The following is a 187,407-nucleotide window of genomic DNA, read 5'->3' as shown; positions in this document are numbered from 1 at the left end:
TGTTTTTTGCTCCAAAAAAGGCGTTCGCCCAAACGAGGGTTTGAGCGAATGGCCGCTGCTTTTTACAATCAGCTATTTCAAGGAGTTAGAGAGTGCTGATTGGCTATGCGAGGGTATCAACCGGGGATCAAAACCTCGATTTACAGAAAAACGCGCTGATTCGCGCAGAATGTGAGCTGGTTTTTGAGGATATGGCCAGCGGGAAAAATGCCCGGCGGCCAGGGTTAAAGCGCGCCTTACGGCGGCTGCGAACGGGTGATGTGCTGGTGGTCTGGAAACTGGACCGGCTGGGCCGCAGCGTGCGTGATCTGATTACGCTCGTGTCGGAGTTGCAGGCTCGTGGGGTAAATTTCCGCAGCCTGACCGACAGCATCGATACCAGTACGCCTGCAGGCCGCTTTTTCTTCCACGTCATGAGCGCCCTGGCGGAAATGGAAAGAGAGCTGATTGTCGAGCGTACACGAGCGGGTTTAGCCGCAGCGAGGGAGCAGGGGAGAGTCGGGGGCCGCCGCCGGGTAATGACTGAAGTAGTGGTGGAGCGGTGCCGCAGAATGCTGGAGAACGGCGCTACCCGGCAACAGATCGCAGATGTGATAGGGGTGGGGGTGAAGACGATCTACAAATACTTTCCTGCTGCCGTCCGCGATCAAGGATTCCTGCCCTTCCCGTGATATGTAACATTTGAGATAATAAGTACTTTCAGTTTTGAAAACAGTTTGGTTTGTTCGTGAACGGTAAGAAAACAATAAGTTTTGAACAATTTTTAACTATTAACAGCAATCTTGTTTCCATCTCAGATACATGGGCAGACTTGTGGGCGTTAATTTTTCACACAGGTTTAAGCGCTGGAAGGCTGCTGAGTATTCGATATGATGATATTGATGATGGCTTGATACTGATACGAAAACAGGGTCACCTGAAGGAGCTACGTGTTGAATCAACCCCTCCAGTGGAGGGGATCATTGCTCGTAGAAGAGAACGCTATCCAGAAGATGTTTTTTTATTTCAGAGCCATTCTAACCGTGTGAAGTACCGACGCCGGCCGGTCACTATAATTGCTTTCAACGCCGCTTTACGTCGCGCCGCTAGATCATTACCAGACGTTAACGTAAGCAGTAGTAGCGCGAGAAACATACCGGACTAACCGCCTGTCCAGTCGCGTGTGGCCGATGTGACAGGCGTGGGGGTGAAGACTATTTACAAATATTTGCCAGTACAATACGGCGATAAAAAATCCCCCTGAGCAGGCACACTCAAGGGGAAAATACTACATAACATCATTGCTGTGTGCGTCTTTGCGCTCGTCTATCTTCCAGGAATATGCCTAAAGCTTCCAGATATTTCTGGTCCGAGCTGTTACATCATGGAGTAGGTGCCGATGTGATAGGTTAAGAGCGAAGATGATCTGTAAGTACCTTCCGACGTCGAGGAGCAAGGACCATGAATTTGGGTCTATACCATCCCAATTCATACATTCTTTCTAAGTCTATGAAATATTGAGCAGAGTATTCTGTTCGAAATGAACCATATGGAATAGCCAAAGGCTAAAATGCCCAGCGTAAAAACAACAATCAGCAAGTCCGTCTGTGACATCTTATATCCATTTTGCAGTAGCAGGTTTTGAGAAAAGATAGTTCATAGCTGGCACATAGACAACATAATCACTAAGTGAAACCAATATCAGGGGCTCAAAGGTGACTGGTTTCCCCCCTCTGTGCTCCTGATTGATAGTTGAAACCTCTATTGATCAGATTAGTGAATGAAACTACTGTATATAAAAACAGTATTTTGTGAGCGAGTTTATTATGCAGTTCTACACGCCCGTTGAGTTACGTCAGATCATGCTGCTCCCGTTGTACAGCGACCTTGTGCAATGTGGTTTTCCAAGTCCTGCGCAGGATTACGTTGAGCAACGTATCGATCTGAACGAGTTGCTCGTTAACCACCCCAGTGCGACGTATTTTGTCAAAGCCGCCGGCGACAGCATGAAAGACGCCGGCATAGGGGAGGGTGATCTTCTAGTAGTGGATAGCTCAAGGACAGCAGTTCATGGCGATATCGTTATCGCTGCAGTGGATGGGGAATTCACCGTTAAGAAGCTGCAGCTGCATCCAAGGGTTCAGCTTAACCCAATGAACCCTGCATATTCGCCGATAGTAGTCGGTAGCGAGGATACTCTCGACGTGTTCGGGGTGGTTACGTACATCATTAAATCAGCTGGCTAAGATGTTTGCGCTTTGTGATGTGAATTCATTTTATGCATCGTGCGAGACCGTATTTCGTCCTGACCTGAAAGGGCGTCCGGTGGTCGTCCTGTCAAACAACGACGGCTGTGTGATCGCCCGCTCGCCAGAGGCAAAGCCCTTCGTCAAAATGGGTGAGCCTTATTTCAAGCAAAAGGACATGTTTCGCCGGCACGGTATTATCGCGTTTAGCAGCAACTATGAGCTTTATGCCGATATGTCAAACCGAGTGATGACAACACTGGAGGAACTCGCTCCACGCTGCGAAATTTACAGTATTGATGAGGCATTTTGCGATCTTACTGGTGTGCGAAACTGTCGCGATCTTACCGACTTTGGCAGGGAAATTCGCGAGACGGTTCTGGGCAGGACGCACCTCACGGTCGGCGTCGGCATAGCCCAGACTAAAACCCTGGCGAAGCTGGCCAATCACGCCGCGAAACAGTGGCAGCGGCAGACCGGAGGAGTGGTGGACCTGTCTAATCTGGAAAGGCAGAGGAAGTTGATGGCTTTGCTTCCGGTGGATGAGGTCTGGGGCGTCGGGCGCCGCATCAGTAAAAAACTGGAGGCCATGGGGATTAAAACGGTACTGCAACTGGCGGATACCGATATCCGTTTTATCCGGAAGCATTTTAATGTGGTTCTGGAGCGAACTGTGCGGGAGCTGCGTGGCGAACCATGCCTCGGGCTGGAGGAGTTCGCGCCAGTAAAGCAGGAAATCGTCTGCAGCCGTTCGTTCGGCGGCCGTATCACTGAATACCATGAGATGAGGCAGGCGATCTGCAGCTACGCCTCACGAGCAGCGGAGAAACTCCGTGGCGAGCATCAGTATTGCCGGTTTATCTCCGCTTTTGTCAAAACCAGTCCCTTTGCGCTGAACGAGCCATACTACGGTAACAGCGCATCGGTAAAACTATTAACCCCAACGCAAGACAGCAGGGACATAATCGCAGCAGCGACGAAATGCCTCGATGCAATCTGGAAAAATGGGCATCGTTATCAGAAAGCAGGCGTGATGCTTGGTGATTTCTACAGCCAGGGCGTAGCGCAGCTCAACCTCTTCGACGACAACGCGCCACGGAAGAACAGTGAAAAGCTCATGGAAGTTCTCGATCATCTCAATGCGAAAGACGGAAGAGGAACTCTGTATTTTGCAGGGCAGGGGATCCAGACTGCCTGGCAGATGAAACGAGAAATGCTATCCCCGCGCTATACTACGAGGTTCTGTGACCTGCTCAAAGTTAGATGATTCGGCCATTAACAGTGGTGGTTATGCTGCTACTACAGTCCGCTTAGAGCGATAAGCGGACTTTGGAAGTGATCTTAATCACAGTAGTCAAAGAATGACTAGTTAAGTACTGCGGGGATTCCTTCTTTTATTCTACCGTTTGGTATAAATTGGTCGAGTCAACTATATAGAGTATTTAATCGAGACGCTAATAGGTTCACAATCTTTACAGAACAAGCTCCCGCTTGATGATTTTAAGGGGCACAGCCCACATGAATTTGACAAGCGCCAATACGAATCTGAATTTATTTAAAGAGAAAAGTATGGAAAGCAAGGAAATATACGAGCATGAGTTTTCAGGTTTGTTAACTAAATTTGAAGAGGTTTGTACTTGGTTCGATAGTTTGGGCTTTAGGTTTGCAGTAACAAGATATGGGGTATACCACAAAAACCTTCAAAAATTGAAAGCACTATCAAATGGAGAAAAAATTTTCAAAGATATACCCGATGAAAATTTAGTTGCCTTTATGAAGGAGATGATGAATTCTCACGTGGAAGCTAATGAAATCATAAGGGTTTACAATGATCTTAAAGGGCTTGATATCCAGGAATATCTCGATCAAATAAAGAAGGTTATCACTGGTCAAGAATTTCGTGCTACTTCTGAGAACGATCCTGCAAGAGACTTTCTGTTTGAGTTGTCAATGGCTGCAAGATTCCTGCGTGGAGGGTATAAAATATCTCTTAAAAGCATTTGTGATATCGAAGTGAAACTCTCTGACGGCAGAATTCTTTTTGTAGAATGCAAACGAGTTAAGTCGTTAAAAAAACTATCTAAAAACATAAAAGTTGCAAACCAGCAGATCGTGCGCAGGATAAAGGATAGCTCATCACTTAAAAATCTAGGCATGGTGGCCGTTAATGTTACTGATTTGCTTCCTAAAGTGTCTCTCATTAATTCTGAAGATGCGAGAATGGCAATAAATGAACATCGTGAGTTGTCACGAAATTTTATCTTGAGAAATTTAGAAGATTTTATGGCAGGGGAAAATAAAAAATGTATAGGTGTTTTATGTGAAAGTTCTTTGTCCAAGCTTATTTCAGGAGGTTTGATTTATTCCCGGCATATTAATAACATCCCCTATGAAAGTGATGATTTATTTGAGAGATTAATGCCTCAACTCAGCAATCAGGATATTGCTTAGGGGGGGCAGAGGCTTAGCGATATTCCTGTGAGTCAGAGTTGTCTCCGGAACTGTTTAACGGTAAAAATGATAATCGAGTTATTAGGAAGAGCATGTGCGTATTTAAAGCTACTTTCAGAACTTAACTCAGTAATGTCCGCTCCTGGCATATTGTGGACATTACGTATTTATAGGGGGTCGATAGCCTCAATTAATTCTGGCCCCTGATTTTTCGCATTACCCACGGTGCGCGTAACGGCGTGCCAGATAAACTTGTCGGCGGGCACTGCTCCGTCGGCGGCTATCTCTTCAGCTTCCTTCCCGCCTATATCCTTGCGCATCCATTCGCGTGCTGCTGCCGGCGTCAGGACCAGCGGACGGCGGTCGTGAATATCGACCAACCCCTGATCGGCCGCAGCGGTCACTATCAAAAAACCTTCGGCTTCGTCACCGCGCTCGAAAGGGACACTGCCGATCGCCGCCATAAAGATTGGCTGGCCATCGGCACGATAAATGAAATAGGGCTGCTTCTTGTCTCCTTCTCGCTTCCATTCAAACCAGCCATCGGCAAAGCAGATCGCCCGGCCATGTTGCCATAGAGGCTTGAACATTCTGCTTGTCGCCGCGGTTTCTACGCGAGCGTTAATGAGCGCTGGCTTATCCCACCACCCGGGTGCGTAACCCCAGTTAACCGGATCGAGGTGCAGCTGTTCGTCTCGTTCGCTCAGGAGCAAAACTTTAGTCCCCGGCGCCACGTTGTAACGCCCAATCGGCTCAGGGTCGTATGCGATGTCGCGCTCGGCTTCATCCGCCAGGTATGCCAAATATTCTTCACGGGTTTGTGATTGAGCAAAGCGTCCGCACATGGTTGCCTCCAGTCTTCAGACTGAAAGTATAGACGTTGCTAGTGATGGCCAACTGATGGGTTTTCCTAGGGAAGGCCGTTATCATGAAAGAGTGGTGCGCACCGAAAATTACATGATTAACGCAGGAGATGATGTCATGGGAGGATATTGTCGTAAACATGCACTTTTTCTTTCTGGAAAGCTGCTCGCAAAAGAGGGGCATAGAAGGGGCATCGGATAAGAAAAAGGGGCAAAAAAGGGCATTAAATTCGTAGGCTGGCGTCGGTTGGCGTTGTTCGCATGGGGTAATAACTGACTGTAATACAATATAAAATTAATAAATTCAGGGGCTTGGAATTATTTGGGCAACTTATCGATGTTGTACTTTTCTTTTTTACTGATTTCTTGGTTTTGCAGCATGTAATAGTGGCTCAATTCATAGTGTGGCATCAGAAGAGCACGCGTTCTGCCAGCCTGGACAACGTGGCGCTGGCGCGTAGCAATTAATGAGGTCTGACAGACAACCGTGGCGTGTATGGTACGGATTCAGGCGCGGAATGTCAGCATCTTTCCGGCACTTTCCGCTGCGGGCAGGCAGGCGGAGGCGGTGTAAGCGGAAATAAAAAGCCCGCCGGGCGGCGGGCTGTGGCGTTAACGCACCACCAGGACTGAGCACTCGGCGTGGCGGACCACCGCGGCGGCGTTGGAGCCCAGCAGATAGGTGGTGATATCTGGCCGGTGCGACGCGATGATCACCAGGTCGGCGGGTAGCGACTTGGCCAGCGCGAGGATCTTATCTTTTGGCGACCCTTCGGCGACGTGAAAATGCATCCGATCTTCCGGGATGGAAAATTGTTTGGCGATCTCTTTAAGCTGCGTTTCCGTTCCTTCGCGCAGCTCATCCATACCCGGCAGTTCAGCGGTGTAAGCCATTCCCAGTGAGGCATAATAGGGCAGGGAAGGGATCACGGAGAGGAAATGGACCTCGGCGTCGTCAATCCGTGCTTCCGATTCAACGTGACTGATAATGCGTTCAGTAAATTCTTTATCAGAGATATCGATAGGGACAAGAATCATTCTGCTCATAAAAACCTCCTGTTTAAGTATCCCCTCACATTGTACGGCATTAGAGCACGTTTTGTATCATGACCGTGGTCACACTTTGACATTAACGTGGCTTGCGTTCGGGGAATTTCCCTTTGATCACGCCGTCATAAAATCGTCCTTTTGACACCACCTGTAAAAAATCGCGGAAAATACGCGGTGGCACGCCGGTATATTGCAACGGCGGCTGGTGATAAAAATAGATTTCCAGTGTGGCGGAGGCGTCATCGTAGGCGACAGAGATAATTCGGGATGATTTTACTGGGTGATGATGCATGGTGGACGTCCTCGGGCAAGCACTGACTGAGCACGACTATATCACTAAATGGACGGCTATTTTAACCAGCGGGATATATTGTTTTGTTTTATCTACTGTACGGCGGGAGGAAGAAGCCCGCCGGAACCGGCGGGCTGGCGCATCAGAACTGGTAAACCAGGCCCAGGGCGACGATGTTGTCGGTAGAGATACCGTTGTCTTTGTAGAAGCTGTCGTTGTCATCCAGCAGGTTGATTTTGTAATCAACGTAGGTAGACATATTACGGTTGAAGTAATAGGTAGCGCCAACGTCCATATATTTGACCAGATCTTTATCGGCGTAGCGGCCGTTATTATAGAGATCTTTGCCTTTGGACTGCAGGTAGGAGATGGCCGGACGCAGGCCGAAGTCGAACTGATACTGCGCGGTGACTTCGAAGTTTTGCGTTTTATTGGCCACGCCGTCATTGCCGTACGGGGTCATATTGCGGGTTTCTGAGTACATGGTCGCCAGGTAGATATCGTTGGCGTCGTACTTCAGGCCGGCGGTCCAGGCTTCGGCTTTATCGCCGCGGGCGTTGGTCTGGGTCATCTGATCGTTGGTACGGTCAGAAGAGGTGTAGGCCGCTGCCGCGCTGATGCCCATGCCGAAGTCATAAGAGGTGGAGAGACCGAAGCCATCGCCATTGTCGAAGCGAACATCGCTGTCGCTGCTGCGGTTATTGGTGCCGACGTTGATATCCTGCGCGTTCTGACCTTCGTTTTTACCCTGATACTGCAGGGCAAAGTTCAGACCCTCCACCAGGCCAAAGAAATCGCTGTTGCGGTAGGTCGCGACGCCGTTGGCGCGGCCTGCCATAAAGTTATCCGCATAGGTGTAGGAGTCGCCGCCGAACTCCGGCAGCATATCGGTCCAGCCTTCGACGTCGTACAGCACGCCGTAGTTACGACCGTAGTCGAAGGAGCCGTAATCGCCGACTTTGATACCCGCGAATGCCAGACGGGTCCACGCCTGATCGCTGGAGCTCTCGGTGTTGTTGGCCTGAACGTTATATTCCCACTGACCATAGCCGGTAAGCATATCGTTGATCTGGGTTTCGCCTTTAAAGCCGAAACGCAAATAAGTTTGATCGCCGTCTTTTTTCGAGTCGCTGGAGAAATAGTGCAGACCGTCTACCTTGCCATAGAGATCTAATTTATTTCCGTCTTTATTATAAATTTCCGCCGCATGGGCGGCACCGGCGGCTAATAAAGCCGGAATAACGAGGGCCAGTACTTTTCTTTTCATGAAGAAATTCCTTTAACTGTTTTTATGTTTTAGCTTCCGGGAAGGAAGTGAACTCATGCTAAAGGAGCGGTCTGAGATATGGTAAGACTCAATTGTTACGATATAAGTAAAATCTAAAATAAATAATACCAAAGAAATGGTGATAATTATGCTGAATATATCCGTGGGTAATATACAAAATAAAAATTATACATACCCAGGATAATCACGTATTATTCGCGCGTTATATGCCTTTATTGTCATGCCAATTATTTATTGTTGCCGTCTCATTCTGCGGAATGATTTTGTTTATCGGTAAAACGACAAGCCCGAACAACATGTTCGGGCTTTTTTTATGGCTGCAGGATGGAAAATAACCTTAGCCTTCGCTCGGTGATTTCTCCGCTTTGCCGGCCAGTTGGGCGAGGAAGTCATACCGTTTCTGCAGATCCGCGGCGGCGTCTTTCCACAACTGCTCCGCCACCTCCGGCTGCTGGGCGTTCAGGCGACGGAAGCGTTGCTCGTTGAGCAGCGTCTCGGCCAGCGCGTCGGACGGCGGACGAGAATCCAGCGCCAGCGGCAGTTTGCCTTCGTCAGCGCGACGCGGATCGAAGCGGTAGAGCGGCCAGAATCCAGTGGCGGTCAGCTGACGCATCTGATCGTGGCTGAGCGCCAGATCGTAGCCGTGCTCTTCGCAAGGACTGTAGGCGATGATCAGCGACGGTCCCGGATAGGCTTCCGCTTCCTGAATCGCTTTCACCGTCTGGTTCAGCTGCGCGCCCAGCGAAATCTGCGCCACATAGACATGACCGTACATCATCATGCTGACGCCCAGATCTTTGCGCGCCTTGCGTTTACCGTGTTCGCCAAACTTAGTGACCGCCCCCAGCGGGGTGGCTTTTGACGCCTGGCCGCCGGTGTTGGAGTAACACTGGGTATCCAGCACCAGAATGTTGACGTTTTCCGTCAGGCTCAGCACATGATCCAGACCGCCGAAGCCAATATCGTAGGCCCAGCCGTCGCCACCGATCAGCCAGACGGATTTCTCCACCAGCGCGTCAGCATCGGTCAGCAGCTCTTCAGCGCCGTCCACGCCGGCCAGCGCCTGGCGCAGGGCCGCCACCTGTTCGCGGCGTACTTCCGGCGTCGCCTCGGCATGCAGCGCCGCGTTCAACTCTGCCGGCAGTTTGTCGGCAAATTCGCTCAGCAGGCGCATCACGCGCTGACGGTGCTGGTCGACGGTTAAGCGGAAGCCGAGCCCGAATTCAGCGTTATCCTCAAACAGCGAGTTGGCCCATGCCGGGCCGCGGCCGTTGGCGTCGGTCGTATACGGCGTCGAGGGCAGGTTGCCGCCGTAAATGGAGGAGCAGCCGGTAGCATTGGCAATCAACATCCGATCGCCATACAGCTGGGTCAGCAGTTTGATATACGGCGTTTCGCCACAGCCGGAGCAGGCGCCGGAGTATTCAAACAGCGGGCTGATCAGCTGCGAGGTGCGAATATCTATCCGCTCCAGTTTTGTGCGGTCGATTTCCGGCAGGTTGAGGAAGTAATCGTAATTGACCTTCTCCTCTTCCACATGCTCCAGGCGCGACATCATATTGATGGCCTTGATCTCCGGGTTCTGGCGATCTTTCGCCGGGCACACTTCAACGCACAGGTTGCAGCCGGTGCAGTCTTCCGGGGCGACCTGCAGAACGTATTTTTGTCCGCGCATATCGCGGGATTTGACGTCCAGCGAGTGCAGACTGGCAGGGGCGTTCTCCATCTCTTCCGGCGCGACCACTTTGGCGCGGATCGCCGAGTGCGGGCAGGCGGCGACGCAGTGGTTGCACTGGGTACACAGCGCTTCCTTCCAGATGGGGATCTCTTCGGCGATGTTGCGTTTCTCCCAGCGCGTGGTGCCCATGGGCCAGGTGCCGTCCGGCGGCAGGGCGGAGACCGGCAGCGCATCGCCGAGGCCGGCCAGCATCGCGGCGGTGACCGTTTTGACGAAATCCGGCGCGGCGTCGGAGACCACCGGCGGGCGGTTCGGACTGCTGGCGTTCACTGGCTGGAGCGGCACTTCCGCCAGCGATTCCCGGGCCAGGGCCAGCGCCTGCCAGTTGCGTTCCACCAGCTCCTGGCCTTTGCTGCTGTAGCTTTTGGCGATCGCCGCCTGCAGTTCCGCCAGCGCGCTGTCGCCCGGCAGGATGCGGGTGAGATGGAAGAACGCCATCTGCATCACGGTATTAATGCGCGCGCCGAGGCTGCACTCGCGGGCGATTTTCGCCGCGTTGACCACGTAAAAACGCGCTTTTTTCTGATTCAGAGTGGCCTGGACTTCCTGCGGCAAGCGAGACCAGACCTCATCGGCGCCGTACGGCGTGTTGAGCAGGAAAATACCGCCGGGCTTCAGCCGCTCGGCCATCTGGTATTTATCGATAAACTGTAGCTGGTGGCAGCCGACGAAATCAGCCTGCGAAATCAGATACGAAGAACGAATCGGTTTTTCGCTGACGCGCAGATGCGAGACGGTGAGGCCGCCCGCTTTCTTCGAGTCATAGACAAAATAGCCCTGCGAGAACCACGGGGTCGAGTTGCCGATGATTTTGATGTTGTTTTTGGTGGCTGACACGCTGCCATCGCTGCCGAGACCGTAGAACAGGGCCTCGAGCTTGGCCTCTGCTGGCAGGGTATTTTCTCCCAGCGGCAGCGACAGATTGGTCACGTCATCATAGATACCGACGGTAAAGCGTGGCTTCGGCTGAGCGGACTGCAGTTCACTAAATACCGCCAGCACGCATTCCGGGCCGAACTCCTTGGAGGAGAGGCCATAGCGGCCGCCGATGGTGCGCGGCAGCGTCTCGCGCTCGCCGCGGTTAAAGGCTTCCGCCAGGGCGGTCATCACATCGAGATACAGCGGCTCGGCAAGCGCGCCAGGCTCTTTGGTGCGATCGAGCACCGCTACCGCCCGGGCGCTTTCCGGCAGCGCTGCCAGCAGGTGGGCGGCGGAGAACGGGCGATAGAGGCGCACTTTCAGCACGCCGACTTTCTCGCCGCGGCTCAGCAGTTCATCAACCACCTCTTCGCAGGTACCGATGGCCGAACCCATAATGACGATCACGCGCTCTGCCTGCGGGTGGCCGTAAAACTCAAACGGTTTGTACTGACGGCCGGTGGCGGCGGCGAAGTCGTTCATCGCCGTCTCAACATGGTTATAGACCGCGTCGTACCACGGATTGGTGGCCTCCCGGGACTGGAAGTAAGTGTCGGGGTTGGCCGAGGTTCCGCGGATCACCGGGTGTTCCGGATTGAGCGCGCGCTGGCGATGCTCGGCGATTTTATCCTGCGGTAGCAGGGCGCGAATGGTGTCATCCGCCAGCGGGGCGATTTTGTTGATTTCGTGCGAGGTGCGGAAACCATCAAAGAAATGAATAAACGGCACCCGGCTTTGCAGGGTGGCGATATGCGAGATCAGCGCAAAATCCTGCGCCTCCTGGACGCTGCTGGCGCACAGCATGGCGCAACCGGTCTGCCGCACGGCCATGACGTCGGAATGATCGCCGAAGATCGATAGCGCGTGGGTGGCGACGGTGCGGGCGGCGACGTGCAGCACAAACGGCATCAGCTGGCCGGCCAGTTTGTACAGCGTGGGGATCATCAGCAGCAGACCCTGCGATGAGGTAAAGGAGGTGGAGAGGGCGCCGGTCTGCAGCGCGCCATGTACGGCGCCAATGGCGCCTGCCTCCGACTGCATTTCGACCACGCGGGGAACATCGCCCCAGACGTTTTTCAGCCCATTGCCGGCCCAGGCGTCGGCCTGTTCCGCCATCGTTGAACTGGGCGTGATCGGGTAGATGGCGATAACTTCACTGGTGCGAAACGCGACGGAAGCGACCGCGCCATTACCATCAATCGTAATCATATGAAGACACCCTTACATTGCGCAAAAGAATGGACACGTGAAACCGCGACGCGCCCTGTAATTATATAAGGGGTAGTTTAGCAAACCGTTGGCGCGGCCATTTTTGCATTTGTGTCCTCAATGCGCCGGCCACCCGTGACCAGATCAATATTTTGCATGGTTCGCGGAGAAAATGGCTTCCTGCCGAGTGTCGGATCACGTGCGCCCGGCGACCAGGCCGGAGCAGATCAAGCTTTCGGCGAAAATTTGCTAGAAAATGTTAATGAGGCGCATAAATACGTACTTCCCCCCTCGACGTCGCCCGCCACGCTGCCTATTATTCTGGGGTTTGCTTTTTTAAGACGTTTCCGAGGGGAGAGAGAATGCGAGCTGCGATATTAGTAGGTTGTGCGGCGCTGTTGCTGTCGGCGTGCAGTAGTGAACCCGTTCAGCAGGCCACGGCGGCGCACGTCACGCCAGGCATGCGGGCGGCGATGAGCGACGCCGGTCAGGCCAACTGCGCCATGATAGGCGGCTCGTTATCGGTGGCTCGTCAGCTCGATGGTTCGGCGATTGGCATGTGCGCGCTGCCGAACGGCAAACGCTGCAGCGAGCAGGCACTGGCGGGCGGCAGCTGCGGCTACTAACGGCGGCCCCGTCGCGGGGCAGCGTCAGCGGCACCTCAAGGCCGGCTAATGCATCAGGTCGGCGAGCTTATAGACCAGCGTCTGGTCGGCGGTCGCCAGCGTCAACTGGTTTTCCGTCAGATCGACCTGCGCGCCTTCGCGCAACATCTTGCCGATCGTCGCGTCAAGGGTATTAAGCTGGGCATCGTGGCACAGCATCCGGGTCATCGCCAGCGACTTCACCTTCAGCTCGCCGTCCGACACCTTGCCTTCCCCGCTAAAACCGTTGCACATATTGCCCGAAACATACATCTTGCCCGTAATAGCCATCTTCTCGCCGAAGCTCAGCTCCAGCGGCCGGTCGCCGGCGTTGACCGCCTGGCCGTTGACGCTGGTCAGCACGAAGCGATGATGCTGCAGCTGTTCCGCGCCGGTGGACACCTTACTGTTATAGACACAGCCGGACAACAGCATACCTGCCGCCAGTAGCGCCGCCAATTTGTTCATTTTCACTCCAAAACATTCACATTTCTAATAAAACCAAGCCAGTGTAACGGTATCGCAGCGGGGATCTGTGGGGATTATCTGAATGTGCTCCCCCCGGGAGAGGAGCACAAAAGGGAAAGGAATCAGACGATGGCGTTCGGGCAGGTTTCTCCGTTTGCGACCTGCTGCAGGTTGCCCAGGGTGGTCTCCGAAATGCTGATCAGCGCCTCAGCGGTGAGGAACGCCTGGTGGCCGGTGAACAGCACGTTGTGACAGGCGGAGAGGCGGCGGAAAACGTCGTCCTGGATCACATCGTTGGATTTGTCTTCAAAGAACAGATCGCGTTCGTTCTCATAAACATCCAGCCCCAGCGCGCCAATTTTCTGGTGCTTCAGGGCGTCGATGGCCGCCTGGGAGTCGATCAGCGCGCCGCGGCTGGTGTTAATCACCATCACCCCGTCCTTCATCTGGTCAAACGCCTCGCGATTGAGCAGATGGTAGTTTTCGTCGGTCAGCGGGCAGTGCAGGGAGATCACGTCCGACTCCTTGTACAGCGTGGCGAGGTCGACATATTCCACCCCCAGCTCCAGCGCGGCGGCGCTTGGGTACGGGTCGAACGCCAGCAGTCGCATGCCGAAACCTTTGAGGATCCGCAGCATCGCCACGCCAATTTTCCCGGTGCCGATCACCCCGGCGGTTTTACCGTACATGGTGAAACCGGTGAGGCCTTCGAGGGAGAAGTTGGCATCACGGGTACGCTGATAGGCGCGGTGGATGCGACGGTTGAGCGACATCATCATACCGATCGCATGCTCAGCGACGGCTTCCGGCGAGTACGCCGGGACGCGGACCACGCGCAGGCCAAGCTCCTTTGCCGCCTCGAGGTCGACGTTGTTAAATCCGGCGCAGCGCAGAGCGATATACTTCACGCCGTGGGCCTTCAGCTCTTCCAGCACCGGGCGGCTGCCGTCGTCATTGACGAAGATACACACCGCTTCGCAACCGTTGGCGGTTTTGGCGGTCTTCGCTGTCAGCAGGAAGTCGAAGAATTCCAGTTCAAAGCCGTAGGTATCATTCACGTGCTGCAGGTACTTTTTATCGTACTGCTTCGTACTGTAAACCGCGATTTTCATAAGACTTTTCTCCAGTGATTATAACGTCACGGTAGCATATTTAAAATAATCGTACAATTATTAAAAAATAGTTTAAGTGTCAGGTGCTTATGCTAATTCTAGAGCATATCGCGGATTTGCGGAATCTCTTTGAAAGACAAAGTTTTTTCACCACAAACTGAGGCTTAAAGCGCCGGGGGAGAGCAGCAGAAACGGCCACAGCAGACCGGAGCTGACGTTAGCTAGCTGAAACGACCACAGCGGCAGGCCGCTGGCGCCGCTGACCAGGGGCAGGGTGGCGCGCAGGGGAGAGAGGAAGCGACTGAAAAAGACCGCCCACAGCCCGCGGCGCTGAAAAAAGAGTCGGCTGCGGGCCAGCCGCTCGGCGGTCAGCCAGCGTAACTGTGTGAGGCGGTGACGATAGCGAACGCCTAACCACCACGAGAGCCAGAATCCGCCGATGGCGCCGAGGCTGGCGCTGGACCACATTAACAGGAAATGACCGAGACTGGCGGAAGCGAATGTCCCCAACAGCAGCAGGCCGGAGGTGCCCGGGATCGCCAGCGACACCAGCGCGCAGGATTTAGTGAAGGTGAGCAGGAAAACCATTAGTAATACCAATGGATAGTGGTCCTGTGCGCTCTCAAAGAGCGAGATAATTAACGACACGGTCTCTCCCGCAAGCCATTTCTGTCTGGCTGGAGTGTGGCAGGCGCTGCTTAAACAAAAGCTAAATGATGACGGCCGATCGCCGCGCCGCGAGTCCGGCTGGCAACTATGCTTTAACAGGTCGCAAACTTTCACTCACTGGTCGAACGTGTCACAATGGGCGCCATTCGGCTTTTACTTATGTTGAATCAGGATATTAACTGCCCATGAAGGGTAAATATAAAGCCGCCATCGCGCTGGTGTTAGTGCTGGTGTTATTGCCGCTAACGCTGCTGTTGACGCTGACCCACTGGGTGCCGACGCTGGCGGGCATCTGGCTGCCTGTGGGCACTCGTATCTCGTTGCAGGAGAGCCCGCGTCTGACGCGGTCGGCTCTGCTGATCCCCGACCTGCGCTATCTGGTGGGCGACTGTGAACTCGCCCGGGTGACCGATGCCCGTCTCTCGCGTCCCAGCCGCTGGCGGCTGCATATTGGCCAGCTGGACATCAACAGCGCTTGTCTGAGCAAACTGCCGGCCAGCGAGCCCACGCCGGGATCGCCGCGCACCCTCGCCGAATGGCAATCGATGTTGCCCTACAGCTGGTTAACCATTGACAACCTGCGGCTGTCGCCATGGGAGAAATGGCAGGGGCGGCTGGTGATGTCGTTGACGCCAGTGCAACAGGACATCGGCTTTGCCGGTAAGGAACTGAGTCTGCAGGCGCGCCTGCGCGGCCAGGCCCTCACCGTCAGCCAGTTCAGCGCCCGGCTGACTGACGATCAGCCGCCGGTGAAGCTGGTGGGAACCTTCCACCTGCCGCTGGTACCGGATGGTCTGCCGGTCGACGGCCAGATGCAGGGCACCTTTGAATTTCCACAAACCGCGGAATGGATCGATGCCGAGCTCGAGTGGCAGCACAATCGCGGCCAGCTGCTGGTGACGCCGCGCGGCGAGGTAGAGCCGATCCTGGATCTGCCGTGGGAGATCACCCCGGAGCGGATCACCATCAGCGACGGCCGCTGGCGCACCCGCTACCAGAACTACCCGCTCAGCGGGCGCCTCGCACTGTCGGTGGGCAACTGGCAGCAGGGGACCGAGCAGATGACCGTCAGCGGTCGCTTAAATGTCCTCACCGAGGGGCATGCCGGCAAAGGCAACGCGGTGCTGAATATCGGTCCGGGCAAGCTAAGCATGGATAACAGCGACATGCCGCTGCGGCTCACCGGCGAGGCCAAGCTGGGGGAGATGATCTTCTACGCGGCGCTGCCGGCGCAGCTCAGCGGGTCGCTGGTCAGCCCGCAGCTGGCGTTTCATCCCGGGGCGCTGCTGCGTTCGCGCGGACGAGTGATCGATGCGCTGAATATTGATGAAATTCGCTGGCCGCTGGCTGGGGTGAAAGTGACCCAGCAGGGCGTCGATGGCCGCCTGCAGGCGATCCTCCGCGCCCATGAGCAGCAGATGGGCGACTTTACGCTGCATCTGGACGGTCAGGCGAGCGATTTTCTGCCTGACAGCGGCCGCTGGCAATGGCGCTACTGGGGTGAGGGACACTTCACCCCGATGCAGGCGCGCTGGGATGTGAAGGGCAGCGGGGAGTGGCGCGACAATGCTATTACCCTGAGCAGCCTCTCCACCGGCTTCGATAAGCTCGAGTACGGCACGATGCGGGTCAGTACGCCGCGTCTGACGCTCGAGCAGCCGATCCGCTGGCTGCGTGATGCCCAGCACCCGCGGTTGACCGGCGCGCTGTCGCTGGACGCGGCCAAAACCACCTTCTCCGGCGGCAGCTATCTCCCGGCGTCAACGCTGAAATTTGCCCTCGACGGCCGGGACCCGACGTGGTTCCAGTTCACCGGCGCCCTGCACGCCGATACCATTGGCCCGGTGCGGCTGACCGGGCGCTGGGATGGCGAACGGCTGCGCGGCCAGGCGTGGTGGCCAAAACAGTCGCTGACGGTGTTCCAGCCGCTGGTGCCACCGGACTGGAAGATGAATCTGCGGGAAGGCAGTCTCTATGCGCAGGTGGCCTTTTCGGCAGCAGCCGGGCAGGGATTTGAGGCGGGCGGCCACGGCGTGCTGAAGGGCGGCAGCGCCTGGATGCCGGACAATCAGATTAACGGCGTCGACTTCGTGCTGCCATTCCGTTTCAGCGACGGCCACTGGCAGCTGGGCACCCGCCGTCCGGTCTCCCTGCGTATTGGCGAAATCGTCAACCAGGTTACCGCGCGCAATCTGACGGCGGACCTGCAGGGCACCTGGCCGTGGAGTGAGGCCAATCCGCTGCAGCTCAGCGACGTCAGCGTCGATCTGTTAGGCGGAAAACTGACCCTGCTGCAGCTGCGCATGCCGCAGCGCGACCCGGCGCTGATCCGTCTGCAACATATCTCCAGCAGCGAACTCACCAGCGCCGTCAAGGTGAAGCAGTTCGCTATGTCCGGGGCGGTGAGCGGCGCGCTGCCGCTGTGGCTGGAAAACAACCAATGGATCATCCACGACGGCTGGCTGCGTAATGACGGGCCGATGACCCTGCGGCTGGATAAAGACACTGCCGATGCGCTGGTGGCGGACAATGTCTCCGCCGGGGCGGCGATTAACTGGCTGCGCTATATGGAGATCTCCCGCTCGTGGACGCGGATTAACCTCGACAATCTGGGCGTATTGACGCTTAAGGCCACCATCAACGGTACCAGCCGGGTGGACGGGAAAAGCAGTACCGTGCATTTAAACTACGCTCATGAAGAGAATATTTTCGACCTGTGGCGCAGTTTACGCTTCGGCGACAATTTACAGGCGTGGCTCGAACAGAATGCCATGCTGCCCGTGCGGCACTGTACGGACGGTAAGACATGTAAGGAACCTAAATGAAGAAGTTGCTAGTGGCCATGGTGGCGCCGATGCTGCTCGCCGGCTGTACGCCGCGTATCGAAATTGCGGCATCGAAAGAGCCCATCACTATTAATATGAATGTCAAAATTGAGCATGAGATCCATATCAAGGTCGATAAGGATGTGGAAAATCTGCTGAAATCCCGCAGCGATCTGTTCTGAGGCGACGATGAGAAAACGACTGTTAAGCGCAGCGCTGGCGCTGACCTTACTCAGCGCGCCCGCGCTGGCGTTGACCCTGAGCGAAGCGCGGCAGCAGGGGCGGGTGGGGGAAACGCTGAACGGCTATCTGGCGCCGCTGCGCCAGGATAAAGAGACCTTAGCGCTGGTGAAGCAGATCAATGCCGCGCGCAGCGAAAGCTACCAGCAGCTGGCGGATGACAACAATCTGCCGGTAGATGAAGTGGCGAAAATGGCCGGGCAGAAGCTGGTGGCCCGGGCTCAGCCCGGGGAGTACGTCCAGGGGCTGAACGGCCAGTGGCGGCGTAAATGATCAGCGGCAGCGCTTGCGGTATTCGCCCGGCGAGACGCCAAAGCGCTGCTTAAAGGCGGTGGAGAAATGGCTGTGGTCGCTGAAGCCCCAGCGGTAGCCGATCCCCGCCAGCTTTTCGTCGTCATGGGCGTTCTGTAGCGCCCGGGCGCACAGATCCAACCGCCGGTTCTTAATATACTGCGCCACCACCAGCCCTTTGTCGGCAAACAGCCGGTACAGGCTGCGTACCGACATCCCCGTCTCGCTGGCCAGCCACTCCGGGCGCAAATGCTCCGACTGAATGGACGCATCGATTAAGGCAATAATCTTTTGAAACTGCTTTTCCCGCCGGGAAGGGGCAGGCTCGCGCTGATGCAGCACCGGGCGCAACAGGCAGGCGATCGCCTCCAGCGCCGCTTCACTCTCGCTGGCGGAGAGCGCCGTGCCGCCCATGCTTTCCAGCAGCAGTCGCTGGCTGAGCTGCACCATTGGCAGGGATTTGTCCAGCCGGCAGGCGGTGGCGATGTCGCCTGTGGGCGCCACCCGCTGGCGCGGCAGCAGCAGGGAGGCCTGACGCGAGGTCTGCTGCCAGACAATCGAGCAGGGGCGGGCGGCGTCGATTAACGTGATATCGCCTGCCGCCAGCGTCACCTGGCGATCGTCCTGTTCGATGATGGCTTCGCCGGCAAGCTGAAATACGGTGTAGAACCAGGCGTCGTTATCGCGTTTTATCTCATTGTGTGTGCGGTAGAGATTAACGCCGGCGGCGGTGACCGTGCTGACCTTGAGGCTGCCGGCGTAGCGGGCGTCAATCTCGCCGTGGAAGCGCCCCTCCAGCGGCCGGGCGGCGAAATGGCCGCAGACCTGATTGATCGTCGCCAGCCAGCGCTGGTACGCCAGCCCCCCCTCTGCCGTGGTCATCATTCGCCCTTCTCCTGTAATAACAATGTTTCCGCATTGTTGCATTTATGCCGCCTCAGGCAAGGCCGCGATGGCGGGTATATGAAAGAACTATTACCTGCGGCACATTTCTGCCAGGGTAAGCCGCGGATTTGCGGCGACTGTCACAGCGGCGCAAACGAATGTCACAGAGAAAAAAGCGCCAGCCGCCAACCGGACATAGACTGAAAGCACTATCCGCGAAGAATAAGGAAAGGGTATGTCCACCTCTCAGATAGCGCTGCTTGCCAGCGTCCAGCAGTTTTTAGACCGTCAGCATGGCCTGTATATCGACGGCGCTCCCTGCGCCGCGCAGAGCGAAAACCGGTTAACCGTCTGGGATCCGGCCACCGGGCAGGCGATTGCCACCACCGCCGACGCCAGCCCGGCGGATGTTGACCGGGCGGTAATGTCCGCCTGGCGCGCTTTTGTCGATCGCCGCTGGGCCGGGCGCACCCCGGCCGACCGTGAACGCATCCTGCTGCGTTTTGCCGACCTGGTGGAGCAGCACGGCGAAGAGCTGGCGCAACTGGAAACCCTTGAGCAGGGCAAATCCATTGCGATCTCTCGCGCCTTTGAGGTCGGCTGCACCCTGAACTGGATGCGCTACACCGCGGGGCTGACCACCAAGATCAGCGGCCGGACGCTGGACGTGTCGATCCCGTTCCCGCAAGGGGCGCGTTACCAGGCGTGGACCAAAAAAGAGCCGGTCGGGGTGGTGGCGGGCATCGTCCCGTGGAATTTCCCGCTGATGATCGGCATGTGGAAGGTCATGCCGGCCCTGGCGGCAGGCTGTTCGATCGTCATCAAACCTTCTGAAACCACCCCGCTGACCCTGCTGCGGGTGGCGGAGCTGGCGACCCTGGCGGGCATTCCTGACGGGGTGTTCAACGTGGTCACTGGTAGCGGCGCCGGCTGCGGCGCGGCGCTGACCGCCCATCCGCAGGTAGCGAAGGTCAGCTTTACCGGCTCGACGGCGACCGGGAAACAGATCGCCCGCGTGGCCGCCGACCGCCTGACTCGCGTGACGCTGGAGCTGGGCGGCAAGAACCCGGCGATTGTGCTCAAAGATGCCGATCCCCAGTGGGTTATTGAGGGGCTGATGACCGGTAGCTTCCTCAATCAGGGGCAGGTCTGCGCCGCCAGCTCGCGGATCTACATCGAAGCGCCGCTGTTTGACACCCTGGTCAGCGGTTTCGAGCAGGCGGTAAAATCGCTGCAGGTGGGGCCGGGGATGCAGGAGACGGCGCAGATCAACCCGGTGGTCTCCCGGGCCCACTGCGACAAGGTGGCGGCCTACCTCGAAGAGGCTCGCCAGCAGAAGGCAGAGCTCATCAGCGGCAGCGCCGGACCGGATGCGGGGGGGTATTATATTCCGCCGACGCTGGTGGTTAACCCCGACGCCGGGCTGCGCCTCACCCGTGAGGAGGTGTTTGGCCCGGTGGTGAACCTGGTGCGGGTGGCCGACGGCGAGGAGGCGCTGCGTCTGGCCAACGACAGCGATTTTGGCCTGACCGCCAGCGTCTGGACCCGCGATCTAACCCAGGCCCTGAACTACACCGACCGTCTGCAGGCGGGAACGGTATGGGTCAACAGCCATACCCTGATTGACGCCAACCTGCCTTTCGGCGGCATGAAGCAGTCTGGTACCGGCCGCGATTTCGGCCCTGACTGGCTCGACGGCTGGTGCGAAACCAAATCCGTCTGCGTGCGTTACTAGACCGCTGTCGGGGAAAGCGAATGGCTTTTCCCGACGCGCCGCTTGCCGACCTCCGGTCTTTCTCGCTACTGTGGAGGGCAATCTTTGCCCAACCAGGGCGGTGAATCATCAGGAGGTCTTCGGCATGTCAGCATTTCCTAAGGTTGCACTTATTGGTCCCGGCGCCATCGGCACGACTATCGCCGCCGCCCTGTTTGAGGTGGGGAGGGCGCCGATGGTCTGCGGGCGTACCGCCCATTCGGCGCTGGTGCTGCGCACTGACGAGGGCGAGATCGTGGTGCCCGGCCCGGTGCACACCGACCCAACGGCGATAGCCGCCCCCTTCGACCTGGTCTTTGTCGCGGTGAAAACTACCCAGACGGAGGCCATCGCCTCCTGGCTGACGGCCCTGTGTTCCACGGACACCGTGGTGTGCGTGCTGCAAAACGGCGTTGAGCAGCGCCAGCAGTTTGCCCCCCTGACCGGCGGCGCGACGGTGTTGCCCTCGGTGGTCTGGTTTCCGGCGCAGCGCGATGCCGATGCCTCTGTCTGGCTGCGCGCCACGCCGCGCCTGACCCTCCCGGATCTGCCGGGGGCAGAGCGAGTGCAGCAGGCGCTGGCGGGGACCCGCTGCGCGGTGGACCTGGCGGCGGATTTTACCACCGTGGCCTGGCGTAAACTGTTGCAGAACGCCGTAGCCGGACTGATGGTGCTGACCGGACGCCGCGCCGGGATGTTTGCCCGGGAAGACATTACTGCCCTCGGACTGGCTTATCTGCGCGAATGTCTGCAGGTGGCGCGGGCGGAAGGGGCCGCCCTGGGCGACAGCGTGCCGGAGGAGATTATCGCCGGCTTTCACCGGGCGCCTGCCGACTTAAGCACCTCTATTCTGATCGATCGCCTGAATGGCCGACCGCTGGAGTGGGATATTCGTAACGGCGTGGTGCAGCGTCGCGGACGTCAGCACGGCATTCCGACACCGCTCAGCGATATCATCGTGCCGCTGCTGGCGGCAGCCAGCGACGGCCCGGGCTGACCCGGGCAGGCGCGGGGTTAGTCCACCAGGGAGGGATCGAGGTCGATCATTAACTGCTTCATTTCGGCAAAATGCTGCCGCGAGAAATCGGCAATCTTCTCCCAGTCCTGGGCCGTTTTTTCCGCTACCGCGTCTGACAGAACCTTCAGCGGCTGGCCGGTGGACCAGGCGGTGATCAGGATCTGACAGGCGCGCTCCAGGGTCCAGATATCATCGAACGCCTCGCCGATGGTCGGGGCGGTCACCAGCACCCCGTGATTCCCCATCAGCAGGCGGCGTTTGTCCGCCAGCAGGCCCGCCAGCCGGGCGCCTTCTGCCGCGGTGTCCGCCATCCCGCCGTACAGCGTATCGACGGCGACCCGGTTAAAATAGCGGGCCGTGTTCTGGTCGATGGGCAGGATCTGCGGCGTCGCCAGACAGGCGAGGCTGGTGGTGTACACCGGGTGCAGATGCAGCACCACCCGCACGTCCGGGAGCCGCTGATGGATCTGCCCGTGAATAGCCCACGCGGTGGCATCGACGTCAGGGCGCGCGGCGCAACCTTCATCATCGGCGTTCAGCACCAGCAGATCGCTGGCGCGGATGCGCGAAAAGTGTTTCCACTTCGGGTTGAGTAAAAACGTTTTCCCGTCGGCGGAGAGCGCGGCGCTGAAATGGTTGGCCACCGCCTCATGCATGCCAAGATGGGCAATGATGCGAAAGGTGGCCGCCAGGTCGATGCGGATCTGCTCTTCATCGGAATCGCGCATGGGCATTACTCCGCTTTCGGCATCAGGGTCTGCAGATCGTCCGCCGTCGGCGCCTGGAAGTGATATTTCTTCAGCAGGGCGGCATATTCCGGCGTCGCGCTGTATTTTTTCAGCGCCTCTTCGAGGGCGGTTTTCACCTCAGTATTGCCTTTTTTAACGCCAAAGCCGTTCAGCACCGGATAGATCAGCGTGTCAGAGGAGATAACCACCCGGTCACCCAGTTTTTCCACCACCCCGCGCGCCACGGCGGCGTCGGTGATCTGCGCATCCACCGCGCGCGACAACAGCGCCTGGGTGGTCTGCGGGTCGGTGGTATAAACGCTCAGCGCAATCGGCTTCAGCCCCTTCTTCACGCAGTAGTCGGTGGAGAGCTTCTGCAATTGCGCCAGCCAGGAGGTGGCGCCCATCGAGCCGATTTTATGGCCGCAGAACGCTTCCGGGGTCTTAGGCTGGTAGTCGCCGCCTTTGCGGGCGAGGATCGCTTCCCCGCTTTTCAGGTACGGCACCATATCGATCACCTTCAGGCGTTCGGCGGTAATGTACATCGACGAGTTGGTGATATCGAAGCGCCCGCCCTGCAGCCCGGGGATCAGGTTGGGGAAGCGGGTATCGATATTCACTGCTTCACGGCCCATAGTCTTCGCCAGACCATCGAGCAGCTCGATGTCAAAACCGGCTGGCTTATTGTTTTCCATGTACTCGTAAGGAAAAAAGGTCATGTCCGAACCGGCGGTGATCTTACCGCTTTGCTGAAAGGCCAGTGCGCTAAAGGATGTCAGAGCAGCCGCTGCGCAGAGCAGCAGGGTCAGCGGGCGTGGTGCGAAAATGCGTGTCATAAAACCTCCGGAGTGTGGGCAAATTACATGCTGGCGCGATCGGCGCCGGCCTGCTGAACAAAAAACGAAGCGCCGCGCGGCTTCTGCGGCAGACGAAGCTGGTTATTGGTGCTGCGCACCAGACCGCTCTCTTCTCCCGCGACCAGGTGGCCGGCATGGCGGCTCGGCAGCGGGTTTTCGCCGTAGGGTAGCGCATCCTCCGCGGCGTAGACGCTGATGAACAGGGTGCGCGGCAGGGCGGTCTCGTTGGGGCTGGAGGCGTGCAGCAGGCGGGTATGCATAAAGCAGACTGAGCCCGCCGGGCCAAAACAGGCCTGCGGCTGCTGGCAGTGCGTCGCCACCACCTCATCATCCACCGCCCCCGTGAAGCGCCCCTCCTGCCAGTGGGACCACAGCGGCCCCTGATGACTGCCAGGCACCACGTTGAGCGGGCCATTCTCTGGGGTCACCTCGCTGACCATCAGCAGGGCGGTGATGATGTCGTCATTGCTGTGTGGGGTGAAAAGGAAATCCTGATGCCATTTCACCTCGGTGGCGGTGTGCGGCAGCTTGGAGTTAATTTTGCTGTGATGAAAGCGGGTGCCGCTGCCGCCGATCAATTGCGCGGCGATGGTCGCCATCCGCGAGTTCAGCGCAGTATGGCGATAGGCCTCGGAGATCTCCGTCGGGGAGGCGACCCGGCGCAGCGACGGATGGTCAGGAGCATGATCGCGCTCGATATCGAAGCGCGGCCGCCCGTCGAGGGTTTCTCCCCACACCGTCGCGTGACCGCGGCTCTCCTCGACCCAGCCGTCGAAATCGCTCTGCAGGGCGGCGATGTCGGCGCTGGAAAGCACCTCTTCGACCACCAGAAAACCCTGCTGATGAAACTGATCAATTTGCCACTGCGCAATCATAGTTTTTCCTCTTCACGTTCCGATAGTTAAGCCAGAGAAACATCTTTGAGAAAGGCCTCGACCCGCGGGTGTTGCCCGCTACGCATCGCCTGCGGCGTGTCATCGCACACCACCCGGCCTTTCTCCATAAACACGATCCGGTCGGACACTTTGAAGGCGAAGTTCATCTCGTGGGTGACGATGACCATGGTGATGCCTTCGTGGGCCAGGGATTCGATAACCTGCAGCACTTCATTCACTTTTTCCGGATCCAGCGCCGAGGTGGGCTCATCGAACAGCATGATCTGCGGACGCATCATCAGGGCGCGGGCGATCGCCACCCGCTGCTGCTGTCCGCCGGAGAGCTGGTGTGGATACTTCCAGGCGTGCTCCAGCATGCCCACTTTGTGCAGCAGTTCGCAGGCGTGCTGGCGCAGCTCCGCGTCACTTGCCAGATGGTGATAGCGCGGGGCCAGCAGCAGATTGCCGAACACGGTCAGATGCGGGAACAGGTTAAAGCTCTGGAACACCATGCCGATGTTCAGGCGATGTTCGGCATTCTCCATAAAGCGCGGCTTCTGCTGCCCCTGACGGTCGAGGTGAATAAAGGGTTGGCCGTTAATCTGAATTTCGCCGTTATCGATCTGCTCAAGACCGTTCAGCAGGCGAATGAGGGTGGTTTTCCCCGAGCCTGACGGACCGATGACCGAGACCACCTCGCCGGGCTGGATCTGCAGGCTCACCGCCCCCAACACTTCGACGTTGTTGTAGGCCTTATGCAGCTTAGAGGCCTGCAGCGCCGGCTCATGACTCTGGGTGACGCTGCGCGCCATCGCCGGGCGGCGGGCGCTGGCCAGCCGCTGCATCTCGGCATCTACCGGACGAGCGGTATTGCGCTGGGTCACGTCAAGGTAGTTCTCCAGCCGTTTCAGCAGAAAATCGAACACCGTGACGATAAAGATGTAATAAAACGCCACGGCCGTCATCGTCTCCATGACCAGAAAGTTCTGCGAGTAGAGCTGCTGGCCGACCATTAATATTTCGGTCAGGGAGATCACCGACACCAGCGAACTGAGCTTCACGATGGCGATATATTCATTGGCCAGCGCCGGCAGGGCGACGCGCAGCGCCTGGGGGATGATCACCCGCCACTGGATCCCGGCGTAGCGCAACCCCAGGGCCCGCGCGGCTTCGCTCTGCCCGCGAGGGATGGAGAGCAATCCGCCGCGGTGGATCTCGGCGATATAAGCCGCTTCGCTGAGGACCATTGCCAGCAGGCCGGCCCAGAAGGGATCGTTCAGCACCGGGGCGAAGGAGGGCAGCGCCTGCGGCATGTTGTAGACAAAAATCAGCAGGACCAGCAGCGGCATACTGCGAAATAACCAGATATACAGCCGGGCTGGGGTGGATAACCAGCCGCGCGGCGACTGTTTGGCCAGCGCCAGAATAAATCCGAGCACAATACTGCAGCCCCAGGTCAGCAGACTTAATTTAATGACGGTCCAGGTGGCCCACCAAAAATCGGCATCGCTGAGCAGGCTTAACATGTAGTTCCAGTTAAACGTCATGGGCTATTTCACTCGTCATAATTATCAAAAATGAAAGTGGCTCGGCTGTGCCGTAATGGGGAGCCACCGGTATTCATCGTGCGAATACACTATGCTGGCAGGATGCTTTCAGAGGCAATTAGTAAATTTTTGGCCTTTAAGTTTAAAAAAACTATACAGCGATATTAACGATATGGAATTTAAAGTGATTGTTAAGATACTTTGCGTAAACAATTTAAAAACAATGACTGTAATTCAATAACGCTATTTTGCGCAGACAGGTTATTTTGCGCGAAACTGGGGCAGACGCTGCCAGTCTGGCGTGCAGCGTGGCGCATGATGGTGCAATGGTGGAAATAAACCACGCGGGCGTAGAGCAATAATAAATATTGTCGCCCCTTGTCGGGCAATGCGCCGCTCTTTTCCGGGGGTGGCACGCGGATTGCTTGGGACTTAGAGGAAAACTATTCCCCGTGTGCGCCGGACCATATTTTATCAATGGTGATGCTATGAACCGATTTACCCTGAAGCAGCTCAAATATTTCGTCACCGTGGTGGAGACGGAGAGTATCGCCGAGGCCTCCCGCCAGCTGCACATTGCGCAGCCGTCGATTTCGATTGCCATCAAGAATCTGGAGAGCACCTTCGACCAGCAGCTGTTTATTCGCCACCATGCGCAGGGCGTTTCGCTCACCTCCAGCGGTCGGCGGATCTACGATAAAGCGAAAGAGCTGCTGCGCCTGTCCTGGGAGTTCGAACAGAATTCGCGAGCGGATAAAGAGCTGGTTTCTGGCATGATCTCCATCGGTTGCTTCGAATCGGTGGCTCCGCTGTATATGCCGAAGCTGGTGGCCGGGTTTAAGAAATGCTATCCGGAAATCACCCTGCATCTGTACGACGGCGAACAGCATGAGCTGATGCATGGCCTGCACCGCGGCCGCTTCGACCTGGCGCTGGTTTACGATCTGGAGCTCGGCCATTCGATCAATAAAGAGCGGCTCAATGCCCCGCATAAACCCTACGCGCTGCTGCCCGCCGCGCATCCGCTGGCGCAGAAGGCGCAGGTGACGCTGCAGGAGCTGAGCCGCGAGCCGATGATCCTCCTCGATGCGGTCCCCAGTAAAAATTATTTTATCTCCATCTTTAAGGAAAAGGGTTATCACCCGGAAGTGGCTTACAGTTCCCCCTCCATTGAAATGGTGCGCTGTATGGTGGGTCAGGGGTTGGGTTTTTCGGTGCTGGTCACCCGGCCCTGCTGCGATATGACCTACGATGGTGAAAGAGTGGTGCAGCGGGATATTGCCGACGAGATGCCCGCCTCGACCTTAATTATGGCGCATCTCGCGAATAATGAGCCCACGCGGCCGACGCAACTGTTTATGGATTATTGTCGCAGCATCGAATTAACCCCAACTCACGCCTGAAATAACGCCTGTCGATCCGGCAGGCATTATTTTTTGTCGTCACTCAGCCTCGCAAAATTCTATTCAGTCGATCGTTTTATAATATTTTACCAATTCGTCACAGTTAAATAACCTGAAAGCCGTCAATTCCGGCGACGTCGTCGGCAACTGTGCTTGAAGGATAGCGAAATGACTGAACAGATTACCGAGATCGATACCCTGGTGGTGGGCGCGGGGCAGGCGGGCGTCGCCATGAGCGAGCATCTGACCCGGCTGGATATCCCCCACCTGGTGCTGGAAAAGCAGGGTATTGCCCAGGCCTGGCGCAGCGGACGCTGGGATTCGCTGGTCGCCAACGGCCCGGCCTGGCACGATCGGTTCCCGGGCATGGTGTTCCCGGACTGCCCGGCAGACAGCTTTGTCGGCAAAGAGCAGGTGGCAGACTATTTTGCCGCCTATGCCCGCAGCTTCAATGCGCCGATCCGTACCGGGGTGGAGGTTTTCAGCGCCGAACGCCTCGTCGGACGGCCGGGCTTTCGTATCGACACCTCGCAGGGGGTGATTGAAGCGCAGCGGATCGTAGCGGCCACCGGGCCGTTTCAGCGGCCAGTGATCCCGGCCATCGCCCCACAGAGTCAGGCTATTCAGCAGCTCCACTCCGCGCACTATTTTAACCCGCAGCAGCTACCGGAGGGCGGTGTGCTGGTGATTGGCGCAGGCTCCTCCGGCGTGCAGATTGCCGATGAGCTACAGCGAGCCGGACGCGCGGTGTGGCTGTCGGTGGGAGCGCACGACCGCCCGCCGCGTCGCTATCGTCAGCGCGATTTTTGCTGGTGGCTCGGGGTGCTGGGAATGTGGGATGCCGCGGCCAATGCGCCGGGTAAAGAGCATGTCACTATCGCGGTGAGCGGCGCGCGCGGCGGCCATACCGTCGATTTTCGCCAGCTGGCGCATCAGGGGGTCACGTTAGTGGGGCAGACCCGCGGCTTTGACGGTGACAAAGCACTGTTTCACCACGACCTGGCGGAGAATATCCGCCGCGGCGATGCCTCCTACCTTGCGCTGCTCGACGCCGCGGACGCGTGGGTGGCCCGCAACGGCATGGACCTGCCCGAAGAGCCCTCCGCCCGCGAATTTCTGCCCGATCCGGCCTGCGTCACCGACCCGCTGCTCAGTCTCAATCTGGCCGAGGCCGGGATCAGCACCATCATCTGGGCGACGGGCTACACCACCGACTATCGCTGGCTGAAGGTCAACGCCTTCGATGACGCACAGCGGCCACAGCATCACCGCGGCGTATCGACGGAGCCGGGCGTCTATTTCCTCGGCTTGCCGTGGCTCTCGCGGCGCGGGTCCACCTTTATCTGGGGCGTCTGGCACGATGCCAAATATATTGCCGACCAGATCGCCATTCAGCGCCAGTACCAGCGTTACCAGCCGTCCTGTTAACCGTTTTCCTTAAGGAGTGCTTTGATGCCAACTCATACCCGTATTCGCATGTTTAACACCAAAGAGACCTACCCGAACCAGGCGCTGAACAACGATCTGTGCCAGGCGGTGCGGGCCGGCAATACCGTCTACGTTCGCGGCCAGGTTGGCACCGATTTCGCCGGCAATCTGATTGGCCTCGGCGACCCCCGGGCGCAGGCGGAGCAGGCAATGAAGAATGTTGAACAGTTGCTGAAAGAGGCGGGAAGCGACCTCTCGCATATCGTCAAGACCACCACTTATCTGATCGATCCCCGCTATCGCGAGCCGGTCTATCAGGAGGTGGGCAAATGGTTAAAAGGCGTCTTTCCCATCTCCACCGGGGTGGTGGTGTCGGCCCTCGCGCAGCCGCAGTGGCTGATGGAGATTGACGTTACGGCGGTGATCCCTGACGACTGGCAGGGGGAGGCAGCAGAATGACTCTCTCTATTAGCGCCCGCTGCCCGGAATCAGGTCAGTTGGGCATTGCCATTAGTTCGTCGAGCATGGCCGTGGGATCGCGCTGTCCGTGGCTATTGCCCGGTGTCGGCGCGGTCGCCAGTCAGAACATAACCTTACCGTCGCTGGGGCCGCATATTCTTGGTGCGCTTGAGGCGGGGGCCTCCGTTGAGCAGGCTCTGAACCTGGCCCTGGCGGAGGACCGCTTCCGCGAATATCGCCAGGTCGCGGCGATTGATGCCAACGGTGAAGTGGCGGCGTTCAGCGGGGAACATACTCTCGGGATCGGTGGCACCCTGGCGGGAGATAACTGCGTGGCGGCGGGCAACATGCTGGCCAGTCACGAGGTGATCGCCGCGATGGTGGCCGCCTTCGAGACGGCGAGCGGTGAACTGGCCAGCCGGCTGCTGGCCGGGCTGCGCGCGGGGATTGCCGCCGGGGGCGAGGCCGGCCCGGTCCACTCGGCGGCGGTGAAGGTGGTGGACGATTACCCGTGGCCTGTGGTCGATCTGCGTATTGACTGGGCGGAGACGGATCCGCTGGCGGCCCTTGAGCAACTGTGGCTGGCCTGGGAGCCGCAAATGGACGCCTATATTACCCGGGCGCTCGACCCTCGCGATGCGCCCGCCTATGGCGTCCCCGGCGATGAATAACATCCTCGCCGCGCTGCTGGCTTTTGACACCACCAGCCGCCATTCGAACCTGGCGATGATCGACTGGATCGCCGATTTTCTCGCTGCCCGCGGCGTGGCGTCCCGCCGCTTTTATGACCCGTCGGGCGGTAAGGCCAATCTCTACGCCCGGCTGGGGCCGTCCGGCGGCGGTGGGGTGATGCTCTCGGGCCACACCGACGTGGTCCCGGTGGACGGCCAGGCCTGGAGCGTTCCGCCTTTCAGCCTCACCGAGCGCGATGGCCGCTACTATGGCCGCGGCAGCGCCGATATGAAGGGGTTTCTCGCCTGCGCGCTGGCGGCAGTGGATGACTTTCTGGCGGCGCCGCTGCGCATGCCACTGCATCTGGCCTTCTCCTATGACGAAGAGGTCGGCTGTCTCGGCGTGCGCAGCCTGGTGGATTTTCTGCAGGCCTCGCCGGAGAAACCGGCGCTGTGCCTCATCGGCGAGCCAACGGAGATGCAGCCGGTGTTCGGTCATAAAGGCAAACTGGCCATGCGCTGCTGCATCGAGGGGCAGGCCTGCCATTCGGCCTATGCCCCGCAGGGGGTGAACGCCATCCGCTACGCGGCCAGGCTGATCAACCACCTGGATCGGCTGGGCGTGCGTCTGGCCCGGCAGCAGGACAGCCGCTTTTCGCCGCCCTTCAGCACGCTGCAGGTGGGCACCATTCAGGGTGGGGCCGCGCTGAATATTGTTCCGCAGTCCTGCCGCTTTGATTTTGAGATCCGCTACCTGCCGGGGATGCGTCCCGAAGCGGTCACCGAGGCGCTGGCGGCCTACGCCCGCCGCCAGCTGCTGCCGGAGATGCGCCGGGTAGGCAGCGGGAGCGACATCCAGTTCCAGCTGTTAAGCCACTATCCGCCGCTGCTCAGCGATCCGCAGTCCGACTTCGCCCGCTGGCTGTCACAGTGGTGCGGCAGCGATCGCTTCTCCACCGTGGCGTTCGGCACCGAAGGAGGGCTGTTCGATGAGATGGGCGTCGCGACCCTGGTCTGCGGACCGGGCAGCATGGCCCAGGGCCATAAGGCCGATGAGTACATCAGCATCGCGCAGACCGAGCGCTGTATGACGATGCTGAGACAGCTTTGCGCGTGGATGCGTGCCGAACCGGCGGAACCGCTCACCTGATCCCTCAACACAGGAACCCAAGCGATGCACAATCAACACTCTCCCCACATCGATCAAGCGACCATCGACCGCTGGCAGGCGGATGGCGCGGTGTTATTAAAAGGCGTCTTTACCCCCTGGGTCGATCGCCTCGCCGAGGGGGTCACGGCGCTGATGGCCAGCCCCAGCGAGTATGGTCATGCGCGCACGGTGATCCCCAAAGATGGTTCGCCGCCTTTTTTTCAGGACTACTGCAACTGGTCGCGGATCCCGGCGTTTAGCGAGTTTGTCTTTCAGTCAGCGGCCGCCGAGATCGCGGCGGCGCTGATGCAGTCGCAGACGGCGAAATTTTTCCATGAACATACGCTGGTCAAACCGGCCGGAGGCAGCACGGTGACTCCCTGGCATCATGACCAGCCTTACTATTGCGTCTCCGGCAGACAGAACGTCAGCTTCTGGATCCCGCTGGACCCGGTGGCGGAGGCCACCTCGCTGCGTTGCATTCGCGGGTCGCATCGCTGGGAGGAGGAGTTCAGTCCTACCCGTTTCAATGGCACTAAGCTTTACGAGCACACCCGGTTCAGCACCCTGCCGGATATCGACGCCCATGAGGACGAATACGATATCGTCAGCTGGGCGCTGGAGCCGGGGGATGCGGTGGCCTTCCATTTCCGCACCGTCCATGGCGCCCGCGGCAACCCCGGCGCGCGGGCGCGACGGGTCTTCTCCGCCCGCTGGGTGGGGGATGACGCCGCGTTTGCCGATCGCGGCGGCGTGACGTCGCCACCGTTCCCCGAGCTGACCCTGCGGGACGGCGACCCGCTGGATTCCCCGCTGTTCCCCCTGGTTTGGCCGCGGGCGTGAGCCACTGGCGGCGGGATCTGCTATGATCCCGCCTTTCGCTGTCTGGAGCCTGTCGATGTTCAACGACGCCATTGTTTATGATCGCTACGGGCCGCCGGCCGCTGTGCTGACCCTGAAACGCCTGCCGCTGGCGCCGCTGGCGGGCGGACGGGTGCGGGTCAGGATGCGCTATGCCCCGGTGAATCCCTCGGATTTGATCCCCGTGACCGGCGCCTATCGCCACCGCACCCGACTGCCGGCCGTCGCTGGCTATGAAGGCCTTGGCGAGGTGGTCGCCGCGCCATACGGCAGCCGGCTGTCCGCGGGACAGCGGGTGCTGCCTCTGCGCGGAGGCGGCACCTGGCAGCGGTTTATCGATCTGGATGAGACCTGGCTGGTGCCGGTGCCGCCAGCGGTTGACGATCTGCTGGCCGCCCGCGGGTATATCAATCCGCTGACGGCTATGCTGATGCTCAAGCGCTGGCCGGTTGCCGGAAAACACCTTGTGCTGACCGCGGCATCGTCCTCCTGCGCCAGCCTGCTGGGACAGTGGGCGCTGGCGATGGGCGCCCGCTCGGTGAGCGGGATTATTCGCTCGCCGCAGCACCGGGCGCGCCTGGAACAGGCCGGGATCTATCCGATCCTCGATACCGACCGGGCGCTGATGGAGAAGGTCAGCCAACACAGCGATCTGGTGTTTGACGCGGTGGGCGGCGAACTGGCGAATACGCTGCTGTCGGTGCTGCCCGCATCGTCGACCCTGATCTCCTATGGGCTGTTATCCGGGCGGCCGCTGACCCAGACGCGCGGTAGCGCGACGGTGCGCAAGTTTCATCTGCGGGAGGCGTTGCCGACACTCAGCGTGGCGGCGTGGCGGGCGGCGTTTGACGAGATTTGGCTGCGCTTGCCAACGACCACCCAGCCGCCGGCCCAGCGCATAGCGTTGAACGACTGGTGTGAGGCAATTACCGCCGCCGACCAGCCGGGAAGAGGCGGTAAAATCCTGCTCGATTTCACCGCCGGTTAAGATTACTTTTTCTTCTCGCCAAGGGTTGGGGTTTCGTCAAAGAAGTTCCACGGCTTCAGCAGGGCGTGCGCCCATTCGGTCGGCATGATCGGCCACTCTTCGGCGCGCGCCACGTGAGTGGTGCCGGTGGTGATCCACACGACGTCGTCGTGGTTAGTCAGCGACTCATCATCCTTTGCGTACTGCCCTAAGCCAGTATCCTGGGCGGAACGGTTCGGGTATTTCCCTTCCGGATAACGCTCTGTCGGGTGGTAGCGCGTCACCCACAGCTGTTTATCCATAAAGCTCAGGCGATGGTAGATCCACTCGTCCGGGGCGAACTTCGCGCCGGTCGCCGCCGGGTGCGTACCGCCGGCATAAGGGATAATCTGATAAGAGACCGGGTTGCCCATGCGGTTCTCTTTGCTGGTGTTGCTCAGCAGGCGAATGGTTCCCGGGTCGAATTTCTGCGCCGCTTTCTGCTCGCTGTCAATGGTGTACTGATTCACCTGCATGGTACTGGTGCGCGGGCCACCGGCGGTGTTGGGCTTCACTTCAGGATCCATCGCCACCAGGGTGTTGTTTTCGCCGTCCACGTCGAGGTCGAGGCGGAAGTTATAGATGTGCTGGTGGGTGGTGCCGACAATATTATGGTCGATCAGCGTCCCGTAGCGGGTATCCTCTTTGGCGCTGGGGTCGTGCATGGTCTTCGCCATCACGCCTTTGACGGCTTCAATCCCGGTGGCGCCGGCGTCGATACCGATGGTGCCGTTGTCGTGGAACACCCAGTCAAAGATATAATCATAGTTCCCGACGGTACTGATCCAGCGTACCACCAGTTCCCGGCGTTCGGTACTGACGTTGGGCTTGCCCATTTCCAGGTGCTTATATTCCGGCCCGGCATAGCGTTCGAATATGGCGACCGCGCCTGGAATCGTGGTCGGTTTGCCGGTGTAATCGGCGATGGTTTCATCCAGCAGTACCGCATTCGATGGCGCGTCCTTGCCGCGCACAATCGGCGAGGTCAGGGTGCCCATACCGTAATCGCCGGAGTCGAGGTAGGCTTTGAAATACCAGCCGACGTCCGGGTCGCCGTAGGGGACGATCATCCCGCCGAGGGAACCTTCATACATCACCTGGCGTTTTGTGCCGTTATCGTTGTAGGTCACCGTCGAGAGGATTGGCCCGACGCGCGAGTTAAGGCGCAGGTGGAAATCCTAGTTCTGCCAGTGAATGGTATCCCCGGTAATGGTGTAGTTTTTGCCCTCTGGTTCCGTAATATCCAGCGGTTTCACCGCCGGGGCGTTGCGGTCGCGGCCATCATACGGACGGGGTTCCATCGGAACCGGGATCACCGGGCCTTCCTCAATTTTGATAATTTTCTTCGCTTCAAGGTCGACCACCGCCACCAGGTTTTCAATCGGGTGCGCCCAGTAGTTGCCGTCGCCGGTATCGAGATAACTGACCACCTTCAGCAGACGCGCATCCTGTTGCAGGCCATCTTTGCCATCAAAATAGCCAACGGTGAGCGGGGTGGTGACCACTTTGCCTGGATCGGTAATACCGTGCTTTTTCAGCACCTCAGCGAATTCGCTGCTGGCGTTGATGATGTTCTGCACGCTGACAAAATCATCGAGCAGTACCATCCCGTGGGCGCCTTTAACTGGCGTCCAGGAGAGAATTTTTTTGTTTTGCAGATCGACGACGGCTTCAATGACATGTTTACCATCCAGCATCACCACATCGGCGGTGCGCGGGGCGTCAACGGGTGTTCCCTGCAGGGCAAAGGCCCACACCGCCGCTTTATCCGGCTCGTGCAGGGAAATTTCGGTAAAGCGGGTATTGGGCTGGAATTCCGGCGCGGCTTTAACAATGGTCACCGCTTCACTGATTTCCGCCGCCGAGAGCGAGTTTAACGGGTGAGGGCGCTTTTCCACCTGGAAGGTCTGATCGAGACCGGACTGGAAGACATCGTTGATAAAGGTATCGGAGACCCAGGCTTTTCCTTCCTTCATTACCACCGGCACCTGCAGGTCAAGGGTTTTACCGTTGACGATCGCGGTTTTGGCGCCGGGCTTCACTTTAACGTAAGCGCCGTCTTTTATCAGGGTAAACATCTGCGCGTAGTCATCCCACTGCACATCGGCGCCGAACGCCTGCAGCGTTTTATCCAGCGGTACCATGTGGGCTTCGCTGCCGTGGGCGAAGACCGGTGATTGCCAGGCGCAAACCACCGCCACGGCCAGCGCCAGCGCGGTTTTACGAGGAGAAAATTTCAAGCCGTTTGCCATTGTGACCTCATCTTATTGTTGTGTTGTCTCTTGCCGCTGCGAATGTCGGCTTTGTTACCTTTAAGCTACCAGCCAGCGGCGCCGGGGCGTTTGTTTGCTTTTGCCAGCTTGTTTGTCAGTTTTGCCAGACGGGCGTAAAAAATGCCTCCGCAGAGGCATTGAGAACGTGCGCCGATTTTTTGCCGGGTGGCGGCTGACGCCTTACCCGGCCTACCCAACCGGGTCTGACTGTCTGTAGGCCCGCGCAAGCGCAGCGCCGCCGGGCGATTTTCAGCGCATCACGTCGGAAAATCCCCTTGCTGGCGCGCCACCAGGGTCAGAATGGAATACAGCGCCACCGCCTGCTGGTGCTGGTTGAAAATCTCCACCGCCCATTCCACCACGCCGGTGGCTTTCTCATCGGCGCTGCGCTGACGTTTGACCGTTTTCCGCTTACAGGTCAGGCGAACCTGAATGGTGTCTCCCGGTTTGACCGGCTCAATAAAGCGCAGGTTTTCCATCCCGTAGTTGGCGATAACCGGCCCGACGCCGGCATCGACGAACAGCCCGGCCGCAGCGGAGATCAGGAAATAACCGTGGACCACCCGCTCGCCGAAAATCGACTCAGCGGCGGCGATTTTGTCCATGTGCGCATAGAAATGGTCGCCGCTCAGGCAGGCGAAGTTAACGATATCCGCTTCGGTGAGGGTTCTCCGCGGGGTTAATAAGCTATCGCCAGGCTGGATCTCTTCGAAGTATTTACGGAACGGGTGAATGCAGTCTTCGCTAACCTGCGCGCCACGCACCCACTGCTGGCCGATGGTCGCCAGCATCGTTGGGCTGCCCTGGACGGCGGTACGCTGCATATAGTGTTTCACCGAGCGCAGCCCGCCAAGCTCTTCTCCGCCGCCAGCGCGGCCAGGGCCGCCGTGTACCAGCTGCGGCAGCGGCGAACCGTGGCCGGTCGACTCTGCCGAGGACTCCTCGTTAAGGATCTGAATTCGGCCATGCGCGCGCGCGGCGCCAAGGATAAACTCGCGCGCCAGCTCGCCGCTGGCGGTGACCAGCGTCCCGGCCAGACTGCCGCCGCCGGCGCGCGCCAGCGTCAGCGCATGCTGGCGGTCACGATACGGCATCAGCGTCGCCACCGGGCCAAAAGCTTCAATGGCGTGGACTGCCGGCGTTTCATCCGGCTGTGAGCAGTACAACAGGGTCGGCGGGAAGAATGCGCCATCAGCATTAAGATCTGCCTGTCCGCCGAGCAGCGCTTCGCAGCCGGCAGCGATCAGTTTATTGACGTTATCCTGCACATCCTGACGCTGTTCGCGATTAACCAGGGCCCCCATCTTAATGCCCTCCTGCGCAGGGTCACCGACGGTTACTTTATGCAGGCGGGAGATCAGTGCATCGCTAATCGCATTAATCTGAGCCAGTGGCACGATGATTCTGCGGATAGCGGTACATTTTTGCCCGGCTTTCGCCGTCATCTCGCGAACCACTTCCCGAATAAACAGCGCGAATTCAGGTTGCTCTGGCGTGACGTCTTCACCTAATACGCAGCAGTTGAGCGAATCTGCTTCCATGGTAAAGGGAATCGATTTGGCCACCAGGTTAGGATGCGACCGTAGCTGCTGGCCGCTGGCGGCAGAGCCGGTAAAGGTCACCACGTCCTGGCTATCGAGATGGTCGAGAAGATCGCCCGCGCCGCCGCAAATCAGGCTGATGGCGCCTTCCGGCACCAGGCCGCTGTCGACAATCGCTTTCACCATCGCCTGGGTAAGCTGGGCGGTAGCGGTGGCCGGTTTAATGATCGCCGGCATGCCGGCAAGCCAGGTCGGCGCCAGTTTTTCCAGCATTCCCCAGCAGGGGAAGTTGAAGGCGTTGATATGTACGGCGACGCCTGATTTCGAGGTCAGCACGTGACGCGCGGCAAAACCCCCTTGTTTGGAGAGCGGGATGAGCTCGTCCTCCGGCCACAGGAGATCGTCCGGCAATTCGCGACTACCGAGCCCGGCATAGGTGAAAAGGGTGCCGATGCCGCCTTCAATATCCACCCAGCTGTCGGCGCGGGTCGCGCCGGTTTGCGCGGAGATGGCGTAGAACTCGTCTTTCTGCTCCAGCAGCCGTTTTGCTACCGCTTTTAACATCGCGCTGCGTTCAATAAAGGTCATGGCTTGCAGACCTTTACCGCCGCGCTCAATCGCGAAGCGGCGCGCCTGCGCCATATCCAGGCCTTCACTGGTCACCTCCCACAGCGCCGCGCCGGTGATGGCGTGATGGATAGTACGGGCGCGCCCCCGGCCGGTCTGCCAGGCGCCGGATAAGTAGCTGGCTAACTGCTGCATCGCAAATCTCCAAATATGTTACGTGTGATATCTATAAATAGTTCTTTTATGAATCATAAAAATCAAGTCTATATTTAATAATTTATTAACATTGTGATCGGCGGCTGGTGGGGCGTTGCGTTTATGCTACTGATTTATCAGCTGTTTACAAAAGGTTTTGCGGTTATCATCACAAAAGGAGCAAACAAAATTTGTGGTTTTATTTAACCAATATGTAACCTTCAATAAACAAAGTGATTCGCATAAATGTTTTTGTTGTGAATATCGGAATCATAAAGGTGATGACGTGACAGAAGAACAACGCTTTGACCAGCGCATCGCGCAGGAAACGGCCATCGAACCGCAGGACTGGATGCCGGATGCCTACCGTAAGACCTTGATTCGGCAGATAGGCCAGCACGCGCACTCGGAAATCGTCGGCATGCTGCCGGAAGGCAACTGGATCACCCGCGCGCCGACGCTGCGCCGCAAAGCGATCCTGCTGGCTAAGGTACAGGATGAGGCCGGGCATGGGCTTTATCTCTATAGCGCCGCGGAAACGCTGGGCTGCGCGCGGGAAGACCTGTATCAGAAAATGCTCGACGGGCAGATGAAATATTCCTCCATTTTTAACTACCCGACCCTGAGCTGGGCGGATATCGGCGTGATCGGCTGGCTGGTCGATGGCGCGGCCATCGTCAACCAGGTGGCGCTGTGCCGGACCTCCTATGGCCCCTATGCCCGGGCGATAGTCAAAATCTGCAAAGAAGAGAGCTTTCACCAGCGTCAGGGTTTTGAAGCCTGCATGGCGCTGGCGCAGGGCAATGACGTGCAGCGGCAGATGCTGCAGGACGCCATTAACCGTTTCTGGTGGCCGGCGCTGATGATGTTTGGCCCCAACGATGACAACTCGCCGAACAGCGCCCGCAGCATGGCGTGGAAAATCAAACTGCACTCCAACGACGAGCTACGTCAGCGCTTCGTCGATAACACCGTGCCGCAGGTAGAGATCCTCGGTATGACCGTCCCGGACCCGGATTTGCAGTTTGATGAAGCCAGCGGCCACTACCGCTTCGGCGAAATCGACTGGCAGGAATTTAACGAGGTGATTAGCGGCCGTGGGATTTGCAATCACGAGCGGCTGGCCGCCAAGCGTAAGGCCTGGGAAGAGGGCGAGTGGGTGCGCGAGGCCGCGCTGGCCCATGCGCAAAAACAGCAGGCCCGCAGCGCGGCATGAGGAGAGACAACATGAGCAAAGTTTACTGGCCGTTATATGAAGTGTTCGTTCGCAGCAAACAGGGGTTATCCCATCGTCACGTCGGCAGTCTGCACGCCGCTGATGATCAAATGGCGCTGGAGAATGCCCGCGATGCCTATACCCGCCGCAGCGAAGGCTGCTCAATTTGGGTGGTGAAGGCCAGCGAAATCGTTGCTTCGCAGCCGGAAGAGCGCGGCGAATTCTTCGACCCGGCGGAAAGCAAAGTCTACCGTCATCCGACTTTCTATACCGTGCCGGACGGCATGGAACACATGTGAGGCGGCGATGAATAACCCTAACCCCGTAGCCACCTACGCCCTGCGGCTTGGCGACAATGGTCTGGTTCTGGCCCAGCGTTTAGGCGCCTGGTGCGGCCATGCTCCCGAGCTCGAGATCGATCTTGCGCTGGCCAACATCGGCCTCGACCTGCTCGGCCAGGCGCGCAATTTTTTAAGCTATGCCGCCGAGCTTAACGGCTGCGGCGACGAAGATACGCTGGCCTTTGGCCGCGATGAGCGCCAGTACAGCAACCTGCTGCTGGTGGAGCAGCCAAACGGCAATTTTGCCGACACTATCGCCCGCCAGTTCTTTATCGATGTCTGGCACGTCGCCCTGTACAGCCGGCTGGTGAACAGCCGCGACGCGCAGCTGGCGGCCATTGCCGCCAAAGGGCTGAAAGAGGTGCGTTACCACCAGCGCTTTAGCCGCGGCTGGCTGGAGCGTCTGGGTAACGGCACCGAGTTATCAAATCGCAAAATGCAGCAGGCGGTCGACAATCTGTGGCGCTTCACCGGCGAACTGTTCCTTGCCGATGAAGTGGATCTCAGCCTGGTTGAGCAGGGCATTGCGGTTGATCCGCGTGAGCTTCAGGCCGAATGGCAAAGCGCGGTACACACGGCGCTGCTCGACTCCGGCTTACAAATCCCGCAGGAAGCGGCCTTCCGCAGCGGCGGCAAACAGGGGCTGCACAGTGAACATCTCGGCCCGCTGCTGGCGGAGATGCAATATCTGCAGCGTTCGCATCCCGGACTGCAGTGGTAAGTGAGGTGACTATGCAACGTCTTGCCGACATCGCTCCTGCTGAAGTTCGTACCATCTGGGGATTATTAAGCGCGATCCCGGATCCGGAAGTGCCGGTACTCACCATCACCGACCTCGGTATGGTGCGCAGCGTCGCGCGCCACGGCGACGGGTGGGTGATTGGCTTTACCCCGACCTATTCGGGCTGTCCGGCGACGGAGCATCTGCTGGGCGAGATCCGTACGGTCATGAGCGAGCATGGCTTTCTGCCGGTGCATATCGTCCTGCAGCTGGATCCGCCGTGGACCACCGACTGGATGAGTCAGGAGGCCCGCGAGCGCCTGCGCCAGTACGGCATCAGCCCGCCCCAGGGGCACGCCTGCCATGCGGACATGCCCGTTGAGGTGAGCTGTCCGCGCTGCGGCAGCACCCATACCTCGCTGATTAGCGAATTCGGTTCCACGGCCTGCAAAGCGCTCTATCGCTGCGACAGCTGCCGGGAACCTTTTGATTACTTTAAATGTATTTGAGGTTGCCATGACGACGTTCCATTCGCTTAAGGTGGCGAGAGTCGAGCCGGAAACCCGCGATGCGGTGACCATCACTTTTGCGATCCCGCAAGCCCTGCAGGCGGAGTACTGCTTTCGCCCGGGCCAGCATCTGACGCTAAAAGCCCGTCTGGGCGGCGAAGAACTGCGCCGCTGTTACTCCATTTGTCGCAGCCGCACGCCAGGCGAAATTAGCGTCGCGGTCAAAGCTATCGACGGCGGGCGCTTTTCGCGCTACGCCCAGCACGATATCCAGCAGGGTATGGAGCTGGAGGTGATGGTGCCGCAGGGGCATTTCGGTTATCAACCGCAGGCTGAACGGCAGGGTGAATATCTGGCGATTGCCGCCGGTTCCGGGATCACGCCGATGATGGCGATCATGAGCGCGACGCTGGCGACCGAGCCGCAAAGCCGCTTCACGCTGATCTACGGCAACCGCAGCAGCCATAGCATGATGTTCCGCCAGGCGCTGGCCGATTTAAAAGACCGCTATCCGCAGCGCCTGCAGGTGATACACCTGTTTAGCCAGGAGTCGATGGACAGCGATCTGCTACAGGGGCGCATTGACGGCGACAAACTGCGCCAGCTCGCTGACCATCTGCTGGATTTTAGCCGTTTCGACGAGGCTTTTATCTGCGGTCCGGCGGCGATGATGGATGAGGCGGAAGCGGCGTTACGTGAACTTGGCGTAGCGGAGAAATCGATTCATCTCGAACGCTTTAATACACCAGGCGGCAATGTGAAGCGCGCCGCCGGCGTGCAGGCGGAAGGGCGCACGGTGACCATCCGCCAGGACGGGCGAGATCGGCTTATCGCCCTCAGCGCCGAAGACGACAGCATCCTGGATGCCGCATTGCGTCAGGGCGCCGATCTGCCGTTCGCCTGTAAGGGCGGGGTATGCGCCACCTGTAAATGCAAAGTGCTACGCGGTGAAGTGGCGATGGCCGCCAATTACAGCCTGGAAGCAGATGAGCTGGCGGCGGGATATGTCCTGAGCTGCCAGTCGTTGCCGACCAGCGGCGATGTGGTGGTCGACTTTGACGCGCGGGGGATGGCATGAGTGACCTGCTGATCCACCGTCATGGCCGGGTGCTTCAGCTGACGCTGAACCGCCCGCAGGCCCGCAACGCGCTGAACAATGCCTTATTAACCCAGATTGCCGAGGCGCTGGAGGCCGCGGCAGTTGATGACAGCGTCGGCGTCTGCGTTATCAGCGGCAACCCGCGTTTTTTTGCCGCCGGGGCCGACCTCAATGAGATGGCGGAAAAAGATCTGCCTGCCACCCTGGATGATATTCGCCCACGGTTGTGGACACGAATTGATGCTTTCACTAAACCGCTCATCGCTTCGGTCAACGGCTACGCGCTTGGCGCCGGCTGCGAGCTGGCCCTGCTGTGTGACCTGATTGTCGCCGGCGACAACGCCCGTTTTGGCCTGCCGGAAATTACCCTCGGCATTATGCCGGGCGCGGGCGGCACCCAGCGGCTGATCCGCAGCGTTGGCAAGGCGCTGGCCAGCCGGATGGTGCTGAGCGGCGAGAGTATTGACGCCCACCAGGCGCAGCAGGCCGGGCTGGTCAGCGATATCCATCCGGCGGCGTTAACCGATGAGTATGCCCTGAAGCTGGCCGCCACCATCGCCCGCCATTCGCCGCTGGCGCTACGGGCGGCAAAACAGTCGCTGCGCCTGTCGCAGGAAGTCAGCCTGCAGGCCGGTCTGCAACAGGAGCGTCAGCTGTTTAGCCTGCTGAGCGCCACCGAGGACCGCCGCGAAGGCATCGACGCCTTCTTACAAAAACGTACACCGGACTTTAAAGGACGCTAATCGTGGAAGCTTTCATTCTCAGCGCAGTGGAACAGGGCGTCATGACCATTACCCTCAATCGCCCGGACCGTCTCAACAGTTTTAACGATCTGATGCATCACCAGCTGGCGGAATGTCTAAAGCAGGCCGAGCGTGATGACGGCGTACGTTGCCTGCTGATCACCGGCGCCGGTCGCGGCTTTTGCGCCGGCCAGGATTTGAACGATCGCAATGTCGACCCCAGCGGCCCGCCGCCGGATCTCGGCCTGTCGGTAGAACGCTTTTACAACCCGTTAGTGCGCCGTCTGGCGGCGCTGCCGAAGCCGGTTATCTGCGCGGTCAACGGCGTTGCCGCCGGCGCTGGCGCCACCCTGGCGCTGGGCTGCGATATCGTGCTGGCCGCGCGTTCGGCCAAATTTGTGATGGCGTTCAGCAAGCTCGGCCTGGTGCCGGACTGCGGCGGTAGCTGGTTCCTGCCGCGGGTGGCCGGCCGCGCGCGCGCGATGGGGCTGGCGCTGCTGGGGGATAGCCTCAGCGCGGAACAGGCCGCGCAGTGGGGAATGATCTGGCAACTGGTGGACGATTCAGAACTGGCGGATACCAGTCTGCAGCTGGCGCGTCATCTGGCGGCGCAGCCGACGTTTGGTCTTGGGCTGATTAAAAAGGCGCTGTTGGCTGCTGAAACCAACAGTCTCGATGCGCAGCTGGATCTGGAGCGCGATTATCAGCGCCTGGCCGGACGCAGCGATGATTACCGCGAAGGCGTCAGCGCGTTTCTGGCCAAACGGCCACCACAGTTCAGCGGGAAATAGGCCATGACAACATCCTTAGCTACCGTGGCGGTGATTGGCAGCGGCACCATGGGAGCCGGTATTGCCGAAGTAGCCGCTGCCGCCGGACATCCGGTGCGTATTTTCGATATTAATCAAACCGCGATTGCCCGGGCGATCGACGGCATTGCCAGGCGTCTGGCGTCGCGGGTCGAGCGCGGCAAGCTGGCGTCAGAGCAGGCCGACGCGCTGCTGGCGCGCCTGCATCCGGCTCACGATTTAGCCGCGCTTGCCGGCGCGGATTTAGTGATTGAAGCGGCCTCTGAACGGCTGGAGGTCAAAACGGCGCTGTTCGCGCAGCTGGCGGAGATCTGCGCGCCGTCAACGTTGTTGACCAGTAACACTTCGTCTATTTCGATTACCGCCATCGCCGCCGGGGTCAAAAACCCGGAGCGGGTGGCCGGGCTGCACTTTTTTAATCCGGCGCCGGTGATGAAGCTGGTCGAGGTGGTCAGCGGCCTGGAGACGTCTGCTGAGGTGGTAGAGCAGCTGTGCCAGTGCGTAAGCGGCTGGGGGAAACAGCCGGTACGCTGCCGCTCAACGCCCGGTTTTATCGTTAACCGCGTAGCGCGTCCGTTCTACGCCGAGGCCTGGCGCGCGCTGGAAGAGCAGGTTGCCGCCCCGGAGGTTATCGATGCCGCTTTGCGTGACGGCGGCGGTTTTCCGATGGGACCCCTGGCGCTGACTGATCTGATTGGCCAGGACGTCAATTTCGCCGTGACCTGTTCGGTGTTTAACGCCTTCTGGCAGGACCGCCGCTACCTGCCATCGCTCCTCCAGCAAGAGCTGGCGCTGGCCGGGCGGCTGGGTAAAAAGAGCGGCCACGGCGTCTATCGCTGGCCCGCGGAGACGCAGCCGAACGCGGCGCTGCCGCCGGTATCTATTGGCGCTCAATCCGTGATGACGATAAGTGACAGTGTCACTGAGCTGGACGAACTGCTGTTGCTGGAGACCGAAGGTGAGACCGCGCTGGCGCTAAGCGTTAAGCATCACCGCCCGGTGGTGGTGTATGACCTGTGCGCCAGCGATACGGTGGTGCTGGCCGCAGCGGCGACCAACGCGCCTGCGGCCACTGATAAGGCCGTGCATTACTTCCAACAGCAGGGCAAGAAAGTCCTGCATATTGCCGATTATCCCGGCCTGCTGGTGTGGCGCACGGTGGCGATGCTGATTAACGAAGCGCTGGATGCGCTGCAAAAAGGCGTCGCCAGCCCGCAGGATATCGATACCGCGATGCGCCTTGGCGTCAATTATCCGCACGGCCCGCTGGCATGGGGAGAACGCCTTGGCTGGCGACGGGTGCTGCAACTGCTGGAGAACCTGCAACACCATTATGGCGAAGAGCGCTATCGTCCCTGTTCCCTGTTGCGCCAGAAGGCGCTGATGGAGAAGCACCATGTGCAATGATGCGTGGCGCAACGCGCGCGTGATGTACGAAAAAGATACCTGCGCCAGAAAGATGGGGATCGAACTTATCGAAATGGACGATGGTTTTGCGCAGATGAGCATGACCGTCTCGGCGGACATGCTTAACGGCCATCAAACCTGTCACGGCGGTCAGCTATTTACGCTCGCCGATACCGCTTTCGCCTACGCCTGTAACAGCCAGGGGCTGGCGGCGGTGGCTTCGGCGGCAAATATTGATTTTCTTCGTCCGGCGTTTGCCGGCGACCGGCTGGTCGCCACCGCAAGAGTCAAACAGCAGGGCAAGCTGACCGGCGTCTACGACATCGAAATTGTTAATCAACAGCAAAAGATTGTGGCCCTGTTCCGCGGCAAATCGCACCGTATCGGCGGCACAATCACGGGAGAAGTGTAATGCGCGACGCCTTTATTTGTGACGGGATCCGCACGCCGATTGGCCGCTACGGCGGCGCGCTGGCCGGCGTCCGCGCCGACGATCTGGCGGCGATCCCGCTACGTGAGTTGCTGAGCCGTAACCCCGGGCTCGACCCGGCAGCGATTGATGATGTGATTTTCGGTTGTGCTAACCAGGCCGGTGAAGATAACCGCAACGTGGCGCACATGGCGACGTTGTTGGCAGGTTATCCGCATACCGTGCCGGGCACCACGATTAACCGCTTGTGCGGATCGGGTCTGGATGCAATCGGTTTTGCCGCCAGGGCGATCAAAGCCGGCGATGCCGATCTGTTGATTGCCGGCGGCGTGGAATCGATGTCTCGCGCGCCGTTCGTGATGGGAAAAGCCAGCGCGCCTTATCAGCGTCAGGCGGAACTCTTCGATACCACGATTGGCTGGCGTTTTGTGAACCCGCTCATGGCGCAACACTTCGGAACTGACAGCATGCCGGAAACGGCCGAGAATGTAGCTGAATTGTTAAATATCAGCCGGATCGATCAGGACGCTTTCGCCTGGCGCAGCCAGCAGCGTACGGCGCAGGCCCAGCGCGACGGCATTCTGGCGCAGGAGATCGTGCCGGTGCAGATCATCGGCAAGAAAGGGGCGGTCAGCGCGGTACGCGATGATGAGCATCCCCGCCCGGAAACCACGCTTGAGCAACTCGCGCTATTAAAAGCGCCGTTCCGTAAAGGCGGAGTCATTACGGCTGGAAATGCTTCTGGCGTTAACGATGGCGCAGCGGCGCTGATTATCGCCAGTGAACAGCAGGCCGCTATCCAGGGGCTCACGCCGCGCGCGCGTATCGTGGCGATGGCGACGGCGGGTGTTGAACCGCGCCTGATGGGGCTGGGGCCGGTACCTGCGGTGCGTAAAGTGCTGGAGCGAGCCGGACTCAATATTAACGATATGGATCTGATAGAGCTGAATGAGGCCTTCGCCGCGCAGGCGCTGGGGGTGCTCAGACAACTCGGCGTGCCGGATGATGCGGCGCACGTGAATCCCAACGGCGGCGCCATCGCGTTAGGTCATCCGCTGGGCATGAGCGGCGCGCGACTGGCGCTGAGCGCCAGCCTTGAGCTGCAACGCCGGGGTGGGCGTTATGCGCTGTGTACGATGTGTATTGGCGTGGGTCAGGGCATTGCCATGATCCTCGAGCGAGTGTGAGCTAATTTACCTGCGAGTACCCTACAATGATAACTACTACAAAATTAGATCCGATTGAAACCGCATCGCGTGATGAACTGCAGGCTCTGCAAACCCAGCGCCTGAAATGGACGCTGAAGCATGCGTATGACAATGTGCCGATGTATCGCCGCAAATTCGACGCCGCCGGCGTGCACCCTGACGACTTTCGGGAATTAAACGATCTGAAAAAATTCCCCTGCACCACCAAACAAGATCTGCGCGACAACTATCCCTTCGATACCTTCGCGGTGCCGATGGAGCAGGTGGTGCGCATTCACGCCTCTTCCGGCACCACCGGCAAACCGACGGTGGTGGGATATACGCAAAACGATATTGATAACTGGGCCAATATTGTCGCCCGTTCGCTGCGCGCCGCCGGCGGCACGGCGAAAGATAAAATTCACGTCGCCTACGGCTACGGCCTGTTTACCGGCGGCCTTGGCGCGCACTACGGCGCGGAACGCTTAGGCGCGACGGTGATCCCGATGTCCGGCGGGCAGACCGAAAAACAGGCGCAGCTGATCCGCGACTTTCAGCCGGATATGATCATGGTGACGCCGTCTTATTGTCTGAATCTGATTGAAGAGCTGGAGCGCCAGATGGGCGGCGATGCCCGCGGTTGTTCATTGCGGGTCGGCGTGTTTGGCGCCGAGCCGTGGACGCTGGCGATGCGCGCGGAAATCGAGCGCCGCCTGGGGATCACCGCCCTGGATATTTACGGTTTGTCGGAAGTCATGGGTCCGGGCGTAGCGATGGAGTGTCTGGAGACCGTTGACGGCCCGACCATCTGGGAAGACCACTTCTTCCCGGAAATCGTCAACCCGGACGACGGTACGCCGCTGGAAGATGGCGAGCATGGCGAACTGCTGTTTACCACGTTGACCAAAGAAGCGCTGCCGGTGATCCGCTATCGTACCCGCGATCTGACGCGCCTGCTGCCAGGAACCGCGCGGACCATGCGCCGCATGGATCGCATCAGCGGGCGCAGCGACGATATGCTGATTATCCGCGGGGTTAACGTCTTCCCCTCGCAGCTGGAAGAGGAGATCCTCAAGTTTGAACACCTGGCGCCGCACTATCAGTTAGAGGTCAATCGCCGCGGTCATCTTGATTCGCTGGCGGTACGCGTTGAGCTGAAAGAGAGCGGGCTGGCGTTAAGTCATGAACAACGCTGCCAGATTTGCCATCAGTTGCGTCACCGCATTAAGTCGATGGTCGGGATCTCCACCGATATTACTATCGTCAACTGCGGCAGCATTCCTCGCTCTGAAGGGAAAGCCTGTCGGGTATTCGACCTGCGTAAAGCGGTGGTCAGCGGTTAATTCTCTCCCCGGTTACCCGGCTGAGGCCTTTACGCCGTAAGCCGGGAATTTCCTGTGCTATGATTCATAAAGGAAAAAAATAACAACAGAATGAATCAGATGAGTAAACTCGACGCCTTTATTCAACAAGCGGTGACGGCGATGCCGATCAGCGGCACGTCATTAATTGCCTCGCTGTATGGCGACGCTTTATTGCAGCGCGGTGGGGAAGTGTGGCTGGGCAGCGTTGCGGCGCTGCTGGAAGGATTAGGCTTCGGCGAGCGCTTTGTCCGCACCGCGCTATTTCGCCTCAATAAAGAAGAGTGGCTCGATGTCGTCCGTATCGGCCGGCGCAGCTTCTATCGCCTGAGCGATAAAGGGCTGCGCCTGACCCGGCGCGCGGAACATAAAATTTATCGCGCCAGTGCCCCGGAATGGGACGGTACCTGGCTGCTGCTGCTTTCGGAAGGCCTGGAGAAAAATGTGCTCGCCGACGTCAAAAAGCAGCTGCTGTGGCAGGGCTTTGGCGCGCTGGCGCCCAGCCTGCTGGCCTCGCCGTCGCAAAAACTGGCCGATGTCCAGTCGCTGCTCCACGAAGCGGGCGTCGCCGAAAACGTCATCTGTTTTGAAGCCCATTCGCCGCTGGCGCTCTCCCGTGCGGCGCTGCGCAGCCGCGTGGAGGAGTGCTGGCATCTCACTGAACAAAACGAGATGTATGAATCTTTCATCTCGCTATTCCGACCGTTACTGCCGCTGCTGCGCGACTGCGACCCGGCCGAGCTGACGCCTGAGCGCTGTTTCCAGATCCAGCTGCTGCTGATCCATTTTTATCGCCGGGTGGTGCTCAAAGATCCGCTGCTGCCGGAGGAGCTGCTGCCGGCGCACTGGGCGGGGCAAACCGCCCGCCAGCTGTGTATCAATATTTATCAACGCGTGAATCCCGGCGCGCTGGCGTTCGTCAGCGAGAAAGGGGAAAGCTCGGTGGGCGAGCTTCCGGCGCCGGGCCCGCTCTATTATCAGCGCTTTGGCGGTTTGCCGGGCGCATAAGGAGGTTGCATGCCGATTTATCAGATTGATGGGCTGACGCCAGTGGTGCCGGAGGAGAGCTACGTCCACCCAACCGCCGTGCTGATTGGCGACGTGATCCTCGGCAAAGGGGTCTATGTTGGACCCAACGCCAGTCTGCGAGGCGATTTTGGTCGCATCGTGGTCAAAGACGGCGCCAATATTCAGGACAACTGCGTCATGCACGGTTTCCCCGGCCAGGATACGGTGGTGGAAGAGGATGGCCACATCGGTCACGGCGCTATTCTGCACGGCTGCGTGATTGGCCGCAACGCGCTGGTGGGCATGAGCGCGGTGATTATCGACGGGGCGGTCATTGGCGAAAACAGCATTGTCGGCGCTTCGGCCTTTGTCAAAGCCAACGCCGAGATGCCCGCCAACCATCTGATTATCGGCAGCCCGGCAAAAGCGATTCGCACCCTGAGCGAACAGGAGCTGGCGTGGAAAAAACAGGGTACCCGTGAATACCAGGTGCTGGTGGAGCGCTGTAAGCAGACGCTGCATCAGGTGGAGCCATTACGGGAAGTGGAAGCAGGGCGTAAGCGACTGGAGTTTGATGAAAACCTGCGGCCAAAAACGCAGCGCTAACTTTCCAGGGCAACCCGGAGGGGCTCAGTGGATTAGTGCTCAGCCAGTTCACGAAAGAACGCCGGGTTGGCCTGGATAACCGCCAGTACTTTTGCTGCCAGGCCTGTCGGGTTGCGCCGCCTGGACTCCCAGCTTTTGATAGTATCCACGCTGGTACCCAGCGCTTTTGCCATTTCCGCCTGCGAAACATTAAGCTGCGTGCGGATGGCTTTCACATCAGCAACTTCATAGCGCGTCGCTCGGGCTGGGGCCTTGTTGCCGTCTTTGATCTCAACAGCCTCTTCCAGGGACGCTTTAAGCTCGTCGAAGTAACCCATTTCAAACCTCATTTTTTAGTCGCCGGGTCAGTTTCCTGAGTTCGTTTTTTTCCGCTGCGCTCAGGCTCTCTTTGGTGTGCTTCGGGTAGGCTAAGACGAGATAGATAATCTCGCGGGTTGCCAGAAAATAAATCACCCGCACGCCGCCGCTTTTTCCCTGTGAGCCTGTCGCCATTCTTATTTTCCGTAACCCGCCGGTATCCTGGATAAGATCGCCGAAATCCGGATTGCCTATGAGTTGCCTCTGCAGTGCCCTCAGATCTTCATCGCTGGCCAGCTGTTTTATCTGGCGGGTAAATAGCGACGTTTCGATAAATTCAATGGCATGACACACGAAAACGCTCCTTGCTAAGGTACCATGTACACCATCGAGTGTACATAGTACGCACTCCTGTTTTTGACCATGACAACGGTTGCCGTCAGCGACCGGGAGTGAGCCAGATTCGCGCGGCGACAGCCATGGTACAGGCTGGTGGCTTAAGGCGTTGGAATGATGTGTGAATTTACGAGGCGGCTCGTAAAAGGGGGATGGGCGAGGGGAAAAAACACTCCCGCCGGGCGGCGGGAGTGGAAATCTTAGGCTGCAACCACGCTGTCGATGGCCGCTTTCGCGTCGGACTGCGCTTTGGCCGCCACTTCCGGGCCGTAAGCGATACCTTCGGCGAACACGAAGTTCACGTCGGTGATGCCGATGAAGCCGAGGAAGGTGGACAGGTACGGGGTGACCAGGTCGGTCGGGGTATCTTTATGGATACCGCCGCGGCTGGTCACGACGACCGCACGTTTACCGGTCACCAGACCTTCCGGCCCTTTCTCGGTGTAGCGGAAGGTGACGCCGGCGCGAGCCACCAGGTCAAAATAGTTTTTCAGCTGCGTCGGGATGTTGAAGTTGTACATTGGCGCAGCGATAACAATCACATCATTGCCTTTCAGTTCGGCGATCAGCTCGTCGGAAAGGGCCAGCGCTTCCTGCTGACGCGGAGTCAGCGGCGCGTCGCTCGGACGCAGGGCACCAACCAGTTCACCATCCAGAACCGGGATCGGATTAGCGGCCAGGTCACGCACGGTGATCTCGTCGCCCGGGTGTTTTTCCTGCCATTGTTCAACAAAATAGTCGGAAAGCTGACCAGATTGTGAGTACCCTGCCAGAATACTGGATTTCAGAACTAATACTTTGCTCATGGGTGTTTCCTTTTTTAATGTGATTGACGGGTCAATGCCCTGGTGCTTGTTGACACTGTATTCACAATCGCGCCACAGAGATAGCGCAATATATCGAATCCTATGTTCAGATTTTTTGAACAAGGCACGGATGCCTCAGATGTGGTACTCTAAGGCAATACTTCAAAAGAGATTTTCCCGGCAGAGCTCTGCCCGATAACGCTATGACAGAACAACAAAAAATCACCTTCCCCCAGCTTTATCAACAGCTCGACGGCCTGATGCTGCGCGATAAAACGCGCTTCGCCCGCCGTCTGCACGGCGTGAAGAAGGTTAAAAATCCTGAATCGCAACAGGCCATCCTCCAGGAGATGGCGCAGGAGATAAGCCAGGCAGCCGGTAAAGTCCTGCTGCGCGAAGCGGCGCGTCCGGCCATCACCTATCCGGAAAACCTGCCGGTTAGCCAGAAAAAACAAGAGATTCTCGAGGCGGTGCGCGATCACCAGGTGGTGATCGTCGCCGGAGAGACCGGTTCGGGTAAAACCACCCAGCTGCCAAAAATCTGCATGGAGCTGGGCCGCGGGCTGAAAGGGCTGATCGGCCATACCCAGCCGCGTCGTCTGGCCGCGCGAACCGTCGCCAACCGTATCGCCGAGGAGCTGCAAACGGAGCCGGGCGGTTGCATCGGCTATAAAGTCCGCTTTAGCGATCACGTCAGCGACAACACCATGGTCAAGCTGATGACCGACGGTATTCTGCTGGCGGAGATCCAGCAGGATCGCCTGCTGATGCAGTACGACACCATCATTATCGATGAAGCGCACGAGCGCAGTCTGAACATTGATTTTCTGCTCGGCTATCTGAAAGAGCTCCTGCCGCGCCGCCCGGACCTGAAAATCATCATTACCTCGGCGACCATCGACCCGGAACGTTTCTCAAAGCATTTCAATCATGCGCCCATTATCGAAGTCTCCGGGCGGACTTACCCGGTGGAAGTCCGCTACCGGCCGATAGTGGAAGAGGCGGACGACACCGAGCGCGATCAATTACAGGCGATTTTTGATGCGGTTGACGAACTGGGGCGCGAAGGGCCCGGCGATATTCTGATCTTTATGAGCGGTGAGCGGGAAATTCGCGATACCGCTGATGCACTGAATAAGCTGGATCTGCGCCATACTGAAGTGCTGCCGCTGTATGCCCGCCTGTCCAACAGCGAGCAGAACCGCGTCTTCCAGCCGCACAGCGGACGACGCATCGTGCTGGCGACCAACGTGGCGGAAACTTCGCTGACCGTGCCGGGCATTAAATACGTTATCGATCCCGGTACTGCGCGTATCAGCCGTTACAGCTACCGTACCAAGGTGCAGCGCCTGCCGATCGAGCCGGTTTCCCAGGCGTCCGCCAACCAGCGTAAGGGCCGCTGCGGCCGCGTTTCGGAAGGGATCTGTATTCGTCTTTATTCGGAAGACGATTTCCTGTCGCGCCCGGAGTTTACTGACCCGGAAATTCTGCGTACCAACCTGGCGTCGGTCATCCTGCAGATGACCGCCCTGGGCTTAGGCGATATCGCCGCCTTCCCGTTTGTCGAAGCGCCGGATAAGCGCAATATCCAGGACGGCGTGCGCCTGCTGGAAGAACTGGGCGCCATCACCACCGATGAGCAGGCCACCGCCTATAAGCTGACGCCGATGGGCCGCCAGCTCAGCCAACTGCCGGTGGATCCCCGTCTGGCGCGCATGGTGCTGGAGGCGCAGAAGCACGGCTGCGTGCGGGAAGCGATGATCATCACCTCCGCGCTGTCGATTCAGGACCCGCGCGAGCGGCCGATGGACAAACAGCAGGCCTCCGATGAGAAGCACCGCCGCTTCCACGATAAAGAGTCCGATTTCCTCGCCTTCGTCAATCTGTGGAACTACCTTGGCGAGCAGCAGAAGGCGCTGTCGTCGAATCAGTTCCGCCGCCAGTGCCGGGTCGATTTTCTTAACTATCTGCGCGTGCGCGAGTGGCAGGACATCTACACCCAGTTGCGCCAGGTGGTGAAAGAGCTCGGCCTGCCGATCAACAGCGAGCCGGCGGAATATCGCGAGATCCATACCGCGTTGCTGACCGGTTTGCTGTCGCACATCGGCATGAAGGATGCCGATAAGCAGGAGTTTACCGGCGCGCGCAACGCCCGCTTCTCCATCTTCCCGGGTTCCGGTTTGTTTAAAAAGCCGCCAAAATGGACGATGGTGGCGGAACTGGTGGAAACCAGCCGGCTGTGGGGGCGCATCGCCGCCCGCATTGAGCCGGAGTGGGTTGAGCCGGTCGCGCAGCACCTGATCAAGCGCTCATACAGCGAACCGCACTGGGAGCGGGCGCAGGGCGCGGTGATGGCGACGGAGAAGGTCACCGTCTACGGCCTGCCGATCGTTGGCGCACGCAAGGTCAACTACAGCCAGATCGACCCGGCGCTGTGCCGCGAACTGTTTATCCGCCACGCGCTGGTGGAGGGCGACTGGCAGACGCGGCATGCCTTCTTCCGGGAAAACCTGAAGCTGCGGGCGGAAATCGAAGAGCTGGAGCATAAATCGCGCCGCCGCGACATCCTGGTGGATGACGAAACCCTGTTCGAGTTCTACGACCAGCGCATTAGCCACGACGTCATCTCCGCCCGTCATTTTGATGCCTGGTGGAAGCAGGCCAGCCGCGAAACGCCAGACTTGCTCAATTTTGAAAAGAGCATGCTGATTAAAGAGGGGGCGGAGCAGGTCAGCAAGCTGGACTACCCGAACTTCTGGCATCAGGGCAACCTCAAGCTGCGGCTTAGCTACCAGTTTGAACCGGGCGCCGATGCCGATGGCGTGACGGTGCATATTCCGCTGCCGCTGCTGAACCAGGTGGAGGAGGCCGGATTTGAGTGGCAGATCCCCGGCCTGCGTCGCGAGCTGATTATCGCGCTGATAAAATCGCTGCCGAAGCCGGTGCGGCGCAATTTCGTCCCGGCCCCTAACTATGCGGAAGCGTTTCTCGGCAGGGCGACGCCGCTTGAGCTGCCGCTGCTTGATTCGCTGGAGCGTGAGTTGCGTAAGATGACCGGCGTGACCATCGACCGCGAGGCCTGGCAGTGGGATCAGGTGCCCGATCACCTCAAAATCACCTTCCGGGTGGTGGATGACAAAAACAAGAAGCTTCAGGAAGGGCGCTCGCTGCAGGCGTTGAAAGACGCGCTGAAGGGCAAAGTTCAGGAGACGCTGTCGGCGGTGGCCGATGACGGCATCGAGCAGAGCGGGCTGCATATCTGGAGCTTTGGTACGCTGGCGGAAAGTTACGAACAGAAACGCGGCAACTATAAGGTGAAAGCCTGGCCGGCGCTGGTGGACGAGCGCGACAGCGTGGCTATCAAGCTGTTTGATAATCCACAGGAACAGCAGCAGGCCATGTGGCGTGGTCTGCGCCGCCTGCTGCTGCTCAACATCCCGTCGCCAATTAAGTATCTGCACGAAAAACTGCCGAACAAAGCCAAGCTTGGGCTCTATTTTAACCCGTACGGTAAAGTGCTGGATCTGATTGACGATTGCATCTCCTGCGGCGTTGATAAGCTTATCGACGAGGCGGGTGGTCCGGTGTGGACGGAAGAGGGCTTCAGTCAATTGCACGATAAAGTGCGAGCCGAGCTCAACGACACGGTGGTGGAGATCGCTAAACAGGTCGAGCAGATCCTCACCGCGGTGTTCAATATCAACAAACGGCTGAAAGGCCGCGTGGATATGACCATGGCGCTGGGGCTGTCGGATATCAAAGCGCAGATGGCGGGTCTGGTGTATCGCGGTTTTGTCACCGGCAACGGTTTCCGCCGTCTTGGCGATACGCTGCGTTATCTGCAGGCGATTGAAAAGCGTCTCGAGAAGATGGCTATCGATCCGCACCGCGATCGCGCGCAGATGCTGAAAATTGAGAGCGTGCAGCAGGCGTGGCAGCAGTGGCTGAATAAGCTGCCGCCGAACCGCCGTGAGGACGACGATGTCCGGGAGATCCGCTGGATGATCGAGGAACTGCGGGTGAGCTTCTTCGCCCAGCAGCTGGGCACCCCGTATCCCATCTCGGACAAACGCGTCCTGCAGGCGATGGAACAGATCACGCCGTAATCCCTTCCTTCCCCCCGCCCGGTGGCGCTGTGCTTGCCGGGCGGGGGCATATCCTGAGGCTGATACTCATCAGTACGCCGCACCCGATAATCTTCCCGCCCCGGATGTGGCCCATACCGGTTCTCCCGGACGTAAAATTAACGGATTCTGAAAATCAACCCGGTGGCTTGGGGAACCTGCTTTATTGGCGTATGTTTAGCCTCGCTTTGCCGGATAAACAGGACACGGAGTCTATTTTTACGATGATGGCTATGTACAGACTATTTATGCTGGTGTCGGCCATTCTTGTTATTACGGCGTGTAAGCCTTTCGTTGACGCTTTTTCCTGTGATGAAACACAGCGGGCGATCAACGATGCCAATTTTTTTATTTTGACCTATCTTCCGCCGCTCAATGGTGAGGTGCAGAGCGTAAAAATTGACGGTAGCCAAAATAACGACGCAGGCACGCTGCGTTTTGCCCGGTGCCGCCGGCTGGAAAGTTACGAGCGAGCAAAAACTTTTAATACCGCGAATGACTCCACGATAGTCAGAGATAATGTTCACTGGCGAAATGATAAAGGATGGATGCGGGAATATATCCGACAGACCCGGAGCGCGACGGGAAATATCAGAAAAATGGTCATGCGTGAGCAGTTCTACACCGATAATCTCGGGCGCATTGTACGTTCAGAGAATCTACTCGTGTCGCAGCAACCGCCCAAAGCCATGAGCACGACCACCTATCACTATGACGACCGCCACCGGCTGGCGCGTAAAACGGTCAATGGCGGCATGATGGCCATGCTTGCTGTCAATTATCGCTACGCGGAAGGGCATTTAAGCCGCATTGCCGACTCGGATGCGACCACGACGCTGCGTTGGGATGAAAAAGGGCGGTGGTTATCCGAGGTAAGAACCACCACGTATAGTACAAAACACCAGTCGCGCTGTTTAGGCTGGGACCCCGAGGGGAACTGTACCGGGGAATATGGCGAGCATGAAGGATACGGCGGAAAAAGCGAAGCGTCTCTGCACTATCAGTATACGTATTATCCCCAATGATCGTCAGCGGACGAATGCCGCTGGTGACGGGTCCCGGCCCTCTCCCTGGGGGAGAGGGCCGGGATGAGGGCATCAGGCCGCCCGGATCTTACCCATTCACCAGCGCCAGCGTAAACCCATCCCATCCCTTGATGCCCACCGTCTGCAGCGCGGTGGCAGTGAGCCGCGGGTTATCCCCGATCATTTCGATAAACCGACGCACGCCCTGCACGCGCGCATCATCGCTTTGTCCGTTAATCACTTCGCCATCGCGCACCACGTTATCGCCCACGATCAGCGTCCCGGGGTGCGAATAGTGCAGCGCCCACTCCAGATAGCGAGGATTATTAGGTTTATCGGCATCAATAAAGATCAGGTCGAACGGCTGCACATTCGCGAAATTTTCCAGCGTGTTCAGCGCCGGTCCTTCAATGAGTTCAATGCGCTCGTTTAGCCCCGCAAGGCGGATATTCTGGCGCGCCACCCCGGCATGGCCAGGATCGGCCTCGAGGGTAATCAGCTTTCCGTCGGCGGGCAGCGCACGCGCCATCCAGATAGCGCTATAGGCGCCGAGTGTGCCAATTTCCAGGATCCGCCGCGCCTGTGTTATACGCACCAGCAGCGCCAGAAATTGCCCCTGATTGGCCGCAACATCATGTTCAGGTAGCCCGGCGCGTTTGTTGTTTTCCAGTACCTGACTCAGTATGTCATCTTCAGGAATAAGCGAAGAAATCATGAAATTATCGACGGCAGACCACTGTTGTTGCATAGATTGACTCCCTGGTGGTTGTTGCCGGGTAGCGCTGCGCTACACCGGCCTGAAAATGGGTTTCTGCGCTCTCCACGGTTGTGGACCGGCGCGCACAGGGGATTCACGCGTTCATCCAGCCGCCTCCCAGCGCCCGGTAAAGATCGATCTGCGCCAGCAGCAGGTTGTTCTTCACCTGCACTACGCTAAGCTGGGTGGAGAACAGCGTTCGCTGGGCATCGAGCACATCCAGATACGAAGAGTAGCCGTTACGGTAGCGATTCTGCGCAATGCGCAATGTTTCCTCCGCCACCGCCACCTGCCCCTGCAGTTCGGCCAGCTGTTCGCCGTAGCGGCTAATGGCGTCAAGGCTGTCATTCACCTCTTTGAACGCGCCGCGCACCGTTTTCTCGTAGCTATAGAGCGCCTGGTTGCGCTGGGCCATGGAGACATCCACCTGGGCATTTAACGCCTGGCGGTTAAGCAGCGGCGCCAGAATACTGCCGCCGACGCTCCACAGCCGCAGCGGGTTGTCCAGCAGGTCCGGCAGTGTACGATCCTGCAGGCTGCCGGTGGCGGTGAGGTTGATAGACGGCAGCAACTGCGCCTGCGACGAGGCCAGGGTGGCATCGGCGGCCACCAGCTGACGCTGAGCCTGTACGATATCCGGGCGGCGGTTGAGTAAGGTGGACGGCAGTTGCGACGGCAGACGCAGCGGAGTGAGCTGGGCGAACTCGCCGCGTTTTACCGCGCCGGGGTTATCACCCAGCAGCACGCTGAGCGCATTTTCCTGCTGCGCAATCTGGTGCTGTAGCGGCGGGATCTGCGCCCGCGTTGAGCGCAGCTCCGAATCTGCCTGCATCAGCTCAAGGCGTGAAGTATACCCGGTTTCAAACTGACGCTTCGCCAGGCGCCACGCGTCTTCCCGTGATTTCAGCGTCTGTTGGGTAACCCGCAGCTGCTCATCCAGCGACAACAGGGTCACGTAGCCGACGGCCACCGAGCTGGCGACGCTTAGATTGGCCGCGGCTGCAGCGGCTTTTTGCGCCTCGAGGCTGGCTCCGGCGGCGCTGGCCGCGCTGCGGTTGGCGCCCCAGATATCAACATCATAGCTGGCGGTCAGGCCGCCTTTGTACAGCGTGCTATGGATTGGCAGGCCGGTGGCGGCGGACTGCGCGCGGGCGCGGGTACCGCTCAGGCTGGCGTCCAGCGAGGGGAAAAGGCTGCTGTCGGCGGCATAGGCCCGCGCCTGATACTCATTCACCCGCTCCCGGGCGATCAGCACATCGCTGTTATAGCGCAGCGCCCGGTCGACATACTGGTTGAGCGTGCTGTCATGAAAATTGCGCCACCAGACGCCTTCCACCGGGCTGGCCGGGCCAACGTCGGCCCGCCAGGCGGCAGGGATGGTCAGGGTCGGCTGCGCGCGCTGCACGTCGGCGGATTGACAGCCGACCAGCGCGAGGATGACGGCAAGGGTGATCGGGCGGATCATGGCTGTTTCTCCGCGCGGGTATCAATGGTCACCTGCACCGACATACCGGGACGCAGGTGTTCGCTGTACTTCTGCCCGTCGTTGACCGTAATGCGCACCGGGATCCGCTGGGCGATCTTGACGAAGTTGCCGGTGGCGTTGTCCGGTGAGATGGCGCTGAATTCCACCCCGGTCGCCGGGGAGATGCTCTGCACCTTGCCATGGAAACGCTCACCGTTGAGCGCGTCGACGGTGAAGGTGACCGGCTGGCCGATACGCACCTCGGCAAGCTGGGTCTCTTTCAGGTTGGCGATCACCCAGTGCTGGGGCGGGACCAGCGAGGTCAGATGGGTTCCGGCGCTGACGTAGGCGCCAAGACGTACCGAGATCTGCCCCAGCTGGCCGCCGGTGGGGGCGATGATCTGCGTATTCTGCAGGTCGATCTGCGCCAGCTCGAGGGCGGCTTTGGCGCTGGCCACGTCGGCTTCCAGCGAATCGCGATTGACGATGGTCGATTCACGGTCCTGGCGCGACATCTCCAGCGCCGCTTTCGCCTGTTCAATATCCGCAGCCCCTTGCGCCGCGCTGGCGCGCGCCGAATCACGCTCGCGGATCGACAGCGAACCATCGGCAGTCAGCTCCTGTACCCGTTTTAAATCGGCCTGGATTTTCAGATTCTGCGCGCGGGCGTTTTGCAGCGCGGCTTCATTTTTGGCGATCGTCGCCTCGGCGCTTTTGCGCTGCTGCAGATTGTTGCGCAGCGCGGCCTCCTTCATCGCCAGGGTAGCCTGGGCCTGATGCACCCGCTGCTTATAGATGCGATCGTCTATCTGGAACAGCACCTCGCCCGGCTGGACAATCGCGAAATCTTTGACGTTGACGGCGGTGATGTAGCCGTTGACCTGCGGGCTGATAAAGGTGGTCTGCCCGCGTACATAGGCGTTATCGGTAAACTGGCTATGCCGGGTGAACGGCGGCAGTTGCCAGGCGTAGAGGATCACTAATACGCCGACGAGGCCTATCGCTGCGGCGGTAAAAATGGAGACCACGCGAATGTTGTTCCGGGTGTTGGCCTGTTGTTTGGCCGCATCCTGCTGACTCATAACGACTCCAGAGATGAAATGATGATAATTATTTGCTGCCGGTGGCGCGTTTTAAGGCGATACGGGCGGTCAGTCGTAAGCGAATTAAGCGCCAGAAAACCCACACTAATGTGCCGGCGGAGATGGCCGCCGTCAGCAGATAGGTGTCATTCCAGGCGAGAATATTGGCCTGCAGCGTCGCGGCGTTTTGCAGCAGGGTGGTGGCCTGAACGTTAAGCAGGGTGCTGTCGCCGATCTGGCTCTGATACATCTGGCTATACTGCTGCAGCCGCTCGACGATCAGCGGGTTCAGGGTGGTGATCTGGTCCGCCAGCTGGCTGGAGTGAAATTTTTCCCGCCAGGTCTGGAAGGTGCCGAGGATCGCCGACCCCAGCAGACCGCCGATGTTCTGGCTCATGCCGAATAGCACCGAGAAGCTGACCAGGTTGCGCGGATCGGCAAACACGCCGCCAATGCCGGCGAGCATCGCCGGGGCCAGAAAGAAGGCGCTGCCGAAGCCGAGTAAAAACTGGCTGAACATTAATTGTTCCGGACGGGTGAGGGCGTTAGACTGGCTGTCGAGCAGCGAGGCTACCATGATCAGCGCCAGGGCGGTGGCGGTCGGCCAGTAGAGCTTCTGCGGGTTGAGCGTCAGACAACTGGCGATGATCCCGCACAGAATGCCGGCGAAAATTGACCATGCGAGGTTAGTCATCTGTTCGTTTTGCAGACCAACGTACTGCAACCAGCCGATGACCCCGGTGTTTTGCTCCGCCAGCACGATGCGGATCAGCAGCATAATCAGGCCGAGGCGTACGATGCTGCCGCTGGAGAGCCACTTGGTATTGAGCAGGGGATTGCTGCGGTTATGCTCAAAGGCGATAGCGGCGACGATCAGCACCACCGCTGCCGCCAGCGACCAGCCGATCCACGGCGCTTCAAACCACCACTCGAGCCGCCCCAGCGACAGCACGGCGCACACCAGCGCCATGCCGGGCGCCAGCAGAAAGAAGGTGATAAAATCCTTCTTCTCGAACACCTTTTTACGATCGCTCGGCGGCAGTTTCAGCGCGATGACGCAGGCCAGCGACACCAGCGCCAGCCCCAGTTCAAAGAAGTAAAGGCCGCGCCATTCATCGATCTGCAGCAGTTCGGTGGAAAAGAGACGCGCCAGCGGAATGGCCAGCGACGAGCCGGTGATGCCGATGGTTAGCCCTTTCAGGCGGTGGCGTGCGGGCCAGGCCTGCACCTGGTAGTAGATCCCCAGCGAGCTGAGCGCTGCGGCCACCATGCCGTGGGCGGCGCGGACCATCATCGCCGAGCTGAGATCGTTGACGAACAGGTGGAAAAAGGTGACCAGCACATAGAGCACCAGAAAGCCTTCGGTAAAGGCACGCAGCCCAAACTGCTGGCGAAATTTCACCAGCAGCAGGTTGATGGAGACGTTGGTCATGACGTACACCGCCGGCAGCCAGGCGATCTCGGTCGACCAGGCGGCGAAGGTGCCCTGCAGCAGCTGCAGGTTGGCGGTGACCACCGCGTTGCCCAGCGCGCCGGTGAGGCACACCAGCAGGCCGACCACGCCATAGGCGAGACGTTTCTGCGGACTGTGCAGCGGCGTCGAGGGCGAGCCAAGCAGGGCTGGTTTTTCATGCGGCGCCCAGTCATGCGGGGCATAGGGGTTATCCTGGCGACGGGGCATTATTTCTTCTCCACTTCGCGCAGCAGTTTTTCCAGCACCCGCTGAGTTTGCTCCCGCTCCTGCGGGGTAATCGCCGTCAGGATCTCTTCGCGCAGATCGTCCGCCACCGTTTTGACCTGCTCATACAGCGCCATTCCCTGCTCGGTGGCGACCAGCAGCCGCTTACGTTTATCGCTGGCGGTCGTGACACGCTCCACCAGGCCGAGGGCGACCAGCCTGTTGATCAGCGGCACAATGGTCGGACTCTCTACCCCCAGCTCCTGCGCCAGTTCGCTTTGCGACAGCGGCTGTGGCTGGCGGGCAATGGCCGCGACCGCCACCCAACTGGCCTGGCTCAGGCCAAGGTCCTTTAGCCGACGGTTGACCGCCAGCCGCCAGTGATGGGCGGTGAGGTATAAAAGATGGGAGAAGTTAAGCTGTCGATTGTCCATAGGTCGTCTGTCAATATCGTTAGAGCTCTAACGAGTTTATGTCGGGCGACCGCCATAATTCAAGGCGAAGGAAAAAAATTGGTTAACGGTATGTGCGTTTATTGTGGCTAATAGCGATGGGTTAACCCGCGAACCCTCTACTCACTGAGGATGCTCTTATTCTGCGCCATGACCCAGGTGATAAAGGCCCGCAGCGGCACCGGAATATGTTTCCGGCTCGGGTAGTAGACGCAGAAATGGTCGGCAGGATAGTGGTAGTCGGGTAACAAACGGACCAGGCTGCCCGCGCTCAACTGCTGCGTCACCAGCGACTGATAGACAAAGGCGATGCCTAATCCGCTCTCCGCCGCCTGGATCATCGCCGTATCGGAATCAACGACCAGATCGCCTCTGACCGAAACTTCACTGGGCTCACCGCTGGGGCTAATAAACTCCCAACGGTACTTTTCACCGCTGGGAAAACAGCGGTTGATGCAGCGGAAATTGACCAGCGACTGCGGGGTGTCGGGCTCGCCGGCCTCGCGGATATAGGCCGGGCTGGCCACCGGGATCAGCGACAGCTTCTCGCCAAAGGGGATGGCAATCATATCTTTGGGCACATCCTGCGAATAGCGAATACCGGCGTCAAAACCGGACTCAATAATATTGACTTTCCGATCGGTGGTATACAGTTCGAGCGTTACATCGGGATAGGCGGTTTTAAAGGCAATAAAATAGTGTTGAAAAAACAGGTCAAGAACAATACGCGGTAAATTGACTTTCACCACGCCTTCCGGCGTCAGGCGATGATAATTCAGGCTGTCAACCACCCGGCGATAATCATTGACCACCGGCGTCATATTATTAAGAAATTCCTCACCCACGGTAGTTAATGACAAACTGCGCGTCGAGCGATTCAGCAGGCGTACGCCTAACTTTTCTTCCAGATGATTAATAGCGCTGGTGAGGGCCGGTGGTGAAAGATTTAATGCCCTGGCGGCCTGGCGAAAACTGCCATGTTTCACTATGAGTATTAATATTTCAATTTGTTGCAAATCCGGCAAGGTTTTCATTGTTAATTTCCAGCTAACACCGCGTTCGGAATAGATTAATTGTTATCAATGTAAAAGGGAAGTATATATTTAATAACATTCAGCACGTAAGGAAAATAAGGTGAAAACACGTTATCTCGGAAAAGAGAAGTTCCAGGTTTCCGCATTGGGTCTCGGGTGTATGGGAATGAGTTTCGCCTACGGCGGCGCCGAGGAGTCGCAGGCGATTAATACGATTCATGCCGCGGTGGACATGGGCGTGACCTTCCTGGATTCTGCCGAAGTGTATGGTCCTTTCGATAATGAAGTTCTTGTCGGGAAAGCGATAAAAGGTATCCGCGATAAGGTGCAGATTGCCACCAAGTTTGGTTTTCGTATTTTGCCGACCGGCCAGGGACTGGAGCGGATGGCCGGCGTCGACAGTCGTCCGGAACATATTCGCGAGTCAGTGGAAGGGTCGCTGAAGCGGCTGAATATCGAGACCATCGATCTGCTCTATCAGCACCGCGTCGATCCGGCGGTGCCGGTGGAAGACGTGGTGGGCACCATGGCCGACCTGGTTAAAGAGGGGAAAATTCGCCATATCGGACTGTCGGAAGTCTCAGCCCAGACGCTGCGCCGGGCCTGCAAGGTGCATCCGATTACCGCCGTGCAGACGGAATACTCGCTGTGGACCCGCGAGCCGGAGGCCGGTATTCTCAACGCCTGCCGCGAGCTGGGGGTGGGCTTTGTCCCATACAGCCCGCTGGGGCGCGGCTTCCTGACGGGAAAAATCACCGATCCTGGCGTCTTCGCTGAGGATGATTTCCGCCGCAATCTGCCGCGCTTCCAGGCCGAGACCATGCGCAAAAACCAGCTGCTGCTTGAGCGCCTGCAGCAGGTGGCCACGCGCTATGACGCGACCCTTGCGCAGATTGCCCTTGCCTGGGTCATGAGCAAAGGCGAGGATATCGTGCCTATCCCGGGGGCGAGAAAAATTGCCCATCTGCGTGATAATGCCGGAGCCGCCAATATTACCCTCTCTCCTGAGGATATTCTCACCATCGAAGATATTTTCACTCCCGATAACGTCACTGGCTTACGCTATAACCAGGGCGACTTTAACTTAATCGAAAAATAACTCCCTGAATACTATTCTCCCGCCGTCCTGGCGGGAGATGAGGTTACTTATGACTATTGCTGTTTCCCGTTCGGCGGGATTGCCTGCGGCAGTTTATGCGCTTTCCGTGGGCTCATTTGGTATTGGTACCACCGAATTTGTGATTATGGGATTATTGCTTGATGTGGCCCATGATTTTCATATATCCATTACGCTTGCCGCCTGGTCTATTACCGCTTATGCCTGTGGGGTGGTGATTGGCGCGCCGCTCCTCACACCGCTATTAAGCCGCTACCCCAAAAAACCGGCGTTGTTATTTCTGATGATCTTATTTTCCATCGGTAATTTAGGTTGCGGTATTGCCGGTAATATGACCATGCTCATTATTTTCCGGGTAATAACCGCCTTAGCTCACGCCTCATTCTTCGGCATCAGTTCGGTCTATGCCGCGGAGCTGGCGCCGGTGGATAAACGGGCTTCGGCGGTCTCCGCCGTCTTTCTCGGCGCCACCCTGGCCAATATTCTGGGCGTGCCCCTCGGCGCCTGGGTAGGGCAATACCTTGGCTGGCGCTACACCTTCTTTATGGTCACGCTGATTGGCATTCTTTCCGCCCTGGCAGTCATTGCCCTGGTGCCCGGCCGTCAGGCCCAACCGGCGGTGCAGAGTCGGATCCGCGACGAGCTGAAGGTGCTGCGCCATCCGACGGTGCTGCGCAGCCTGCTGATCACCGCGCTCGGGTTTTCCGGCGTCTTCGCCGCCTTTACCTACATTGCGCCCATGCTGAAAACCGTCACCGGGATGAGCGAACATCTCATTCCACCGGTGCTGGTGCTGTTTGGCGTCGGGATGGTCGCCGGGAATCACCTCGGCGGCCGCCTGACCGACGGTGGGGTCCGCCGGGCGCTGCTGCTGACCCTGGCCTTGCTTATCGTCGTCCTGTGCCTCTTTCCGTTCGCCATTCAGACGCTACCCGGCGCCTGCGCGGCGGTGTTTCTGCTGGGGGCGGCGATGTTCTCCACCATTCCGCCGCTGCAGATGCAGGCGCTGGACAGCAGTGAGACCGGCAAAAGCATGGTCTCCTCGTGCAATATCGCCGCCTTTAACCTCGGCAATGCCGCTGGCGCCTGGTTTGGTGGGCTGTTGCTCACCGCCGGCGTCTCCCTCTCGCATATTCCCCTGGCCGGTGCATGCCTGACCGCCAGCGGATTTATTATCGCTAGTGTGACGTTGTCACCTTTAAAAGGAAGTCAAGCATGAAGTATCGGTATTTAGGTTCCACCGGGCTGTCGGTGTCAGAGCTCTGTTTTGGCGCCATGACGTTTGGTGAAAAAGGGGCCTTTCTCGGCGCGCCGGGACGCAACTGGTCGGAATTCGGCGTGGTGCCTGAGCATACGGCATACGATCTGGTGTACAAAGCGCTGGACGCCGGGATTAACTTTTTTGATACCGCGGACTGTTATAAAAACGGCCAGGGCGAAGAGCTGCTCGGTAACGCGCTGAAGGGGAAACGCCAGCAGGTGATTATCGGCACCAAAGGACGCTGGCAGACCGACCCCAATCCGAACGCGCTGGGGGCGTCGCGCTACCATATTATTAATGCCGTCGACGCCAGCCTGCAGCGGCTGAAAACGGATTATATCGATATCTATCATCTCCACGGGTTCGATCCGCGCACCGCGCTGGAGGATACCCTGCGGACGCTGGATGCGTTGATTCGCGCCGGGAAAATTCGCTACATCGGGGTCTCCAACTACGCGGCCTGGCAGCTGGCGAAGGCGCTGGGGATCTCAGAGCGCCTCGGACTGGAAAAATTCTGCGTCTATCAGGGCTATTACAATATCGCCGCGCGAGAACTGGAGCATGAGATTATCCCGCTCAGCGTCGATCAGAACGTCGGCATCACCGTCTGGAGCCCGCTGGCCGGGGGCTTCCTCACCGGTAAATACCCTCGCAATCAGGCGTTTCCTGAGGGCAGTCGGCTGGCGAACGCCACCCCGTTTGAGTCGGCGCCGATCGCCAATCGCGAACAAGCCTGGCAGACTCTGGAAGTGATGCAGGAGATTGCCCGTCAGCGCAACGCCAGCGTGGCGCAGGTGGCGCTCAACTGGTTGCGTACCCGCCCGGGGATCACATCGCTGGTGATCGGCGCGACCAAACTCGCCCAGCTGGAGGATAACCTGGCGGCACTGAACTGGACGCTGAGCGACGAGGAGGCGGCGATTCTCAACAGCGTGAGCGAAAAAGAGAAGCCTTATCCCTACTGGCATATCTGCAATGTCGCCGGCGATCGCCGTCTGGCCGACGATATCTACCCCTAACTCACCCTGCACCCAGGCAACACGCGTATGCCCCCCTGGGGGCATACAGAGAGGCTCGATCGTGAAAAAAGTACTCATTGTTGGCGCCGGCCCGGTAGGGTTAATCATTGGCTGCTATCTGAATAAGTATGGAATTGATTTTGATATTATTGATAAAAATACACACAGCACCACCTGGTCCAAAGCGCTGAGCGTCAGTCCGGCGACGATTAAAGCCTTCCACGGCTTAGCCCTTGCCGGGGAGCTGACCGCCCAGGGCAAGCAGGTTCAGTCAATTTACGCCTGGTATAAAAACCGCAAGTTTCTGCATATTGATAACCGCCATCTCCCCACCTGCTATCCCTTCCATGTCAGTATCCCGCAGCCGCGGACGGAGAAGATCCTTGAAACGGCGCTGGCCGAGGCCGGTCAACTGGTGAAACGCGGACATCAGCTGGTCTCCTGGCGGCGGGAGGAAGGGCGCTATCACGTCTCTCTGCTCGACGATGCCCGCCGGGCCTGTTCCGCTACCTATGACTATATTATCGGCGCCGACGGCGCGGCCAGCACCGTCCGGGAGCTGGCCGGGATTGGCTTTAGCGGCCATGATTACCCGCTGCATTTTGTAATGGCGGACGTGCAGTTCGCCAGCGCGGCGACGCTCCCGGGAACCTCTTACTATATTGACGAGCTGGGCTTTCTGATCTTTCTGCCCATGCCGGACAATCAGGTCAGGATCGTGATTAAAAGAGCCGGTCGATTACCGTCGCCGCGTCCGGTGCCGGATCTGCAGGAGATCAACGTGGCGCTGGCGCGCTTCTGCCCCGAGGTTCCTCCGGCGCAGGCGCTGACCTGGTCCTCCAGCGCCAACTTCTATAACCGGATCGCCGATGACAATCTGCAGCACAATATCATGCTGGCAGGCGATGCTTTCCATCTGTTCAGCCCGATTGGCGGGCAGGGGATGAATACCGGTATTCAGGATGCGATTAACCTGGCCTGGAAGCTGGCCTTTTACCTGCATGGCGTCGCCAGCGACCGGCTGCTGGCATCCTATCGCACCGAGCGCTTCGCCGCGGTGAGCGGCGTGCTGCACGCCACCGATCACGATACCGGCCTGATCGCCGGTCTGGTGCCGAAAAATCATATCGACGCGGTCTACTTTCCGGAGTTTTGCAATCGTCACTTTTATCGCCACCAGCTGCCGCTGCAGTACGCCGGCTTTGCCGCGCCGCAGTGCGCTCACCCGAACGGCCTGATGGGCCACCATGTTCCGTGGTACGTCTTTACCTCGCCGCAGGCGACGTTTCGCAGCAGTTATGACGCCTTCGCCAGCGGTAAGGTCGTGGTCTTTTCCGCGCGCGTCGACTGTCCTCCCTTATCCCGCCTGAAACCTGGCGGCTGGTTTATATTCTGCGCCCTTGATCCGGCGGACGAGGCGTTTCTCGAGGCGCTACAGATTGGCCGCGATGACTATGCGGTGATCAATCCCGATGGCTATGTGGGCTTTACCGGCAGCGAAGCCGGGACATCGCAGTATCTTTCCTCGCTCTACGTAATGGAATAATCATGAATAAAGTGTATATCGTCGCGGCCTGCCGTACGCCGGTGGGGCGTTTTCTTGGCGCCCTGAAAACGGTCTCTGCGGTGGAACTGGCCGCGCTCACCGTCCGCCACAACCTGCAGCAGGCCGGGATTGACCCGGCGTGGATTGACGAAGTGATCTGCGGCAGCGTCCTCTCTGCCGGGCAGGGGATGGGGCCGGCGCGTCAGGTTGCGCTGCGGGCGGGGATACCGGTGCAAAAGCCGGCTTACACCCTGAATATGATCTGCGGTAGCGGCATGAAAAGTATTACCGAGGGGGCGATCCATATCCAGAGCGGTTATGCCGACCTGGTCGTCGCTGGCGGGATGGAAAACATGAGCCAGGCGCCGTTTTTGCTGAGGGGAGAGATAAGGGGCGGCGTGAAATTTGGCGCGTTCAGCAGTGAGGATCTGATCCAGAGCGATGGCTTAACCGATCCGCTGTTGCATATTCCGATGGGGGAAACGGCGGAGGCCATCGCCGCGCATGAGCAGATCTCGCGCGCAGAACAGGACCAGTACGCCCTCGACAGCCATCAAAAAGCCTCCGCCGCCAGCCGCGCCGGCCATTTTGCCGAGGAGATAGTGCCGGTGACGGTCAGCGGGAAGCGGGGCGTCAGCGTGGTCCGCGAGGATGAGCAGATCCGCCATGACCTTAGCGCCGACCAGCTGGCGGCGCTGAAACCGGCTTTTCGTCGCGACGGGAGCGTCACGGCGGGCAACGCCTCGGGGCTGAACGACGGCGCGGCGTCAGTGATCCTCGCCTCGGCGCGCGCCGTTGCGCAGTACGGCCTGCGGCCGCTGGCTGAGATAGTCGCCTTCGGCGAGGGCGGCGTCGACCCGGCGATGATGGGGCTTGGGCCGCTGCCGGCCATGACGTGCGCCCTGCGCCGCGGGCGGTTTCAGCTCAGCGATATGGCGCGACTGGAAATTAACGAAGCCTTTGCCGCGCAGGTGCTGGGGGTGGTCAAGGGGCTGGCCCGCGAGCATCAGATGACGGCGGAGGAGATAGCCGCCCGCCTGAACGTCAACGGCGGCGCGATTGCCCTTGGGCACCCGCTCGGCAGTTCCGGAACCCGGATTGTCGTGAGCCTTCTGCACGCGCTGCGCCGGGAGAATAAACCGACCGGCCTGGCCTCGCTGTGTATCGGCGGCGGGATGGGTATTGCGTTAATTGTGAAAGCGATCTGAGGAGACAAGCGCCATGGAAAAATTAATTGTGGTGGGTGAGAAATTTACCGATTTTGCCCGGCGGCATCAGAACGTGCTGACCGTCAACGAGTTTGAGCGTTTTGTCTGGAGCGGCGAGCTCGCCGGCGTCGATAAAATCGTCATTGGTCAGGGCGTGCAGCTCGACGACATCTCCCGCACGGTCTGCATTATTCGTCAGCACTATCCGGATAAAATCCGCCAGATCGTCAATCTGCAGGATCTCTATTATCAAAACAACCGCGATCATCAGCGGCTGGTGCATAAACGTAAAAAAGAGAACATCCTCATCACCTCGCCGGAAAAACGCGATGAAGATAGCTATTGCGCGCGTCTGATCCTGCAGGACGCCTCGGAGCTGCTTTGCGACCACCAGACCGGGCAACACATCCAGGGGATGGTGCTGATCGAGGCGGCGCGGCAAACCATCATCGCCACCTCGGAGAAATTTCTGCTGGCGGAGGCGGGCGTGGCGATGGACGAGAAGTACTTCACGCTGAGCTCGCTGCAGGTAGCTTTTTCCAGCTTTGTTTTCCCGCTGCCGGTGACCATTGTGCTGAATGTGGTGTCGTGCAAAAGCTCAGCCCACGGCCGCTTTACCTGCGAGTGTTCGGTCGGTTTTGACCAGACCGGCACCCGCAAAGCGGAAGTCGGCTTTAGCTTCAGCGTCTATGACCTGAACTACATTACTCGTAAGGAGTGTGAGCAGGCGGCGCTCTGCCATCAACATTATCTGGTCAGTATTGAGCAGGGGGACGGGGATGAGCATCGCCTTTTTTGACGTGGATGAAACGCTGATTACCGGCAAAAGTATGTTCCTGTTTCTGCACCGCTATGCCGAGGAATATCCGCTGCAGTGCGGTTTGACGGCCGCGGCGATTGTCCGCCAGCTCCAGGCGCTTAGCAAAGCGGGTCAACCGCGGGAGGCGATCAATCGCTACTACTATTCGCTGTTTCGCCATGAGCCGCGCGCCCAGGTACGGGCGGTTGCTGAGGCACTGTATCGCGAAGGTGGGTACGGTTTTCACCGTGAGGTGGTGGCGATCCTCCGGCAACATCAGGCGCGCGGGGATGACGTGGTGTTTGTCTCCGGATCGATGACCGACATTCTCTGGCCGGCGATGGCGGCGCTGGGGGTGGAGCATGCCCTGTGTTCAGAGCCGGTGGTGGTTGACGAACACTATACCGGGGAACTCTGGCGGACCGCCATTGGCGAACATAAGGCGTTGCATGCTCAACGCTACGCGCAGGAACGGGGCCAGCCGCTGGCGGCGTGCTATGCCTTTGGGGACCATATCTCGGATCTGCCGCTGCTCGCGCTGGTTGGCAACCCCTGCGCGGTCAATCCGTGCGCGGCGCTGCTGGCGGAGTCGCAGCGTCGGGGATGGCCGGTGCTGTGGTCTAACGGCGGTTGACGGCACGATAGCGAAAAAAAGGGGGCGGCGCTACGCCACCCCCTGATTCACACCCTGACGGGGATCAGCCCGGGTAGATGCCGCGGTCTTTACGCGCCATCAGGATGCGTTCGCAGGCCACGATATAGGCGGCGGTACGCAGCGTACACGCTTTCTCGGCGGCTTTATCGCAGACGTGAATAATGGCGTCGGTCATGATGCGGTCCATCTTGGCGTTGATCTCTTCTTCGCTCCAGAAGAAGCTGGCCATATCCTGCACCCACTCAAAATAGCTGACGGTCACCCCACCGGCGTTACAGATAACGTCCGGCACTACGATCACGCCGCGCTCGGCCAGCACGTCGTCCGCTTCCGGATAGGTTGGGCCGTTGGCCCCTTCCAGCACCAGTTTGCAGGTCAGCTTCTCCGCGCGCTCGCGGGTGATTTGCCCTTCCAGTGCCGCCGGGATCAGAATGTCCATCGGGGTGGTCCAGAAGGCGTCTTTATCGATCTCCTGGGCGCCAGGGAAACCGGCAATCTGCTTTTTCTCCGCCTGCCAGGCGGTGAGGGCGGCCATATCAATCCCGCCTTCGTTATACAGGGTCGCGGTATGATCCTGAATGACCACCACGCGGGCGCCGACGCCGGCGAACAGGCGGGCTGCTTCGCTACCGACGTTACCAAAGCCCTGCAGCGCGACTTTGGCGCCTTCAATTTCGATACCGGCGCGACGAGCCACTTCCCGGCCGGTGACAAATACGCCACGCCCGGTGGCCTTTTCACGGCCGAGGGAGCCGCCGAGGTGGATCGGTTTGCCGGTGACCACGCCGGTAATGGTGGTGCCATGGTTCATGGAGTAGGTGTCCATCATCCATGCCATCACTTTACCGTTGGTGCCGACGTCCGGCGCCGGAATATCTTTCTGCGGCCCGATAATAATGCCGATTTCGCTGGTGTAGCGGCGGGTCAGACGCTCCAGTTCACCTTCTGACAGTGAGAAGGGGTCGACGCGAATGCCGCCTTTGGCCCCGCCGTAAGGAATATTGACCGCGGCGCACTTAATGGTCATCCAGGCAGAAAGTGCCATGACTTCGTTAAGATCGACATCCGGATGGTAGCGAACACCACCTTTACCCGGTCCACGCGACAGATTGTGCTGAACGCGATAGCCCTCGAAGTGGCGGATGGTGCCGTCGTCCATTTGCACAGGAATGTCGACGATCAGCGCACGCTTCGGATGGCGCAGGGTTTCCACCCAGTAGGCAAGATCGCCGAGATAAGGCGCGACACGGTCGATCTGGCGCAGGTAGGTGGTCCATGGAGATGTACTACTTTCAGATGCGTAAGATAACTTTTCCATAAGAGTCCTGTTTCTCAGTGTTATTTATGTCGTGTAAAACCGTGGAATAGCTACAGCAGTAAACTCTGTGCAATGAATGGTATCACCAATTTTATAAAGCGGTATTTGACGGCAATTCCGATTTTTAAATTTTTGTTAGATTTTTTATTTTTTAAGTGAATAACTACGCACGCCAACCACCTGCAAGCTGTGCATTTTAATTCACTTTTTATTCACTTAAGTGCATAGAAAAATATTTTTTCTATGTTTTTCATTATCTTGATGATCTTCAAAAAGTGAATAAATTGCTTCCACCCGTATTGACAATCTTATTGTTCACAGGCCAGCATTAGCCCACACAACAACATGACGTTAACCATGAATTAACAAATACCCGCAAAATAAATAGGGCTTATTTTTCCTGTGGTGAATATTTTTGCCATCACAGCGGGCGCGCTCGTGTCCAAAATAAGCCGAGGGTCAGGGTTAATGTCGATTGTCCAACGCGGCGGGAGCGTTTTCCGTCGTCTTACGTTCCGGAGATGAATGATGTCAGGCACTATGACTCGCGAAGATTTTGACGCTTACCTGGTTCCCTGTTTTGCCCCCGCGCCGTTTATTCCGGTCAGGGCGGCGGGTTCCCGCGTCTGGGACCAGCAGGGGAAAGAGTATATCGATATGGCGGGCGGCATTGCGGTGAATGCCTTAGGCCATGCCCATCCGGCGCTGGCTCAGGCCCTGCAGGATCAACTGGCGAAACTGTGGCATATCGGCAATGGCTATACCAACGAGCCGGTGCTGCAGCTGGCGAAAACCCTCGTGCAGTCGACCTTTGCCGATAAGGTGTTTTTCTGCAACTCCGGCGCCGAAGCCAACGAGGCCGCTCTCAAACTGGCGCGGAAATACGCTCACGATAAGTTTGGTGGTGAAAAAAGCGAAATCATCGCCTTCAACCATGCCTTCCATGGCCGGACGCTGTTCACCGTCTCCGTCGGCGGCCAGCCGAAATATTCCAGCGATTATGCTCCGCTGCCGCAGGGCATTACCCATCTGCCCTATAACGACATCGAGGCGGTCACCGCGGCCATCTCTTCGCGCACCTGTGCGGTGATCGTCGAGCCGATCATCGGCGAAGGCGGCGTGATACCCGCTGACCCGGCGTTCCTCCAGGCGCTGCGCACCCTCTGCGATCGCCATCACGCGACCCTGATATTCGATGAGGTGCAGACCGGGGCGGGCCGTACCGGCCATCTCTACGCCTACCAGCACTACAACGTCGTCCCGGACATCCTCACCAGCGCCAAAGGGCTGGGGGGCGGCTTCCCAATCGGCGCGATGCTGGCGAAAGAGGCCTGGGCGCAGGTCTTCCAGCCCGGCACCCATGGCACCACCTTCGGCGGCAACCCGCTGGCGGCGACCGTCGCTAACGCCGTGCTGGCCCATCTCGATGCGCCGCTGCTGGCGGGCGTTGGCGAGCGCCATGCGCTGATTGTTGACCAGTTGAATGCGATCTCTGCCCGTTACGATGCGTTCAGCGCCGTGCGGGGCACCGGTCTGCTGATCGGCGCTGAGCTGGCGGGGCCGCTGCGCGGCAAGGCCAAAACGTTGACCAACCTGGCGGCGGAAGAGGGGCTGATCGCCCTGATTGCCGGCCCGGACGTGCTGCGCTTCGCGCCGGCGCTCAATATCCCGCTGGCGGATATTGCGGAAGCCTTCGTGCGCCTTGATCGCGCCGTTGCTCGCTTAACCCGCTAACCGGGAGGACGGCCTGTGATGCTATTTCGTCCCGTACGGGAAAACGATCTCGACGACATCGTCCGCCTTGCCGCGCGGGCGGGGGTCGGCATGACCTCCTTACCGCATGACGTCGAGCGCCTGGCCGCCCGGATCCGGCGCAGTATCGAGACCTTCGCCGGCGAACTGCCGCGCGGCCAGCAGGGTTTCCTGTTTGTGCTGGAAGACACCGCGCTGGCGCGGGTGGTGGGGGTGAGCGCCATTGAGGTCGCGGTGGGCCTGGACGAGCCGTTTTACAATTTTCGCATTCAGAAAACGGTTCGCGCCTCGAAAGCGCTGGGAGTCTATAAGCCTCAGGAGCTGCTTAATCTCAGCTATGACCACACCGGGCACAGCGAACTGTGTACGCTGTTTCTCGACCCGGCCTATCAGCGCAACCGCAATGGTCTGCTGCTCTCCAAGGCGCGCTTTTTATTTATCGCCGCCTTCCGCGAGTGGTTTTCCCCGTACCTGTTTGCCGAACTGCGCGGCTGCAGCGATGAGCAGGGGCAGTCGCCGTTCTGGGATGCGCTGGGCCATCACTTCTTCGACATCCCGTTTGCCGATGCTGACCGGCTGACCGGCACCGGCATGAAAACCTTTATTGCCGAACTGATGCCGGCTTACCCGATCTATATATCACTGCTGCCGGAAGCGGCCCGCGAGGTCATCGGTCAGGTGCATCCCAATACCGCCCCGGCGCGGGCGATCCTCGAGAAAGAGGGATTCAGCTGGCGCGGCTCGGTGGATATTTTCGATGCCGGACCGGTGCTGGAGGCGAACACCGATCAGATCCGCGCCGTGCGCGACAGCCAGTGCCTGCCGGCCCAGCAGCTGATGGGCGCCCTGCCGGCGCCGACGCTCGTCGCCAACGGTCAGTTCGACAATTTCCGGGCGCTGCTGGTGGCCCACGAAGAGCAGGTCTCACTGGATGCCGCCGCGCTGGACGCGCTGCAGGTCAGTGAAACCGACCGCGTTTATACGGTAACCCTGAATCCAGAGGAAAACAGATCATGGCGGTAAAAGCACAGTTTATAGCCGGGCAGTGGCAGGCGGGCAGTGGGGCAACGATGAGCAAACTGGCCCCGGAGGATCAGTCGCTGCTGTGGCAGGCGGCCAGCGCGGGTGCCGACGACGTCCAGGCGGCCTGCGCCGCGGCGCGCGCGGCGTTTTACCCCTGGTCGCACCGGCCGCTGGCCGAGCGTATTGCCGTGGTGGAGCGTTTTGCCGCGCTGCTGGAGACACATAAAGAGGCGCTGGCGACCCTGATTTCCCGCGAGACCAGCAAGCCGCTGTGGGAGACCCGCACCGAAGTACAGGCGATGATCGGCAAGGCCGCGATCTCCATCGAGGCCTATCACCAGCGGACGGGCTTTCACGAGTCGACGCTGCCGGACGGAAAAGCACAGCTGCGCCACAAACCGCATGGCGTGATGGCGGTCTTTGGTCCCTACAACTTCCCGGGCCACCTGCCCAACGGGCACATCATTCCGGCACTGATTGCCGGGAATACCATCGTGTTTAAACCCAGCGAGCTGACGCCGGCCACCGCCGAAATGACCGTCCAGCTGTGGCAGCAGGCGGGCGTCCCTGACGGGGTGATCAATCTGCTGCAGGGCGGAAAAACCACTGGCCAGGCGCTACTGGAAAATCGTGATATCGACGGCGTACTGTTCACCGGCAGCGCGGCGGCGGGTTTCCACTTCCATCGCTATTTCGGCGGCCAGCCGGAGAAGATGCTGGCGCTGGAGATGGGCGGCAACAACGCGCTGATCGTCGCCGACGTGGCCGATGTCGATGCGGCGCTGCATGTGATTATCCAGTCGGCGTTTATCTCCGCCGGGCAGCGCTGCACCTGCGCGCGCCGGCTGATCGTGCCGCGCGGCGAGCAGGGGGATGCGCTGCTGCAGCGGCTGGTCGCGGCCAGCGCGCAGATCCGCGCTGGCAAGTGGGATGACCAGCCCGCGCCGTTTATGGGCGGAGTGATTTCTCTCGACGCCGCGCAGAACATGCTGGCGGCGCAGCAAAAACTGGAGGGGCTCGGCGGCAAGGTGCTGCTGCGCATGCGCCAGCCCGACCCGCACTCCACGGTGCTGACGCCGGGGATCGTCGACGTCACCGGTATCGAGGTGCCGGATGAAGAATACTTTGGCCCGCTGCTGACGGTTATCCGTTATGACGATTTCCCGGAGGCCATTCGCCTCGCCAACCAGACCCGCTATGGCCTGGCCGTCGGGCTGATCTCCAGCGATGCGGCGCAGTTTGAACAGCTGGCGGACGAGGCGCGGGCCGGGATCGTCAACTGGAACAAGCCGCTGACCGGCGCCTCGAGTAAAGCGCCGTTTGGCGGGGTGGGCGCCTCCGGCAACCATCGCGCGGCAGCGTGGTACGCCGCTGATTACTGTGCCTGGCCGATGGCCTCTCTGGTCAGCGATACGCTGACGCTCCCGGCGACGGTATCGCCGGGCCTGCCATTCTGATAACGGATCCTGTGAGGACATATGTCTGGTTTTGAAGCAAACTTTGATGGCCTGGTCGGCCCGACGCACCACTACGCCGGACTCTCCGTCGGCAATGAAGCCTCGCAAAATAACCGCGATGGTCTCTCTAACCCTAAAAAGGCGGCGCTGCAGGGGCTGTATAAAATGAAAGCCCTTGCCGATCGCGGATTCGTGCAGGGCATTCTGCCGCCGCAGCCGCGGCCGAATCTACGTCTGCTGCGCGAAGTCGGTTTCCAGGGCAGCGATGAGCAGGTCATCCGGCAGGCGGCCCACGCGGCGCCGCAGCTGCTCTCCGCCTTCAGCTCCGCCTCGTCGATGTGGACCGCCAATGCGGCGACCGTCTCACCGTCGGCGGACAGCGCCGATGGCAAAGTCCATTTCACCGTCGCCAACCTGAACAATAAGCTGCACCGTATGCAGGAGGCGCCCACCACCTCGGCGATCCTGGGCGCCACGTTCGCCGATCCGCGCTACTTCGCCCACCATGCGGCGCTGCCGCAGCATGGCGACCTCGGCGATGAAGGGGCAGCCAACCATAACCGCTTCTGCCGGGAGTATGACCGACAGGGGGTGCAGTTTTTTGTCTACGGTCGACGCGCCAGCGGCGGGATCGCCCCGGTGAAGTATCCGGCGCGGCAGACCCTCGAGGCCAGCGAGGCGGTGGCCCGCCTGCATCAGCTGGATCCGCGCTACACGGTGTTTGCCCAGCAGGCGCCGCAGGCTATCGATCGCGGCGTGTTTCACAACGACGTCATCGCGGTCAGCAATCGCCATGTGCTGTTCCACCATCAGCAGGCGTTTGTCGATCAGGCGACGGTGCTGGCGACGCTACGGGCTAAAAGCGACAGTCTGGATATCCCGTTCACCAGCGTGGAAGTGCCTGACGAGCGGGTGTCGCTCGATGACGCGGTGGCCTCTTACCTGTTCAACAGCCAGCTGCTGAGTAAACCTGACGGCAAGATGCTGATCGTGGTGCCGGAGGAGTGCCGCCAGCGGGAAAACGTCTGGCGCTATCTGAGCGACCTCGCCGCCGACAGCGCATCGCCGATCGATGAAGTGGCGGTCTTTGACCTGCGGGAAAGCATGCGCAACGGCGGCGGCCCGGCCTGTCTGCGGCTGCGGGTAGTGCTCAACGAGGCTGAACGCCAGGCGGTCAACGCCCACAGTCTGATGAACGACGAACGTTATCAGCAGCTGACGGCATGGGTGGAAAAACACTATCGCGACCGGCTGCACGCCCGCGATCTGGCGGACCCGCAGCTGCTGCGCGAGGTTTATCAGGCGCTGGATGAGCTGACGCAGATCCTGCGCCTGGGCGCGGTCTATGATTTTCAGCGTTAAGGAGCGGCAGATGGAGCACCTGGTTAACGATTTACTGCACTGCCGCCTGCAGGAGTGGAGCTTCCCGGCGGGCATCGAGGCCCGCTGGCTGGGCGAGGGGATCCTGCAGTTGCTGCCGACGGCGCCGTGGCGCCAGGCGACGATCCTCTCCGCGGGCGTGCATGGCAATGAGACCGCGCCGACGGAGCTGCTGCTGCAGTTGACCCACGATCTGAGCCAGGGGCGGCAGCCGCTCACTCAGGCGCTGCTGATCGTCTTTGGTAACCTGCCGGCGATCCGCGCCGCACGCCGCTATCTGCACAACGACCTGAATCGCCTGTTCGGCGGCCGCCATCTGGCGGTCACCCCGGGGAATGAGTCGCGGCGGGCTTTTGCGCTGGAGCAAGCGGTGCAGGCCTTCTATCGCGCCGCCGATGCGGCGGGTCCGGTCAACCGTAGCCATCTCGATATGCATACCGCCATTCGCGGGTCGCTGTATCGCCAGTTTGCGCTGCTCCCGGCCCACGCCGGGGATTTTTCGCCTGGCTTCTACCAGCTGTTGCAGGCCAGCGGGATGGATGCCATCGTGCGGCATACCGAAGCGGGCGGCACCTTCACCCATTTCACCTGCGAAAAGTTCGCCGCGCAAAGCGCCACCCTGGAGCTGGGGAAAGTGATGCCGTTCGGCGCCAACGATCTCAGCCTGTTCGCCGCTACCGACGCGGCGATCCGGGCCTGGATTTCTGACGCGCCGCTACCGCCGCGCGACAAAGCGCCAGTGGACTACTTCCTGGTCGAGGAGAGCATCATCAAGCGCGAGGGGGAATTTACGCTTAATCTCGCGGCCAACGTTGAGAACTTCACCGCGCTCCCGGCGGGATACGAAATCGCTCGCCAGGCGGAGAAACGGTGGGTGGTGCAGGCCCGGGCCCCCTATATCCTCTTTCCCAATGCCGGGGTCGCCACCGGTCAGCGCGCCGGGCTGCTGCTGCGCGCCGCGGCTCTTCGCCTCCCACAACCAGCCTGAGGAAACACCATGACTGAACATCAACATCAGGCGTCTCCTGCCGCCGGAGGTGAGGGCGCGTCACAGCTTAAACGCGGGCTCGGCGCCCGCCACATTCAAATGATTGCCCTCGGGGGCGCCATCGGCACCGGGCTGTTTATGGGGGCGGGGCGCAACATCGCCGTCGCCGGCACCTCGATTCTGGTGATCTATGTGCTGGTCGGGTTCTTTACCTATATGGTGATGCGGGCGATGGGGGAGCTGCTGCTCACCCGCCATGACTACCGCTCGTTTGCCGACTTTGTCGGCGAGTATCTCGGGCCGCAGGCCAGCTTTTACCTCGGCTGGACCTACTGGCTAAGCTGGGTAGTGACCTGCATTGCCGACGTGGTGGTCTGCGGGAGCTATATGCAGTACTGGTTCCCGGAACTGTCGGCATGGATGCCGGCCCTCAGCATGCTGGCGATCCTGTTCCTGCTTAACCTGCTGTCGGTGAAAATGTTTGGCGAGGCGGAGTTCTGGTTCGCCCTGATCAAGGTGATCACCATTATCGCCCTGATCGGCACCGGCGGCTGGATGATTGCCACTGGCTGGACTTCTCCGGACGGCGTGACGGCTTCTCTCAGCCATCTTACCGACCCGACGGCTTTTATGCCTCACGGTATCACCGGTTTTTTCGCCGGCTTCCAGATAGCGATCTTCTCCTTTACCGGCATTGAGCTGCTGGGCACCATGACGGCGGAGACCCGCGATCCGCAGCGCATTTTGCCCAAGGCGATCAATGCTCTGCCGCTGCGGATTATCATCTTCTATCTGCTGTCGATGGTGGTGATTATCGCCGTCGCCTCCTGGCCGGGGGTATCGGCGGAGACCAGTCCGTTCGTGACGCTGTTTGCCAAGGCCGGGCTGCCTGCCGCCGCGGCGGTGATTAACTTCGTGGCGCTGACCTCGGCGATGTCCTCGGCCAACAGCGGCGTCTTCTCCAGCACCCGCATGCTGTACGGCCTGTCGGTGGAGAAGCATGCGCACTGGCAGTTTCGCATCCTGTCGCGCAATACCCGCATCCCGGTGCGTAGCCTGCTGTTCTCCTGCTTCTGCATGCTGATCGGCACGCTGCTGCTGTTCCTGGTGCCGAATGTGATGACCTTGTTCACCATCGTCTCGACCCTGGCGGCGATTATGGTGGTGTTCAGCTGGGGGATGATCCTCGTGGCCTATCTGGTCTATCGTCGCCAGCGTCCGGACCTGCACGCCGGGTCGATCTTTAAGATGCCTGCCGGGGTGGTGATGAGCTGGGTGAGCCTGCTGTTCTTCGCCTTCGCCATCTTCATCATGATCTTTGACCCGGACACGCTGCTGGCGCTGTTGGCTTCTCCGCTGTGGTTTATCGCGCTGTGGGGCTTCTGGAAGCTGAAGCAGCGGCGCGAGGGGCAGCTGACGCTGGATAACCAGAGCGCCTGACAGTCGCCGGCCAACCTGGCCGGTTAAGCAGGAGGTGAAGACTGGACGTCTGTTTGTGCCCGGTGACGGCTGGCGCCTTACCGGGCCTACTGTATTACCGGACCTGGAAGGTGCGGTTTCCCCCGCGGCGTGATCTCCCTCTGTAGGCCCGCGCAAGCGCAGCGCCGCCGGGCAGGATACTCGGCTCCGTAGCGGCTTTACTGCCCGGTGGCGGCTGGCGCCTTACCGTGCCTACATGCTACCGGACCTGGAAGGTGCGGTTTCCCCCGCGGCGTGATCTCCCTCTGTAGGCCCGCGCAAGCGCAGCGCCGCCGGGCAGGATAGTCGGCTCCGTAGCGGCTTTTCTGCCCGGTAGCGGCTGGCGCCTTACCGGGCCTACTGTCTTACCGGACCTGGGATGAGCGGTTTCCCCCGCGGCGTGATCCCCCCTGTAGGCCCGCGCAGGCGCAGCGCCGCCGGGCGGGATACTCGGCTCCGCAGCGGCTTTTCTGCCCGGTGGCGGCTGACGCCTTACCGGGCCTACTGTATTACCGGACCTGGAAGGTGCGGTTTCCCCCGCGGCGTGATCTCCCTCTGTAGGCCCGTGCAAGCGCAGCGCCGCCGGGCGGGATAGCCGGCTCCGCAGCGGCTTTTCTGCCCGGTGGCGGCTGCTGCCTTACCGGGCCTACATGCTTACGGACCTGGGATGAGCGGTATCCCTCACGGTATGATCCCCCCCTGTAGGCCCGCGCAAGCGCAGCGCTGCCGGGCGGGATACTCGGCTCCGCAGCGGCTTTTCTGCCCGGTGGCGGCTGCTGCCTTACCGGGCCTACATGCTTACGGACCTGGGATGAGCGGTTTCCCCCGCAGCGTGATCCCCCCCTGTAGGCCCGCGCAAGCGCAGCGCCGCCGGGCGGGATAGTCGGCACGCTACCTGCCCAGACGGCGGCGGTTAGGCGCTTTCCGCCCGGGAAGGGGCCGCACCAGGCGCGGACTTCATCCGGCTGGCGCAGAAAATTGCCAGCAGCGAAATCACCACCGTTACGCCCAGATAAACGGCCACCGGCCGCCAGTCCCCGTCATATTTTGCCAGCAGACCGGTGGCGATAAGCGGCGCGGTGCCCCCGGCCAGCGCGGCACCCAGCTGGTAGCCGAGGGTGATCCCGGTATAGCGCACATTGGCGCTGAAAATCTCAGAGCACAAGGTGCCGAGCACCGCAGTTACCGGCGCCCACAGGATGCCGAAGGCAACGACCGTCGCCAGCATGATGCCCCAGTTGGTGCCGGTGTCGAGCAGCAGGAACCACGGAACGATAAACAGCCCCAGCAGCACCACGCTCAGGGTATACATCTTTTGCCGCCCCACCTTGTCTGACAGCAGCCCCATCAGCGGGATCATCACGGTGGCCACCAGCGCGCCCAGGGTCACGGATTCCAGCGCCTGCGACTTCTGGTAGCTCAGGGTGGTGGTGGCATAGCTGACCACAAAGGTGGAGAAGATATAGAATGGGGCGGTCTCCACCACTTTCAGACCGGCGGCAATCAGCACTTCCCGCCAGTGGTGCTTGAGCGTTTCGCGCAGCGGGGCCTTCGCCACCTGGCCGGATTTTTTCACCTGCTTAAAGGCGGGCGTTTCGTCGATATCTTTGCGGATCCACAGGCCGAGAAAAACGAGGACGGAGCTGAGCAGGAACGGTATACGCCAGCCCCAGGCGAGAAACTGTGTCTCGTCAAACAGGGTCATCAGCGAGACGATAAACGTCGCCATCAGCATGCCGATAGTCACGCCGGCCTGGGGAATGCTGCCGAAAAAGCCTTTCCGCTTTTCCGGCGCGTATTCGTAGGCCAGCAGCAGCGCACCGCCCCATTCACCGCCGATACCCATGCCCTGAATAATGCGCAGGGTTATCAGCAGGGCGGGCGCCCAGAGGCCCACCATCTCATAGGTGGGAAGCAGGCCGATCGCCACCGTGGCGCTGCCCATCAGCGACAGGGTCAGCACCAGCGTCTTCTTGCGGCCGATGCGATCGCCGATATGAGCGAAAATGACGCCGCCGATGGGGCGGATAAAAAAGGTCAGCGAGAAGGAGAGCCAGGAGAGGATCAGGCCGATGACCGGGTCGACCATCGGAAAGAAGATTTTGTTGAACACCAGCGCGGCGGCGGTGCCATAGAGAAAATAATCGAACCATTCGATGGCGCTGCCTGTCAGGCTGGCGATCAGGACCTTCTTGTTTTTCTGCAGAATGGATGCAGTGTTGTCTTGTGGATTGCTCATTACGAAACGTTCTCCCGCCACGGTAAATAGGTCAGGTGTCACTCTGCGTAAACAGGGTGCAACCTGGTGTGAAAAGGTTGTGTAATTGTTAAGCAACTTAGGGTTGAAGGTTACAATTGGCAAGTTCATCGCTGGCAAACTGGGCGTTATGACGCGGTTTGGACTGGTGTAACCGCGACGCTATTTTTTATTTTCCACCTGATTTTGCTGTTTTTTGTTATTTTCATAGTGAGTTGTTCAGGTGCAACCCGCCTGTTTTTAGATGTTTCTTGTTATTTCAAAATGGTTACAAATTAACACCGCTTTGCCTCCCGCGAGGCGGCGTTTATGATGGCGAAAGCATCCTCTCCGATCGGCTGAGAGGGAATTAAGGAGACAGAATGGCAGAACAATTTCCCCCGTTGTCGGCGGCGACGCTGGCGGCGGCTAACCAGGTCGGCGCCTGGCTGGCGCAGGACGATCTGGCGACGCTGCCCGCGCTGCCGCAGGTGGACGTGGTGGTGCTGGCCGGCAACGCCGTGATCCCGACCATCGACGCCGCCTGCCGGCTGGCGGCGGAACGGGAAGTCCCGCTGCTGATCAGCGGCGGCGTGGGACATTCTACGAACTATCTCTACGAGGCGGTGCGCCAGGATACCCGTTACCGTATGTTGCCGGTGGTGGGGCGTCCGGAAGCGCATATTCTGGCCGATATTGCTCATGACTACTGGCAAATTCCGCGCTCGCGGCTGGTGGTGGAGGACCAGTCGACCAACTGCGGCGAGAACGCCCGTTTTACCCGGACCACGCTGGAGAACGGGGGGATCCCTCATCGTCGCGGGATCGTCATTCAGGACCCCACCATGCAGCGGCGAACCATGGCCACCTTCGCCCGCGTCTGGCAGGGGGTGACGACGCCGCCACAGTGGCTGAGCTTTCCCGGCTGCTCGCCGGTGCTGGAGCAGACCGATGTTCAGCTGGGGTTCGCGGGCGGCGGGTCGGGGCTGTGGCCGGTCGCCCGCTACCTGGGGCTGCTGCTGGGCGAGCTGCCGCGCCTGCAGGATACGCCTGAAGGATACGGTCCGCGGGGGAAAGACTTCATCAGCCACGTCACCTTCCCGCCGGAGATCCTCGATGCCTGGCGACAGCTGCGGGAGGACGGCCAGCTTGCCGGGGCGCTGCAGGCCCGCACCCTCGGCTGAAAACTGCCCGTTTGCGGCAGATTTATCGCAAACGGGCAATTTGTGTTATTGAAATGTAACCTCAACCGGGCATTTTTGGCCCGGTTTTATGAATCAGCTCACAGAACGGCGCCAACGTGCTGCGAAGCCACGGCTTATCCGCCCGATATTTAACAAAAAAATCACTTGTTAAATACAAACGCACTACAGGAGCAGCCATGACAGCACCCGTTCAACACCAAATGTATATTGATGGCCAGTTCGTTTCCGGTCGCGGCGACGGCTGGATCGACGTGCTTAACCCGGCGACCGAAGCGCTGCTGTCGCGGATCCCGGACGGGACTGCCGAAGAGGCGCGGCTGGCGATTGACGCGGCTGAGCGCGCCCAGCCCGCCTGGGAAGCACTGCCGGCGATTGAGCGCGCGGGCTGGCTGCGCAAGATTGCCGCGGGTATCCGCCAGCGTGCTGAAGAGATTGCCGGGCTGATCGTGGCTGAAGGCGGCAAGATCCAGCAGTTGGCGGCGGTGGAAGTCGCATTCACCGCGGACTATCTCGACTATATGGCCGAATGGGCGCGCCGTTACGAAGGCGAGATCGTGCAGAGCGATCGCCCTGGGGAGAATATCCTCGTCTTTAAACGCGCGCTGGGGGTGACCACCGGGATCCTGCCGTGGAACTTCCCGTTCTTTCTTATCGCCCGCAAGCTGGCGCCGGCCCTGATCACCGGGAATACCATCGTCATTAAGCCCAGCGAATTTACGCCCAATAATGCCATCGCCTTTGCCGGGATCGTCCATCAGGTTGGGTTGCCGAAAGGGGTCTTTAACCTGGTGCTCGGCCGCGGAGAAACCGTTGGTCAGGAGCTGGCTGGCAATCCAAAGGTGGCGATGGTCAGCATGACCGGTAGCGTGGCGGCAGGAGAGAAAATCATGGCCGCTGCGGCGAAAAATATCACCAAAGTGTGCCTCGAACTCGGCGGCAAAGCGCCAGCCATTGTGATGGATGATGCGGATCTGGAGCTGGCGGTGAAAGCGGTGGTGGACTCGCGGGTGATTAACACCGGGCAGGTGTGTAACTGCGTCGAGCGGGTCTATGTTCAGCAGGGCATTTACGACCGCTTCGTCAACCGCCTCGGCGAGGCGATGAAGGCCGTGCAGTTTGGCGACCCGGCGACGCGGGATGACATCGCGATGGGGCCGCTGATCAACGCGGCGGCGCGGGACCAGGTGGCGGGCAAAGTGGCGAAGGCGGTGGCGCAGGGGGCGCGGGTGGCGCTGGGCGGCCAGCCGCTGGAGGGCAAAGGCTATTTTTATCCGCCGACCCTGCTGCTGGATGTGCGTCAGGAGATGGACATTATCCACGAGGAAACCTTCGGGCCGGTGCTGCCGGTGGTGGCGTTTTCGACCCTTGATGAGGCGCTGGCGATGGCCAATGACAGCGACTATGGCCTGACCTCCTCGATCTATACCCGCGATCTGAACGTGGCGATGAAGGCGATTAAGGGACTGAAGTTCGGCGAAACCTATATCAACCGGGAAAACTTTGAGGCGATGCAGGGTTTCCACGCCGGCTGGCGCAAATCGGGGATCGGCGGCGCTGATGGCCGCCACGGGTTGAATGAGTACCTGCAGACTCAGGTGGTCTATCTGCAGGCCTGAGGTACTTAACTCCGAGTCGGCGGGCAGCTCAGGCGGCCCGCCGTTCGCTTAGCGGGCGAATTTCTCCAGCACGCGGATCAGCTGGGTGACGAAGCCGTATTCATTATCATACCAGGCGACGGTTTTCACCAGCTGTACGCCGCCGGCCTCCACAATCTCCAGCTGGGTGGCATCGTAGATCGAGCCGAAATGGCTGCCGATAATGTCGGAAGAGACAATCTCTTCTTCGGTGTAGCCGAAGGATTCATTGCCCTCAGCCGCCTGCTTCATCGCCTGATTGACCTCATCCGCAGTCACTTTTTTCTCCAGCACCGACACCAGCTCTGTCACCGAACCCGTTTTTGTCGGCACACGCTGGGCATGGCCCTTCAGTTTACCGCTCAGGGCGGGGATCACCAGGCCGATGGCCTTTGCCGCACCTGTGGTGTGCGGGATGACGTTTTCTGCCGCCGCTCTGGAGGCGCGCAGATCTTTGCCGCGCGGCCCGTCCACCAGCGACTGGGTGCCGGTATAAGCATGGATGGTGGTCATGGTGCCCACGGTGATGCCGAAGGCATCCTGGAGGACTTTGGCCATCGGCGCCAGGCAGTTGGTGGTGCAGGAGGCCACGGAGATGATGGTGTCATCCGGGGTCAGGGTGTCATCGTTGACGTTGTAGACGATGGTTTTCATCTCGCCAGCGGGGGCGGAAATCAGCACTTTGCGCGCGCCGGCCTGGAGATGGGCTTGCGATTTCTCGGCCGAGGTGTAAAACCCGGTACACTCCACAATCACCTCTGCGCCTGCCGCCTGCCACGGAATATGCTGCGCCTCTTTTTCGGCATACACCGTAATGGTTTTGCCGTTGACGATCAGCGCATCTTCCGTAAAGTCGACGCTCCACGGAAAGGGGCCGTAGTTTGAATCATGCTTCAACAGATAGGCCAGCACCTTTGGCGAGGTGAGGTCGTTGATAGCCACCACTTCCAGGCTGCTGTCGACTTCTAATAAACGGCGTAACACCAAACGTCCGATACGACCAAATCCATTAATCCCAAGTTTACTCATGGACATTCTCCGGTTGGTAAAACGACTCGATGTGATAAAACTCCTCCAGGCTTAGTCCTGTCCCCCTGATTGGTCAACTGACAATCTGTGCGGTATGTCAGCGCTTGCGGGCCGGGGAGGAAAAAGTGGATGTTTTCCCGGCCTTTTTTAGCGCTGACGGCAGGGAATAATTTTTGTTACCGGAGATGAGGGGGCCGCCTGCTGGCGAAGCGGTGAAAAGCGTCTATGCTTAACTATTGAATAGCTTAGTAAAATATTGACGTTAGACGAAGGGAGAGGTTATGGGATTCTGGAGAATCGTTTTCACTATTATTCTGCCGCCGCTGGGCGTACTGCTGGGGAAAGGCTTCGGCTGGGCGTTTATTCTCAACATTATTCTGACCCTGCTGGGCTATATTCCTGGCCTGATCCACGCTTTCTGGGTGCAGACCCGCGACTGAGGGGCGAGCAGATAACCACGCCTCCCCCTGGGACCCGCTCAGGGGGGCATCAGGCTCTCTTTATACAGCAGCGTATTATCCTTCGACCAGTAGTGCCGGGTCTCCTCTTCCAGATCAACAATCCACTTAAACACGCCGGCGCTGGCGAGATCCTTGCAGTACTGTTCAAAGTTGATGGCGCCGGCAAAATGGCGGATGACCGCGGCCGAGGTCAGTCGATGGCTGGGGGCGCAGCGCACGCGTAGCAGGCCGCGGGCGCTTTTTATCGAAATCACCTCGTCGTTTGCCATCACGAAATTCATATTGCCGGTGGAGACAAAATAGATGTAGTAGGAGACCTGATGCCGGCGGAGTTCACTGGCGAAGGTGGTAAAATCGGCATCCGCGCGAACCTGTTCGAAAAAGTGACCCAGCCTTGCCAGCAGTTCCATTTCAATCCTTGTTGTGTTGTTGCTGCGCATGGTTTCGGCGTCTGTCGGCATAAACCATTCACACGTTTACTTATTCGTATTTTAATAATATAGGCGCGTTATATTAATGGTTATTATGTAACTGGAACATCGTTTCAAGTGTTACAAGCTATTGCAAAGGTTCGCAGGGGATCCTCGAGGCAGGCAGAAGGTGTGGTAAGACGGGAAGAGGCGAAATTAGCGCCGGCGATGATCGTCGCCGGCGGGGCCATGAGCCGCGGCTATTTCTGGATCAGATAGCGAATGGTTGGGCCATCCTGCTGAATATCCAGCACCGTATAGCCGTGGTTTCTGGCATCGAGGGGAATGTTATTGATCGACTGCGGACAGTCGCTGACCACTTCCAGGATCTCGCCTTTTTGCAGGGAGGGCATCGCCTCCAGAGTGGCCACGGCCGGATAGGGACAGGGTTCGCCGACCATATCCAGGCGATAATCAGGGATGATGTTTTTCATGCGCTCTCCTTCAGGGTCCGGACCGCCGTCGACTGGCGGCGGAAAAAATGTCTTTCCCAGGCGATCACCAGCAGCAGGGCGATCAGCAGCAGCAGATAGGTCGCCAGCAGCCCGCCGAAGGGGCCGAAGGCGTTCAGCAGGTTGATTTTCTGCCAGTGGGTGGCGAGCGGAGCGGCGATATCGTCCCAGCACCAGGCGAGCAGCGTTGAGCCAATGACATTGCCCAGCCCAACCCACCAGTAGTGAACCTGGCCCTCCACCGCCCGGTACATCCAGCCGGTTTCACAGCCGCCGGCCAGCACGATGCCAAAGCCAAACAGCAGCCCGCCAATCGCCGCATTGGGACCGGCCCACATAATTTTCGGCGCCATCCCCAATTGCACATAGCTAAAGATACCGATGGCGCTCGCCGCCATGCCGAAGATAATCGCCTTCGCCATCACCGTCCGGCCGGTGATCCACATATCGCGAAAGGCGGAGGTAAAGCAGATCTGCGCGCGCTCAATAAGCAGACCGAAGCCGATACCGAACAGCATCGCCAGGCCGAGCGCCGGGTGGTCTGCGGCGGTGAGCAGGCCCCAGCCGATCATGGCGAAAAAGATCACCATCCCCAGCCGGAAACGGCGGCGCGCCTGCTGCGGTTTTTGGGTTAACGGCGAGGCGGCGGACACCTTTTGCATTTTTACCGGAATGCGAAAAAGGGGCAGCAGCGTGAAGCGGGCGCCAAACCAGGAGCCGATGGCGGTGGCGATGGCAAACAGCCAGGCGTGCAGGGAGAACTGCGGAATACCGGTGAAAAAAGCCGCCAGATTGCAGCCCATCGCCAGACGTGCGCCGAACCCGGCGATGATGCCGCCTGCCACGGCCTGCACAATGCGGATCCGGCTGCGTGGAAAGCGCAGTTTGACGTTATTGGCCCACAGCGCGGCGGCCAGGCAGCCGCCGAACATGCCGATGATCATCCTGCCATCGATGCGGGTCAGCGGCGTCCCTTCGAGATGAATCAGCTGGTAATAGCCCCACTGTTCGCTGTGGACGCCCAGCAGTTGCAGCAGCTGACCGCCCCAGCGGGTGAATTCGCCGGTCACCGCCCAGAAGGTGCCGGTGATGCCAAAATAGTAGGTAGAGAGGATGCCCGCCGCGATGACCGCCGGGACAGGGGACCAGAACCGGATAAGCCAGGCCTGTTTGAAGGATTGCCATGTCATAAAAATGCCTCTGAACTCAGAAGGTATTAAAGGTCGATGACCGACCGAAGGGGGCAAATAGTACCCGCCTTAACGCCTGCTTTCTCTGTTTTGGATCAAGGCCCTACGCTTGCGCCACCACGGCAAGCAGCGCCAGCAGTGCGGGCAGCGCCTGAATATAGAGAATTTTGCGGCTGGCGGTCAGCGCGCCGAAAATTCCGGCGGCCAGCACGCAGGCCAGGAAAAAGATAACCACCTGCACCCCCGACGCCCCCAGCCACAGCCCCCACGCCAGGCCGGCGGCCAGAAAACCGTTATACAACCCCTGGTTGGCCGCCAGCACCCGGGTCTCCCGGGCGAAATCGGCGCTGAGGTTAAAGGCCCGGCGCCCGGCGGGGGCTTCCCAGAGAAACATCTCCAGCACCAGGATGGCGAGATGAATAATAGCGACCAGCGCAACGAGGAGAGTGGCTAACACAGCAGTCCTTAATCAATAAGATGAATGTGTCTGCAGTATAGCTGCAAGCGCTAACGAAGCGGGAGCGCCGCTGCTATAGTGCAGATAGGGTCATGTTTTCTGCCGCGACCAGCGTCGGTTATCTGATTGCCCTTCGGTTTAGTTTAGCGGTGCTAGTATGCCGGGTTCTTTTTACGGGTGTGGCGTAGGTTACTGAATGTTAAATAAATTATGGATTTTGTTATCAGGGCTACTGGTGGTTGCCATGCCGTCGGCGCAGGCCGGGGAATTAAACCTCTATTCGATGAATACCGGCTCCTATGTTTATCATATGACCGGTAACCACGGACAATATAACGAGCATTTCAATAACAATTTTTTCTCGGTGGAGCGCAAGTTTTCTCAGGATTCAAAATACAGCGTGCTGGTCGGAACGATGAAAAACAGCTTTGACGATCGCTGTTTGACCCTCGGCGTGCGCCGCGACTGGCTGAAAAACGATACCGGCTGGGTGCTGAAAGGGGTGTATGCCTATACCGGGGAATTTTTCTTTGACGCCTTCAGCCACTGTGGGGATTCCGGCACCTACCGCACCGCCAAAAAAATCACCGGCGTCGGTTTTTCGCCCTACCTCTATCATGGTCTGCAATATAACTTCACCGATTATTTCGGTGTGGAAGGCGGCATTATTGTGCCGGCGATCTTTGTGATGAGTATTCAGTGGAGCTTTCGCTAGCCGCTTTATTATCCGGGAAAAGAGCAGGCCGCCTCAGGTGGCCTGCTACTGATGACCTGGCGGCAGGAATTAATGGAAGCCGAGACGGATCAGATCTAACGGGCAAAAGCGGCCCTCGCAGCCGTCGATTTCAACGCAGTCCGCCCGGCGAAGCTGCTCGGCGGTTTTCCCTTCACCATGGATAGCTTTAATCACGCCTGTTGTGCCGTTACCGGCGATCATTACCATGCTGCCGGTAGCAATAGCGTTACGATTACGGTCATAGGTTTTCATGGTCTCCTCCTCAATAAACCAGGGTAAGCAATGATTAAGCGGCTAAAGTAATACGCTTTTTTTCCTAAAAAAGTTTTGAGGATAATCAAATTTATTTTAATAACTCCGGAGCGAAAAGGGCCACAAGTCCCCTCTATTCGCGCCGATCGCATCGCCTGCGTGGCGCGCGACACTGACGGCAATATGTCATTCAGGTTACTGTTTTATGACCAGATTATTAACCTTGCCAGCCCGAGGAAAATAGCGAAAGATGGCGCTATTCGGGCATCAACAGTGCCAGTGCGTGTCCTGAGGGAGCCATGAGTCAAGACGTCACCGCGAAGATGTTAAAGCCCGATTTTGATAGTGAAGTTTCCGGCCTGGTGCATGGTTATCTGTTTCATGAACAGCGCCCCCCGCAGCCCATCGCCTCTGGCGAGGTGTGCGCCCGTTATCAGGCGCTCGCCGATGACAAGGCGTTTATCTGGTTACACCTGAATCTCAATCATGCCACCGCCGAAAAATGGTTAACCAGCCACTTTCCGGTGGCGGACTTTTTCTTCGAGGAGATCCGCAGCGGCTCGCACACCACCCGCATTGAGCGACAGGGGGAGAATCTGTTCGCTGTGCTCAACGATGTGCTGTTTCGTCCGCAGGATACCAGCGCGGAAACCGCCACGCTGTGGCTCTACTGTAGCCCTAAGCTGGTGGTGACGGCGCGCTTCAAACCGTTGCGGTTTATCGAATGGATGCTGCCGCGTCTGCAGACGCTCAGGGTGAATACCTCTACCGAGCTGCTGGCTTTTCTGCTGGAGGAGCAGGAGGAAGTGCTGGAGCAGGTCGTCCGCCAGGCCAGCCGCCATGTCGACCTTATTGAAGAGCGTCTCCTGAGCAATCACGTGCAGCGCAACCGGGCCGATCTGGCGCGGCTGCGGCGGATGCTTTTACGTTTTCAGCGGCTGCTGGCGCCGGAGCCGGCGGCGATGTTCCGGCTGCTTAACCGGCCGCCGGCGTGGATGGATCGTGCAGTGGTGCAGGCGTTTCGTCAGTTCACCGAAGAGTTTAGCGTGGTGCTCAATGACCTGTCCGGCCTGATCGAGCGCATCAGTCTGCTGCAGGAGGAGATTGGCGCCCGCCAGCTGGAGCAGAGCAACCGCACCCTCTACACCCTGACGGTGATCACGGTCCTCGCGCTGCCGATTAACATCGTCGCTGGCTTCTTCGGCATGAATGTCGGCGGGATCCCGCTGGCGAGTAACCACCACGGGTTTATCCTGCTGGTGGTGATAGTCGCCATCTTTACCCTCGGCGCCGGCTACCTGGCATTCCGCCGGCGCGATGACCTGTAGATTGCGCGTCGAATCAGCTGAGGCTGCGCAGGGCGGCAATCAGTCCTTCGACACCGCGTTCCAGCTTCTCGCGCGGGCAGCCGACGTTGAGGCGCAGAAAGCCGTTGCCCTCAGGACCATAGGTATAACCCGGCATAATCGCCACCTTCTGTTCGGCGATCAGCGCCTGCTGTAGCGCGTGGTCGTCGATGTTCAGGGGGCGCAGGTCGATCCACGCCAGGTAGGTGGCCTCCGGCGGCTGCCAGCAGAGTGCGGGGAAGGCATTGTTAAGCGTAGCGGCGACATAGCGCATATTCGCCTGCAGATAGTCACGCAAGGCGTCGAGCCAGGGAGCCCCGTCGCGGTAGGCGGCGATATGGGCGACCAGCGCCGGCACGGAGGGAGAAGAGAGCCCGTCGCGGGCCTTCAGCGCCTGCAGGTAGCTGTCGCGCGCGTTCGCCTCGGGGATAAAGCCATAGGCCCCGGTAAAGGCCGGAATATTAAAGCTCTTTGAACCGGAGGTGAACAGCGCCCATGGCCCCTGAGCGACCTCGCTCCACGGGATATGGCGGTGTTCGCCCCAGGTCATGTCCATATGAATTTCGTCGCTAATCACCCTGACGCCATGTTTTTGACACAGGGCCGCCATGGTTTGAAGCTCCTCGCGACGCCAGACTTTCCCCGTTGGGTTGTGCGGGCTGCACAGCAGCAGCAGGGTATTCTTCGGTTCCGCCAGCGCGGATTCCAGGCGGGCCATATCGCAGTGCCACTGATTATCCGTCAGGGTCAATGGCACCGGGGCAATCTCCCGGCGGTTAGCGGTGATGGTCTTATAGAATGCATCGTAGGCAGGGGTATGGACGACGACGCCGTCGCCTTCGCTCGACCACTGGCGGATGGTTTCCGCCACCATGTAGATAACCGACGGCCCGTAGACCACCGTTTGCGGATCGATGACGCTGTTAAACCGGCTGGCGTACCAGTGGGCAATCGCCCCGAGAAACGCCTCGTTCTGCCAGCGACTGTAGCCGAACACCCCGTGGGCCAGCCGCTGGCTGACGGCGTCGAGAATGCAGGGCGCGGTGGCGAAATCCATATCGGAGATGGTGAACGGCAGCAGGTCGGCGGCGCCAAACCGGTCGGCGACATAGTCCCACTGTGTGCACCAGGTACCGTGGCGGTCGATGGGGGTGGCAAAATCAAACATCGGAACTTCCTTAGCGAATGTCCCCCTCCGCGCGGAAGGGGGACCAGTGGGGTCAGGCCTGCACGGTATTCATCAATACGGCCATTTCATCTTTTACCGACTGCACCTGCGGGCCAATAACCACCTGCAGGTTATGCTGATTGAGCTGAACCACCCCGATGGCGCGATGGGCTTTCAGCGCGGCGGCGTCCACTTTGCTCATATCGTGTACCGACAGACGCAGACGAGTAATGCAGTTATCCAGCGAAACAATGTTCTCGGCGCCGCCGAGCGCCGCCAGAATCGCCGGCACGTTATAGCCGGATTTGCCGATGGTACCGGCGACGGCTTTCTCCACGCTGGCGGCGGTGTCGATATCGCGGCCCGGCGTTTTCAGATTGAAGCGGGTAATGGCGAAGCGGAAGATGGCATAGTAGACCGCGAACCAGATAGCCGCTACCACCGGCACCAGATACCACTTGGTCGCCAGGCCATGCAGGATGCCAAACACCACGAAGTCAATGATATTGCCGTCGGTGTTGCCGATGGTCACCCCGAGCACCGCCATGATGGTAAAGCCGAGACCGGTCAGCAGCGCGTGGATGACATACAGGACCGGCGCGACGAACAGGAACAGGAACTCCAGCGGCTCGGTGGTGCCGCCGACCACGCAGGCGATGACCCCGGAGATCAGCAGGCCTTTAATTTTATGCCGGTTTTCCGGACGGGCGCAGTGGTACATCGCCAGCGCGGCTCCCGGCAGGCCGCCGAGGAAGGCCGGCATTTTACCCTGCGACAGGAAGCGGGTGGCGCTTTCGGAGAAGCCGTGGGTGGTTGGGCAGCTTAGCTGCGCCTGGAAGATGGTCAGTGCGCCGCTGACGCTGTGGCCGCAGACGTCGAGGGTACCGCCGGCTTCAGTGAAGCGGATCAGCGCCACCAGGATGTGGTGCAGGCCAAACGGCAGCAGCAGTCGCTCGCCGGTGCCGAAGATCATCGGGCCAAAATCCCCGGCGCTGTTGATCATCTTCCCTAGGGCGTTGATCCCCATGGCGAAGACTGGCCACACCAGCGGGATAGCCAGCCCGACCAGACCCAGCACCACGGTGGTGATGATCGGCACGAAGCGGGTGCCGCCAAAGAAAGCCAGGGCGTCCGGCAGGCGAATGTTATGGAAGCGTTCATGCAGCAGCCAGACGATAATCCCGGCGATAACCGCGCCGAGGATCCCGGTATCGATCGACGGAATACCGATGATGTTCTGGATATTGTTGGCCTTCAGGATCGCGGCGTCGGTGGTGGGCAGAATGCCTTTCGCCGTCAGCCAGAAGTTGACCGCCAGGTTCATGACCGCGTAGCCGACAAAGCCGGCGAAGGCGGCGACGCCTTTGTTCTCCCGCGCCAGCCCCAGTGGGATGGCGATACAGAACATGACCGGCAGGAAGCTGAAGGCAAAGGAGCCGACTTTGCTCATCCAGATAAAGATGGCCTGCAGCAGCGGCATATCCAGCCACGGCAGCAGCGTCAAAACATCGTGACTGCTTAACGAACTGCCGATCCCCAGCATGATCCCACAAAACGAGAGCAACGCTACGGGCAGCATAAAGGTTTTTCCGAGCTGCTGGAAAAACTCCCATAAAGTGATTTTTGGTGCTGTTTTCGCCGTCATAACACGGTTCCTGATTCTCAAGTGGTCGGGAAGAACTAACGCCACGGCAAGATAAAACGTTTTACCAGTTTTTAGTGCGATAAAAATCACATAATCAAGCGATAATAAGGTTTATAAAGATTGCACAATGATAAAACGTTTTATCGACAGGCAAGGGAGTCAGCCAGCACGTTATGGCTATCGCAAAAAAGATCACCATCAATGATGTGGCGCAGGCCGCCGGGGTCTCCGTGAGCACCGTCTCGCTGGTGCTGAGCGGTAAAGGGCGCATCTCCAGCGCCACCGGCGAGCGAGTTAATCAGGCCATCGAACAGCTGGGATTCGTGCGCAACCGCCAGGCCGCCTCGCTGCGTGGCGGTCAGAGCGGGGTGATTGGCCTTATCGTTAGCGATCTGTCAAAGCCGTTTTACGCCGAATTAACCGCCGGCCTCACCGACGCCCTGGAAAGGCAGGGGAAAATGGTGTTCCTCACCCAGGGCGGGCGCAGCGGCGAGAAGATAGATCAGCGGTTTGATACCCTCGCGGCGCAGGGGGTCGACGGGGTGATCATCGCCGGGTCGATCGATCGCGGGAGCGAACTGCGCGAGCGGGCCGCGCAGGCCGGCGTGCCGCTGGTGTTTGCTTCCCGCGCCAGCTACCTTGACGATGTCGACCTGATCCGCCCGGACAACATGCAGGCGGCGCAGCTGGTGACCGAGCATCTTATCCGCCGCGGCCATCAGCGGATCGCCTGGCTTGGCGGGCAGAGCTCGTCGCTGACGCGCGCCGAGCGGGTCGGCGGCTATTGCGCCACCTTGCTGAAATACGGTCTGCCGTTTCACAGCGAATGGGTGCTGGAGTGCGAGTCGAGCCAGAAGCAGGCGGCGGAGGCGATGGCGGGGCTGTTGCGCCAGAACCCCACCATCACCGCGGTGCTGTGCTACAACAACGTGGTGGCCACCGGCGCATGGTTTGGTTTAGTGCGGGCCGGAAGGCAGAGCGGAGAGGATGGCGTCGAGAGCTATTTCGAACAGCGGGTGGCGCTGGCGGCCTTCGCCGACGTGCCGGAGGCGGCGCTGGATGACCTGCCGCTCACCTGGGTAACGACCCCGGCGCGCGAGATGGGGAAAACCCTGGCAGAGTCGATGCTGCGACGGCTGGAGGAAGGTACCGGCGAGGCGCGAAACCAGATTATGCCGCCGCGGCTGGTGACACGGAAGTGAGGGAGACGGCGCGCGATGGCCGTCTCCTGAGACGATAAGTTACGGCTGCGGGGCGGCGTCGTCCTGCTGAGGAGCGGCGTCATCCTGTTGCGGCTGGCCTTCCTGCGGCGCCGCGTCCGGTTGAGCAGGCGCTTCCAGACCAAACATCGCGGCAAAATCCTCCAGCGGCATTTTCTGTCCGTTCAGCGTCACCTGGCCGTTAGCGTACTGCAGGCTGCTGCTGATGGCGTTATCTTCCATGGTGGTGATGCGGAACATCTGGCCCATCGCCGCCAGGCCTTTGACCTGCTGATCGGCGAGTTTGGCCGCATCGGCTGGCTGGTAACCTTCCAGACCGGCGATTTTGGTCATCAACTCCGTCGCCATATCCACCGGGATCACCACCTTGCCGTCAAGGGACTGCACCACGCGATCCAGACTGTCCGCCAGGGTCTGCGGTGGGGTGGTCACCTGGGCCGGATCCTTCAGCAGAACCGACAGATTCAGGGTACTTTCCCCTTTGGCATTGCGCCAGCTCAGCGGAGAGATGGTCACCGATGGGTTGCCTTTAAGCAGGATCGGCAGCGCATTGAACAGGGTTTCGGTTAACGCCTGCTGATACAGTTCCGGGTTTTGCGCCAGTTCCGGTTTTGCCAGCAGCGCCTGAGACTGTGCGCTGTACTGCTGACTAAACTGGTGCCACGCCTGACCGTCGACATTATCCACTTTCAGCGTCAGTTTGCCGCTGCCCATATCCTGCCCCTGCAGCTTGAGGCTGTTCACGGTGTAGTTCACCTGACTGTTCACGCCTTTGCCGTCCTGGGTCAGCGTCGAGCCGCCGTCCAGCGCCATCCCGTCAACCAGCGCCAGCTCTTTGCCTTCGACGCTGATGGCCAGTTTATCGAGGGTCATTTTTTGCTGGCCGATACGTTCGTTGAAGCTGGCCAGTTCGGTGGCTCCGTCGGTGGTCAGGTTGACGAAGCGCAACTGTACCTTCTGATTATATTCGTTGAGCGCATCGATCTGCCCGCTGCCGGCCTGGCCCTTCAGGCTGATGTTTTTGCCGTCGCGGTCGGCGTCGAGCTGGAACTGACCGCCGCTGAAGGTGACTTTCTCATCACCTTTGGCATAGTCGAGGGCATTGAGCACGATCGCCGACTGGCTGTCGCCGCTGTAGGCGATGCGTGTATCGACGGTAAAGGGAGTGTTGCCTTTGGCGATCTCGAACAGCGCCTGGCTGGCATCATTTTTCACCAGCGTCGTGTGGACCGAGGCCATCGCCGGCGCCAGATTAAAGGTTTTTAATGAGGCCAGCGGGAAGGGTCCATGATCGACCACCTCGTCAAGTACCACGCTCTGTCCGGCGGCCAGCCAGCTGTTGGCCTGACCGGCGATCGGCTTAACCACCAGCTGCAGATGGCTGCTGAACAGCCCGCGCTGGTAATCCTGATAGCTCAGCTCCAGACCTGATTCCGGCGCGCTGCTGCGTAGCTGCGCGTTAGCCTGCTGCACCATATCGGCGATCCGGCCTTCCAGCTGTTTGCCGGTGTACCAGGCGCCGCCTGTCCATACCACGCCCAGCGCCACGATGATGCCTGCTGCGACCAGCGATTTTTTCATAGCATTTGTCCATAAATGAAGCCAGGCGGAGAGACCGCCTGGCTGAGTTGTCATCATTCAGTAAGCGCGACCTGAAAGGTCAGTTACTTACTGGAGCTTATTGAACACGCGCGCCACGCGACCGCGTCCGCTAACCTGCACCGGTGATTCGTTGGCGGCCACGAAAGCCGACTCGCCCGGCTTGAGCGTCAGGCTCTGGTCACCTTTGTGCAGTACGGCTTCGCCGTCGACGCAGAAAATAATCGCCGCGCTCGCCTGAGCCAGATCGCTGGCCTCGGCGGAGAGGTCGTGCAGCGAGAAGGCAAAATCTTCCACCGGGATCGGGAAGTCCAGCTCTGCGCCGTGCTGCTGCGGCTGGGTCAACAGCTCACCCGCCGGTTTGGCTTCGAACTTGACGTTAGCGACCAGCTCAGGAATATCAATGTATTTCGGCGTCAGACCGGCACGCAGTACGTTATCCGAGTTGGCCATCACCTCCAGCGCCACCCCCTGCAGATAGGCATGCGGCGTTTCGGCGAACAGGAACATGGCTTCGCCAGGGTTCAGCTTCACCACGTTCAGCAGCAGCGGCGAGAAGAGGCCGCTGTCGTCCGGATAGAATTCCGCGATCAGGCGGATAGTCTGCCACGGTTCGCCTTGTTCACGGGCCAGTACGTCGCGCAGCACCTGCAGCGCCTTGGCTTTTTCCTCACCCTGCATATTGAGCAGGCTGGCAAACAGCTGGCTCAGATGAGCCGCGTCCGGCTGCTGCAGGAAGGCGCCAATCGCCGGATGCGCGCTAGCCACCGGCTGCAGCAGGGTGACAATCTCGCTGAACTCGCGAAACGCATTCATCGCCAGGAACGGCGTCAGGGCAAAAACCAGCTCCGGCTTGTGGTTTGGATCTTTATAGTTACGCTCGGCGGCGGAGAGCGGGATGCCGGCGGCGTTCTCGCGGGCGAAACCTTCTTCCGAGGCCTGCTTGTTGGGATGGACCTGAATAGAGAGCGGCTGAGCGGCGCACAGCACTTTAAACAGGAACGGCAGCTCACCAAAGCGGGCGGCAACCTTGTCGCCGAGCAGGGCGGTTTTATCCGCGTCAATCACCTCGCGCAGCGAACGCGGCTGGCCGTCGGCCGCCAGGATCTGCGAGCTGCTCTTCGGATGCGCCCCCATCCACAGCTCCGCCATCGGCAGGTTGTCCGGGTTGGCAATGCCATACAGTTCAGTTAAAGCGGTGTGGCTTCCCCATGCGTAGTTCTGTACGGCGTTGATCAGCTTTTGCATTCTCATTCCCTGTATCAATCAAAGTAAAAATTATTGCTCTATTAAACCAGTAAACCGTGGAGAAGCAACTGCTGAAAGAAAAAGTCGTCCCTGTCTCAGTTTTTGTTAAAAAATTGTGTAAGATTGATCGACTCGCTTTTCTACAGGCACATGGAGTCCCTGCCTGAAACATAATCAGCCAAAGCAGTAAGTGAGAGTACAATGTCGAATAAACCGTTTGTTTACCAGGATCCTTTTCCCCTCAAAAAGGATGACACCGAGTATTATCTCCTCAGCAGTGATTACGTCTCCGTCGCCGAATTTGCCGGCCAGGAAGTGCTAAAAGTCGACCCTCAGGCGCTAACCCTTCTGGCGCAGCATGCTTTCCACGACGCCTCCTTTATGCTTCGCCCGGCGCATCAGCAGCAGGTGGCGGATATCCTTAACGACCCGGAAGCCAGCGAAAACGACAAATACGTCGCCCTGCAGTTCCTGCGCAACTCGGATATCGCCGCCAAAGGCATTCTGCCCACCTGCCAGGACACCGGCACCGCGATCATCATGGGTAAAAAAGGCCAGCGCGTGTGGACCGGCGGCGGTGATGAAGCCGCTCTGGCGCAGGGTGTGTACAACACCTATATCCAGGACAACCTGCGCTACTCGCAGAACGCGCCGCTGGATATGTATAAAGAGGTTAACACCGGTACCAACCTGCCGGCGCAGATCGATCTTTATGCTACCGATGGCGATGAGTACAAATTCCTCTGCATCGCCAAGGGCGGCGGTTCGGCGAACAAAACCTATCTGTACCAGGAAACCAAAGCGCTGATCACCCCGGCGAAGCTGAAAAACTATCTGGTTGAGAAGATGCGCACCCTCGGGACCGCCGCTTGTCCGCCGTACCATATCGCCTTTGTGATCGGCGGGACTTCGGCGGAAGCGACGCTGAAAACCGTGAAGCTGGCCTCCACCAAATACTACGATGGCCTGCCGACCGAAGGTAACGAGCATGGCCAGGCGTTCCGCGACATTCAGCTGGAGCAGGAGCTGCTGCTGGAAGCGCAGAACCTTGGCCTCGGCGCGCAGTTCGGCGGGAAATACTTCGCCCACGATATCCGGGTGATCCGTCTGCCGCGTCACGGCGCTTCCTGCCCGGTAGGGATGGGCGTCTCCTGTTCCGCCGACCGCAACATCAAAGCCAAAATCAACCGCGACGGCATCTGGATCGAGAAGCTGGAGAGCAATCCGGGGAAATATATCCCTGAGCATCTGCGCCAGGCCGGGGAAGGCGAAGCGGTGAAGGTGAATCTTAACCAGCCGATGAGCGAGATCCTGGCGCTGCTGTCGCAGTACCCGGTGTCCACCCGTTTGTCGCTGAGCGGCACTATTATCGTGGCCCGCGATATCGCCCACGCCAAGCTGAAGGAGCTTATCGACAGCGGTGAAGCACTGCCGCAGTACGTCAAAGATCACCCGATCTACTATGCCGGTCCGGCCAAGACACCGGACGGTTACGCCTCCGGCTCTCTGGGACCGACCACCGCAGGGCGCATGGACTCTTATGTTGATCTGCTGCAGTCGCACGGCGCGAGCAAGATCATGCTGGCGAAAGGCAACCGCAGCCAGCAGGTCACCGACGCGTGCCACAAACACGGCGGCTTCTACCTCGGCAGTATCGGCGGCCCGGCGGCGGTACTGGCCCAGCAGAGCATCCGTAGCCTCGAGTGCGTGGCGTATCCGGAGCTGGGTATGGAGGCTATCTGGAAAATTGAAGTGGAGGATTTCCCGGCGTTTATCCTCGTCGATGATAAAGGCAATGACTTCTTCCAGCAGATCCAGACGTCGCAGTGCGCCCGCTGCGTGAAGTAACCCAGACCGCCCTTCGGGCGGCTTTTTTATGTCGCTTCGCGGCACGAACCACCAAAACAACTTATAAATCTGGCCAATACTTAGTCTTTTAAGCAGGTGAGCTTTGTCGCTATGACGCACTTTGAATCCAAGGAGAAAGTAATGACAACGCATCGCAGTGAAAAAGACTCGATGGGCGCCATCGACGTCCCGGCCGATAAACTCTGGGGCGCCCAGACCCAGCGCTCGCTGGAGCATTTCCGCATCTCGACCGAAAAAATGCCCGGGGAGCTGATTTACGCCCTGGCGCTGACCAAGCGGGCGGCGGCGAAGGTTAATCAGGATCTCGGGTTGCTGACGGCGGAGAAAGCCGGGGCGATCGTCGCTGCCGCTGACGAAGTCCTCGCCGGAAAGCACGCGCAGGAGTTCCCGCTGGCTATCTGGCAGACCGGCTCCGGCACCCAAAGCAATATGAATATGAACGAGGTGCTGGCCAACCGCGCCAGTGAACTGCTGGGCGGTGAACGGGGGATGGCGCGAAAAATTCATCCCAATGACGATGTGAATAAGAGCCAGAGCTCAAATGACGTGTTCCCCACAGCCATGCACGTCGCGGCGCTGATTGCCCTGCGGGAAAAAGTGATCCCGTCGCTGCAGGCGCTGCGGGCGACGCTCAATGAAAAAGCGGTAGCCTTCAGGGATATCGTCAAGATCGGCCGCACCCATCTGCAGGACGCCACGCCGCTCACGTTAGGCCAGGAGATCTCCGGCTGGGTGGCGATGCTGGACCATAGCCTGAAGCACATCGAAGCCAGTCAGCCGCATCTTGCCGAGCTGGCGCTGGGCGGGACGGCGGTAGGAACCGGGCTGAATACCCATCCGGAGTATGCCGTGCGGGTGGCGGCCGAGCTGGCGTCGCTCAGCGGACAACCATTTGTCACCGCACCAAACAAATTCGAAGCGTTGGCCACTGTGGATGCCCTGGTCCATGCCCACGGCGCGCTGAAAGGCCTGGCGGCGTCCCTGATGAAAATCGCTAACGATGTCCGCTGGCTGGCCTCCGGCCCCCGCTGCGGCATTGGCGAAATCGCCATCCCGGAAAACGAGCCAGGGTCATCGATTATGCCCGGCAAGGTTAACCCAACCCAGTGCGAAGCCCTGACCATGGTCTGCTGCCAGGTGATGGGCAACGATGTGGCGGTGAATATCGGTGGCGCCTCCGGCAACTTTGAGCTTAACGTCTATCGCCCGATGGTCATCCACAACTTCCTGCAGTCGGTGCGTCTGCTGGCGGACGGCATGGCAAGTTTTAACGAGCACTGTGCGGTGGGTATTGAACCGAATCGCGAGCGGATCAGCCAGCTGCTCAATGAGTCGCTGATGCTGGTCACTGCGCTGAATACCCATATCGGCTACGACAAGGCGGCGGAAATCGCTAAAAAAGCCCACCATGAGGGGCTGACCCTCAAAGCCTCGGCGCTGGCGCTGGGCTACCTGACGGAAGCCGAATTCGACAGCTGGGTGCGCCCGGAAGAGATGGTCGGCAGCCTGGCTACTCGCTAGCCAGCCAGAGGTGCAGGCGCGGGATAAGTAATCTCAGCGACTGCGCCTCCGGTTTGTAGCGGTACTGGACATTGTCGGCGTCATAGTTCAGCAATTCGCCGATATCCGGGACGCTGACCCCCTGGCTGCCGGATATCAGCGCGATCAGCGGGCTGGGGCAGGCGTACTGCACCTGTTTCTGCTCGCTGGCGTACCAGACGCGGGCAATCGGCTGCACTTTCACCGGCCGTTTGATTTTCAGCCGCGCTCGCTGCGGCAGGGCGGCGATGTCCTGATACTCCCTCTCAAGCTTGCTCTGCCACTGCTCACGGGTCCACGGCGGCACCGCCCGCGGTGATTGCAGGCTTTTCTCCAGCATCATCAATACCTGGTCGCGGGTCAGGTTCTTGATCACGTGTTTATTGGCCCAGCCGAAGCGGATGGTGCTCGGGTCGATAAGGGGCGTCAGCGTGCGGTAGGCGCTGAGGGTGATCAAGCCCGGCAGGTGGCGATGCACCCATTCAAAACGGGCAGTAGGGGGCAGGCCAGAATCGACGGTGACGATTTTCTCGAAGGTAGCCTTCAGGGCGTTAATATGCTGAATGCGCGCCAGCAGATCCTGCTGCTCCGCGGCGGTGACCTGCAGGCAGATAGCCCCTGGCAGACGGACGGCGGCCTTGCTGCTGCGGTTTTCCGACTGCTGCTGGATAAACAGATGGCTGTAGTGGCGCAGGGCGAGGGCCAGCGCCGCCTTGCCGCTGTGCTGCACCACCGGTATGTTCGCCAGCGGATCGTGCTCGGCATCCTTACTGACCGCCGGCAGTTCAAATACCCGGGCCGCCAGCAGCCGACAGCTGCTTAATGTCTGCTGGAGCGTCTGCAGCTCCAGCTCGATCTGGCGAAAGGTATCATTCAGACGTTCAACAAGATCGTAGCTGGCCATCATTTCACCTTAGTTACAACATACTGTTTGATTTTTACAGCATACGCAGCGCGCGGCCGCTGCGCAAGTTTTATTCAGGCAGAGGTAAAATCGGGCAACTGATGATAAACCGGCCAGCTAAAGCAGAAGCGGGCGCCGCCGAGAGGGCTGGCCTCACAGCGCACGTCACCGCCCATCGCCTGGGCAATACTGTGCACAATCGCCAGGCCGAGGCCACAACCTCCTGTCGCCCGATCGCGGCTGGGGTCAAGACGGACAAAGGGCTCAAACACCCGCTCGCGCTCTTCGGGAGCGATTCCCGGGCCGTCATCCTCGACCTGCAGCGACGCGCGCGGACCCTGCAGGGTCAGGCTGACCGCCACCCGCTGGGTGCTGTAGCGCAGGGCGTTATTCACCAGATTATCCAGTACCCGCTCCATCAGCCGCATATCCAGCGCGCCGTAGTTGCCGTGGGTCAGCGTCGCCAGAGCGACCTCGCGCTGCGGGTTGACCATCTGGATATCCTCGACGTGATCGCTGATCCAGGCGGGAAAGTCAGGCGTCGTCAGGCTGAGTTCCGTCTGCGGGCGGTCGAGGCGGGCGTAGGTCAGGAGCTCTTCAATCAGCGCCTCCAGCTGGCCGATATCGCGGTTCAGCGCTTGCGATTCCGCCTCGGTGAGGTTTTCGCTCATCTCCAGACGGTAGCGCAGGCGGACCAGCGGCGTCCTGAGCTCATGGGCGATACCGTCAATCAACTGCTTCTTACTGGCAATGAGGGCGTTAATGTTATCGGCCATTTGGTTAAAGGCCACGCCGAGCCGTTCAAAGCTGGACATGCTGTCAAAATGAATGCGCTCGCTGAAGTGGCCCTCGCCAAAGCGCTGGGCAGCGGTTTCAATGCGCAACATGTCCTGCCAGTGCGGACGCATCCAGATAAACACCGGAAAGGCCAGCGAGATAGCAATAAACGCCATCAGCGCCACGTCCAGCAGGCGCATTTCATGCAGAAAATAGAGATAAGGCACCGGGCCCACCGACAGCACATAATGGCTGCGGGGAATGCGCTGAATAAAGGTGTACTGGTCATCCAGCGCGACAATATCGCCGGCGCGCAGGTGCTGCATCGAGCTTTCCGACAGCTTAAATTTGCTCATTGGTTCGATGTGCAGATCGAACGACAGGTTCAGATCCAGCTCTTTGAGCGTCTTGCTCCAGTCGCGCGGCGGAATTTCCCGCAGCTCGCTGCGCATCAGATACAGCGAACTTTTCATCAAATCGTCCAGCGACTGTCGTCCGGCGCGCTCAGCGGTAAATTTATAGACCAGACCGACCAGCATGGTCATTACCAGAAAGCAAACGAAGAGCAAAAGATAGAACTGCACAAACAGCTTTTTCATTAAATCTCACTTAAATCAGAATGTTAATTACCTATCTTTTGCCTTCATGGCGCGGTGTGGTATGTGTCTTTCCGCTAAAGCGGTGATGCAGGAACGAAACCAGACCGCAGTCCAGGGCGTTTGTCACGGCAGAATATACCGCAAAATCACTTCTGCGTTTCATGCCCCGTTTAATGCGCTATCAAAGCAGGGTTCACCCTCACTGACAACATCCCGTATGCATAAATAATGACGCAGCCCTTATAAGCGCAGCAGTCCGCCATCCACCACATACTGGGAACGGACGTTGTTGGCCATGATGGTATCGAACTGCGTTTCGGTGGTATTTTCCACCGTAGAAAAGGCGAGCTGCCCGGCGTTCAGCCACAGGCCATCCAGCATGCCAAATGATTCTACAGACTCGGCGAGGGCATGCGCCGCCTCAGGTTCCGCACCATCGTTCTGAAGAAACCAGGCACGCTCGGGCAGCAATGTGCGTAACGACGCCAGTTTTTGCTGATGGCGCCCGGTCAGCATCACTTCGCCCCCTTCATCAATAATGCGCATTGCCCCCGCCAGACCAATACCGCTGCTCGCCCCTGTAATCACAATTTTCTTGCCTGAGAACCGTCCCATTGTCTCTCCCGTACCGCGTGAGTGTTGAGTTAACTCACACTAGAACAATGAAAATTTATTGTAAAACGACCATCTTTGGGGGCCCGGCATGTTGCACCTTGCCATCTTTGTGGCGCCGGTATACCCGGTATAGGTCGCGTCATCCGGGATGATATCGGCCGGGAATATCTGAATTAGTGACGTTGTCACAAATTAATTATAACCACCAGACCTGCACTACCCTGGAGCGTCGAGCGGGGTATCGCTACTCGCGAAAGTAGGGAATATCCACCGGATAGAGGGTCGTCAGACTCAGCAGACGACAGCGCACCAGCTTTTCCGTTTTGGCATACCAGTAAGCAAATTCGCCGGTGGTCTGGTGGTAAATCATCTGATCGAGGTTGGCAAACGGGATCACCAGCAGCGGTCCCTGGCGAACGTGGCCGCCTCCCGTTTCAAAGTGATGCTGTCCCCAGGATTGCTGGGTATGTTCATAGCGGTGGAGGATCACCTCGATTTGCCCGCGCTGTGGACAGAGGAGTCGAATATCGGCGTTGTCGAGGGAAAAAGCCCAACCAGAGAGTGAAGTGAAGAGTGAGAGTGCCAAAAGTACAACGTATTTCATCATGCAAAAGTCCTGTGTTTTCAGGCTTTATGCCACTCTGATAACGGTAAGTCCTTGAGCACAATCATATTGAAGGCTTATGTGATGGGGAACTGTACGGCTAAACCTATTGATTTACGCAATATGACAAATTCGCAGCGGGCAGCGGGCGCGAAGAGGGAAACCCGCGCAGTTGCCCTAAGCAGTAAAAGTTGAGGTGGTTACTGTCGGGGAGTGCGCCATAAAACGGGCCCCTCGCAGGGCCGCGGGAGAAGCTTAGTTGTCCCAGGCGTGTGGGGCGAACAGGTAGCCTTTGTTGCGAACGGTCTTAATACGATAGGGCTCCGTGGCGTTGTCGAGCAGTTTTTTGCGCAGGCGGGAGATAGCCACGTCAACGCTGCGATCCATCCCGTCGTAGGTGACGCCGCGTAAATTTTTCAGCAGCGCGTCGCGGTCCATAATTTGCCCGGCGTGGGTGGCCAGCTCCCACAGCAGATCGAAATCGGCCGTCGACAATGCGACGCTTTCTCCGCCAAGCAGCACCTGGCGGTTGACCGGGTCAATGGTCAGCGAACCAAAGGAGATGGTTTTGTGCGGCGTGAGCGTTGCCGGGGTACCGGCACCGGCGCCCGCCGGAGCGATATGCTGGCGTAAATGCAGACGCAGTCGCGCGAGAAGCACCGCTGGCGGCGTGGTTTTCAGGATATAATCGCTGGCGCCCATCTCCAGGGAGAGGATATGGTTCATGTCGCTGTCGAGTGAGGTCAGCAGGACAATGGGCCCTTGCCATTGCCCGCGCAGATCGCGGCAGAGCGTCATCCCGTCTTTGCCGGGCAGCATAATGTCCAGCAGCACGAGGTCCGGTTTCTCCCGCGCGATCACGTCCTCAGCACGGTCGCCGCGAGGCTCGACCACCACCTCCATATCATGCTTGCCGAGATAGGCGGCGATCAGCGCCCCAACCTCAGGGTCATCCTCAACAAAAACGATTTTATTCATGTCTATTGCACATCAGTAAAAGAAGTAACATACACTGCGTCTATTTTACCCGCCATTACTCTTTTATAAACAGCGCTATTTCCGCTATGCTGCGCTAACTTGTTGATTCATTGTTAAGGCATAAGGACATGGGGCTGTTAATCAAAGGGCTGCTGGGTGCGCTGGTGGTGGTGCTGATTGGCGTGCTGGCAAAAACGAAAAATTACGCTCTCGCCGGGCTGATCCCGCTGTTTCCTACCTTTGCGCTCATCGCCCACTATATCGTCGCCAGCGAGCGCGGTATTGAAGCCCTGCGCGCCACCATCGTGTTCGGCATGTGGTCGATTATTCCCTATTTTGTCTATTTGGTATCGCTGTGGTACTTCACCGGGATCATGCGCCTGCCGTTGGCGCTGGCAGGCGCGGTGGGATGCTGGGGGCTATGCGCCTGGCTGTTAATCCTGGGCTGGAACCACTTCCACTAGCGCAGCGGGCGGCCGCCGTCGACGGCGAAGGACCGGCCGGTGACGTAGCGGCTGGTAAACAGATAGTCGATAAGGTCGCTAATCTCTTTTTCGCCTGGGGCGATTTTCATCAGCGATTTATCCAGCGCCTGCTGACGATAGGCTTCGTCGTCACCCTCATTAAACATAATCAGCGACGGGGCGATGGCGTTGACCTTGATCTCCGGCGCCAGCTTGCGGGCGAAGGAGCGGGTCATATTGTCCAGCGCGGCTTTGCTGGCGGCGTAGGCGATATGTTTATCGCTGCCGCGCTCCACGACGTAATCGGTAATATGGATAATATCACTGGCGGCATGGCCGTGGCCGCGCAGCAGATCCTCCAGCGCGTGGTTGAGCAGATAGGGGGCATGGACGTGGATCTGCATCATGCGGTTGATCACTGTGCTCAGCGCTACCCCCGGCTTCTCCGCCATCCAGTCGCTGGCGTTGTGGATGATGGCGCGCAGGCCGCTGGTGTGCGATTTGACCGCTTCGGCGAAGGTCAGTATGCCGTCATCGCTGCTGAAATCGGCCTGCAGACAGAGGGCGCCCGCGTCGCGCAGGCCATCGATCGCCGGATAGGGCGTGCGATAGCTGACGATGACCGGCTGGTGTTGCAGCAGAAAATGGTGTGCCAGCGCGAGACCGATGCGGCGGCCTCCTCCTGTGATCAGAACCGGGCGGGGCTGTTGTTCAGCCATGGGTATCTCCTATGCGTTCTGCGGCAGGGCGAGCGCTTACCCCACCAGCATCCACGTTGCCGGCACAGCGGCAACCAGCAATAAACCAATTAGCGCCAATTCGCGGCGTTTGAGCGAACGATCGTGCTGGTGCGTACGTCGAGCGTACAAAAAGACCAGAAGACCCGGAGCGTAAAGTACCACCGACAACAGCAAATGCACAGGTCCCGACGCGTATAATAACCATAAGCCATAAATGCAGGCGCCGATACCCACCGCTTTGTGCAGCGGGCGAGTGGCGATTTTCAGCAGAAAGGCGCCGACCAGCAGATAGGGAACGAGGATCATCTCTGAGGCGATGGTCAGCAGGGTGCCGTAGTCCGACCCGGTCAACCAGATCAGCACCAGCGATACCTGAACGCTGATATTGGTCAGCCACAGCGAGGCGGACGGGGCATTGTTGCTGTTCTGGCGGGCAAACAGGCGCGGGAAGGCTTTATGCGTGGCGGCCAGGAAAGGCACTTCCGCAGCCATAATCGTCCAGCTCAGGTAGGCGCCACACACCGACACGATCAGGCCCGCCGCAATCACGATTTCTCCCCACGAACCCATCATGTTGACCATCAGTCCCGCCATCGACGGGTTACGCATACCGGCCAGTTCGCTGCGCGGCACCACGCCCAGCGACAGCAGGGTGACCAGCAGATAGACCGTGAGGGCGGAGAGCACCGCCAGCAGCGTTGCGCGACCGACATCGCGCTTGTGTCGGGCGCGGGCAGAAACCACGACGGCACCTTCCACGCCAATAAACACCCACAGGGTGATCAGCATGGTGTTTTTAACCTGCTCCCACACGGGGATTCCCAGCGCCAGTCCGCGGAAATCGAGGCGGAACGTATCCAGCTGGAAGGCCAGGGCGGCGAGCGCGATAAACGCGCCCAGCGGCAGGAGTTTGGCGAGGGTGGCCACCAGGTTAATCCCCGCCGCCGTCTGCACGCCGCGCAGGACCAGAAAATGGACAACCCACAGCAAAACCGAAGCGCCAGCGATAGACTGCCAGGTGTTGCCATCGCCAAACAGGCGCAGCTCAGGGGTATCGGTGAAGAAACTGAGCGCCGAAAAGACGATGACCAGATAGGAGACGTTGGCGATCACCGCGCAGAGCCAGTATCCCCAGGCGGAACAGAAGCCAATCAGCTCACCGAACCCTTCGCGGGCGTAGGTGAAGATCCCGCCGTCGAGGTCGGGGCGAATGCGGGTTAACAGCAGCATGGCGAAGGCGAGGAACAGGATCCCGACGCCGGTGATGGCCCAGCCGATAAGCAAAGCGGAGGGGCTGGCTACGGCAGCCATATTTTGCGGCAAACTGAATACGCCAGCGCCGAGCATTGAGCTAAGGACCAGGGCGGTCAGGGCGCTCAGGCCCAGTTTCTTTTCCATTGCATTCCCGAGGTGAAAATGGCTGTTCCAGAATATTTATTTTGCGAAATCGCATAAAAATGGAGGATTGCGCTAAGGCGCGGGATTTTACGGAGTGTCCGGGAGCCATGCAATGGCGGGGGATGAAAAAAAATGAAAAGGCGGCATTGCGCCGCCTTTTTAGCCAGCCAGCAGTGATTATTTGTACAAATCAGCGCTGATGGTGATGTTGCCGCCGCGTTCCTGCCACTGACGGGTGATGTGGTAGTACTTCGCCCCTTTCTTCGCCGCGCGTTTCGCCGTCTGATAGGAGATTTCCGTCATGTTGCCGTAGTTGCCGGTGAACTGGATATTATCGAACGGCACCATTTGCGCCGCGGTCACTTTGTTCACTTCTTCCACTTTGGTGCCGTCCGGCAGCGTGACAGTGTAACGCCCGCCTTTGGAAGACTGGGTCTCGAAGAAACGACCGACGCCAGTGCCTGAGCCTACAGCTGCGGTGGTGGCGACGCCCGGGATTTCCACGTTTTTCGCGGCTTCACCGCCTTTGGCCAGCGCCGCGCGACCGGCGTCAGAGTCTGCCGGGATGGCGTCCGGGCTCTGCAGCACGCGTTTTTCAGCATCTTTTTTATAGATATAAGCGGTAATGCGCTGGTTGCCGCCCTGGTTGGCATCCACCTGGCGCACGATAAAGAACGCATAGGCGCCTTTCGCTTTTGCCGCTTTGGTGATGGCATCGTTGACTTCCGGCTGGCTGCGATAGAAGCCCTGAACGGTGACAGTGTCGTAAGGCATCAGCGTCACGGCCTGATCTTTCGGCAGTTCTACCACGCCATTGATGATGCGATTTTTCGGCGCATCCGCTTGCGGCGCGTTGTCTTTATAGAGGTCAGCCGTGACGCGCCAGTTGCCGCCATTGCCGTAGTCCGACGTGTCGACAACATAGAATGAGGCCGCGCCGTCTTTGTCGGCTTTACGCGATACCGCCTGTACCGCGTCGCCAATGGCATTAAACCGGCCGGTGACGACAACGCGATCGTAGGGCTTCAGCGCAGCCGCCTGCTCCGGGGTCAACTCGGTCGCTGCATGGGCAGACAACGTGGCGGTTGTCAGGAGAGCAGACGCCAGGAGGGTGTTTTTAAGCTTCATAAAAATAATCCTTTGCCTTGCGCAAACCATATACTGGTGTTGTTGTTGACTGAAAACGTTTGATTATTGCATTTAATCGTTGTGACTGTCTGCGTCATTTTTTGCTTGCCGCCCGAATCGTATACTACGGAAAGATAACATTTTTCGATATGTTGAAAAAACAGCCGCTTGACCAGCAAAAACGATAATCGATACCACTTTTATTAGTTAACGTAATGTTAATACAATGATCTCAATGGCGATAAATGGCGTTTTATCACGCTGGATAAGCGGATTATCAGGCCTGAGTGAGAAATTCAGGTAAATATTGCTGCCCGGAACCATCTGTGCTGACAATAAGCAATAAAATCAAAATTTCTGTTTTATCGCTGTAGATCACAATCGCTATTTTCAGTAGGTTATAAAAAGTTTGTTACTGTTTCATTTTGCAGACAGCGGAAGATGGCGAGGAAGATTTCGCCGTCTTGTCGTTGTTGGTCAGAAAAGTAAACCATCATCAAAAACCGATGGAAGGGAAAACTATGCGTATTGGTGTACCACAAGAGAGGCTAGCCCAGGAGACCCGGGCCGCCGCCACGCCGAAGACCGTTGAGCAATTGCTTAAACTCGGCTTTAGCGTCGCGGTAGAAAGCGGGGCCGGGAAACTGGCCAGCTTTGACGATGCCGCCTTTACCCAGGCAGGGGCTGAGATCGTCGCGGGCAACGAGGTCTGGCAGTCTGACATCATCCTCAAGGTCAATGCTCCAAATGACGATGAAATTGCACTGCTGAATCCGGGAACCACGCTGATAAGTTTTATCTGGCCTGCGCAAAACCCGCAGCTGATGGAAAAACTGGCGGCCCGTAATATCAACGTGATGGCGATGGATTCGGTGCCGCGTATTTCTCGCGCCCAGTCGCTGGATGCGCTCAGTTCAATGGCAAACATTGCCGGCTACCGTGCAATCGTGGAAGCGGCCCATGAATTCGGCCGTTTCTTTACCGGACAGATTACGGCGGCAGGCAAAGTTCCGCCCGCGAAGGTGATGGTCATCGGCGCCGGGGTGGCCGGTCTGGCTGCGATTGGCGCCGCCAACAGCCTGGGCGCTATCGTCCGCGCCTTCGATACCCGTCCGGAAGTGAAGGAGCAGGTGCAGAGTATGGGCGCCGAGTTCCTCGAGCTGGACTTTAAAGAGGAAGCCGGCAGCGGCGACGGCTACGCCAAGGTGATGTCTGAGGCCTTTATTAAGGCCGAAATGGCGCTGTTCGCCGCCCAGGCGAAAGATGTCGATATCATCGTCACCACGGCGTTAATTCCGGGTAAACCGGCACCGAAACTGATCACCCGCGAGATGGTCGACTCCATGAAGTCGGGCAGCGTGGTGGTCGACCTCGCCTCGCAAAATGGCGGCAACTGTGAGTACACCGTGCCCGGCGAAGTGGTCACCACCGCCAACGGCGTGAAAATTATTGGTTACACCGATCTGCCGGGCCGTCTGCCGACCCAGTCTTCCCAGCTCTACGGTACCAACCTGGTTAACCTGCTGAAGCTGCTGTGCAAAGAGAAAGATGGCAACATTGTTATCGATTTCGATGATGTGGTGGTGCGCGGCGTGACCGTGGTGCGCGAAGGCGAAATCACCTGGCCGGCGCCGCCGATTCAGGTCTCCGCTCAGCCGCAGGCTGCAGCGAAAAAAGTGGAAGCGCCGAAAGAAGCGGCAAAACCGGTGTCCCCATGGCGTAAATATGCCCTGATAGCGCTGGCGATTATCCTCTTCGGCTGGCTGGCGAACGTCGCGCCAAAAGAGTTTCTTGGCCATTTCACCGTCTTCGCGCTGGCCTGCGTAGTAGGTTACTACGTGGTATGGAACGTCTCCCATGCGCTGCATACGCCGCTGATGTCGGTGACGAACGCGATTTCGGGCATTATCGTTGTTGGTGCGTTGTTGCAGATAGGCCACGGGGGCTGGGTCAGCTTCCTGAGCTTTATCGCGGTACTGATCGCCAGCATTAATATTTTCGGTGGTTTTACCGTGACTCAGCGCATGCTGAAAATGTTTCGCAAAGGATAAGGGGTAGCACATGTCTGGTGGATTAGTTACAGCTGCATACATTGTTGCCGCAATCCTGTTTATTTTCAGCCTGGCGGGTCTGTCGAAACACGAAACGTCGCAGCAGGGCAACTATTTCGGCATCGCCGGGATGGCTATCGCCCTGATCGCCACGATTCTGGGGCCGGACGCCGGCAACGTCGGTTGGATCATCCTCGCGATGGTGATCGGTGGGGCGATCGGTATTCGTCTGGCGAAAAAGGTCGAGATGACCGAGATGCCGGAGCTGGTGGCTATCCTGCACAGCTTCGTGGGCCTGGCGGCGGTGCTGGTGGGTTTTAACAGCTACCTGCAGCATGAAACCGGGATGGAGCAGATTCTGGTCAATATCCATTTGACCGAAGTGTTCCTCGGCATCTTCATCGGTGCAGTCACCTTCACCGGTTCGGTGGTGGCGTTTGGTAAACTGCGCGGCAAAATTTCCTCGAAGCCGCTGATGCTGCCCAATCGCCATAAGCTGAACCTGGCGGCGCTGGTGGTCTCCTTCGTGCTGATGGTGATTTTTGTTCGCGCCGACAGCACTGGTACCCAGGTCCTGTGCCTGCTGGTGATGACCGCGATCGCGCTGGCCTTCGGCTGGCACCTGGTGGCTTCTATCGGCGGCGCGGATATGCCGGTGGTGGTTTCCATGCTCAACTCCTACTCGGGCTGGGCGGCAGCGGCAGCGGGCTTTATGCTGAGCAATGACCTGCTGATCGTCACCGGCGCGCTGGTGGGTTCTTCCGGTGCCATCCTCTCTTACATTATGTGTAAGGCGATGAACCGCTCCTTTATCAGCGTGATTGCTGGCGGCTTCGGCACCGATGGGTCTTCCAGCGGCGGCGATGAAGAAGTGGGCGAACATCGCGAGATTAGCGCGGAAGAGACAGCGGAGATGCTGAAAAACTCGCAGTCGGTGATCATCACCCCTGGCTACGGTATGGCGGTGGCCCAGGCGCAGTATCCGGTGGCAGAAATTACCGAGAAGCTGCGGGCGCGGGGTATCAAAGTACGCTTTGGTATTCACCCGGTGGCCGGGCGTCTGCCGGGGCATATGAACGTGCTGCTGGCGGAAGCCAAAGTGCCTTACGACATCGTGCTGGAGATGGATGAGATCAACGACGATTTCAGCGATACCGACACCGTGCTGGTGATTGGCGCCAACGACACCGTCAACCCGGCGGCGCAGGACGATCCGAAGAGCCCTATCGCGGGTATGCCAGTGTTGGAAGTCTGGAAAGCGCAGAACGTGGTGGTCTTTAAGCGTTCGATGAACACTGGCTACGCCGGCGTACAGAACCCGCTGTTCTTCAAAGAGAACACCCATATGCTGTTTGGGGATGCGAAAGCCAGCGTCGATGCGATCCTGAAAGCGCTGTAATGTAGCACGCTTGTTTTACAACGTTTGTTTATAAGCCGTCTCCTGTGAGACGGCTTTTTTATATGCGGAGAGATGCCTGGAATTGTTCATAAAATAAGCGGTGAGAGATGATATAATGTCCCGGTTATTACATCAGACAGAGGATATTATGGATACCGAGTTAACCCCAACGCAGATGGCCATCGAATTCTTACGCCGCGACACTACCGTCATGACCCCAGCGCAGTATCTGAAAAAGCTGAAACTGCTGGAGCTGGAGTTTGCTGACCTGATGGCGCTCTCATCGCTGGAGCTGAAAGAAGAGATCGATCTGGCCTGGCGTCTGGGTATCCACTAAGCCATTCTCGCTGGACAGTGACAGGGGCCGCCAGCGGCCCTTTTTTTGTGCCTGACTGGCAGCAAGCAAAAAAAATCCCCCGCGAGGCGGGGGAAGATGAGCGGTACGAGAAGAGGGTTAATCGTCGTCGTCGTCGTCCAGTTCCACCGGCGTCTGGTAGGCCTCCGGTTTGAGTACCAGCAGGTCACAGCGCAGATGATCGACCACCTGTTCCGCGGTATTGCCGAGGAACGCCGCTGACAGGCCGGTACGTCCGACCGTTCCCAGCACCACGATCCCCGCCTGCAGATGCTCGGCGAGATCCGGGATCACCTCCTCAGGCAGGCCTTTTTCCACGTGGGTGAATTTCTCATCGATGCCAAACTTCTGCCGCAGCGCTTTCATCGCCAGCAGGTGCTGACCGCGAATGGCGTCGTTGTAGACGCTGGGATCAAAATCCGGGAGCTCAATCGCGATATTGATGGGGGTTACCGGGTAGGCGCCGATGAGATGTACTTCGGTATGGTTGACTTCTTGCGCCAGCGACAGCGTTTCCCGAACCAGCTTTTCGTTCAGGGTGTTGTGATAATTCTCTTCGCTGGCGAGATTGACCGCGACCAGCGCTTTGCCACCTTCCGGCCACGGTTGGTCTTTTACCATCCACACCGGGCAGGGGCACTTACGCAACAGATGCCAGTCGGTGGGTGTGAAGATCACTGCCTCCAGTTTGTCGTGCTGGTGGGCCATCTTCAACAGCAGGTCGTGTTTCTCGCTAATAACTTCCTGAATAATGGCTTCGAAGGGGCGGTTGTGCCACACCACTTTTACGTCTATCGGCACACCCGATTCAATATAGAATTTCGCCTGCTCGCGGATCCAGGCTGTACGTTGGGCAATAACGCCCTGGCGCATCGCCGTGCGTTCGTCCGGCGACAGCAGGGTGGTCATTTCATAAGAAAAATCATAGATCGGCAAAAAGGCTTTGATGCGTCCACCAATCCGTTGGTGCAAGTACACCGCGCGCCTAAGTGCCGGCTGGTCGTCCTGGTTAGGATCGATTACTACCAGCATGCTCTGATACTTCGCCATACAGGGTCTCCTTACAACTGCAGCTACCGTCAGTTACTAAAAAGATAACCTATATGGATGAATTGAAACAGGGGAGGAGCCTGGTCAGATCAACAAATCTTAAAAAATTGCCGATCGTGACCAGGTGGTGCGCAGAGATTAAGCGACGTTGCGCGCCTGACCGGCCAGCTGGGCCAGCAGATCGCTGTTTTCAATAGTGATGTATTTGCCTTTCACTGCCAGCATGCCGCTTTTCTGGAAACGCCCCAGCAGACGGCTGATGGTTTCGACAGTGAGGCCGAGATAGTTACCGATGTCGCCGCGGGTCATGGTCAGGCGGAACTCACGGGGTGAGAAGCCGCGCTGGGCGAAACGACGAGAGAGGTTGTAGATAAACGCCGCCAGGCGCTCTTCGGCATTCTTTTTGGAAAGCAGCAGGATCATATCCTGGTCGCCTTTAATCTCGCCGCTCATCAGGCGCATCATCTGCTGACGCAGATTCGGCATTTTTCCGGAAAGATCGTCAAGGGTTTCGAAGGGGATTTCGCAGACCATCGAGGTTTCCAGCGCCTGCGCAAAGCTCGGGTGCAGACCGGTGCCGATGGCGTCGAAGCCCACCAGATCGCCCGCCAGATGGAAGCCGGTGATCTGCTCATCACCTTGCTCAGTGATGGTGTAGCTTTTGATGGTCCCGGAGCGAATAGCGTACAACGACTTCAGCTCATCACCGGCTTTGAACAAGGTTTGACCTTTCTGGATAGGCTTTTTCCGCTCGATAATATTATCCAGCTGATCAAGCTCATGCTCGTTCAGAGTAAAGGGGATGCAGAGCTGGCTGATACTGCAATCCTGACAATGGATAGCACAACCGCCAGACTGAATGCGTCGAATAATTCGCTTCTCAGGGATCATATGTCTGCTCAGGCCTTAATTGATATTGGTCAATTTTAACATCTTTTTGATCAGCAGGTAAGTCTTCAGACCCGGAAACACGTAATATCAGCAGGGTAAATCAAAACGGATGTATATCTGCTTGATAAGCAATAGATTATTTCGCTATGTTTGATTGTAAAATTACCTGAAGATTCCAGAAAAGGCATTTTCAGTCAAAGTAAAAGATACCCTTCATGGCGCAATAACCACTCTTTTCGCTGCACGCCCCCGGCATAGCCGGTCAGGGTACCGTTACGCCCGATGACCCGATGGCAGGGCACCACGATACTCACCGGATTGGCGCCATTGGCGGCGCCCACCGCGCGCGCGGCGCCGGGGCGTCCGAGCGCCTCGGCCAGTTGGCCATAGTGCATCACCTGGCCGCAGGGGATATCGCGTAACGCCTGCCAGACCTGGCGCTGGAACGGGGTGCCGGCGGTGGCGGTAGCCAGGGTATCGATAATCGCCAGATCGCCGGCGAAATAGTTGTTCAGCTTACTGCTGAGGCCGCCTGGGTTGCGGCAGTCGACGCGCTGATAGCCTTCCCGTCGATAGTGAACGTCGAGCAGGGTTTCCATCCGATCGCGGTGCTCGTCCCACTCGACGGCGCGCAAATTAAACTGTTCGTCGCAAAGTACCCACAGCGGCCCCAGCGGGGTATCCATTTTATCCTGCAGCAAGGTCAACATCGTTTCTGTCATCCACCATCGTACATGAGGGGCACACGATACCACGCGCTGACGACAGTCAACTATACTCCCAAAAGATAAAGCCGCATCACGGGCTGGCGCTCTGCGTAAGCCACGATGATTTATTTTTGGATCGATCCTGGCGGGTTATCGGGCATGGTTTTTGCTACTTTTTAACTGACGATACCGGTGCTTCACGCGCCTGGTAGGGTGCCGACGCCTCAGCGCGGCGCTGTTAATCACTCAGAGGTGGGGCTATGCAATATATACTGACTGGCGTACTGGTATTGATCATCAGCGGCTTAGCGATCCACGGTCTGACCCTGGTGTTTGAAAGGGTGTACAAAGCGCTTTTCTATAAATTAGCCAGTGTGGATCATGCGGCCAGCAAAGTGAAAACGAAGGTGTCGCGTTAAGGCTATACGGCCATCCCTGGCCTGCCAGCAGGTTAAGGAAGACGCGGATAGATACCCGGGCCGATCGGCAGTCCCACCAGATACCATCCCACCAGCAACAGTAACCAGACGGCAAGAAAAATCAGCGGGTAAGGGAGCACCAGCGAGTAGTAGGTGCCGAGGCGGGCATCCGGTCGGTAGCGCTGTAGGAAGCCGAGAAACAGCGGCACAAACGGCGACACCGGCGCCAGCGGCAGCACCGATGAATCGGCGATGCGAAAGAGGATCTGCGCAAAGGCCGGGTGAAAGCCCAGCAGCATAAACATCGGCACGAAGATCGGCGCCAGAATCGACCAGATGGCCGAGCCGCTGGCGATAAACATACACAGAAAAGCCGACAGCAGCGCGAGCCCGACAAACGCCGGGACGCCGTTCATCCCGGCGCTCTCCAGCAGGTCCGTCAGACCGACGGCCATAAACTTGCCCATGTTGCTCCAGTTGAACATCGCCACGAACTGCGCCAGCGGGAAGACCATCACGATAAACCCGGCCATCTCTTTCATCGGCTCAATCATCAGCTGCGGCAGGTCGGCCTGGCGGCGAATTTTGCCGGTGGCGATGCCGTATGCCAGCGACACGACAAAGAAGAAAAAGATAATCAGCGGCACGATGCCTTTGATAAACGGCGAGGGCATGACCGTATGTTGAACCGGGTCGCGAAGAATACCGTTCTCGGGGACCACCATCAGGGCGACGACCGCCACGAATACCAGCGTTGCCACGCCGGCGATGCGCAGGCCGAAACGCTCCTCGGGCGTCAGGGTCTGCAGCTTTTCATCACGACTGCCTTGCCACTGGCCCAGCCGCGGCTCCACCAGCTTATCGGTGATCAGTCCGCCGACGAGCGTCAGGACGATCACCGAGGTCGCCATAAAGTACCAGTTGTCGATCACGCTGACGTGCAAAGAGGCATCGATGGATTTTGCCGCCTCGGTGCTGATCCCCGAGAGCAGTACGTCGGTGGTGACGATCAGTAAATTGGCGGTAAAGCCGCAGCCCACACCGGCAATCGCCGCCAACAGGCCGGCGACAGGATGCCGACCGACGGCGAGGAACATCAGCGCGCCCAGCGGCGGCATAATTACCAGCGCCGCGTCAGAAGAGATATGGCTGAAGAAGGCGATAAACAGCACCATATAGCTGGCATAGCGGGCGCTGACGTGAGAGGCCATCTTCACCATCAGTGCGGGTAACAGGCCCACCCGCTCGGCGAAGCCGGCGCCCAGCACCAGGGCGAGGATCGCCCCCAGCGGCGCGAAACCGCTGAAGTTTTTAATGACGTTGGGCAAAAACCAGTGCAACCCTTCCACGCTGAGCAGATTTTTGACCACCACCCGTGAACCATCCGTAGGGTTCTGCACCCCGACGTTGAAGGCGGAAAGTATCGCCGTAGCCGCGATCAGCGCCACGATAAGATAGATAAACAGCAAAAACGGGTGCGGGACTTTGTTACCGATCTTCTCTACCCAGCCATAGCGCTTTCCGCCGGGGGAAGACGACGGTATGGATGACATACTCATGGGCGTTCCTCTGTTGTCGTTGTTGTGTTGGGCAGGCCTGCTCCCGTACTGCCGGCGGTTATTATGGTCGGTGCGTGCCGCGATGCCGGTCAGCGTTGGCCAGGAGTAGCCTGTCTTAAGTGGTTATCGTAAAACGGACGGACTCACCTCCGCCGGGATCGGGCAACGATAGGGGCGTTCGGCCAGTACCTGCCTGAGTTCTTGCTGGCTGGCCGCCAGCAGGGCGCTGTCGCTGAATAAACGGATCGCGGTCGCCGCGAGCACTTTCCCCGCCAGCAACATCCCTTTATGGGCGATGGAGGTTCTGCCCTGACTCACCAGCTGCCAGCTGTGCAGCGGGGTTCCCACCGCGAAGCACGGGCTGAAGCACTGAGCCACCGGCGCTTTCCAGCTGACATCGCCGACGTCAGTGGAGCCGGCGAGGACGTTATCCGTGGCCGCCCAGGGCGCCACCTCATCAATCAGCAGCGTGTCGCGGTGGCGACGAGCGAACGTTTTGCCTTCCTCCCCACTGGTGCCGGCAATATTGTTCAGGCTGTTGTTAATATCGTTGGCGCTGAGGGTGGCGCGTATAGCCGCGGCAAAAGCGCGCTCCTCGTCGCTCCAGGCGGGGGGACCGTAATGACAGACTGCCTGATACATCGCCGCTTCAAGCGTGCGGTTGGGGAGATAGCTGGAGCAGGCTTTTTCAAAGCGGCAGCTGACCTGGGTCTCGGTCATCAGCGCGGCCCCCTGAGCAATCTTCTCGATGCGGGCGAAGATCTGCTCCGCGTCGGCCATCTCCGGCGCGCGGATCAGATACAGAACTTCCGCCTGAGCCTGCACTACGTTGGGCGAGACACCGCCGGTATCGGTAATGGCATAATGGACCCGCGCCTTCTCGATGATATGTTCATTGAGGAAGTTGCTGCCGGTGGTCATCAGAGTGACGGCATCCAGCGCGCTCCGGCCCAGGTGCGGCGAATTCGCAGCGTGGGCGGCGGTGCCGGTAAAACGCCATGCCGCCTGAATATTGGCGAGGGTGCGGGTGCTGAACATCCCGGCCCAGGCTTCCGGATGCCAGGTCAGCGCCGCATCGACATCATCAAACAACCCTTCGCGCACCATAAAGGTTTTTCCCGATCCGCCTTCCTCGCCGGGACAACCATAGAAGCGCAGCGTGCCCGCGCCGCCATGCTGTTGCAGCCAGGCTTTGGCGGCGACCGCCGCGGCGAATGCCGCCGTACCGAGCAGATTGTGCCCGCAGCCGTGGCCGTTGGCTCCCGGTGTCGAGGGTGTCGGTTCCGCGCAGTGCGCCTGCTGGCTGAGGCCCGCCAGGGCGTCAAATTCGCCGAGCAGGGCAATCACCGGTTGGCCTTCGCCGACGCTGGCGATAAAGGCATTCGGGATCCCACCCGCATCGCGAGTGAGCTGAAAACCTTCTGCCTCCAGCGCATCCGCCAGGCGTTGGGCGGACCAGTACTCCTCAAAGCGGGTCTCCGGGTGATCCCAGATGTCATCGGCGATGGCGCAGTACGCCTCGCGTCGCGTCTCAATCATCTCGTCCACAAACTGAAAAATGGCTTCCATTACACCCCCCGCTGCCAGGGAAAGTTAAGCGCGATACGCGCCAGAGTTTCTACCGCTAGCGCCATGACGCTCTCGTCGAAGTCAAACTTCTCGTTGTGGTGACCGGCGCTCAGTTCGGTGCCGAAAATCATGTACGAGGCGAGGCCGCCGCGCGCCTGGACCCGGGCCATCATCAGGGTGGCGTCTTCCGAGCCCGCCGGGGCGGCGATACGATCCACCGCCTGTTGCACGCCGGGCACACGGGCGGCCTGTTCGCGCAGATAGTCCACCCACGCCGGCGACGGCGCGCTGGCGGTCGCCGCACCCATCATGCGTAGTTCGTAGCGGGCTTCGTACATCGCCGCCGCCCCGGCGACGACGTGCTGCGCCCGCTCGAACACGTACTGGTTAATGGCTTCGCTTTCGCCGCGGGTTTCCACTTTTAACAGCGCGGAAGAGGGCACCACGTTGCGCCCGGTGCCCGCCTGCATCACCCCGACGTTGACCCGCGAGGCGCCGGCGCTGTGCGGCGGGATGGCGTGCAGGCCAAGAGCGGCCTGGGCGGCGGCCAGCAGCGCGTTGCGCCCCTCCTCCGGCTTGCCGCCGGCGTGGGCGGCCACGCCGCTGAACTGCACGTCGAATTTAGTGGTGGCCATAAAGTTGTCGCCGCCGCAGACGACGGTACCTGGCGGCACACCGGTCCCGATATGGATCGCCGTGAAGTAATCCACGTCATCCACCACGCCGGCGGCCACCATCGCCCGGGCGCCGCGGGTGCCCTCTTCAGCGGGCTGGAAAATCAGTTTGATCACCCCGTTGAGCTGCGCGGCATACTGCTTCAGGACATGCGCCAGGCCCAGCCCGATGGCGGTATGGCCATCATGGCCGCAGGCGTGCATCATGCCGGCGTTGCAGGAGGCGAAATGGTCGCGATGAGGGCGGTGGCTGTCGTCGTGCTGTTCATTGAGGTCAAGGGCATCCATATCGACGCGGAAGGCCAGGGTTGGGCCGGGCCGCCCGGTGTCGAGCGTGGCGACCACGCCGGCGAAACCGCCTTCAAACGCCGGCAGCCAGCGTTCCGGCGCGCCCTGTTCGCGGGCGCGCTCGAAAGCCTGGGCCAGGGTATCCTCGTCCGGCAGCCCCATCCGGCTATCGGCATCGATGACATCGCGCCCCAGCGCCAGCTGATAGCCGAGCCCGTCGAGGATCTCCGCCACCTTGCTGGCAGTGCGGAATTCCAGCCAGCCGGATTCCGCGTGCAGGTGAAAATCACGGCGCCATTGGATCATGGCCGGCGCCAGCTGGTGGAGGTATTCATCAAGTTGCGGCATAGCTCATCCTGTCATAAGTAAAAAATGTGACGGTGCTCACGATGTGATAGCTTTTGTTTATCACTTGCGTTTTACAGGCCGTATCCCACTTAACCTGCCACAGCCTGATGGATTACAGTAGATGTGAATTTCTTCTGTCTGATAAACAATGGTTATCACCGAAAGCATGGCATTTCAGATTAAATTTCATCATATCCGCGCCTTCGTCGAAGTGGCCCGGGAAGGGAGTATTCGCGGTGCCAGCCGGGCGCTGGCGGTCTCGCAGCCGGCCCTGACCAAAGCGATTAAAGAGCTGGAGGAGGGGCTTTCCGCCCAGCTGTTCGTGCGCCGCAGTCAGGGGGTGGCGCTGACCGAAAACGGCGAAAGCTTTTACCAACATGCGAGCTTGATCCTTGAGGAGCTGCGGGCGGCGCAGGACGAACTGCTGCAGCGTCAGGGCGAGCAGGCCGGGCAAATTAATATTGGCCTTGGCGCCAGCGTCGCCCGGTCGCTGATGCCGTCGGTGATCTGTCGCTTTCATCAGCAGCATCCGCAGGTAAAGGTGCGGATCATGGAGGGCCAGCTGTTGGCGATGATCAATGAGCTGCGCCAGGGAGAGCTGGATTTCACCATCAATACCTATTACCCCGGGCCGTACGACCATGAGTTCAGCTTTGAGAAACTGTTTGAGAAACCGTTCGCGGTGTTTGCCCGCGCGGGACATCCGGCGGCGCAGGCCACCTCGCTGGGGGAGTTGATGGATCACCACTGGACCATGCCGACGCCGCGCGGCAGCTACTTTAAACAGCTGCAGGACCGGCTTAATCAGGCCGGGTTAGCGCCTAAGGTAGATATTGTTTGCGAAACCTTCTCGTCGTGCATTAGCCTGGTGGTGAAAAGTGATTTTCTCAGCATCCTGCCGGTGGAGCTCGGCAACGATCCGCTGATGGCGGACAAGCTGGTGATGATCCCTGTCCGCGACGTCTTGCCGACGGCCACCTATTATCTGATCCAGCGGCGCGATACCCGGCAGACGCCATTAACGGCGTCGTTAATCACGCTGTTTCGCCGCCAAAGCCGACAATTGTTTCCTTAATCGCCCGTCGCGCTCACTTTGCCAGCGAACGCGGCTAAACGCGTTGAGGGGGGAGCGCCGGGCGGCTATAGTAGCTGGCGACAGCCGCTGGAGGAGAGCCCATGAACCTTGATGACAAATCCCTGTTTCTTGACGCCATGGAAGATGTCCAGCCTCTGAAACGTAAAAATGACGTACACTGGCATCCCGGGCGCAACAGCCGGGCCCCGCAGCGTGTCGATACCCTGCAACTGGATAATTTTCTCACCACCGGCTATCTCGATATCGTGCCGCTCGCCACGCCGCTGGAGTTTAAGCGTGAAGGGCTGCAGAGCGGCGTGCTGGATAAGCTGCGGCGGGGGAAATACAGCCAGCAGGCGAGCCTCTCCCTGCTGCGCCAGCCGGTGGAACAGTGCCGACAGATGCTCTTCGCCTTTATGGTGCAGGCGCAGAAAGAGGGGTTACGTAATGTGCTGATCGTTCACGGCAAAGGCCGCGACGACCAGTCCCACGCCAATATTATCCGCAGCTATCTGGCGCGCTGGCTGGAAGAGCTGCCGGAGGTGCAGGCCTTCTGCGCCGCGCTTCCACATCATGGCGGCAGCGGCGCCTGCTATGTCGCGCTGCGTAAATCGGCCGAGGCGAAGCAGGAGACCTGGGAGCAGCACGCCAAGCGCAGTCGTTAGCGCAGAAGCAGCGTCAGCTCGCGGGCGGCTTTTTGCAGCTCCGGCAGCACGCGATCGATCATCTCGCGGGCCGACATCTGGCCCGCATGCACCCCAACGTTCAGCGCCGCCTGGACCTGCCCCTGAGCGTTAAACAGCGGTACCGCGAGGGAGCGCAGGCCCATCTCCAGCTCCTGGTCGTTGAGGGCATACCCCTGCTGATGCACCCGTTTCAGTTCTGTGCGCAGCTTCGCCACCGAATCCACCGTCTGCGGGGTGTAGCGGATCATGGTCACCCGAGCCAGCATGTCGTTGAGCTTCTCCTCCGGCTGATGGCTGAGCAGCACCCGGCCCATCGAGGTCGCCCAGGCCGGAAGGCGGCTGCCGATATCCAGGTCGATGGTCATAATCCGCGAGCTGGAGGCGCGGGCGATATACAGAATATCGTCCCCGTCGAGGGTGGCGATGGAGCAGGACTCGTTGAGCATTTCGCTCAGATGTCGCAGCACCGGCTGCGCCGAACGCGCCAGCGGCGTCGAGGCCAGCCAGGCGTGGCCCAGCGCCAGGATCCGCGGTCGCAGCTGGAAATTCTTACCGTCTTCGGCATACACGAACCCCAGCTTGCTCAGGGTATACAGGCAGCGGCGCACCGCCGCGCGCGGAATGCCGGTCTTCTGGCTGATCTGCGAGATAGACAGCAGGGGCCGCTGCGGCGTGAACGCCTGAATCACCTCCAGGCCGCGCGCCAGGGAGGCCATAAAGTTAGGATCGCCCTTAAACGGATCGCCGTCGCCGGTCAGTAAATCGTCTGGATGCTTGTCCATTTCTGTTCCCCATATTTGCCATCGATCACATTCTTTCGCTAAAGATAACCGATGTTCGATTATCGCACCATATTTCGATTATCGCCCTTGACCGACATCGTTAAGCGGGTCACATTTTGTGCGAACAACGAATAAAAGTGCGATTACCGCACATCACTGGAGCGACCTGATGATTGATAAAAGCGTATCGACGCTGAGCGAGGCCATCGCCGGGATCCACGACGGGGCGACTATTATGATCGGCGGCTTTGGTCCCGCCGGCCAGCCGACCTTTCTGATTGACGCCCTGATTGACCAGGGCGCCCGTGACCTGACCATCATTAATAACAACGCCGGCAACGGGGAAGTGGGTCTCGCGGCGCTGCTGAAAGCCGGGCGAGTACGCAAGATGATCTGCTCCTTCCCGCGCCAGGTGGATTCCCAGATTTTCGATGACCTCTATCGCCGCGGCAAAGTGGAGCTGGAGCTGGTGCCGCAGGGTAACCTCGCGGCGCGGATCCAGGCGGCTGGCGCCGGGCTGGGGGCAGTGTTTACCCCCACCGGCTACGGCACACCGCTGGCGGAAGGCAAGGAGACGCGGGAAATCGATGGTCGCCATTACGTACTGGAATATCCGATTAAAGCCGATTTCGCGCTGATTAAGGCCCATCAGGGCGACCGCTGGGGCAACCTGGTCTATCGCAAGGCGGCGCGCAACTTTGGCCCGATCATGGCGACGGCGGCGAAAACCACCATCGTCGAGGTCTCGCAGCTGGTGCCGCTGGGCGACCTCGACCCGGAACACATCATCACCCCCGGCATTTTCGTCCAGCGAGTCTTCTCGCTGGAAAACCTGACTGCCGCACAACGCGCCTGAGGAGCCCGAGATGCAAAAACTGACCCGTGACGAAATGGCCCAGCGCGTGGCCCGCGATATTCCCGAAGGCGCTTACGTCAACCTCGGCATCGGCCTGCCGACCCGCATTGCCAATTACCTGCCCGCCGACAAAGAAGTGTTCCTGCACAGCGAAAACGGCCTGTTGGGGATGGGGCCGAAACCGCAGCCCGGGGAAGAAGATCCCGAGCTGATCAATGCCGGTAAAGAGTATGTCACCCTCCTGCAGGGCGGCTGCTATTTCCACCACGGCGACTCCTTCGCCATGATGCGCGGCGGCCATCTCGATATCTGCGTGCTGGGGGCCTATCAGGTCTCCGCCAGCGGCGACCTCGCGAACTGGAGCACCGGTGCGCCGGATGCGATCCCGGCCGTTGGCGGGGCGATGGATCTGGCCATCGGCGCCCGCCAGGTGTTCGTGATGATGGACCACCTGACCCGTGACGGCGAGTGCAAGCTGGTGGCGCAGTGCAGCTACCCGCTGACCGGCGTCGGCTGCGTCAGCCGGATCTATACCGACCTGGCGGTGATCGACATCACCGACCGCGGCCCGGTGGTACGTGAAATCTTTAACGGTCTCTCTTTTGAAGAGCTGCAGCGCATCACTCCGGTGGCGCTGACCTTTGAACAACTGGCGGAAAGCGCGTAAGGAACCTATGATGAATCAGGCATTTATCTGTGATGCGGTACGTACACCCTTTGGCCGTTTCGGTGGTACCCTGGCGACGATGCGCGCCGACGACCTCGCGGCGCTGCCATTAAAAGCCCTGCTGGAGCGTAACCCGGGACTGGATCCCTCGCGCATTGACGATGTGATCTTTGGCTGCGCCAACCAGGCCGGGGAAGATAACCGCAACGTGGCGCGGATGGCGCTGCTGCTGGCCGGGCTGCCGGAGAGCGTGCCCGGGAGCACCATCAACCGCCTGTGCGGTTCCAGCCTCGATGCGATCGGCGTCGCGGCGCGGGCGATTAAAAGCGGCGAGACGCAGCTGATGATCGCCGGTGGCGTGGAGAGCATGTCCCGCGCGCCGTTTGTGATGGGGAAAGCAGAGAGCGCCTTTAGCCGCAGCATGCAGATGGAGGATACCACCATCGGCTGGCGCTTTATTAACCCGCAGATGAAAGCCCTGTACGGCGTGCATTCCATGCCGGAGACGGCGGAAAACGTCGCCGATGAGTTTGCCATTTCCCGTGCCGATCAGGACGCGTTCGCCTTACGCAGTCAACTGCGTACCGCCGCGGCGCAGGAGGCGGGGCGTTTCGCCGATGAGCTGATCGCCGTCCAGGTGCCGCAGCGTAAAGGCGAGCCACTGCTGTTTAGCCGCGATGAGCACCCGCGCAGTACCTCGCTGGAGGCGCTGGCTAAACTGCGCGGCGTGGTGCGCGCCGACGGCAGCGTCACCGCCGGTAACGCCTCCGGCGTTAACGATGGCGCCTGTGCGCTGCTGCTGGCCAGCGAGACGGCGCTGGCGGCTCACGATCTTCAACCGCTGGCCCGGGTGGTCGGCGTGGCGACGGCGGGTGTTGCGCCGCGGATCATGGGCTTTGGCCCGGCGCCCGCGGTGCGTAAGGTGCTGGCGCAGACCGGCCTGACATTAGCCCAGATGGATGTCATCGAACTGAATGAAGCCTTCGCCGCTCAGGCGCTGGCGGTGACCCGTGATCTGGGCTTACCGGATGATGCCGCCCACGTGAACCCTAACGGCGGGGCGATCGCGCTGGGCCACCCGCTCGGTGCCTCCGGCGGCCGGCTGGCGATGACCGCGGCTTATCAGCTGAAACGGACCGGCGGCCGCTACGCCCTGTGCACCATGTGCATCGGCGTCGGACAGGGGATCGCCCTGATTATTGAACGTGTTTAAGGAGCCAGAATGAGTTTGTTGACCCCAATGCTGCGCAGCAGTCCGCTGACCGACTGGTTCAGCGACGCGCAGCGGGTGCAGGGCATGATGGATTTTGAAGCGGCGCTGGCGCAGGCGCAGGCCGTCTGCGGGATGGTGCCGCCGGAAGCGGTCGGGCCGATTGTCGCGGCCTGCCGCCACGAGACCATCGATTTTGCCGCGCTGGGCGAGGCGGCGGTGGGGGCCGGTAACCTGGCGATCCCGCTGGTGAAACAGCTGACGGTACAGGTAAAAGCGCGGGATCCCGAGGCTGCGCGTTACGTCCACTGGGGCGCCACCAGTCAGGACGCCATCGACACCGGACTGGTGCTCCAGCTGCGCGGGGCGCTGGATGCCGCTGAGACCTTGCTTGAGCAGCTGTTGGCTGCCCTGGCTCTCCAGGCGGATCGTTATCGCGATACTGTTATGCCGGGTCGGACCTGGATGCAGCATGCGCTGCCGGTGACCTTTGGCCTGAAGCTGGCGGGCACCCTCGACGCGCTCCTGCGCTGGCAGCAGCGGCTGCGCGAGATGCGTCCGCGGCTGCTGGTGCTGCAGTTTGGCGGCGCCGCGGGCACTCTGGACGCGCTAAAAGAGAAAGGGCCGGCGGTTGGCCAGGCGCTGGCGCAGATCCTCGGTTTGTCGCTGCCGGATACCCCGTGGCACAGCCAGCGCGATCGGCTGCTGGAGGCGGGCGCCTGGTTTGCCGGTGTCTGCGGTACCCTGGGGAAATTCGCTAACGACTTCTCCCTGCTGATGCAGACCGAAGTGGCTGAGGTCGGCGAGCCGGTGGCGGAAGGCCGCGGCGGCTCATCGACGATGCCGCATAAGCGCAATCCGGTGGCCTGCGCGGCGATCCTGACCGCCGCCCAGCGTACGCCGGGGCTGATGGCGACCCTCTACGCCAGCCAGCTCCAGCAGCACGAGCGGGCGCTGGGCGGCTGGCAGGCGGAGTGGGAGACGCTGCCGGATCTGATTACTCTGGTGGGCGGGGCGCTGGCGCAAAGTGAAGCGCTGGTGCGCGATATGCAGGTCTTCCCGCAGAAAATGCGTGCCGATCTCGATATCACCCACGGGCTGATCATGGCCGAGGCGGTGACCCTGGCGCTGGCGGAATTCATCGGCAAAGCCGAGGCGCATCATCATATCGAGGCGCTGTGCCGTCAGGCGCTGGACCGTCACTCTCCGCTGGTCGATCTGCTCGCGGCTGACCCACAGGTCAGTCAGTATCTCTCTCGTGAACGCTTAACCACGCTGCTGGACCCGGCAACGGCGACCGGCAGCGCCGAACGCTTTGTGCGCCAGGTACTGGCGCGTTATCAGGAGCAACGTGATGAATCTTGATTATCAACTCGACGGGCCGGAGGGCGCGCCGGTTATCGTCCTCTCCAACTCGCTGGGCACCACCCGGGCGATGTGGCAGCCGCAGATCGAGGCGTTAACCGCCCATTTTCGGGTGCTGCGCTATGACACCCACGGTCACGGTAATACGACGAAAAATGGCAAAGTGACCCTCGCCCAGCTGGGGGAAGATGTGATTGCGCTGCTCGATCACCTGAATATCGACCGCGCCTGGTTCTGCGGGATCTCGATGGGCGGTCTGACCGGCCTGTGGCTGGGACGCTTTGCGCCAGAACGTTTTTATGGTCTGGCCGTTGCCAACACCGCGGCGCGCATTGGCGATCAGGCCAGCTGGCTGTCGCGGGCGCGGGCGGTACGCCAGGAGGGAATGGCGGTGGTGGCCGCCGGGGCGGCGGATCGCTGGTTCACTCATGCGTTTCGCCAGAAGGCGCCGGAGGTGGTGGAGGCGCTATGCCACCAGTTAACCCATACCGACGTCGAAGGCTATGCCGCCTGCTGCGAGGCGCTGGCCGCCGCCGACCTGCGGGGCGAAGTGGGGCAGATCCCGCTGCCGACATTAATTATCGCCGGTGAAAGTGACCCTGTCACTACGGTCAGTGACGCCAGTTTCCTGCAGCAGCAGATCCCCTCTTCCCAGGTGGTGGTGCTGGCGGCATCGCATCTGTCAAACATTGAGGCGCCGAAAAGCTTTACTTCGGCGCTGCTAAGCTTTTTCCAGGGGGAACGCCATGGAGGATAAACAGCGCTATCAGGACGGAATGACGGTACGGCGCAAAGTATTGGGCGACGCCCACGTCGACCGTACCCTGCAGCATCTGACGCCGTTGAATGACGAGTTTCAGGACTTTATCACCCGCTACGCCTGGGGTGAGACCTGGACCCGTCCGGGGCTCGACCACCACACCCGCAGCATGATCACCATTGCCATGCTGATTGCTCTCAATCGCGAGGCGGAGCTGAAGATGCATCTGCGCGCGTCGTTTAACAACGGGGTCACCCGCGATGAGCTGAAAGAGTTGATCATGCACTCTGCGCTGTACTGTGGGCTGCCGGCGGCGAATGCCACGATGCATCTGGCGCAGCAGGTGTTTGACGACATCGACGCCGCGCAGGGTTGAGTCGTCGTCCGAGTCGGATTGCCCGGCAGTCGTTGTAGGCCGGGTAAGGCGCAGCCGCCATCCGGCGAAATCACGGCACAACCGGAAATGTCCCTGTTCGTACTATGTTTGGCAGGGCTACAACTTCTATGTTAATTCCGGGCAGATTGCGCTCCCGGTTGATCTTCTGCGTTATGTCTCTTATGGCGCCNGCCAGTCGCCGCCGCCCCCTGTACCCCCGGGCTCCGGCCAGCAAAATCGCCGCTGCGCGGTCCCTTCGACTTATCCCTGCAGGCTGCGGGTCGGGCCGAGGCAGCGTCCCTGCAAAACACGGCCCTCAGCCCGCATCCATGCGGGCTGCCCCGGCCTTCCGGGAACGTCTCAGCGATTTTGAGGCCGCCAGCACCGGCAGTTTCAGCAACAACGGTGAATAAATTAACGGCAGGGCGCACGAACCCCTGGCCGGGTAAGGCGCAGCCGCCACCCGGCGAAATCACGGCACAACCGGAAATGTCCCTGTTCGCACTATGTTTGGCAGAGCCACAACGTTTGGCAGGGCGACAACCTCTATGTTAGTTCCGGGCAGATTGCGCTCCCGGTTGATCTTCTGCGTTATGTCTCTTATGGCACCGGGAGCGCACAGGGGGCGGCCAGTCGCCGCCGCCCCCTGTACCCCCGGGCTTCGGCCAGCAAAATCGCCGCTGCGCGGTCCCTTCGACTTATCCCTGCAGGCTGCCCCGGCCTTCCGGGAACGTCACAGCGATTTTGAGGCCGCCAGCACCGGCAGTTTCAGTCGCGCAAGTGGGTAAATGAGTGACAGGTCGCACGATCCGTAGGCCGGGCAAGGCGTTAACCACCGCCCGGCACAAACGCGGCTCTGCGCTGGCTGTTCTTGCTCAGCGGTGAAGCCGCCACCCGGCGGAAATGCCGCTATATTAGCCCTTATTTCTCAGGCTCCTGCGGCGCGACGGCTGGGGCGGCGTACCAGGCCTCCTGCGGCACCACCACCGCCGCCTTGGGCTGCATCACAAAGTTCGGCGACATAATCTGCACGCCGAATTCGTTAAACACATCAATAATACTGCTATGCAACGCGTTGCGGCCATCCGGCAGCTTAGTTGTGGGGAGCAAGCGCACCTGCAGCTCATACGCGGTGTACCAGTCAAGCAACCCCAGCTTGCGAACTATCGGGGCGATTTGTTGATCCACCCCAGGGGTGCGTCTTGCCGCCAGCTCCAGCAGCGCATGCACCTGACGCCACGGCGTATCGTAGCCGATGGTGACGCTGGTGGTGAGATTGAACCCGCCGTCGGTGCTCTCGGCGCTGAGATTAATAATTTTCCCGCTCACCACCACGGCGTTCGGGACGGTGACAATGTAATTCTCACGGGTGAGGATCTTGGTCGCCAGCACGCCAATCTCGCTGACCTGTCCCTCATTGTCGGCGAGGCGGATCCAGTCGCCTTTGCGCAGCGCCCGGGAGTAGATCAGCACCAGGCCGCTCATCGCATGGGTCATCACCCCGGTCGACCCGAGAGTCAGCATCAGGCCGAAGAACACGCTAATGCCTTTGAAGGCGAGGGAGTTGGCGCCGGGGAGGAACGGGTAGGCGGCGGACAGGGCAAACAGCCAGATGACCACCGAGATCAACCGGCGGGTGGCGCTGACGGTTTCCGGATGGATGCCCGGCACCTGAATGCGGCCGGCGGCGACCTGGTCGAGAGCCACTTTCACCAGGCGAATGATGAGCCAGGTGATCAGGAAAATAAGCACCACGATCATCAGCCCCGGCAGGGAGGCGACAATCGACAGGGAGAGATCGCGGATCACGCCCAGCGACCAGTCACCCAGCGATTCACTCCACACCCGTGTCCAGGGAAACAGGCTGAAGGCCCAGCTCAGCCAGAGATAACTGGCCAGCATGCCGACGAGAATGACCAGCATAACATAGAGTCGAACTTCAATATTGCCGAGATAGCGCCGCCAGTGCTGCGGGATGGCGCTGCGTTTTTCAAGGATCCGCAGCAGGAAAAAGCGCCGCACCCGCCGCCAGGCGCGGAAGGCGCCGTAGTAAAACAGCGCCAGCAGCAGCCCTCCGGCCAGCGCTTTGCCGGCTGAAAGCAGCAGATAACGGTCGTTGAACTGTTCCTGCAGGCTGGTGCGCTGGGCCTCCATTCGCGCCAGCACCCGCTGGGCCGCCTGGTCGAGGGTTAAATCATCGCCCTCATCGAGATCCGCCTGGCTCAGCAGCAGCACCGGTTTGCCGTTCATCAGAAACAGCCGGCCCGGCTGACCATAGCGGTTGACCGCAACGACCCGCAGCTGTTGGCGAATATCCTCTTCAGTAAAGGCGCGTAAGGCGCTGCGGGTACGCAGGACGCGCTCTTCGGGCGTGGTCTGGCCGAAAGTAGCCTGCAACATGACGACAGGTTGATGGAAAATCGTGACTGTGCGTGCCTGCTCGCGGGCGGTCGGCTGCTGTCGCGGTTCGGCAGCCAGCGCCGGCTTTAGCACCAGCAGCGCCAGCGCCCAGAGGATCACCACGCTCATCCTGTTCATAGAGGCACCTGAGAAAGAGAATTATTGTTATTTTTCAGCAAACAACGGACGGCTTGTAGTTGAGCATAGCCTGGCGCGAAATGAATTCAAGCTGGCGCGGCGTGGGCATAAAAAAAGCCGTCGCCCAAACGGCGACGGCCTGATATCAGCGTCAGAAGTGAGCGTTAGCCGTGCTGTTGACAGCCGGCACACTGCTTATTCTGGATCTGCTGGAAGAAGTCGTTACCTTTATCATCAACCAGAATAAACGCCGGGAAATCTTCCACTTCGATTTTCCAGATAGCTTCCATCCCCAGTTCCGGATAGGCCACGCACTCGAGGCTCTTAATGCTCTGCTGGGCGAGCACTGCTGCCGGGCCGCCAATGCTGCCGAGGTAGAAGCCGCCGTGTTTGTGACAGGCGTCGGTCACCTGCTGGCTGCGGTTGCCTTTGGCCAGCATTACCATGCTGGCGCCGTGGGACTGCAGCAGATCGACGTAAGAGTCCATGCGGCCAGCGGTGGTTGGGCCGAGGGAGCCGGAGGCATAGCCAGCCGGGGTCTTGGCCGGGCCGGCGTAGTAGATCGGATGGTCTTTGACGTACTGCGGCAGCGCCTCGCCGTTATCGATAAGCTCCTTCAGCTTGGCGTGGGCGATGTCGCGGGCCACGATGATGGTGCCGTTGAGGCTCAGGCGCGTGGAGACCGGGTGCGCCGACAGTTGCGCCAGGATTTCGCTCATCGGCTGATTCAGGTTGATGCTGACGACATTGCCTTCACCCTGCTGACGCAGATGTTCAGGGATATATTTCCCCGGATTGCTCTCCAGCTTCTCGATCCAGATGCCGTCGCGGTTGATTTTCGCTTTGATGTTGCGGTCGGCGGAGCAGGAGACGCCCATGCCGATCGGGCAGGAGGCGCCGTGGCGCGGCAGACGGATCACCCGGATATCGTGAGCGAAGTATTTCCCGCCAAACTGCGCGCCGAGGCCGAGGTTCTGCGCTTCCTGCAGCAGCTCCTGCTCCAGCTGGACGTCGCGAAACGCCTGACCGTGCTCGTTGCCTTCGGTCGGCAGGCCGTCGTAGTAGCGGGTGGAGGCCAGCTTCACGGTCTTCAGCGTCGCTTCTGCCGAGGTGCCGCCGATCACAAACGCGATATGGTATGGCGGGCAGGCGGCGGTCCCGAGGGTACGCATCTTCTCGACCAGATAGTTTTTCAGCTTCGCCGGAGTGATCAGCGCTTTGGTTTCCTGATAGAGATAGGTTTTATTGGCGGAACCGCCGCCTTTCGCCATGCACAGGAATTTATATTCGTCACCGTCGACGCTGTAGAGATCGATCTGCGCCGGCAGGTTGGTGCCGGTGTTGACCTCTTTATACATATCCAGCGGCGCGTTCTGTGAGTAACGCAGGTTATCTTCGGTATAGGTGTTGTAAACGCCCTGCGCCAGGGCAGCTTCATCGCCACCGCCGGTCCAGACGCGCTGGCCTTTTTTACCCATGATGATGGCGGTGCCGGTATCCTGACAGGTCGGCAGAATACCTTTGGCGGCGATTTCGGAGTTGCGCAGGAACTGCAGCGCCACGTATTTGTCGTTTTCGCTAGCTTCCGGGTCGAGCAGAATCGAGGCGACCTGCTGCTGATGGGAGACGCGCAGCATAAAGGCGGCGTCGTGGAAGGCCTGCTGGGCGAGCAGGGTCAGCGCCTGCGGCTCTACTTTCAGAACCGGCTGGCCGTCAAATTCGGCGACAGAGACGTGCTCTTTGCTGAGCAGATAGTATTCGGTATCGTCGTGCGCCAGCGGGAACGGATCCTGATAAACAAACGGTTTAGTCGACATAGTCACTTACTCCATAAAGATAAAAACCGCCGGGGTGGTCCCGGCGGTTATGAATCAGAACATCATGGACATCCACGGATAGCCAATCAGCAGCAGGGCGGCCAGGAAGATGGCGCCAAAGATGGTGCCGAGGCGCCAGTAGTCTTTGGTCGGCAGGTAGCCGCTGCCGTAGTAGATTGGGCTTGGGCCAGTACCGTACGGGGTGATAATCCCCATCACGCCCAGCGAGGTGACCATCAGCAGGACGAACACTTCCATATTCATACCCGGAATGGTGGCCGCAATAGTCAGCATGGCCGGCAGCAGGGCAGTGGTGTGCGCGGTGGTGCTGGCAAACAGGTAGTGCAGCAGGTAGAACGCCAGCAGCAGGACGATGGTCGCCACGCCTGGGGAGATACCGCCCATCAGCGCGCCGCCCTCTTTACCCAGCCAGGCGATGAAACCGGTGGAGGAGAGGCCGTCGGCCAGCGCCACCAGGGTGGCAAACCAGACAAAGGTGTTCCACGCCGCTTTGTTGTTGGTGATGTCGCTCCAGGAGAGCACGCCGGTCCACAGCATCAGCACGATAACCAGCAGGGCGGCCAGCGCCGGTTCAATCCAGTCGGCGGCGAAGATCCACATCATCAGCGCGAAGCAGACGAACACCAGCAGCAGAATTTCATTGCGCGACAGTTTGCCCAGTTTTTCCAGCTCACGCGCGGCCCACAGCGGCACTTCATTATTGATTTTCACTTCCGGCGGATAGAACCAGTAAGCCAGCAGCGGCATAGTCAGGATCAGCAGGACACCGAGCGGCAGGAAGGCGATGAACCAGGTCCCCCACGAGATGTTGATACCGACGATGCTTTTTACCAGCGCCAGGGCCAGCAGGTTCGGTGCCAGCGCTGACAGGAACATCGAGCTGGTGATACAGGCGGCGGTGATCGCCACCCACATCAGATAGGAACCGATTTTACGCGCGCTCGGGTCGTTTGGTTTTGAACCGTACAGCGGCGGCAGGTTGGCAATAATCGGGTAGATGGTACCGCCGCTGCGCGCGGTGTTAGACGGCGTAAACGGCGCCAGCAACAGGTCAGCGAAGGTGATGGCGTAGCCCAGCGTCAGGCTGCGACGGCCAAGATATTTCACCAGAATCAGCGCCAGGCGGCGGCCAAACTGGGTTTTATCGTAGCCGGCGGCGAACATGAACGCGCCGAAGATAAGCCAGACCGTGGAGTTGCCGAAGCCGCTCACCGCCCATTTAAAGGAGGCGCCGGCCAGCTTGAAGCTCGGGGCGGCCATCTGTTCCGGGCTGAACAACAGCCACTGGCTACAGAGGGCGATCACCACCACGCCGGTGATGCCGATAACGGCGCCAGGCAGCGGTTCAAAAATTAACCCGACGATCACCCCGACGAAGATGGCGAAGTAGTGCCAGGCGTACGGCGGCAGGCCATCGGGGACGGGAACAAACAGTAACAGCACAGCGACGATAATCGGCAGCGCCATCATCAGGAGACGTTTTTTAGTCGCAGTCGTTGGATTGACTGCACCGGCAGGCGGTATGGTTGTCTTTTTCTCTTTCATAATGAGTATCTGCAAGTTGTTGAAAATAGCGTTTACGCCAGCGACATGCTCAGTGATTTCTTTAATTACAAAAGTTACTTTAGTTTTTATTTTTCGTTTCTGAGTATCGTCAGGGCGTTTATTTAACGCGTTTGTCTGGGCGTTAAATTAAATTTCTTGGTTATTTATATATTGCGCTTTCAATGGCCGTTGCAATTGATCGAGATCAAGAAAAGCAGGTGATTTCACTATTTTTTTATTATCAGTATAACCCTATATGATGAGGTGTTAATTTGGCTAAAATATCGATAAATGTTAAAATAAAAATGAACATTTAATGCTGAATTTATCCATTATTTTCGTAACAGCATGAAAGTAAATGCTTTTATTGAAATTCCAGATCGTTTTGAATGTTAACATAAGTATCTAAAATGTTATCGTGCATTTGTATTATGTAAATGCTATTTATTATTTTAATAATACAATAGAGGTAGCGATGTTATTGTTGGGGTTAAATAGTTTTATAACTAACGTAATTGATTTAGTAACTAAAAAACACGCTATATTATTGGCATGACAACAGGAATTAAAAAACCAAAACCATTAATGATTCCGTCACCCCATTCTGAGTTTTTAATATTTTAAAATCTGGAGCGTAACTTATGACCAGTAACGAACGAATTCTGCAGCCATTTACTTTACCAAATGGTACGGAGCTGAAAAACCGTTTGCTCATGGCGCCGATGACCACCTGCACCGGTTATTTCGATGGGACTGTCACCAGCGAGCTGGTGGAGTACTATCGCGCTCGCGCCGGCAGCATCGGCACCATTATTGTCGAGTGCTGCTTTATTGATGACTACGGCCTGGCCTTCCCGGGCGCGATCGGCATCGATAATGATGAAAAAATTGCCGGCCTGGCGAAAATCGCCGAGGCGATCAAAGCGCAAGGTTCAAAAGCGATTCTGCAGATCTATCACGGCGGACGCATGGTCGACCCGCAGCTGATCGGGGGGCGCCAGCCGGTGGCGCCAAGCGCTATTGCCGCGCCGCGTGAGGGCGCCGCGATGCCGCGGGCGCTGAGCGGAGAAGAAGTGGAGGGGATGATCGCCAAGTTTGGCGACGGCGTCCGCCGCGCCATTCTCGCCGGCTTCGACGGCGTCGAAATTCACGGCGCCAACACCTACCTTATCCAGCAGTTCTATTCGCCGAACTCCAACCAGCGCGACGACGAGTGGGGCGGTAGCCGCGACAATCGCGCTCGTTTCCCGCTGGCGGTCCTCGACATCACCCACAAAATGGCCCGCCAGTACGCTGACGATGCCTTTATCATCGGCTATCGCTTCTCGCCGGAAGAGATGGAGGTCCCGGGGATCCGCTTCGACGACACCATGTATCTGCTGGAAAAGCTGGCCGCCCGCGGTGTCGATTATCTGCACTTCTCGGTGGGCGCGACCCTGCGTCCCTCTATCGTCGATACCAGCGATCCGACACCGCTGATCGAGAAATACTGCGCGATGCGCTCTGAAACCCTGGCCCAGGTGCCGGTGATGGGCGTCGGCGGGGTGGTGAACGTTGCTGATGCCGAGCTGGGCCTCGATCACGGTTATGACCTGATCGCCGTGGGCCGCGCCTGCATCGCCTATCCGGACTGGGCGGCACGCATCGCCGCCGGTGAAGAGCTGGAGCTGTTTATCGACAGCACCCAGCGCGAGGCGCTGCATATTCCGGAACCGCTGTGGCGCTTCTCGCTGGTGGAAGCGATGATCCGCGACATGAGCATGGGCGACGCTAAATTTAAGCCGGGGATGTTTGTTGAAACCGTTCAGGATGACGCCAATGAACTGGTGATCAACGTTAGCCTCGAAAATGATCATATTGCCGATATTGAACTGGCGGCGAGCCCAGTGCAGACCGTCGAGTTCACCACCAGCTTCGAAGAGATCCGCGAACGTATTCTGACCGCCAACACCCCGCACGTGGACGCCATTTCCGGTGCTACCAGCCAGAGCGAAGCGGTGAAAAAAGCGGTCGCTAAAGCGATGCTGAAATCCAGCAAAGCGCTGGCAGCGGAAGAGGGCGGCAATGACGCCGCGCCGAAAAGTTATGACGTGGTGGTGGTCGGCAGCGGCGGCGCCGGCCTGGCGGCAGCCATTCAGGCTCACGACGAAGGCGCCAGCGTCCTGATCGTCGAAAAAATGCCGACCATTGGCGGCAACACCATCAAGGCTTCCGCCGGGATGAACGCCGCGGAAACTCGCTTCCAGCGGGTCAAAGGTATTCAGGACAGTAAAGAGTTGTTCTATCAGGAAACCCTGAAGGGCGGCCACAACAAAAACAACCCGCAGCTGCTGCGTCGCTTCGTGGAGAATGCGCCGCAAGCCATTGAGTGGCTGGCGGACCGCGGCATTATGCTCAACGACATCACCACCACCGGCGGGATGAGCATTGACCGTACCCACCGTCCGCGCGACGGATCTGCGGTCGGCGGCTATCTGATTAGCGGCCTGGTGCGCAACATCACCAAACGCGGCATCGACGTCCTGCTGGATACCTCGGTGGAAGAGATCCTGATGAGCGGGGATGAGGTGAGCGGTGTACGTCTGGTCAACGACGAAAAAGAAGTCATCGAAGTGCAGACCAAAAGCATCGTAGTGGCCACCGGCGGCTTCAGCGCCAACAGCGCGATGGTGGTGAAGTATCGTCCGGACCTCGACGGTTTCGTGACCACCAACCACAAAGGGGCGACCGGGAGCGGTATCGCGCTGCTGGAACGCATCGGCGCTGGCACCGTGGATATGGGCGAAATTCAGATTCACCCCACCGTCGAACAGCAGACTTCGTACCTGATTTCTGAATCGATTCGCGGCGGCGGCGCTATTCTTGTTAACCAGCAGGGGAACCGCTTCTTTAACGAAATGGAGACCCGCGATAAAGTCTCGGCGGCGATTATCGCCCTGCCGGAACACTATGCGTACATTGTCTTTGACGAGCATGTGCGGGCGAAAAACAAAGCTGCCGATGAGTACATCGCCAAAGGCTTCGTCACCAGCGCCAGCTCCCCGCGTGAACTGGCGGAGAAGCTGGGGATGGATTACCATGCCTTCCTCGCCACCCTCGAGTGTTACAACGGGGCAGTGGAAAAACAGCATGATGAACAGTTTGGCCGGACCACCGCGCTGCGCGCGCCGATTAACGAAGGCCCGTTCCATGCCATTCGCATCGCCCCCGGGGTGCACCACACCATGGGCGGCGTGACCATTAACACCGATGGCGAAGTGCTGAACGTTGACCAGCAGCCGATCCACGGCGCCTACGCCGCCGGTGAAGTGGTGGGCGGGATCCACGGCGGCAACCGCATCGGCGGTAACGCGGTCGCGGATATCATCATCTTCGGTACCCTCGCGGGCCACCAGGCGGCGAAACGTGCCAGAGGATAACAGGTAATTGCTGATGCCGGGCTGGTGCTTTTGCCGCCCGGCTTAGAGCCTATCTCATTAGGGCTATTTTGCTTGCCATGTTGAACCTGGGCAGTGCTCGAAATCCTCACGTACTACGTGTACGCTCCGGTTTCTGCGCGCTGTCCGTGTTCAAACTGGCTGCGCCAATTACGCCTACTGGGATAGGTTCTTATCCCTTCTGAAGGAGAGCCCGATGTCCGATAACCGTGTCTATAGCTACTCCGCCGTCCTGATGGGGTCCCCCATTCTGCTCAAACTTTATTCCCACGATGAGGCGCTGGCCTCCCGCGTATTTCAGTTAATTAAACGCTACGAAGATCTGCTTACCGTTAACCGTGCCGAGTCGCAGGTGATGGATATCAACCATGCCGCCGGACGCCATCCGGTCACGGTCAGTCGCCCGGTCTTTCAGCTGATTCAGTGCGCCAAAGCCGCCAGCATGGTGCGCGACAGCGCCTTTAATCTTGCCATCGGCCCGCTGGTGAAGCTGTGGCGAATTGGCTTTCACGGGCACAGCGTGCCTGACGCGGCTGATATCAGAGCCCGACTGGCGCTGACCCGCCCACAGGAGGTGATCCTCGATGAGACTACCTGTAGTGTGTTTCTCCAGCAGCCGGGGATGGAGTTGGATCTTGGGGCGATCGCCAAAGGCTATATCGCTGACCGCGTGCGCGATTATCTCCGTCAGCAGCAGGTGGCGAAGGCGCTGATCAATCTCGGCGGCAATGTGCATACCCTCGGCGAATGGACCATTGGCCTGAAAAAACCGTTTGCCGACGCGCAGGCGCTGATTGGCTCCCTGACGATCAACGGGCAGTCGGTGGTCACTTCCGGAACCTATGAACGTTATTTTGAGCAGGACGGCAAACGCTGGCACCATATTCTCGACCCGCGCAGCGGTTATCCGCTGGATAACGAACTCGACAGCGTGACGGTGATTTCCACGGATTCTTTAGACGGCGATATCTGGACTACGCTGCTGTTCGGCCTCGGCGTAGAGAAGGGCTGCGCAGCGCTGCGTCAGCGTGAGGATATCGACGCGATTTTTGTCACCAAAAATCGCGACATCATTCTCTCATCGCGGCAGCGGCTGCGTTTTTCGCCGCTGGACAGCGGCTATCAGGTTATTGACTGTACTGCTTAAGCAAACTGTACTGTTCGGCGACCAGGCGGTAGCGATAGACCGGTCGCCCGGTAGCGCCGTAGTGGATAGTGGTGTAGAGGATATTGATCTGCGCCAGCCAAATCAGATATTTGCGGCACGAGACGCGGGAGATATTTACGGCCGCCGCCAGCTCATCGGTAGAGAATTCAACGTCCGGATGGGCGTCAATCCACTGGCAGAGCGTACGCAGCGTTTGCGCGGTTAGCCCCTTGGGCAGCTTGCGCGCGTCGCTGGCCTCCGGCGCGCCGCCGTGCAGCAGACGGTCGACGTCGGCCTGTTCGTAATACGGCTGGCCGGTCATCAGTTTACGCTTCTCCCGCCAGGTGGTGAGCGCCTCTTCAAAGCGCGGAAACTGGAAAGGTTTGATCAGGTAATCAACCACCCCGTAATGCATCGCGGTCTGCACCGTGGCGGCGTCTGCCGCCGAGGTGATCATGATGACATCGATAGCGCGCCCCGACTCGCGGATGGTCGGCAGTAGATCCAGCCCGCTGTCCTGTTGCATGTAGACATCCAGCAGCACCAGATCGATCTCCCGCTGCTTATCGTTAATCATCTCCTGGGCCTGACTGAGCGTCGAAGCGCTCCCGCTGCAACGAAAGCCGGGAACTCTTGCCACGTACAGGCGATTCAGTTCGGCCACCATCGCATCATCGTCAACAATCAACACATTTATCACGCACGTTTCCTTTTACTATCCCAGGGGAGATGAACAAAAAATTGGGTAAATACGCCGGGTTCCGACTCGACGGCGAGGGTGCCGCCCAGTTCGCGCAGCTGCTGGTTGGCGAGAAACAGCCCGACGCCACGATTCTCGCCTTTGGTGGAGAAACCTTTGTTAAAGATAGCGTCGATATTATTTTCCGGGATCCCCGGTCCGTCATCGCTCACTTCACCGCTTAGCCAGCCGTCCTGGTAGTGCAGCAGCAGGCCGATCTCACCCTCCGCCTGGCCGCTCATGGCGTCCAGCGCGTTCTCGATAAGATTGCCCAGCACCGTCACCAGCACCGTGACCTGCTTCTCATTCGGGCAATCCGGCACCTGGCTCTCTTCCGCCAGCGTCAGCGTAAAGCCGCACTCGGTGGCGCGCTGAATTTTACTTATCAGGAAGCCCGCCACCACCGGGGATTTAATACGGTGCTGAATGTCGCCGATGTCCGCCTGATAGCGGTGGGCGGTCTGCAGCACGTATTCCTCGAGTTTGCCATAGCTTTTCATATTCAGCAGGCCGAGGATCACGTGCAGTTTATTCATAAATTCATGGGAGGTGGTGCGCAGGGCATCCACATAGCTCATCATGCCGTCCAGCCGCTGCAGCAGCTGGCTCACCTCGGTCTTATCGCGGAAGGTACAGATGGCGCCGACCACCGCTTCCTGGCTGCGAATGGGCACCGTATTGCCGATCAGCAACAGGCCATTGCATCCCAGTTCGCGGTCGTACATCGGCTCGCCGCTCTGCAAGACGGTCTGCAGGTCGGCGAGCAGTGGCGTGTGGGCGAGGGTTTTGTCCGGGCCGGAAAAGAGGATCTCCTGCGCCGCCGGGTTGATCAAATTCACTTCGCCGTGGGCATCGACGGCAACGACGCCCTCCTTCAGGGCGTGAAGCATGGCCTGACGCTGTTGAAACTGGGTGGAAATCTCCTGCGGCTCCAGCCCCAGCAGGACGCGCTTCAGACCGCGTACCAGGCTCCAGGTGCCCAGCGCGCAGACCAGCGCGCTGAACAGGATGGTCAACAGTACGTCCCAGCGGCTGTTGGCGATCTGTTCGTCCACTTTACTCAGCGAAATGCCGACCACCACCACGCCAATTTGCTGGTGCTGGTCGTTGAACACCGGGGTGAATACCCGCAGCGCCGGGGCCAGTACGCCGTGGTTAATGGCAACGTTCTCTTTTCCCTGCAGCGTGGGCAGGATATCCCGGCCGATAAACCGCTTTCCGATGATAGAGGTATCCGGATGCGAATAGCGAATACCGTGCATATCGGTGACGATAGCGTACAGTAGGTCGTTGCGCCGGGTGATGGCCTGCGCCAGCGGCTGAATGATCTGCTGCTGCGGGGGCGCCTCCAGTCCGCGCTTCACCTGCGGCATATCGGCCATGGTGCGCGCCACCGCCAGCGCGGTCTCTTTCAGACCGTCGCGGGTGGCATTGCTGATCTGCATATACCACAGGGCATAGACCAGCAGGAGAACGGCGCCGATGACGCTGCCAATCATCAAGGATACGGCGGTGCTCAGCTTTAACGGTAAGGCGCGTTGGCGAACGCGAGGCTGCTGCTCTGATGCCTTCATGACGATCCCGGATAGATTCAGTGAAGGCATATTATCGCCGATAGGACGGTTTTCATAAAGCCGTGTAATCAAAGCCAATCGAGGCGGTTTAGCCGATACGTAAACCGTTTCACATGCTCTGCCAACAATCCTTCTGGCTGGCCATGCCGGCGAGCGGCGAAGATGAGACGTAAGACAGCATTGCTCATATAACCGACAATCGCCCGTAAACGAGCGTTGGGGACGGTAAACTGTGACCCCGACGGCGGTAAAGCACAGAACATTCCACTTATAGTGGCGGCAGAGGTTAAATAGACCTGATGAATATAAGGATATGCATCAGGCCGCTGATGTCGCCGAGATGCGCTTTTTCTGTTGTAAATGGAGGTTGTTATGAACAGTTCGCTAACCGCTGCAATGCAGGCCCGCCGTCACCCGGATACCACTCGCATCGATCGTCTCGCCACGGCAGACATGCTGGCGATGCTGCATCAGGATGATAAGCAGATATCGGAGGCGGTCGGCGCCTGCCTGCCGGACATCGCCCGGCTGATTGATGTCGCCACCGCGACGATGGGCCGGGGAGGGCGCCTGGTCATTATCGGCGCCGGGGCGTCAGGCCGGACGGCCATCGAGGCGGTCAGCGACTATTCACCGGAAGGCAAACACGCGCTGGTGGGACTGATTGCCGGTGGGCAGACGGCGGCGATGGCCGAGCGGGAAACCGCGGCAAACCATTATGACCTGGGCGCCTTTGAACTGCAGTCGCTGGACTTTTCCAACCACGATATGCTGCTGGCGTTGACCGTCAGCGGCAAGACGCCATGGGTGTGGGGCGCGATGCGCCACGCCTGGTCGCTTGGGGCCCCTATCGCTGTCGTCACTCAGCAGGCGGCCAGCGAGGCGGCGCAACTGGCGGATATCATTATTGCCCCACAGACCGGGCCGGAAGCGGTGGCAGGCTTAGCCAATCCGAAGGCTCAACTGGCCCAGCGGCAGATCGTCAACATGCTGACGACCGGGCTCGCCATCCGTGACGGTCGGGTGTACAGCAATCTGCGGGTGGACGTGCAGGCTGACAATTCGCACTGGGCGGAGCGGCAGATAGCGATTGTCATGGCGGCCACCGACTGCACGCGCAGTGAAGCAAAAGCGGCACTGGCCAGCTGCCATCAGCACTGCCGCACCGCGATCCTGATGCTGCTCAGCGGGCTGGATGCCTGGCACGCGCGCGAGCTGCTGATGCAACATCACAATCACCTGCGTCTCGCCCTGCGCGAAGCACAGCGCAGCAGCACGACCACTCCCGCCCATTAACCCTTCAGCCAGGCGCGCGCGATTGGCGTACGCGCCTGGACTTTATTAACTAAAAAAATCTCTCTTTTTTATTTTTCTCAGCAATCAGGCTGAATTTTCGATCTTATTTTTCACCAGGTATCATTTTGATGTCTCGCCTTGCTTTTTTAAGTTAAATAATTATTTGATTAAAAATGCCAGAGTGTAAATGATATTTTAAAATAAAGTAAAAGTGCGTTAATATGCTGCCTCTTATTACCGTGTGCTACGTGATAATTCTATTATGCCTGCAATGAAAAAAACGATTATTTCCATTACCGCATTAGCGATGTTCGTCAGCGCGGCGACGCATGCTGAAGCGGATACCTCGAAAAAAACCGACTTCCTGCTGATTGGCGGCGGGATCATGAGCGCCTCGCTCGGCACCTGGCTGCAGGCGCTGCAGCCGGACTGGAACCTGACCATGGTGGAGAAACTGGACGGCGTGGCCCTGGAATCTTCCAACGGCTGGAATAACGCCGGTACCGGCCATTCAGCGAATATGGAGCTGAACTATACCCCGGAACGAGCGGACGGGTCGATTGACGTCAGCAAAGCGCTGGATATTAACGAACAGTTTATGATTTCCCGTCAGTTCTGGTCGGCACAGGTGAAACGCGGTATTTTGCACGACCCGCACTCCTTTATTAACTCCACACCGCATATGAGTTTCGTGTGGGGCGATAATGTGGATTACCTGCAAAAACGTTATAACGCGCTGCAGCAGACCACCTTATTCCAGGGGATGAAATTCTCCACCGATCACGCGCAAATTAAACAGTGGGCGCCGCTGGTGATGGAAGGTCGCGATCCGCAGCAGAAAGTGGCCGCCACCTGGACGCCGGTGGGTACCGATGTCAACTACGGCGAAATTACCCGCCAGCTGATCGGCAGCCTGAAGAAAAATAACCACTTCACCCTGCAAACCTCCTCCGAGGTGACCGATTTCAAACGCAATGCCGACAACTCCTGGCACGTGACGATTAAGAACGTGCAGAGCGGGGACGCGCAGACTATTGACGCCAAATACGTCTTTATCGGCGCCGGCGGCGGCGCGCTGAAGCTGCTGCAGAAAACCGGTATTCCGGAAGCGGATAACTATGCCGGTTTCCCGGTGGGCGGCTCGTTCCTGATGACCGAGAACCCGGCGGTCACCGCGCAGCATCTGGAGAAAGTCTACGGTCAGGCTTCGGTCGGCGCGCCGCCGATGTCGGTGCCGCACCTTGACGCTCGTTACCTCGACGGTAAGCGCGTGGTGCTGTTCGGGCCATTCGCCACCTTCTCGACCAAGTTCCTGAAAAATGGTTCGTTCTTTGACCTGCTCAGCACCACCACCACCGATAACGTGCTGCCGATGACCCACGTCGGTCTCGACAACTTCGATCTGGTGAAATATCTCGTCAGCCAGGTGATGCTCAGTGATGATGACCGTTTTGCTGCGCTGAAAGAGTACTACCCGGACGCGCGTAAAGAAGACTGGAAACTGATCCAGGCCGGTCAGCGCGTGCAGATCATCAAGAAAGACGCGGAGAAGGGCGGCGTTCTGAAGCTCGGTACCGAAGTGGTGGTCGATCAGCAGAAAACGATTTCTGCGCTGCTCGGCGCATCGCCAGGTGCTTCCACCGCCGCGCCGATCACCCTGAACGTACTCAAGCAGATGTTCCCGCAGCAGTTTAACTCGCCGGAGTGGCAGAGCCGTATTCACGCTATCGTGCCGAGCTACGGTCAGAAGCTGAACGGTAACGTGGCGCTGACCCAGCAGGTATGGGATGACACCGCCGCGGCGCTGCAGCTGACTAAGCCGCCGGTGATCCAGATGCCAGCGGCTGCGCCAACCGCGACCGCCAAACCGGCTGAACCGCAGCGCGACGCCTCGCCGCAGCACGATATGGCGCTGTAAAAGCACATTCGTGCAGTGAACAAAAGGGAAGACCACGGTCTTCCCTTTTTTACATCCACATTTCCCTGCCGCTATTTATGAATGATGCTCATCACCCTGTTATGATTTCCGGGGATTATCCGTTACCCCGAAACGGCTAAAATAGCCAGTCACTTCACCGCTTTCCTCTCCTTAACGGATACCATAATGACTTCATCGCATCAGCGCGCCACCAGCGGGGCGCTTTTTATTTTGATTTTAAGCGGCCTGATGGCCTTTACTTCGCTCTCCACCGATATCTATCTGCCGGCCATGCCGATGATGGCCGCGCAACTGCACGGTGATGCCGAACTGACGATCACCGGATTTCTGATTGGCTTTGCGCTGGCGCAGCTGGTGTGGGGGCCAATAAGTGACCGGCTGGGGCGTCGCACGCCGCTGTTCATCGGCATGGTGCTATTTATTATCGGCTCCGCCGGCTGCGCGCTGTCGACCACCATCGATCAGATTGTCTTCTGGCGCGTGTTTCAGGCGCTTGGCGCCTGCACTGGGCCGATGCTGGCGCGGGCGATGGTTCGCGATCTGTTTGCTCGTACCCGCGCCGCGCAGATGCTCTCGACGCTGACTATCGTGATGGCGATTGCGCCGATTGCCGGGCCGCTGATCGGCGGGCAGATGATTAAATTCACCAGCTGGCACACTATTTTCTGGCTGCTGGTGGTGATTGGCGCTCTGATGTTTATCGCCTTGTGCTGGCTGCCGGAAACTCTGCCGCCAGAGCGTCGGCAGAAAGGATCGCCGCTTAGCGCGTTTCGCAATTACGCCGCGTTGGTAAAAAACCGGACGTTTATGCGTTATACCCTCAGTCTGACTTTCTTTTACGTCGCGGCTTACGCTTTTATCACCGGTTCGCCGGATGTCTATATTCGCTATTACGGCATTGCGCCGCAGCACTACGGCTGGTTGTTCGCGGTCAATATCGTTGGGGTTATGCTGATGAGCGTGGTCAATCGTCGTCTGGTGCAGCGCCATGCGTTAGGTTCGCTGTTGAAGGCGGCGCTGGCGGTATCGGCGATTGCCGTCGTCGTGCTGGCAGCCGGCGTGCGTCTGCATATCGGCGGCGTGGCGCTGATTGTGGTGAGTATTTTCCTGTTCTTCTCAATGAATGGGGTGATTGCCGCCACCTCAACCGCTGCAGCGCTGGATGAGGCCGGTGAATATGCCGGTTCCGCTTCGGCGCTGATCGGCTCGCTGCAGTATGGCAGCGGCATTATCTCTTCGCTACTGCTGGCATGGCTCCACGACGGTACGCCGTGGACGATGGCGTGGATCATGGCCGCTTTTACGCTCGCCAGCCTGCTTTTGGCGTGGCTCCATCGGCGCGTCGATTAATGAATTGAGCTCATAGAGACAAGTCGATTTCCCGGCTGGCGAGTAAGCGAACCGACTACGCGGGGGATATTGACGATAATTAGCGATTGCGGTCAAAACGGACGTGAGGGTTATTGTTATACTGCCTTGAATTACTGAAGAAAAACGATAACCAGGAGTGTGGAAGGGCTATGAAAGACGATATCAACCAGGAGATCACCTTCCGCAAGCTATCGGTCTTTATGATGTTTATGGCGAAGGGCAATATCGCCAGAACCGCCGAAGCCATGAAGCTCAGCAGCGTTAGCGTGCACCGCGCGCTGCATACGCTCGAAGAGGGGGTCGGCTGCCCGCTGTTTGTCCACAAAGGGCGCAACCTGCTGCCGCTGCAGGCGGCGTGGACGCTGCTTGAATACTGCCAGGATGTGATGAGTCTGATGAGCCGTGGTCTTGAGGCGACGCGCAAAGTCGCTGGCGTCGGTCAGGGGCGGTTGCGCATCGGTACCCTCTATTCGCTGACGCTGGAAACCGTTCCGCGCATCATTATGGGGATGAAGCTGCGTCGCCCGGAGCTGGAGCTGGATCTGACCATGGGCTCCAACCAGATGCTGCTGGATATGCTGGAGGACGATGCGCTGGATGCTATCTTAATCGCCACCAATGAAGGCGAGTACAATCATTCGGCCTTCGACGTGGTGCCGCTGTTTGAAGATGATATCTTCCTCGCCGCGCCGGCGACGGAACAGCTGAATACCACAGAGCTCGCTGACCTGCGCGATTATGCCGATCGTAAGTTTGTTTCGCTGGCGGAAGGGTTTGCGACTTATGCCGGGTTTCAGGAGGCCTTTCAGGTGGCCGGTTTTGAGCCGGAAATTGTGACCCGGGTGAATGATATCTTTTCGATGATAAGTCTGGTGCAGGCGGGCGTCGGCTTCGCGCTGCTGCCGGGACGCATGAAGAAAGTTTATGAAAACGATGTGCAGCTGTTAAAGCTGGCGGAACCCTATCAGATGCGCCAGCTGATCTCTATCGTCTATTCGCACCATCGCGAGCGCGATGCCGACCTGCTGGCGCTGGCGGCGGAAGGGCGGATGTACGCCCGCAGTATTAATCGCTAAGCCGCTGCGCCAGATGGCGGGCGACGTCTACGCCGCTGCGCTCCAGCGAAATGGTCTCGCCGCGCCAGCCCGCCTGGCGGGTCAGGCAGGTGAGCACCCCGCCGGGCGGCATCTCGATTGCCAGCCTCGCGTCGCGTTCATCGGCGGCGATCATCGCCTCCTGCCAGTGCACGGTGCGCGCCATGTTCATCGCCAGATCGTCAGCGATCCGCTGCGGATCCCACAGCACGCGCGCCGTCGAGCCGCTTAAATAGGCGCGCTGAGGGCGCGTTAAGGTGACGTCGGCAAAGGCTTTTGCCAGCGCTGCGGCGGGTTTATCCAGCAGTGCGCAGTGCGAGGGCACGCTGACCGCCAGCCGCTGGGCTTTACTGGCGCCAGCCCGCAGCGCCAGCTGCGCCACCTCGGCCATCGCCTCATCGCGCCCGGCGATCACGATCTGCGTTTCGGCGTTGAGGTTGGCGAGATAAACCTCGTGGCCCTGCATCAGCGCCTCAACCCGCGGGCGGGTCAGCCCCATAATCGCCGTCAGCCCGTAACCTTCGGGATAAGCCTGCTCCATTAAATCGCCGCGCAGCGCCACCAGCCGCAACGCGCTGGCGAAATCGAGCGCGCCGGCAATCACCGCTGCCGGAAACGCGCCAATAGAGAGGCCGCTGACCATCTGCGGATCCACGCCCTGGCGCTGTAGCTCGCGCGCCCAGGCGACCCCGGCGATCAGCAGACAGAGTTGTACCGCACGGGTGTGTTTTAGCGCGTCGGCGCTATCGAGAGTAGCGACTTCATCCCCCAGCACGGCGCGCGCCTGCGCGAAGATGTTCTCGCGGTCGGGGATGGCCGCCAGCATGGCTGGCCGCTGGCCGCCCTGACCGGGAAAAGTAAACAAAATTTTCATCATTCCTCCCTGTGCCACGGCGTCGCGGTTAATCGTGCGCCATGGGATGTTTTCAGCAGCGCACGGCCATCGCGCAGCCACTCATTAAGGGCGAAGGCGCCGTAGGGCGTTTCTACCTGGGTATCGGCGCGGCACGGCAGTTGGGCCACACGGGCCTGCCACTCGCGCAGCGCCTCGCGATCCAGCGGCTGCGGCGCGCGGATCAGCAGATCCAGATCGCTTGCCGCATGCAGCACCGGGATCTCGGTTGCCAGCGCATAGCCGGTACTGCCGGTGACGCCCCAGCGCCAGGACCAGGGGTGTAAGGTAAGGGCGATAGCCGCCTGAACCGGCGGCTGTGAAACAAAAGGGGAGCCCAGCAGACGCTCGCGCTCCACCAGCATTTCCGGCGTCACGCAGCGCACGATATTGTGCGCCTGGACCCAACCGGCGGCGCGCTGCTCGCGCTTCATGCCCCGCACCCCCACCGGGATGCGGGCCTGGTCATCAACGTCGCGTCTCACCACCACCGGCAGCGCGGCTCGCCACTGCTGAGCCACCCACGGCTCGGCAATAGCTTCCAGGGCGCTGGCGTGGTTTAACCAGAGTAAATCGTGGGGACGCGGCGTTGATGACATGGTTTACAGTCCTGAAGTCAAAGAGATAAACAGCGGTAGCGACAGGATACACAGAACCGAGCTCAACAGCAGCACGGCTTCAGCATCAGGAGACTGGACGCCGAAGCGGTTGCCGAAGACCACGCCGAAGAAGCCGGCGGCCAGGGCAATCATCAGGATCGCGATAATGGCGATAGAGCCGTGCAGACCCAGCAGCATCACCAGACCCCAGGCAATAAACGGCTGCACCAGCAGTTTCACGATGGTGGAAGTGGCGATCAGCGCATTGAGCTGCAGTTTACGTGCCGACAGGATCACCCCGGTGAGGAACAGCGCGGCGGCGGTGGCGGCCAGGCCCAGCGGTTTGATGGAGGCCAGCAGCATTTCCGGCATTTTAATGCCGATAGCGGAAAGCACCACCCCAAGCAGCGGGCCCCAGACGATCGGTTTTTTCACCGAACGCCACATCAGCACCGGCAGCATCGCCAGCGTAGAACCGCTGTTTTCACCTGCGGCGCGGGCTTTTTCACGTTCCAGAATCAGCAGGCAGAACGGGGTCATCAGTACCGAGCCGCAGGCGATAGAGACCGCCACCGACAGCGAGGTTGACGCGCCTTCACCCAGCACGCTGCCGAGGATCGGCAGACCCAACGCGGCATAGTTTGGCAGGGCGACGGTGAGGGTCAGCACCGCGGCATCCTGCGGCGTGCGTTTGAACACGCTGGTGGCGAGGAAGTAGATCGCGGCATAGGTGATCCACATCGCGCCGGTCAGCACCAGCACCAGCGGCGACTGGGCGACGATACCGGCCCACGGCGTTTGTACCGTGGCGCTAAACAGCGTGGCGGGTAAGGCAAAATCCATTACAAAGATATTGAGCAGGGAGACATTTTTATTATCTACCATCCCGGCCTTACCGGCCCAGAAGCCCAGCAGCATAATGACGAAAATCGGGGCAAGAGCATGAATAATCACATAAGTCATAAATCACCTGTAAATAAAATAGAGTACTGGCGCGATTGTTATTTTTTCTAAAAGCCGTCCCTTCCCGGAGCGTGTATTCCGCGCTCCGGGGGACAGCTTCCGGCAGGTTTTCTTCTACTACTTACGTACGAACGTCTTACCAGCTGGCGCGCATGCGATCGCGAACCAGTTGTGAGCTACGGCGGTTTTCCGCGCCCAGGCGGCACTTCAGCGAGGTATCTTTGCGCGCGTCAGCGATGGCGTCGCGCAGGGTACGGCTGACCAGCGACAGATCGCCTTCGTCTGGCGCATCCGGATGGCTGATATCGAGCAGGGCGGAGAGCAGGCCGAGCGTCGCATAGTTGCTGACGTCGTAGGCCATCAGCGGGATCGTCGCCGCCAGTTTCTCCAGCGCCTCTACGGTACGCAGCGTAATGCGCGCCGCCGATTCTTTCCCCATCGCGTGGACCAGCACGCCGCTATCGTTAAAGGCGATCAGGCGGTTGGCCTGGTAGCCGTGGGCCAGAAACGCCCCGGACATCGCTTTTCCGACAATCAGGCCAATCACCGGGTGGCCGGCAAGACGGGCTTTGGCATAGGCGCCTGCCGCCCCGGCCAGCGCCTGGTGGATGCCGAAAGCTTCTTCGCGGCGGCCATAGGCCTGGCTCGGGACATCAATTACCGCGACGATCGGCCGTTTGACAGGCTGGTCGGCGTCAGCGGCGATGGTTTCATTGACCACTTTCGCCAGCGTCCAGCCTTCCAGCAAGCCGACTTCGCCGCCGGCGGCGCGCGGGTAGTGGTTGTTGGCGTCTGGCACCACGGCGATAAAGCGGACGCTTTCACCATCAATCTGGCCATCTGCGACCTGCACCGAAGGGCACAGACCACTCATCAGCGGCGCGTCGGGCGCCAGTTTATTCAGCCACAGCGCGGCGCGGTTTGGGAACTGACTCATTATTTATCCTCCCGGGCAAAAAGCTGTTTAATCTGCGCGGTATCCGCCTGCTGGCGGGTATCGAACTGGCTCAAGCGACGCAGATAATCGTCATAGTTGTCGCTACGGTGCTGGGCCGGTACGCCTTTGGCGATCGCCTCATTCATTGCGGTTTTAACGGCATTAACGCCATCGTTAACCAGCGCGTCGACCAGCCCGCTGGCGGCGCGAATTTCACCCCCGGTCATGCTCCAGATAAACGGCCGGTTGCGGGAGTCGTACTCTTCAATGCCGGCTTCCTGCTCGATAACCTGCGGGCCGTTGAGGCCGAGACGGGCTTCACGGGTGACGATAAGGTAGCTGCACAGCGCCGCGGCGATGGACATGCCGCCGAAGCAGCCGACGGTACCGGTAATAATGCCGACCACCGGGGTGTAGCGGCGCAGGTCGACAATCGCGGCATGAATATCGGCGATGGCGGCCAGACCGAGGTTGGCCTCCTGCAGACGTACGCCGCCGGTTTCGAGGCACAGCACCGCCTGGGTCGGGATACCGTTGCGGTTATCTTCCGCCGCCAGCTCCAGCGCGGCGGCCATTTTGGCGCCGGAGACTTCGCCCATACTGCCGCCCTGGAAGGTGCCTTCGATGGCAATCACCACCGCAGGTTGGCCGTTGATCGTGCCTTTGGCGACCACCATACCGTCGTCGGACTGTGGGACGATGCCCTGCGCGCCGAGCCACGGCGACATAATGCCTTCAAACGGATCCAGCAGTTCGCGGTAGCTGCCGTCGTCCAGCAGGGCGTGGGCGCGTTCGCGAGCGCGCAGTTCGATAAAGCTGCGATCGTTACGCATGAGCGGCCTCCTCAAAGACTTGTTCAATACGAATACGAGCGACGCCCGGCGTGGCGCCGAAGTCGTGGATAATCAACTGCCCGGCGGGCAGACCGTTGATCAGGTTCAGCCTGTCGAACAGCGCCTGCCAGCGCGCCTGGCTGTTATCCACGGAGGTAGTGATCTGTACGTTGAGCGTGGCGCTCTGTGCGGCGGTATAAAGCACTTCCATATCGCCTGAACCTACGACCCCTGCCAATGCTTTGCCGCTGAGGGCGCGGTTGGCAGGAAATGACAATGTAATCTGTTCCATAACATCCTCTGAATGCGTTAGCCGGAAACCCGGTCGAGAAACAGGGTGGCGGCAAGGAGATCGGCCGCGCCACCCGGCGAGGCGTTGTGCGCCAGCATCTGCCCATCAAGGCGCGCCAGCGCGGCGCGACCGGCGGCGCTGGCGCAACCGCCCGCCGCCAGAACCTCGCGAGCGCCTTGCTGCATAGCGTGCAGGCCGTTCATGCCGGCGCGCGACAGCACACAGGTATCGCTCAGCGAGGTCATGATGGCCATCAGCGCATCAAGGCGCGCCTGCGGCTCGCTGGCGCCTCGCGCCCGGCTCTGCTGCAGTTGCGGCAGCGCCAGGGTGGTAACATGCGGAAATCCGCGCTGCGCTTCCTCGCGTGCGCCCGGCACCTGCCAGCGGCGGCTGGCGCGCAGACCCTTACTAAAGCTTTTCGGCGCGAAACCATCAGGCAGGCGGGCAAGGGCGGCAGCGGCGGCGGCGATCGCTTGTGATTGACCCTCTCCACCCAACATCGCCACCGCGCTGACCAGCAGGCCCAGCGCCCAGATGGCGCCGCGGTGGGTGTTAACCCCACCCGTCGCCATCATCATCTGCGCTTCACCTTCGCGACCGAGGCGGCCGACGGTTTCGCGCAGGGCGATATCCGCCGGACGCTGCCAGCTTTGCTGCGCCAGCGCGTGAAAGGTCGGCTGCAGACTGCGGGCGGAGCGTTCCATCAGGTCCAGATTAAGATCCTGATGCGCGCCGTTGCCGCGACTATCGACCAGACCCGGTTTCGGACTCAGACGGGCTTCGTCAATCAGACACGCGCTGGCGGTATGCGCCAGCCAGCTGACGCGGCTTTCTGCGAGCAGGGGGGAGAGATTTTTCATTACCAGCTCCGGAATTTTGCCGGTGGGTTGTACAGTCCGTCGGACCACTCCACCAGGTCGGCGACGCTGCCGGCCGCCAGCAGCGAGCGGGTGGCATCGCTGCGGCGAATGCCGATATCTTCCGGGTAGACCACTTTGCCGCTCTGGCGCAGGGCGGCGACGCGTTTGGCGTCCACCCCGAGGCCAATATCAGTGATCCCGGCCACCGCGGCGACCATCGCCCGGCGCTCTTCAAGGCTCTCCGCGCGGTACAGGTAAGCGATACCTTCTTCGGTCAGCACGTGAGTCACGTCATCGCCATAAATCATCACCGGCGCCAGCGGCATGCCGGAGGTTTTGGCGACGTCGACCGCGTCGAGGGTTTCAACGAAGGTCGGTTTCACGCCGGCCTGGAAGGTTTCGACCATCTGCACCACCAGTTTTTTCCCGCGCTGCATCGGGTCTGGTTCAGTGATCATATTGAGCCAGGCCGGGGTGGCGTGGCGGCGACCGTGCGGGTCGTGGCCCATGTTCGGCGCGCCGCCGAAGCCGGAAAGACGACCGCGGGTGACGGTGGAGGAGTTAGCCTGGCCATCAACCTGCAGGGTCGAACCGATAAACATATCTACCGCGTACTGACCTGCCAGCTGGCAGAAGGCGCGGTTAGAGCGCATTGAGCCATCCGGGCCGGTAAAGAAGATATCCGGGCGGGCGCGGATGTACTCTTCCATCCCCAGTTCGCCGCCGAAACAGTGCACGCTCTCCACCCAGCCGCTCTCGATGGCCGGGATTAAGGTCGGATGCGGATTCAGCGTCCAGTGTTTACAGATTTTGCCTTTCAGGCCGAGCTGTTCGCCGTAGGTGGGCAGCAGCAGTTCAATAGCAGCGGTATTAAAGCCGATACCGTGGTTAAGCGACTGCACCTGATGCTCCGCGTAGATGCCTTTGATCGCCATCATCGCCATCAGAATGTGTTCTTGCTTAATCAGGCGCGGGTCGCGGGTGAACAGCGGTTCAATGAAGAACGGTTTGTCGGCGACCACCACGTAATCAATCCACGAGCCGGGAATATCGACGCGCGGCAGATCGCATTCGTCGTCCACCAGTTCGTTGACCTGGGCTATCACAATGCCATCGTGGAAGGCGGCGGCTTCGACCAGCGCCGGGGTATCTTCAGTACTTGGCCCGGTGTACAGGTTGCCTTTGCGGTCGGCTTTATAGCCCGCGATCAGCGCGACGTTTGGCGACAGATCAACGTACAGGCGGGAGTAGAGTTCGATATAGGTGTGGATGGCGCCGATTTCGAGCAGGCCATCTTCCAGCAGCTGCGAAATGCGCAGGCTCTGGGTGCCGGAGAAAGAGAAATCCAGTTTACGGGCAATGCCTTTTTCAAACAGGTCCAGATGCTCGCTGCGCCCGACGCTGGGCATAATCATATGCAGGTCGTGAATTTTTTGCGGATTGACCTCGGCGAGCATGCGGGAGAGGAAATCAGCCTGTTTCTGGTTGTTGCCTTCCAGCACCACCCGATCGCCCGGGGCGAGCAGATTTTCCAGTACGCTGACCAGCTGGTCAGTGGGGATGACTTTGCCGGCGAGCTTCGCTTCGGCCAGCCGCCGCTGTTTTTCCGTCCGGCGACGGTTCCAGACCCGCGCCGTCGTTTGTTCAGCATTCATTGTTAACCTCCTGATTCGACAAATCGTTTTGTTTGTCCTGGTGGAAGTTAGTGTGCGATGCGCGGCGCTGCGCATCAATTAAGCACGGCGGCTAATTGTTATCTTTAGAGTAACGATTGGGTCTTACCGTTTGTGATAGGGATCAATAATACGAAAGGCGTAGTGGTCTACGGGAAGAGCGCAGGTGAGGAAGCCGGCCGGCACTCGGCCGGCCGTGAGAAGGGGTTATTCTTTGCTGACATCACTTAATAAGAAAGCAATACTCTGACCGCCGCTGGTCTGCTCGAGGGCAATTTTGGCGATAATCGTCAGTGGCACCGACAGCAGCATGCCGACCGGGCCCAATAGCCAGCCCCAGAAGATCAAGGACAGAAACACCACCAACGTGGAGAGCCCCAGGCCACGTCCCATCACCCGTGGCTCCAGAATGTTGCCGAACACCAGGTTGACAATCAGGTAGCCGGCCAGGACCACCAGCGCCTCGTACAGCCCGCCAAACACCAGTACCTGCAGGATCGGCGGGATGGCCGCCAGCACGGAGCCAATATTGGGAATATAGTTGAGCGCGAAGGCCAGCAGTCCCCACATGAAGGCGAAGCGCACGTCCAGCAGCACTAGCATGCCCCAGACCACCAGGCCGGTCACCAGGCTAATCGCGGTTTTCAGCACCAGATAATGCGACACGCTGTCGATGGCCCGCTGAATGGCGCCCATCCCTTCAACCGGACGGGACATTAGCTGTTGCAGCTTGGCGGGAAGCTGGGGGACCTCCAGCAGCATAAATACCACCGTCAGCAGCAGCAGAAAAATCGAGGACATCGCGTTCGACAGCTGAGTGAGCAGGCTGGTGACCAGCGTCATCACCGCGTTAGGGTCGATGTATTTATTCAGCTCCACCACCGAGACGGTGAACCCCATGCGCTGCAGCCAGGGGGCGATGGTTTGCATCGGCTCGTAGAGATAGTTGCGATACTGCGGTAAGGTGCGCGCCAGCTCGTTAAGCGAGGTCCCCAGCGAGGCCAGCAGCACAATGGCCAGCATGACGATGAGGCCAATCAGCATTGAGATCGCCAGCACGCGCGGGACCCGGCAGCGGACCAGCAGTTGTACCAGCGGATTAATGATCACCGCCAGAAAGAGGGCGAGAATAAAGGGGACAATAATGTCCGCCGCAAAGCGAATGCCGGTAAGGATGATCACCAGCATGCCCAGCATGATGACCATCTTTAATCCGTTAAGTGTAATAATGGGTTTAGCCATAGGTCCCGACCTCAATCTTCCTTGCCTATTAACAGGTTGCGTTACATTAGCATAATGACGTTTTTTTGCAGAAAAAACGCATTGAAGCAAAACGGCGGCGTAAAGAATTGCAAATTCTTTGAATTAAATGTAGCACTATGCTACAAATTTATCTGTGTATAACTACTGAGGACAATTTTCATCCGCAACGGACGAGAAGCAACACCGCGGATAATTGTAATTTTATGGACAATCAGTTCAGGATGTATATTTTAAACCACCCCGCAGTCTCTCTCTCTTTTTCCCGTTTTGCCGGCGAGCAGCACTGGCATTCGGCGCTATAGTCACCTTCTCTCTGCCTGAGCTGGCGCCAAGCGCACAGCGAAATCTACGTCAGAAATTTTCCTGTTTACGCCTCGCGTAAACGGTAATGGATTATATTCTCAAGCAGGAGAAGGGATCATGTTTTATTGGATTTTATTAGCTTTAGCTATTGTTGCTGAAATTACCGGCACCTTGTCGATGAAATGGGCGAGCGTGAGCGGTGGTCATACCGGTTTTATTTTAATGCTGGCCATGATTGCTCTGTCATATATTTTTCTTGCCTTTGCGGTTAAAAAAATTGCCCTGGGTGTGGCCTACGCGCTATGGGAAGGGATCGGCATTTTGCTGATTACCGTGTTTAGCGTGCTGTTGTTTGATGAAAGCCTGTCGCCGCTGAAGATCGCCGGCCTGACCACCCTGGTGGTGGGGATCGTCTTAATTAAGTCCGGCACCCAGAAAAAAGCGTCGTCAAAGCAGGAGGTGGCCCATGCAGCAGTTTGAGTGGATCCACGCCGCGTGGCTGGCCGTCGCCATCGTGCTTGAAATCATTGCCAACGTCTTTTTGAAGTTTTCCGATGGCTTCCGCCGCAAAGTCTACGGCATCCTGTCCCTGGCGGCGGTGCTGGGCGCGTTCAGCGCCCTGTCGCAGGCGGTTAAAGGGATCGATCTCTCGGTCGCCTATGCGCTGTGGGGCGGCTTCGGTATCGCGGCGACCATCGCTGCCGGCTGGGTGCTGTTTGGTCAGCGCCTGAATAACAAAGGCTGGGCGGGGCTCATCCTGCTGGTGGCCGGCATGGTGTTAATTAAACTCGCCTGACGTCTCGCCGCCTGCAAAGCCAGGCGGCAAAACAGGTCCTCTGTAGTATGCTTAACTCAAGATCAGCCCCTCGCTGATAGTGTGCCTGGTGACGATGAGGACTGCGCATGTTCACTGCTTTCGGCTGGCGGAAAATTCCTTCCGCCAGGACGTTGTCAATAATGATATTCCTCGCCGGCCTTGGACTCACTGCGTCGGTCATTTCTCTGCTGTATCTCTCACAACACCTGATTGCCAGCAAATCTAATGAAATCGATCAGCAGCGTTCGGTGCTGTCGGTGGAAGGGGCGGTACAGACCTCGGTCAATCGGGTGCTGTCGCTGGTGCTGGACAATGCCATCTGGGATGACGCGGTAACGCAGACCTACGCCCCGTCACTCGATCAGAAATGGCTGTACGATTCCTGGGGATCAGGCTTCAAAATCAATAACCTGTACGATGGCACCTTTGTCCTCGATGAACATTATCGTATCCTGTGGGGCGCCTTTCAGAGCCAGGTGCTGCCCCGGACTGACCTCTCATTTCTTGGGGCTGGCCTGACCAGTCTGATCCACACTCATGCGCAAGCATTGCGTGAGGGAAAAAACGCCTTTGCCGGTATCACGCGCACGGAGGCCGGGATCGCCTTTGTCGGCATCGGCCTGATACGCCCAACGACAGGTCGGCTTCAGGTATTTGATGCGACGCGGCGCTATCTGGTGATAACCCGGCATATCAACCCCCAACTGCTGGAGCGCCTGGGTGACACCTTTCAGATTCGTCATCTGCATCTCGCCGAGGGTCCTGGCGCCTACCGTATTCCGCTGCGAACGCAGGCGGATGAGGTGCTGGGATACCTGGCCTGGCAGCCGCGCCTGCCTGGCGCTGAAGCGGCGCAGGCCTCGTCAGGCAGCATGGGACTGATCGCCGGGGTGGCGGCCAGCCTGATCCTGCTGTTTATCCTTTTTAGCAGTTTGGGCATGTATAAGCTGGCGCGCGGGGAGCGTCAGGCGCGGGAGATAGCCATGATTGACTGGCTGAGCCGTCTGCCTAACCGGCGAGCGCTTCTGCTGCGGTTAAGCCAGGTATGCGAGACGGGGAAACACGATATTCAGTGCGTGGTGTTTATCGATCTGGATGGTTTTAAGGACGTCAATGATAACTATGGTCATGATGTCGGCGACGCCCTGATCCGCCATATCGCCAGCGCCCTACAGACGCGGGTACCGACGGGGGCCATGCTGGCGCGGATGGGCGGGGATGAGTTCGCCATGGCGGTGAGCGGCGCAAAGGCGATTGACCGGGCGGCGGCGTTCGCCTGGGCAGCGCTGGAGCTGCTGAAAGCGCCAGTGACGCTCAGCAAACGCAAAATTTATATCGGCGCCAGCATTGGCATCGCCAGCGGCGCCCCGGCGGAATGTTCCAGTACCGAGCTGTTTCGCCGGGCCGACATCGCCATGTACCACGCCAAGAAGAGCGGGAAGGGGCGGACGGCCTGGTATGACGATGCGCTGGATGCTGTGCGGCGTCATCAACTGATGATTGAGAACGGCATCCGCCAGGGGCTGGAGCAGGATGAATTTGAGGTCTGGTATCAGCCGGTGGTCGATGCCGATACCCTGGCGATGACCGGCGTGGAGGCGCTACTGCGCTGGCCGCGACGCCCGCAGGGGGCGCTGGCGCCGGATGCGTTTATTGCCATCGCCGAGAGCAGCGGCCTGATTGATGCCCTCGGGCAGTTCGTTCTGCAACGCGCCTGCAGCGACCTGCAGCCGGTTGACGATCTCCTTTTGTCGGTGAACATCTCGCCAGCGCAATTTCGCGACCCGGCTTTTGAAAACCGGGTGATGAAGACCGTCGCGGCCTGCCGCTTTCCGCCGTCGCGCCTGCAGGTGGAGGTGACGGAGAGCTATGTGCTGGAAAATCCGGAACGTTCGCAGGCGGTGGTGGAGAATCTGAAGGCCCAGGGTATTGCCGTGGCGCTGGACGATTTTGGCACTGGCTACTCAAGTATTGGCTATTTACGCCGCTTTCGCTTTGATAGCCTGAAGATCGACAAATCTCTCGCCGGGCGGGTGGACAGCGATGAACAGGCGGCGGAGATGGTGCGCGGGACGGTGCGCATTGCCCGCGCGCTGGGGATGACGGTCGTGGCGGAGGGGGTTGAGGATCTGCAGCAGCTGACGCTGCTGCGGCGGGCCGGCTGCGACCGGCTTCAGGGGTACTATTTCAGTAAACCGATGCCGATCGCCGATCTGCTGCAGCGGCGTCAGTCGCAGGGGTGATTACTCTCCGGCCAGTGCTTCCAGCTTATCGCGAAAGCCGGTAACCGAAATGGCGCGGTTGTCAGCCCGCCAGCGATCCTGCGGACCGGGAGCGGAGCTTTGCACGGCGATCACTTGCCAGCCGTCCTCCGTTTTCAACAGCAACGGCGACCCGCTGTCACCAGGCAGCGTATCGCACTGATGCGACAGCACGCTGTTTTGCGCCCAGCCGGTCACGATGCAATCCTGATGGCTGTACAGATTATCCAGATGATCCTCCGGATATCCCGATTGGGTCACTTTACGGTCCGCTGCCTTCAGCGCAGCGGTGAGATCGGCCTTGCTACCCGGGAAGAGTGGGATCGGCGTGATGCCCGAGGGAGCATAGCGCAGTACGATCAGGCCAAAATCTGACGGCGCCGCGGCGGAGGGCACGATCCAGCCATCGCCATCGGCCTTCAGGCGCTTACCTAAGGCCGGATCCACTCGCCCTTCAATGCCGTGAATTTCATATACCCAGCCGCCCTTGCGCGAAATAAAGCGCAGAGCAACCGCTTTGTCCGGTTTGCCGCGCGGAGGCGTCAACAGACAGTGGCCAGCGGTCAGCGCCAGGTGAGGGGAGATAAGCGTCGCTGTGCACAGATTGCCGCTGGCGGTTTCCAGTTGGCCGATCGCATCCCACGGGCTTTCCTCGGGGTGGCTCACCGCTTTTCGGTCATCATGGCCGAAAAACAGCGTCTTAATATCTTTGGCGCTCAGTCCGCTATCATCGGCATGTGCGCCCAGAGGTAACAGATAAAATGAACACAGCAATAACAGAACGTCTCTACGCATATCACTCTCTGGGGAGGCTATGATGTCTATTGACAGTAGCAGGAGATTTAAGTTTTTGAAAGTAAACAATAATTCTAAGCAGGCCAAACCGTTGCCATCAGGCGAGACGGGCTGACGCTGCCGCTGGCAAAACCGTCTGATTTCAAGCGGTTAATACCAGCTGAACGCTGTTGCTATTTCCGCAGAAAGCGACGTCCGACGCAACAAAATTCGTGTATCAGAACGTACTGAACCCGGCGAATAATTCACCAACCGGACATTAAGATTATTCCTGGTTTGCCAGCGATTCGCTGAAAAATAATGCGCTTGCCCGCCAAAACTTCACCAGAATTCGCACTTCTTTACGCCTCTCGTAATTATTTTCAATGCGAAACATTTTCTCACCGAAAACGTTGTTACCGTCACTCCGCCGTTGAGTAAATAGAGAGGTAATACCGGCGATGATAGCCTGAATTCTATTTCCCCGACGTTGGGAGGGTATATGTCTAAAAAAGGTATTCGCGCACTGGTTTATGTTTCCCTGGTCTCAGTTGCTATCTGGGGCGCGACCGGTTATCTGGTGATGGAAGCGGTGCGCGTACTGTGAAGCGTCTGGTCACCACGAGGTGGCCGGCGCGCGCTAGTTTATGACTACAGTGTCTGGCGTCTTCGGACGCCGGGCATTTTTTGTGCCGCAGGAATTTCAGGGTAATGAGACGCGGGAAGGTGTCGTCAGCGATCGCCGTACGGTATTTATTATTCTGCAAAGCCAGCAGAAGCAGTAAATGAGAGCGTGGCGGAAATGATTAATAGAGGAAAAAGCGGGTAGCAACCACTGCGCAAATGATTAACAGGATCAGGATGAGCTCGAAACGATAGCGCCGCAGCATAGTGCTCTCCAGAAAAAACGGCGCTGAAACAGCGCCGATTATTAAGAAGGTTAGTTCACCGGGAGGAATTATGCTGCCGGCTGTGCAGCAGGTTTAGCGGCCTGGTGTTTAGTGGTTTTGTGGTGTTTTTTTGCAGCCTGCGCTTTCTGTGCTACCGGTTTAGCCGCAGCTTTGTGGTGCTTTTTAGCCGCCTGAGCTTTCTGCGGAGCAGCGGGTTTAGCTTCTACTTTTTTGTGTTTTTTAGCGGCCTGGGCTTTCTGGGCAGCGGCTGGTTTAGCTTCTGCTTTTTTGTGTTTTTTGGCAGCCTGAGCTTTCTGCTCTGCAGCTGGTTTTGCCGCGGCTTTGTGGTGTTTTTTGTGATGGGTGGTCTTGGCAGCAGTGCTGTGGGTAGCAGCCGGTGCCTGAGTGGTGCTTACTGCGTCAGCAGCGAAAGCGGCGGAAGAGAGACCCATAGCAGCGGCAACGACCAGAGCTAATACTTTTTTCATTCTGATATCCTCGAAAAGTTTTCTTAATTTCAACCCCACTGCGGGGCCGGTGAAATCACTATATGCTTGTCTTTTCGAGCTTTCCGTGAGTGTTTGGTATCGGCGTGTAACCGAATGTACAACACGCCTGGCCGTGGGGAGTGGAAGGACGCGCCGGGCAACCCGGCGCGTACGATCACAGATAGCGGGCGGTAAGGTGTTCGCGGAAGTAGCGGCTGTTGAGATCCTCGCCGGTGGCCTGCTGGATCAGCTGCGAGGTGGAGAAGCGGCTGCCATGCTGCCAGATATTCTGCCGCAGCCAGTCGAACAGGGCGCTGAAATCGCCCTCCGCAATATCGCGGTCTAACGTCGGCAGCGCGCGCCGGGCGGCGGCCATCAGCTGGGCGGCATACATCGCACCCAGCGTATAGGAAGGGAAATAGCCGAATCCGCCGTCGGTCCAGTGAATATCCTGCATGCAGCCGTCCCGGTAGTTGCCGGTGGTCGACAGCCCCAGCCAGTGCTGCATCTTCTCGTCCCACAGCGCCGGGATATCATCTACTTCAATCTCGCCGTCAATCAGCGCGCGTTCAATTTCATAACGCAGGATCACATGCGCCGGGTAGCTGACCTCATCGGCATCGACGCGAATAAAGCCCGGTTTCACCCGCTGATTCCAGGCGACAAAGTTGTCGCTGCTAAAGGCTGGTTGATCGCCAAAACGCTCACGCACCGCCGGTAACAGGCGGTTGAGGAAAGGCTCGCTACGTCCCAGCTGCATTTCAAAAAACAGGCTCTGCGACTCGTGGATAGCGGTGGAGCGAGCGAGTCCTACCGGCAGGTCGACCCACGGGCGAGGCAGATTCTGTTCATAGCGGGCGTGGCCGGTTTCGTGGATCACGCCGAACAGGGCGCTGAGCAGGTCGTTTTCGTTGTAGCGGGTGGTGATGCGCACATCCTGGGGGACGCCGCCGCAGAACGGGTGAGCGCTGATGTCGAGGCGCCCGCCGTCGAAGTCAAAGCCGAGGATGCGCATGGCCTGCAGGCCCAGCTCGCGCTGAGCGGCAATCGGGAAAGGCCCCTGCGGGGCGAGTAATGTCTGCGTCGCTTGCTTAGCGACCGCTTGCCGCAGCAGGGAAGGCAGCCAGGACTTGAGGTCGGCAAACAGGCTATCCAGCCGGGCGCTGGTCATATCTGGTTCGAAAATATCGAGCAGCGCGTCGTAGCGTGAGCCGCCTCTGGCATCGGCGCGGATCTGCGCTTCCTGACGGCTCAGCCTGACCACCTCGCGAAGATTGTCGGCAAAGCCAGCCCAGTCGTTAGCGGGACGCTGACTACGCCAGGCATGCTCACAGCGGCTGCCGGCAAGAGATTTTGCCTCCACCAGGCTCTCCGGCAGCAGCGCGGCCTGATCGTACTGACGCTGCATCTCCCGCAGATTGGCCTGCTCGACGTCGTTGAGGTCCTGCTGGCGGGCTTCCTGCAGCCATTGGCCCACTTTTTTATCGGTCAGGATCTGATGCTGCAGCACGCCGAGCTCCGCCAGCGCTTCGCCCCGGGCGGCGCTGCCACCCGGAGGCATCATCGCAAACATATCCCAGCCAGCGATGGCGGAGAGATGCGAAAAGCGCGACAGGCGCTGAAAGGTACGAGTAAGCTGCTGATAAGGCGTATTTTCAGTCATAGTGGCGTTCGGTCCGTGACAGGTGAATGAACAGGTTATCGGTATCCTTCTACACTATCCTGATACGCCCGGCGGGTCGAGCGTTGCGCACAGGGGAAGGGAAAGACACATGGCGGGAGAATAAGCTCACCTCTGTGATCGGTGTGACAGAAAACGGTAACATATCGGTACTAAACTGTGATCGATTACACAGGTCTGGAGGTTCGGGGGTGGTTTATGAATCCGTTCACCTGGCTGTTTATTGCACTGCTGTCCGTTGATGCCGTCAGAGAGTTGATGGGCTTGTCTTCCATTATGGGCATGTGGTGAACCGTGGCCCGCAGGCCACGTCACACGCGACTATTTCAGTCGTTGATGTAAGCAGGTGCCGGTCAACAGCGCGGCAAGGAGCAGCAGCGCGATAAACCCACCGACGCCGTTCCAGCCGTAGTGATGCCAGAATACCCCGCCTAACGTCCCGGCAAGACTTGAACCCAAATAATAGCTGAACAGATACAGCGATGACGCCTGACCGCGGGCGCGGCGGGCGCGTGGGCCAATCCAGCTGCTGGCGACGGAATGCGCGGCGAAGAAGCCAGCGGAAAACAGCAGCATACCGATGAAAATAAGCCACAGGGAAGAAAAGAGCGTCAGCAGCAGGCCGCAGAGCATGACAGCGGTAAATCCGAGCATCACCGGTCCGCGGCCAAAGCGTACGGTCATGGCCCCTGCCTTCGGTGAACTCCAGGTCCCGGTGAGATAAGCCACCGACAGCAGGCCTACCACCGCCTGGCTTAGCGACCACGGCGACATCATCAGCCGGTAGCCAATATAATTAAACAGGGTGACAAAAGCGCCCATCAGCAGAAAACCTTCGACGAACAGCAGCGGCAGACCGCGGTCGCGCCAGTGCAGACGAAAGTTGATCAGCAAGTTTTTCGGTCGCAGCGAGGTCGAGCGGAAATGGCGCGACTCGGGCAGAATGCGCCAGAACATGATGGCCGCGGCCAGCGCGAAGCCACTGATCACCGCCAGCGCCACGCGCCAGCCGAAGAAATCGGTAAAGACCCCGGTCAGCAAGCGGCCGCTCATGCCGCCGATGGAGTTGCCGCTGATATATAACCCCATCGAAAAGGCGACGAAACTGGGGTGGATCTCCTCACTCAGATAGGTCATGCCGACCGCCGCCACGCCGCTCAGCGACAGGCCGATCAGGGCACGCATAATGAGGATGCCGTGCCAGCTGGTCATCATGGTCGACAGCAGCGAGCAGCAGGCGGCCAACAGCAGGGCGGTGACCATCACCGGCTTGCGCCCGATGGCGTCGGATAGCGGGCCGGTAAACAACAGGCCCACCGCAAGCATCGCCGTGGAAATGGAGAGTGAAATACTGCTGCTGGCCGGGGATACGCCGAACTCGTTCGACAGCACCGGCAGGATCGGTTGCACGCAGTAGAGCAGAGCAAAGGTGGCCAAACCGGCGGAGAACAGCGCGAGGGTGACGCGCATAAATTGCGGGGTGCCGCGCTTAATAAACTGATCCGGGCGGGATGCACCAGCGACGCTGACCTCGCCCGCCGGCACGGTGTCAACGGTTGTTGTACGACTCACAGAGAATTCCTTGCGTAGAAGTTGCTGCTTACCAACAGAATGTTGTGACCATTCAGCTCACATTTTTAGGGTATGAAAATGTAAATATTCTGTCTAATATATTAATAATCTCAAATAAGACGTTTTAAATATGAATATCGAGTTGCGTCATCTGCGCTATTTTGTCGCCGTCGCGGAGGAATTACATTTTGGCCGGGCCGCAGCGCGACTGAATATTTCTCAACCGCCGTTAAGCCAGCAAATTCAGATCCTCGAGCAGCAGACCGGCGCCCGCCTGTTCGCGCGCACCAATCGCAGCGTCAGTCTGACGGCGGCCGGAAAGCAGTTTCTCGCCGATAGCCGACAAATTCTTGCCCAGGTGGATGACGCGGCCGCCCGCGCTGCGCGTCTGCATCACGGTGAAACCGGCGAACTGCGTATCGGCTTTACCTCCTCGGCCCCCTTTATCAAGGCGGTATCCGATACGTTGTCGATGTTTCGTCAGCGCTACCCGGATGTGCATATTTTGACCCGCGAGACCAACACCCGCGAACAGATTGTGCCACTGAGCGAGGGGGCTCTCGATCTGGGGCTCCTGCGCAATACCCAACTGCCGGACACCCTGGCGTGGGAGCGGGTGCTGCGCGAGCCGTTGCTGGCGATGGTCCCGGCCGACCATCCGCTGGCCCGCCAGCCCTCGGTCAGCCTGGCGGCGCTGGCGCGCGAACCCTTCGTCTTTTTCGACCCGCACGTGGGTACCGGCCTGTATGACGATATCCTCGGCTTGCTGCGTCGTTACGGTCATACGCCGGTGATTGCCCAGGAGGTGGGGGAGGCGATGACCATTATTGGTCTGGTGGCCGCCGGACTGGGGGTGTCTATCCTGCCTGCCTCCTTTCAGCGCGTACAGCTCAGTGAAATGCGCTGGCTGCCGATCGACGAACAGGATGCGGTGTCGGAGATGTGGCTGGTGTGGTCGAAACATCATGAACAGGGAGCGCTGGCAAAACGCTTTCGCGAGTCGCTGCTGGCCTGGAAAACCGAGCACAATTGAGGCGAAAAGGGGCTGGAAATGTGCGGTAAATCACAAGGCTAAGTAAAAATTTGACGTTCACCATCGAAGTGCTTCACCATAGCCGAAAGTTTATTTCGAAGCGCGAAAATAAAGGGAGTCAATGGTGGTAGCGGATAGTCAACCAGGCCATATCGATCAAATTAAGCAGACCAATGCGGGCGCCGTGTATCGCCTGATTGATCAGCTCGGCCCGGTATCGCGTATCGACCTCTCCCGATTTGCGCAACTGGCTCCCGCCAGCATCACCAAGATTGTCCGCGAGATGCTGGAAGCGCATCTGGTGCAGGAGACGGAGATCCAGGAGCCCGGCAGCCGTGGCCGCCCGGCGGTGGGGTTGATGGTAGAAACCGAGGCCTGGCACTATCTTGCGGTGCGCATCAGCCGCGGCGAAATCCACCTTTCGCTGCGTGATTTAAGCAGTCAGCTGGTGGTGGAGGAGCAGCTGGAGCTGGCCCTCACCGACAGCACGCCGTTTCTGACCCGTATTATTGATCATATCGATCGGTTCTTTATTCGCCACCAGAAGAAGCTGGAACGGCTCACCTCCATCGCCATGACGATGCCGGGTATTATTGATACCGAAAATGGCATTATTCATCGCATGCCGTTTTATGAGGATGTCAAAGATGTGCCGCTGGGCGATGTGCTGGCCAACCATACCGGGGTGCCGGTCTACATTCAGCATGACATCAGCGCTTGGACTATGGCGGAATCGTTGTTCGGCGCCTCGCGCGGCGCCCGGGATGTCATTCAGGTGGTCATCGATCATAACGTCGGCGCCGGGGTTATCACCGACGGACGCCTGCTGCATGCTGGCAGCAGCAGCCTGGTGGAGATCGGCCATACTCAGGTCGATCCCTACGGCAAGCGCTGCTACTGCGGCAACCATGGCTGTCTGGAAACCATTGCCAGCGTAGAGAGCGTGCTGGAGCTGGCGCAGATGCGCATGGCCCAGTCGATGAGCTCGCTGCTGCACCAGCGTCCGCTGAGCGTGGAGTGGCTGTGCCAGGCCGCGCTGCAGGGCGATCTGCTGGCCAGAGACATTATCAGCGGCGTGGGTAACCACGTCGGGCGGATTCTGGCGATCATGGTCAATCTGTTTAACCCGCAGAAAATTCTGATTGGTTCACCGTTTAATCTGGCGGCAGATATCCTTTTTCCGGCAATTTCCAGCTGCATTCGGCAACAATCGCTCCCGGCCTACAGCCAGCATATCGCGGTTGAAAGCACCCAGTTTTCCAATCGTGGCACGATGGCTGGCGCGGCGCTGGTCAAGGATGCGCTCTATAACGGATCCTTACTCATACGACTGTTACAGGGTTAACATTTTTTCATAGTCGCACCAAAAATTGCGCTATCTCAAGCCGACCTCTGGCGGCATCACGTAGACTTTGCCCACTGTTGATTATTTCTCTCCCGTATATTTCATCGACAAAACTGTGGGGTTAGTGATGTTTAAGCGTTTCTTTATTACAGGTACAGACACCTCTGTCGGGAAGACAGTGGTTTCCCGTGCGCTGTTGCAGGCACTTGCTGCCAGAGGCAAAAGCGTGGCCGGGTACAAGCCTGTGGCGAAGGGCAGCAAAGAGACGCCAGACGGTTTGCGTAACAAAGACGCGCTGGTGCTGCAGAGCGTCTCCACGCTGGCGTTGCCGTATGAGGCTGTCAATCCCATAGCGTTAAGTGAAGACGAAAGCAGCGTGGCGCACAGCTGCCCGATCAACTACGGTTTGCTGTCGGATGGTTTGCAGCGACTGGCCGGTCAGGTCGATCACGTGGTGGTTGAAGGCACCGGCGGCTGGCGCAGCCTGATGAACGACCTGCGACCGCTCTCCGAATGGGTGGTACAGGAGCAGCTCCCGGTGCTGATGGTGGTGGGGATCCAGGAGGGGTGTATCAACCATGCGCTGCTGACGGCCCAGGCGATCGCCAATGACGGGCTGCCGCTGATCGGCTGGGTGGCCAACCGCATCAACCCCGGTCTCGCGCACTACGCTGAAATCATTGATGTCCTCAGTAAGAAGCTGCCGGCGCCGCTGATTGGCGAGCTGCCGTACCTGCCGCGCGCCGAACAGCGTGAGCTGAGCCGCTACGTCGACTTAGACATGCTCGGCAACGTGATGGCGATAGATCGAATCCCGGCGTAACGTCCGCGACAGCACCGACGCCACCACGCAGGTGATCAGCAGGCCGGGCAGCAGCGCATACCGCCCGGTCATCTCACAAATCATCAGGGTCGACATGATTGGCGCATGGGTGGTGGCAGCCAGAAACGCCGCCATGCCGGTCAGACCGATCATCATAGCCATCTCTTCATTCCCCGGCAGCCATAGCCCGCTGACGCTGGCAAACAGCATGCCCATCGCCAGGCCGACAAACAGCGTGGGGGTAAAGACCCCGCCCGGCGCACCGGAGCCGCTGCTGGCCAGCACCGCCAGCAGTTTGCACAGGAAAACGCCGGCCAGCAGTACGCCGGACGGCGGTATCTGCAAATAGCTTTGCACCACGCTGTAGCCGTTGCCCCACACCGTCGGGGTGATGAGCGATAAGCCGCCGACAATCAGCCCCCCCAGCGCCAGCTGCCACGGCGGCGTCAGTTTCAGTTTGACGAACCCGCGGTGGCTGTAGTCCATCAGCCAGATAAACAGCGGGCCGCATACCCCGGCCAGCAGGCCAGTCGCCAGCATTAAACCATAGTGCAGCGCGCTGAGGTTCTGCTGCAGGACGACGTGGTACAGCGGCGCGGCGCCGCCGTTGAGGAACTGCGTCAACAGCAGGGCGATCACCGCCGAGATAACGACCGGCCCGAGCGAGGCCAGCATCAGCGTGCCAAAGAGAATTTCAGCAATAAACAGGCTGCCGGCCAGCGGGGCATGATAGGCGCTGGCCATCCCGGCAGCGGCGCCGCAGGCGACCCACAGCTTCCATTCAGTCTGCGGCGTGAAGCGGCGGGCGAACAGCGACGCCGCCAGCGCGGCCAGCAGGATCATGGCGCCTTCCCGGCCAATCGCGCTGCCGGTGACCACGACCAGCAATGACGCCAGCGATTTCACCAGGCTTGCCGGCGTATCGAAGCAACCGTCGCCGGTCTCCAGGGCTTCCATATAATCGGTGGCGGCATGCGGGCGCGCGATGCTGCGTCGCTGCCACAGCCAGAGAAGTGTCCCTGCCGCCAGGCCGCCCAGCGCCGGGGTAATCAGCCGCCGCCACGCCGGCAGCGACTGCGCCGCGTTGACCAGGCTCCCGCTGTCATTGCCAAGAAACAGCGTTTCCAGCACCACCATCGCATGGCGAAACAGCGCCACCGCCAGGGCGGCGAGAAGGCCAATCAGCGTGGCGATCAGCAGGCGGCGAAACATCACCTGCACATCAGGATAGGGATGAAGACGGTGCATCAGTTACGGCGAGGTTCGGAAAACATGGCCTTATTGTGATAGGGAATAACCTTAGATGCAAAAGCGATAAGTGCGGGTGAGGGGCTGGGAAGCGACGAAATAAAACCGCGCCGGATACCGGCGCGGTGAAGGGTTAACGATAGAGCGCTTTTTCCGCCACGGCGATCGGCAGATTCTCCTGCCACTGCGCCAGCGTTGCCTGCGCCAGCTGACCCAGCGCCTGGTAGAAGGGGTGGGCGGCATGGTCGACAAAGACGCTCAGAAAGCGCCCGGACCACGGCAGCAGGTGCCAGGCCAGCAGCTGGGCAAACAACGCATCCTGCTCCGTCTCGCACAGCCACGCCGCCAGCAGCAGCAGGGTGCCGAAATGATCTTCCGGTTCGTTACGCTCGGCGTCCAGTGCGATGCCGTTCGTGCGCATCCACTCGCGCAGGGCCAGCGTGGAATCGCCAAACAGCACTGACTCTTTATCCAGCCAGACGGATCCCCATGGCGGCGCCGGCAGGGCCCACGGGCCGATAAACAGGCGTTGCCAGGCTTCCGGTAATGACTCTTCCGTCGACGCGGCAAAGGCTGACGCCAGCGGGGCGGTTACCGGGAAGGGCCACTGTTGCTGCCAGCTGCCGTCCTGGAAGGCGGCGACCAGCGGCGCAATGTGCGCGCTATTCGGCGCATAAGAGAACAGCGCGCCCAGGGTGCGAGCGCTTAACGCGACAGCGTCGCGGTTTGGGATCGGCATCATTACTTATTCCTTTCTGCGGCGCGCGCCAGCGCGCCGTCTCATTAACCGGCAACTGCCATACCGACGGTCATATGCAGACCATAAAACAGGCCGCGACCAATACATTCCGCGATCAAGACCAGCAGCAGGCCGATCAGCAGCCCCGTAGCGCGCGGCGGTTGGCGGCGGATCAGCGGACACAGCCAGCAGCCAAGACCGAGAGCCAGCAGTATCAGGCGTAACGCCTGGAGTGTGCCGTAATCTGGCAGCAGGGTGGCTGCCTGCTGGACTGAACTGTGAATGGTACTGAGTCCGGCGCTTTGCATGATGATAACGGCGGCGCCGATCGCCAGCGCGGCCACGCTGAGTCCGGCAAAAAACCAGCCGTTAAAGTCGACTTTCGCCAGCCGCAGCAGCAGGGCGGCGAACAGCGGCCCGCTGAGGAGCACCGTCAGGAAGAACGCGCTGGTAGTGTAGCCATTGTACCATGTTGGCACGGTATCGATTTGGTAAACCCGGGTCATCGCCAGAACAAACAGCAGCCCCAACAGCATGGCGATCACCAACCAGACTTTACCCAGCGCCGCTGGCATTTTGCCCAGTACCGCCAGCAGCCACCAGAATCCCCCCACTGCGAAGAACAAGGCGCCGCTGGCGATTTCATTGCTCAGCGCCGAGGCGCCGACGCGGTTCAGCGAGTTAAACGCGCGCAGCGGCGAACCGAGATGCATCACCGAAGCCAGAAAACCAATGCCCATCAGCAGCCAGATAAAAAACATGCTGCGCACCAGCCGTTGCTGCGCTTCGCGCTGGTTTGTCAGCGATAGCCAGCCCAGCCCGCTGACGAGGGTCGCGCCGACCACGCATTGCCCCAGTACCGTAAACAGCACCAGCGGCCATTCATGCCATCCGCTTCCCATCTCACACCTCCTTCGGATTCGCCAGATAACCGGTGGTATCGCCACACGGCCGGGCATTGGCGTTAGGTTTAATAACGATACTCGGCCTGGTAAAGTGCGCCGACGGCAGCGGGGCCACTGCGGCCAGCTGGCCGTGCTTGGCGCGCAGCTCGGCAATCGGCCCGAAATCGAGCGCCCGCAGCGGGCAGGACTCGACACAGATCGGTTTTTTCCCCTCGGCGACGCGCTCGTGACAGCCGTCGCACTTGGTCATGTGGCCTTTGTCGGCGTTGTACTGCGGGGCGCCGTACGGGCAGGCCATATGGCAGTAGCGGCAGCCAATGCACACCGCTTCGTTGACCACCACAAAACCATCGTCGCGCTTGTGCATCGCCCCACTTGGGCAGACCTTGGTGCAGGCCGGATCTTCGCAGTGGTTACAGGCGATGGAGAGGTAGTAGGCGAACACATTCTGCTGCCAGACGCCGTTGTCCTCCTGCCAGTCGCCGCCGGCATACTCATAGATGCGGCGGAAGCTGACCTCCGGGGTGAGATTCTTGTAGTCCTTACAGGCCAGTTCGCAGGTTTTACACCCGGTACAGCGAGCGGAATCGATAAAGAATCCATATTGCGTGCTCATGGTTTACTCCTTAAACCTTTTCGATGTCGACCAGGTTGGTATGCTGTGGATTCCCCTTCGCCAGCGGCGATGGGCGGTGGGTGGTCAGCGTATTCATGCAGGCGCCATGGTCGATCCGGTCTCCGGCCATATTCGCGTCGTGCCAGGCGCCCTGGCCCATCGCCGACACGCCCGGCATGATGCGTGGCGTCACTTTCGCCGGAAGACGGACTTCGCCGCGCTGATTAAAGACGCGCACCATATCGCCGTTTTTAATCCCGCGTTTTTCCGCGTCAAGCGGATTGAGCCACACCTCCTGGCGACAGGCCGCTTGTAATACATCGACGTTGCCGTAGCTGGAGTGGGTGCGCGCTTTATAGTGGAAACCAAACAGCTGCAGCGGATACTGACTGCGCAGCGGATCGTCCCAGCCTTCAAATGTGGAGGCGTAGACCGGTAGCGGGCTGATAACTTCGTCTTTCTCCAGCTGCCAGTGGGCGGCGATCTCGGCGAGCCGGCTGGAGTAGATTTCAATTTTGCCGGACGGGGTTTTGAGCGGATGCGCTTCAGGATCGCGGCGGAAGTCGCGATAGGCGACGAAGTGGCCGTTCGGATCTTTACGCTTGTAGATGCCCATCTGTTTCAGGTCGTCGTAGCCAGGTAGCGCCGGGTCTTTCGCCACCATTTTGGCATACAGATGCTGCAGCCACTGCGCCTGCGTGCGCCGCTCGGTAAAACGTTGATGCACGTCGTCGCCGAGCCGTTTCGCCACTTCACTTAAGATCCAGTAAATCGGTTTGCGTTCGAACTTCGCCGAGGTAGCAGGCTGGATAAAAATGAGATAGCCCATATTGCCGGCGTAGTCGTTGGGAATAATATCTTCCTGCTCAACGGTCATCAGATCGGGTAGCAGCAGGTCGGCGTATTTCGCCGACGAGGTCATAAAGTTGTCGATAACCACAATGGTCTCGCACTTGCTTTCGTCCTGCAGGATCTCGTGGGTCTTATTGATGTCGGAGTGCTGGTTGATGATGGTGTTGCCCGCGTAGTTCCACAGGAACTTGATCGGCACATCCAGCTTCTCTTTGCCGCGCACGCCGTCGCGGGTGGCGGTCATCTCCGGGCCTCGAGCGATGGCGTCGGTCCAGGTGAAGCAGGAGATGGCGGTCTTCACCGGATTTTCCAGCACCGGCAGACGTTCGATAGTGATGGTGTAGGTTGATTCGCGGGCGCCGCTGTTGCCGCCGTTGATGCCGACGTTGCCGGTTAAGATCGGCAGCATGGCGATCGCGCGGGCGGAGAGTTCGCCGTTGGCCTGGCGCTGCGGTCCCCAGCCCTGGCAAATATAAGCCGGTTTACTCATGCCGATTTCGCGCGCCAGCTTAATGATGCGATCGGCGGGGATGCCGGTAATACGCGAGGCCCACTGCGGCGTTTTGGCGACGCCGTCGTCACCCTCGCCAAGAATATACGCTTTGTAGTGGCCGTTTGCCGGCGCCCCGACCGGCAGCGTTTTCTCATCGTAGCCAACGCAGTATTTGTCGAGGAATGGCTGGTCGACGAGATCCTCGTTTATCAGCACCCAGGCGATACCGGCGACCAGCGCGGCGTCTGTGCCGGGACGAATAGGGATCCACTCATCTTCCCGACCGGCGGCGGTATCGGTATAGCGCGGGTCGATAACGATCATCCGCGCGTTAGAGCGCTCGCGAGCCTGCTCCAGATACCAGGTAATGCCGCCGCCGCTCATCCGGGTTTCCGCCGGGTTATTGCCGAACATCACCACCAGCTTGCTGTTTTCAATATCCGAAGTACTGTTGCCGTCGTTGCTGCCGTAGGTATAGGGCATCGCGCAGGCAATCTGTGCGGTGCTGTAGGTACCGTACTGGTTAAGCGAGCCGCCGTAGCAGTTCATCAGCCGCGCTACCGGCGACGCTGAAGGCGACGAACGGGTGATGTTGCCGCCGACGATCCCCGAAGAGTAGTTAATGTACACGGCTTCATTGCCATACTGGGCAACGGTGCTTTTCAGACGGTCAGCGAGGATATCCAGCGCCTCCTGCCAGCTGATGCGTTCAAATTTGCCTTCCCCGCGTTTGCCGACGCGCTTCATGGGATAGTTAAGGCGATCCGGATGATTGATGCGCCGACGAATAGAGCGCCCGCGCAGGCAGGCGCGGACCTGGTGGTCGCCGTAGCGGTCGTCGCCGGTATTATCCGTTTCGACGTAAACCACTTCATCATCCCGCACGTGCAGCCGCAGGGCGCAGCGGCTACCGCAGTTGACCGAACAGGCGCCCCAGACAATGCGGGTGTTGTCGCCGGTAGCCTGTTGTACTGCTGCCGCGGCGCTGCGCAGTGTAAAGGGCAGGGTAAGCCCGCCGGCGGCTAGCGCCAGAGAGCTGAGGGCTGTGGTTTTGAGTAGCGCGCGTCGGGTGACGCCGCCGGGGGATTCCTGATTCGACATTGCTCACTCCATGATAGTTATGCTGTGCGGAGAAGGGCCGCCACGTCATTAACAGACGCAGGGGTGAGCGATAATACGTTATGGGTAGCCAGCAGATCTTATCCCTGGTCAATGCAGGGATAAGATCTTTCATGTGAAACCGAAGAGGGCTTACTGAGCGTCGTTTTCGGCGGGACTGTCGCTGTTACGCGTATAGGTGATTTTGAAGGTGTCATTGGCGCAATGACCGACCACCTGAACCCCGGGCTGGTCTGCCTGATCGTTTGGCACAATGGCCAGGCTGAAGGCGGTTTCCGGTACGCCATTGTTGATGATCTTCTGCTGGATGTCGCTTTTGACCCGTTCACATGAGTCGGGGGCTGCCAGCACGGTCGTGGAGCACAGCAGTAGTGCGGCGCCTGTCCAGAGGGATAGTTTCATCTTACACTCCTTATCGATGTTATCCAGAATTAAGCATAGCAGAACTGGTGTAAACAATTGTATTTGCTAATATGATCTGGTGTACACAAAAGGAATCGCCTGTGAAAAGATTGTATTGGCTGATCCCGGCAGCGCTGCTGCTGACGGCGTGCGACCGCCAAAGCGCCCCGGAAGCCTTCACCCCGGAGATGGCGAGTTTTTCCAATGAGTTTGAGTTCGATCCGCTGCGCGGGCCGGTGAAAGATTTTAGCCAGACGCTATTGGATGAACACGATGTGGTGGTCAAGAAGGTGAGCGCTCAGCTGTCAAAAGAGGGATGTTTCGATCTGCTGACCCTGGAAGATGTGGAGAACAATACCGGCGCCACGCTGCTGCTGGATGCCAACTATTACGTCGATGGGCGCACCCACGAGAAGCGACTGCGCCTGCAGGGCAAGTGTCAGCTGGCAGAGATGCCCGCCACGGGGGTGAGTTGGGAGACGGATGATAACGGTTTTATTATTCGCGCCCGTGGCAAAGAGACCACCGCCACCTACCGCTATGACAGCGATGGCTATCCGCTGGGAAAAACCACCACCGCCAAAGAAGAGCAATTTACCGTCGCTTCCACGCCGTCGAAAGATCCGCGCAAGAAAATGGACTACACCGCCATCAGCACCTTCAACGAACGCACGCTGGGCACGGTACGCCAGACCTGCGACTACGATCGCCACGACAATCCGCTGAGCTGTGAGCTGCAGGTGATTGATGAAAGCGTGCAGCCGCCGCTGACACGCCATTACACCATCAAGAACCGCATTGATTATTACTGAGCCGTCGGCTTCAGCAGGGCCGGTCCTGGGGTTTTGTGTTCGGCCAGATACTGGTGCTGGAACAGACACATGCGAATGGTGTTGCGGTACTCGCCGTTAATGAAAAACTCATGGATGAGTTCACCCTCGACGATAAAGCCGAGCTTGCGGTAAATATGGATCGCTTTTTCATTCTCTTTATCGACAATCAAATACAGCTTATACAGATTAAGCACCGTAAAACCGTAGTCCATGGCCAGCCGCGCCGCGCGAGTGGCAAGGCCTTTTCCCTGGAAGTCCGGTGAGATAATGATCTGGAACTCGGCCCGCCGGTGGACATGATTGATTTCAACCAGCTCTACCAGCCCGGCTTTATCGCCATTGCATTCGATGACAAAGCGACGCTCACTTTGATCGTGGATATGTTTGTCGTACAGATCGGAGAGCTCAACGAAGGCCTCGTACGGCTCTTCAAACCAGTAGCGCATGACGCTGGCGTTGTTATCGAGCTGGTGGACAAAGCGCAAATCTTCCCGTTCGAGGGGGCGGAGTTTGACGTGTAGCGCGTCGGTCATGGGTCATCCTGTGGTTAAAGCTGAACAGCGCGTTATGAAAGGCGGCGCCCGCAGGCGCCAGCGTTGACAGGAAGCGGATCAGGGATTGATTGCCCGGCCGGTGCGGCGGTCAAGGCAGCGCAGGGTGTTCGGCTCCCAGTAGGCATTAACGTTGGCGCTCTTCTGGCAGTTATCCTGCGCGTCGAAGGCGACATCGGTTTTGTCCCACTCTTTTTCCGCCCGCTTATTGACCTTCTGGCGCAGGCTGCGGGTGTCGTTCCATTGCTCTTTTTCCATCGACGCCTGCTGACGGCTTTGCGCGCTGTCGCCAGATTCAATCACCAGCCGGTCGGTGGCGGCGAAGGAGCTGGAGGTATAGACCACGGCGCTCAACGCCAGAATGGCGGTCAGGCACCAGCGTTTGTTCAGTGTCATGTTCATCACGATTTCCTTTAAGTGATGGGTTAACCCTCAGGCTAAGTTTACTACAGCTCTTTTGCCGGGCATAGCCGACAAAACAGCGTGGGGCAGAAGCCATTATCGCGTAGAATGGTTCAACGCTTTGTCTCATTTACGAATCTTTTAATGCTCAAAACAACGCTCCTGTTCTTTGCCACCGCCCTGTGCGAAATCATCGGCTGCTATCTGCCGTGGCTATGGTTAAAGCGCGGGGCCACGCCGCTGCTGTTGATCCCCACCGGCCTGGCGCTGGCGCTGTTCGTCTGGCTCCTGACGCTCCATCCTGCCGCCAGCGGGCGGGTCTATGCCGCCTACGGTGGGGTGTACGTCTGTACCGCCTTGCTCTGGCTGCGGGTCGTGGATGGCGTCAAGCTCAGCCATTACGACTGGGCCGGGGCGATCATCGCCCTGTGCGGCATGCTGATCATCGTGGCGGGCTGGGGGCGGGCCTGAGCTCGCCTTGTGTGATCGCTGCCACTTTTTTAAACCTTAATTCTTGTATGGTAGTCGACCTGTTGCCTTACTTATCAGACATTCTCTTTTGTTATGACTCTGTAAGGAACAACGATGGCTATCGAGACACTTGCCGCCCGGACGGGGGCGACGCCGCTGCGTATCCGTCGGGTGCAGAAGATCACCCTGACGCTGCTGTTTATCGCCGGTATCGTCAACTTTCTTGACCGCTCTTCGCTGAGCGTCGCCGGGGAGGCGATACGCGCCGACCTGGGACTCAGCGCCACCGAGTTTGGGGTGCTGCTCTCCGCCTTTTCGCTCTCCTACGGCTTCGCACAATTGCCGTCGGGAATATTGCTGGATCGCGTTGGACCGCGCATTGTGCTCGGCGCCGGACTGATTTTCTGGTCCGCAATGCAGGCCCTGACCGGGATGGTCAATTCGTTCTCGCATTTTATTCTGCTGCGCATTGGCCTCGGGATTGGTGAAGCGCCATTTATGCCCGCCGGTGTGAAATCAATCAATGACTGGTATGCGCAAAGAGAGCGCGGTACGGCGGTGGGGATATTTAACTCCTCGACGGTGCTGGGGCAGGCCATTGCGCCACCGGCTCTGGTTATTATGCAACTGGCCTGGGGCTGGCGAACGATGTTTGTGGTGATTGGCTTAGCCGGTATCGTGGTCGGTCTGTGCTGGTATGTGGGCTACCGAAATCGCCGGCACTTCACCCTGCAGGAAGAGGAGCAGCAGTATCTGGCCAGCGAGGAGGTGGCCCGCCCGGCGCTGAAATTTAGCGAATGGCTGGCTCTGTTTAAACGGCGCACCACCTGGGGGATGATTCTGGGCTTTTCCGGTGTGAACTATACCGGCTGGCTCTATATCGCCTGGTTGCCCGGCTATTTGCAGGCACAGCAGGGGTTAAGCCTGGCCCGTACCGGCTGGGTGGCGGCGATCCCGTTCCTTGCGGCGGCGGTGGGGATGTGGGTCAATGGCCTGGTGGTCGATGCCCTGGCGCGCAGAGGTTACGATCTGGCGAAAACCCGGAAAACGGCGATCGTGATCGGTCTGGTGCTGTCGGCCCTGGGCACCCTGCTGGTGGTGCAATCCTCCACGCCGACCCAGGCGGTGGCTTTTATCTCCATGGCGCTGTTTTGCGTCCATTTTGCCGGGACGTCGGCCTGGGGGCTGGTGCAGGTATTGGTGGCAGAGCATAAAGTGGCTTCGGTGGCAGCGATCCAGAACTTTGGCAGCTTTGTGTTTGCCTCCTTTGCGCCGATCGTCACCGGGTGGGTGGTGGATACCACCCATTCTTTTAATCTGGCGCTGGTGATCGCCGCCGGCGTGACCTTCACCGGGGCGTTGTGCTACTTCTTTATCGTTAAAACCCGTATCGACTAACCGCCAGACCGGACTGCCGGTTAAATGACAGGCCCGCAGGGACGCGTGGCCGGTGTGTCATTCGTCGACTTCTTTTATTTCCTCGCGGCGACTGTTTCCCATTCCATCAGCGATGATTTTGTGACGGTTCACTCCCGACAGCGAACCGGCCATATCTTCTTGTATGGTAGTTGACAGAAATCAAAGATGTTATACCAATTGCGTGCGATGGTTGAGACACAAAGGCATTCTCCTCGAGAGTTCTCCCCGAGAATGGTTGATGAGACACATAACAACGAGAGTCATCATGGAAAACACCCTTTTAACCGCCAACGCCATGCTGCCAGGCTACGATCGCAGCGCGCTGATCCCCCGTATCGTGCACCTTGGTTTTGGCGCATTCCACCGCGCCCATCAGGCGGTATATGCCGATATTCTTGCCAGTGAACATGGCAGCGACTGGGGCTATACCGAAGTCAATCTCATCGGCGGCGAGCAGCAGATCGCCGACCTCCGCCAGCAGGATCGGCTGTACACTGTGGCCGAAATGTCCGCCGACGCCTGGACCGCACGCGTGGTTGGGGTGGTGAAGCAGGCGCTGCACGCCCAGGTTGATGGCCTCGAAGCGGTGCTGGCGGCGATGTGTGAGCCTCAGGTAGCCATTGTCTCCCTGACCATTACCGAGAAAGGTTATTGTCATTCGCCGGCCAGCGGCGAGCTGCAGCTCGATCACCCGCTGATCGTCGCCGATCTGCACAACCCGCACCAGCCAAAATCGGCGCCGGGCGTGGTGGTGGAGGCTCTGGCTCGCCGTCGGGCGGCAGGCTTGCCGGCTTTTACCGTGATGTCCTGCGACAACATGCCGGAAAACGGTCACGTGATGCGCAATGTCGTCTGCGCCTACGCCCGGGCGCTGGACGCGGAGCTGGCGGCCTGGATTGAACAGAACGTCACCTTCCCATCGACCATGGTGGACCGCATTGTCCCGGCCGTTACCGCGGAAACCCTCGATAAAATTGAGCAACTGACCGGCGTGCGCGACCCGGCCGGGGTGGCCTGCGAACCTTTCCGTCAGTGGGTGATTGAGGATAACTTTGTTGCCGGCCGTCCGCAGTGGGAAAAAGCGGGAGCGGAACTGGTCGCCGATGTGGTGCCTTTTGAAGAGATGAAGCTGAGGATGCTCAACGGTAGCCACTCGTTCCTGGCGTACCTGGGCTATCTGGCCGGTTATCAGCACATCAACGACTGTATGCAGGATGATAACTACCGCCGCGCGGCGCTGGCGCTGATGCTGGACGAACAGGCGCCGACGCTGAAAGTGCAGGGGGTGGATCTTCCGCGCTATGCCAGTCTGCTAATTGACCGCTACTGCAATCCAGCGCTGAAGCACCGTACCTGGCAGATAGCCATGGACGGCAGCCAGAAGTTGCCGCAGCGCATGCTGGACTCCGTACGCTGGCATCTGGCGCACCAGCAAGATTTCACGCTGCTGGCGCTCGGTGTGGCGGGCTGGATGCGCTATGTCGGTGGCGTTGACGATGCCGGCCAGCCGATTGAGATTTGCGATCCGCTGTTGCCGGTTATCCAACAGGCGGTGGCGGCCAGCGCCGAGGGTGAAGCGCGAGTGAAAGCGCTGCTGGGTATTGAGGCGATCTTCGGCCTGGCGTTGCCGCAGGAGCCCCGTTTCGTCTCGGCGGTGACCCGCGCCTATCTGGCGCTGCAGCGGCTGGGGGCCAAAGCCACTGTCGCCGCGTGGGCTGCCGAGCAATAATCTGCTTCCGGTGTCGGCCTCGTCGTCGACACCGGCTATTTTGTTATCTCTGCCACCTTCCGCTGATATTTCTTTTTTTGCTGTCGATCGGTTTTAGCGCGCTGAAAAGATGATCGAACGCAATGTCTATACATAACTCTATATTTCCCTGATTTACTAAAGATAATTAGCTGTTATTTTTCCGAATAATGGCTGGTAATTTACTGCCATAATGGCATAGTTAAGTCATTGAAAAAGAACTTTCTCTGGAAAAGGAGTACGGGCCATGTATAAAAAAATTTTATTGCCTGTTGATGTCTTTGAAATGGATTTAAGCGATAAAGCTGTGCGTCACGCGGAATTCCTCGCCACTGCAGAAAACGGTGAAATCACATTGCTCAACGTTCTGCCGAACAGCAGTCGTTCGCTATTACGCGGTTTTACGGCGGATATTCGTAAATTCGAAGCCTATATGAAAGAAGAGTCGGAGAAAAAGATGCGCGAGGTGGCGCGACTGTTCGACATTCCGATGTCGCGGATCCATACCCGGGTGGTCTTTGGTAACGTGCGCGACGAAATTCTGGCTATCAGCAATAACGAAGAGTTCGATGTGATAGTGGTTGGTTCCCGCAAACCGGGCATCTCCACCCATCTGCTGGGCTCCAACGCCGAGTCGATTCTGCGCTACGCCAAAACGCCGGTGCTGGTCGTCCGTTAATCCCCTCAATGACGACGGCTGCGTCAGCCACCCTGGGCAGCCGTCTGACCATTAATCTTCGCTAAACCAGTCGCGGTTCTCCTGGCGGATCAGTAACACGGACTCGCTGATTTCATGCAGATGGACATTCATTGCCTGCTCTACTGCCTCCGCGTCGCGTTTTTCCAGCGCGGTGAAAATCTCATGGTGCTGACGCAGGAGCATCTCCGGCGAGGTGATATGGTCCAGGCTCATATAGCGCACGCGGTCGATGGCGGCTTTAATATTTTCCACCGTATCCCATGCCAGCTGACAATCGGCAATGATCGACAGCTTCTGGTGAAACTCATCATCAAGCAGGAAAAAGTCGTTTGATTGTTGTCTGTCGACGGCAATACGCTGCTGATGGAGATTCTGCTCCAGCTGATAAACCTGCTCATCGTTAATCATGCCGGCGGCGCGGCGGACCACCGCGCACTCAATTGCCTGGCGGACAAAGCAACCATTGCGCACCTGCGACAAGGAAATTTTATTGACGTAGCTGCCGCGCTGGGGACGTATCTGGATAAGCCCATTTTCCGCCAGCTTGATGAAGGCCTCGCGCACCGGCTGACGCGACACATCGAAACGCACGGAGACTTCTTTCTCGGACAGCGGTGTGCCCGGCGGGATCAGGCAGTGAACGATATCCCGGCGGAGGATGCGATAAATTTGCTGATTAACGGGTTGCGTCGGATTCAGTTGCGATTCTGCGGCCATTGATGGTTACTTTTTAAGGGATTATGCGCACTATTTTACGCGTTTTTTGCGGTTCCGCCCATACCCGGCCCGCAGGCCGGGTGGCTGACGGTTAGCCCTGGCGGTGAACGCTGAGTCCGGCAAAACTCTGGCTCACCGGCATCATCTCCAGGGTGTTGATGTTGACGTGCTTCGGCAGGGTGGCCACCCACCAGACCGCCTCGGTCACATCTTCCGGCGTCAGGGCTTCGGTGTTCTCATAAGTTTTCCCGGCCTTGGCGTCATCACCTTTAAAGCGGACGTTGGAAAACTCGGTGCCACCCACCAGACCCGGCTCGATGTCGGTGACGCGCACCGCGGTGCCGTGCAGGTCGGTACGAAGATTCAGGCTGAACTGACGGACGAAGGCTTTGGTCGCCCCATAGACGTTGCCCCCGGCATAAGGCCAGCTGCCTGCCGTGGAGCCGATGTTAATGATATGCCCGCGATTGCGCTCCACCATACCCGGCAGGACCGCGCGGGTCATGTACACCAGCCCTTTATTATTGGTGTCGATCATATCTTCCCAGTCTTCCACGCTGGCGCGGTGCGCCGGCTCCAGACCCAGCGCCAGACCGGCGTTATTCACCAGGACGTCAATCGCCTGCCACTCGGCGGGCAGATCGGCAATCAGCGTCTCAATGGCGGCGCGGTTACGGACGTCAAGCTGGGCGATAAAAAGGTTATCACCGAGGTCGTCTTTCAGCGTCTTCAGGCGCTCTTCACGACGTCCGGTGGCAATCACTTTATGGCCGTTAGCGACGAAACGGCGAGTAATACTTTCACCAAAACCGGCGGTGGCACCGGTAACCATGATAATCATCTTACTGTTCCTCAACGCTTTTTGTGTTTTCATACCATAGCACGCACAGACGGCGACCGGTAACGGAAATCATTGCGACCCCTTAAGGAGAAGCCTAATCTTACAGGATTAGCCTGTGCAGGAGAGAAAGATGTCTGAACAAAATCCCTTTTTTAGCGTCAGTTTGCTGCCTTACCAGGCACCCCCGTTTGATCTCATCCAGGACTGCCACTATCGCCCGGCGTTTGATGAGGGTGTCCGGCAGCAGCGCGCGGAGATCCGCGCGATAATCGACAACCCGGAGCCGGCGAATTTTGCCAACACGCTTGAGGCCCTTGAACAGAGCGGACAGCTGCTGGCTCGAGTGACGCGGGTCTTTTTCGCCATGGCTGGCGCCCACACCAACCCGTTCATCCAGTCTCTGGATGAAGAATTTTCTGCTGAGCTCGCCGAGCTGGGGAATGACATCTGGCTTAACGAGGCCTTATTTCAGCGAGTGAACAGCGTCTATGAGCAGCGTGACGCGCTGACGTTAGACAGCGAATCTCATCGTCTCCTGACCCTCACCTGGCAACGTTTTGTCCATGCCGGGGCGACGCTGGCGCCGGCGCAGAAGGCGGTGCTACGCACGCTGAACACCGAAGCGGCGACCCTGCAAAGTCAGTTCCAGCAGCGGTTGCTGGGGGCGGCCAAAAACGGTGGACTGGTGGTTGATTACCGACATCAACTGGATGGCCTGGCGGATGAGGAGATAGCGGCGGCCGCCGACGCGGCGCGGGAAAAAGGGCTCAGTGACCGCTGGCTGCTGACGCTGACCAATACCACCCAGCAGCCGCCGCTGCTCTCTTTGCGCGACCGACAGACGCGGGAGAATCTTTTTGCCGCCGGCTGGACGCGCAATCAGCAGGGCGATGAGCATGATACGCGTCGCCTGGTGCTGCGACTGGCGGCGATCCGCGCGCAGCAGGGGGAACTGCTGGGCGCGGCCGATTACGCCAGCTGGGCGCTGACCGATCAAATGGCAGCCTCTCCGGCGGAGGCATTAACTTTTATGCGCCGGATCGCGCCGGCGGCGCGGGCGCGGGCGGAACGAGAGCTGGCTGACATCCAGCAGGTGATTGACAACGAGGGCGGGACGTTTCGCGCCGCGGCATGGGACTGGCTCTATTACAGCGAACAGGTGCGGCGGGCTGCCTTTGCCATTGATGATGCGCAGCTTAAACCCTATTTTGCTCTCGAGCGCGTGCTGCAGGATGGCGTCTTCTGGACGGCCACGCAGCTCTTTGGCCTCCGCTTTGTCGAGCGCTTCGATATCCCCGTCTATCACCCGGATGTTCGGGTCTGGGAGATCTTCGATCACAACGGAGAAGGGATGGCGCTGTTTTACGGTGACTACTACGCACGCGACTCAAAAAGCGGCGGCGCCTGGATGGATGTGTTTGTCGAACAGTCTACCCTGCGGGAGCAGCGACCGGTTATCTACAATGTCTGCAACTACGCCCGGCCGCAGGCAGGGCAGAGCGCGCTGTTGTCGTGGGATGAGGTGATCACTCTGTTCCATGAGTTTGGCCATACCCTGCATGGGCTGTTCGCCAGCCAGCGTTACGCCAGTCTCTCCGGAACCAATACCCCGCGCGATTTTGTCGAATTTCCTTCGCAGATCTTCGAACACTGGGCCAGCCAGCCGCAGGTGTTTGCCCACTACGCGAAGCACTACCAGTCCGGGGAGCCGATGCCGGAGGCGCTACGCGACAATATGTTGCGTGCGGCAACCTTCAATAAAGGGTACGACATGAGCGAGCTGTTGGCTGCTGCGTTACTCGATATGCGCTGGCATAGCCTGTCGACCTCGGCAATACCGGAGGACGTGGATGGGTTTGAGCAGAAGATATTGCAGGAAGAACACCTGGATCTGGCGGCCGTTCCGCCGCGCTATCGCAGCAGCTATTTCTCCCATATCTTTGGCGGCGGCTATGCGGCAGGCTATTATGCCTATCTGTGGACCCAGATGCTGGCCGACGACGGCTATCAGTGGTTCGTGGAGCACGGCGGTTTGACCCGTGAGAACGGTCAGCGCTTCCGGGAAGCGATTCTGTCGCGCGGCAATAGCACTGATTTAGCTGAACTTTATCGCCAGTGGCGCGGGCACGATCCACAGATTGAGCCGATGCTGGAAAATCGTGGGCTGAGCTAGTCGAGCGTTTTTTAGAGTAGAAGAAGACCGGGTGCAGCACCCGGTTTTTTATCCAATTTTTTCTTCCCCAAAATCCCTCCAAAACTTTTCCCCAAAATAAATTTTTAAATTTTGCTAAATTTGCTTGGGGGTACGGCCCAATTTTTCACGTAGCTACACCTTTACTTTCACCCAATCGAGACCCCGATCGTTGTGATACTGTGCTGTCATTTTTTCTGATGAGTGTCCTAACAGCTGTTGGGTATTGATTCCCTGTGCCTCATACAGACGTTCGGACAGTGAGCGCTGCTCATGGAAAGTAGGCATTGTTTTCCCTCTTTCAATGGAAAGGTTAGTGCTATCCACTGCGAGTTTGAAGGAAACGCTAAGGCTGTTCTCGCCAACCTGATCGCTGGCTTTTACTTTCCCGCTGGACGTTACGTGGTGAAGAAGCCACGGGCTAACAACCCGATCCCTACAGCGCTTGATCACTTGTGCCAGGCTAATGTCCATCACCTCACTGCGCAAACTGAGTGGAATAGCAAGTTTCACACCTGTCTTTAGCTGCTTAACGTGCAGGTATCCATCCCAAACATCTGAGAACTTCATTTTGGCTAGATCACCGCGCCTTTGTCCGGTGACTATCGCCAACAGCATGGAGTTTTGAACGTAAGGGGCCATATCGCTGGCCGCTTCAAAGATCGCTTGCCACATTTCAAAATTCAGTCGAGAGCGGTTTACTCGAGCAACGACTTTTCTGGTAGCTAGTGCCGGGTTGTATCCTGGCTCAACTTCGCCCGCATGTTGTGCTTCCCTGAACAAATCGATCCAGACGCTACGAAGCGTTTGTGCCATTCGTGCTTTACCTTTGGCTTTATATTCGTCGGTAATGGCTGCAAGCATTTTCGTGGTTACTTCCTGTAGAGCACTGTCAGCAGTTGAGTACGTCCGCGCAGTGATTCGGATCACCAGACATCAGGGGCGACTCACGACCGCCGAGGCATTGGTGAGAGCTAATTTGCCGGAGATGTGCCAGGGGAGGGAGGCTGCCTAAATCCCCCGCAGAACGCAAAGCCGCGCAGCTAATCTGTTAGTGATATATAATCCCCTTCATAACCTGAGGGGGATTTATGTTTAAAGAAAAAATGAACCTTGAAGCTGGCTACACTCTTTTGGACGACGGCACAGTCAGGAGGGGGCATTTAGTTAGCCGCATAGATCGAAGTTACATTGTCTTGGACGAGAATCAGAACAAAATTGGCACAGCCACAGTGACTGTTATCGAGCAAACCAAGCCGCCATTTAAGGAAGATGTTCATATTGTGAGAAAGGACCTGGAAGGGAATGTGGTTCTTGATGTGCGGTATGTAGATGATTAATAATGAGTAAATTCAACATTGCAGCCAAATCGAAAGACGAGCAGGACAAGGTCAACGTCGACCTCGCCGCTTCCGGCGTAGCCTACAAAGAGCGCCTGAACATGCCGGTTGTCGCCGAAGAAGTAGCGATTATCAGGTAGGGAAGGGCGTATTTAATTTCGAGTGAGGAAGTACTGGGGAGGAAAAATCATGCTAGATCTTGAAAGCATTTATAAAAATGTAAGTGTGGAAGATGTTCTTCTGTATTTTTCACCTATTACTCCATACCCTAGCATCGACCGTATGTATGTTAGGTATAACTTTGATGCTGTTGCTAATGGTGAGTTACTAAGGACTCATGAGAGACTGTTCAAGGAAGGAAAACTAAAACATACAGGTCAACCTCTTCCCGATAAAGGCCCTAATTGGAGAGAACCTGAATTTGTCAAAGAAAAACGGTATGGGGTTAAATAAAATATCGTGCAACTAAACGCTTAGGAACTCTCAACTTCCAGTAGCCTAGGGATACAAGGAAAACAAAAGTTGGTATCGTAGATGAAAAAAACATTACCTCTGGTTTGTGCTGTTCTAATATCAAATGTAGCGTTTGCTATTGAAAATAAAGAAGAAATATCACCTGTGCGCATAAGTTGCCCTTTCCCTTATTATCCAGCTTATGCTATGGCTAATAAGATTAGCGGCATTGTAACATATTTTGCCACAGTAAATGAAAAAGGGGAGGTTACTTCTGTTGCGACAACCGGTACTGAGATCTTTTTTAGAGAAACTAGATCAGCAATCAGGAAATGCAAGTTTGAGCCAGGAAGACCGGGCGTTGCCCGTGGAATCATAAGATTTAGGCCGTATCAACCGTAAGTGCTCCTAACTTTTTGGGGAAGTTACCTCTGGAACTATGCTTCGCAAGAAGATTTAGATGCACATGGCATGTTTTATCTATTTCCTGCATAGGTTATCTGGTTTTTCTTGCATATGTATGGCGATAAACTTTGCTATTTTATTGGCATCTTGGCGTTACCTAGAGGCGCGCTCAAGCAAAACATCATGTACCTGCTTCAGTGGGGCTTTTCGCATATGCTCATTTTGCATCTATCCCCGGGAAGGGCGATAATTATCTCGTCAGCCTGAGCAACTGACGACTTACTTCCGGCGCCAAGTGGGGACACATGGCGCAAAAACCTTACAGCAATTCCTATCACCGATGGCGAAAGGCACCAGCGATTTTCTGTATTCAGCGTTTGACCTCTCCGGAGGTGAAGCGTGAACTTCCCACAGGAAAGCATCAAACCTCATAACGGTAGCTTCTCGGCTATAGGTAAGCACCTGCAGCCTTATCTAGCCATCGCGATAGCTCCATACTGATACTCAAACCGTGACGTGAAAGATGCAAAGGACATGCAAGAGGCGCGCTGTGGCCATGCGGTGCCTCCGCCTTTTGCTGAGGCGCTGTGAGGGCTAATTTGCCGGAGATGTGTTAGAAGAATTTGGCGGGATAGTGTCATACTGAAAAAGAGCTATAGTAGAAATGTACTACCCCCGCGTTGTGGGGGTAATTGGGTAATACAAGTGATGCTTTTTGATAAAGCAATCATCTTCCCCCGTTTGCGGGGGTTATGTAGTCCAAGCCCCTCTTTTTGAGGGGCTTTTTATGTCGAAGTGGTAGCCAGAGAGTAGCCTGAGCACCTCAGCGGCTACTTCATCGAACGCGTCCGCCACAATCGCGAGCGAAGCGTCCAACTCCCATGCGCCAGCAATCCTCGTTATCAGGAAATGGAAGAAGCAAATAAAAAGTAATCTTTACTACAATGTTGTTTAAGCGTCATTAATATATTTCTATTGAGCACCAAAGACTTAACTATCATTTTTTCATTTCTTTAGTATGGTTACCAAATTTATATTGGATCCTATCATGCGCATATTGAAAATCGTTGTAACTGGAACCGTACTGCTGCTTGCTGCCTGCGCAGAACCGCAAAGCCAGTCGGTGTTATCAATGACCAAGGTCTTGGCAAGCGAGTCAACAAATCTGTCTATAGTTGAATGTTCACTTGGCATTAAGATGCTTGATGACAAAGGAAACTCATATCAGGATACAAGCGGCATTTGTGTTAATGAAATGAATTTACGCCTGAAAAGCGGAACAATGACGCAAGCAGAGCTCGAAATTGATAAAAACCGAGCACAAAACGAAATTGCACAATATCAGCAGCAATTGGCTATTGCTGCGGCTAATGATAGAGAGGAAAGAAAAGAACAGGCCGACAGGCAAAACGCCTTTCAGATAAGGAACGCGATATGCCAAAACAGAATTGGCGGTTGCAACTACTAACGCTAAATCAGACATTCTGGTATCAGTAATGAATGCAATAACAAGCTTTGATTTTCATGATCGAGCAGCCGTTATATCTATGCCAACCTGAGAAACTAAATACTAGATTTCGGCGTCAACTGGGGGACATATGATGCACAAAAACTTAAGCAATGACTGTGACTGATGGCTTCGGTCACCGGCTATTTTCTTCATTCATCGTTTTATCTCTCTGGAGATAAAGAGTGAACTTCCCTCAAGAAGGCATAAGGTTGTATAACGGAAATTTCGCAGCTATGGTCAGCACCTGAAGCTGTTTCTTTCCAATGGTGTTACCTCCCGACTGATTCTCCAATCGTGACATGAAATATACCAGAGAAATATTATCTCTGGGCTATCTTAACGCTGTGCCACCCCATTATCCCCTCCAAGTATTCCCAAGAATTATTACCACACTCAAGGGGGGCAAAAGAAGCCCATTTGGCTGAGAATGTCCTTGAAATGGCGCTTACCTATGCGAAAAACGCTTAAGGGTGTATTATAATCCGATAACTGACCATTTGGTAGTGTTAGATATGGATGATGGTTCGGTTCAGACTGCCATTTTATATAATG

Annotated in this window: 171 protein-coding genes and 4 pseudogenes; 92 read left to right on the top strand and 83 right to left on the bottom strand. The window is 58.8% G+C overall.

The genetic code is table 11. The features are described 5' to 3' along the window. Positions 1-92 precede the first annotated feature (92 nt). From AS136_RS17580 to AS136_RS17565, 5 genes are all read left to right on the top strand, one after another. On the top strand, positions 93-671 hold the full coding sequence (locus tag AS136_RS17580) for a recombinase family protein (RefSeq protein WP_063266881.1): 579 nt from the start codon (positions 93-95) through the stop codon (positions 669-671). A 50-nt stretch (positions 672-721) separates the two neighbouring features. After that, positions 722-1,144, top strand: coding sequence for a site-specific integrase (locus AS136_RS29040; protein ID WP_032422722.1), 423 nt, complete (start codon positions 722-724; stop codon positions 1,142-1,144). Between the two features lie 661 nt (positions 1,145-1,805). After that, entirely contained in the window at positions 1,806-2,225 is a 420-nt protein-coding gene (locus AS136_RS17575) for a translesion error-prone DNA polymerase V autoproteolytic subunit (RefSeq protein ID WP_004179627.1), read from the top strand. 1 nt (position 2,226) lies between these two features. Next, positions 2,227-3,492, top strand: coding sequence for a Y-family DNA polymerase (locus AS136_RS17570; RefSeq protein WP_063266880.1), 1,266 nt, complete (start codon positions 2,227-2,229; stop codon positions 3,490-3,492). Between the two features lie 302 nt (positions 3,493-3,794). Next, entirely contained in the window at positions 3,795-4,676 is an 882-nt protein-coding gene (locus AS136_RS17565; RefSeq protein WP_223364558.1) for a hypothetical protein, read from the top strand. Positions 4,677-4,843: 167 nt separating this feature from the next. Here the strand turns inward: AS136_RS17565 and AS136_RS17560 are convergent, their stop codons facing one another. The 5 genes from AS136_RS17560 to nifJ all read right to left on the bottom strand — a co-directional run bounded on the left by AS136_RS17560 (position 4,844) and on the right by nifJ (position 12,034). Then, positions 4,844-5,521: an SOS response-associated peptidase gene (locus AS136_RS17560; protein WP_063266878.1), complete on the bottom strand. Its 678-nt coding sequence runs from the start codon at positions 5,519-5,521 to the stop codon at positions 4,844-4,846. A 630-nt stretch (positions 5,522-6,151) separates the two neighbouring features. After that, a complete protein-coding gene (uspF, locus tag AS136_RS17555; protein WP_008805149.1) occupies positions 6,152-6,586 on the bottom strand; it encodes a universal stress protein UspF in 435 nt (144 codons plus the stop codon). Between the two features lie 82 nt (positions 6,587-6,668). Continuing rightward, positions 6,669-6,881 carry a KTSC domain-containing protein gene (locus AS136_RS17550; protein ID WP_008805148.1) on the bottom strand — a complete coding sequence of 71 codons (213 nt, stop codon included), beginning with the start codon at positions 6,879-6,881 and terminating at the stop codon, positions 6,669-6,671. Between the two features lie 142 nt (positions 6,882-7,023). Continuing rightward, positions 7,024-8,148 (bottom strand): porin OmpK37, encoded by a 1,125-nt coding sequence (gene ompK37, locus AS136_RS17545; protein WP_016160893.1) that lies wholly within the window; start codon positions 8,146-8,148, stop codon positions 7,024-7,026. A gap of 358 nt (positions 8,149-8,506) precedes the next feature. After that, positions 8,507-12,034 carry a pyruvate:ferredoxin (flavodoxin) oxidoreductase gene (gene nifJ, locus AS136_RS17540; protein WP_023322503.1) on the bottom strand — a complete coding sequence of 1,176 codons (3,528 nt, stop codon included), beginning with the start codon at positions 12,032-12,034 and terminating at the stop codon, positions 8,507-8,509. A gap of 362 nt (positions 12,035-12,396) precedes the next feature. Here nifJ and AS136_RS17535 point away from each other — a divergent pair, with 362 nt between their 5' ends. After that, positions 12,397-12,660 carry a putative hemolysin gene (locus AS136_RS17535; protein WP_008805145.1) on the top strand — a complete coding sequence of 88 codons (264 nt, stop codon included), beginning with the start codon at positions 12,397-12,399 and terminating at the stop codon, positions 12,658-12,660. Between the two features lie 45 nt (positions 12,661-12,705). Here AS136_RS17535 and hslJ read toward each other — a convergent pair whose 3' ends face one another. From hslJ to AS136_RS17520, 3 genes are all read right to left on the bottom strand, one after another. Further along, the gene (gene hslJ, locus AS136_RS17530) at positions 12,706-13,146 is read right to left on the bottom strand and encodes a heat shock protein HslJ (protein ID WP_008805144.1); all 441 of its coding nucleotides are present in this window, start codon (positions 13,144-13,146) and stop codon (positions 12,706-12,708) included. A gap of 122 nt (positions 13,147-13,268) precedes the next feature. Further along, entirely contained in the window at positions 13,269-14,258 is a 990-nt protein-coding gene (locus AS136_RS17525) for a 2-hydroxyacid dehydrogenase (RefSeq protein WP_008805143.1), read from the bottom strand. Positions 14,259-14,405: 147 nt separating this feature from the next. Then, a complete protein-coding gene (locus AS136_RS17520; RefSeq protein WP_023322504.1) occupies positions 14,406-14,906 on the bottom strand; it encodes a DedA family protein in 501 nt (166 codons plus the stop codon). A 206-nt stretch (positions 14,907-15,112) separates the two neighbouring features. On the opposite strand from AS136_RS17520, the gene AS136_RS17515 reads away from it, so the two are divergent. From AS136_RS17515 to AS136_RS17505, 3 genes are read left to right on the top strand one after another with little or no spacing between them, the layout of a single operon-like run. Beyond that, entirely contained in the window at positions 15,113-17,752 is a 2,640-nt protein-coding gene (locus tag AS136_RS17515) for a YdbH family protein (protein WP_023322505.1), read from the top strand. Then, positions 17,749-17,934: a YnbE family lipoprotein gene (locus tag AS136_RS17510; protein ID WP_016160896.1), complete on the top strand. Its 186-nt coding sequence runs from the start codon at positions 17,749-17,751 to the stop codon at positions 17,932-17,934. Before AS136_RS17515 ends, AS136_RS17510 begins: the two co-directional genes overlap by 4 nt. A 7-nt stretch (positions 17,935-17,941) precedes the next feature. Further along, on the top strand, positions 17,942-18,265 hold the full coding sequence (locus AS136_RS17505) for a YdbL family probable chaperone protein (protein WP_012541948.1): 324 nt from the start codon (positions 17,942-17,944) through the stop codon (positions 18,263-18,265). Here AS136_RS17505 and feaR read toward each other — a convergent pair whose 3' ends face one another. Then, positions 18,266-19,168, bottom strand: coding sequence for a transcriptional regulator FeaR (feaR, locus tag AS136_RS17500; RefSeq protein ID WP_023322506.1), 903 nt, complete (start codon positions 19,166-19,168; stop codon positions 18,266-18,268). Between the two features lie 235 nt (positions 19,169-19,403). Here feaR and AS136_RS17495 point away from each other — a divergent pair, with 235 nt between their 5' ends. Beyond that, positions 19,404-20,903: an aldehyde dehydrogenase family protein gene (locus AS136_RS17495; protein WP_012541945.1), complete on the top strand. Its 1,500-nt coding sequence runs from the start codon at positions 19,404-19,406 to the stop codon at positions 20,901-20,903. 124 nt (positions 20,904-21,027) lie between these two features. Continuing rightward, the gene (locus AS136_RS17490; protein ID WP_016160898.1) at positions 21,028-21,918 is read left to right on the top strand and encodes an oxidoreductase; all 891 of its coding nucleotides are present in this window, start codon (positions 21,028-21,030) and stop codon (positions 21,916-21,918) included. Between the two features lie 17 nt (positions 21,919-21,935). Here the strand turns inward: AS136_RS17490 and AS136_RS17485 are convergent, their stop codons facing one another. From AS136_RS17485 to AS136_RS17470, 4 genes are read right to left on the bottom strand one after another with little or no spacing between them, the layout of a single operon-like run. Then, on the bottom strand, positions 21,936-22,667 hold the full coding sequence (locus tag AS136_RS17485) for a class II aldolase and adducin N-terminal domain-containing protein (protein ID WP_004224462.1): 732 nt from the start codon (positions 22,665-22,667) through the stop codon (positions 21,936-21,938). A 5-nt stretch (positions 22,668-22,672) separates the two neighbouring features. Further along, positions 22,673-23,503: an ABC transporter substrate-binding protein gene (locus tag AS136_RS17480; RefSeq protein ID WP_012541942.1), complete on the bottom strand. Its 831-nt coding sequence runs from the start codon at positions 23,501-23,503 to the stop codon at positions 22,673-22,675. A 23-nt stretch (positions 23,504-23,526) separates the two neighbouring features. Beyond that, positions 23,527-24,399: a phytanoyl-CoA dioxygenase family protein gene (locus AS136_RS17475; RefSeq protein WP_008805134.1), complete on the bottom strand. Its 873-nt coding sequence runs from the start codon at positions 24,397-24,399 to the stop codon at positions 23,527-23,529. A 26-nt stretch (positions 24,400-24,425) separates the two neighbouring features. Next, on the bottom strand, positions 24,426-25,946 hold the full coding sequence (locus AS136_RS17470) for an amino acid ABC transporter permease/ATP-binding protein (RefSeq protein WP_004190429.1): 1,521 nt from the start codon (positions 25,944-25,946) through the stop codon (positions 24,426-24,428). Between the two features lie 488 nt (positions 25,947-26,434). On the opposite strand from AS136_RS17470, the gene AS136_RS17465 reads away from it, so the two are divergent. The 7 genes from AS136_RS17465 to AS136_RS17435 all read left to right on the top strand — a co-directional run bounded on the left by AS136_RS17465 (position 26,435) and on the right by AS136_RS17435 (position 32,906). Continuing rightward, positions 26,435-27,349 carry a LysR substrate-binding domain-containing protein gene (locus AS136_RS17465; RefSeq protein WP_004190428.1) on the top strand — a complete coding sequence of 305 codons (915 nt, stop codon included), beginning with the start codon at positions 26,435-26,437 and terminating at the stop codon, positions 27,347-27,349. A gap of 168 nt (positions 27,350-27,517) precedes the next feature. After that, on the top strand, positions 27,518-28,777 hold the full coding sequence (locus AS136_RS17460) for a flavin-containing monooxygenase (protein ID WP_023322508.1): 1,260 nt from the start codon (positions 27,518-27,520) through the stop codon (positions 28,775-28,777). 24 nt (positions 28,778-28,801) lie between these two features. After that, on the top strand, positions 28,802-29,236 hold the full coding sequence (locus AS136_RS17455; protein ID WP_004190423.1) for a RidA family protein: 435 nt from the start codon (positions 28,802-28,804) through the stop codon (positions 29,234-29,236). Further along, positions 29,233-29,907, top strand: coding sequence for a DUF1028 domain-containing protein (locus tag AS136_RS17450; protein ID WP_008805132.1), 675 nt, complete (start codon positions 29,233-29,235; stop codon positions 29,905-29,907). The genes AS136_RS17455 and AS136_RS17450 overlap by 4 nt, the downstream gene beginning before the upstream one ends. Continuing rightward, complete coding sequence (argE, locus tag AS136_RS17445) at positions 29,885-31,057, top strand: acetylornithine deacetylase (protein WP_023322509.1); 1,173 nt, start codon at positions 29,885-29,887, stop codon at positions 31,055-31,057. Before AS136_RS17450 ends, argE begins: the two co-directional genes overlap by 23 nt. Positions 31,058-31,081: 24 nt before the next feature. Next, positions 31,082-31,900 (top strand): phytanoyl-CoA dioxygenase family protein, encoded by an 819-nt coding sequence (locus tag AS136_RS17440; RefSeq protein ID WP_023322510.1) that lies wholly within the window; start codon positions 31,082-31,084, stop codon positions 31,898-31,900. A gap of 22 nt (positions 31,901-31,922) precedes the next feature. Then, complete coding sequence (locus AS136_RS17435; protein WP_162823412.1) at positions 31,923-32,906, top strand: zinc-dependent alcohol dehydrogenase family protein; 984 nt, start codon at positions 31,923-31,925, stop codon at positions 32,904-32,906. 2 nt (positions 32,907-32,908) lie between these two features. Here the strand turns inward: AS136_RS17435 and tynA are convergent. Beyond that, positions 32,909-35,176 (bottom strand): annotated as a pseudogene (gene tynA, locus AS136_RS17430) (primary-amine oxidase). Between the two features lie 278 nt (positions 35,177-35,454). Then, a complete protein-coding gene (gene paaZ / locus AS136_RS17425) occupies positions 35,455-37,500 on the bottom strand; it encodes a phenylacetic acid degradation bifunctional protein PaaZ (RefSeq protein ID WP_063266877.1) in 2,046 nt (681 codons plus the stop codon). A gap of 286 nt (positions 37,501-37,786) precedes the next feature. Here paaZ and paaA point away from each other — a divergent pair, with 286 nt between their 5' ends. From paaA to paaY, 13 genes are all read left to right on the top strand, one after another. Then, on the top strand, positions 37,787-38,716 hold the full coding sequence (gene paaA, locus AS136_RS17420; RefSeq protein WP_023322514.1) for a 1,2-phenylacetyl-CoA epoxidase subunit PaaA: 930 nt from the start codon (positions 37,787-37,789) through the stop codon (positions 38,714-38,716). Positions 38,717-38,727: 11 nt separating this feature from the next. After that, positions 38,728-39,015 (top strand): 1,2-phenylacetyl-CoA epoxidase subunit PaaB, encoded by a 288-nt coding sequence (paaB, locus tag AS136_RS17415; protein ID WP_004224492.1) that lies wholly within the window; start codon positions 38,728-38,730, stop codon positions 39,013-39,015. A gap of 7 nt (positions 39,016-39,022) precedes the next feature. Next, complete coding sequence (paaC, locus tag AS136_RS17410; RefSeq protein WP_021469861.1) at positions 39,023-39,778, top strand: 1,2-phenylacetyl-CoA epoxidase subunit PaaC; 756 nt, start codon at positions 39,023-39,025, stop codon at positions 39,776-39,778. An 11-nt stretch (positions 39,779-39,789) separates the two neighbouring features. Beyond that, positions 39,790-40,287: a 1,2-phenylacetyl-CoA epoxidase subunit PaaD gene (paaD, locus tag AS136_RS17405; protein WP_016160908.1), complete on the top strand. Its 498-nt coding sequence runs from the start codon at positions 39,790-39,792 to the stop codon at positions 40,285-40,287. A 7-nt stretch (positions 40,288-40,294) separates the two neighbouring features. Then, a complete protein-coding gene (gene paaE / locus AS136_RS17400; protein WP_008805122.1) occupies positions 40,295-41,365 on the top strand; it encodes a 1,2-phenylacetyl-CoA epoxidase subunit PaaE in 1,071 nt (356 codons plus the stop codon). Continuing rightward, positions 41,362-42,129, top strand: coding sequence for a 2,3-dehydroadipyl-CoA hydratase PaaF (gene paaF, locus AS136_RS17395; RefSeq protein WP_023322515.1), 768 nt, complete (start codon positions 41,362-41,364; stop codon positions 42,127-42,129). The genes paaE and paaF overlap by 4 nt, the downstream gene beginning before the upstream one ends. A 2-nt stretch (positions 42,130-42,131) precedes the next feature. Next, entirely contained in the window at positions 42,132-42,920 is a 789-nt protein-coding gene (gene paaG, locus AS136_RS17390; RefSeq protein WP_023322516.1) for a 2-(1,2-epoxy-1,2-dihydrophenyl)acetyl-CoA isomerase PaaG, read from the top strand. Positions 42,921-42,923: 3 nt separating this feature from the next. Further along, positions 42,924-44,345, top strand: a complete 1,422-nt coding sequence (locus AS136_RS17385; RefSeq protein WP_023322517.1) for a 3-hydroxyacyl-CoA dehydrogenase — start codon at positions 42,924-42,926, stop codon at positions 44,343-44,345. Next, entirely contained in the window at positions 44,335-44,757 is a 423-nt protein-coding gene (paaI, locus tag AS136_RS17380) for a hydroxyphenylacetyl-CoA thioesterase PaaI (RefSeq protein ID WP_023322518.1), read from the top strand. Before AS136_RS17385 ends, paaI begins: the two co-directional genes overlap by 11 nt. Continuing rightward, a complete protein-coding gene (pcaF, locus tag AS136_RS17375; RefSeq protein WP_023322519.1) occupies positions 44,757-45,962 on the top strand; it encodes a 3-oxoadipyl-CoA thiolase in 1,206 nt (401 codons plus the stop codon). Before paaI ends, pcaF (AS136_RS17375) begins: the two co-directional genes overlap by 1 nt. A gap of 26 nt (positions 45,963-45,988) precedes the next feature. Beyond that, on the top strand, positions 45,989-47,305 hold the full coding sequence (gene paaK, locus AS136_RS17370) for a phenylacetate--CoA ligase PaaK (RefSeq protein ID WP_023322520.1): 1,317 nt from the start codon (positions 45,989-45,991) through the stop codon (positions 47,303-47,305). Positions 47,306-47,404: 99 nt separating this feature from the next. After that, complete coding sequence (gene paaX, locus AS136_RS17365) at positions 47,405-48,331, top strand: phenylacetic acid degradation operon negative regulatory protein PaaX (protein WP_162493262.1); 927 nt, start codon at positions 47,405-47,407, stop codon at positions 48,329-48,331. A 9-nt stretch (positions 48,332-48,340) separates the two neighbouring features. Further along, positions 48,341-48,937, top strand: coding sequence for a phenylacetic acid degradation protein PaaY (gene paaY / locus AS136_RS17360; protein WP_008805114.1), 597 nt, complete (start codon positions 48,341-48,343; stop codon positions 48,935-48,937). A 32-nt stretch (positions 48,938-48,969) separates the two neighbouring features. Here paaY and nadS read toward each other — a convergent pair whose 3' ends face one another. From nadS to azoR, 3 genes are all read right to left on the bottom strand, one after another. After that, on the bottom strand, positions 48,970-49,254 hold the full coding sequence (gene nadS, locus AS136_RS17355) for a NadS family protein (RefSeq protein WP_023297513.1): 285 nt from the start codon (positions 49,252-49,254) through the stop codon (positions 48,970-48,972). 1 nt (position 49,255) lies between these two features. Then, positions 49,256-49,588 carry a type II toxin-antitoxin system RelE/ParE family toxin gene (locus tag AS136_RS17350; RefSeq protein ID WP_008805112.1) on the bottom strand — a complete coding sequence of 111 codons (333 nt, stop codon included), beginning with the start codon at positions 49,586-49,588 and terminating at the stop codon, positions 49,256-49,258. 242 nt (positions 49,589-49,830) lie between these two features. Then, positions 49,831-50,436 carry an FMN-dependent NADH-azoreductase gene (gene azoR, locus AS136_RS17345; RefSeq protein WP_002902889.1) on the bottom strand — a complete coding sequence of 202 codons (606 nt, stop codon included), beginning with the start codon at positions 50,434-50,436 and terminating at the stop codon, positions 49,831-49,833. 203 nt (positions 50,437-50,639) lie between these two features. On the opposite strand from azoR, the gene hrpA reads away from it, so the two are divergent. Both hrpA and AS136_RS17335 read left to right on the top strand, forming a co-directional pair. Further along, complete coding sequence (hrpA, locus tag AS136_RS17340; protein ID WP_012541924.1) at positions 50,640-54,542, top strand: ATP-dependent RNA helicase HrpA; 3,903 nt, start codon at positions 50,640-50,642, stop codon at positions 54,540-54,542. Between the two features lie 242 nt (positions 54,543-54,784). Continuing rightward, a complete protein-coding gene (locus tag AS136_RS17335; protein ID WP_023322521.1) occupies positions 54,785-55,585 on the top strand; it encodes a hypothetical protein in 801 nt (266 codons plus the stop codon). Positions 55,586-55,673: 88 nt separating this feature from the next. Here the strand turns inward: AS136_RS17335 and AS136_RS17330 are convergent, their stop codons facing one another. The 6 genes and pseudogenes from AS136_RS17330 to AS136_RS17305 form a co-directional block, all read right to left on the bottom strand. Beyond that, a complete protein-coding gene (locus AS136_RS17330) occupies positions 55,674-56,333 on the bottom strand; it encodes an O-methyltransferase (RefSeq protein ID WP_016160918.1) in 660 nt (219 codons plus the stop codon). 103 nt (positions 56,334-56,436) lie between these two features. Next, a complete protein-coding gene (locus tag AS136_RS17325) occupies positions 56,437-57,807 on the bottom strand; it encodes an efflux transporter outer membrane subunit (RefSeq protein ID WP_023322522.1) in 1,371 nt (456 codons plus the stop codon). Next, positions 57,804-58,889 (bottom strand): HlyD family secretion protein, encoded by a 1,086-nt coding sequence (locus AS136_RS17320; RefSeq protein WP_008805107.1) that lies wholly within the window; start codon positions 58,887-58,889, stop codon positions 57,804-57,806. The genes AS136_RS17325 and AS136_RS17320 overlap by 4 nt, the downstream gene beginning before the upstream one ends. A 28-nt stretch (positions 58,890-58,917) precedes the next feature. Continuing rightward, positions 58,918-60,570: pseudogene (locus AS136_RS17315) on the bottom strand (efflux MFS transporter permease). After that, on the bottom strand, positions 60,570-61,001 hold the full coding sequence (locus AS136_RS17310; RefSeq protein ID WP_008805105.1) for a MarR family winged helix-turn-helix transcriptional regulator: 432 nt from the start codon (positions 60,999-61,001) through the stop codon (positions 60,570-60,572). Before AS136_RS17310 ends, AS136_RS17315 begins: the two are co-directional and overlap by 1 nt. Before the next feature lie 137 nt (positions 61,002-61,138). Continuing rightward, positions 61,139-62,053, bottom strand: a complete 915-nt coding sequence (locus tag AS136_RS17305; protein WP_023322523.1) for a LysR family transcriptional regulator — start codon at positions 62,051-62,053, stop codon at positions 61,139-61,141. 100 nt (positions 62,054-62,153) lie between these two features. On the opposite strand from AS136_RS17305, the gene AS136_RS17300 reads away from it, so the two are divergent. The 7 genes from AS136_RS17300 to AS136_RS17270 all read left to right on the top strand — a co-directional run bounded on the left by AS136_RS17300 (position 62,154) and on the right by AS136_RS17270 (position 69,637). After that, entirely contained in the window at positions 62,154-63,152 is a 999-nt protein-coding gene (locus tag AS136_RS17300) for an aldo/keto reductase (RefSeq protein ID WP_008805103.1), read from the top strand. A gap of 49 nt (positions 63,153-63,201) precedes the next feature. Next, positions 63,202-64,389, top strand: coding sequence for an MFS transporter (locus AS136_RS17295; protein ID WP_023322524.1), 1,188 nt, complete (start codon positions 63,202-63,204; stop codon positions 64,387-64,389). Then, a complete protein-coding gene (locus tag AS136_RS17290) occupies positions 64,386-65,450 on the top strand; it encodes an aldo/keto reductase (protein ID WP_008805101.1) in 1,065 nt (354 codons plus the stop codon). Before AS136_RS17295 ends, AS136_RS17290 begins: the two co-directional genes overlap by 4 nt. A gap of 61 nt (positions 65,451-65,511) precedes the next feature. Beyond that, positions 65,512-66,996 carry an FAD-dependent oxidoreductase gene (locus AS136_RS17285; protein ID WP_023322525.1) on the top strand — a complete coding sequence of 495 codons (1,485 nt, stop codon included), beginning with the start codon at positions 65,512-65,514 and terminating at the stop codon, positions 66,994-66,996. Between the two features lie 2 nt (positions 66,997-66,998). Next, a complete protein-coding gene (locus AS136_RS17280) occupies positions 66,999-68,204 on the top strand; it encodes an acetyl-CoA C-acyltransferase (RefSeq protein ID WP_023322526.1) in 1,206 nt (401 codons plus the stop codon). Positions 68,205-68,217: 13 nt separating this feature from the next. Further along, entirely contained in the window at positions 68,218-69,003 is a 786-nt protein-coding gene (locus tag AS136_RS17275) for an AfsA-related hotdog domain-containing protein (protein WP_008805098.1), read from the top strand. Then, complete coding sequence (locus tag AS136_RS17270) at positions 68,984-69,637, top strand: HAD family hydrolase (RefSeq protein ID WP_016160925.1); 654 nt, start codon at positions 68,984-68,986, stop codon at positions 69,635-69,637. Before AS136_RS17275 ends, AS136_RS17270 begins: the two co-directional genes overlap by 20 nt. A 64-nt stretch (positions 69,638-69,701) precedes the next feature. On the opposite strand, the gene AS136_RS17265 is transcribed toward AS136_RS17270, so the two are convergent. Together AS136_RS17265 and AS136_RS28745 are read right to left on the bottom strand one after the other, a co-directional pair. Next, positions 69,702-70,976 carry a Glu/Leu/Phe/Val family dehydrogenase gene (locus tag AS136_RS17265; RefSeq protein ID WP_008805096.1) on the bottom strand — a complete coding sequence of 425 codons (1,275 nt, stop codon included), beginning with the start codon at positions 70,974-70,976 and terminating at the stop codon, positions 69,702-69,704. A gap of 212 nt (positions 70,977-71,188) precedes the next feature. Continuing rightward, positions 71,189-71,335, bottom strand: a pseudogene (locus tag AS136_RS28745) (hypothetical protein). Between the two features lie 169 nt (positions 71,336-71,504). Between AS136_RS28745 and AS136_RS17260 the strand changes: the two are divergent. Genes AS136_RS17260 through AS136_RS17235 form a run of 6 tightly spaced genes read left to right on the top strand, consistent with a single transcriptional unit; the run spans position 71,505 to position 79,016 of the window. Further along, complete coding sequence (locus AS136_RS17260; RefSeq protein ID WP_012968351.1) at positions 71,505-72,710, top strand: bifunctional succinylornithine transaminase/acetylornithine transaminase; 1,206 nt, start codon at positions 71,505-71,507, stop codon at positions 72,708-72,710. Positions 72,711-72,728: 18 nt separating this feature from the next. Further along, positions 72,729-73,751, top strand: coding sequence for an arginine N-succinyltransferase (gene astA, locus AS136_RS17255; RefSeq protein ID WP_023322527.1), 1,023 nt, complete (start codon positions 72,729-72,731; stop codon positions 73,749-73,751). Next, complete coding sequence (gene astD, locus AS136_RS17250; protein WP_012541912.1) at positions 73,742-75,208, top strand: succinylglutamate-semialdehyde dehydrogenase; 1,467 nt, start codon at positions 73,742-73,744, stop codon at positions 75,206-75,208. Before astA ends, astD begins: the two co-directional genes overlap by 10 nt. A 21-nt stretch (positions 75,209-75,229) precedes the next feature. Next, the gene (gene astB, locus AS136_RS17245) at positions 75,230-76,570 is read left to right on the top strand and encodes an N-succinylarginine dihydrolase (RefSeq protein WP_004148240.1); all 1,341 of its coding nucleotides are present in this window, start codon (positions 75,230-75,232) and stop codon (positions 76,568-76,570) included. A gap of 10 nt (positions 76,571-76,580) precedes the next feature. Next, positions 76,581-77,576 (top strand): succinylglutamate desuccinylase, encoded by a 996-nt coding sequence (gene astE / locus AS136_RS17240; protein WP_008805092.1) that lies wholly within the window; start codon positions 76,581-76,583, stop codon positions 77,574-77,576. A 9-nt stretch (positions 77,577-77,585) separates the two neighbouring features. Beyond that, on the top strand, positions 77,586-79,016 hold the full coding sequence (locus AS136_RS17235) for an amino acid permease (RefSeq protein WP_008805091.1): 1,431 nt from the start codon (positions 77,586-77,588) through the stop codon (positions 79,014-79,016). Between the two features lie 931 nt (positions 79,017-79,947). Here the strand turns inward: AS136_RS17235 and AS136_RS17230 are convergent. After that, entirely contained in the window at positions 79,948-81,273 is a 1,326-nt protein-coding gene (locus tag AS136_RS17230) for an MFS transporter (protein WP_008805090.1), read from the bottom strand. 380 nt (positions 81,274-81,653) lie between these two features. Here AS136_RS17230 and AS136_RS17225 point away from each other — a divergent pair, with 380 nt between their 5' ends. Next, on the top strand, positions 81,654-82,454 hold the full coding sequence (locus tag AS136_RS17225) for a YdcF family protein (protein ID WP_016160927.1): 801 nt from the start codon (positions 81,654-81,656) through the stop codon (positions 82,452-82,454). A 61-nt stretch (positions 82,455-82,515) separates the two neighbouring features. Here AS136_RS17225 and AS136_RS28740 read toward each other — a convergent pair whose 3' ends face one another. After that, positions 82,516-82,653 carry a hypothetical protein gene (locus tag AS136_RS28740; RefSeq protein WP_012541908.1) on the bottom strand — a complete coding sequence of 46 codons (138 nt, stop codon included), beginning with the start codon at positions 82,651-82,653 and terminating at the stop codon, positions 82,516-82,518. Between AS136_RS28740 and aldA the strand changes: the two genes are divergently transcribed. Then, on the top strand, positions 82,652-84,091 hold the full coding sequence (aldA, locus tag AS136_RS17220) for an aldehyde dehydrogenase (protein WP_023322528.1): 1,440 nt from the start codon (positions 82,652-82,654) through the stop codon (positions 84,089-84,091). The genes AS136_RS28740 and aldA overlap by 2 nt on opposite strands. A gap of 48 nt (positions 84,092-84,139) precedes the next feature. Here the strand turns inward: aldA and gap are convergent, their stop codons facing one another. Next, positions 84,140-85,138, bottom strand: a complete 999-nt coding sequence (gene gap / locus AS136_RS17215; RefSeq protein ID WP_016160929.1) for a type I glyceraldehyde-3-phosphate dehydrogenase — start codon at positions 85,136-85,138, stop codon at positions 84,140-84,142. Between the two features lie 281 nt (positions 85,139-85,419). On the opposite strand from gap, the gene AS136_RS26005 reads away from it, so the two are divergent. Continuing rightward, the gene (locus tag AS136_RS26005) at positions 85,420-85,578 is read left to right on the top strand and encodes a YqaE/Pmp3 family membrane protein (protein ID WP_002903230.1); all 159 of its coding nucleotides are present in this window, start codon (positions 85,420-85,422) and stop codon (positions 85,576-85,578) included. Between the two features lie 38 nt (positions 85,579-85,616). Here AS136_RS26005 and AS136_RS17210 read toward each other — a convergent pair whose 3' ends face one another. The 4 genes from AS136_RS17210 to AS136_RS17195 form a co-directional block, all read right to left on the bottom strand. After that, positions 85,617-86,009, bottom strand: a complete 393-nt coding sequence (locus AS136_RS17210) for a DUF1398 domain-containing protein (protein WP_023322529.1) — start codon at positions 86,007-86,009, stop codon at positions 85,617-85,619. Between the two features lie 260 nt (positions 86,010-86,269). Then, the gene (yedF, locus tag AS136_RS17205; protein ID WP_002903233.1) at positions 86,270-86,503 is read right to left on the bottom strand and encodes a sulfurtransferase-like selenium metabolism protein YedF; all 234 of its coding nucleotides are present in this window, start codon (positions 86,501-86,503) and stop codon (positions 86,270-86,272) included. Further along, positions 86,500-87,711, bottom strand: coding sequence for a selenium metabolism membrane protein YedE/FdhT (yedE, locus tag AS136_RS17200; protein ID WP_023322530.1), 1,212 nt, complete (start codon positions 87,709-87,711; stop codon positions 86,500-86,502). The genes yedF and yedE overlap by 4 nt, the downstream gene beginning before the upstream one ends. 103 nt (positions 87,712-87,814) lie before the next feature. Beyond that, positions 87,815-88,168: a DUF1304 domain-containing protein gene (locus AS136_RS17195; protein ID WP_012968344.1), complete on the bottom strand. Its 354-nt coding sequence runs from the start codon at positions 88,166-88,168 to the stop codon at positions 87,815-87,817. A 235-nt stretch (positions 88,169-88,403) separates the two neighbouring features. On the opposite strand from AS136_RS17195, the gene AS136_RS17190 reads away from it, so the two are divergent. Further along, positions 88,404-88,883 carry a hypothetical protein gene (locus AS136_RS17190; protein WP_162493319.1) on the top strand — a complete coding sequence of 160 codons (480 nt, stop codon included), beginning with the start codon at positions 88,404-88,406 and terminating at the stop codon, positions 88,881-88,883. Between the two features lie 69 nt (positions 88,884-88,952). Here AS136_RS17190 and ydfZ read toward each other — a convergent pair whose 3' ends face one another. Then, on the bottom strand, positions 88,953-89,156 hold the full coding sequence (gene ydfZ, locus AS136_RS17185; protein WP_004151566.1) for a putative selenium delivery protein YdfZ: 204 nt from the start codon (positions 89,154-89,156) through the stop codon (positions 88,953-88,955). Positions 89,157-89,455: 299 nt separating this feature from the next. On the opposite strand from ydfZ, the gene AS136_RS17180 reads away from it, so the two are divergent. Then, positions 89,456-90,484: a CorA family divalent cation transporter gene (locus tag AS136_RS17180; protein ID WP_008805082.1), complete on the top strand. Its 1,029-nt coding sequence runs from the start codon at positions 89,456-89,458 to the stop codon at positions 90,482-90,484. 13 nt (positions 90,485-90,497) lie between these two features. Here the strand turns inward: AS136_RS17180 and AS136_RS17175 are convergent, their stop codons facing one another. Then, positions 90,498-91,670, bottom strand: a complete 1,173-nt coding sequence (locus AS136_RS17175) for a MalY/PatB family protein (protein ID WP_012541902.1) — start codon at positions 91,668-91,670, stop codon at positions 90,498-90,500. 52 nt (positions 91,671-91,722) lie between these two features. After that, positions 91,723-93,315: a maltose/glucose-specific PTS transporter subunit IIBC gene (malX, locus tag AS136_RS17170; RefSeq protein WP_012541901.1), complete on the bottom strand. Its 1,593-nt coding sequence runs from the start codon at positions 93,313-93,315 to the stop codon at positions 91,723-91,725. 173 nt (positions 93,316-93,488) lie between these two features. Between malX and AS136_RS17165 the strand changes: the two genes are divergently transcribed. After that, the gene (locus AS136_RS17165) at positions 93,489-94,517 is read left to right on the top strand and encodes a Mal regulon transcriptional regulator MalI (protein WP_063266876.1); all 1,029 of its coding nucleotides are present in this window, start codon (positions 93,489-93,491) and stop codon (positions 94,515-94,517) included. A gap of 39 nt (positions 94,518-94,556) precedes the next feature. Here AS136_RS17165 and AS136_RS17160 read toward each other — a convergent pair whose 3' ends face one another. Both AS136_RS17160 and manA read right to left on the bottom strand, forming a co-directional pair. Next, positions 94,557-96,116, bottom strand: coding sequence for a YdgA family protein (locus tag AS136_RS17160; protein ID WP_016160936.1), 1,560 nt, complete (start codon positions 96,114-96,116; stop codon positions 94,557-94,559). Between the two features lie 87 nt (positions 96,117-96,203). Continuing rightward, entirely contained in the window at positions 96,204-97,382 is a 1,179-nt protein-coding gene (gene manA / locus AS136_RS17155; protein ID WP_016160937.1) for a mannose-6-phosphate isomerase, read from the bottom strand. Positions 97,383-97,583: 201 nt separating this feature from the next. Between manA and fumA (AS136_RS17150) the strand changes: the two genes are divergently transcribed. Then, complete coding sequence (gene fumA / locus AS136_RS17150) at positions 97,584-99,230, top strand: class I fumarate hydratase FumA (RefSeq protein WP_012968340.1); 1,647 nt, start codon at positions 97,584-97,586, stop codon at positions 99,228-99,230. Between the two features lie 141 nt (positions 99,231-99,371). Continuing rightward, entirely contained in the window at positions 99,372-100,772 is a 1,401-nt protein-coding gene (fumC, locus tag AS136_RS17145) for a class II fumarate hydratase (protein ID WP_016160938.1), read from the top strand. Here the strand turns inward: fumC and tus are convergent. The 5 genes from tus to rstA form a co-directional block, all read right to left on the bottom strand. Beyond that, positions 100,762-101,694, bottom strand: coding sequence for a DNA replication terminus site-binding protein (tus, locus tag AS136_RS17140; protein ID WP_016160939.1), 933 nt, complete (start codon positions 101,692-101,694; stop codon positions 100,762-100,764). The genes fumC and tus overlap by 11 nt on opposite strands. Before the next feature lie 74 nt (positions 101,695-101,768). Next, positions 101,769-103,070, bottom strand: a complete 1,302-nt coding sequence (gene rstB / locus AS136_RS17135) for a two-component system sensor histidine kinase RstB (protein ID WP_008805073.1) — start codon at positions 103,068-103,070, stop codon at positions 101,769-101,771. Positions 103,071-103,310: 240 nt separating this feature from the next. Then, on the bottom strand, positions 103,311-103,685 hold the full coding sequence (locus AS136_RS17130; protein WP_023322532.1) for an SDR family NAD(P)-dependent oxidoreductase: 375 nt from the start codon (positions 103,683-103,685) through the stop codon (positions 103,311-103,313). Positions 103,686-103,929: 244 nt separating this feature from the next. Beyond that, positions 103,930-104,292, bottom strand: coding sequence for a hypothetical protein (locus AS136_RS17125; RefSeq protein ID WP_008805071.1), 363 nt, complete (start codon positions 104,290-104,292; stop codon positions 103,930-103,932). 252 nt (positions 104,293-104,544) lie between these two features. Then, a complete protein-coding gene (gene rstA / locus AS136_RS17120; RefSeq protein WP_023322533.1) occupies positions 104,545-105,267 on the bottom strand; it encodes a two-component system response regulator RstA in 723 nt (240 codons plus the stop codon). A gap of 128 nt (positions 105,268-105,395) precedes the next feature. Between rstA and AS136_RS17115 the strand changes: the two genes are divergently transcribed. Next, a complete protein-coding gene (locus tag AS136_RS17115) occupies positions 105,396-105,731 on the top strand; it encodes a GlpM family protein (protein WP_008805069.1) in 336 nt (111 codons plus the stop codon). Here AS136_RS17115 and folM read toward each other — a convergent pair. The 3 genes from folM to ydgH all read right to left on the bottom strand — a co-directional run bounded on the left by folM (position 105,728) and on the right by ydgH (position 108,997). Then, a complete protein-coding gene (gene folM, locus AS136_RS17110) occupies positions 105,728-106,450 on the bottom strand; it encodes a dihydromonapterin reductase (protein ID WP_012541894.1) in 723 nt (240 codons plus the stop codon). The genes AS136_RS17115 and folM overlap by 4 nt on opposite strands. A 36-nt stretch (positions 106,451-106,486) precedes the next feature. Beyond that, positions 106,487-107,869, bottom strand: coding sequence for an amino acid permease (locus tag AS136_RS17105; protein ID WP_012541893.1), 1,383 nt, complete (start codon positions 107,867-107,869; stop codon positions 106,487-106,489). A 177-nt stretch (positions 107,870-108,046) separates the two neighbouring features. Beyond that, the gene (gene ydgH, locus AS136_RS17100) at positions 108,047-108,997 is read right to left on the bottom strand and encodes a DUF1471 family protein YdgH (protein ID WP_008805066.1); all 951 of its coding nucleotides are present in this window, start codon (positions 108,995-108,997) and stop codon (positions 108,047-108,049) included. A 521-nt stretch (positions 108,998-109,518) separates the two neighbouring features. Here ydgH and pntA point away from each other — a divergent pair. The 3 genes from pntA (at position 109,519) to AS136_RS17085 (ending at position 112,784) form a co-directional block, all read left to right on the top strand. Further along, a complete protein-coding gene (gene pntA, locus AS136_RS17095) occupies positions 109,519-111,048 on the top strand; it encodes a Re/Si-specific NAD(P)(+) transhydrogenase subunit alpha (protein ID WP_022065678.1) in 1,530 nt (509 codons plus the stop codon). A 10-nt stretch (positions 111,049-111,058) separates the two neighbouring features. After that, positions 111,059-112,447 carry a Re/Si-specific NAD(P)(+) transhydrogenase subunit beta gene (gene pntB / locus AS136_RS17090; protein ID WP_012541888.1) on the top strand — a complete coding sequence of 463 codons (1,389 nt, stop codon included), beginning with the start codon at positions 111,059-111,061 and terminating at the stop codon, positions 112,445-112,447. 148 nt (positions 112,448-112,595) lie between these two features. Next, positions 112,596-112,784 carry a YdiH family protein gene (locus tag AS136_RS17085; RefSeq protein WP_004887037.1) on the top strand — a complete coding sequence of 63 codons (189 nt, stop codon included), beginning with the start codon at positions 112,596-112,598 and terminating at the stop codon, positions 112,782-112,784. Positions 112,785-112,901: 117 nt separating this feature from the next. Here the strand turns inward: AS136_RS17085 and uspE are convergent, their stop codons facing one another. The 3 genes from uspE to ogt form a co-directional block, all read right to left on the bottom strand. After that, positions 112,902-113,852 carry a universal stress protein UspE gene (uspE, locus tag AS136_RS17080; RefSeq protein ID WP_008805063.1) on the bottom strand — a complete coding sequence of 317 codons (951 nt, stop codon included), beginning with the start codon at positions 113,850-113,852 and terminating at the stop codon, positions 112,902-112,904. 138 nt (positions 113,853-113,990) lie between these two features. Then, on the bottom strand, positions 113,991-114,743 hold the full coding sequence (fnr, locus tag AS136_RS17075) for a fumarate/nitrate reduction transcriptional regulator Fnr (protein ID WP_002903394.1): 753 nt from the start codon (positions 114,741-114,743) through the stop codon (positions 113,991-113,993). Positions 114,744-114,937: 194 nt separating this feature from the next. Then, entirely contained in the window at positions 114,938-115,453 is a 516-nt protein-coding gene (gene ogt, locus AS136_RS17070) for a methylated-DNA--[protein]-cysteine S-methyltransferase (protein WP_023322534.1), read from the bottom strand. 257 nt (positions 115,454-115,710) lie between these two features. Here ogt and AS136_RS17065 point away from each other — a divergent pair, with 257 nt between their 5' ends. Continuing rightward, positions 115,711-115,869, top strand: coding sequence for a hypothetical protein (locus AS136_RS17065; protein ID WP_012541886.1), 159 nt, complete (start codon positions 115,711-115,713; stop codon positions 115,867-115,869). Positions 115,870-115,901: 32 nt separating this feature from the next. On the opposite strand, the gene abgT is transcribed toward AS136_RS17065, so the two are convergent. From abgT to AS136_RS17050, 3 genes are all read right to left on the bottom strand, one after another. Continuing rightward, positions 115,902-117,428 (bottom strand): p-aminobenzoyl-glutamate transporter, encoded by a 1,527-nt coding sequence (gene abgT / locus AS136_RS17060; protein ID WP_022065675.1) that lies wholly within the window; start codon positions 117,426-117,428, stop codon positions 115,902-115,904. Between the two features lie 123 nt (positions 117,429-117,551). Next, positions 117,552-118,997, bottom strand: coding sequence for a M20 family metallopeptidase (locus AS136_RS17055; RefSeq protein WP_023322535.1), 1,446 nt, complete (start codon positions 118,995-118,997; stop codon positions 117,552-117,554). Continuing rightward, positions 118,997-120,307, bottom strand: coding sequence for a M20 family metallo-hydrolase (locus AS136_RS17050; protein WP_012541883.1), 1,311 nt, complete (start codon positions 120,305-120,307; stop codon positions 118,997-118,999). Before AS136_RS17050 ends, AS136_RS17055 begins: the two co-directional genes overlap by 1 nt. Positions 120,308-120,473: 166 nt before the next feature. On the opposite strand from AS136_RS17050, the gene AS136_RS17045 reads away from it, so the two are divergent. Continuing rightward, entirely contained in the window at positions 120,474-121,382 is a 909-nt protein-coding gene (locus tag AS136_RS17045; protein WP_008805057.1) for a LysR family transcriptional regulator, read from the top strand. Positions 121,383-121,483: 101 nt separating this feature from the next. After that, a complete protein-coding gene (gene smrA, locus AS136_RS17040; RefSeq protein WP_008805056.1) occupies positions 121,484-122,047 on the top strand; it encodes a DNA endonuclease SmrA in 564 nt (187 codons plus the stop codon). On the opposite strand, the gene AS136_RS17035 is transcribed toward smrA, so the two are convergent. Then, the gene (locus AS136_RS17035; protein WP_012541880.1) at positions 122,044-122,850 is read right to left on the bottom strand and encodes an IclR family transcriptional regulator domain-containing protein; all 807 of its coding nucleotides are present in this window, start codon (positions 122,848-122,850) and stop codon (positions 122,044-122,046) included. The two genes, smrA and AS136_RS17035, sit on opposite strands and share 4 nt — an antisense overlap. A 169-nt stretch (positions 122,851-123,019) precedes the next feature. On the opposite strand from AS136_RS17035, the gene AS136_RS17030 reads away from it, so the two are divergent. Genes AS136_RS17030 through pcaC form a run of 6 tightly spaced genes read left to right on the top strand, consistent with a single transcriptional unit; the run spans position 123,020 to position 128,084 of the window. Next, a complete protein-coding gene (locus AS136_RS17030; protein WP_008805054.1) occupies positions 123,020-123,706 on the top strand; it encodes a 3-oxoacid CoA-transferase subunit A in 687 nt (228 codons plus the stop codon). 10 nt (positions 123,707-123,716) lie between these two features. Further along, complete coding sequence (locus tag AS136_RS17025; protein ID WP_012541879.1) at positions 123,717-124,373, top strand: 3-oxoacid CoA-transferase subunit B; 657 nt, start codon at positions 123,717-123,719, stop codon at positions 124,371-124,373. Between the two features lie 10 nt (positions 124,374-124,383). Continuing rightward, positions 124,384-125,586, top strand: a complete 1,203-nt coding sequence (pcaF, locus tag AS136_RS17020; protein WP_008805052.1) for a 3-oxoadipyl-CoA thiolase — start codon at positions 124,384-124,386, stop codon at positions 125,584-125,586. A 9-nt stretch (positions 125,587-125,595) separates the two neighbouring features. Next, complete coding sequence (locus AS136_RS17015; RefSeq protein ID WP_023297538.1) at positions 125,596-126,948, top strand: 3-carboxy-cis,cis-muconate cycloisomerase; 1,353 nt, start codon at positions 125,596-125,598, stop codon at positions 126,946-126,948. After that, positions 126,938-127,705 (top strand): 3-oxoadipate enol-lactonase, encoded by a 768-nt coding sequence (gene pcaD, locus AS136_RS17010; RefSeq protein ID WP_016160947.1) that lies wholly within the window; start codon positions 126,938-126,940, stop codon positions 127,703-127,705. The genes AS136_RS17015 and pcaD overlap by 11 nt, the downstream gene beginning before the upstream one ends. Then, positions 127,695-128,084, top strand: coding sequence for a 4-carboxymuconolactone decarboxylase (gene pcaC, locus AS136_RS17005; protein ID WP_008805049.1), 390 nt, complete (start codon positions 127,695-127,697; stop codon positions 128,082-128,084). Before pcaD ends, pcaC begins: the two co-directional genes overlap by 11 nt. 921 nt (positions 128,085-129,005) lie before the next feature. Here pcaC and AS136_RS17000 read toward each other — a convergent pair. The 3 genes from AS136_RS17000 to AS136_RS16990 form a co-directional block, all read right to left on the bottom strand. Beyond that, positions 129,006-130,622, bottom strand: coding sequence for a mechanosensitive ion channel family protein (locus AS136_RS17000; RefSeq protein ID WP_063266875.1), 1,617 nt, complete (start codon positions 130,620-130,622; stop codon positions 129,006-129,008). 164 nt (positions 130,623-130,786) lie between these two features. Further along, positions 130,787-132,439 (bottom strand): class I fumarate hydratase FumA, encoded by a 1,653-nt coding sequence (fumA, locus tag AS136_RS16995; RefSeq protein WP_023322537.1) that lies wholly within the window; start codon positions 132,437-132,439, stop codon positions 130,787-130,789. 54 nt (positions 132,440-132,493) lie between these two features. Then, a complete protein-coding gene (locus AS136_RS16990) occupies positions 132,494-134,005 on the bottom strand; it encodes an anion permease (protein WP_012968326.1) in 1,512 nt (503 codons plus the stop codon). A gap of 641 nt (positions 134,006-134,646) precedes the next feature. On the opposite strand from AS136_RS16990, the gene AS136_RS16985 reads away from it, so the two are divergent. Both AS136_RS16985 and AS136_RS16980 read left to right on the top strand, forming a co-directional pair. Further along, a complete protein-coding gene (locus AS136_RS16985; protein ID WP_008805045.1) occupies positions 134,647-137,424 on the top strand; it encodes a flavocytochrome c in 2,778 nt (925 codons plus the stop codon). Between the two features lie 214 nt (positions 137,425-137,638). Next, positions 137,639-138,589 carry an FAD:protein FMN transferase gene (locus AS136_RS16980; protein ID WP_022066053.1) on the top strand — a complete coding sequence of 317 codons (951 nt, stop codon included), beginning with the start codon at positions 137,639-137,641 and terminating at the stop codon, positions 138,587-138,589. On the opposite strand, the gene dcuR is transcribed toward AS136_RS16980, so the two are convergent. Further along, positions 138,570-139,289: a two-component system response regulator DcuR gene (gene dcuR, locus AS136_RS16975; protein WP_008805043.1), complete on the bottom strand. Its 720-nt coding sequence runs from the start codon at positions 139,287-139,289 to the stop codon at positions 138,570-138,572. The two genes, AS136_RS16980 and dcuR, sit on opposite strands and share 20 nt — an antisense overlap. After that, complete coding sequence (locus AS136_RS16970) at positions 139,286-140,902, bottom strand: sensor histidine kinase (RefSeq protein WP_012541873.1); 1,617 nt, start codon at positions 140,900-140,902, stop codon at positions 139,286-139,288. Before AS136_RS16970 ends, dcuR begins: the two co-directional genes overlap by 4 nt. A 372-nt stretch (positions 140,903-141,274) precedes the next feature. Between AS136_RS16970 and AS136_RS16965 the strand changes: the two genes are divergently transcribed. From AS136_RS16965 to AS136_RS16950, 4 genes are all read left to right on the top strand, one after another. Beyond that, positions 141,275-142,198: an N-acetylmuramic acid 6-phosphate etherase gene (locus AS136_RS16965; RefSeq protein WP_063266874.1), complete on the top strand. Its 924-nt coding sequence runs from the start codon at positions 141,275-141,277 to the stop codon at positions 142,196-142,198. 307 nt (positions 142,199-142,505) lie between these two features. Continuing rightward, the gene (gene mqo, locus AS136_RS16960; RefSeq protein WP_224305597.1) at positions 142,506-144,116 is read left to right on the top strand and encodes a malate dehydrogenase (quinone); all 1,611 of its coding nucleotides are present in this window, start codon (positions 142,506-142,508) and stop codon (positions 144,114-144,116) included. 186 nt (positions 144,117-144,302) lie between these two features. Continuing rightward, the gene (locus AS136_RS16955) at positions 144,303-145,487 is read left to right on the top strand and encodes a multidrug effflux MFS transporter (protein WP_040968473.1); all 1,185 of its coding nucleotides are present in this window, start codon (positions 144,303-144,305) and stop codon (positions 145,485-145,487) included. A 170-nt stretch (positions 145,488-145,657) separates the two neighbouring features. Beyond that, the gene (locus AS136_RS16950; protein WP_012968321.1) at positions 145,658-146,584 is read left to right on the top strand and encodes a LysR family transcriptional regulator; all 927 of its coding nucleotides are present in this window, start codon (positions 145,658-145,660) and stop codon (positions 146,582-146,584) included. Here AS136_RS16950 and mdcH read toward each other — a convergent pair. The 9 genes from mdcH to AS136_RS16905 all read right to left on the bottom strand — a co-directional run bounded on the left by mdcH (position 146,574) and on the right by AS136_RS16905 (position 154,893). Continuing rightward, a complete protein-coding gene (gene mdcH / locus AS136_RS16945) occupies positions 146,574-147,476 on the bottom strand; it encodes a malonate decarboxylase subunit epsilon (RefSeq protein WP_016160952.1) in 903 nt (300 codons plus the stop codon). The two genes, AS136_RS16950 and mdcH, sit on opposite strands and share 11 nt — an antisense overlap. Beyond that, positions 147,476-148,093 (bottom strand): malonate decarboxylase holo-ACP synthase, encoded by a 618-nt coding sequence (locus AS136_RS16940; RefSeq protein WP_008805037.1) that lies wholly within the window; start codon positions 148,091-148,093, stop codon positions 147,476-147,478. Before AS136_RS16940 ends, mdcH begins: the two co-directional genes overlap by 1 nt. A 3-nt stretch (positions 148,094-148,096) precedes the next feature. Further along, complete coding sequence (locus AS136_RS16935) at positions 148,097-149,056, bottom strand: AEC family transporter (protein WP_023322543.1); 960 nt, start codon at positions 149,054-149,056, stop codon at positions 148,097-148,099. Positions 149,057-149,192: 136 nt separating this feature from the next. Beyond that, positions 149,193-149,993: a biotin-independent malonate decarboxylase subunit gamma gene (gene mdcE / locus AS136_RS16930; RefSeq protein WP_063266873.1), complete on the bottom strand. Its 801-nt coding sequence runs from the start codon at positions 149,991-149,993 to the stop codon at positions 149,193-149,195. Beyond that, the gene (locus AS136_RS16925) at positions 149,993-150,826 is read right to left on the bottom strand and encodes a biotin-independent malonate decarboxylase subunit beta (protein WP_012541866.1); all 834 of its coding nucleotides are present in this window, start codon (positions 150,824-150,826) and stop codon (positions 149,993-149,995) included. Before AS136_RS16925 ends, mdcE begins: the two co-directional genes overlap by 1 nt. Further along, complete coding sequence (gene mdcC / locus AS136_RS16920) at positions 150,819-151,118, bottom strand: malonate decarboxylase acyl carrier protein (RefSeq protein WP_012541865.1); 300 nt, start codon at positions 151,116-151,118, stop codon at positions 150,819-150,821. The genes AS136_RS16925 and mdcC overlap by 8 nt, the downstream gene beginning before the upstream one ends. Before the next feature lie 17 nt (positions 151,119-151,135). Further along, positions 151,136-151,978: a triphosphoribosyl-dephospho-CoA synthase gene (locus tag AS136_RS16915; protein WP_023297547.1), complete on the bottom strand. Its 843-nt coding sequence runs from the start codon at positions 151,976-151,978 to the stop codon at positions 151,136-151,138. Then, a complete protein-coding gene (gene mdcA / locus AS136_RS16910) occupies positions 151,978-153,633 on the bottom strand; it encodes a malonate decarboxylase subunit alpha (protein ID WP_039103323.1) in 1,656 nt (551 codons plus the stop codon). Before mdcA ends, AS136_RS16915 begins: the two co-directional genes overlap by 1 nt. A 225-nt stretch (positions 153,634-153,858) precedes the next feature. Then, entirely contained in the window at positions 153,859-154,893 is a 1,035-nt protein-coding gene (locus AS136_RS16905) for an AI-2E family transporter (protein WP_008805030.1), read from the bottom strand. 441 nt (positions 154,894-155,334) lie between these two features. Between AS136_RS16905 and kpnE the strand changes: the two genes are divergently transcribed. From kpnE to AS136_RS16890, 3 genes are all read left to right on the top strand, one after another. Continuing rightward, positions 155,335-155,697, top strand: a complete 363-nt coding sequence (kpnE, locus tag AS136_RS16900) for a multidrug efflux SMR transporter subunit KpnE (RefSeq protein ID WP_008805029.1) — start codon at positions 155,335-155,337, stop codon at positions 155,695-155,697. After that, positions 155,684-156,013: a multidrug efflux SMR transporter subunit KpnF gene (gene kpnF / locus AS136_RS16895; RefSeq protein ID WP_008805028.1), complete on the top strand. Its 330-nt coding sequence runs from the start codon at positions 155,684-155,686 to the stop codon at positions 156,011-156,013. The genes kpnE and kpnF overlap by 14 nt, the downstream gene beginning before the upstream one ends. Before the next feature lie 107 nt (positions 156,014-156,120). After that, the gene (locus tag AS136_RS16890) at positions 156,121-158,277 is read left to right on the top strand and encodes a putative bifunctional diguanylate cyclase/phosphodiesterase (RefSeq protein WP_063266872.1); all 2,157 of its coding nucleotides are present in this window, start codon (positions 156,121-156,123) and stop codon (positions 158,275-158,277) included. Here AS136_RS16890 and AS136_RS16885 read toward each other — a convergent pair whose 3' ends face one another. Further along, entirely contained in the window at positions 158,278-159,090 is an 813-nt protein-coding gene (locus AS136_RS16885) for a trypsin-like serine peptidase (protein ID WP_012968314.1), read from the bottom strand. Between the two features lie 626 nt (positions 159,091-159,716). Here AS136_RS16885 and AS136_RS28490 point away from each other — a divergent pair. Then, positions 159,717-159,854, top strand: a complete 138-nt coding sequence (locus AS136_RS28490; RefSeq protein WP_153690771.1) for a hypothetical protein — start codon at positions 159,717-159,719, stop codon at positions 159,852-159,854. A 21-nt stretch (positions 159,855-159,875) separates the two neighbouring features. Here the strand turns inward: AS136_RS28490 and ydgU are convergent, their stop codons facing one another. From ydgU to AS136_RS16875, 3 genes are all read right to left on the bottom strand, one after another. Further along, a complete protein-coding gene (gene ydgU, locus AS136_RS29370; RefSeq protein ID WP_049245797.1) occupies positions 159,876-159,959 on the bottom strand; it encodes a small membrane protein YdgU in 84 nt (27 codons plus the stop codon). Between the two features lie 68 nt (positions 159,960-160,027). Next, positions 160,028-160,447 (bottom strand): acid resistance repetitive basic protein Asr, encoded by a 420-nt coding sequence (gene asr / locus AS136_RS27915; RefSeq protein ID WP_043875352.1) that lies wholly within the window; start codon positions 160,445-160,447, stop codon positions 160,028-160,030. Positions 160,448-160,622: 175 nt separating this feature from the next. Further along, on the bottom strand, positions 160,623-162,110 hold the full coding sequence (locus tag AS136_RS16875; RefSeq protein WP_063266871.1) for a carboxypeptidase M32: 1,488 nt from the start codon (positions 162,108-162,110) through the stop codon (positions 160,623-160,625). A 216-nt stretch (positions 162,111-162,326) separates the two neighbouring features. Here AS136_RS16875 and AS136_RS29030 point away from each other — a divergent pair, with 216 nt between their 5' ends. Beyond that, positions 162,327-162,419, top strand: a complete 93-nt coding sequence (locus tag AS136_RS29030) for a KPN_01571 family protein (protein ID WP_004206050.1) — start codon at positions 162,327-162,329, stop codon at positions 162,417-162,419. A 30-nt stretch (positions 162,420-162,449) separates the two neighbouring features. On the opposite strand, the gene AS136_RS16870 is transcribed toward AS136_RS29030, so the two are convergent. Further along, positions 162,450-163,700, bottom strand: a complete 1,251-nt coding sequence (locus tag AS136_RS16870) for an MFS transporter (RefSeq protein WP_008805023.1) — start codon at positions 163,698-163,700, stop codon at positions 162,450-162,452. Between the two features lie 130 nt (positions 163,701-163,830). Here AS136_RS16870 and AS136_RS16865 point away from each other — a divergent pair, with 130 nt between their 5' ends. The 3 genes from AS136_RS16865 to bioD all read left to right on the top strand — a co-directional run bounded on the left by AS136_RS16865 (position 163,831) and on the right by bioD (position 166,901). After that, positions 163,831-164,733, top strand: a complete 903-nt coding sequence (locus tag AS136_RS16865) for a LysR family transcriptional regulator (RefSeq protein WP_008805022.1) — start codon at positions 163,831-163,833, stop codon at positions 164,731-164,733. Positions 164,734-164,857: 124 nt separating this feature from the next. After that, a complete protein-coding gene (gene mlc / locus AS136_RS16860; RefSeq protein ID WP_063266882.1) occupies positions 164,858-166,078 on the top strand; it encodes a sugar metabolism global transcriptional regulator Mlc in 1,221 nt (406 codons plus the stop codon). Positions 166,079-166,205: 127 nt separating this feature from the next. Further along, the gene (gene bioD, locus AS136_RS16855) at positions 166,206-166,901 is read left to right on the top strand and encodes a dethiobiotin synthase (RefSeq protein ID WP_012541855.1); all 696 of its coding nucleotides are present in this window, start codon (positions 166,206-166,208) and stop codon (positions 166,899-166,901) included. Here bioD and clcB read toward each other — a convergent pair. The 6 genes from clcB to AS136_RS16825 all read right to left on the bottom strand — a co-directional run bounded on the left by clcB (position 166,854) and on the right by AS136_RS16825 (position 173,275). Continuing rightward, positions 166,854-168,149 carry a voltage-gated ClC-type chloride channel ClcB gene (clcB, locus tag AS136_RS16850; protein WP_063266870.1) on the bottom strand — a complete coding sequence of 432 codons (1,296 nt, stop codon included), beginning with the start codon at positions 168,147-168,149 and terminating at the stop codon, positions 166,854-166,856. The two genes, bioD and clcB, sit on opposite strands and share 48 nt — an antisense overlap. Before the next feature lie 133 nt (positions 168,150-168,282). After that, the gene (gene dmsD / locus AS136_RS16845; RefSeq protein ID WP_008805018.1) at positions 168,283-168,891 is read right to left on the bottom strand and encodes a Tat proofreading chaperone DmsD; all 609 of its coding nucleotides are present in this window, start codon (positions 168,889-168,891) and stop codon (positions 168,283-168,285) included. Positions 168,892-168,932: 41 nt separating this feature from the next. Further along, a complete protein-coding gene (locus AS136_RS16840) occupies positions 168,933-169,790 on the bottom strand; it encodes a dimethyl sulfoxide reductase anchor subunit family protein (RefSeq protein WP_016160963.1) in 858 nt (285 codons plus the stop codon). A gap of 1 nt (position 169,791) precedes the next feature. Continuing rightward, entirely contained in the window at positions 169,792-170,409 is a 618-nt protein-coding gene (locus AS136_RS16835; RefSeq protein ID WP_008805016.1) for a DMSO/selenate family reductase complex B subunit, read from the bottom strand. 10 nt (positions 170,410-170,419) lie between these two features. Beyond that, positions 170,420-172,855 (bottom strand): selenate/tellurate reductase subunit YnfE, encoded by a 2,436-nt coding sequence (ynfE, locus tag AS136_RS16830; protein WP_063266869.1) that lies wholly within the window; start codon positions 172,853-172,855, stop codon positions 170,420-170,422. Positions 172,856-173,005: 150 nt separating this feature from the next. Further along, a complete protein-coding gene (locus AS136_RS16825; protein ID WP_008805014.1) occupies positions 173,006-173,275 on the bottom strand; it encodes a DUF1161 domain-containing protein in 270 nt (89 codons plus the stop codon). A 101-nt stretch (positions 173,276-173,376) separates the two neighbouring features. On the opposite strand from AS136_RS16825, the gene AS136_RS16820 reads away from it, so the two are divergent. Continuing rightward, positions 173,377-174,087, top strand: a complete 711-nt coding sequence (locus AS136_RS16820) for a YnfC family lipoprotein (RefSeq protein WP_008805013.1) — start codon at positions 173,377-173,379, stop codon at positions 174,085-174,087. Here the strand turns inward: AS136_RS16820 and speG are convergent. Both speG and AS136_RS16810 read right to left on the bottom strand, forming a co-directional pair. Next, positions 174,081-174,641, bottom strand: coding sequence for a spermidine N1-acetyltransferase (gene speG, locus AS136_RS16815; protein WP_008805012.1), 561 nt, complete (start codon positions 174,639-174,641; stop codon positions 174,081-174,083). The genes AS136_RS16820 and speG overlap by 7 nt on opposite strands. Positions 174,642-174,719: 78 nt before the next feature. Beyond that, positions 174,720-175,061 carry a DUF1283 family protein gene (locus AS136_RS16810; protein ID WP_004206035.1) on the bottom strand — a complete coding sequence of 114 codons (342 nt, stop codon included), beginning with the start codon at positions 175,059-175,061 and terminating at the stop codon, positions 174,720-174,722. Between the two features lie 108 nt (positions 175,062-175,169). Here AS136_RS16810 and AS136_RS16805 point away from each other — a divergent pair, with 108 nt between their 5' ends. The 4 genes from AS136_RS16805 to AS136_RS16790 all read left to right on the top strand — a co-directional run bounded on the left by AS136_RS16805 (position 175,170) and on the right by AS136_RS16790 (position 179,377). After that, entirely contained in the window at positions 175,170-175,532 is a 363-nt protein-coding gene (locus AS136_RS16805) for a YnfA family protein (protein WP_162493261.1), read from the top strand. Positions 175,533-175,646: 114 nt separating this feature from the next. Further along, entirely contained in the window at positions 175,647-176,930 is a 1,284-nt protein-coding gene (locus AS136_RS16800; protein WP_023322553.1) for an MFS transporter, read from the top strand. Positions 176,931-177,216: 286 nt separating this feature from the next. Next, on the top strand, positions 177,217-178,680 hold the full coding sequence (locus tag AS136_RS16795; protein WP_023322555.1) for a mannitol dehydrogenase family protein: 1,464 nt from the start codon (positions 177,217-177,219) through the stop codon (positions 178,678-178,680). A gap of 265 nt (positions 178,681-178,945) precedes the next feature. Then, on the top strand, positions 178,946-179,377 hold the full coding sequence (locus AS136_RS16790) for a universal stress protein (RefSeq protein WP_008805007.1): 432 nt from the start codon (positions 178,946-178,948) through the stop codon (positions 179,375-179,377). A 51-nt stretch (positions 179,378-179,428) separates the two neighbouring features. Here the strand turns inward: AS136_RS16790 and AS136_RS16785 are convergent, their stop codons facing one another. Next, positions 179,429-180,115: a GntR family transcriptional regulator gene (locus tag AS136_RS16785; protein ID WP_008805006.1), complete on the bottom strand. Its 687-nt coding sequence runs from the start codon at positions 180,113-180,115 to the stop codon at positions 179,429-179,431. A 91-nt stretch (positions 180,116-180,206) separates the two neighbouring features. Beyond that, complete coding sequence (gene ydfG / locus AS136_RS16780; protein ID WP_023322556.1) at positions 180,207-180,956, bottom strand: bifunctional NADP-dependent 3-hydroxy acid dehydrogenase/3-hydroxypropionate dehydrogenase YdfG; 750 nt, start codon at positions 180,954-180,956, stop codon at positions 180,207-180,209. 130 nt (positions 180,957-181,086) lie between these two features. Between ydfG and dcp the strand changes: the two genes are divergently transcribed. Then, entirely contained in the window at positions 181,087-183,129 is a 2,043-nt protein-coding gene (dcp, locus tag AS136_RS16775) for a peptidyl-dipeptidase Dcp (protein ID WP_023322557.1), read from the top strand. Positions 183,130-183,282: 153 nt separating this feature from the next. Here the strand turns inward: dcp and AS136_RS16770 are convergent, their stop codons facing one another. Beyond that, positions 183,283-184,011 (bottom strand): tyrosine-type recombinase/integrase, encoded by a 729-nt coding sequence (locus AS136_RS16770; protein WP_224286154.1) that lies wholly within the window; start codon positions 184,009-184,011, stop codon positions 183,283-183,285. A 227-nt stretch (positions 184,012-184,238) separates the two neighbouring features. On the opposite strand from AS136_RS16770, the gene AS136_RS16765 reads away from it, so the two are divergent. The 5 genes and pseudogenes from AS136_RS16765 (at position 184,239) to AS136_RS16755 (ending at position 186,813) form a co-directional block, all read left to right on the top strand. After that, positions 184,239-184,487 (top strand): hypothetical protein, encoded by a 249-nt coding sequence (locus AS136_RS16765; RefSeq protein ID WP_016160798.1) that lies wholly within the window; start codon positions 184,239-184,241, stop codon positions 184,485-184,487. Between the two features lie 2 nt (positions 184,488-184,489). Beyond that, positions 184,490-184,615: pseudogene (locus AS136_RS26995) on the top strand (DNA polymerase III subunit theta); the annotation flags it as partial. Positions 184,616-184,676: 61 nt separating this feature from the next. Continuing rightward, positions 184,677-184,940: a hypothetical protein gene (locus AS136_RS16760; RefSeq protein WP_032738853.1), complete on the top strand. Its 264-nt coding sequence runs from the start codon at positions 184,677-184,679 to the stop codon at positions 184,938-184,940. 81 nt (positions 184,941-185,021) lie between these two features. After that, a complete protein-coding gene (locus AS136_RS26990; RefSeq protein WP_071787620.1) occupies positions 185,022-185,342 on the top strand; it encodes a TonB family protein in 321 nt (106 codons plus the stop codon). A 1,051-nt stretch (positions 185,343-186,393) separates the two neighbouring features. Then, a complete protein-coding gene (locus AS136_RS16755) occupies positions 186,394-186,813 on the top strand; it encodes a hypothetical protein (protein ID WP_023322559.1) in 420 nt (139 codons plus the stop codon). Positions 186,814-187,407: the final 594 nt, after the last annotated feature.

The organism is Klebsiella sp. D5A, from assembly GCF_001620885.1.
Classification (GTDB): domain Bacteria; phylum Pseudomonadota; class Gammaproteobacteria; order Enterobacterales; family Enterobacteriaceae; genus Klebsiella; species Klebsiella variicola.
The sequence above is the reverse complement of the archived record's forward strand: the minus strand, read 5'-3'. Positions and strand labels throughout refer to the sequence as shown.

Bases quoted from the DNA above. Each gene is read 5' to 3' on its own strand.
- AS136_RS17575 (WP_004179627.1), top strand. From the start codon at position 1,806: ATGCAGTTCTACACGCCCGTTGAGTTACGTCAGATCATGCTGCTCCCG.
- AS136_RS17570 (WP_063266880.1), top strand. From the start codon at position 2,227: ATGTTTGCGCTTTGTGATGTGAATTCATTTTATGCATCGTGCGAGACC.
- AS136_RS17565 (WP_223364558.1), top strand. From the start codon at position 3,795: ATGGAAAGCAAGGAAATATACGAGCATGAGTTTTCAGGTTTGTTAACT.
- AS136_RS17560 (WP_063266878.1), bottom strand. From the start codon at position 5,521: ATGTGCGGACGCTTTGCTCAATCACAAACCCGTGAAGAATATTTGGCA.
- uspF (WP_008805149.1), bottom strand. From the start codon at position 6,586: ATGAGCAGAATGATTCTTGTCCCTATCGATATCTCTGATAAAGAATTT.
- AS136_RS17550 (WP_008805148.1), bottom strand. From the start codon at position 6,881: ATGCATCATCACCCAGTAAAATCATCCCGAATTATCTCTGTCGCCTAC.
- ompK37 (WP_016160893.1), bottom strand. From the start codon at position 8,148: ATGAAAAGAAAAGTACTGGCCCTCGTTATTCCGGCTTTATTAGCCGCC.
- nifJ (WP_023322503.1), bottom strand. From the start codon at position 12,034: ATGATTACGATTGATGGTAATGGCGCGGTCGCTTCCGTCGCGTTTCGC.
- AS136_RS17535 (WP_008805145.1), top strand. From the start codon at position 12,397: ATGCGAGCTGCGATATTAGTAGGTTGTGCGGCGCTGTTGCTGTCGGCG.
- hslJ (WP_008805144.1), bottom strand. From the start codon at position 13,146: ATGAACAAATTGGCGGCGCTACTGGCGGCAGGTATGCTGTTGTCCGGC.
- AS136_RS17525 (WP_008805143.1), bottom strand. From the start codon at position 14,258: ATGAAAATCGCGGTTTACAGTACGAAGCAGTACGATAAAAAGTACCTG.
- AS136_RS17515 (WP_023322505.1), top strand. From the start codon at position 15,113: ATGAAGGGTAAATATAAAGCCGCCATCGCGCTGGTGTTAGTGCTGGTG.
- AS136_RS17510 (WP_016160896.1), top strand. From the start codon at position 17,749: ATGAAGAAGTTGCTAGTGGCCATGGTGGCGCCGATGCTGCTCGCCGGC.
- AS136_RS17505 (WP_012541948.1), top strand. From the start codon at position 17,942: ATGAGAAAACGACTGTTAAGCGCAGCGCTGGCGCTGACCTTACTCAGC.
- feaR (WP_023322506.1), bottom strand. From the start codon at position 19,168: ATGATGACCACGGCAGAGGGGGGGCTGGCGTACCAGCGCTGGCTGGCG.
- AS136_RS17495 (WP_012541945.1), top strand. From the start codon at position 19,404: ATGTCCACCTCTCAGATAGCGCTGCTTGCCAGCGTCCAGCAGTTTTTA.
- AS136_RS17490 (WP_016160898.1), top strand. From the start codon at position 21,028: ATGTCAGCATTTCCTAAGGTTGCACTTATTGGTCCCGGCGCCATCGGC.
- AS136_RS17485 (WP_004224462.1), bottom strand. From the start codon at position 22,667: ATGCGCGATTCCGATGAAGAGCAGATCCGCATCGACCTGGCGGCCACC.
- AS136_RS17480 (WP_012541942.1), bottom strand. From the start codon at position 23,503: ATGACACGCATTTTCGCACCACGCCCGCTGACCCTGCTGCTCTGCGCA.
- AS136_RS17475 (WP_008805134.1), bottom strand. From the start codon at position 24,399: ATGATTGCGCAGTGGCAAATTGATCAGTTTCATCAGCAGGGTTTTCTG.
- AS136_RS17470 (WP_004190429.1), bottom strand. From the start codon at position 25,946: ATGACGTTTAACTGGAACTACATGTTAAGCCTGCTCAGCGATGCCGAT.
- AS136_RS17465 (WP_004190428.1), top strand. From the start codon at position 26,435: ATGAACCGATTTACCCTGAAGCAGCTCAAATATTTCGTCACCGTGGTG.
- AS136_RS17460 (WP_023322508.1), top strand. From the start codon at position 27,518: ATGACTGAACAGATTACCGAGATCGATACCCTGGTGGTGGGCGCGGGG.
- AS136_RS17455 (WP_004190423.1), top strand. From the start codon at position 28,802: ATGCCAACTCATACCCGTATTCGCATGTTTAACACCAAAGAGACCTAC.
- AS136_RS17450 (WP_008805132.1), top strand. From the start codon at position 29,233: ATGACTCTCTCTATTAGCGCCCGCTGCCCGGAATCAGGTCAGTTGGGC.
- argE (WP_023322509.1), top strand. From the start codon at position 29,885: ATGGCGTCCCCGGCGATGAATAACATCCTCGCCGCGCTGCTGGCTTTT.
- AS136_RS17440 (WP_023322510.1), top strand. From the start codon at position 31,082: ATGCACAATCAACACTCTCCCCACATCGATCAAGCGACCATCGACCGC.
- AS136_RS17435 (WP_162823412.1), top strand. From the start codon at position 31,923: ATGATCCCGCCTTTCGCTGTCTGGAGCCTGTCGATGTTCAACGACGCC.
- paaZ (WP_063266877.1), bottom strand. From the start codon at position 37,500: ATGCAGCAGTTAGCCAGCTACTTATCCGGCGCCTGGCAGACCGGCCGG.
- paaB (WP_004224492.1), top strand. From the start codon at position 38,728: ATGAGCAAAGTTTACTGGCCGTTATATGAAGTGTTCGTTCGCAGCAAA.
- paaC (WP_021469861.1), top strand. From the start codon at position 39,023: ATGAATAACCCTAACCCCGTAGCCACCTACGCCCTGCGGCTTGGCGAC.
- paaD (WP_016160908.1), top strand. From the start codon at position 39,790: ATGCAACGTCTTGCCGACATCGCTCCTGCTGAAGTTCGTACCATCTGG.
- paaE (WP_008805122.1), top strand. From the start codon at position 40,295: ATGACGACGTTCCATTCGCTTAAGGTGGCGAGAGTCGAGCCGGAAACC.
- paaF (WP_023322515.1), top strand. From the start codon at position 41,362: ATGAGTGACCTGCTGATCCACCGTCATGGCCGGGTGCTTCAGCTGACG.
- AS136_RS17385 (WP_023322517.1), top strand. From the start codon at position 42,924: ATGACAACATCCTTAGCTACCGTGGCGGTGATTGGCAGCGGCACCATG.
- paaI (WP_023322518.1), top strand. From the start codon at position 44,335: ATGTGCAATGATGCGTGGCGCAACGCGCGCGTGATGTACGAAAAAGAT.
- pcaF (WP_023322519.1), top strand. From the start codon at position 44,757: ATGCGCGACGCCTTTATTTGTGACGGGATCCGCACGCCGATTGGCCGC.
- paaK (WP_023322520.1), top strand. From the start codon at position 45,989: ATGATAACTACTACAAAATTAGATCCGATTGAAACCGCATCGCGTGAT.
- paaX (WP_162493262.1), top strand. From the start codon at position 47,405: ATGAGTAAACTCGACGCCTTTATTCAACAAGCGGTGACGGCGATGCCG.
- paaY (WP_008805114.1), top strand. From the start codon at position 48,341: ATGCCGATTTATCAGATTGATGGGCTGACGCCAGTGGTGCCGGAGGAG.
- nadS (WP_023297513.1), bottom strand. From the start codon at position 49,254: ATGGGTTACTTCGACGAGCTTAAAGCGTCCCTGGAAGAGGCTGTTGAG.
- azoR (WP_002902889.1), bottom strand. From the start codon at position 50,436: ATGAGCAAAGTATTAGTTCTGAAATCCAGTATTCTGGCAGGGTACTCA.
- hrpA (WP_012541924.1), top strand. From the start codon at position 50,640: ATGACAGAACAACAAAAAATCACCTTCCCCCAGCTTTATCAACAGCTC.
- AS136_RS17335 (WP_023322521.1), top strand. From the start codon at position 54,785: ATGATGGCTATGTACAGACTATTTATGCTGGTGTCGGCCATTCTTGTT.
- AS136_RS17330 (WP_016160918.1), bottom strand. From the start codon at position 56,333: ATGCAACAACAGTGGTCTGCCGTCGATAATTTCATGATTTCTTCGCTT.
- AS136_RS17325 (WP_023322522.1), bottom strand. From the start codon at position 57,807: ATGATCCGCCCGATCACCCTTGCCGTCATCCTCGCGCTGGTCGGCTGT.
- AS136_RS17320 (WP_008805107.1), bottom strand. From the start codon at position 58,889: ATGAGTCAGCAGGATGCGGCCAAACAACAGGCCAACACCCGGAACAAC.
- AS136_RS17310 (WP_008805105.1), bottom strand. From the start codon at position 61,001: ATGGACAATCGACAGCTTAACTTCTCCCATCTTTTATACCTCACCGCC.
- AS136_RS17305 (WP_023322523.1), bottom strand. From the start codon at position 62,053: ATGAAAACCTTGCCGGATTTGCAACAAATTGAAATATTAATACTCATA.
- AS136_RS17295 (WP_023322524.1), top strand. From the start codon at position 63,202: ATGACTATTGCTGTTTCCCGTTCGGCGGGATTGCCTGCGGCAGTTTAT.
- AS136_RS17290 (WP_008805101.1), top strand. From the start codon at position 64,386: ATGAAGTATCGGTATTTAGGTTCCACCGGGCTGTCGGTGTCAGAGCTC.
- AS136_RS17280 (WP_023322526.1), top strand. From the start codon at position 66,999: ATGAATAAAGTGTATATCGTCGCGGCCTGCCGTACGCCGGTGGGGCGT.
- AS136_RS17275 (WP_008805098.1), top strand. From the start codon at position 68,218: ATGGAAAAATTAATTGTGGTGGGTGAGAAATTTACCGATTTTGCCCGG.
- AS136_RS17270 (WP_016160925.1), top strand. From the start codon at position 68,984: ATGAGCATCGCCTTTTTTGACGTGGATGAAACGCTGATTACCGGCAAA.
- AS136_RS17265 (WP_008805096.1), bottom strand. From the start codon at position 70,976: ATGGAAAAGTTATCTTACGCATCTGAAAGTAGTACATCTCCATGGACC.
- AS136_RS17260 (WP_012968351.1), top strand. From the start codon at position 71,505: ATGTCAGGCACTATGACTCGCGAAGATTTTGACGCTTACCTGGTTCCC.
- astA (WP_023322527.1), top strand. From the start codon at position 72,729: ATGCTATTTCGTCCCGTACGGGAAAACGATCTCGACGACATCGTCCGC.
- astD (WP_012541912.1), top strand. From the start codon at position 73,742: ATGGCGGTAAAAGCACAGTTTATAGCCGGGCAGTGGCAGGCGGGCAGT.
- astB (WP_004148240.1), top strand. From the start codon at position 75,230: ATGTCTGGTTTTGAAGCAAACTTTGATGGCCTGGTCGGCCCGACGCAC.
- astE (WP_008805092.1), top strand. From the start codon at position 76,581: ATGGAGCACCTGGTTAACGATTTACTGCACTGCCGCCTGCAGGAGTGG.
- AS136_RS17235 (WP_008805091.1), top strand. From the start codon at position 77,586: ATGACTGAACATCAACATCAGGCGTCTCCTGCCGCCGGAGGTGAGGGC.
- AS136_RS17230 (WP_008805090.1), bottom strand. From the start codon at position 81,273: ATGAGCAATCCACAAGACAACACTGCATCCATTCTGCAGAAAAACAAG.
- AS136_RS17225 (WP_016160927.1), top strand. From the start codon at position 81,654: ATGGCAGAACAATTTCCCCCGTTGTCGGCGGCGACGCTGGCGGCGGCT.
- aldA (WP_023322528.1), top strand. From the start codon at position 82,652: ATGACAGCACCCGTTCAACACCAAATGTATATTGATGGCCAGTTCGTT.
- AS136_RS28740 (WP_012541908.1), bottom strand. From the start codon at position 82,653: ATGGCTGCTCCTGTAGTGCGTTTGTATTTAACAAGTGATTTTTTTGTT.
- gap (WP_016160929.1), bottom strand. From the start codon at position 85,138: ATGAGTAAACTTGGGATTAATGGATTTGGTCGTATCGGACGTTTGGTG.
- AS136_RS26005 (WP_002903230.1), top strand. From the start codon at position 85,420: ATGGGATTCTGGAGAATCGTTTTCACTATTATTCTGCCGCCGCTGGGC.
- AS136_RS17210 (WP_023322529.1), bottom strand. From the start codon at position 86,009: ATGGAACTGCTGGCAAGGCTGGGTCACTTTTTCGAACAGGTTCGCGCG.
- yedF (WP_002903233.1), bottom strand. From the start codon at position 86,503: ATGAAAAACATCATCCCTGATTATCGCCTGGATATGGTCGGCGAACCC.
- yedE (WP_023322530.1), bottom strand. From the start codon at position 87,711: ATGACATGGCAATCCTTCAAACAGGCCTGGCTTATCCGGTTCTGGTCC.
- ydfZ (WP_004151566.1), bottom strand. From the start codon at position 89,156: ATGAAAACCTATGACCGTAATCGTAACGCTATTGCTACCGGCAGCATG.
- AS136_RS17180 (WP_008805082.1), top strand. From the start codon at position 89,456: ATGAGTCAAGACGTCACCGCGAAGATGTTAAAGCCCGATTTTGATAGT.
- AS136_RS17175 (WP_012541902.1), bottom strand. From the start codon at position 91,670: ATGTTTGATTTTGCCACCCCCATCGACCGCCACGGTACCTGGTGCACA.
- malX (WP_012541901.1), bottom strand. From the start codon at position 93,315: ATGACGGCGAAAACAGCACCAAAAATCACTTTATGGGAGTTTTTCCAG.
- AS136_RS17165 (WP_063266876.1), top strand. From the start codon at position 93,489: ATGGCTATCGCAAAAAAGATCACCATCAATGATGTGGCGCAGGCCGCC.
- AS136_RS17160 (WP_016160936.1), bottom strand. From the start codon at position 96,116: ATGAAAAAATCGCTGGTCGCAGCAGGCATCATCGTGGCGCTGGGCGTG.
- manA (WP_016160937.1), bottom strand. From the start codon at position 97,382: ATGCAAAAGCTGATCAACGCCGTACAGAACTACGCATGGGGAAGCCAC.
- fumA (WP_012968340.1), top strand. From the start codon at position 97,584: ATGTCGAATAAACCGTTTGTTTACCAGGATCCTTTTCCCCTCAAAAAG.
- fumC (WP_016160938.1), top strand. From the start codon at position 99,372: ATGACAACGCATCGCAGTGAAAAAGACTCGATGGGCGCCATCGACGTC.
- tus (WP_016160939.1), bottom strand. From the start codon at position 101,694: ATGGCCAGCTACGATCTTGTTGAACGTCTGAATGATACCTTTCGCCAG.
- rstB (WP_008805073.1), bottom strand. From the start codon at position 103,070: ATGAAAAAGCTGTTTGTGCAGTTCTATCTTTTGCTCTTCGTTTGCTTT.
- AS136_RS17130 (WP_023322532.1), bottom strand. From the start codon at position 103,685: ATGGGACGGTTCTCAGGCAAGAAAATTGTGATTACAGGGGCGAGCAGC.
- AS136_RS17125 (WP_008805071.1), bottom strand. From the start codon at position 104,292: ATGATGAAATACGTTGTACTTTTGGCACTCTCACTCTTCACTTCACTC.
- rstA (WP_023322533.1), bottom strand. From the start codon at position 105,267: ATGAATAAAATCGTTTTTGTTGAGGATGACCCTGAGGTTGGGGCGCTG.
- AS136_RS17115 (WP_008805069.1), top strand. From the start codon at position 105,396: ATGGGGCTGTTAATCAAAGGGCTGCTGGGTGCGCTGGTGGTGGTGCTG.
- folM (WP_012541894.1), bottom strand. From the start codon at position 106,450: ATGGCTGAACAACAGCCCCGCCCGGTTCTGATCACAGGAGGAGGCCGC.
- AS136_RS17105 (WP_012541893.1), bottom strand. From the start codon at position 107,869: ATGGAAAAGAAACTGGGCCTGAGCGCCCTGACCGCCCTGGTCCTTAGC.
- ydgH (WP_008805066.1), bottom strand. From the start codon at position 108,997: ATGAAGCTTAAAAACACCCTCCTGGCGTCTGCTCTCCTGACAACCGCC.
- pntA (WP_022065678.1), top strand. From the start codon at position 109,519: ATGCGTATTGGTGTACCACAAGAGAGGCTAGCCCAGGAGACCCGGGCC.
- pntB (WP_012541888.1), top strand. From the start codon at position 111,059: ATGTCTGGTGGATTAGTTACAGCTGCATACATTGTTGCCGCAATCCTG.
- AS136_RS17085 (WP_004887037.1), top strand. From the start codon at position 112,596: ATGGATACCGAGTTAACCCCAACGCAGATGGCCATCGAATTCTTACGC.
- uspE (WP_008805063.1), bottom strand. From the start codon at position 113,852: ATGGCGAAGTATCAGAGCATGCTGGTAGTAATCGATCCTAACCAGGAC.
- fnr (WP_002903394.1), bottom strand. From the start codon at position 114,743: ATGATCCCTGAGAAGCGAATTATTCGACGCATTCAGTCTGGCGGTTGT.
- ogt (WP_023322534.1), bottom strand. From the start codon at position 115,453: ATGTTGACCTTGCTGCAGGATAAAATGGATACCCCGCTGGGGCCGCTG.
- AS136_RS17065 (WP_012541886.1), top strand. From the start codon at position 115,711: ATGCAATATATACTGACTGGCGTACTGGTATTGATCATCAGCGGCTTA.
- abgT (WP_022065675.1), bottom strand. From the start codon at position 117,428: ATGAGTATGTCATCCATACCGTCGTCTTCCCCCGGCGGAAAGCGCTAT.
- AS136_RS17055 (WP_023322535.1), bottom strand. From the start codon at position 118,997: ATGGAAGCCATTTTTCAGTTTGTGGACGAGATGATTGAGACGCGACGC.
- AS136_RS17050 (WP_012541883.1), bottom strand. From the start codon at position 120,307: ATGCCGCAACTTGATGAATACCTCCACCAGCTGGCGCCGGCCATGATC.
- AS136_RS17045 (WP_008805057.1), top strand. From the start codon at position 120,474: ATGGCATTTCAGATTAAATTTCATCATATCCGCGCCTTCGTCGAAGTG.
- smrA (WP_008805056.1), top strand. From the start codon at position 121,484: ATGAACCTTGATGACAAATCCCTGTTTCTTGACGCCATGGAAGATGTC.
- AS136_RS17035 (WP_012541880.1), bottom strand. From the start codon at position 122,850: ATGGACAAGCATCCAGACGATTTACTGACCGGCGACGGCGATCCGTTT.
- AS136_RS17030 (WP_008805054.1), top strand. From the start codon at position 123,020: ATGATTGATAAAAGCGTATCGACGCTGAGCGAGGCCATCGCCGGGATC.
- AS136_RS17025 (WP_012541879.1), top strand. From the start codon at position 123,717: ATGCAAAAACTGACCCGTGACGAAATGGCCCAGCGCGTGGCCCGCGAT.
- pcaF (WP_008805052.1), top strand. From the start codon at position 124,384: ATGAATCAGGCATTTATCTGTGATGCGGTACGTACACCCTTTGGCCGT.
- AS136_RS17015 (WP_023297538.1), top strand. From the start codon at position 125,596: ATGAGTTTGTTGACCCCAATGCTGCGCAGCAGTCCGCTGACCGACTGG.
- pcaD (WP_016160947.1), top strand. From the start codon at position 126,938: ATGAATCTTGATTATCAACTCGACGGGCCGGAGGGCGCGCCGGTTATC.
- pcaC (WP_008805049.1), top strand. From the start codon at position 127,695: ATGGAGGATAAACAGCGCTATCAGGACGGAATGACGGTACGGCGCAAA.
- AS136_RS17000 (WP_063266875.1), bottom strand. From the start codon at position 130,622: ATGAACAGGATGAGCGTGGTGATCCTCTGGGCGCTGGCGCTGCTGGTG.
- fumA (WP_023322537.1), bottom strand. From the start codon at position 132,439: ATGTCGACTAAACCGTTTGTTTATCAGGATCCGTTCCCGCTGGCGCAC.
- AS136_RS16990 (WP_012968326.1), bottom strand. From the start codon at position 134,005: ATGAAAGAGAAAAAGACAACCATACCGCCTGCCGGTGCAGTCAATCCA.
- AS136_RS16985 (WP_008805045.1), top strand. From the start codon at position 134,647: ATGACCAGTAACGAACGAATTCTGCAGCCATTTACTTTACCAAATGGT.
- AS136_RS16980 (WP_022066053.1), top strand. From the start codon at position 137,639: ATGTCCGATAACCGTGTCTATAGCTACTCCGCCGTCCTGATGGGGTCC.
- AS136_RS16970 (WP_012541873.1), bottom strand. From the start codon at position 140,902: ATGAAGGCATCAGAGCAGCAGCCTCGCGTTCGCCAACGCGCCTTACCG.
- AS136_RS16965 (WP_063266874.1), top strand. From the start codon at position 141,275: ATGAACAGTTCGCTAACCGCTGCAATGCAGGCCCGCCGTCACCCGGAT.
- mqo (WP_224305597.1), top strand. From the start codon at position 142,506: ATGTTCGTCAGCGCGGCGACGCATGCTGAAGCGGATACCTCGAAAAAA.
- AS136_RS16955 (WP_040968473.1), top strand. From the start codon at position 144,303: ATGACTTCATCGCATCAGCGCGCCACCAGCGGGGCGCTTTTTATTTTG.
- AS136_RS16950 (WP_012968321.1), top strand. From the start codon at position 145,658: ATGAAAGACGATATCAACCAGGAGATCACCTTCCGCAAGCTATCGGTC.
- mdcH (WP_016160952.1), bottom strand. From the start codon at position 147,476: ATGAAAATTTTGTTTACTTTTCCCGGTCAGGGCGGCCAGCGGCCAGCC.
- AS136_RS16940 (WP_008805037.1), bottom strand. From the start codon at position 148,093: ATGTCATCAACGCCGCGTCCCCACGATTTACTCTGGTTAAACCACGCC.
- AS136_RS16935 (WP_023322543.1), bottom strand. From the start codon at position 149,056: ATGACTTATGTGATTATTCATGCTCTTGCCCCGATTTTCGTCATTATG.
- mdcE (WP_063266873.1), bottom strand. From the start codon at position 149,993: ATGAGTCAGTTCCCAAACCGCGCCGCGCTGTGGCTGAATAAACTGGCG.
- AS136_RS16925 (WP_012541866.1), bottom strand. From the start codon at position 150,826: ATGCGTAACGATCGCAGCTTTATCGAACTGCGCGCTCGCGAACGCGCC.
- mdcC (WP_012541865.1), bottom strand. From the start codon at position 151,118: ATGGAACAGATTACATTGTCATTTCCTGCCAACCGCGCCCTCAGCGGC.
- AS136_RS16915 (WP_023297547.1), bottom strand. From the start codon at position 151,978: ATGAAAAATCTCTCCCCCCTGCTCGCAGAAAGCCGCGTCAGCTGGCTG.
- mdcA (WP_039103323.1), bottom strand. From the start codon at position 153,633: ATGAATGCTGAACAAACGACGGCGCGGGTCTGGAACCGTCGCCGGACG.
- AS136_RS16905 (WP_008805030.1), bottom strand. From the start codon at position 154,893: ATGGCTAAACCCATTATTACACTTAACGGATTAAAGATGGTCATCATG.
- kpnE (WP_008805029.1), top strand. From the start codon at position 155,335: ATGTTTTATTGGATTTTATTAGCTTTAGCTATTGTTGCTGAAATTACC.
- kpnF (WP_008805028.1), top strand. From the start codon at position 155,684: ATGCAGCAGTTTGAGTGGATCCACGCCGCGTGGCTGGCCGTCGCCATC.
- AS136_RS16890 (WP_063266872.1), top strand. From the start codon at position 156,121: ATGTTCACTGCTTTCGGCTGGCGGAAAATTCCTTCCGCCAGGACGTTG.
- AS136_RS16885 (WP_012968314.1), bottom strand. From the start codon at position 159,090: ATGCGTAGAGACGTTCTGTTATTGCTGTGTTCATTTTATCTGTTACCT.
- AS136_RS28490 (WP_153690771.1), top strand. From the start codon at position 159,717: ATGACTACAGTGTCTGGCGTCTTCGGACGCCGGGCATTTTTTGTGCCG.
- ydgU (WP_049245797.1), bottom strand. From the start codon at position 159,959: ATGCTGCGGCGCTATCGTTTCGAGCTCATCCTGATCCTGTTAATCATT.
- asr (WP_043875352.1), bottom strand. From the start codon at position 160,447: ATGAAAAAAGTATTAGCTCTGGTCGTTGCCGCTGCTATGGGTCTCTCT.
- AS136_RS16875 (WP_063266871.1), bottom strand. From the start codon at position 162,110: ATGACTGAAAATACGCCTTATCAGCAGCTTACTCGTACCTTTCAGCGC.
- AS136_RS29030 (WP_004206050.1), top strand. From the start codon at position 162,327: ATGAATCCGTTCACCTGGCTGTTTATTGCACTGCTGTCCGTTGATGCC.
- AS136_RS16865 (WP_008805022.1), top strand. From the start codon at position 163,831: ATGAATATCGAGTTGCGTCATCTGCGCTATTTTGTCGCCGTCGCGGAG.
- bioD (WP_012541855.1), top strand. From the start codon at position 166,206: ATGTTTAAGCGTTTCTTTATTACAGGTACAGACACCTCTGTCGGGAAG.
- clcB (WP_063266870.1), bottom strand. From the start codon at position 168,149: ATGCACCGTCTTCATCCCTATCCTGATGTGCAGGTGATGTTTCGCCGC.
- dmsD (WP_008805018.1), bottom strand. From the start codon at position 168,891: ATGATGCCGATCCCAAACCGCGACGCTGTCGCGTTAAGCGCTCGCACC.
- AS136_RS16840 (WP_016160963.1), bottom strand. From the start codon at position 169,790: ATGGGAAGCGGATGGCATGAATGGCCGCTGGTGCTGTTTACGGTACTG.
- AS136_RS16835 (WP_008805016.1), bottom strand. From the start codon at position 170,409: ATGAGCACGCAATATGGATTCTTTATCGATTCCGCTCGCTGTACCGGG.
- ynfE (WP_063266869.1), bottom strand. From the start codon at position 172,855: ATGTCGAATCAGGAATCCCCCGGCGGCGTCACCCGACGCGCGCTACTC.
- AS136_RS16825 (WP_008805014.1), bottom strand. From the start codon at position 173,275: ATGAAACTATCCCTCTGGACAGGCGCCGCACTACTGCTGTGCTCCACG.
- speG (WP_008805012.1), bottom strand. From the start codon at position 174,641: ATGACCGACGCGCTACACGTCAAACTCCGCCCCCTCGAACGGGAAGAT.
- AS136_RS16810 (WP_004206035.1), bottom strand. From the start codon at position 175,061: ATGAACATGACACTGAACAAACGCTGGTGCCTGACCGCCATTCTGGCG.
- AS136_RS16805 (WP_162493261.1), top strand. From the start codon at position 175,170: ATGGTTCAACGCTTTGTCTCATTTACGAATCTTTTAATGCTCAAAACA.
- AS136_RS16800 (WP_023322553.1), top strand. From the start codon at position 175,647: ATGGCTATCGAGACACTTGCCGCCCGGACGGGGGCGACGCCGCTGCGT.
- AS136_RS16795 (WP_023322555.1), top strand. From the start codon at position 177,217: ATGGAAAACACCCTTTTAACCGCCAACGCCATGCTGCCAGGCTACGAT.
- AS136_RS16790 (WP_008805007.1), top strand. From the start codon at position 178,946: ATGTATAAAAAAATTTTATTGCCTGTTGATGTCTTTGAAATGGATTTA.
- AS136_RS16785 (WP_008805006.1), bottom strand. From the start codon at position 180,115: ATGGCCGCAGAATCGCAACTGAATCCGACGCAACCCGTTAATCAGCAA.
- ydfG (WP_023322556.1), bottom strand. From the start codon at position 180,956: ATGATTATCATGGTTACCGGTGCCACCGCCGGTTTTGGTGAAAGTATT.
- dcp (WP_023322557.1), top strand. From the start codon at position 181,087: ATGTCTGAACAAAATCCCTTTTTTAGCGTCAGTTTGCTGCCTTACCAG.
- AS136_RS16770 (WP_224286154.1), bottom strand. From the start codon at position 184,011: ATGCTTGCAGCCATTACCGACGAATATAAAGCCAAAGGTAAAGCACGA.
- AS136_RS16765 (WP_016160798.1), top strand. From the start codon at position 184,239: ATGTTTAAAGAAAAAATGAACCTTGAAGCTGGCTACACTCTTTTGGAC.
- AS136_RS16760 (WP_032738853.1), top strand. From the start codon at position 184,677: ATGCTAGATCTTGAAAGCATTTATAAAAATGTAAGTGTGGAAGATGTT.
- AS136_RS26990 (WP_071787620.1), top strand. From the start codon at position 185,022: ATGAAAAAAACATTACCTCTGGTTTGTGCTGTTCTAATATCAAATGTA.
- AS136_RS16755 (WP_023322559.1), top strand. From the start codon at position 186,394: ATGCGCATATTGAAAATCGTTGTAACTGGAACCGTACTGCTGCTTGCT.